This window comes from Azoarcus sp. CIB, assembly GCF_001190925.1.
Taxonomy (GTDB): domain Bacteria; phylum Pseudomonadota; class Gammaproteobacteria; order Burkholderiales; family Rhodocyclaceae; genus Aromatoleum.
Genome location: NZ_CP011072.1, coordinates 680,030 through 905,448 on the forward strand (window position 1 = coordinate 680,030; position 225,419 = coordinate 905,448).

Here is a 225,419-nt window from a genome sequence, read left to right on the forward strand (position 1 = left end):
CCTGCGCCTGAGGCCGTCGCGGCACGCGATCGAGCGTCCAGTTTGCGCTGGCCCAGTCCCACAGCCCGGACAGCGGCCCGCGCGCGAGTTCGGCAGGCGGCGTGTGGCCGAGGAACTCCAGTCCGGTCGCCAGCGCAGCGGCCGGCGGCAGGGCGTCGATCGGTGCGGCGAGCGTCTGCTTGGAGAGCTTCTCGCCCGCCGCGTTGACGACCACCGGCAGGTGCGCATAGCCGGGTGTCGGTACGCCCAGCAGGTGCTGCAGGTGGATCTGGCGGCCGGTGGAGCCGAGGAGGTCGGCGCCGCGCACGACGTCGGTGACGCCCGCGGCCGCGTCGTCGACGACGACCGCGAGTTGGTAGGCGAACTGCCCGTCGCCGCGCAGCACGACGAAGTCGCCGACCTCGCGCGCGAGATCCTCTTCCTGCCGGCCCTGGATGCGGTCGTCGAACGCCACCGTCCCGTGCGCGCGCACGCGCCACGCATGGGCGCTGCGGCCGGGCGGCAGGCCGTTGCGGCAGGTGCCGGGGTAGATGCGCGAGCCGTCGCGCGCGAGCGCGGAGTCGGCCATCTCGCGGCGCGTGCAGGCGCAGGGGAAGACGTGGCCTGCGGTCCTGAGTTGTTCAAAGGCGGCGCGGTAGGCGTCCAGTCGCCGGCTCTGCCAGACGATGTCGCCATCCCACTCGAAGCCGAAGCGCGCCAGCGTCGCGATGATGGCGTCGGCGGCGCCGGGGATCGTGCGCGGGGCGTCGACGTCCTCGATGCGCAGCAGCCAGCGGCCCCCGCGGCTGCGCGCCTCCAGATAGCTGCCGATCGCGGCGACAAGCGAGCCGAAATGCAGCGGCCCGGTCGGGGAGGGCGCGAAGCGGCCGATGTACGGTGAGGGTGCTGGGGGCATGGGGCGGGGGGCGTCGCGGGCGCGGAACAGCGTGCTCGCAGGGGCGCAAGCCGCGCATGATAACATTGCGCGCCGCGGCAACCTGCCGCCGCCGCGGGACTCCGGCTGCGCCCGAACCGCCTGCGGTATCCGACCACGCTCCCTGCCAAGGCCGTTTGCCCGCCCCATCGTGACGCCCGATTCCCGAAACCTGTACGGCTTCTATCTGCTGCTGGGCGTGGTGTATCTGGGCGGTCTCTGCGTGCCGCTGATGAACAACGATTCGGCGCACCACGCGACGATCGCGCTGCACATGCATCTCACCGGCGACTATGCGTCGCTCGTGACCCAGGGCGAACCCTATCTGGACAAGCCGCACCTGCTGTTCTGGCTCGCAGCCGGTGCGTACAAGCTGCTGGGCGTCACGACGTTCGCGTTCAAGCTGCCGTCGCTGCTGTTCAGCGTGCTGGGCGTCTACGCGACCTACGGGCTCGGGCGGGTGCTGTATTCGCGCGAGGTCGGGCGGGTCGCGGCGCTGGTCCTCGCGAGTTCGCTCGCCTTCATCCTCGCGAACAACGATGTGCGCATGGACGCGGTGCTCACCGCGGCGATCGCGTTGTCGATCTGGCAGCTCGCGGAGTTCGCCACCTACCGCCGCTGGCGCAATCTCGTGCTCGCCGCGCTCGGGCTCGCGCTGGGCTTCGCGACCAAGGGGATGATCGGCGTAGCGATGCCGGCGATCGCGATCTTCGTGCATCTGCTGTATCGCCGCGACTGGCGCGGGCTCTTCGATCCGCGCTGGCTGGTGCTCGCGCTGCTGACGTTGGCGCTCGCGACTCCGGTACTGTGGGCCTACCACCGCCAGTTCGGCATCGGCGGCGTGAAGTTCATCCTGTGGTCGCAGAACTTCGAGCGCCTGTCGGGCGGTCGCTTCGGCACGGCGGGAGGGAGCGATCCGCTGTTCTTCTTCCACACCTTCGTGTGGGCCTTCCCTGCCGTGGTGCCTGCTCGGCGCCGCGGCGGTGTGGGCGCGCGGGCGCGAACTGGTCGCGGCGCGCTTGCGGCCGGTGCCCCGGGCAGGAGCTGCTGACGCTGGGTACGATCGCAGTGATGTTCGGGATCATCTCGACCTCCGGGTTCAAGCTGCCGCACTATCTGAACATCCTGCTGCCGCTCTTCTCGGTGCTGCTCGCGTCCTGGCTCGTGCCGCGCATGCGGGCGCCGGCGCCGCGCGGCGCGAAAGTGGCGCAGTGGCTGGTGTGGGCCCTGATGGGCGTTCTGGCGCTCGCGTTCAACGCCTGGGCCTTCCCGCTCGACGGTGTCGCCGTTGCGGCCGGCGTCGTGGCGCTGGCGCTTGCGGGCATCATGCTGGCGCGACCGGCGCACGGCATGGCGCGGCTGGTGTTCGCCTCGGTGGTGGTCGCCGCGGTGTTCAATTTCCTGCAGAACTTCAATTTCTATCCGCAGCTGTTGCGCTACCAGGCGGGCAACAATCTCGCCCTTGCCTTGCAAGCCCGTGGCATTGACGTCGGCGGGGTGCGGCATTTCGGCGCGCGCGCGAACAGCTTCGATTTCTACACCGGACAACTCACGCCGCCGGTGACGCTCAACGAGCTGAAGGCGGCGCAGGGCCCGGTGCTGGTGTACGCGGCCGATGCGGGGCGCAAGACGATCGAGGGCGCGGGGCTGAGGGTCGAGGAGCTCGCGGCGAGTCCGGAGTTCCGCGTTACGCGGCTCAACATCCGCTTCCTCGATCCGCATCGGCGCGAGGAAACCTTGTCGCGCCACTACGTGCTGCGTGTTTCGGGGGAAGATCGGCAATGAATCGGAACGTATCGGGCGGGCTGCGCGTGTTCGCGCTCGCGGCGATCGCCGGCGTAAGCGTGTGGGCCGCCTGGCCGGGTTTCCATGCGGCACCGGCGGCGGGATTCGTCGCACCGGCTTCAGCAGAGTCGGTCGGCAAGGGAGGCGAGCCGACGCTGGCCAGCTTCGTCGTCAATGCGGCCGAACCTGCGCGCGTGCATGCCGCGTCGATCGCCGCGCTGCCCGACGGGCGCCTGTTCTCGACCTGGTTCGGCGGCTCGCGCGAGGGCGCGACCGACGTGAAGGTCTATGGCGCCTTCTTCGATCCCGCTGCCGGACGCTGGGGCGAGCAGCTCACGATTGCGACGCCCGCGCAGACCTCGCGCGACCTCGGCCGCCTCGTGCGCAAGATGGGCAATCCGGTCGCCTTCATGGTGCCGTCGGGCGAGCTGTGGGTGGTGTATGTGAGCGTGACCCTGGGCGGCTGGGCGACCAGCCATCTCAACCTGATCCGCTCGGCCGACATGGGGCGCAGCTGGACGTCCGCCACGCGCTTCGTCGCCTCGCCCTTCTTCAACCTGAGCACCCTCGCGAAGGGGGCCCCGGTGTTCTTCGACAACGGCGACATCGGCCTGCCCGTGTATCACGAGCTGGCCGGCAAGTTCGGCGAGCTGCTCGTGCTCACGCCCGAGGGCAGCGTGCGCCGCAAGCAGCGCCTGGACCACGGCGATCGCTCGCTGCAGCCGGTGATCCTGGTCAAGGATGCGCAGCATGCGGTGGTGATGCAGCGCTTCGCGGGCGAGACTAAACCGCCGCGTGCGTGGCGCAGCGAGACGCGCGACGGCGGGCGCACGTGGTCAGCCGTCGAAGCGAGTGATCTCGCGAACCCCAATTCGGCGCTGGCCGCGTTCGCGCTGGAAGACGGCCGCCTGATCGCGGTCGCCAACGACACCGAGGACGAGCGCCTGCGCCTGTCGCTGCTCGTGAGCGAGGACGACGGCCGGCACTGGCGCGCGATCCACCGGTTCGAGGACCGCGAGGACTTCCTCGGCCGCAGCTTCGGCCCGGACGTGCTGCGCCCCCTGCTCGCAAAGGACATCGAATCGCTGGGGCCCGGACCGGCTGTGGCGTCCGTCATGCGCAACGCGGAGGCCAATCTGTGCCGCGGCGAGACCTGCGCGTGGCAGTACGACTATCCCCATCTGGTGCGCGGTACCGACGGCGATTTCCACCTCGTGTATACGTGGAACCGTTCGTTCATCCGCCACCTGCGCTTCAATCGCGCGTGGCTGGAGGCAAGGCTGTGATCCCTGCGCTCTTCGATTCCCTCGCCTGGGCCTGCGCGTTCGCGCTGTGCGTGCCGGGACTGCGCCGGCGACCCGCGTACGCTGCGGCGGCGGTGCTCGCGATCGCCGCCCTGCTGTGGCTGCCCGTCGGCGGCACCAGCCTGCTGGCCGTGCTGCGTGGCGCGGTCGGGGCCGCCTCGGTGACGACCGCGGCGACGCTCGCGGCCCTGCTGTGCGCACGTTGTGCGTGCGAATGCGTCGTCCCCCGCGGCGAGCGTGTGCTCGTCGCGACGCTGGCCGTCGTCGCCGGGCTGCTGTTCTATCCGCCCGCGCTGGGGTTGGGCGCCATCGACCCCTATGCGTGGGGTTACGGCGGCGTGGTGATGCCGCTGGCGGTCGGCGCGGTCGCGCTGGCCGCTGCTACGACCGGGCGCTGGATGATCGCCGGGGCGCTCACGGCCGCGCTCGCGATGTGGCGGTTGCGGCTGCTCGAATCGACCAACCTGTGGGATTACCTGATCGACCCGCTGCTCGTGTCGGGCGGACTGATCTGGCTGGTCGCCTGCGCCTGGCGCCGGAAATCGGCGAAGCGCGCGGGGTGAAGCCCCGCCGCGGCCAGGTCTTCGGCGAATGCGGGTGATGTGAGGTAGGCGAGTTCCGTCTCGCGCGGCGTCGTAAGCACGTCGCAGGCGCGCAGCTCGTCATCGACGCGGCCCGGGTGCACATGCACGAGCGGCCGCGGACCGCTGCCGGCAAGGAAGGACTGCATCAGCGTGCGGAACGGAACTCGCCCGGAAAAGTCGTGCAGGCCGGCGAAGCCGTCGTTGGCGGGCAGGCCGTGGCGGCGCAGCAGCCGGTGCAGGCCGAGGCCGAGCGAGGAGATCAGCAGCGCCTTCGGCAGCGCCGTGCGACGGCGTACGCAGCGGGCGAGGGACTCCCGGCAGTCGCGCACCCACACGGACCCGGACGGGTAGCGCAGCAGCAGTTCCTCGATCAACACGTCGCGGATGCCCGGCAGGACGTGCGCGTGCTGGTGGCCATCGACGTAATCCGGCGCGGCGTTCCAGGCGTTCTCGAAGGCGTCGAGCTGGGCGCGCAGCTCGTCGCGGATCGCCTGCCGCGGCGGCGCCCGTGCGAGCGCGCGCGGCAGCAGCCGGCCCATCGACGGCAGTCGTCCTGCCTGTGCAAGTCCGGCCGCAGCGGTGAGCGGCACGTGATCCGTCAGCGTGAGGTGCAGGCCGACATCGGCCGGATGTGCCGCGACGGTTTCGCGCAGCAGGCCCGCGTGCCGTCTCCAGTCCGGCAGCGGGGTCATGCAGCTCGTCGCGGACAGGCGCCCGGCCGCGATCAGCCCGGCGATCGCCTCGCTGACGCCCGGCGCGATGCCGTAGTCGTCGGCGCAGATGATGATCGGGCGGGTCGGTCGGCGGTCGGCGGAGGGCTGTTCGTTCATGGCCCTCCTTATAGCGGCTCCCGCGTCAACGCGCCAGAGCCCGTTTGCGTTTATCCTGCGAGGTTTGGCGCCTCGCCCATTCATCACCCGCCGGAATAACGTGTCAGCTCCCACCCCCCGCGCCACTGTGCGCGTCGCCCCATTCCCCGTCTCCGCGCCGCTACTGTCGGTCGTGATCCCGCTGTACAACGAAAGCGGTTCGCTCGGAGCTCTGCATGAGCGCCTGAAGGCGGCGATCGCGGATCTGCCGCTGGCCGGCCACGAGTTCGTCTTCGTCGACGACGGCAGTCGCGACACGACCTTCGCCGAGGTCGCAGTGCTGGCGGCCATCGACCCGGCGATCCGGGCGATCCGCTTCGCGCGCAACTTCGGCAAGGAGGCCGCGATGGCGGCCGGCCTGCGCGCGGCGCGCGGCGACATCGTCGTGCTGATGGACGGCGACCTGCAGCATCCGCCCGAACTCATTCCCGAGATGCTTGCGCGCTGGCACGACGGCGCGAAGATGGTCACCGCCGTGCGCCGCTCGCGCGACACCGACCCGTGGCTGCGGCGCCAGCTCTCGCGCGGTTTCTACCGACTCTTCAAGCGCGTGTCGGAAGTCGCGCTGGAGGAAGGGGGCGGCGACTTCCGCCTCTTCGACCGTGCGGTCGTCGATGCGATCAACAGCCTGCCCGAGCGCACCCGTTTCATGAAGGGCATCACGAGCTGGGTGGGCTTCCGTCAGGAGACGATCGACTTCGAGCCTGCCGAGCGCGCCGCCGGGGCTTCCGCCTGGTCCCTGCTGCGCCTGCTGCGCTACGCGATCGACGGCCTGTCCGCCTTCAGCACGCTGCCACTGCGCGTGTGGTCGACGATCGGTGTCTGCATCTCCGGCCTGTCCGTGCTGTACGGCGGCTGGCTGGTCGTGCGCACGGCGATCTTCGGCATCGACCTTCCCGGCTACGCGTCGATCATCGTCTCGGTGCTGTTCCTGTCCGGTATCCAGCTGATCAGCCTGGGCGTGCTGGGCGAATACGTCGGACGCATCTTCACCGAGGTCAAGCAGCGGCCGCTGTACCTGGTCTCCGAGCGTATCGGCTTCGACGAGGCGGCGAAGTGAGCGCTCCAGCCGTCTTTCCGGGCGCGCCGACCGCGCCCGCAGGCCTGCTGTCGCCGCAACTCGCCTTCCGCCTCGCGCTGCTCGTCTTCGCCGTCCTCGGCGCCTATGTGCTGTTCTCGTTCGACCAGCACGGCATCAGCAACGACGAGGAGGTGCAGCACGTCTACGGGCGCCTGCTGCTCGACTTCTATGCTTCGGGTTTTGCCGACCGCAGCGCCTTCGCGTACAAGAACCTCTATCTCTACGGCGGCCTCTTCGACCTGATCGCCGCGGCGCTCGAACGTGTCGTGCCGATGAACGTGTGGGATCTGCGCCACCTGCTGTCGGCCGGCTTCGGCGTGCTCGGCCTGGCCGGAACATGGCTGCTCGCGCGCCTGCTGATGGGCGAGGCCGCGGGGTTGGTCGCGCTGGTGCTGCTCGCTCTCACCGGGGCGTGGTCCGGCGCGATGTTCACGCACACCAAGGACGTGCCCTTCGCGACGACGATGGTGTGGTCGCTGTATTTCACGACGCGCTTCGCGACCCGCCTGCCGGCGGTGAAGGCGGGCGATCTCGTCGGTCTCGGCATCGCGATCGGCTGCGCCTTCGGCCTGCGCGTCGGTGCCGTGTTCGCGGTGTTCTACCTCGGCGTCGCCGTGCTCGCCGCGGCTTGGCTGAACGGCGAGGATCTGCGCGGACGCCTTGGCGTGCTGCGCCGTGCGGTCCTTGCCCTGTTGCCCGCGGCGGCCCTCGCGTTCGCGCTGCTGGGGCTCTTCTGGCCGTGGGCGGTCCAGTCGGGCGGCAACCTCGTGAAGGCGATGACGACGTTCTCGCGCTTCTCGTTCGAGCTGTACACGATCCTCGACGGGGTCGTGATGAAGAACGGCGACGTGCCCGGCCGTTACCTCGCGAGCTACCTGCTCGTGCGCCTGCCGGAACTGTTCCTGCTCGGCATCGCGCTCGCCGCGCTGAGCGCCTTGCGCGTGCTGCCCGGCCTGTTCGCGTCGCCGCCCGGACGTGCGCAGGCCCTGCGCTGGCTCCCCGTGACGCTCGCGGCCGGCTTCCCGCTCGCCTACACGCTGCTCGCTGCGCCGCCGCTCTACAACGGTATCCGGCACTTCACCTTCCTGCTGCCGCCGCTGGCCGTGCTCGCCGCCGCCGGCCTCGTCGCGACCGCCGCCCGCGCCTCGCGCTGGCCCAAGGCGCGGCTCGCCGCGATCGCGGGCTGTGGCCTGCTGGCTGCGACTCACCTCGTCACCCTGGTGCGCCTGCATCCGTACGAGTACGTCGCTTACAACGGTTTCACCAGCGGCCTGCGCGGGACCGAAGGGCGCTGGGAGCAGGACTACTGGGGCGACGCGCTGCGCGAGGCCGCCAACCACCTCAACGCCTACGTCGCGGCCGAGGGCGTCGCGCCCCGTACCTGGACCGTCGCCGTGTGTGCCGAGTCGCTGCAGGGCACGGCCTGGCTCGCGCCGGGGCTGGAGGTCACGCGCGACTGGCGCGTGGCCGACTTCTTCCTGTCGCCGACGCACATGGACTGCGACACGGCGGTGAAGGGCAAGATCATCGGCGAGATAGCGCGTGAAGGCGTCGTCCTTGCCGTCGTGCGCGACCGCCGCATGCTAGCCGGCGCTGATCGCGAGCCGCGCCTGCCGCAATGAGCGACCCTGATCGTTTGCGCGGCCACGTTGGCCGCTTCCTGCGCTTTGCGCTCGTCGGCGCGGTCGGCACCGCGGCCCACTACGCGCTGCTGCTCGCGCTGGTGGAGGGCGCCGGCGTCGATCCGATCGCCGGTTCGGTCGCGGGCTTCCTGCTCGGCGCGCTCGTGAACTACACGATGAATCGCACCCTGGTGTTCCGCTCCGACCGCGCGCATGCCGAGGCACTGCCGCGCTTCCTCGCGATCGCCGGCATGGGGCTGTGCTGGAACGCCCTGCTGATGTATCTCTTCGTCGATCTCGTCGGCGTGCACTACCTGATCGCGCAGATCGTCACCACCGCCATCCTGCTCGGCTGGCACTACGTCGGCAATGCACTGTGGACCTTCCGCAAGCGTCCGGCCGGCGACCGCGGCGGGCGGTAGAATAGGCGCTCCATCGCACACCGTGTCGCGCGCGCCGCGCGTATCCGCCGTTTCCCAAGACTCGATTACCGTGCCGCATCTCGAACCCCGGATCGTCCATGTCGACGACTACATCATCGTCGCCGAAAAGCCCGCCGGCCTGCTGTCCGTGCCCGGGCGCGGCGAACACAAGCAGGATTGCCTCGTCGCCCGCATCCAGGCGACCTACCCCGACGCACGCATCGTCCACCGCCTCGACTTCGACACCTCGGGCCTGATCGTCCTCGCGCGCGGCGCCGAGATGCACCGCCGACTCAGCATGGCGTTCGAGAAGCGCGAGGTGGACAAGCGCTACCTCGCGCTTGTGCACGGCCACGTGCTGTCGCAGGACGGCGAGGTCGACCTGTCGCTGATCGTCGACTGGCCGAACCGACCGCGCCAGATGGTGGATCCGGTGAATGGCCGGCGCGCGCTCACCAACTACCGCGTCGTCGAGCGCAGCGGCACGGGAGCGGGCGCCGTTTCGCGCATCGAGCTCGAGCCGGTCACCGGGCGCTCGCACCAGCTGCGAGTGCATATGATGACGATCGGTCACGCGATCCTCGGCGACACCCTCTACGCCCCGCCCGAAAGTGCCGAGCGCCACCCGCGGCTGCACCTCCACGCGGCGATGCTTGCCTTCGACCATCCGCAGACCAAGCAGCGGATGAAGTTCGTCAGCCCGGTGCCGTTCTGAGCTCGCCCTATATGAAAAAGCCCGGAGGACCGGGCTTTTTTGGGTGATGCGTCGAGGTGGCTCAGACGTTGAACAGGAAGTTCAGCACGTCGCCGTCCTTGACGACGTATTCCTTGCCTTCGGCGCGCATCTTGCCCGCTTCCTTCGCGCCCGCTTCGCCCTTGTAGGCGATGAAGTCGTCGTAGGCGATCGTCTGCGCGCGGATGAAGCCGCGCTCGAAGTCGGTGTGGATCACGCCGGCGGCCTGCGGGGCCGTGTCGCCGACGTGGATCGTCCAGGCGCGCACTTCCTTGACGCCCGCGGTGAAGTAGGTCTGCAGGCCTAGCAGCGTGTAGCCGGCGCGGATCAGGCGGTCGAGACCCGGTTCCTCGAGGCCCATCGACGCGAGGAAGTCCTTCTTGTCGGCGTCGTCGAGGTCGGCGATCTCGGCCTCGATCGCGGCGCACAGCGCGACGACCTCGGCACCTTCCGTCTTCGCGTGGGCGCGCACGGCGTCCAGATGCGGGTTGTTCTCGAAGCCGTCCTCGGCGACGTTGGCGGCGTACAGCACGGGCTTGGCGGTGATCAGGCAGAAGGGCTTGATGCTCGCCCATTCTTCCTTGCTGAAGTCGAGCGCGCGCACGGGCTTCGCCTCGTTGAGCTGGGCGAGGCACTTCTCGAGCACCGCGACGAGGACCTTGGCGTCCTTGTCGCCGGCGGCGGCGGGACGCTTGTAGCGATTCACGGCCTTTTCGACGGTGGCCATGTCGGCGAGTGCGAGTTCGGTGTCGATGATCTCGATGTCGCGGATCGGATCGACGCTGCCGGAGACATGCACGACGTTATCGTCGGCAAAGCAGCGTACGACATGCACGATCGCGTCGGTTTCGCGGATGTTCGCGAGGAACTGGTTGCCCAGGCCTTCGCCCTTCGACGCTCCGGCAACGAGGCCGGCGATATCGACGAACTCGACGATCGCGGGTTGGATTTTCTGCGGCTTGACGATCTCGGACAGTGCGGCGAGACGCTGATCGGGCACCTCGACGATGCCGACGTTCGGCTCGATCGTGCAGAAGGGGTAGTTGGCCGCTTCGATGCCGGCTTTCGTGAGGGCGTTGAACAGGGTCGACTTGCCGACGTTGGGCAGGCCGACGATTCCGCATTTGAGGCTCATGGGCGCGATTCGTCCTTGGGTTTGGCCGGCTTGGGCGCGGCCGGGCGGGCATTCAGTCGTGTGGTGGCGGCGTTCCAGTCGCCTCGGGCGATCATCGGCCAGGTCGCGAGGGCGCGCTCCATGGCTTCGTCGATCAGGGCCTGTTCCTCGCGGCGCGCGGGTTTCAGCACGAAGTTTACGACCTCGTTGCGGTCGCCCGGATGGCCGATGCCGATGCGCAGGCGCCAGTAGTCGTTCGTGCCGAGGTGCGCCGAGGTGTCCTTGAGGCCGTTGTGTCCGCCGAGGCCGCCGCCGAACTTGAGACGCAGCTGGCCGGGCGGGACGTCGAGCTCGTCATGCACGACGAGGATCTCGGCCGGGGCGATGCGGTAGAAACGCGCGAGTGCGCCGATGGCCTGTCCGGAACGGTTCATGAAGGTCTGCGGCATCAGCAGCCAGATGCCGGCGTCGCGCGCATTCGCGACCAGACTGTGGAACCGGGATTCGTGGTTGAAGCGCGCGCCGAGCGTGTCGGCGAGCCGCTCACAAAACCAAAACCCGGCGTTGTGCCGGGTTTCAGTGTATTCGGCGCCGGGATTGCCGAGCCCGACAACGAGACGCGGTGCAGCAGCGGTCATCGTGTCGGTGTCTCCGTCATCCCGGTTTGCCGAGGCGGGAGCCTCAGGCAGCGGCGCCTTCGGCAGCCTCGTCAGTGGCGGCGCCCTTGACCGTCAGGGCGGTGGCCACGACCGGGTCGCCTTCGCCGTGTGCAACGAGTTCGACGCCTTCCGGCAGCTTGAGCTGCGAAACGTGGATCGACTGGCCAGCCTCGAGATCCTTCAGGTCGACTTCGATGAACTCCGGCAGGTTGCCCGGCAGGCACCCGACGTCGAGTTCGTTGATGGTGTGCGAGATCATGCAGCCGCCAAGCTTGACCGCCGGGTTGGTGTCGGCGTTGACGAAGTGCAGCGGCACCTTCAGGTGAATCTTCTGGTTCGCGTCGATGCGCTGGAAGTCCAGGTGCAGGACTTGCTGGCGGAACGGATGCCATTGGGTGTCACGCAGCAGGACCGGCTGCTTGGTGCCGTCGATGTTCACCGACAGGATCGAAGCGTGGAAGGCTTCCTTGCGCAGCAGGTGGTACAGCTCGTTGTGATCCAGAGCGATGTTCTGGGCTTCGCCCGAACCGTAGATGATGCCCGGGATCTGGCCGGCGCGACGCAGGCGGCGGCTCGCACCCGTGCCCTGTTCCACGCGCTTGGTGGCCTTGAATTCGATTTGCATGGTGATACTCCTGGTTGAAACGATCCGTCCGCGACCAGACGGATGGGTTGAGTCCCCGGCCGTGCCGGGGACGAAATTCATTCCATGAACAGCGAGCTGACCGACTCTTCGTTGCTGATGCGCAGCATCGTGTCGGCGAGCAGCGAGGCGACCGAGATCTGGCGGATGCGCGGGCAGGCCTTGGCGTCGTCGCGCAGCGGGATGGTGTCGGTGACCACCAGTTCGTCGAGGTCCGACTCGGAGATGCGCGACACCGCGGCGCCCGACAGCACTGCGTGGGTGCAGTAGGACAGGACGCGGCGGGCACCATGTTCCTTCAGCGCGGTGGCGGCCTTGCACAGCGTGCCGGCGGTGTCGACGATGTCGTCCATGATCACGCAGGTGCGGTCCTTGACCTCGCCGATGATGTTCATCACCTCGGAGACATTGGCCTTCGGACGGCGCTTGTCGATGATCGCCAGATCGCATTCCATGCGCTTCGCGAAGGCGCGGGCGCGCACGACGCCGCCGACGTCGGGCGAAACGACCAGCAGGTCGTCGTAGTTCTGCTTGTCCAGGTCGGCGAGCAGCACCGGTGCCGCATAGACGTTGTCGACCGGGATGTCGAAGAAGCCCTGGATCTGGTCGGCGTGCAGGTCCATCGTCAGCAGTCGCTGGACACCGACGGCCTGCAGCATGTTGGCGACGACCTTCGCAGTGATCGGCACGCGCGCCGAACGCGGACGGCGGTCCTGGCGGGCATAGCCGAAGTAGGGGATGGCGGCGGTGATGCGGCCGGCCGATGCGCGCTTGAGGGCGTCGACGAGGACCATCATTTCCATCAGGTTCTCGTTCGTCGGTGTGCAGGTCGGCTGGAGGATGAAGACATCCTTGCCGCGCACGTTCTCGAGCAGCTCGACGTTGACCTCGCCGTCGGAGAAGCGGCCCACCGTGGCCGAGCCGATGGAAATGCCCAATCTGCGCACGACATCCGCCGCGAGTTTGGGGTTGGCGTTGCCGGTGAAGACCATCAGGCTGCCGTAGGCCATGTCCGAATCTCCGATGCCGCTAGAATGGCGAGGGTAAAAACGACTCGGGCAGGCGCGAGGCCTGCCCGGATATGTTGGCTGGGGAAGAAGGATTCGAACCTTCGAATGCCGGAATCAAAATCCGGTGCCTTGACCAACTTGGCGACTCCCCAATAAACCTTTTTCGCCCGCTCAATCGAGCCAGTCGTTCAGCGGATGTCTCGCCAGACTTTTTGCCTTCCATGCCCGCATCGGCGCTGGGCACTTCTCGACAATGTCGTTCGCTTCCATCTCGCTGCCAACCTCGGCAAACACGCAGGCGCCCGATCCGGTCATCCGCGCGGGCGCAAACTGCGCCAGCCACTCGATTGCCGCACCGACCTCGGGATATCGATTGCATGCGACTGCTTGCAAATCGTTACGGGTGGTGCTTGCTGCGAAGTCCGTTATTCTGATGGGTCCCGTATCGCGCGTCAACTCCTCCGCGCGGAAAATTTCAGCGGTGGGCACCACGACCGGGGGCGCGACGACCACGTACCACGCGGGCGGCAGGGGCAGCGGCTGCAGTTCGTCGCCCACGCCCTCGGCGAAGGCGTCGCGCCCGAAGATGAAGAAGGGGACGTCGGCGCCGAGCTGCAGGCCGAGCTTCGCCAGTGCGGCCCGGCTCAGGCCGGTTCCCCACAGGCGGTTCAGGGCGATCAGGGCCGTGGCGGCGTCCGAGCTGCCGCCGCCCAGGCCGCCGCCCATCGGCAGGCGCTTGTCGATCGAGATGTCGGCGCCGAGGCGGCAGTCGCTCGCCTGTTGCAGGAGCCGGCCTGCACGTACGACCAGATCCTGCTCCTCGGACACTCCTGCGACTTCCGTGGTGCGGCGCACGGCGCCGTCCGCGCGCAGGGCGAAGCTGAGGCTGTCGCCCCAGTCGAGCATGCGGAAGGCGGTCTGCAGCAGATGGTAACCGTCGGCGCGGCGGCCGACGACGTGCAGGAAGAGGTTCAGCTTGGCCGGTGCGGGGCAGTGTTCGAGGCGGGTCAACGGAGGGGTGTCCATTGGTCGATGACGAGCCGGATGCGTGCTTCGCCCCAGGCAGCGTCGATGCGGCGCGGCGCGGCGTCGGTCGCGGGGCCGGCGTATTCGGTGTAGTCGATGATCCAGCCGGCGTCGGCGATGCGCGTCGGGCGGCCGGCCTCGTCCAGGCTCAGCACGCGCGCGCCGGGGCGCGCCGAGGCTTGCACCCAGTGCTGCAGGCCGTCGATCGGTGCGGGTACGCCCAGCAGGCGCGGCAGGATGGCGTCGACGTCTTCGGCCTGTTCGGCGCGGCCGTCGGCAGTGAGCAGCATGGCGCCGCGCGGGGTGCGCACGAGCTGGCCGACGATCTGGCCGAGGGGGCTGTAAACGGTCCATTCGTCGGCCGCCGGCGTGTGCGACCAGGTCAGGGTGCCGTTGGCGGCGCGTTCGCCGTCGCTGGCGGCGAGGCGTCCTTCGAGTTCGAAGGCTGCGGCCACGGGGCGCGGCGCGGCGGTGAGGCCGCGTGTGGCTTGGCTCGCGCAGCCGGCCAGGAGCATCACGGCAAACGCCGCGGCGACAGCCTGCCCGGCTGTCCCGAATGCGGCGCGCTTCATTGGCCGCGAAGGCGCTTGACGACGGACTTCAGCGCCCCGTTGTCGGGGTTGCTCTTCAGCGCCTCGTCCCACACGCGCGACGCGTCGGACTGGCGCTTGAGGGTCCACAGCACTTCACCGAGGTGGGCGGCGATCTCGGGGTCCTGGCGCATGCCGTAGGCCTTTTCGAGATGAGCGAGGGCGCCGCTGGCGTCGTTGCGGCGGAAGCGCACCCAGCCCATGCTGTCGAGGATGAAGGGGTCGTCGGGGGTGAGTTCGAGCGCGCGCACGATCAGCGCTTCGGCCTCGTCGAGGCGTACGCCGCGATCGGCGAGGGAATAGCCCAGCGCGTTGTAGGCGTGCGAGAAGTCCGGGCGCAGCGCGATCAGCTTGCGCAGCCGCCCTTCCATGATGTCGAGTTTGCCGAGGCTTTCGGCGAGCATTGACGATTCATAGAGCAGGTCGGTGTCGTCCGCGTTGTCGCGCAGGGCGCCGTCGATGAGCTCGAAGGCTTCGGCTTCCTTGCCGGCGCCGCGCAGGAGCTGCGCTTCGGCGAGCAGCAGGCGCTTGCGCTCGGACTCTTCGACCTTGACGCTGCGCAGGTGCTCGCGCGCTTCCTTGAGTTTGCCGTCGCGTGCGAGCACCGAGGCGATGCGCAGCTGGGCGTCGAAGTGCTGCGGTCCCGGTTCGACGGCGCGATACCAGCGCAGGGCGGTTTCGCTGTCCTTGCGCCTTTCCGCGACCTGGCCGAGGTTGAGGCGGATGCTGTCGTCGTCGGGGTGGCCGGCGCTCAGCGCGCGTTCGAGCTGGGTGGCTGCGGCGTCGTAGTCTTCCAGCTGGGCCGACAGCAGGCCCACGGCGTACATCAGCTCGCGGTCGTCGGGCGCGCCGTCGAGGAGTTGGCGGAATTCCTTGCGCGCGGCCTCGAATTGCCGTGTCGACACCAGCGCGCGGGCATGCGCGAGGCGGGCGTTGCGGCTGTCGGGGTGGCGCTGCAGATATTCTCCGACGAGCTTCGTGGCCTCCTGCATCGCGCCGGATTGCGACAGGAGCTGCGCCTTGAACAGCACTCCGGGCTCCCAGTCGGGGCGCAGGCGCAGGGCGGTCTCGATCGAGGCGACGGATTCCATCATGTCGCCGGCGCCGACGGCGGCCTGGGCGCGCGCGAAATGGGCTTCCGGGTGGCTCGTGTAGGGCTCCGTCAGGCGCATCACGATGCCCTTCACGGCTTCCTTGTCCTGCACGCGCGAGAAGGCGCGGTTGAGGCCCATCAGGTGGTTGTCGACGTTTTCGGGTGACTGCGCGAGCAGGCGGGCGAGCTGGGCCTGTACCTGTTCGAGCTGGCCGTCGCCGCCGGCGAGCAGGCCCGCGAGGATGCGCCGGGCTTCCTCGGAGCTCGGGTCGGATTCGGACCAGATGCGGGCGGCGTCGATCGCCGCAGGCATGTTGCGCGCGAACAGCGCGATTTCCATCGCCCGGCGCGCGATGCGCGGGTCGCGGGTGCGCTGTGCGAGGTCGGCATAGGCCTGCACGGCGATGCCGACCTCGCCGCGTGCACCGGCGATTTCGGCCAGCAGGAAGGTGTATAGGGTGCGCGCGCTGAGTTCCTGATCCGGCAGCGGGGCTGCGGCCGCCGTCTCGTCGGGGGCGGGCGCAGCCTGCGTGGAGGCCGGGAAGGCTAGCGCGATGGCCAGTCCCAGACCGGAAGCGAACAAGGAGATGAGGCGATTCATGTACTTGGCCCAGAGGGGATTGCACGAACTTCAAACCGGCCCTGCGGTCGTGTCTGACGTATGCTGTTGCCGCGGTGCGTCGGCAGTCGTCCGTTAGAAGGCCCGAATGCGGATGCGTTCGCCCGATGTTATGCAGTTTCTTCGTTTGCGGGCAAGCGCGGCGGCTGTCGGGGTCGGTTTTCGGGGCGTGTCCCCAATGCTTTCGAGTGTCGTGAATGCCTGAATTGCCTGAAGTCGAAACGACCTGCCGCGGCATACGCCCGGCGATCGACGGTCGGACCATGACCGGCGTGAGCGTGCGCAACGGGCGCCTGCGCGTGCCGGTGCCGCCGGACCTGGGCGAGTGCGTGGCCGGCGCGCCGCTGCAGGGGGTGAGGCGGCGGGCGAAGTACTTGCTGCTCGATTTCCCCGCCGGCAGCGTGATCGTGCATCTGGGCATGTCGGGCAGCCTGCGGGTGGTCGATGCGGATCAGCCGCCGGGCGTGCACGATCATGTGGATCTGGTATTCGGCGACCGGGCGCTGCGTTTGCGCGATCCGCGACGCTTCGGGCTGGTCGTGTGGCAGCCGGGCGATGCGCTCGCGCATCCGCTGCTCGCGCGCCTCGGCATCGAGCCGCTCGGGGAGGAGTTCTCCGGCCCCTGGCTGCGCCGCGCGTTCGAGGGGGTGCGCGCGCCGATCAAGCAGGCGCTGATGGACGGGCACCGTCTCGTCGGGGTCGGCAACATCTATGCGTCCGAGAGCCTGTTCCGGGCGCGCATCCATCCGCTGGCGCCGGCCGGCAGCGTCGGGCCTCGGCGCATCGGGCGGCTCGTGGTCGCGGTGCGCGAGACGCTGCTGGCGGCGATCGCCGCGGGCGGCAGTACGCTGCGGGACTTCGTCGGTGGCGACGGAAAGAAGGGCTACTTCCAGCAGGAATATTTCGTCTACGGCCGCGACGGGCAGCCGTGCCGCGTGTGCGGTACGAGCGTGCAGCGGGTGGTGTGCGGGCAGCGCTCGACCTTCTTCTGCCCGCGCTGCCAGCGCATGTGAATGGAATGGCGGTGGCGCCGCTTGCGGACGTCGTTCGTCGGCGTCGGCGTGCCGCCGGTCGAGCCCGCGGTTCCACGCATTGGACGGCGCCCGATTCGGCGCTATGCTCCCACGATCTGAAACCTGTGCGCGCCCGGCTTGCGGGACCGCGCGAGCGAGACCTTCATGACCCTCGTGGATCAATTTTCCGCTTACAGCCAGTGGCGTGCCGATGCGGCGGGGGCGGTCGCACGCCTGCGGCAGTGGCTGTCGCGCAACGAACTCGGCGACGTGCAGGGCGACCTGCGGCTGCAGTATGTGCTCGATCGCCTGCGCGACGACAAGCTCACCGTCGCCTTCGTGGCCGAGTTCTCGCGCGGGAAGTCCGAGCTCATCAATGCGATCTTCTTCTCCGGGCATGGCGATCGCGTGCTGCCATCGAGCGCCGGACGCACGACGATGTGCCCGACCGAGCTGCAATGGACGCCCGGCGCGCGGGCCGAGATCCGCATGCTGCCGATCCGGTCGCGCGCGACGCATGCGAGCGTGAGCGAGCTCAAGCAGTTTCCGGAGGAGTGGATGGTGCTGCGGCTCGACGCCGGGTCTCTCGCGGATCTGCAGCAGGCCTTTGCGCGCGTCGGCGAGACCGAGCGGGTGTCGACCGAGCTGGCTTCGCGCCTGGGTTTCGACATCGACGAGAAGGGCGAAACCGGTCTCAAGCCGGGTGCCGACGGCATGGTCGAGATTCCGAGCTGGCGCCATGCGGTGATCCAGTTCCCGCATCCGCTGCTCGAGCAGGGGTTGGTGGTGCTGGACACGCCGGGCCTCAACGCGATTGGCGCGGAACCGGAGCTGACCCTGTCGCTGCTGCCCAACGCCCATGCGGTGCTCTTCGTGCTGGCGGCCGATACCGGCGTCACGCAGAGCGACATGGCCGTGTGGCGGGAATACGTGCAGGGTGGGCAGAGCCGGCGCAAGGGCCGGCTCGTCGTGCTGAACAAGATCGACGGGCTGTGGGACGGCTTGCGCGATGAGGCGCAGATCGACGCGGAGATCGCGCGCCAGGTGAATTCGGTCGCGGAAACGCTGGACGTTCCGGCGACGACGGTGTTCCCGGTGTCGGCGCAGAAGGGGCTGGTGGGGCGCATTTCCGGCGACGCCGGGCTCGTCGAGCGCAGCCGTCTGGGCGAGCTGGAGCGGGCGCTGGCCGAGGACCTGCTGCCGACCAAGCAGGAGATCGTGCGCGAAAGCACGCTCACGGAGGTCGACGACCTGGTGAAGCAGACCGATACGCTGCTCGGGGCGCGGCTTTCCGGCCTGCTCGAGCAGCTGCAGGAGCTGACCGACCTGCGCGGCAAGAACCAGAGCGTCATCGAGTACATGATGCGCAAGATCCGCAGCGAGAAAACCGAATTCGAGCAGGGTCTGCAGAAGTATTACGCGGTGCGCAGCGTGTTCTCGACGCTGACGAACAACCTGCTCGGCCATATGGGCATGGACGCACTGCGCGACGAGACGCGGCGCACGCGCGAGGCGATGCTGGAATCGACCTTCACGAAGGGCTTGAGCGTCGCGATGGAGCGCTTCTTCCTGTCGCTGCGCGGCAACCTTGCGCGCTCTTCCGACGAGATCGCCGAGATCACGCGCATGCTCGACAGCATGTACAAGCGCTTCAGCGTCGAGCACGGGCTCAAGCTCGCCGCGCCGGAGGCTTTTTCGACGCTGCGCTACGAGCGTGAACTCGACCGGCTGGAGTCGGCGTTCAACCGCCAGATCAATTCCGCGCTGGCGCTCGTGACGACCGAGAAGCACACGCTGACGCAGAAGTTCTTCGAGACCGTCGCGGTCGAGGCGCGGCGGACCTTCGAGGTCGCGAATCGCGACGTCGAACAGTGGCTGCGTGCAGTGATGTCGCCGCTGGAGACGCAAGTGCGCGAGTACCAGCTGCAGTTGAAGCGCCGCCTCGAAAGCGTCAAGCGCATCCATCAGGCGACCGACACGCTGGAGGAGCGCGTCGCGGAGCTGGAGCAGGCCGAAGCGGCGATGGTCGCGCAGCTTGCCGAGCTGAAAGAGATCGCCGGCGGCATCCGCGCGGCGCTGGGGGCTCCGGCACAGGCCGGGGCAAAGGCCGGCATCGCGCAGGGGCGCGCGGCCTGAGCTTTCCGGGGCGCCCGGCGCCAGTGCCGCCGGGTGTCATTGCCGCTTGAACGGTCACGTAAACGAAAAAGCGGACCGTTGCGGTCCGCCCTTGCGTGAATCCTCCGGCGCCGGCCGGGGGTGTTCAGGCCTTCTTGGTCAGTTGAATGAATTTCTCCATCAGCTGATCCTTGGTCTCGACTACATCCGGGTTCAGCGGGATACAGTCGACCGGGCAGACCTGCTGGCACTGCGGTTCGTCGAAATGGCCGACGCACTCGGTGCACTTGTTCGGGTCGATCTCGTAGATCTCGTCACCCTGCGAGATCGCGCCATTGGGACATTCCGGCTCGCACACATCGCAGTTGATGCATTCGTCCGTAATCATCAGAGCCATCTTTCAATTCCTCGTATTCACTTCACTGAAACTTTCTGCAGCAGCCGCTGGTAGACGGCAGGCTGCACGAACTTGCTGACATCGCCACCCAGGCGGGCGATTTCGCGCACCATGGTGGCCGAGATGAACATGTATTCCTCTGCCGGCGTCAAGAATACCGTTTCGACGTCGGGAAAGAGCTTCCGGTTCATTCCGGCCATCTGGAATTCGTACTCGAAGTCCGACACGGCCCGCAGGCCGCGCAGGATCAGGCGCGCGTTCTGAGCGCGCAGGAAATCCATGAGCAGGCCGTCGAAGCCGACGACGTCCACGTTGCCGAACGGGGCCACGACGTCGCGGGCGATCTGCACGCGCTCGTCGAGCGTGAAGATCGGCCCCTTGCCGCGGCTTTCGGCAACAGCGACGACGACCTTGTTGAACAGCAGCGACGCGCGCCGCACGAGATCCTCGTGCCCGCGCGTGAAGGGGTCGAAGGTCCCCGGATAGATCGCCACCCCTTCCCTCATTACTGCCTCCCATGCAGAAGATGAAAATGCACCTGGCCGGCACGGCCTGCCTTGACCGTGCTCAATCCAGCCAGTTCAGTCACTGCTGCTTCAGATTCGGCGTAAATCCAGCCGTCCGGCTTCAGCACCCGGCCGAGCCAGGGCTCCAGCCGCTCGAGCCAGCCCTTGTTGTAGGGCGGATCGAGGAACACCACGTCGAACCTGTCAGAGGTGGTTTGCGCGAATTTTAGCGCATCGCCGCGAATGAGCTCCACCTGCGATGCTTGCAGGGTCGTTGCGGTCTGGCGCAGGGTGGTGAACGCGCGTGCGTCCGACTCGACGATCACGACGCGCTCTGCGCCGCGCGAGGCCGCCTCGAAGCCGAGGATGCCCGAGCCGCCGAAGAGGTCGAGGCAGCTCATGCCGTCGAGCTCCTGCCCCAGCCAGTTGAACAGCGTCTCGCGCACGCGGTCGGGCGTCGGCCGCAGGCCGGGGACGTTGGCGACTTCGAGCAGGCGCGAACGCCATTCGCCGCCGACGATACGAACCCGGCTCACTTGCCGTGGCCTGCCTTCTTCGCCGCCGGAGTGGCGCTGCCCGTGCCGTTGTCGCCGTCGCCGCCGGCGACCACCGTGACGAGGTTCTCCGCTTTCACCCGCCGGGCGAATGCGTCGCGCACCGATTCGACCGTGACGGCCGCGACCTTCTTCGGATAGGTCTCGAGCCAGTCGAGCGGCAGCTGGTAGAACGCGATCATGCCGACGTAGTCGAGGATCTTGCGGTTGGAGTCGAGGCGCAGGCCGAAGCCATTCACCATGTTGTCACGGGCGGCCTTGAGCTCGGCTGCCGTCGGCCCCCTGGCGACGAAGTCGCTAAGGACCCCATTGGTGACCTTAAGGGCTTCTTCCGCCTGGCTGCCGCGGGTCTGCAGGCCGATCTCGAACGGGCCGGCGACGCGCAGCGGCATGAAGTAGCTCGACACGCTGTAGGCGAAGCCGCGCTTCTCGCGTACTTCCTTGGTCAGGCGCGACACGAAGCCGCCGCCGCCGAGCACGTAGTTGCCGACCAGCAGCGGGAAGTAGTCGGGGTCGTCGCGGCTCATGCCGGGCATGCCCATCAGGATGTGGGACTGCGCCGACGGGTGGGCGATGTGCTCGGTGCCGCGTGCCGGCAGTTGCGGTGCGGCGATCGGCGCGGGGGTGGCGCCGGCGGGCAGGCCTTCGGTGAGCTGGCGCGCGATCGCGTCGGCGTCGTCCCGACTGACGTCGCCGACGATGGTCACCGCGGCGCTGCCCGCGGTGTAGTGCGTGCGGTGGAAGGCTTGCAGCTGCTCGCGCGTGATGCCCTGCAGCGACTCGACGGTGATCGAGCGCCCGTAGGGGTGGTTGCCGTAGATCATCGCCATGAAGCGGCGCGACGCGAGGGTGTCGGGCTGGGTGAGCGATTCCTTCAGGCCGGCGATCGTGCGGGCGCGCTCGCGTTCGAGGATCTCGGCGGGGAAGGTCGGCTTCGCGAGCAGGCGGGCGGCGAGCGCGATCGCGGCGTCGCGCTCGGCGGCGCTCGACAGCGTGCGCACCGACAGCGTCGCCATGTCGGTATCGGCGCCGCCGCCGATGCGCGCGCCGGTGTCTGCGGTGCGCTCGGCGATCTCCTGCTCGTTCAGGCCTTCGGTGCCGGCGTCGAGCAGGCTGCGCGTGAGGCTGGCGATGCCCGTGCCGCTTTCGGGTTCGTAGGCGCTGCCGGCGGGGAAGGAGATCTGGATGTCGATGAGCGGCAGGGCGTGGCTTTCGACGAAATACACGCGTGCGCCTGTCGAGGCGTTCCAGTGCTTGATGTCCGGGCCGGCAGCGGCGTTCGGGCTCGCCAGCGGGCCGAGCAGGGCGGCGAGGCTGGTGAAGGCGAGCAGGGTGAGGAAGGGACGAGAATTCGGGCGGAGAATGCGCAACGCGGTCATGGGCTTCGTCTGCATGTCAGTGTCTCGCTCCCGGGACGGCTGCGCGCGGCTTCGCGTCGGCGGGCAGAGGCAGCGGGTCGAGACGGGCGCGGGTGAGGGTGTTGTCGGTGAAGTACTTGCGGGCGACGGCCTGGACGTCGTCGGAGGTGACCTTGCGGATGCCTTCGAGGAGTTTGTCGTCGTCGCGCCAGGACAGGCCGGTGGCTTCGAGGAAGCCGATCTCCATCGCCTGTCCCATCAGCGAGTCGCGCTTGTACACCTGGCCGGCGACGGTTTGCGTCTTGACCCGGCGCAGTTCGTCCTCGGCGACGCCTTCCTTCTGGATGCGTTCGATCTCGGCGCGCAGCGCGGCCTCGACCTCCGCGACCGACTTGCCGGCGGCGGGCGAGCCGTCGACGACGAAGAGTTGCGGGCCGCGGCCGGTGCCGTCGTAGCCGGCGCCGGCGGATACGGCGACCTGGTTTTCGCGCACGAGGCGGCGCGGCAGGCGGGCGCCGTCGTAGCCGTCGAGGATCGCGGCAAGCACCTTCAGCGCGTGCACGTCGCGGTCGTTCTCGGGGTCGCGCAGGGTCGGCGCGCGCCATGCAAGGGCGATGTAGGGCAGTTCGGCCGGCGCCTTCACGACGGTCTCGCGCGGTCCGAGCTGTTCGGGTTCGGTCGTGATGCGCCGCGGCGGCAGTGCGCGCGCCTTGATCGGGCCGTAGTGCTTGCGCGCCATGTCGAACACGGTCTTGTGATCGACGTCGCCGACGACGACCAGGCGCGCGTTGCCGGGCGTGTACCAGGTCTTGTGCCACTTGCGCGCGTCTTCCGCGGTCATCGTGTCGAGGTCCGTCATCCAGCCGATGATCGGTCGGCCGTAGGGATTGGCCTGGAAGGCGGTTGCCATCAGCTGCTCGCTGACGAGCGAACGGGGCTGGTCGTCGGTGCGCAGGCGGCGCTCTTCCTTGACGACTTCGAGTTCAGGCTTGAAGTTGGCGTCGGTGATCCTGAGGTTGCTCATGCGGTCGGCTTCGAGCTGCATCACGTCGGCGAGGCGCGAGGACGGGATCTGCTGGAAGTAGGCCGTGTAGTCGTGCGACGTGAAGGCGTTGTCGCGACCGCCGACCGCGGCGACACGCTTGTTGAATTCTCCCGGGCCGACCTTGTCGGTGCCCTTGAACATCATGTGTTCGAGCAGGTGGGCGATGCCGGAGACGCCGGCGGGTTCGTCCATCGCGCCGACGCCGTACCACACCATGTGGACGACGGACGGGGCGCGGCGGTCTTCCTTGACGATGATCTTCATGCCGTTCGCAAGCGTGGTCTCGTACGGATTGGCTTGCAGCGGGCCGGCCGCCACGGTGAGCGCGGCGGCCACGAATGCGGCGCGTGGAAAGGTCTGGCGAAACATGGACATGTCCTGCATCTGGTAGAATTTGCGGTTCACGTGGCCCGCGATCCGGGCATCCGATTCGGCGCGAAGCCGCATCTTAGCGTTATTGGCGGCCTGGCGTCCGCCGTCGTTAAAACCTCACAAGAGACCCGAGTGAGCATGTTTGGTTTCCTGAAGAAGTCCCCGAAGCCCGAACCGGCGGCGCAGCCGCAGGCGGAGCCCGCGCCCCCGGCCGCAGTCGAGGCGCCCCCGTCAGCGTCCATTCCGGCGCCCGCGGCCGAGCCGGAGGTCAAGCGCTCCTGGGCGGACCGCCTGAAGGCGGGCCTGTCGCGCACACGGCAGCAGATCGGCGGCGGGCTCGCGAGCCTGTTCGGCCGGCGCAAGATCGACGAGGATCTGCTCGAAGAACTCGAAACGACGCTGCTGATGGCCGACTGCGGCGTGGATGCGACGCAGCACCTGCTGGACGAGCTGCGCAAGCGCTGGAAGCGTGACAAGCTCGAGACCGCGGACCAGCTGCAGGGGGCGCTTGCCGAGGAGCTCCTCGCGATCCTGGCCCCGCTCGAGCAGCCGCTGGACGTTTCGGGGCATTCGCCCTACATCATCATGATCGCGGGTGTGAACGGCTCCGGGAAGACGACCTCGATCGGCAAGCTGGCGAAATACTTCCAGTTGCAGGGCAAGAGCGTGCTGCTCGCAGCCGGCGATACCTTCCGCGCGGCGGCGCGCGAGCAGCTCCAGACCTGGGGCGAGCGCAACAACGTGACGGTGATCGCACAGGAAGGCGGCGACGCCGCGGCGGTGATCTTCGACGCGATCAACGCGGCCAAGGCGCGCGGCATCGACGTCGTGCTGGCGGACACCGCGGGCCGGCTGCCGACGCAGCTCCACCTGATGGAGGAGATCGCGAAGGTGCGCCGCGTGATCGCGAAGGCCGAGCCGTCGGGGCCGCACGAGGTGCTGCTGGTGCTCGACGCCAACATCGGCCAGAACGCGCTGGCGCAGGTGAAGGCCTTCGATGCGTCGATCGGTGTCACGGGCCTCGTCGTCACGAAGCTCGATGGCACCGCGAAGGGCGGCGTCGTCGCGGCGATCGCGCGCCAGTATCCGCGTCCGCTGCGCTTCATCGGCGTCGGCGAGGGCATCGACGACCTGCAGCCGTTCAATGCGCGCGAATTCGTCGATGCGCTGTTCGAGCCCATCGCAGGAGCCGGCGGCGCGGCATGATCGTCTTCAACGAAGTCGTGAAGCAGTACCCCGGCGGCTATACGGCGCTCGCCGGGGTCAGTTTCGAGATCCGCCACGGCGAGCTGGCGGTGCTGTCGGGCCATTCGGGGGCGGGCAAGAGCACGCTGCTGAAGCTGATTGCAGCGATCGAGCGGCCGACTTCGGGCAGCGTGAGCATCAACGGGCAGGATGTCTCGGCGCTGCGCCCGCGTGCGATTCCCTACCTGCGCCGCAACCTGGGCCTCGTGCTGCAGGAGCACCGCCTGCTGTACGACCGCAGCGTGTACGACAACGTGATGCTGCCGCTGGTGATCACGGGGCATCCGCCGCGCGATGCGGCCAAGCGCGTGGCGGCGGCGCTCGAGCGCGTAGGGCTGTCCGGGCGCGGGCGCGAGATGCCGGCGGGGCTGTCGGGCGGCGAGCAGCAGCGCGTCGCGATCGCGCGTGCGATCGTGAATCGCCCGTCCATCCTGATCGCCGACGAGCCGACCGCGCACCTCGACACTGCCTACGCGGACGAGATCGCGAACCTGTTCAAGTCCTTCAACGCCGCGGGGGTCACCGTGCTGGTGTCGACGCACGACGAGCGCCTGTTCGCGCAGCACAGCCCGCGCCGGCTGGTGCTGCACAAGGGGCTGCTGCAGGGGGGCGTCCAGTGAGCAACTGGTTCTACTTGCACGGCCGCGCCTTCATGCAGGCGCTGCAGCGTCTCGGCTCGCAGCCGCTGGGCACGCTACTGTCGGCGCTGGTCGTGGGTATCGCGCTGTCGCTGCCGGCCGCGGGCTATCTGCTGATCGACAACGTCGCATCGCTCGCGCGCGGGGTGTCCGGTACGCCCGAGATCAGCGTGTTCATGACGCAGGATGCGTCGGGCGAGGACATCGCCGCGGCAGAAAAGCGGTTGCGGGGCGATGCGCAGCTCGCGGGCTACCGCCACGTGACGAAGGACGAGGCCTTGCGCCAGCTCGAGAAAAGCGGGTTGGGCGACGTGCTCGGCGGCCTCACCGCCAATCCGCTGCCGGACGCGTTCATCGTGACGCCGCGCGGCGAGGATCCCGCACTTTACGACAGCCTGCACGCGCGCTTCGCGGCCTGGCCGGGTGTCGCCCACGTGCAACTCGACTCCGCGTGGGTGAAGCGCCTGCACGCGCTGCTGGGGCTGGGCCGTTCGGCGGTGTTGCTGCTCGCGGGTCTGCTGGGCTTCGCGCTGGTGATCGTGACCTTCAACACGATCCGGCTGCAGATCCTTACGCAACGGCACGAGATCGACGTGAGCCGACTGCTGGGCGCGACCGACCCCTTCATCCGCCGCCCGTTCTACTGGTTCGGCAGCCTGCAGGGCCTGCTCGGCGGTTGCGTGGCGCTCGCGACCGTGTGGGCGACCGTGCATGCGCTCGGCGGGCCGGTGGCGAGCCTCGCGGAGACCTACGGCGCAGTGTTCGCGCTGACCGGGCCGGGGCCGCACGAGAGCGCGGCGATCCTCGGTTTTGCGACCTTGCTCGGTTGGCTCGGTAGCGCGATCTCGGTAAGGCGGCATCTGGCCGAGCGGCTGCGCTGAGAGGGCGTGAAGCCGCTCCCACAGAGAATGGTTTCGGTCCTGCGCATGCAATGACCCGCCCTGCATTGCGCGGTCCTCGCTATAATCTCCGCCCCCAATGTTGGGGGTAAATCTTTTCTCGGGATCGGATACGCACATGAATGCGCCGGAACTGCGTTCGCCCATTGTCGGCAACCGCGTCGAACTGAACATCTTCACGACGCTGACGTGCAACCTCAAGTGCTCGTACTGCTCGATCGCGGTTGGCGACGTCGTCGGCTCGCAGGGCAAGGCCGAGTATTCGCTCGACACGCTGGATGCCTTCGTCGCGACGCATCTCGCGGACAAGGAGATTTACGTCACCTTCTATGGTGGCGAGCCGACCCTCAACATCCCCTTCATCGTCGGGCTGATGGAACGCCACCCGACCTGGCGCTACCAGTTGCAGACCAACGGTACGCTGCTGCACCGCCTGCCCGACGCGGTGCTGGCGAAGCTGTCGAACGTGCTGGTGTCGGTGGATGGCGCGGAGCACACGACCGACCATTACCGCGGGCGCGGCGTGTATCGCAAGGTGACCTCGAACATCGAGAAGGTCCGCCCGAAGCTGGGCGGCAAGCTCACCGCGCGCGTGACCTGGGGGCACGAGGACATCAGCTTCGAGGAGCTCGACAGCCTGCTGCCGACCTTCGACTATGTGTACTGGCAGTTCGCGCAGGCCGAGGGTTTCTACGATGCCGAGAACATGCGGCGCAAGAAAGTCGCGCTGACGCAGCTGGTCGACAAGTTCTTCACGACTGATGGGCTGTATCCCTTCATCCCGCTGATGGGCACGGTGCGCAACAAGGTGCTGCCGTCGCGCGCGCGCGAGGCCTGTAGCGGGCAGACGCAGTGCCGCTCGTCGACGCACATCCTCAACATCCTGCCCGACGGGCGCATCTTCCCGTGCCCGGATCTCACGCACCTGCCCGAGCTGCAGAGCGGCGACCTGAACGCCAACTGGCTGAAGCCGAGCCCGCTGCAGCCCGCGTCGGAGATGCCGTGCGAAGGCTGCGAGGCGCTGTCCTTCTGTCGCCGCAACTGCATGAAGAACCTGTACGTCGGTTATGTGCTCGACGATGCGCCGTATCGCGAGCAGGTCGTCGAGCCGATCTGCGAGCTGGTGAAGTTCATGGGGGCGGAGATCGATCGGCGCGATCCGCACGCGTGGTACGCGCAGGCGTCGCTGCCGGTGCGGCGCGAGATCTCGGACTGCGAGATCTACGAGTATGTCGAAGTGATGCCCTGAGGCCTACGCGGGCCCGGTATCGAGGACTTCGCGCACGATCTGTGCGAGATCCTCGATGCGGTAGGGCTTGCTGATCATCCGGAATTCGCCGGGAATGGCTTCCAGCTCCAGCAGCGCGTTGCCGGTGTAGCCCGAGGTGTAGAGCAGCTTCAGGTCCGGGCGCTGCTGGCGTGCGCGGCGCGCGATCTCCGGTCCGTTCATGCCGCCGGGCAGGACGACGTCGGTGAACAGCAGGTCGATGCCGGGTTCCTGCGCGAGGAGCGCGAGCGCCGTCCTGCCTTCGGGCGCCTGCAGGATGCGGTAGCCGAGTCCCCCCAGCACGCGACAGACGAGTTCGCGGACCTTGTCCTCGTCCTCGACGACGAGGATCGTCTCGCTGCCCGAGGCGTCGGGACGGGGCGCGGGCGCGTCGGCGGACAGTGCGCCCGCCGGGCGGGCGACGATCGGGAGGAAGAGCTTTACCGTGGTGCCGGTGTCGGGCTCGCTGTAGATCTTCACGTGGCCGCCCGACTGCTTCACGAAGCCATACACCATCGCGAGGCCGAGGCCGCTGCCCTTGCCGGTTTCCTTGGTCGTGAAGAAGGGGTCGAAGGCGCGCTGGACCACCTCCGGCGGCATGCCGCAACCGGTGTCCGATACGGCCAGCATCACGTAGGCGCCGGGCTTTACGTCGCCCTCAAGGGCCGCGTAGTGCTCGTCGAGGCTCATGGCGCCCGTTTCGATGGTCAGGGTGCCGCCTTCGGGCATTGCGTCGCGCGAATTCACCGCGAGGTTCAGCAGCGCCGATTCGAGCTGGGTGATGTCGGCGAGCGCGGGAGGCAGGTCGGTGGCGGCATGGAACTTGATGTTGATGTGCTCGCCGAGGCTGCGCCGCAGCAGGCTGGTCATGCCGGCGATGAGGTCGTTGAGATCCAGCGGCACGGGGGCCAGGCGCTGCTTGCGCGAGAACGCGAGCAGGCGCCGGTTGAGCTCGGCGCCGCGCCACGCCGCCTCCAGCGCGCCGGTGATGAGCTCGGCGGCCGCGGGGTCGTTCTGCACGCGGCGCGCGAGGAGTTGCAGGTTGCCCATCACGACCGTCAGCAGGTTGTTGAAGTCGTGCGCGATGCCGCCGGTGAGCTGCCCGACGGCCTCCATCTTCTGCGCCTGATGCAGAGCGCGCTCGGCGGCGGCGCGGTCTTCCATCTCCGACTGCAGCGCGCGATTGGCCTGTTCGAGTTCGGCGGTGCGCTCGCGCACGCGCTGCTCGAGCTCGTCGCGCGCCTGGCGCAGCGCCGCCTGTGCCGCGTGGCGCTCGGTGATGTCGCGGATCGCCGCGGAGATGAGCACGGTTTCGCCGTTGCCGAGAGGGCTGAGGCTGATTTCGATCGGAACCTGCGAGCCGTCCTTGCGCTGGCCGGCGAGGTCCAGCCCGGTTCCCATGGGACGCACGGAGGGTTTCCCGATGTAGGCATTGCGCTTGCCGACGTGGTCACCGCGCAATTGCTGCGGGACCAGCATCTCGATCGACTGGCCGATTAATTCCGCGCGCGCATAGCCGAAGAGCCGCTCGGTCTGCGCATTGACGAGGATGATGCGGCCGCTGTTGTCCACAACGACGATTGCGTCAGGGGCAGTTTCGATGAGCTGGCGGGCGCGCTCCGCCTTCGCCCGGCTGCGGGCGAGCTCGTCCTCGAGGCGGGCGATTTCCGCCGCGTGTGACGTGCCGAATTCTTCCATCGGGTCCCCTCCGTGGCAGTAGCGGGACCAGCGGGCGTTCCGCACGCGTGCCTGCTCCGCCGTCCTCTTCTTGTGGTTTGTCTGCTGTTGATCGGGAGCGGCGGCTATCGGTTCCCGGAGTAAATGCCCTAGTCTGGCCCGCCGGTCTGTCCTATTAATGAATCGGGGTCTGCCAGAATAGGGAAGGGCCCTGCGGCAAGGGAAGGAACGGATTCACGGGCTGTGGCGGTCGGTGCTCAAACCGGCCGCCGGTCGCCGCGGGAACGCGGATCGGGGTTGGAGCATCGATCATGTTCGACAAGGAGCGATTCATTCACGACTGCACGCAGGCCGTGGCCGAAGGGCCGGCAGCCGTGCGCGAACGGGTGGCTGAGGCGGTCTCGGACGGCGCGGCGATCGTCGCGCAGCTCGGTGAGCCGAAGCATGCGGGCATCAACGCGCTGTACCGTTCGCCGGAACTCACGATCATCAACTTCGTATGGGCGCCGTGCATGAGCCTGATGCCGCACAACCACCAGATGTTCTCGGTGGTCGGGATCTATGCCGGGCGCGAGGACAACGTGTTCTGGCGCCGAACCGCCGGCAGCATCGAGGCGATCGGCGCAACTTCGCTGGGCGTGGGGGACGTCACCGCGCTCGAACGCGATGCGATCCATTCGGTGCTCAACCCGATCGGCAAGATGAGCTGCGCAATCCACGTGTATGGCGGGGACTTCTTCGCTCCGCCGCAACCGCGCAGCCTGTGGGACCACGAGACGCTGGCCGAGCAGGCGTGGGAAGTGGAGAAGGTGAAAGTGCTGTTCGAGCAGGCGGAAGCGCGCTTCAACGCGTGGCATCAGTGACGCGAAGGCGGTCGCGGGCGGGCCGGGGCGTGCGAGAATCGCGCCCCCGTCTGCACGAGATGTCGCCATGAGCCAGGTCCAGCACACCATCACCCACCTCGTCGTCCACAAGCTCCACCGCGCCGGCGAGAGCCCCGCGAGCGCCGAGCTGCGCGACAGCGCCTGCCGCGTCGACGATGCCGCAGTGCGCCTGGTCGAGCGCCTGTGCGGCCACTACGCGGACCGCAGCAGCAGGGGCTATGGGCGTTTCGCGGAGGAGGAGGGCGAGGCGGGCTCGCCGCTGCCGCGTCTCGTGCACGAACACGTCGTCGACAAGCGCCTCGACTTCGCCGCACTGTCGCTGCGCATGATGGACGCGCTGCGCCTGTGTGCGGACGAGGAAGGCGCGGAAGTCTCCGGCTACGTCGTGATCGCGCGCATCCTCGAAGGCGCGAGTGACTGCCTGTGGATTGCCGTGGTCGGCGAAGCGGTCGGCAGCGCCGTCACCGGCGCGCTCGACATCGTCGACTGCCTGCATCTCGACTTCTCGGCGCTGCCCGCGGCCGGGCGCATCGACCTCACCGGCTGGCAGCGCGGTGACGAGCGCTACGTCAGCTTCCTCAAGGGGCGCAGTGACGTCGCGCCGTGGTTCAAGCGCTTCCTCGGCTGCGGCGACGTCGTGATCGCGCTGAAGGAGACGAAGAAGCTCGTGCAGCGCCTGTCGGACTTCGCCGAGACGCAGCGCCTGGAGGCGCCCGCGCGCGACGCGATGCTGGAGCGCGCGCACGGCTACCTCGACGAACTCGGCGAGGCCGGCTCGCCGCTCGCGCTCGACGAGATCGCGCGCAAGGTGTGGCCCGAGCAGCCGGAACGCCTCGACGCGGCCCTTTCATCCGGTGAGGCGCCGCTCGCCAGCGGCTTCGTCCCCGATCGCCGCGCGATCCGCCCGCTGGTGCGCTTCCGCGCCGCCGGCGAGCAGTGGAAGCTGGAATTCGACCGCGCGAGCCTGCATTCGGGCGCCGTGCATTACGACCGCGGGAGCGACACGCTGGTGCTGTCGGGGCTGCCCGAATACCTCAAGAAGCTGCTGCAGGACGAGTGAGGCGCCGGCGCGCGCCGCTGCTCAGCGCGCAGCGAGGCGCCATAGCGAGGTGACCTCGGCAGCGCGCGCCGCATGCAGGGGATCGTCGGCGTCCTGCGCCTTGGGGTGCTTGGGGCGGGCGCCGAGACGGTCCAGCACCTGCAGGCCGGCGGCTTCGATCGCGGCGACGAGTTCGTCGCGCGAGCGCAGGCCGAGATGTTCGGCGAGGTCCGACAGGATCAGCCAGCCTTCGCCGCCAGGCAGCAGATGCGCGGCAAGACCGTCGAGGAAGGCTCGTAGCATGCGGCTGTCGGGGTCGTAGACCGCGTACTCGACCGGCGAACTCGGGCGCGCAGGCACCCACGGCGGGTTGCAGACGACTAGCGCCGCGCGGCCTTCCGGGAACATGTCGGTCTGCACGACTTCCACTCGTTTCGCGCAGCCGAGCCGGGCAAGGTTCTCGCGCGCGCAGGCAAGCGCCCGCGGATCCTGGTCGGTCGCGACGATGCGCGCGACACCACGCCGTGCGAGCAGAGCCGCGAGGACGCCGGTGCCCGTGCCGATGTCGAAGGCCGCTCCCTTCGCGAGGGCCGCGGGCAACGGCGCCTTCGCGACGAGATCGATGTATTCGCCGCGCACCGGCGAGAACACGCCGTAATGCGGATGGATCGACGCGCCGAGGGCCGGGATCTGCACGCCTTTCTTGCGCCATTCGTGGGCGCCGATCAGGCCTAGCAGCTCGCGCAGCGACGCGACGTAGGCTTCTTCGGCGGGGCCGTAGGCTTCGAGGCAGGCCGCCTGTACGTCAGGCGCGCGGCGCAGCGGCAGCGCGTGGCCGGCATCGAAGGGCAGGAGCAGCATGCCGAGCACGCGGGCGCGCTGGGCCTGCGCCTGGCGGTGCAGGTGGAAGCTCTCCGCCGCACTCTTCGCCGCGGCCGGCTTGCCGGGGCGGCGCGGCTTGCGCTCGATGCGCCGCGCCATCGCCTGCAGCAGCTGTTTCGCGTTGTGGAAGTCGCCGTGGTACAGCAGGGCCGTGCCCTCGCACGCGAGCCGGTAGGCCTGGTCGGCGGGCGTCTGGTCGTCGGCGAGCACGACCCGTCGGGGCGGCGGGCTGCCGCTTTCCGAGCGCCAGCGGGCCGAATGTGTCGCGCCGGTCTCGTCCTGCCAGACGATTTGCGGGTGATCTTGCATGAGGTTTCCTTTGAATGACTGCGCCACCCGCGGGGCGCAGGGGCCGGATCAGGCCTTGTCGGCCGACCCGTGGGTCTCGGCGAAGCGCCGTTCGAGTTCCAGTCGCAGCGCCTTGCGCGCCTCGGCCGCCTCGAAGCGCTGCTTCTCCTTCGGGCTGAAGGGGCGCAGCGCCGGAACCGGCACCGGTTTGCCGTCGTCATCGACGGCGACCATCGTGAAGAAGCAGCTGTTGGCGTGGCGCACTTCCTGGGTGCGGATGTTCTCCGCAACGACCTTGATGCCCACTTCCATCGACGACTTGCCGGTGTAGTTCACGCTCGCAAGGAAGGTGACGAGTTCGCCCACCATGATCGGCTGGCGGAACATCACCTGATCCACCGACAGGGTGACGACGTAACGCGCGGCGTAGCGGCTCGCGCAAGCGTAGGCGACCTGGTCGAGCAGCTTGAGCACGGCGCCGCCGTGCACCTTGCCGGAGAAGTTCGCCATGTCCGGTGTCATCAGCACCGTCATGGTGAGCTGGTGTGCGGGAAGATCCATCTGTGTTCTCGTCGGGGGGAGATTCGGGAGACTCGGGGGCGCGCCCTGTGTGCAGGGTCTGTCGGCGCGTTGCCGCTACCCGAGATTCTGAGCGCTCGCGCCGGGCGACGCAAACCCGCGCGTTTCCCCGGCGCCCCGCGACGTCGCGCTCACCAGAACTTCCACCACCACTTCTTCTTCTTCATCGTCGTCTTCACCTCTTCGGACCATTCCGAATAGCCCTTCAGGTCGGTGTTGCGGACGAAGTGATTGCCGAAGCGCTTGTCGCTTTCGTTGATGTGTTTCGTGAGCCACACCTGCAGGAAGTGCAGCAGTTCGAAACTGATCGATGCCTGGCCGCTGTCGAGCTTGTCCTGCAGCGACTTGACCTGGGCGATGAGGTCTTCGTGCTGTTGCTTGTGCAGATCGAGGCCGGAGTAGTGCGATACGCGCATCAGGCTCTCTTCCAGAAGGAAGTGGGTGCGCGTGTATTCGGCCAGCTGGTCGAGGATCGCGCGACACGCCTGGCTACCTTTGTGGTCGCGGATCGCGGCGTGCAGCTGGTTGAGCAGGTCGACCAGGATGCGATGCTGTTCGTCGATTTCCTGGATGCCGACGTTGAAGCTGTCGGACCATTCGAACAGGACTTGGCTCATCGGTGTTCTCCGTGCGACTTTGGAACTGTTATGCGGTACCGGCGGCCGTGGGGGAGCGCTGCCGGTACCGGATTGGCATCGTCGAATTATGCGCTGCGGAAAGGTGCCTGTCATGCCTCGGGCGGCGGCAGGGCAGCGACACCGATGCTGGCGCGGTGCGGGGAAGTCCGCGACAATCGCCGGGCCGCGGGGCGCTCGTCCCTGTACCCGCTCTCAGCTCATTCCGCCGTCCCGCGAGGAAGCCGCCCATGCCCAAGTTTGCCGCCAACCTGACGATGATGTTCAACGAGCACCCGTTTCCGCTGCGTTTCGCCGCGGCGGCGCGTGCCGGGTTCAGGGCCGTCGAATTCCTGTTCCCGTACGAGCACGCGCCGGCCGAGGTCGCCGCGTGGCTGAAGGCGCACGGGCTCATCAACGTCCTCTTCAACATGCCGCCGGGCGACTGGGCCGCGGGCGAGCGCGGCCTTGCAGCGCTGCCGGGCCGCGAGGCGGAATTCCGCGCGGGCGTGGTTCGTGCCCTGGACTACGCACAGGCGCTGGGAACCCCGCGCCTGCACGTGATGGCCGGTCTCGTCGTGCCCGGAGTGGCCCCCGGCGTGCAGCGCGCCCTGTACGTCGACAACCTGCGCCACGCGGCACGCGCCGCTGCGCAGCATGGCGTCACGGTGTTGATCGAGCCGATCAACACGCGCGACATGCCCGGATACTTCCTGAGCACGCAGGCCGAGGCGCACGCGATCCGTGAGGCAGTCGGCGAGCCCAACCTGCTGGTGCAGATGGATCTCTACCACGCGCAGATCATGGAAGGCGACATCGCCACGAAGCTGCGTCGCTACCTCCCTCACGTCGGCCACATACAGATCGCGGGCGTGCCGGCGCGCAACGAACCGGACGACGGCGAGCTCGACTACCGCTACCTGTTCCGCCTGCTCGACGAGCTCGGTTACGCCGGCTGGGTCGGCTGCGAATACCGGCCCAGCGGCAGGACCGAGGACGGGCTGGGATGGATGGGGGAGTTCAGGGCCTGACAGGCTGGGGGGTAGGCTGAAATCCCGCATGGGAATCGGGCGAACGCGACGCCACCCTCATTCTCCGGCTATGCTTAGGCCTGAGCATCCATCCGCATGGCCCTTCCATCCCGCTTCCCTGAATGAGCTTCCGCATCGTAATCAACGGCTACGGCCGCATCGGCCGCTGCTTTCTGCGCGCCCTCCACGAATCGCCGCTGCGCAAGTCGCTGTCTGTCGTCGCCATCAACGAGCCGGCGGACATCGAGAGCATGGCCTATCTCACGCGCTTCGATTCGACCCACGGCTGCTTCCCTGGCACCGTCGGCATTCGTGACGGCCGCCTGCACATCGACGACCAGGACATTACGGTCACCCACGCGACGACGCCCGACGGCGTCGACTGGCGGGCCTTCGATGCCGATCTCCTCGTCGAGGCGTCGGGGCGCTACCGCTACCGGCACGAACTCGAAGCTTTCCTCGGCGCCGGCTGCCCGCGTCTGCTGCTCTCGCACCCCGGTCACAGCGCCGCCGACGTCGATCGCACCGTCGTGTTCGGGATGAACCACGAGGCGCTCGACGGCAGCGAACGCATCGTCTCGGCCGCCTCCTGCACCACCAACGCCGTCGTGCCCATCCTCGCGATCCTCGAGCAGACGTTCGGCATCGAGCACGCGCTGACGACGACGCTGCACTCGGTGATGAACGACCAGCCCGTGATCGACGGCTACCACGCCACCGACCTGCGCATGACGCGCTCGGCGATGCAGTCGATGATTCCCGTCCAGACCGGCCTGGCGAAAGGCATCACCCGCCTGCTGCCGGCGCTCGAAGGGCGCATCGCGGCGAAGGCGATCCGCGTTCCGGTGCCGAACGTCTCGGCCATCGACCTGACGGTGACGCTCCGGCGCAACGCCACGGTCGAGACCATCAACCGCCTGATGCGCCGCGTCGCCGAGGAGGACCGCCACGGCGTGCTCGCATACTCGGACGGTCCGCACGCGTCGGTGGACTTCAACCACAACGGCTTCTCCGCCATCGTCGACGGCAGCCAGACCCGCGCCAGCGGCGAGCGCCTGATCAACCTGATGCTGTGGTTCGACAACGAATGGGCCTTCTCGCGGCGCATGCTGGACGTCGCGGCGTTCTGGGCCGGACGCCTCCGGCGTCGGCCTTACGACTGAGGTTGAAGCGCTTCGACGAAGGATTTCGCCCCGGCGTAATAACTTTCGCGCAACGGAGCCGGCGACCGGTGGAGCGGATGGGGGCGGCCGGCAACAGCGGGAGTATGCTGGAGCGCAATGTCACTGCGGAGGTGCGCATGAGCAAGCGGATCGTCCTCATCAAGGACGCGCCCATTCCCGTCGGCCCGTATTCGCAGGGTGTCCAGATGGATGGGTGGGTGTGGACGTCCGGGCAGCTGGGGCTGGATCCCGCGACCGGTTCGCTAATCGGTCCGGATGCAGTCACGCAGGCCAACCAAGCGCTGCACAACATTGAGGTGATTCTGCGATCGGCGGGATCCGCTCTGAATCAGGTCGTTCGTGTGACCGTGTTCCTGACTGACATGGACGACCTGTCGGCCGTGGATGCGGTGTATGCCAACTACTTCCCGAAGGATTTTCCGGCGCGCTCATGCGTGGAGGTATCCCGGCTGCCGCTCGGTGCGCGGATCGAGATCGACGCCGTGGCGAGGGTGAATCGCCTCGCGTCTCGTTAGGGGTAACGCAAACGCTTTCGCCGAATTCGGTACGTGTTGGCGGGCGATCTCGGGGGCGTCGTTTAAACGGGGAACGCGTTCGTCTTCTATCCGGTTGCGGACCTCAACGAACGTCGTCAGTTGCTGCGCAAGGCAAACGGCCTGATCCTCAGGACGCTCTGTTTGCGCCGCGGGAACAGGTTGAGGCTAGCTCCGACTGCGCATTTGCCTTCCACCCCGACATCTACCCTGCGAAGTGGTACTGCCGCGGCGGTTATCGGTTCTCCAAGCACTACTACCCGGTGGCCGGCGAGCTTAAGAGTGATGGCGACGAATTCCTTTGCGCACGGGCCCTCGACTGGCTGCCGGCGTGAAGTATTGGGTTCGCAACATCGAGACCCGCCCTGTTACTTCTTTCTGGCTTCCAACCGCCACGGACCGGTTTTAGCCGGACTTCGTGATGCTACTCGAAGACGGCCGGCTGTTCGTCGTCGCGTACAAGGGCGAACTCACGGCGCAGACCGACGACACCCGCGAGAAGCACACGATTGGTGAGCTGTGGGTGGCGTGTAGCTGCGGGAAGGGGTTGGCTCACGTGTGCGTGGTGGCTATGAGCGGGACGTGTGTCTACTAGCGCTTACTAATCTTGTTGGTTTTTAGTAAACCGGTCTGGAATATTCTCGTTGCCGTGTACTAAACTCTGCCAATTCTTAAGTAAATTAGTAGACATGAAGCTCCCCATGTACCCTCCGGGCCCCGAGAAGCTGATCAGCCAAGTCGGGTCGGAACGCCTGTCTCACGTCCTTGGCCACACGTCTCCCTTGCCTGACGGGAAGTACCTGCACTGGGACGAGTTGCGCCACAGGGCTCCGCCCAGCGGACTGACGCCCGAGGAGTGGTGGCTGTCAGTCTGGTTGGCGCGTAGCTCCATGCTGCAGAAGCTGCCGCTTATCGACAAGGCCGGTGTTCCCTTCACACTGGCAACCCCCGAGCCGGTATTGATCCATCTCCATCACATCGATCGGGATGCCGCGGGGCAGATACGCACGCCGGAGGCTGCGCCGATCCATGAGAATCGGGAGCGCTACCTCCTGCACTCGTTGATCGAGGAGTCCATCACCTCGAGCCAGCTTGAGGGGGCCTCCACAACGCGCCGTGTTGCCGAGGCCATGCTGCGTGAGGGGCGTCAGCCGCGCGATCGAAGCGAGGCGATGATCTTCAACAACTACCAGGCCATGGAGCACATCCGAAGCCTGCGATCGGAGCCGATTACGCCTGACCGTGTCCTGGAACTGCACCGCATGCTCACCCAAGACACCCTCGACGACCCGGCTGATGCGGGGCGGCTGCGTGTGGCCGATGACGTAAATGTCGTCGATAACCGTGACGGGACCCTGCTGCACGAACCGCCGAGCTACAAGGAACTCCCGGAACGCCTTGAACGGCTATGCGCCTTCGCGAATGCGGCTGAAGACTCTTCGCCCTTCGTCCACCCCGTCGTCCGTGCGATTCTCCTGCACTTCATGATCGGCTACGACCATCCCTTCGCCGACGGAAACGGCCGAACGGCGCGAGCGCTTTTCTACTGGGCGATGGCACGCAGCGGCTACTGGCTGATGGAGTTCCTGTCGATCTCCCAGTTCCTGCGGCGTGCGCCGCGGCAGTACGTGCAGGCCTACCTGCACACCGAAACCGACCGTAACGACACGACCTACTTCGTCCTGCATCAACTCGACATCATCCGGCGTTCGACAGGCGCCCTGCACGAGTACCTGGCCCGCAAGACCCAGGAACAGAAGGACGCCGAACGCATGCTGGCAAGTGCCGGCATGCTTCGCGGCGCATTGAACCACCGACAGGTTGCCCTGCTAACTCACGCGCTCCGGCACCCGGGCGAGGCGTACCGAGTCTCGAAGCACCAGAGCGTGCACAACGTGGTCTATCAGACCGCCCGCGCCGATCTCCTCGAACTCGAAACGCTCGACTTGCTGGAGAAGGTGAAACAGGGCAACGCGTTCGTCTTCTATCCGGTCGCGGATCTGAACGAACGCATCGAATCGCTGAACAAAGCCAAGCGCTGACCGTCGGGTCGGAAAGGGTCTTTTCTCGGCGGGCCATGCAATCCGCCGATTTTCGTATCATTGCGAGTACTCACGCCTCTCTGCCGTTGTCATGACCAAGCTCTCCGAATGCGACATCTGCACCAAGTACATCACCCCGGCGATCACTGCGGCGGGATGGGACGTGCAAACGCAGGTTCGCGAGGAGGTCACCTTCACCGCCGGACGCATCATCGTGCGCGGCAAGCTCCACAGCCGCGGCAAGACCAAGCGCGCCGACTACCTGCTGTACTACAAGCCGAACCTGCCGATCGCCGTCATTGAGGCGAAGGACAACACGCACGGCCTCGGCGACGGCATGCAACAGGCGCTCAACTACGCCGAAACGCTCGATCTGCCCTTCGTCTTCGCGAGCAACGGCGACGGCTTCCTCTTCCACGACCGCACCGGTCTGGCCGAGCAAGTCGAAACCGAGCTCACCCTGGACGGCTTTCCCGCCCCGGAGGCGCTCTGGCAGCGCTACTGCGAATGGAAGGGGCTCACCACCCCCGAAAGCCGTGACACGGTAGCAACCCCCTACTACGACGACGGCAGCGGCAAGGTCCCGCGCTACTACCAGGTCAACGCCATCAACCGGGCAGTGGAGGCCATTGCGCGTGGGCAGGATCGCATCCTGCTCGTCATGGCCACGGGCACGGGCAAAACCTACACCGCCTTCCAGATCATCTGGCGGCTGTGGAAATCGAAGACCAAGCGCCGCATCCTCTTCCTCGCCGACCGCAACATCCTCGTCGACCAGACGCGCACGAACGACTTCAAACCGTTCGGTCCGGCGATGACCAAGATCGAAAAGCGACAGGCCAACAAGGCCTACGAGATCTACCTGTCGCTGTACCAGGCGGTCACCGGCAACGAAGAAGAGAAGAACATCTACAAGCAGTTCTCGCCCGACTTCTTCGACCTGATCGTGATCGACGAATGCCACCGCGGCAGCGCCGCCGAGGATTCCGCCTGGCGCGAGATCCTTGACTACTTCTCCGGTGCCACCCACATCGGCCTCACCGCCACGCCGAAGGAAACCAGGGACGTTTCCAACATCCACTACTTCGGCGAGCCGGTCTATACCTACTCCCTCAAGCAAGGCATCGACGACGGCTTCCTCGCGCCCTACAAGGTCATCCGCATCGACATTGACAAGGACCTGCAAGGCTGGCGTCCGTCGAAGGGGCAGGTCGACAAGAAGGGCCAGCTGATCGAAGACCGCATCTACAACCAGAAGGACTTCGACCGCACGCTCGTGCTCGAAAAACGCACCGAGCTCGTCGCGCAGAAGATCACCGACTTCCTCTCCGCCACCGACCCCTTCGCCAAGACCATCGTCTTCTGCGAGGACATCGACCACGCCGAGCGCATGCGCCAGGCGCTCGTGAATCTCAACCCCGAGCGCGTGCAGGAGAACCGCAAGTACGTCATGCGCATCACCGGCGACGAAGCCGAAGGCAAGGCCGAGCTCGACAACTTCATCGACCCCGAGAGCCGCTACCCGGTCATCGCCACCACCAGCAAGCTCATGACCACCGGTGTCGACGCGCAGACCTGCAAGCTGGTCGTGCTCGACCAGCGCATCCAGTCGATGACCGAGTTCAAGCAGATCATCGGCCGCGGCACGCGCATCAACGAGGACTACGGCAAGTTCTGGTTCACGATCATGGACTTCAAGAAGGCCTCGGAGCTCTTCGCCGATCCGGCCTTCGACGGCGACCCGGTGCAGGTCTACGAACCCGACGAAGGCGATCCGCCCGTACCGCCCGATGAGCCGGACATGCCCGAAGTGCCGGGTGAGGATGGGCCGCAGCAGCCCGAACCCCCATTCCCTCCGGGCGAAGAGGAAGAAGGCGGCGGCCGAACCAAATACGTCATCGGCGGAGAAGTCACCGTCCATGTCGTGGCCGAGCGCGTCCAGTACTACGGCCCGGACGGCAAGCTCATCACCGAATCCCTGAAGGACTACACCCGCAGCGCGGTGCGCAAGGAATACGCGTCGCTCGACGACTTCCTGCGCCGCTGGTCGGCTGCCGAAAAGAAACAGGCGCTCATCGAAGAACTCGAAGCCCACGGCGTCCTGTTCGAAGCGCTCGCCGAGGAGGTCGGCAAAAAGACCGGCAAAATCCTCGACCCCTTCGACCTCATCTGCCACGTCGCTTATGATCGCCCCCCGCTCACGCGCCGCGAGCGCGCCGAGCTGGTCAGGAAGCGCGACGTCTTCGCCAAATACGGCGACCAGGCCAGGGCGGTGCTGGAAGCTCTGGTCGAGAAGTACGCCGACGCCGGGATCGAAAGCATCGAAGACATCAAGATCCTGACGCTCGACCCCTTCAGCCGCCTCGGTACCGCGCCGGAACTCATCGGCGCCTTCGCCGGCAAGCCCGGCTACCTCAAGGCCGTGCAGGAACTTGAACAGCAACTCTACGCATAGCCACGGTATTCATGTCTATCAGCACCACCATCAAATCCATCCAGGACATCATGCGCAAGGACGTCGGCGTCGACGGCGACGCGCAGCGCATCGGTCAGCTGGTCTGGATGTTCTTCCTCAAGATCTACGACGACAAGGAAACCGAGTACGAGCTGCTCGACGACAACTACCGCTCCCCCATCCCCGAACCGCTGCGCTGGCGCAACTGGGCGGCCAACGCCGAGGGGATGACCGGTGACGATCTGCTCGAATTCGTCAACAACGAGCTCTTCCCGAAGCTCAAGAACCTCGAACCCAAGGGCAGCGACAAGCGCGGCTACGTGATCCGCGGCGTCTTCGAGGACGCCTACAACTACATGAAGTCCGGCCACCTGATGCGGCAGGTGATCAACAAGATCCAGGGCGGCATCGACTTCAACAAGGCGCAGGACCGCCACCTCTTCGGCGACCTCTACGAACAGATCCTGCGCGACCTGCAGAACGCCGGCAACGCGGGCGAGTACTACACCCCGCGCCCGGTCACCCAGTTCATGGTCGACATGGTCGCCCCGCAGCTCGGCGAAAAGATCATGGACCCCGCCTGCGGCACCGGCGGCTTCCTCACTTGCGCCATCGAAACCGTGCGCAAGCAGCACGTGAAGACCGTCGAGCAGGAACAACTGCTCCAGCAAAGCATCTCCGGCGTCGAGAAGAAGCCGCTGCCGCACCTGCTGTGCACCACCAACATGATCCTGCACGGCATCGACGTGCCGACCAACGTGCGCCACGACAACACCCTGTCGCGCCCGCTGCGCGACTACGGCCCGCGCGATCGCGTCGATGTCATCGTCACCAACCCGCCCTTCGGCGGCATGGAAGAGGACGGCATCGAGAACAACTTTCCGGCCAACTTCCGTACCCGTGAAACCGCCGACCTCTTCCTCGTGCTGATCATGCATCTCCTCAAGGACGGCGGCCGCGCCGCCGTGGTGCTGCCCGACGGCACGCTGTTCGGCGAAGGCATCAAGACGCGCATCAAGGAACAGCTGCTCGCCACCTGCAACCTGCACACCGTCGTGCGCCTGCCCAACGGTGTCTTCAACCCCTACACCGGCATCAAGACCAACCTGCTTTTCTTCACCAAGGGCACGCCGACGAAGGAGGTCTGGTTCTACGAGCATCCCTACCCGGCGGGCTACAAGAGCTACTCCAAGACCAAGCCGATGCGCATCGAGGAGTTCGCGGCGGAAAAGGCGTGGTGGGGCAATCGCGTCGAAAACGAATTCGCGTGGAAGGTCTCGGCCGACGACATCAAGGCGCGCAACTACAACCTCGACATCAAGAACCCGCACAGCCCGGATCAAGTCAGCCACGATCCGGACGAGTTGTTGGCGAACTATGCGCAACTGCAAGCGCGGATCTCGCAGACGCGGGACCAGCTGAAGGCCGTCCTCGCCGCAGCACTGGAGGGCACCGTGGTCGGCACGCTCACCCAAAGCACTGCAGCAGCCGAACTCGCCGCCAACTGGCAGCGCCTCGCCGAACACTTCGACAGCCTCTTCACCACCGAATCCAGCCTCGACGCCCTCAAGCAAGCCATCCTGCAACTGGCCGTCATGGGCAGGCTGGTGCCGCAAGACCCGAACGACGAACCGGCGAGCGGACTGCTCAATCGGATTGCGAAGGAACGGGCGCGGTTGGAGGCGGAGGGCATTTGCAAGAAGTCGAAGGCAATGCCCCTTGTGGATGAGGACGAGCAGCCGTTTGAATTGCCAACAAGTTGGGAGTGGGTTGCGTTCTCCGAAACGTGGGAAAGCTCATTCTATGGACCACGGTTCGGGACGGACGAATATGTTCCGGCAGGTGGCGTGCCAACAATTAGAACGACGGACATGCAGGATGGAATCGTGGTGATGAAACATCCTCCGTGCGTTAGCGTCTCCGCGGATAAGCTTTTGATGTACAAACTGAAGCATGGCGATCTTCTCGTAACTCGGTCGGGGAGCATTGGAACGTTGGCGCTCTATGAGTCATTCGAACCTGCAATTCCAAGCGCCTATCTGATTCGCCTTAGATTTTTGTCCGGGCTGTTACCGAGATACGCAAAACTGTTTCTTTTAGCGCCGCTAGGCCAAGGCTTACTTGGTCTCAACACCACATCGGTAGGCGTACCAAACGTCAGTGCTTCAAAGATGGCTGAGTTTCCATTTCCGCTGCCACCCCTCTCCGAACAACACCGCATCGTCGCCAAAGTCGATGAACTGACGGCGCTCTGCGGCCGCCTCAAGGCCGAGCTCGCCGAGTCCCGTACCCGGCAGGCCCGCCTGTCCGCCACCCTGATCGAATCCGCCCTGCAAGCCGCCTGAATATGTCCGAGCCGAGCGTCGTCATCGAAGAGGTCATGCGACGCTCCCGTCAGGGCGTGACCGAACCCTTCATCTGTCGCGGTGATGACGGTTACATTTACTACGTGAAAGGCTTCGGCGCCGGGCGCCGCAGTCTGGTGTGCGAATGGGTCGCCGCGCAGCTGGCAACGCGTTTCGACCTCCCGATTGCAGACTACGCGCTCGCCGAAGTGCCGGCAGAGCTGATCGTTCCCGGTCAGACGCCCAACCTGCGCGATCTGGGCTGCGGCATCGTGTTCGCCTCTCGGGAGCTGCCACACGTCCAGGAGCTGAGCGTGACCACGCGCGCGCGGGTCGATGTCGGGCAGGCGTCCGATGTGCTCGTGTTCGACTGGTGGCTGAAGAACGAAGATCGCCACCTGACCGAGTTGGGTGGCAACCCGAACTTGCTGTGGGACGTTCAGGCCGGGCATCTGGCGGTGATCGATCACAACCAGGCCTTCGATCCGGATTTCGACGCGGCGCGTTTCCTCGATTCCCACGTCTTTGCGGACTGCTGGAACAGGGTTGCGACCGACTTGGTCGAACAAGCGAAGTACCGCGAAAGGATGGAAAATGCCCTCGCGGATCTGGAAAGCATCCGTGATAGCATCCCCGATTCTTGGTGGTTCGTGGATGACGGCGTGCCGGCCAACGTAAGCTGGGACGAAATCGCCCGCTGCCTGGCCCGCTGCCACCGAGAAGACTTTTGGATCGCGCCATGAAGAAGTTCGCCTGCCATTACGCTTTGCTTCGTTTTCGTCCCTTTGTCGAGACGGGCGAATTCGCGAACGTCGGTGTCGTGTTGATGGCGCCTGCGACACGCTTCTTCGGCTATCGACTGCTCACCCGTTACGGCCGCATCACGCAGTTCTTCCATCAGCTCGACCGTAAGGTCTACCTGCAGGGAAGGGCGCTATTCAAGCAGGAGATCGACCGCTTCGCAGGCGATCTCCGTCGCCTGGCCCTGGGTGATGGCCATACGACGCCCGACCTCGCTTTGGCCGATCATCTCTTTGCCGAGTTTGTCCGCCCGCGCGAGGCGATGCTCCAGTTCGACGACCAGCGCATCGTTTTGGCCGATGACCCTCAGGTCAAGCTCGATGCGCTCTTCGATCATTACATCGAGCGTAATTTCGTGACCAAGGAGTATCAGGAGCGCCTCCTTGAGAGCATGGTCAGGAGGCTCTTGGTCGGGCAACGTCTCGGAGCGGCATATCGGGCCGAGAAGATCGGTAACGCGGATTTCACCGTGAACTTCCCGTTCGTGCGCCTGCAGGCAGGGCGCCCGGAGCGCGTCATCAAACCGTTGTATCTCGCTCAGGATGACACCACCAAGCTCCTGACGCATGGCGGTCAGTGGGTGGACAAGGTGCGGCGGCTCGCGAAGCGAAATGCCCTGCCGGGAGCGGTCATGTTCCCCGTGAAGGCCCCGCCGCGCGACACGAAGCAGTACCAGGCCTACGACGAAATCCGCGAAGACCTCCAGGATGCGGGCGTCACCGTGGTCGCTGCGAACGACGAGAACTCGATCCTGCGCTTCGCGGCGGACTGATCTCCGCCTTCGCTCCAGTTGGACGCAGCCGGATCTTCCTCGATCTCGCTGCGACCAGATATCGACCAGAAAGCAAAAAGGCCAACCCGGGTGGGTTGGCCTAAGTGCTTGAAGCTGTTGGTGGTGATGGGCGGAATCGAACCGCCGACCTATGGGTTATGAATCCATCGCTCTAACCGTCTGAGCTACATCACCGCGCGAGCCTGCTAATATAGCGGTTTGGGAAACCGCGCGTCAACACCGAGTAACGATGAAGAAGCTTTACATTCGCACCTTCGGGTGCCAGATGAACGAGTACGACTCCGACAAGATGGCGGACGTGCTCGGCGCGACCGAGGAACTGGTCAAGACCGACAACCCGGAAGAGGCTGACGTGATCCTCTTCAACACCTGTTCGGTGCGCGAGAAGGCGCAGGAGCGGGTGTTCCACGACCTCGGGCGGGTGAAGCACCTGAAGCAGGCGAATCCGAACCTCATCATCGGTGTCGGTGGCTGCGTTGCGAGCCAGGAGGGCGAGGCGATCGTCGCGCGCGCGCCCTACGTCGACATCGTGTTCGGCCCGCAGACCCTGCACCGCCTGCCGCAGCTCATCGCCGAGCGGCGCTACAGCGGCAAGTCGCAGGTCGATATCTCCTTCCCGGAGATCGAAAAGTTCGACAATTTGCCGCCCGCGCGCGTCGAGGGGGCGAGCGCCTTCGTCTCGATCATGGAAGGCTGTTCGAAGTACTGCACGTACTGCGTCGTGCCCTATACCCGTGGCGAAGAGGTGTCGCGGCCGCTCGAAGACATCCTGACGGAAGTCGCAGGTCTTGCCGGTCAGGGCGTGAAGGAAGTGACGCTGCTGGGCCAGAACGTCAATGCGTGGCGCGGGCCGATCACGAGGAAGGGCGGTGAGATGGGCGACTTCGCCTTCCTGCTCGAATGCGTCGCCGAGATCCCCGGCATCGAGCGCATGCGCTACACGACTTCGCACCCGCGCGAGATGACGCAGCGCGTGTTCGATGCCTACGCCAACATCCCGAAACTCGTGAGCCATCTGCACCTACCCGTGCAGTCGGGCTCGGACCGCATCCTCGCGGCGATGAAGCGTGGTTACTCGGTGCTGGAGTTCAAGTCGGTGGTGCGCAAGCTGCGCGCCGCCCGCCCTGATCTCTCGCTGTCGTCGGACTTCATCGTCGGCTTCCCCGGCGAGACCGAGGAGGACTTCGAGAAGACGATGAAGCTGATCGAGGAGATCGGTTTCGACGCCTCGTTCAGTTTTGTTTTCAGCCCGCGCCCCGGCACGCCGGCGGCGGAGCTGGAAGACCCGGTGCCGCAGGAGACCAAGCTGCGCTGGCTCGCGCGTCTGCAGAAGCGCATCGACGAACAGGCGCAGGCGATCAGCCAGGCAATGGTCGGCCGCGTCGAGCGCGTGCTCGTCGAAGGGCGTTCGCGCAAGGACGAGAGCGAGCTCGCCGGGCGCACCGACAACAACCGTGTCGTGAACTTCGCCGGCAATCCGCGCCTGATCGGGCAGTTCGTCGACCTGACGATCACCGCCGCCCTGCCGCACAGCCTGCGCGGCGAAATCGTGACGAGAGAGATCTGAATGGGCCGACCTACCGAAGTGGTGCTGGAGCCGCTGGACAACCAGCGGCTCGCCAACCTGTGCGGCGTGCTCGACGAGAACCTGCGCCAGATCGAGACCGCCTACGACGTGACGATCGCCCGTCGCGGCGAGCGCTTCACGCTGCAGGGCGGGGCCGCGCAGGCGGCGCTCGCGGCCAAGGCGCTGCGCGAATTCTACGAGCAGGCGAACGAGCACTTGAGCGTCGATGACGTCCAGTTGGGGCTGATCGAGATCGCCAACCGTCGCCGTTCCGACCAGGCAGCCCCCGCGCTGATGACGCGCAAGACCGAGCTGCACGGCCGCACGCCGCGCCAGGTCGAGTACCTGCGCCATATCCAGGCGCACGACATCACCTTCGGCATCGGCCCGGCAGGTACCGGCAAGACCTATCTCGCGGTCGCCAGCGCGGTCGATGCCTTCGAACGCCAGCTGGTCGAGCGCATCATCCTGACGCGTCCAGCGGTGGAGGCCGGCGAACGCCTCGGTTTCCTGCCGGGCGATCTTGCGCAGAAGGTCGACCCGTACCTGCGCCCGCTCTACGACGCCCTCTACGACCTGATGGGCTTCGATCGCGTCGCCAAACTCTTCGAGCGCGGCAGCATCGAGATCGCGCCGCTCGCCTTCATGCGCGGGCGCACGCTCAACCACGCCTTCATCATCCTCGACGAGGCGCAGAACACGACGCCCGAGCAGATGAAGATGTTCCTCACCCGCATCGGCATCGGCGCGAAGGCCGTCGTCACCGGCGACCTCACTCAGGTCGACCTGCCGCGCGGCCATCGCAGCGGCCTGCTGGAGGCGCGCGAGGTGCTCGCCGCCGTGCGCGGCATCGCCTTCACCGAGTTCCAGAAGGAAGACGTCGTGCGTCACCCCCTGGTCGCGCGCATCGTCGAGGCCTACGACAACCAGGCGACGCGCGCGGCGATGCAGGCCGCGCTCGCCAAGAAGGATCAGGCCTGATGATCGACTCCCCCCCGCAGCTTGCGCTGACCATCCAGAAGGCTATCGGCAAGGCCAACCGCGACAACGCGCCGTCCTCCGGCGACGTGCGCCGCTGGGCACAAGCCGCACTGCAGGGCGGCGATGCCGAAGTCACGGTGCGCCTCGTCGGCGCGACCGAGGGGCGCGAGCTCAACCGCGACTTCCGTGGCAAGGACTACGCGACCAACGTCCTGACCTTCGTCTATGGTGAAGGCGAGGGCATGTCCGGCGACGCGCCGCTCGTGGGCGATCTCGTGCTGTGCGTGCCGGTCGTCGTGCGCGAGGCCGTCGAGCAGAGCAAGCCGCTGGCCGCGCATTTCGCGCACCTCATCGTGCATGGCATGCTGCACCTGCAGGGCTACGACCATGAGGACAGCGACGAAGCCGAGGAAATGGAGGCACTGGAAACACGGATTCTCGCCGAACTGGGCTATCCTGACCCCTACGCCGAACGATCCGCCTGACCCGCCCGACATATGGACCCCGCATCACCCCGACCTAGTCTGCTCGAACGCCTCTCCGCGCTGCTGTCGCGCGAACCCGAGGACCGCGAGGAGCTGCTGGCCCTGCTGCATGCGGCCTTCGAACGCAACCTGCTCGATGCCGATGCGCTGGCGATCATCGAAGGCGCGCTGCAGATGTCCGAACTGCAGGTTGGTGACGTCATGATCCCGCGCGCGCAGATGGACATCATCCGTCTCGACGACCCGCTCGACAGCATCGCCGCGCACGTCGTCGACACCGGCCACTCGCGCTTTCCGGTCGGTGACAACAAGGACGATATCGTCGGCATCTTCCTCGCCAAGGACCTGCTGCGCTACTACGCGGGCCGCGACTTCGACATGCCCTCGCTGCTGCGTCCGGCCGTGTTCGTGCCTGAATCGAAGCGCCTGAACGTGCTGTTGCGCGAGTTTCGCGTCAGCCGCAACCATATGGCCATCGTTGTCGACGAGTACGGCAGCGTCGCCGGCCTCGTCACGATCGAGGACGTGCTCGAGCAGATCGTCGGCGACATCGAGGACGAGTTCGACCGGCTCGAGCCCAGCGACAACATCCAGCTCGACGCGGACGGCCGCTACCGCGTCCGCGCCACGACCGAAATCGGCGAGTTCAACGCCGCCTTCGGCTGCGACTTCAGCGACGCCGAGGTCGACACCGTGGGCGGCTTGCTCATCTGCCAGCTCGGCCGCCTGCCGCGGCGCGGCGAAGTGGTGATGCTCGGCAAGCTGCGCGTCACCGCGCTGCGCGTCGACGGCCGGCGCGTGCATACCCTGCTGGTGCAGCCCGTCGCCGGAAACGGCCGAAGCGTGACCGGTCGCGTGCGGGACTCGGGCGCCGCTCCGGCGCGCGGGCGGTTGGGCGGCCTGCTGGCGGCGCTGCTCGCCGGTGGCGCATCGGTCTTCGCCTTTGAACCCTTCGGAATCTTTCCGCTGGCGGTCCTGAGCCTCGCCGTTCTGGCGGGCCTCGCCGCCCGCGAATCCCGCACCCGCGGCGGATTCGCACTCGGTTTCGCGTGGGGCCTGGGCGCTTTCCTTGCCGGCGTGTCGTGGCTTTACGTTGCCCTGAACCGCTACGGTGGCATGCCGATGCCGCTCGCCGCGTTCGCGATCCTGCTCTTCAGCGCCTATCTCGCGCTCTTCCCGGCCGCGGTCGGGGCGCTGTTCGTGCGCTTCGGCCGTGGTGCCGCATGGCGCCGCGCGCTCCTCTTCGCCGGGCTGTGGATCGGCGCCGAGGCGCTGCGCGGCTGGCTGTTCACCGGTTTCCCGTGGCTCGCGCTCGGCTACTCGCAGACCCCGCCCAGCCCGCTCGCCGGGTACTTGTCCGTGCTGGGCGTGTATGGCGTCGGCGGTTTCGTCGCCTTTGTTGCGGCGCTGGTCGCCCTCACGCCGTGGCGCAGTGCGCGCCCGGCCGCGGTGACGCTCGGCGCGATCCTCGTCCTGTGCGGGCTCGGTTACGGCCTCGGTCGCGTCGCCTGGACCGCACCCACCGGCAAGCCGCTCGAAGTCGCGCTGATCCAGACCAACATCGAGCAGGGGCTGAAGTGGCGGCCCGAACTGCTGTCGGACTGGCTGGACGGCAACGCGCGCCTCGTGCGCGAGCATCCCGCGGATCTCGTCGTGCTGCCCGAGACGACGCTGCCGCTGCTTGCCGACCGGCTGCCGGACGGTTACCTCGAAGATCTCGCCGCGCCGGTTGCGGCGCGCGGTGGCGACCTGGTGTTCGGCGTGTTCCTGCGCGACGCCCGCGGCGCGATCTATAACGCCGCGCTGAGCCTCGGTGCGTCGCCCTCGCAGACCTACGCAAAGCAGCACCTCGTACCCTTCGGCGAATACTCGCCGCCGTTCTTCGGCTGGTTCTACGAGCTGGTCGATATCCCGATGTCGGATCAGACGCGCGGCGCACCCGACCAGCCGCCGCTGCGTCTTGGCGACCAGCGCGTCGCGATCAACATCTGCTACGAGGACCTCTTCGGCCGCGAGTTGATCCGCAGCCTGCCCGAGGCGACGCTGATGCTGAACCTGTCGAACCTCGCGTGGTACGGCGACTCCTTCGCCCAGCCCCAGCACCTGCAGATCGCCCGCGTGCGCGCGATGGAAACCGGGCGCCCGATGCTGCGCTCCACCAACACCGGCATGACGGCGCTGGTGCAGCCCGACGGCCGCGTCGCCGACGTGCTGCCCCCCTTCACGCGGGGTGCGCTGAGCCTGTCGGTACAGGGCTACGAAGGGCTCACCCCTTATGTGCGCTGGGGCGACTCCGCCGCGCTGCTGCTCGCCGCGCTGGCGCTCCTTGTCGCTGGGCGCAAGCGCCGGAAGACGGGCGCCGGAAGCGGGATCTGACCCCGGCGTGCGCGGCGTTTCGCCCGCGAGACGAGCTATTTCCGGCGGGGAACTTCGCCCTGTCGCCGGAATGCCATTAAAATCCACTCTTTGCGTCCGCTGCGCGGCGCCCTTGTCGTCGCCTACTGCTGTCGAGAGACCATGTCCCTGCACAAACCCACCTTCCAGCAAGTCATCCTGACGCTCCAGCAATTCTGGGGCGATCGCGGCTGCGTGCTGCTGCAGCCCTACGACCTCGAAGTCGGTGCCGGCACCTCGCACACCGCGACCTTCCTGCGCGCGATCGGCCCCGAGCCGTGGAACGCCGCCTACGTGCAGCCCTCGCGCCGCCCCAAGGACGGCCGCTACGGCGAGAACCCCAACCGCCTGCAGCACTACTACCAGTTCCAGGTCGTGCTCAAGCCCTCGCCGCTGAACATCCAGGAGCTCTACCTCGACTCGCTGCGCGCGCTCGGCATCGACACCAACGCGCACGACATCCGTTTCGTCGAGGACGACTGGGAAAACCCCACGCTCGGCGCCTGGGGACTCGGCTGGGAAGTGTGGCTCGACGGCATGGAAGTCACGCAGTTCACCTACTTCCAGCAGGTCGGCGGCCTCGACTGCAAGCCCGTGCTGGGCGAGATCACCTACGGCCTCGAGCGTCTCGCGATGTACCTGCAAGGGGTCGAGAACGTCTATGACCTCGTCTGGGCGGTCTATCCGGACGGCTCAAAGGTCACCTACGGCGACGTCTTCCACCAGAACGAAGTCGAACAGTCGACCTACAACTTCGAGCACGCCAACGTCGAGTTCTTCTTCTCGCTGTTCGGCAACTGCGAATCCGAAGCCAAGCGCCTGATCGAAATCGGCCTCGCGCTGCCCGCCTACGAGATGGTGCTGAAGGCCGCGCACAGCTTCAACATGCTCGACGCCCGCGGTGCCATCTCGGTCACCGAGCGCGCCGCCTACATCGGCCGCATCCGCAACCTGTCGCGCGCAGTCGCGCAGGCCTACTACGACTCCCGCGAGAGCCTGGGCTTCCCGATGCTCAACAACGCTGCAAACAAGACGGAGGCTGCATGATGAACGCCTCCCTGCTCGTCGAACTGCTCACCGAAGAACTCCCGCCCAAGGCCCTGCCGCGCCTGGGCGAAACCTTTGCCGCGAAGATCTTCGACGGCCTCAAGGCGCGCGACCTCGTCGCCGAGGACCGCGGCTTCCGCTGGTTCGCCGCCCCGCGCCGCCTCGCGATTACCGTGCCGCAGGTGCGCTCCGCCGCCCCGGCCCGTGAAGTCACCGAAAAGATCATGCCGGTGCAGGTCGCGCTCGACGCCGAAGGCCGCCCGACCCCCGCGCTGCTGAAGAAGCTCGAAGCCAAGGGCATCGCACCGGAGGCCGTCGCGAGCTTCGAGCGCCGCATGGACGGCAAGGCCGAAGCGCTGTTCTACACCCGTAACGAAGACGGCGCCGCGCTCGACGCCGTGCTCGCCGGGATCGTCCAGGACGCCGTCAAGGCGTTGCCGATCCCCAAGCTGATGCGCTGGGGCGCGGGCGATGCGCAGTTCGTGCGTCCCGTGCACAAGCTCTCGATGCTGCACGGCGAGCGTGTCGTGCCGGGCCGCGTCCTCGACCTCGACTCCGACCGCGTCACGCGCGGCCACCGTTTCATGAGCCGCGGTGACATCGCGCTCGCGACCGCCGACGCCTACGAGCCGACGCTGCTCGCCGAAGGCAAGGTGATGCCCGACTTCGCGGAGCGCCGCGCCGAGATCGAGCGCCAGCTTCTCGCTTCTGCCGCCCGTGAGGGCGCCAGCCTGGGCGAGTACGCCGACCTCCTCGATGAAGTCACCGCGCTGGTCGAGCATCCGACCGTCTACGTCGGCGAATTCGAAGCTGAATTCCTCGCCGTGCCGCAGGAATGCCTGATCCTGACGATGCGCGCGAACCAGAAGTACTTCCCGCTCTTCGATGCGGCCGGCAAGCTGCGCAACCGCTTCCTGATCGTGTCGAACATGCGCCTCGAGGACGCCTCCAACATCATCAAGGGCAACCAGCGCGTCGTGCGCCCGCGCCTGTCGGACGCGCGCTTCTTCTTCGAGCAGGACCGCAAGCACACCCTCGACAGCCGCCTGCCGCGTCTCGGTCCGGTCGTCTATCACAACAAGCTCGGCAGCCAGCTCGAGCGCGTCGAGCGCCTCGAACGTCTCGCGAGTGCCATCGCCGGCAAGCTGCACGGCGACGCCAAGGCGGCCGCACGTGCGGCCCGCCTCGCCAAGGCCGACCTCGTCACCGACATGGTCGGCGAGTTCCCCGAACTGCAGGGCATCATGGGGCGCTACTACGCGCTCAACGACGGCGAAGGCGAAGTCGTCGCCGACGCGATCCAGTCGCACTACCAGCCGCGTTTCGCCGGCGATGCGCTGCCCGAGGGCAACGTCGCTTGCGCGGTTGCGCTCGCCGACAAGCTCGACGCGCTGGTCGGCTTCTTCGGTATCGGCCAGGTGCCGACTGGCGACAAGGATCCCTTCGGCCTGCGCCGCGCCGCGCTGGGCGTGCTGCGCATCCTGATCGAAGCGCCGCTGCCGCTCGATCTGGCCGAACTGGTCTCCGAAGCGGCCGCCGGCTTCAAGCCGGGCCTGCTGACCGCGGCCGGCTTCGAGGTGCAGCTCCTCGACTTCATGTTCGAGCGACTGAAGAACCTGCTGCGCGACGCCGGCCACGCGGTCGACGTCGTCGACGCCGTGCTCGCGCTGCGCCCGACGCGCATGGACCTCGTTCCCGCCAAGCTCGACGCCGTGCGCACCTTCCGCGCCCTGCCCGAAGCCGAGGCGCTCGCTGCCGCGAACAAGCGCATCGTCAACATCCTCAAGAAGGTCGAAGGCGAACTGCCCGAGCCTGAGGTTGCGCTGCTGCAGGAAGAGGCCGAAAAGGCGCTGTTCCACCGCGTCGTCGAGGTCGCGCCGCTGGTGCGTTCGCACATGGGCAATGAGGACTACACCGACGCACTGTGCGTGCTCGCGGGCCTGCGCGCGGCGGTCGACACCTTCTTCGACGAGGTCATGGTGATGGCCGAGGAACCGATGACGCGACAGAACCGCCTCGCGCTGCTGCGTCAGCTCGCGGGCCTGATGAATCAGGTCGCCGACCTGTCGCGCCTGTCCGCCTGACGGGGACTGTTCATGCCGCAGAAACTGATCATCCTGGACCGCGACGGCGTCATCAACTACGACTCCGATCAGTTCATCAAGTCGCCCGAGGAATGGAAGCCGATCCCGGGCTCGCTCGAAGCAATTGCACGCCTCAACCAGTGGGGCTGGCGGGTCGTCGTCGCGTCCAACCAGTCGGGCGTCGGGCGCGGGCTCTTCGGCATGGACACCCTCAACGCGATCAACGAGAAGATGGTGAAGAGCCTCGCCCAGGCCGGCGGCCGGCTCGACGCGATCTTCTTCTGCCCGCATCCGGCCGACTCCACCTGCGACTGCCGCAAGCCCAAGCCCGGTCTGTTCCTGCAGATCGCCGAGCGCTTCAACGTGAATCTCGACCGCGTGCCCGTGGTCGGCGACAGCCTGCGCGACCTGCAGGCCGGCGTCGCGGTCGGCTGCAAGCCCTATCTGGTCCTCACCGGCAAGGGCATGAAGACCCGCGACGATCCCGCGCTGCCTGAAGGCACGCTCATCTACTCCGATCTCGCGGCCGTGGTCGCCGATCTCACCGCCTGAAGGATACCGTGGTCGTCCTGCGCTCCCTGCTGTTCGCCATCGTCCTGGCGATCTTCACGCCGCCGTTCGCGTTGTTCGGCATCCTCGCCTATCCCCTGTCGCCGCGCACGCGCCACCGCATCGTCACGGCCTGGGCGCCGCTGATGATGTGGTTCATTCCGCGCATCCTGGGCATCCGCTACAAGGTCATCGGGCGCGAGAACATCCCCACCGTGCCGTCCGTGATCCTCTCCAAGCACCAGTCGGCGTGGGAGACGATGGCCCTGCAGGTGATCTTCCCGCCGCTGTGCTTTGTGCTGAAACGCGAACTCCTCAAGGTGCCGTTCTTCGGCTGGGGTCTTGCGGCTATTCCCGGCATTGCGATCGACCGCGCCGCTGGCAAGGACGCGCTCGCCCAGGTCGTCGAGCAGGGTCGGGCCCGCCTGTCGGAAGGCTACTGGGTCGCGGTGTTCCCGGAGGGCACCCGTACAGCACCCGGCGTCAAGCGTCGCTACAAGGCAGGCGGGGCCGCGCTCGCGCAGCAGGCGGGTGTCCCCGTCGTGCCCGTGGCGCATAATGCCGGGGAGTTCTGGGGCCGCGACGCCTTCCTCAAGTATCCGGGCGAGATCACCGTCAGCATCGGCCCCGTGATCGATCCGACGGGCCTGGATGCCGCCGAGGTCAATCGGCGCTCTGCGGCATGGATCGAAGGCGAGATGCGCCGCCTGTTCCCGCACCACTACCGCAGCGGGCGCGATGCGGCCGGTGCCGTTCCGGGCGAAGTCGAAGAGGTGGAGTGAACCGGGCGGCTTCGGTCGTCCCGCAAGCCGCCCCTGGGGCGCGGAGCGTGGAATGGAAGGGGCGGAAGGAATGCAGATGATGGATCGTCGTGGCAGGCTTACGCCGCAGGCGGCGGAGCCGCAGGCGCGCGAATCCGTCGGACATTTCCGCCTGATGCGCTATTTCACGCTCGCGAGCCTCGTCGCGTTCGTGATCGTCGCTGTCGTGCTGTATTTCCTGCAACGCGGCGAGATCACGTTTTTCGCCCAGGTCCAGCGCGCGCAGGGCGACTTCTTCGCTCGTGCGCAGACTGATCTGGCCGCGAAGCAGGACCAGGCCGCGCGCGCGAGCCTGCTCTCCCTGCACGAGGCCAGCCACGTCACGCTCACGCGGGTGGCCGGCAACGTGCTGTGGGACTCCTACATCGCGCCCTTCGCCGCGCGTGCGCAGGCCATTTCCGCTGCCCCCTGCCGCAGCCTGCCCCCGCCCGCGGCGGGCGGGCCCGATCCGCGGCGCGCATGCTTTGCGGAGCTGGGCCGCACGATCATGGCGCTGCCGGGCTTCGCCGAGCTCGACGCCAAGGCCTACGAGACGATGCAGGCGAGCAGCGTGTTCAAGATCAAGGTCTTCGACCTGCGCGGCATTACGGTCTACTCGTCGGAGCATGCGCAAATCGGCGAGGACAAGGCGGACAACCAGGGCTGGAAGAATGCGGCGGCCGGCGTGCCGGCCAGCGAGATGACCCATCGCGAACGTTTCAGCGCCTTCGAGGGCGTGGTCGAGAACCGCGACCTGATTTCGAGCTACATTCCCGTGCGCGAGCGCGGCAGCGAGCGTGTCGTGGGCGTGTTCGAGATCTATTCCGACGTCACGTCCTTCCTCGAGCACATCCAGTCGGTTTCGGCCGAACTGGGCGGACTGGCGCACGCGAACCAGGAGGTGCTGGAGCGGACTCTGGCCGAAAACGAGGCCAAGGTGGGCGCGAGCTCGGAAGTCTTCCTGCTGATCGTGGGAGGTACCTTGGTCGTGCTCTATGGCGCCCTGTGGGCAATCGTGCGTATCGGCCAGCGCATCATCGACGCGCAGGCGGCGGCGCAGGAGCGCGCGGCGGAACGCGAAGAGCGCTGGCATCACGAGAAGATGGCCGCCCTCGCGACGATGGCCGCGAACGTCTCCCACGAGGTCGGCAATCCGCTGGCGACGATCTCGATGCTCGCGCAGGAGATCCAGCTGAACAAGCAGCGCAACGGGTGCGACACCTGCCAGCCGGCGCTGATTCTCGAGCAGACCCGCCGCATCGCCGGGATGACGCGCCAGATCTCGGAATTCGCCGCGGCGCGGCGCGAATCGCGCGAACTCGTCGATATCAACATGATGGTCAAGTCGATCCTCGATTTCCTCGGCTTCGACCGGCGTTTCCGGTCGATCCGTCTCGAATTCAGGGCCGGCGCCGATCTGCCCGCGGTCTCGGTGATTCCCGACTACCTCAACGAAGTGCTGATGAACCTGCTGCAGGCGTGTACGGAATGTCCCGCCGGTCCGGGCGGAAAGGGCGGCTCCATCGTCGTCGAGACCTTGGCCAGCGGGGCGGAGTTGCTGATCCGCATCACCAGCGAGTGCAAGGCCTATCCCGGTGTCTGCAGGGAGCATGCCCGTTTCGAGGACAGCCGCTTCGATGTCGTGCGACGGCGTATCAGCAGCTTGGGCGGTCGTCTCACGCGCGAGCGCTCGTACTACGAGATCGCCCTGCCGGCCGACGTGCCGGTCGTGCCGGCTTCCTGAGCCGCGGCCCGATCGGCTCGCGGCGCTGCATCCGGTTTCGCCGGGGATGTCCTAAAATTCCGTTTTCCGTGGTTGAATCCGGCAGTCCGGCGCGTTCGCGCCGGGCCGCTCCCTGAAGGATCCCTTATGTCGTCCGCCCTGGGCATAGAAGAAGCCCGCAGCTACATGCACAGGCTGCTCAACGCGATGCACCAGATGGACGGGTCCGACCTGTTCATCTCGGTGGATTTCCCGCCGACCGTAAAGGCGCATGGCACGATGAAGGCGCTCAGTCAGCAGCGGCTGACGCCCGACATCACGCGCTCGCTGGCGCTGAGCCTGATGAATGATCGCCAACGCGCCGAGTTCGAGGCCGAGATGGAGTGCAATTTCGCGATCTCCATCCCCGGCGTGTGCCGCTTCCGCGTGAACGTCTTCGTCCAGCAGCAGCACGCCGGCATGGTCATCCGCACCATCGCGTCCGAGATCCCGTCGCTCGCCAAGCTCGGCCTGCCGGAAGTGCTCAAGGAAATCATCCTGACCAAGCGCGGCCTCGTGCTGGTCGTGGGTGGCACCGGCTCAGGCAAGTCGACGACGCTCGCGGCGATGATCGATCACCGCAACAGCACCGGGCCGGGGCACATCATCACCGTCGAGGATCCGGTCGAATACGTCCATCGCAACAAGCAGTGTCTCGTCACGCACCGCGAGGTCGGCGTCGACACGCACTCGTGGGAACATGCGCTGAAAAACACGTTGCGCCAGGCACCCGACGTGATCCTGATCGGCGAGATCCGCGACCGCGAGACGATGGAGCACGCGATCGCCTTCGCCGAGACCGGCCACCTGTGTCTCGGCACGCTGCACGCGAACAACGCGAACCAGACGATCGACCGGATCGTGAATTTCTTCCCCGAGGAACGGCGCAACCAGCTGCTCATGGATCTGTCGTCGAACCTGCGCGCGATCGTGTCGCAGCGCCTGATCCGCACCGAAGACGGAAAGGGACGCAAGGCGGCGATCGAGATCCTGCTCAACACGCCGACGATCGCTGAGATGATCTTCAAGGGTCAGTTCCAGTCCATCAAGGAGATCATGGCCAAGTCGCGCGAACTGGGCATGTGTACCTTCGATCAGGCATTGTTCGACCTGTACGACGCCGGCTTCGTCAGCTATGAGGAGGCCATCCGCAACGCAGACTCGACCAACGAGCTGCGCCTGCAGATCAAGCTGAAGGCCGAGCGCGGCCAGCCCAAGACCTCTGCCGCCACGGAGCTGAGCCTGTCGATCGAAGAACAGAAAGAAGAGGAAGAAGTGGTCGAGGGCGCCGCAGGTCCGGGTGCCAAGGTCGCCGGCTAGGCGGCGAATTCGCGCCCGCAGCATACCCTTCCGCCTCGGCGAATCCGGCCCTGAAAGCAAGAAGCCCCGCAGATCGCTCTGCGGGGCTTCTTGTTGCCGCGCCGCCCCGGACGGGGCTGGCGCGTCGATTTGCTCAGACGGCGATCAGGCAGCCTTCTTCGACGCGGTCTTGGCGGTGGCGCTCACGGCCTTGACGGTGGCGTTGGTCGCGGCAGCGACGTTCGCTTCGGCGATCTCGGCGACCTGCTTGGCAGCCTTGCTGACGCTGTCGTAGGCGCTGTTGGCGGCGGCGATGGCCGACTTGACGGCGGCAACGGCGACGTCCGAACCGGCCGGAGCCGACTTGGCAGCCTTGTCGAGGGCGGCGGCCACGCTCTTGTTCAGCTCGGCGACCTGGGCTTCGACCAGCTTCGAGACTTCTTCCTGACCCTGCGAAGCGATTTCATAGACGCTGCGGTTGTAGGCAACGGCCTTCTCGACCAGCGGCTGAACCAGCGCGGCTTGCAGACCCAGGAATTCCTGGGCGTCCTTTGCGCCGAGCAGGGCCTTGGAGTTGGCCAGGCCGTCTTCGAGGATCGAACGGGCGGTGTTCAGGTTCAGGGCGGCGAAACGCTCGGCGCTGGCGAAGGCGTTGTTGGCCAGGGTCAGCAGGGTTTCGACGTTGGCTTTGTTGGTGGCGGCGAACTGCTCGGGAGTTGCAAACATTTTCATCTCCTGATGAAGGTTACGTTTGGATTTGGTTTGCTTCGCAACGACCGGAGTGCGTGGTGCGTCGCAACATGGATTCGATTATAGGTCCGCGCAACTGCGTGTCAAGCTATTTTGTGCGGCGCACAATAAAATTTATGGAAATCGTGCCCGCGCATTGGGCTGTTCTATGTAACTGTTTTTACTTTGTTTCATTATGAAACAAATGCCGGGCGGCAGACAGCGACTCCGTGCCATTGGCATCAATGCCGCTACGCAGCATGCGCCGCGAAGATTACATGAAAATTACGGAGGGAGCGCGCCGCCGCAGGATTGCGGCGGCGCAAAAAGCATCAGCGATGCTTGAAGACGGGCTTGCGCTTCTCGACGAAGGCGGTCATGCCTTCCTTCTGGTCTTCCAGGCCGAAGGCCGAATGGAAGGTGCGGCGTTCGAACAGCAGGCCTTCGGTGAGGCTGCTTTCGAATGCGCGGTTGACCGATTCCTTGATCATCATGATGACCGGCAGCGAGAAGCCGGCGATGATCGTGGCGGCCTCGATCGCTTCGTCGACGAGGCGGTCGGCGGGAACGATGCGGGCGACGAGGCCGGCACGTTCGGCCTCGGCGGCGTCCATCATGCGGGAGGTGAGGCACATGTCCATCGCCTTCGCCTTGCCGATCGCGCGCGGCAGGCGCTGCGTGCCGCCGGCTCCGGGCAGGACGCCCAGCTTGATCTCGGGCTGGCCGAACTTCGCGGTGTCGGCGGCGAAGATCATGTCGCACATCATCGCCAGTTCGCATCCGCCGCCCAGCGCAAAGCCTCCGACCGCGGCGATGATCGGCTTGCGGCAGCTCTTCAAGCGCTCCCAGTTGCGCGTGATGTAGTCGCCCTTGTAGGCGTCCATGTGCGAGTAGTTCGCCATCGCGCCGATGTCGGCGCCTGCGGCGAAGGCCTTTTCCGAGCCGGTGATGACGATCGCGCCGATGTCCTCGTTCTTTTCGAAGCCGTCGAGCGCGTGGCCGACCTCGTCGATCAGCTGGTCGTTGAGGGCGTTCATGGCCTTCGGACGATTGAGCGTGATCAGGCCGACCCGTCCGCGCGTTTCGACGATGATGTTGCTGTACTCCATGCAGTCTCCTCCGTAGCAGGGTGAAGCGGTCAGTTGGTCTTCTCGGTGCCGGAATTCTTGGGCTGGATCACCGCGCGCACGCGCCCGTCGCCGGTGGCGCGCGTTTCGGTCTTGCCGGGCTGGTTGGTGACCAGATAGTTTTCGCTCAGCGAGTCGTACTCGATGTAGTGGCCGCGCACTTCGTCGGCGCCGGACTTCACGTGGGCCTGGTTGAACAGGCGGGCCCGTTCGGCGCGGCTGTCGTACTCGATGCGCTCGGCCTCGCCCTCGACGTACTCGTTGCTGCCTTCGCGTTTCTGGCGGAAGGTCGCGAGCCGTTTCTCGCTGCCGGTCGCGACGCCGGACTGGAAGCCGTCCGGACCCTGAGTCACGACCAGCTTTGCGCCCTTGATCACCAGGGTACCCTGGGTCAGGACTACATCGCCTTCGAAGACGTGGACCTTGTTGCGGTCGTCGACGGTGACACGGTTGGCCTCGATGTTGACGGGCTGCTCACGGTCGGCGCGTTCGGCGAGCGCGGGCTGCGACAGCAGGCCGAGCGAGAGCACGAGAGCGGCGGGAAGGGAAGTGCGCATCATGGTGAGTTCCGGTTGGTGCGCGGGATTTGCACGCGCGCGTTGCCGATGAGTTCCAGTGTGCCGAAGATGTTGTCGGACTTCATGCCGTTCGCGTGGGCCGTGCTCGCGCCCTGGGTGATCGCGACCGGGTCGGACGTCGCGGCACGTTCCTCGTCGGGCCAGATCGTGAGCGAGGCGGACGCGAGGGTCATTTCGGGGCTGTCCTGCGCCGCCTCGCGCCGCGCGCGCACGTCGCCGGCCAGGCGCACCTCTTCGCCCTCGCGCAGCACTTCGCCCTGTTGCGAGCTGAGGTGCAGTTCGCGCCCGTCGACCTCGTAGCGCAGGCGGGGGCGCTCGAGCGTCGTGGCATCCGTCTGCGGGTGGTGCGTGATCTTGTCCGCGAGCAGTTCGTAGTGCTGCCGACCGGTGCGGTCGAAGGCGATGAGGCGCGTCTGTTCGGCGACGAAGTCCGGTTCCTGGCGCGTCCGCGACGACGGGCGGGCCTCGTCGTCAGTGGTGACCCGCTCCAGCCACAGCGACGCACCGGCCACGATGATCAGGCCGGCGAGGGGGTAGAGTTGCTGGATGGACGGTTTCACGGCTGGGGCGTCAGGCGGTACAGGTCGTGCGCGGACAGGGTGGCGCGCATCAGATCACCTTCGCCAGCATGAGGTCGTGGGTCGTCAACGCCCCGGCGAGGGCGCCGTGATGATCCACGACGAGCAGTTGGTTGATGCGCTGCCGTTCCATTACCTCCGCAGCCGCCGCGGCGAGCGCGTCCGGGCCGATGCTGCGCGGGTTGCGCGTCATCACCTCGGCAATCGTCGCGCTGCGCGCGTCGCAGCCGCGTTCCAGCGCCCGGCGCAGGTCGCCGTCGGTGAAGATGCCGATCGGACGGCCGTCGGCGGCGACCACGGCGGTCATGCCCATGCCGCCGCGCGACATCTCGATCAGCGCGGCCATCATCGAGGCGTCTTCGGACACCTGCGGCACGCCCTCGCTCGGGCGCATCACGTCGCTTACGTGGGTCAGCAGGCGGCGGCCCAGGCTACCGCCCGGATGCGAGCGCGCGAAATCGTCCGCGCCGAAGCCGCGCGCGTCGAGCAGCGCCACCGCAAGGGCGTCGCCGAGCGCGAGCGCCGCGGTCGTGCTCGCCGTCGGCGCGAGATTCAGCGGACAGGCTTCCTCAGCCACCGCGGCATCCAGATGAACGTCGGCCTCGCGCGCGAGCGGCGATTCCGGCCGGCCGGTGATCGAGATGAGCTTCGCGCCCTGGCGCTTGACCAGCGGCACGATGGTGAGCACTTCCTCGCTCGCGCCCGAGTTCGACAGCGCGATCACGATGTCTTCGGGCGTGATCATCCCGAGGTCGCCGTGGGCGGCTTCCGCCGCGTGTACGAAATAGGCCGGCGTGCCGGTGCTGGCGAGGGTGGCCGCGAGCTTGCGTCCGATGTGGCCCGACTTGCCGATGCCGGTGACGATGACGCGCCCACGGCGCTGCAGGATCAGGTCCACCGCCTGCTCGAATTCGGCACCGAGACGGTCCGCGAGGGCGATGACGGCATCGGCCTCGATGCGCAGCACGCGCCGCGCGAGGGAGACTGCGCCGGCTTCCCGCGCGGATTTGGGCAGGGGTGGGTTCATGGCGTTCGGAGCGGTTACACTTTTCTTTTATAGATGGCGCTGCGCGGCATGAGTCGTCGATAATCGGGCGACGCTGCAGCGCACCAAGGCGGACGAGTATACCTGAACCGGGGTCCGCCGAACCCGATGCACAACGCGGAGCCCCATGCCGAATACCCTGGAGTTGGTTCTCCTCCTGCTGGCCGCGGCGGTCGTCACGGTGGCGATCTTCCGCAGCCTGAATCTGCCGCCCGTGCTTGGTTACCTGCTGGTTGGCGCGGCGGTGGGGCCGCACGCGCTGAAGCTGGTGCCGGCCTCCGAAGGTGCGAGCCATCTCGCCGAGTTCGGCGTCGTGTTCCTGATGTTCTCGATCGGCCTCGAATTCTCGCTGCCGCGCCTGCTGGCGATGAAACGGACGGTGTTCGGGCTCGGCTCCGCCCAGGTGCTCGGATGCATCGCGCTGGTGATGTCGGTGGGGCACCTCTTCGGTCTCGGCTGGGGGGTAGGCCTCGCGCTGGGCAGCACGCTGGCGATGTCGTCGACCGCGATCCTGTCCAAACTCCTTTCCGACCGCATGGAGCTCGACAGCAAGCACGGGCGCGAGACCATGGGTGTGCTGCTGTTCCAGGACATCGCTGTCGTGCCCCTGCTGATCCTGATCCCGGCGCTCTCGCAGCCAGCCGAGGCGCTGGCGGAAACACTTGGAATCGCGGCCCTGAAGGCTGTCGTTCTGCTGGTCCTGGTGCTCGGCTTCGGCCAGCGGCTGATGCGCGCATGGTTCACCATCGTCGCGCGCCGCCGCTCGGGCGAACTCTTCATGCTCAATGTGCTGCTGATCACGCTGGGGTTGGCGTGGCTCTCGCAGTTGGTCGGTCTGTCGCTCGCCCTTGGTGCCTTTCTCGCCGGCATGCTGATTTCCGAGACCGAGTTTCGCTACCAGGTCGAGGAGGACATCAAGCCTTTCCGGGACGTGCTGCTGGGGCTGTTCTTTGTCACGGTCGGCATGTTCCTCGACGTCCATGTGATCGCGAGCCACCTGTTCGCGGTGCTGGGCATGGTCGCGGCGCTCTTGGTCGTGAAGTGCGCGATCGTGTTCGCCGCCTCGCGTGCGTTCGGCTCCTCCGCCGGGACGGCGCTGCGTACCGGCTTGTGGCTGTGCGCGGGCGGCGAATTCGGCTTCGTGCTGGTGTCGCAGATCGACGGTCTCGGTCTGATGCCGCCCGCGCTGCTGCAGACCACGGTCGCCGCGCTGGTCGTGTCGATGCTGCTCGCGCCGCTGGTCGTGCAGGCGAGCGACCGGCTCGTGCTGCGTTTCGTCGCGTCCGAATGGTTGTTGCGCTCGATGGAGCTAACCCGCGTCGCGGCGCAGTCGATGAACACCAGCAAGCACATCATCATCTGCGGCTACGGGCGCAGCGGGCAGTACATGGCGCGCTTCCTCGAGCAGGAGGATGTCAGCTACGTCGCGCTGGATCTCGATCCCGAGCGTGTGCGCGAGGCGGCGGCGGCCGGCGACACGGTGGTCTACGGCGACGCCTCGCGCCATGAGACGCTGATGGCGGCCGGCATCATGCGCGCGAGTGCGCTGGTGATAGCCTTTGGCGAGGTCGAGGCGGCGCTGCGCGTGCTGCATCGTGCGCTCGCACTGCGGCCGGATCTGCCGGTCGTCACGCGCGCCGCCGACGAGAAGGACATGGACCGCCTGTCGCAGGGCGGCGCCGCCGAAGTCGTGCCCGAGGCTTTCGAGGGCAGCATCATGCTTGCGTCTCACGCCCTTGCGCTCATTGGCGTGCCGCTCAATCGCGTCGTGCGGCGCATCCGTGACGTGCGCAACCAGCGCTACGCGCTCATGCGTGGCTTCTTCCATGGCACTTCCGACGCGGCCGATGGCCCGGAGTCGCGCCAGGTGCGGCTGCACCCGGTGACTTTGCCGGCCGGCGCGCACGCGGTCGGCCGCACCCTGGGGGCGATGGCGCTCGACGAGTTCGGCGTGACCGTGTCGGCCGTGCGTCGGCGCAACATCCGCGGCCTCGCGCCGAGTGCCGAGACCCTGATGCAGGCGGGCGACGTGGTCGTGCTGATGGGTGTGCCGGCCGACCTCGATCAGGCGGAGGGGCGGCTGCTGCGGGGGAAGTGAGCCGCAGGGACTTTGTCGCCGGTGCGCGCCCCTTCGATGCCCTCCGCAGCGCAACAGTGTGTTCGTGCATTCGGTCCGCATCCGGTTGGCGGCGATGGCTGCTGCTTCCGCCCTGTCTGCTAAACTAACGGGCTTTGAAGATCCCTGAAGGGGCGTCGACTTGGTTTCCGAAACCGACAATCTGCTGGTGAGCCTGAAGGATGTCCGCTTCGCCTATGGCGAGCGCGAGATCCTGCGCGGCGTCGACCTGAAGGTGCCGCGGGGCAAGGTCGTCGCGATCATGGGCGGCAGCGGTTGCGGCAAGACCACGCTGTTGCGCCTGATAGGCGGGCAGCTGCGTGCGACCGCCGGTACCGTCGAAGTCGCCGGCCGCAATGTCGCGTCCCTGAATACTGCCGAGCTCTACGAGATGCGCCGGCGCATGGGCATGCTGTTCCAGTTCGGGGCGCTCTTCACCGACATGTCGGTGCTCGACAACGTCGCCTTCCCGCTGCGCGAACACACCGATCTGCCGTTCAGCCTGATCCGCGACATGGTGCTGATGAAGCTCAATGCGGTCGGGCTGCGCGGCGCGGCGGACCTCATGCCGGCGGAACTGTCGGGTGGCATGGCGCGCCGCGTCGCGCTGGCGCGGGCGATCGCGCTCGATCCGATGCTGATCATGTACGACGAGCCCTTCGCCGGCCTCGACCCGATCTCGCTCGGCGTCATCGGCCAGCTGATCCGCAAGCTCAACGACGCGCTCGGTGCGACGACGATCATGGTGACGCACGACATCATGGAGTCGCTGCAGATCGTCGATTACATCTATTTCGTTTCCGAAGGCCGCATCGTCGCGGAAGGTACGCCCGACGAGCTGCGCGCCTCGAAGGATCCCTGGGTGTACCAGTTCATCCACGCCGAGCCCGACGGCCCCGTGCCCTTCCACTATCCGGCCGAAGCGCTGGACGAAAGCCTCATCGGCGGGAGGGCCGCGTGAACGGCCTGCTGAACTTCATCCGTCGCCTCGGCGCGACGGCGGTCGAAGGCGTGTGGCGCATCGGTTTCGCCGCGCGCTTCTTCATGCTGTTGCTGCGCCATTCGGGGCAATCGCTGACGCGCATCCACCTGACGGTGCGCGAGATCTACTTCAGCGGGGTGCTCTCGCTGCTGATCATCATCGTTTCAGGTCTCTTCGTCGGCATGGTGCTGGGCCTGCAGGGCTATGAGACGCTGCAGCGCTACGGTTCGGGCGATGCGCTCGGCGTGCTCGTGTCGCTGTCGCTGACGCGCGAGCTCGGTCCGGTCGTTGCCGGACTCCTCTTCGCCAGCCGCGCCGGCCTTGCCGTGACCGCGGAGATCGGCCTGATGAAGACCACCGAGCAGCTCGACGCGATGGACATGATGGCGGTCAATCCCATCGCCCGCGTCGTCGCGCCGCGCTTCTGGGGCGGCGTGATCTCGATGCCGCTGCTGGCCGCGCTGTTCTCCGCGATGGGCGTGCTCGGCGGCTGGCTGATCGGTGTCGTGTTCATTGGCGTCGATAACGGCGCGTTCTGGTCGCAGATGCAGGCGGCCGTGGACTTTCGCTTCGATATCATGAACGGCGTGATCAAGAGCTTCGTGTTCGGCGCCACGGTCGCGCTGATCGCCGTGTTCGAGGGCTATGACTGCACGCCGACCGCCGAGGGGCTGTCGCGTGCGATCACCCGCACCGTCGTGACCTCCGCGCTGGCGATCCTGGCGCTCGATTTCGTGCTTACATCTCTTATGTTCCGAGGGCAGTCATGAGGCGTACAACGCTCGACCTGTGGGTCGGTTTCTTCGTCATCATCGGCATGGCCGCGCTGATATTCCTCGCGTTCAAGGTCGGCAACCTGGGCGCGGCGAACGGCGGGGAATCCTATGTCGTGAGCGGGCAGTTCGACAACATCGGCGGCCTGAAGGCGAGGGCTCCGGTCAAGAGCGCAGGGGTGGTCGTGGGGCGGGTCAAGGAAATCCGCTTCGATCCCAAGACCTATCGCGCCGTCGTCGCCCTGTCGCTCGACGCGAGTTACCAGTTCCCGCGCGACACGATCGCGACCATCCTGACCTCCGGCCTGCTCGGCGAGCAGTACGTCGGGCTCGAGCCGGGCGGTGACGAGGCGATGCTGCAGACCGGCGACGTGTTGCAGATCACCCAGTCCGCGGTCGTGCTGGAGAAGCTCATCGGCCAGTTCATGTTCGACAAGGCTGCCGAAGGGTCGGCGCCCGCGAACTGAACCGGTTGCGCGCGATCTGAATCCCATAATGAAAAAAACGACCTCCCCCAAGCTCGTCAGGGCATTCGCCGTCGCGGCCGCCTGCTTAGCGCTGGCCGGTTGCACGACGCGTGTCGCCAATCCGGACGATCCGCTCGAAAGCTACAATCGCACGATGTTCACCTTCAACGAGAAGGTGGACGAGGCCGCGATCCAGCCCGTTGCCAAGGCCTACGACAAGGTCACACCGCTGCCCGTGCGTACCGGCGTCGGCAATTTCTTCGGCAACGTCGGCGACGTGTGGATTGGCGGCAACAACCTGTTGCAGGGCAAATTCGCGGATGGCCTGAGCGACCTGCTACGCTTCGCGATCAACTCGACGGTCGGCATCCTCGGCTTCTTCGACGTCGCCAGCGAGCTCGAACTGCCCAAGCACGACGAGGATTTCGGCCAGACCCTGGGCTGGTGGGGCGTGGGCGAAGGGGCGTATTTCGTCGTGCCGTTCTTCGGTCCGCGCACCGTCCGCGACGCGGCGGTCCTGCCGATCGACCTGTACGGCGATGACGTGTGGGGCATCAGGGACGTCCCGACGCGCAACAGCCTCACGGCGCTGCGCCTCGTGCATGCGCGCGCCAACCTGCTCGGCATCGACAAGACGCTCGACGAAGGCACGCTGGACAAGTATGCCTACGCGCGCGATTTCTACCTGCAGCAGCGCCGCTACCGCGTGTTCGACGGCAATCCGCCGCTCGAAGAGATCGATTTCAACGGCGCCCGGCGGCAACAGGATGACGCCGAACTGGTCGCGGAAACCGGTGCGCAATAACTTTCTGACGGACAACAGGGGCACCCGCATGGTCGCCGGTGTCCCCGAGGAGTGATGATGAATAAGTTCCTGCTTTCCCTGTGCCTGATGTTCTCGGTGCTGCCGGCGCTGGCCGCCGACGCGCCCAAGGGGCCCGATGCGCTCGTGCGCGAAGTCAGCGACGACGTCCTGACCATCGTGCGCAAGGACAAGGCGATCCAGTCGGGTGACACGCGCCGCGTGATCGACCTGGTCGAGGAAAAGGTCCTGCCGCACTTCAACTTCCGCCGCATGACCATGCTGGCGGTCGGCAAGGACTGGCGCCAGGCCAACCCGGAACAGCAGGGCAAGCTCGTCGAAGCCTTCCGCGTCCTGCTCGTGCGCACCTACTCCAACGCGCTGACGCAGTACCGCGACCAGACCATCGGCTACAAGCCCGCCAAGTTCGGCGAGGCCGATACTTCGGTGCGCGTGCAGACCGAAGTCCGTCAGGCCGGAGCACAGCCGATCAATATCGACTACACGCTGGAAAAGACGCCCGAGGGCTGGAAGGTGTTCGACGTGGTCGTCGCCGGCGTCAGCCTCGTGACCAATTATCGCGGCACCTTCGCGCAGGAAATTCGCGCCGGCGGCGTGGATGGATTGATCCGCTCGCTCGAGCAGAAGAACCGAGACCTCACGGCACCGGCACATTCATGAACGCTGACGCGGACAAAGTCCTCGCCATAGAAGGCGAGCTGACGATGGCGACGGCCGCGCAATGGATCGAGCGTGGCCGCGCGCTGGCGCGCGCCGAGGATCTCGTCGTCGACCTGTCCGGCGTGAGCGCGGCGGATTCGTCGGCCCTTGCGCTGCTGTTCGACTGGATGCGCGTTGCCCGCGCGAGCGGACACAAGGTTCGCCAGACCGGCATGCCGGCGGGGATGCTCAGCCTTGCGACGCTCTATGGCGTCGACGAGCTGCTGCCCGCGGAAGCCTGACCTCCTGCCGTCGATGAATCCTCCCGCAATACGGATCGTTTCGGCGACCAAGCGTTACGGTTCCCTGCTGGCGCTCGCCGGTGTCGACCTCGAAGTTGCGCAGGGCGAATTCTTCGGCCTGCTCGGACCGAACGGCGCGGGCAAGACGACGCTCATCTCGGCGCTCTCGGGCCTCGCGCGCCCGGACGGCGGCGTCTTCGAGATCATGGGCTACAACGTCGTCTCGGACTACCGCAGCGCCCGGCGCAACCTCGGTGTCGTGCCGCAGGAGCTGGTGTTCGACCCCTTCTTTTCGGTGCGCGAGCTGTTGCGCATCCAGTCCGGCTACTTCGGCATCCGCAACAACGACGACTGGATCGACGAGATCCTCGAGAGCCTGGATCTGACCGCCAAGGCCGGCGCCAACATGCGCATGCTCTCGGGGGGCATGAAGCGGCGCGTGCTTGTCGCGCAGGCGCTCGTGCATCGTCCCCCGGTGATCGTGCTCGACGAGCCGACCGCCGGTGTCGACGTCGAGCTGCGCCAGGGCTTGTGGCAGTTCATCCGCAAACTCAATCGCGACGGCCACACCATCGTGCTGACGACGCACTACCTCGAAGAGGCCGAGGCGCTGTGCGGGCGCATCGCGATGCTCAAATCCGGCAAGGTCGTCGCGCTGGATACCACCGAGAACCTGTTGCGTCGCTTCGCCAGCCATTCGCTCGCGGTGCGCCTCGAACGCCCCGAACTGGCGGCTGCCTCGGGTGGCGTGCTCGCGGCCAACGGCTGGGCGGAGTTTCCCCTCGATCGCTACGAAGATCTGGAGCCCCTGCTGGCGCGCTTGCGCGAGGCGGGAGCGAAGATCCTCGACCTGCGTCTGGGCGAGGCCGATCTCGAGCGCGTGTTCGTGGAGGTGATGAACCGTGCATGAGCGCCTGATCGGTTTCCGCACCCTGCTGCAGAAGGAGGTGCTGCGTTTCTGGAAGGTGAGCTTCCAGACCGTTGGCGCCCCGGTTCTCAATGCGTTGCTGTACCTGCTGATCTTCTCGCACGTCCTCGACCGGCACGTCACGGTGTATGGCGACGTCGCCTACACGGCCTTCCTCGTGCCGGGTCTCGTGATGATGTCGCTGCTGCAGAACTCGTTCGCGAACAGCTCCTCGTCGCTGATCCAGAGCAAGATCACCGGCAACATCATCTTCGTGCTGCTGCCGCCGCTGTCCTACCGCGAGTTCTATGCCGCCTACGTGATCGCGTCGGTGCTGCGCGGGCTGTTCGTCGGCTTCGGCGTGTTGCTCGTGTCCTTCCCCTTCGTCGAGCTGCCAATGGCGGCCCCGGGCTGGATCTTCGCGTTCGGCCTCATGGGGGGCGCGATCCTCGGCTCGCTGGGCGTCATCGCGGGGATCTGGGCCGACAAGTTCGACCAGCTCGCGGGCTTCCAGAATTTCCTGATCATGCCGCTGACGATGCTGTCCGGCGTGTTCTACTCGATCCACTCGCTGCCCGAGTTCTGGCAGAAGGTCTCGCACATCAATCCGTTTTTCTTCATGATCGATGGCTTCCGTTACGGCTTCTTCGGTCAGTCCGACGTCTCGCCGTGGCTGAGCCTTGCGGTCGTGAGTCTTTGTTTCGTGTTCCTCGCAGTGCTGACCCTGGCGATGCTCGCCCGGGGCTACAAGCTGCGGGCTTGAGGGTAGTCACTATGTTCGAAGCAGCAGAAATCAAGCGTCTCATCGAGCAGGGCATGGCCTGCGAATTCGTCGAGATCCAGGGTGACGACGGGGTCCATTTCACCGGCATCGTCGTCAGCGCCGAATTCGAAGGCAAGCCCAAGGTGCGCCAGCACCAGGCCGTGTATGCGACGCTCGGCAAGCTCATGGGCAACGAGATCCACGCGCTGCAGCTGCAGACCTACTCCCCTGCGAAGTGGGCCGAAGTCCGCACCGACCTGGGCTTCTGAGCGGGACACGATGGATAAGCTTCTGATCGAAGGCGGCGCCCGCCTCACGGGCGAGACCGCCATTTCCGGCGCGAAGAACGCGGCGCTGCCCATCCTGTGTGCGGCGCTGCTGACGCGCGAGCCGGTCACGTTTACGAACGTGCCGCAGCTCAACGACATCGGCACGCTGCTGAAGCTCCTCGCGCAGATGGGCGTGAAGGTCAGCCGCGGCAGCGGCGACGACGCTGATACCGTGACGCTCGACGCGTCGGCACTCGACAACCCGGTTGCGACCTACGAGATGGTCAAGACCATGCGCGCGTCGATTCTCGTGCTCGGCCCGCTGGTCGCGCGTTGCGGCGAGGCGAAGGTGAGCCTGCCCGGCGGCTGCGCGATCGGCGCGCGGCCCGTGGATCAGCACATCAAGGGCCTGCAGGCGATGGGCGCGCAGGTCGCGGTCGAGCACGGCTACGTGCACGCGAAGGTGCCGCGCCTCAAGGGCGCGCGCCTGTTCACTGACATGGTTACCGTCACCGGCACCGAAAACCTGATGATGGCGGCCTGTCTCGCCGACGGAGAGACCGTCATCGAGAACGCCGCACGCGAGCCCGAGGTCGTCGATCTGGCGAACTGCCTGGTCGCGATGGGCGCGCGCATCTCCGGCGCCGGCACCGACGTGATCCGCATCCGTGGCGTGGAGTGCCTGTCGGGCACGACCCACCGCATCATGCCGGACCGCATCGAGACCGGCACCTACCTGTGCGCCGCGGCCGCGACGGGCGGCGAAATCCGCCTCACGCGCACGTCGTCGGCCTATCTCGATGCCGTCATCGACAAGCTGATGGATGCCGGCTGCGACATCGTCTCCGAGCGCGACGCGATCCGCCTGAAGGCGCCGCAGCGCCTCACCGCGGTGAGCATTCGCACCTCGCCGTACCCGGCCTTCCCGACTGACATGCAGGCGCAGTTCATGGCGATCAACGCGGTCGCGAATGGTGCCGCGGTGATCCGCGAGACGATCTTCGAGAACCGCTTCATGCACGCGGTCGAGCTCCAGCGCCTCGGTGCGGACATCCGCATCGACGGTAATACCGCGGTGGTGCAGGGCGTCGAGCGCCTGCAGGGCGCGACCGTGATGGCCACCGACCTGCGCGCGTCGGCGAGCCTCGTGATCGCCGGACTGGTCGCCGAGGGCGAGACCGTGATCGAGCGCATCTACCATCTCGACCGCGGCTATGAGCGTCTCGGGCAAAAGCTCGCCGACCTCGGCGCGCGGGTGCGCCGGCTGGCGTAAGGTGCGTGGTAGCCCCCCGGCGCGGATGCCGCGCCGGGTTACAATGTTTTTTTGATATTTCCCGAGGCACCCTTCGTGTCCAGCATTACCCTCGCCCTGTCCAAGGGCCGCATCTTCGAGGAAACGCTGCCGCTGCTCGCGGCCGCCGGCATCACGCCGACCGACAATCCCGAGACCTCGCGCAAGCTCATTATCGGCACGAACCGTCCCGACGTGCGCCTCGTGATCGTGCGCGCGACCGATACGCCGACCTACGTCCAGTACGGGGCGGCCGATCTCGGCATCGCGGGCAAGGACGTGCTCCTCGAGCATGGCGGGGCCGGGCTGTATCAGCCGCTGGACCTCAATATCGCGAAGTGCCGCCTGTGCGTCGCGACGCAGAAGGGTTTCGATTACGCCGCTGCGACCCGCCCCGGCGGGCGCATCCGCGTCGCGACCAAGTACATCAACAGCGCGAAGGCGCACTTCGCCGCGAAAGGCGTGCATGTCGACCTGATCAAGCTGTACGGCTCGATGGAGCTCGCGCCGCTGGTCGGCCTCGCGGATGCGATCGTGGACCTGGTCTCGAGCGGCAACACGCTGCGCGCGAACAACCTCGAGGAAGTCGAGGAGATCATGTCGATCAGCTCGCGCCTGGTCGTGAACCAGGCCTCGCTAAAGATGAAGCGCGAGCTCATCCAGCCCGTGCTGGAGGCCTTTGCCGGAGCCGTGAGATGAGTGATTCGGAGCGCAGCATCCGCCGCCTCGACGCGCGCGATCCCGAGTTCCTGTCCACGCTGGACGCACTTCTCGCCTTCGAAGGCAGCGCCGACGCGCGCATCGACGCGGCCGTCACCGAGATCCTGAGTGCCGTGCGCACCACCGGTGACGCCGCGGTCATCGAATACACGCGCCGCTTCGACCGCCTCGACGTGAAGTCGATGGCCGCGTTGGAGTTGCCGAAGTCCGAACTGAAGGCCGCGCTCGACAGCCTCACCGTCGAGCAGCGCGAAGCCCTGCGCATCGCCGCCGACCGCGTGCGCATCTACCACGAACGCCAGCGTGCCGAGTCGTGGGACTACGTCGAGGCCGACGGCACGCGCCTGGGCCAGAAGGTCACGCCGCTCGACCGCGTCGGCCTGTACGTGCCGGGTGGGCGCGCGTCCTACCCGAGTTCGGTGCTGATGAACGCCATTCCGGCCAAGGTCGCCGGTGTCGGCGAGCTGATCATGGTCGTGCCGACGCCGAACGGCGAGAAGAACCCGCTCGTCCTCGCCGCCGCCGCCATCACCGGCGTCGATCGCGTATTCACGATCGGCGGCGCGCAGGCCGTCGCCGCGCTCGCCTACGGCACACAGACCCTGCCGCAGGTAGACAAGATCGTCGGCCCCGGCAATGCCTATGTTGCCGAGGCCAAGCGCCGCGTGTTCGGCACGGTCGGCATCGACATGGTCGCCGGGCCGTCCGAGGTGCTGATCATCTCCGACGGCAGCGGCCACTCCGACTGGGTCGCGATGGACCTGTTCGCGCAGGCCGAGCACGACGAGCTGGCGCAGTCCATCCTGTTATGCACCGACGCCGCGTTCATCGATGCGGTGGAGGCCTCGATCGAGCGCCTGCTGCCGACGATGCCGCGGCGCGAGACCATCGCCGCCTCGCTCGCCAATCGCGGCGCGCTGATCCACGTCGATAGTCTGGAGCAGGCCTGCACGATCGCGAACCGCATCGCGCCGGAACACCTCGAGCTGTCGCTCGACGAGCCCGAGCCTTGGATAGCCCGCATCCGTCACGCCGGCGCGATCTTCGTCGGGCACTGGTCGGTGGAGGCCCTGGGCGACTATTGCGCCGGTCCCAACCACGTGCTGCCGACGATGCGCAGCGCGCGCTTCTCGTCGCCGCTGGGCGTGTACGACTTCCAGAAGCGCACCAGCATCATCCAGATTTCGGAAGCGGGGGCGCAGACGCTGGGGCGCGTCGCCTCGACGCTCGCCCACGGTGAAGGCCTGCAGGCGCACGCGCGCTCGGCGGAGATGCGCCTGCACAAGTGAGCCACGCCACGCCGCACCGCTCGTGCGCGAAGCGAATCACGGAAGGGCGTCCCGGCGGGACGCCCTTCCTGCGTTTACGCGAGGATTTCGCGCAGCGCCCCGACCAGGGCACCGCATTGCTCGTCGGTCCCGACGGTGATGCGCAGGAACTGATCGATGCGCGGCTGGCGGAAGTGGCGCACGATGATCGCGCGCTTGCGCAGCTCGGCGGCGAGTTCCCCGGCGTCGCGCGTCGGGTGCGTCGCGAACACGAAGTTCGCCGCCGACGGCAGCACTTCGAAGCCCAGCGCGGACAGGTCGGAAACGAGCTGGCCGCGCGTGCGGATCACCGCTTGGCGCGTGTGTTCGAAATATTCCTCGTCCTCGATCGCCGCGACCGCGCCCACGATCGCCAGCCGATCCAGCGGGTAGGAATTGAAGCTGTCCTTCACGCGCACGAGCGCCTCGATCAGGTCCGGGTGGCCGATCGCGAAGCCCACGCGCAGGCCCGCAAGCGAGCGCGACTTGGACAAGGTCTGCACGACCAGCAGGTTCGGGTAGCGGGCCGTGAGCGCAATGGCCGACTCGCCGCCGAAGTCCACATAGGCCTCGTCGATGACGACCACGCACTGCGGATTGCCGGCGACGATGCGCTCGATCTCGGTGAGCGGCAGCAGGCGCCCCGTCGGCGCGTTCGGGTTCGGGAAGATGATGCCGCCCGCGGCCAAGTCGCCGGCAGGCAGGTAATCTTCGGGGCGGATCGCGAGGTTCGCATCGAGCGGCACCGTCTCGAAGTCGATCCCGTACAGCCCGCAATACACGGGATAGAAGCTGTACGAGATGTCTGGGAAGCGCAGCGGCCGATCGTGCTTCAGCAGCGCCAGGAAGGCGTGCGCGAGGACCTCGTCGGATCCGTTGCCGACGAACACTTCCTGCGTCGTGATGCCGTGGCGCGCGGCGATCGCGGCGCGCAGCCGTTCCGAGGTCGGGTCGGGATACAGGCGCAGCGCGTCGGACGCCTCGGCGCGGATCGCCTCGATCGCCTTCGGCGAGGGGCCGTACGGCTGCTCGTTGGTGTTGAGCTTGACCAGGTTGGCGATCTTGGGCTGTTCGCCCGGGACATAGGGGGTCAGGCCGTTGACGACGGCGCTCCAGTATTGGCTCATCGGCGGATCGGATGCAGGGTTGTCGGAGGGGCCCGCGCAGGCCAGGCGGCCGCTGCGGCCAGCATTGCGGCGGTACAGTCAGGCGATGGTATCATGCCGAAGAGTGACGTCCGTGCGCGTCCGAACCCTACATTTCGAAGCAGATCCTCATGCGGCAAGCCGAAGTAACTCGCGACACCCTGGAAACCCGGATCACGGTCCGCATCGACCTGGACGGCAGCGGCAAGGCCAGTCTCGCCACGGGCGTGCCCTTTTTCGATCACATGCTCGACCAGATCGCCCGTCATGGCGCGATCGATCTCGATATCAGGGCCGACGGCGACACCCACATCGACGACCACCATACCGTCGAGGACGTCGGCATCACCCTTGGACAGGCCTTCGCGAAGGCGCTCGGCGACAAGAAAGGGATCTTCCGCTACGGCCACGCCTACGTGCCGCTCGACGAGGCGCTGTCGCGCGTGGTCGTGGATTTCTCCGGCCGACCGGGGCTGCACTACTTCGTGAATTACACGCGTGCGCGCATCGGCAATTTCGATGTGGATCTCGCACGAGAATTCTTCCAGGGCTTCGTCAATCATGCCGGGGTGACCGTGCATATCGACAACCTGCGCGGCGACAATGCCCATCACCAGTGCGAGACCATTTTCAAGGCCTTCGGTCGCGCGTTGCGCATGGCAGCCCAGCGCGACGAGCGCGCCGCCGGCGTGATCCCCTCGACCAAGGGTGCCCTTTGAGTTTCCGCAAAACTCCCCGCCCAACCTTCTGATTTTCTGCGAGCGATTCCGCGATGAGCGACGTAGCCATCATCGACTACGGCATGGGCAACCTGCGTTCGGTTGCCAAGGCGGTCGAACACGTAGCCCCCGGCAAGACCGTGGTCGTGACCTCCGATCCCGCGGTGGTCGCGGCGGCCGGCCGGGTGGTGTTTCCGGGTCAGGGCGCGATGCCCGACTGCATGCGCGAACTGGATCTGCGCGGACTGCGCGCATCGGTGCTCGAGGCCGCCGCGTCCAAGCCCTTTCTCGGCATCTGCATCGGCGAACAGATGCTTTTCGGCCATAGCGAGGAGGGCGACGTGCCCGGTCTCGGCATCCTCCCCGGCAATGTCGTGCGCTTTCCCGATGCGAAGATGGTCGCGGCCGACGGCGCCCGCCTGAAGGTGCCGCACATGGGCTGGAACCGCGTGCAGCAGCGCATCGCACACCCGTTGTGGGAAGGCATTCCCGACGGCGAGCGCTTCTATTTCGTGCACAGCTATTTCGTCCGCCCCGACGAGCCTTCGCTGGTTGCGGCCGAAACCGACTACGGTTTGATGTTTACCAGTGCAGTCGCGCGGGATAACATCTTCGCGGTTCAGTTCCATCCCGAAAAGAGTGCGCAGGCAGGCCTGCGGATGCTTGCGAATTTCATTTCCTGGGCTCCCTGACGAACGCCGTCCGGACCCCGTCTGTAGCTCCCCTTCCACTCCTCTGATGCAACTCATCCCCGTATGCTGCTGATTCCCGCTATCGATCTGAAGGACGGCCATTGCGTCCGCCTCAAGCAGGGCGAAATGGACGACGCCACGGTGTTTTCCGAGGACCCGGCCGCGATGGCGCGGCACTGGATCAACCTCGGCGCACGCCGTCTGCACCTAGTCGACCTTAACGGCGCCTTCGCCGGCAAGCCGAAGAACGGGGCCGCGATCCGCGCGATCGCCGATGAAGTCGGCGACGACATCCCGGTCCAGCTCGGCGGCGGCATCCGCGATCTCGACACCATCGAGCACTACCTCGACAACGGCATCTCCTACGTCATCATCGGGACTGCCGCGGTGAAGAATCCGGGCTTCCTGCATGACGCGTGCGGCGCCTTCCCGGGTCACATCATTGTCGGCCTCGACGCCAAGGACGGCAAGGTCGCTGTCGACGGCTGGTCGAAGATGACGGGGCACGACGTCGTGGATCTCGCGAAGAAGTACGAGGACTATGGCGTGGAAGCCGTGATCTACACCGACATCGGTCGCGACGGCATGCTCTCGGGCGTGAACATCGAAGCGACCGTGCGCCTTGCGCAGGCGCTGCGCATTCCGGTCATCGCCAGCGGCGGCATCGCCACGCTGGCGGACATCGACGCGCTGTGCGCGGTCGAATCCGAAGGCATCGCCGGCGCGATCACCGGACGCGCGATCTACGAAGGCACGCTGGATTTCGCCGCCGCGCAGGCGCGCGCGGACGAACTCAGCGGCGAAACGGCCTGATGCTCGCCAAGCGCATCATCCCCTGCCTGGACGTGAATGCCGGGCGTGTGGTCAAGGGCGTCAATTTTCTCGAATTGCGCGACGCCGGTGATCCGGTCGAGATCGCGCGCCGCTACGACGAGCAGGGCGCCGACGAGATCACCTTCCTCGACATCACCGCGAGCTCCGACGCGCGTAACACGATCATCCACGTCGTCGAGCAGGTCGCCGAGCAGGTCTTCATCCCGCTGACGGTGGGCGGGGGCGTGCGCACGGTCGAGGATGTGCGGCGTCTGCTCAACGCCGGCGCCGACAAGGTCAGCATCAACACCGCCGCGGTGAATAACCCGCAGGTCGTCGCCGACGCTGCGGGCAAGGTCGGCAGCCAGTGCATCGTCGTCGCAATCGACGCCAAGCAGACGGCTCCCGGCAAGTGGGAAGTGTTCACGCACGGCGGGCGCAACAACACCGGACTCGACGCGATCGAGTGGGCGAAGAAGGTCGCCGCGCTTGGCGCCGGCGAAATCCTGCTCACCAGCATGGATCGCGACGGCACGAAGATCGGCTTCGATCTCGCGCTGACGCGCGCGGTCTCCGATGCCGTTCCGATCCCCGTGATCGCCAGCGGCGGCGTCGGCACCCTGGAACATCTGGCCGAAGGTGTGTCGGAAGGCCGCGCCGACGCCGTGCTCGCCGCGAGCATCTTCCATTTCGGCCAGCATACGGTGCGTGAGGCGAAGGAGCTGATGCGCAGCCGCGGCATCGAGGTACGACTGTGACCAACGCCAATTCAGCCCGCTGGCTCAACGAGATCCGCTGGGACGACCAGGGTCTCGTACCGGTGATCGCGCAGGAGGCTTCGACCGGCGACGTGCTGATGTTCGCCTGGATGAACCGCGACGCCCTGCAGCGCACCGCCGACACGGGCGAGGCGATTTACTGGTCGCGTTCGCGCCGCAAGCTCTGGCACAAGGGCGAGGAGTCCGGTCACGTGCAGAAGGTGCATGAGATCCGCATCGACTGCGACAACGACGTGGTGTTGCTGAAGGTTGAGCAGGTGGGCGGCATCGCCTGCCACACCGGCCGCCACAGCTGCTTTTTCCAGCGCTATCTGAGCGCGGGTTCGTGGGAGGCCGCGGACCCCGTGCTGAAGGATCCCAAGGATATCTACAAATGATCGACATCGAAGTGCTGCATCGCGTCGCCGCGACCCTCGCGGAGCGCAAGAAGGCCGACCCCGATTCCTCCTACGTGTCCAGCCTGTACGCCAAGGGCACCGATGCGATCTGCAAGAAGGTCGCCGAGGAGGCCGCCGAGACCATCATGGCGGCCAAGGACAAGGACATGCTGCACATCGTCTGGGAGGTCACCGACCTGTGGTTCCATTCGATGGTGCTGCTGTCGCATTTCGGCCTGTCGGTCGACGACGTGCTGGCTGAATTCCGGCGCCGCGAGGGTGTCTCAGGAATTGACGAGAAGAAGGCCCGCACAACGGCCTGAGGTGATGATGAGCGACTGCATCTTCTGCCGGATCGCGGCCGGCGAGATCCCCGCGAAGAAACTGTACGAGGACGAGCACGTGCTCGCGTTCCACGACATCAACCCGGTCGCGCCGGTGCATTTTCTCGTGATCCCGAAGCTGCATGTCGCGTCGATGGCGGAGCTCGGGCCCGAGCACGTCGAGGTGATGGGGCGGGTGATGACCACGGCGGCGCGGCTCGCGCGCGAAAACGGTTGCGGCGAAGGCTTCCGCACCATTATCAATACCGGAAGGGTGGGGCGGCAGGAAGTGTATCATCTGCACGTTCACGTCCTGGGTGGCCCGGATGTGCTTCCGGCCATGTTGAAGCGTTAAGGAGAGCAGTATGGGTTCATTCAGCATTTGGCATTGGCTGATCGTCCTGGTGATCGTGGTTTTGGTGTTCGGTACCAAGAAGCTGCGCAACATGGGCCAGGATCTCGGCGGCGCGGTGAAGGGTTTCAAGGACGGCATGAAGGAGTCGGAGAAGTCCGACGACGTGCAGCAGAAGATCGGCGGTGAAACCATCGACGCCCAGGCGCGGGAAAAGTCCGACAAGCTGCACTCCTGAGCCTGTCCGGGCGATGTCGGCGGCAAGGGGCGCGGCGTCAGTGCGCCCCTTCGTTTTGATGCCGTCACCGTACGCCCGGCCCGGCCGGCAAAGGCTTCTAATCCATGTTCGATCTAGGTTTTTCTGAACTCATCGTCATCGCGGTGGTGACGCTCATCGTCGTCGGGCCGGAGCGCCTGCCGAAGGTTGCGCGGACCGCGGGCCATCTCCTGGGGCGACTGCAGCGCTACGTCAGTGACGTCAAGTCGGACATCCAGCGCGAGATGCAACTCGAGGAGCTCAAGAAGTTGCAGCAGCAGGTCGAGCAGCAGGCGCGCGATCTCGAAACGTCGATGCGCGGGCAGGTCCAGAGCGTGGAGGCGGATCTTGCGCAGACCGCTGCCGAAGCGAAGAGCGGGCTCGACGGCCAGTCTGCACCGGAGGCTGCGGTGAGCGCAGTTCCCGTGGCGGAGGCCATGCCGGTCATCCCCGCCGCAATCCCGGCGGAGGTCGCGAACCTTCCGGACGCGCAGCCCGCCGAGCCGGTCGTCGATAACCGCCAGCTCGAACTTGGACTCGCTCCGGCTGCCGCGCCGCTCGCGAACACGACCACGGACAAAGCATGAGCGCTGTGCAGGAAACCTTCATTTCGCATCTCGTCGAGCTGCGTGACCGCTTGTTGCGCGCGATGCTGGCCGTGCTCGTCGTGTTCCTGTGCCTGATGCCCTGGGCGGGCGACGTCTACGATCTGCTGGCATTGCCGATGATGAAGACCCTCCCCGAGGGGACGCACATGATCGCAACCGGTGTGATCACGCCCTTCTTCGTGCCGGTCAAGGTGACGATGATGGCGGCCTTCGTGATCGCGCTTCCGGTCGTCCTCTATCAGGTCTGGGCCTTCGTCGCGCCCGGCCTGTACGCGCACGAAAGGCGGCTGGGCCTGCCGCTCGTGCTCGGCAGCACGATCCTGTTCGTGCTCGGGATGGCGTTCTGCTACTTCTTCGTGTTCGGCACCGTCTTCACGTTCATCGCCGAGTTTGCGCCGAAGAGCATCACGCCGGCGCCGGATATCGAGCAGTACCTGTCCTTCGTGATGACCATGTTCATCGCCTTCGGCCTGACCTTCGAGGTGCCGGTGGCGGTGATCCTGCTCGCCAAGACGGGCGTGGTCAGCGTGGCGAAACTGGCCGCGGCACGCCCCTATGTGATCGTCGGCGCCTTCGTCGTCGCCGCGGTCATTACGCCGCCGGACGTGGTGTCGCAATTGCTATTGGCGATCCCGATGTGCCTGCTCTACGAGGTGGGCGTGATCATTGCGCGCATTCTCGTCAAGGATCGGCCCGACGGCGGGGACGAGGCGCTCGAGCGCATCGAGAGCAACTAAGCCCTCGGCGGGCGGTGTTCAGCGCTGCACGGAGGGGGCCGGACGGCGCCCGATTTCCACCTTCAGATCGACTTCGCTGTCGGCCCGGCGCACGCGGAAATTCGCGCTGTGGCCCGGCATCAGGCCGGCGACCAGTTCCAGCATGCCTTTCGGGTCGTGGACCGGCTTGCCGTCGACGCCGATCAGGATGTCTCCCGGGCGGATGCCGGCGTGCTCGGCCGGGCTGTCGCGCAACACTCCGGCGATGAGGGCGCCTTCGGTGCCCCGAATGCCGAACGATTCGGCGAGTTCGGGCGTGATCTCCTGGATTTCGACGCCGATCCAGCCGCGCGTGACCTGGCCGGTCGCGATGATCTGCTCGAGCACGTCGCGCGCGGTCGACGCGGGGATCGCGAAGCCGATGCCGAGCGAACCGCCCGAGCGCGAATAGATCGCCGTGTTGATGCCGACGAGGTTGCCCTGGCTGTCGACCAGTGCGCCGCCCGAATTGCCCGGATTGATCGCCGCGTCGGTCTGGATGTAGTTCTCGAAGGTGTTGATGCCGAGCTGGCTGCGCTCGAGGGCCGAGACGATGCCCATCGTGACGGTCTGGCCGACGCCGAACGGGTTGCCGATGGCGAGGACGACGTCGCCGACCTGCAGCGCATCCTGTTTCGCGAAGGCGATCGCCGGCAGCTTGCCGTTGCCCTGCAGGCGGAGCACTGCGAGATCGGTCTCCGGGTCGCGGCCGACGAGGCGCGCGGGGAACTTGCGGCCGTCATTGAGTGCGATCTCGATCTCGTCGGCGCCCTCGATGACGTGATTGTTGGTCAGGACCAGTCCGTCCGGGCTCGCGATGACGCCCGAGCCCAGCCCCGATGCGCGCTGCGACGGCGCGTTGCCCTGCCGGTCACCGAAGAAATGGCGGAAGATTGGGTCGTCGAGCAGGGGGTGGCTCGGGCGCGCGATGTCCTTGGCCGTGTAGATATGGACGACGGCCGGCATCGAGCGTCGGGCTGCATCGGCATAGGAGTTCGGCGCCGGGACGGGCGCCGCGGAGCCGGCTTCGGGGGCCTCGAGGATGGAGACGACCGCGGCGGGGGCTGCGTTCTTGAACCATTCGGGCTTCAGGGTGTTCAGTACAAACAGGACCGCGACGCTCACCGTCACGGCCTGCGCGAAGATCAGCCACAGGCGGCGCATAATGTTGCTCGAATTGGGCAAGCGCTCGGTGTCGCGCTCGCCATGAGGCCCGGAAAACAGGAGTGGAGACCGCATGCAACTCGCCGAACTGCAAGCCCATCTGGATGAACTGCTGGAAGTCCCGCGGTTCCGGGATTATTCCCCAAACGGCCTGCAAGTGGAAGGACGCGCCGAGGTGCATCGCGTGCTGTGCGGCGTCACCGCGAGCCAGGCGCTGCTCGACCGTGCCGTGGAGGAGGGGGTCGATGCCGTCATCGTGCACCACGGCTGGTTCTGGCGCGGCGAGGACGGGCGCATCACGGGTATCCGCAAGCGCCGCATCGCGAGCCTGCTGCGTCATGACATCAGCCTGCTCGCATACCATCTGCCGCTCGACGCCCACCCGCAGTTGGGCAACAACGCGCAGCTTGCAGCGCTCGCGGGCTGGGTCGGCGAAGGGCGTTTCGGCGACCAGGATATCGCGTGGATCGGCCGGCCCGAACAGCGGGGGAGCGCCGCGCAGCTTGCGCGCTCCCTGGCTGCGCGGCTCGGGCGCGAGCCGTTGCTGGTCGGCGACGGCAGTCGGGAGGTGCGCCGCGTCGCGTGGTGTACGGGCGGCGCGCAGGGCTATTTCGAACAAGCGATCGCGGCGGGCGCAGATCTCTACGTGTCGGGGGAGATTTCCGAGCAGACGGTGCATCTCGCGCGCGAATCGGGCGTGCCCTACCTGGCCGCGGGGCACCATGCGACCGAGCGCTACGGCATCCACGCGCTGGCGCAATATCTGGAACAGACCTTCGGCATCGAGGCGCGCTTCGTCGATCTCGACAATCCGGTGTAGCGCGGGCTCGGGTCGGATCCGTGTCCGTTTCGGCTTATACGAGCTGGGGCGGCGTCGCGCGGGACGTGTCGCCGTCCGGGGGGGGCGGGGTGGTCTCGGGGCGATAGGGGCCGAGCTGGTCCTCGAGGAGCTGCTCGAGCAGCAGGATCTCGTCGATCACGCTGAGCGGGAAGCCTTCGCGCGTTCCGTCGCGATTGTCGCGCAGCAGATGTTCGAGGTAGGTCTGGCATTCGCGCGTGCCCCACATCTGCTGGACGTTTTTCGTCACGTGCCCCATCTGCTCCATCGAGTTCGTCGCCAGGCGCGCTTCGTCGAAACTCTCCCAGGTGACGGCCTTGACGTTGAAGGTCTTGTTGAGCTGTTTTGCGAGTGCGTCGAATTCCTCGCGCAGGTCGGCGGCGCGGTACACCTCCATGAGCTTGAGCCAGGGCGTGATCGCCTTCTTCGGATTCGAGGCGATGAACTCGGCGAGCGTGTCGGCTGCGCCGCGGATGCGGCCGAACCCCATCATGATTTCGGCGAGCTCGATGGCCGATTCGTGCTCTTCTGCGGATTCCTCGACCGCGACGGGAGAGATCGGGGCAATGGGGTCGATCGGCGCGAGCGATATCGGGTGCGCGAAAATGTCTTCCTCGGTCTCCCATCCGAGCGGTGAATGCTCGGGGGGGGGGCCGGATGCGGGCGTATCCGCGACTTCGGGCGGCAGCTCGGGGGCGGCTGGGGTGGCGCTCGTCACTCGGCTGGCGGTGACGACCGGACTGGCGGTGGCGGCCGAACTGGCGGCGGGGCGCCCCACCGGTTCGGTTCGCGGGGTCGACGGGCGGACGGCCGGCTTCTTCCTGTCCGGCGTGGGTCTGGGCGTCGGTTCCGCTTCGTCCGCGACGGGCGCGTTTTCGCGCCGCTTGCGGAGCCACGCGAGGGCGGCGGCGAGCGCGAGGGAGACGAATCCGACCGTCAGCGTGCCCTGTTTCCAGGCCTCGGCGACGCTGTGGTCGGGCTCCAGCGGTTGCGCCGTCGCCGGTGCCGGCGGTTCCGCCTCGGTCGGCTCCGCGACGGGGGTGACGCCGGATGCCGGCGCGGGCGTGCGGACATGCTCGGCCATCATGCGCGACTGCACGGCTTCGAGCTGCCGGATGCGTTCGTTCAGTTCGAGCTGGGCAACGATGGTCCGGTCGATCGCCATGATCACGGACTGCTCGCGGCGTAGCTGCTCGCGCTGGGCCTCGGTTGTTGCTTCGATGCGTGCGAGGCTGCCGAGCTGCGTGCTCAGACGCAGGCCGGCGCCGGAAATTTCCGATTCGCCGCCGCCGACTTGCAGTCGGTCGCGCCCGCTGGCTGACGGAGCTGTGGCACGGCCTGGCGCGGCGGTGGAGGTCGCTGTCGGCGTATCGGCGGCGGGGGTGGCGCGGCGGTAGTAACGGGGGCGGCGCGGCGCTTCCTGCGGAGGGGCGTCGGCAACCGTGCTGCCGGATTGTTGCGGGGGCTGCGTGCCCGCGGATTCGTCGGCGACGGCGGCGGTGTCGGGGAAGGCCAGCAGTACCGTGTACTCGCGGCGCAGGCGGCTGTCGCAGAGGTCCTCGATGGCGAAGCGCAGCGCGGGATCGAAACTCGGCAGGCGGTGCGAGAGCACGAGCCGCGCCTTCGGTCCTCGCCCCGCGATGTCGAGGCGTGCATTGCGCACCCGCGGCAGGCCGTCGGATGCTGCCGGCAGCGCCGCAAGGCGAAGGCACTCGCCGAATTGCGCCGGGTCGCCCTGGAGGATGGGGATCTCGATCTTGAGGGGTTCGCCGATCTTCGACAGGGGTACGGGTTCGCCGAGAACGAAGGCGCCGGACGGCGTCGGCGCGAACGCCAGCAGCGCCGCCAGAAGCAGGGGCGCGTAATCCCTCGGGTGCAGGCACTGCTGTTTTGTCATCGTCCGTTCTTATGCTGGCGAGAGCCCGGGCGTAAAGTCATATCTTGTATCAAATCTTTGCGGAGCATTGTAACGAATTTGCATTCTCGCTGCCCGCCGAAAGCCGGAGATTTTACCCCGAGCGTATGACATCCGGTAATTTAGGTGCGCTGGCGGGTGGAAGACGTCGCCGTGTGGCCGGAATGGGCGCGTCGCCGCGCGGCCATCGTCCCGATTCGCGGTAACATGCGGTTTTCCATACGTTGCCGTACGTCCGATGCCGCTCTCTCCTCCCAAGTGCGCACGCAGTCCGGCGCATCTGCGCCAGATCACGGTCGAGGGTTTTCGCCGCGACGATGGCCTGCTGGAGCTCGAGGCCTGCCTGCGCGACACGAAGGCCGTCGATTATCCGCTCGCGTCCGGGGTGCGACGCGCCGGCGATCCCGTGCACGAGATGCGCGTGCGCATCACGATCGACGAGGCGTTCAACATCGTCGATGCCGAGGCATGTTCCGATCGTGTCCCCTATGTGGGCGAATGCGACACGATCGGGCCCGCCTACGGGCGGCTGGTCGGGCTCAACCTGATCCGTGGCTTTCGACGCAACGTCGGAGAGATGTTCGCCGACGTGCGCGGATGCTCGCACGTGACCGAGCTGCTGATGAGTCTGCCGACAGCGGCGGTGCAGACTTTCGCGACTTACCGGCGCGACAACGAGGACACCGTCGAGAAGCCCTTCCAGCTCGACCGGTGCCACGCATTGGAGAGTTCGCGCGAGACGGTGCGCCGCTATTACCCGAAGTGGTACCGCAAGCCCGCAGCCGACGAGTAGCGGCGGCCCGCCGCGCGGTCGGACGGTTCGCGCGGGTGTTGCGATTCTGCACTGCGCAATTGCGGGTATAATCCTGCGATCTTGCGACCTTCAGGCCCGTTTCGGGTCCGGGTCAATAGGTCGGGCCGGGCGGCATACGACCGGTCGGGAGCGGTATGCGTCGGTCGAGGGAGACGGCGTATGTCGCGGAGCGATGCTCCGAAGCGTCCCATCAACCTGTTCGCGGCGTCCAGGGCGTCGCGGCTTCGATCGAAGGGCAATCATGAAGATTCATGAGTATCAGGCAAAAGAACTACTAAGAAAGTATGGCGTCGTGACGCCGCGCGGTTTTCATACCGTGTCGGTGGATGGCGCGGTGAAGGCAGCCGAAGAGCTGGGCGGCAAGGTTTGGGTCGTGAAGGCACAGATCCACGCCGGTGGCCGCGGCAAGGGCGGCGGCGTGAAGCTGGCCCGCTCGCTGGACGAAGTGCGCCAGTACGCGAACGACATCCTCGGCATGCAGCTGATCACGCACCAGACCGGGCCCGAAGGCCAGAAGGTGCGCAACCTGCTGATCGAGGAAGGCGCCGACATCAAGAAAGAATACTACGTTGCTGCGCTGACCGACCGCGCCACGCAGAAGGTCGCGATCATGGCCTCCTCCGAAGGCGGCATGGACATCGAAGAAGTCGCGCACAGCACGCCTGAGAAGATCCTCAAGGAATTCGTGGATCCGCTGGTCGGCCTGACCGACGCGCAAGCCGAGAACCTGGCGCGCGGTATCGGCGTGCCGGAAGCTTCGGTCGCGAAGGCGGTGGATGCGCTGAAGCGCCTGTACACCTGCTACATGGAAACCGATGCCTCGCTGGCGGAAATCAACCCGCTGATCCTCGAAGGCAACGGAAACATCAAGGCGCTCGACGCCAAGTTCAACTTCGATTCGAACGCGCTGTACCGTCACCCGGAAATCGTCGATTTCCGTGACTTCGACGAGGAAGATGCGGACGAGATCGAAGCCTCGAAGTTCGACCTCGCCTACATCTCGCTTGACGGCAACATCGGCTGCCTGGTGAACGGCGCCGGTCTGGCGATGGCCACGATGGACACGATCAAGCTGTTCGGCGCCGAGCCGGCCAACTTCCTCGACGTCGGCGGCGGTGCGACGACCGAGAAGGTCACCGAAGCGTTCAAGATCATGCTCAAGAACCCCAAGGTCAAGGGCATCCTGGTCAACATCTTCGGCGGCATCATGAAGTGCGACACCATCGCTACCGGCGTGGTTGCCGCAGCCAAGGAAGTTCATCTCTCCGTCCCGCTCGTGGTGCGCATGAAAGGCACCAACGAGGACCTCGGCAAGAAGATCCTTGCCGAATCGGGCCTGCCGATCATTACCGCCGACACGATGGCGGAAGCTGCGACCAAGATCGTCGCGGCGGTCAAGTAAGGAGAGTGTGAATGTCCATCCTGATCAACAAAGACACCAAGGTCATTACCCAGGGCATCACGGGCAAGACCGGTCAGTTCCACACCGAGAAGTGCCAGGAATACGCCAACGGCAAGAACTGCTTCGTTGCCGGCGTGAATCCGAAGAAGGCGGGCGAGAAGATCTTCGACATCCCCATCTACGCCTCGGTGAAGGAAGCGGCTGCTGAAACCGGCGCGACCGTGTCGGTGATCTACGTGCCGCCGGCAGGTGCCGCCGACGCGATCTGGGAAGCCTGCGAGGCCAACCTGGATCTGGCGATCTGCATCACCGAAGGGATCCCGGTCCGCGACATGCTGGTCGTGCGCAACAAGATGAAAGAGAAGGTTGCCAAGGGCGGCAAGGAAACCCTGCTGCTGGGACCGAACTGCCCGGGTCTGATCACGCCGGACGAGATCAAGATCGGCATCATGCCGGGTCACATCCACCGCAAGGGCCGCATCGGCGTCGTGTCGCGTTCGGGCACGCTGACCTATGAAGCCGTGGCGCAGCTGACCGAAATCGGTCTGGGCCAGTCGTCGGCGGTCGGTATCGGCGGCGACCCGATCAACGGTCTGAAGCACATCGACGTGATGCGTATGTTCAACGACGATCCGGACACCGATGCGGTGATCATGATCGGCGAGATCGGCGGTCCGGACGAAGCCGAAGCGGCAATGTGGTGCAAGGCCAACATGAAGAAGCCGATCGTCGGCTTCATCGCCGGCGTGACCGCGCCGGCCGGCAAGCGCATGGGCCACGCCGGTGCGCTGATCTCCGGCGGCGCCGACACGGCCGATGCCAAGCTCGCCATCATGGAAGAGTGCGGCTTCACCGTGACGCGCAACCCGTCCGAGATGGCCAAGCTGCTGAAGGCGATGCTGTAAGCATTGCGTCTTCCGCAACACGAAAAAGCGCCGGCTGGTCCGGCGCTTTTTTTTCGCCGCGATGTTCGTGACGCGACGTTTGTTTGTGTCGGTTTCCTGCCATTGTCGTGCCGGCGTGGTGCCGCCTGGCGCGCGGCGGTGGGCGAATTCCCTGAACTGGCGCCGCCTGCGGGGCGACATGCTGGCGGATGTCGGGGTGGCATCGTCCTTGCGGTAGCAAGGCAATGCCATTCACGGGACGCAGCACATCATGGTGACGATCAACGATACGACCCTGCGCGACGGGGAACAGACGGCCGGGGTCGCCTTCACGGCGGACGAGAAGCTGGCGATTGCGCGGGCGCTGGCGGCTGCCGGCGTGCGCGAGATGGAGATCGGCGTGCCGGCGATGGGCGAGGCGGAGCGCGAGGTGATCCGCGCGATCGTCGCGCTGAAATTGCCGGTGCGGCTGATGGTGTGGTGCCGCATGTGCGTGGCCGATCTCGACGCGGCGGCCGAATGCGGGGCCGACGTCATCCATCTCGCGCTGCCGGTGTCGGACCAGCAGATCGAGCGCAAGCTGGGGCGGGATCGCGATTGGGCTCTGGCACAGTTGCGCGATACCTTGCGCGCGGCCCGCGAGCGCGGGCTGGTGGTGTCGGTCGGGGGCGAGGATGCGTCGCGCGCCGATCCGGACTTCCTGTGTCGCGTTCTGGACACGGCGCAGGCGGGGGGGGCGGTGCGCTTCCGCTATGCGGACACGCTCGGGGTGCTCGATCCGTTTTCGGCCCATGCGGCGATTGCACGCCTGCGGGCGGCTAGCGACCTGGACATCGAGATGCACGCGCACGACGACCTCGGGTTGGCCACCGCGAACACGCTGGCGGCCGTGAAGGCCGGTGCGACGCACATCAGCACGACGGTGAACGGTCTGGGCGAGCGTGCGGGCAATGCGCCGCTGGAAGAGGCGGTGATGGCGCTGCGCCACCTGCACGGCATCGAGTCGGGCGTCGACTCGCGCCAGTTGTTGGTGATCTCTGAGCTGGTAGCGGAGGCGTCGGGACGGCCGGTGGCGGCGAACAAGCCGATCGTCGGCGGCTGGGTGTTCACGCACGAGGCGGGCATCCACGTCGATGGGCTGGTGAAGGATGCGGGCAATTACCAGAGCTTCGATCCGGCCGAGGTGGGGCGCAGCCATCGCCTGGTGCTGGGCAAGCATTCGGGCGCGGCGTCGATCGTGAATGCGTGCCGCGAGCTGGGGCTGGAGGTCGATGCGGTGACCGCACGCCTCGTGCTCGAGCGCGTGCGCGAGCATGCGATGCGGACCAAGCGCAGTCCGGATTTGCGCGATCTGATGCGCTTCCACCGTGAATGTCGTGCGCTGCTGACCGAAGGAGTGATGCCGTGAATACCCTTGTCGAAGATCTGAAGCACCTCGAGAGCGCGGAGGATTTCCTCAATTACTTCGCGATCCCCTATGACCTCGCGGTCGTGCAGGTGAGCCGCCTGCACATCCTGAAGCGCTTCCAGCAGTATCTCGCGCGTGAGGGCGGGGTCGAGAGCTTGCCCGCTGCGTCGGCGTTCGCGACCTGTCGTGCGCTGCTTGCGCGGGCGCACAACGATTTCGTCGCGTCGAACGGCATCGAGCAGAAGGTGTTTAAGGTGTTCCAGACCGCGCAAGGCGAGCACCGCGTTGCGATCGAGGGGCTGCGGCGCAAGGCCGGGTTCTGAAGGCGGGAGTGGCCTCGGCCGCTCCCCTTCACGTGTTCGATGCGGACGTAGGGCGGGAGCAGCGCAGCGCATCCCGCCTCCTGCCGTGAAAAATATTATTTTGCATAATTCGCGAATGCGCGAACAACACCGTTGGTCGACCAAATGAATCTCGCCGCGGGGCAGCGGCGAGATTGAGGGGTGGATTGGCGGGGTGCGCTGCGCTCCTCCCGCCCTACGCCAGATTGCTCGGCATTTGACCCGGATAGCAGTATCTACGGGCAAGCCGCTGGGCCGATAGCCCCCCGACGCAGCCTCAGTCCTCGTCGCCTTCGGCGAGGTCGCGGCGTGGGACGGTTTGCGGGTCGCAGGTGATCGGGCGGTAGATTTCGATGCGGTCGCCGACGCGCAAGGGGGCGTCGAGCTTTACGAGCCGGCTGAACACGCCGATCTTCTGCGTGGCGAGGTCGATATGCGGAAACTGCCGCAGGATGCCGGAGCGTTCGATGGCGTCGCGGACGGTAGCTTCGTCCGGGACGTCGATCGTGACCCAGGCCTGCCGGCCCGGCTCGGAGTAGGCAACGCCGATTTGCATGGTGGTCTCTCCTTCGCAGTGCGTTCCGCTCACGCCGACGCCGGGCCGGGCACGGAGCAGTGGGATTCGGTGGCATGCGCGGTCTGCCGGCGCTTCAGCTCCCACGCGCGTTTGCCTGCGAGGAGGAAGCCGAGCACGGCGAAGCCGCCGGGCGGCAGGATCATCAGCAGGGCGCCGTTCCACGCGCCGATCTTCATCTCGAGGAAGGCGAAGTGGCTGCCGAGGAGCGCGCTGGCCTGCGCGAACACGGTGGCGCTGCCGAGGATCTCGCGGATCAGGCCGATCACGGTGAGCGCGAAGGTGAAGCCGAGGCCCATCGCGAGTCCGTCGATGGCGGAGGCGGCGACGGTGTTGCGCACCGCGAAGGCTTCCGCGCGGCCGAGGATCGCGCAGTTCACGACGATCAGCGCGATGAAGAGGCCGAGCACCTTGTAGAGCTCGTGCAGCCAGGCGTTGAGGACGAGGTCGATGAGCGTGACGAGGGTCGCGATGAGGACGACGAACACGGGGATGCGCACCTGTGCGCTGACGGCGTGGCGGATCGAGGCGACGAGGATGTTGGAGACGATCAGCACCGCGGTAGTCGCGAGGCCCATGCCGAGGCCGTTGGTGCCCGAGGTCGTGACGGCCATCGCCGGGCACATCGCGAGGAGTTGGGCGAAGACGACATTGTTGTCCCACAGGCCGTCGCGCATCAGTTTTGCGGCATTCATGGTTGCGCTCCGAGGATTTCGTTGCGATGGGCGGCGAAGTAGTCGAGGCCACCCTTGACGGCCTTGACCACCGCGCGCGGGGTGATGGTGGCGCCGGCGAAGCTGTCGTAGACGCCGCCGTCCTTCTTCACTGCCCACTTTTCGGGGGCGGGGTCGTCTAGCGATTTGTCGTTGAAGCTCGTGATCCACGGGTTGCGGGCGATCTCGATCTTGTCGCCGAGGCCGGGCGTTTCGGTGTGCTTGAGAACGCGCACGCCCAGCACCCTGCCGGCCGGATCGACCGCCATCAGCAGGCGGATCTCGCCCGAGTAGCCGCGTTCGGCGACGTTGAAGACGGCGCCGGTGACGGCGCCGGCCTTCCGCGCGACGTGGATTTTGCGGGTGCTGCCGGTGATGGGGCCGGGGAGCTCGAGGACGTCCTTGAGCAGGTCGTTGTCGGCGCTGCCGGGCGGCAGAACCTGTGCGAGCGTCATCTGTGTGTCGTGCGCTTCGGCGGCGGCGATCGGCGCGCGCGTCGCATTGCTGGCGAGGGTGAGCGCGGTGCCGGCGACGAGGGCGATGCCGCCGAGCAGCAGCGGCTGGTAGGCGAGCCGGTCGCGCAGCGTGTCGAGCGAGAAGCCGGCGGATTGATCGGTGCCCATCATGCGTCTCCGGTGTTGTCGAGCGGGGTGGGTTCGAGCGCGCGCCCGTCGCGCCGGCGGCCGAGGATGCGCGGACGGCAGTAGCGGTCGATCACCGGGGTCAGCGCGTTCATCAGCAGCACCGCGAAGGCCATGCCTTCCGGGTAGCCGCCCCAGCTGCGGATGATCCAGGTGAGGAATCCGATGCCGAAGCCGAAGACCAGTTGGCCCGCCGGGGTGTTGGGCGAGGTGACGTAGTCGGTGGCGATGAAGAAGGCGCCGAGGAGTGCCGCGCCGGAGAGGAGGTGCTGGGTGGCGGAAAGGTAGCGTGCCGGATCGGCGGCGTGGCCGATGAGGGCGGGCAGGGCGATGCCGGCGAGCACGGCGGCCGGGATGTGCCAGCGGATGATGCCGCTGGCGAGGAGGTAGAGCCCGCCCGCGATCATCAGCAGGGCGCCGGTTTCGCCGAGGCTGCCGGTGCGCATGCCGGCCCAGTCGAAGAGCGCCTGCGGGCCGCTGGCGATCGCTTGCGGGAGTTCGACGCCGCGCGAGAGCTCGGTCTTGCTGTGGCCGAGCAGCGACGCGGAGGTGACGGCGTCGGGGTGGGCGGGCGCTTCGGCGGTGATGCGCAGGCTGTCGATGAAGCCGGGGGCTGCTGCCGAGAACAGCGGCTGCGGCACGACCCACTGCGTCATCGCGACGGGGAAGGACACGAGCAGAGCGACGCGCGCGACCATCGCCGGATTGAAGAGGTTTTGCCCGAGGCCGCCGAAGACCTGCTTGCCGACGACGATGGCGATGAAGCCGCCGAGGAGGCCGATCCACGCGGGTGCCCAGGGCGGCAGCGACAGCGCGAGGAGCCAGCCGGTGAGCAGCGCCGAGCCGTCGCCGAGGCTGCTCCGGCGGCCCATCAGGCGTTCGCAGAAGCGCTCGGCGAGCAGGCAGGCGCCGACGGTGACGGCGAAGAGGTTGATCGCCGGCCAGCCGAACAGCCAGAAGCCGAACAGGGTCGCGGGGGTGAGCGCGAGCATCACGCGCTGCATGACCTGCGCCACTGAGACGCCGCCGTGGGCGTGGGGCGAGGCGGCGAGGGGGGGCAGGGCGCCGTCGTCGGCGGAGATCGAGCCAGAGATGCGGGTGGGGCTCATGCCGGGGCTCCTTCGGAGTTGGATGCGGTGCTCGCGGCGGCCTCGCGGGCCTTCTGCGCCTTGCGCTCGGCGGCGCGGCGGGCGGCGGCTTCGGCCTTTTCGCGCGCTTCGCGGTCGAAGGCGCTCGGCGCGCGCGTCGGCCATCCGGCGCGTCGCATCCGTGCGCTTCCGGTCGCGCTCGCGCGTGGCGAGTTCGCCCTTCGCATGGTTGAAGGCCTGCACGAGCGGGATGCGGGCGGGGCACACGTACGCGCAGCAGCCGCAGCCGATGCAGTCGTGCAGACCGAGGGCGACGGCGGCATCGAGCGCGCCGTTGGCGATGCGGGCGTTCATCTCCAGCGGCAGCAGGCCGACCGGGCAGGCCCGGGTGCAGCTGCCGCAGCGGATGCAGGGACCGGGTTCGTCGCGTGCGACTTCGGCGGCGGACAGCGCGAGGATGCCGCTGCAGCCCTTGACCACGGGCACCTTGGCCGAGGGCAGGACGAGGCCCATCATCGGGCCGCCCATGACGAGGCGCGCGGGTTCGCAGCGCGCCCCGCCGGCGAAGGCGAGGAGGTCGTCGACGAGGGTGCCGATGGGGACCTCGTAGTTGCCGGGCTGGGCGAGGGCTTCGCCGTTGAGCGTCATGACGCGGCTGACCAGCGGGCGGCCGAGGTCGATCGCCTGATGGATCGCGAAGGCGGTGCCGACGTTGTGCACGAGCACCCCGACGTCGGCGGCGCGCGACTCGGCGGGCACCTCGATGCCGGTGAGCTCGATGATGAGCTGGCGGTCCGATCCCATTGGGTAGCGCGCGGGGACGACGCAGACTTGCACGTCGGCGTGGCCGTCGGCGGCGGCGCGCATCGCGGCGATCGCCTCGGGTTTGTTGTCCTCGATGCCGATGCGCACCTCGCGCGCGCCGGTGGCGTGGCGCATCAGCACGGCGCCGCGCACGATGCCCGCCGCGCGTTCGCGCATCAGGCGGTCGTCGCACGACAGGTAGGGTTCGCATTCGCTGCCGTTGAGGATCAGCGTGCGGATGCGCGAGCGGTGGCCCAAGCCGAGCTTCACCGAGGCGGGAAAGGTCGCACCGCCCAGGCCGACGATGCCGGCTTCGGCGACCCGGCGCGCGAGTTCCTCGGGTGAGCGGGCGAGCGGGTCGGCGAGGCCTTCGAGCGGCGCCCAGCGGTCTTCCATGTCGCTGCGCAGCGTGATCGCCGTCATCTCGAGACCCGAGGGGTGCGGCGCGGTGATCGGCCCGATCGCGACGATCTCGCCGGAGGTCGGCGCATGCACCGGGGCGGAGATGTTGCCCGTGGCGGTCGCGAGGCACTCGCCCTTGAGGACCTTCTGGCCGATGCGCACGACCGGCTCCGCGGCGGCGCCGACGTGCTGCGACAGCGGCAGGTAGAGGAGCGGCGGCACCGGCAGGCGCCGGATCGGCGCTTCCGAGGCCGGGCGCTTACGCTCGTCCGGATGCACGCCCCACGGTTCGCTGCGGGCGAGGTGGCGGAAGATCTTGTCGAAGAATCCCATGATGTGCGTTCCGGGTTCAGGCGCGGGCCGGGTTCGGCCACACCCAGTGCTGCAGCGTGATCGGGACCGGTTTCAGGCCGATGGCTTCGGTCGGGCAGCGGTCGACGCAGTTGCCGCAGCCGGTGCAGGCCTCGCGCAGCACTGCGTGGATCTGTTTGGCGCCGCCGAGGATGGCGTCGGTCGGGCAGGCCTTGATGCAGCGGCAGCAGCCGATGCAGATGTCTTCGGTGACGACGGCGAGCTGCGGTCCGGCGTTGGCGACCGCCGAGAGGTCGATCTCGAGTCCCAGCCTGGCGGCGAGGCTCTGAGCGAGCGCCTTGCCGCCCGGCGGGCAGCAGGTGGCCGGCGCCTCGCCGCCGACGATCGCCGCCGCCGCACCGGTGCAGCCGGGGAAGCCGCACTGACCGCAGTTGGAGCCGGGCATCAGCGCCTCGACTTCGGCGACGATGGGGTTGCCTTCGACGTGGAAGCGGCGACTCGCGAAACCGAGCAGCACGCCCAGGACGGCGCCGAGGACGGTGAGGCTGGAGACGGCAACGAGCATGGCGACGCTCCTCAGGAGATCAGGCCGGAAAAGCCCATGAAGGCGAGGCTCAGCAGGCTGATGGTGATGAATGCGGACGGCGCGCCGTTGAACGCGGCGGGCACGCGGGCGAGCGCGAGGCGTTCGCGCAGGCCGGCGAAGACCAGCAGGACCAGCGTGAAGCCGAGCGCCGAGCCGAAGCCGTACAGCACGCTCTTCATGAAGCCGAAGCTCTGCTGCACGTTGAGCAGCGCGAGACCGAGCACGGCGCAGTTGGTCGTGATCAGCGGAAGGTAGATGCCGAGGCTCTGGTACAGCGCCGGACTGGTCTTCTTGATGACCATCTCGACGAACTGCACCGCTGCGGCGATCACGAGGATGAAGCACAGGATGCGCAGGAAGCCGAGCTCGAAGGGCGCGAGCAGCCAGTGGTCGAGCATCCAGCACAGCGCCGACGCGAGCGTGATGACGAAGGTGGTCGCGAGCCCCATGCCGAGGGCGGCGTCCATGCTCTTGGAGACGCCCATCACGGGGCACAGGCCGAGGAACTTGACCAGCACCACGTTGTTCACGAGGGCGGTCGAGAGCAGCAGCAACAGGATTTCGGTCGTGGCGGTCATGGCTGGCGCGTCGTGTCGGTTGCGGCGGGGGTCGTTACGACGGCGCTAGTGCATGGAGCGTGCCACGGGCTCCGCTGTGGGCGGAAAGTGTCGCGGATTCAGCGGTTTGCGATGCGGCGCGGACTGCCCGGCGAGCGGGTAGGGCGCCGGGGCAATCCCGACAAAGTCGACGCCGCTGTCGTCTTTGCGACAGCCCGCGCGGATTGCCCCGGGGGCGTGCTCAGCGGGATGCGAGGACGATGTCGAAGGTGGCCGCGGCGGGGGTGCCGGCCTTCGCCGCGGCGACGTCGACGCTCAGCGCCTCGCGCTCGGGCGGGGCATAGCCGTTGCCCTCGCGGTTGTTGCCGCGGAAGTACATCTGCGTGACGAATTCGGCGCGCCCGGGCTGGGCGACGCGGAAGTGGATGTGCGGCGGCCGCGAGCCGTAGTTGCCCGGCAGGACCGTGAGGAAGCTGTAGCGGCCCTGGGCGTCCGTCATCGTGCGGCCGAAGCCCTGGAAGGCGGAGTCGCGCGTGCGCGGATCGACGCCGGGGTGGCGGTAGCGGCCGCGCGCGTCGGCCTGCCAGATCTCGACGGCGGCGTCTGCGACCGGTTTTCCCGCGGTGTCGCGCACCGCGCCGCTGACGCGCAGCAGCGCGCCTTCGACGGCAGGTCCCCGTTGCGCCCGCGAGCTTCGTCAGGTCGGCGTCGATGTCGCCGTTCCAGTCGAGCGGGTAGAAGGGGCCGATGTCGTCCTCGGGCGTGGGGCGCAGGGTGGCGGCGCCGGCCGGGAGGGCGGTGGCGGTCAGCCCGAGCGGCAGGAAGGGGAGGCCGCCCAGCCAGCGCAGGAGGTGGCGGCGCAGCGTGCCGCGGGTCGTGGCGGGGCCGTGGGGGCGGGAAGGGGCGTGCATCGTGTCGTCCTGTTGAAGGCGGGCAAATGTTCGATGGCTTTCATGTCCGCGGGTTCCGTACTACGTGGCGCGTCGCATGTCACAAACCCGACATTCGCGACGCGGCATGTCAAGGCTGCGATTGGCCGTGTTGTTATTTGTTTTCAGTGGCTTGGGTCGGTAGGCCGGTCTTGGCACCGTCCTTGCGATAAGTCCCGTGAGCCTCCCGCGCCGTCGTTGTCGCGACGGCGCGGGGAATCGGATCCCATCCACCCGTCCTGAAGGAGCCCACCATGGCCATGAAGATCATCGCCGATGAATGCACCGCCTGCGGCGACTGCAAGCCCGCCTGTCCGACCAAGTCGATCACCGAGAAGGGCGGCGTCTTCCGCATCACCGTCGACACCTGTACGGAATGCGACGGCGACGCGGATTCGCCGCAATGCCTGGCGGTGTGTCCGGCCGGCGAGAATTGCATCGTCTATCTGTGATGCGCGTGCAAACCGCTGCCGGGCGCGCGTCGTCCGGCCATCCGGGAACGAGGCCCGCATGAATGCGCCCACTGCCTGGGGCGAGCGCTGCCGCCAGCTTGCCGAGCCCGTCGTCGAAGCCTGCTCCGTGACCCCCGCGGCCGCAGGGCCGGCGGCGCTCGCCCACGAGATCCGCAAGCACCTGCCCGACTGGCCGTTCCGCGAGGTGCTGTGCCGCGGCGGCTGGTACCGGCTGGGGGGCGTGATCGACGCGGATGGCGTGCGCGTTTCCGACAATCTCGAGCAATGGGCCGTCGCGGAACTGGAGGCACGCGACGGCGAGCTCGGCGCGATGCTGGAGGACTATGCGGGCTCGACGCTACGCGCGACCCACCTGCGTGGTCGCACGCACTACTTCGCCGCCGCGACGCCGGGGCGCGCGAGCACGGACTTCGTCCAGCTGGAGGTCGAGGAGTTGCAGGAAACCTGGGCGTCGCCGCTGTTCCGCGACGACGCTGCGCCCGGGACGCTGGACGAGCTGATCGATGCGCCCTGCGGCGGCGAGGCGTGCTCGGGTGAGCATGGGCCGCGCTGCGGCACGCCGGTCGAGGCCGCGCATTACCGCTTCCGCCGCCTCACGCACGTCGGCGACCTGCTCGCGCGCATGCGCACGCAGGCGCTCGAGCCGCAGCCCATCCACCGCTTCGTCGCGGACTGGGACGCCTCCAGCGCAGGGCCGGCGACCGCCTTCTGCAACCACTGGGCGATCGCGCTGCGCGAGCATCTGGACCGCTTCCGGCAGACCATCGTGCGTGCGACGCCGATCTCGGCGCTGACCGGCGAGGCGCCGCGCTTCGGTGCGCGCGAGGGCGCGAGCGGGCTGTCGCTGCATGCGGCGCTGCTCGCGTTCGATCGCGCCGTCGGTTATCCGATGGCGTGGTATTTCGCCATGCTCGCCGGCAAGGCGGTGGGGCACTGGGTACCGGCCGCGGTCGCGTCCGACGCGGCGGCGGGTTTTTCCTATCTTCCCGAACGCGATCTCGCGGTGCTGCGGCAGTGGCTGCACCGGCCCTACGCGTTCTGATCGGGGGGCGACGATGTCCGATGCGGTGATGCACGACGGCGTGGTCCGGTCGGTCGAGGGGGGCAAGGCCCTCGTCGCGGTGCCGGTGCAGGGCTGTTCGAGCTGCGGCGAACGCAGCCGCTGCGGGGTCGGCAAGCTCGCGGGCGGCGGCAAGCTGTCGCTCGTGACGGTGCCCGTCGGCGAGAGCGACGGCCTCGCGCCGGGCGATGCGGTGACGCTCGCGGCCGACCCGGACGCGATCAACCGTGCGGCACTCCTCGGCTACCTGTTGCCGGCGCTGCTGATCGTCGTCGGTGCGATCGGCGGGGACCGGCTCGCGCACACCGACGTCGCCGCGGTGCTCGGCGCGTTCGGCGGTCTCGTGCTGGGCGTGCTGGTCACGCGGATGTTCCGCGCCGCGTCGGTGCAGCTTGAGGTGCTGCGGCGCGGCTGAGCGGGAGAACGACGGTCAGGCGAAAGCGAGCAGCGGCAACTCCTCGCTGCCGAAGCATTCGCCGTGGTGCGCACACACGCCGCAGGACGGCGCGCGGCAGGCGCTGATGCCGACCTCTTCGCACAGCTGCTTGTAAAAGAACTTCTTCCAGCGCATGCCGTTCACGTTGCGCCCGGCGAGGCGCGGGAAATGCTCGTGCAGCAGCGCCGACAGCTCGGCGCGCGCGGGCAGGCCGAGGTCGTGCCACAGGTGGTCCTCGCCCATGCAGGCGCGCGCGACGCATTCGGCCAGCGCGACCACGTCGGCGCTGCGCCCCGCGGCGCCCTGCAGCAGCAGGCGGCGCACGTCCTCGTATTCGTCGTGGCGCGCGCCGCTGGCGAACATGCTGCCGCCGGGCTTCCAGCGCGCGTCCGTCATCGCGAGCCAAGCGGCAGCGGGGCGCATGTCACATCGCCTTCGGCGCATACGAGATGCAGCGGCGCGCACAGTTGTTGTTGCAGGACTCGCAGCCGACGCAGTTCTCCGGGTGTGCGATGTGCATCACCTTCTTCTCGCACTCCTCGTCCTCGTCCTCGATCGCGAACATCTCGCCCTCGTCGTCGACGGCCATCAGCTGCAGCACCTCGCGCGCACAGGTCTTGAAGCAACGGCCGCAGCCGATGCAGCGCTCCTGATTGATCGCGGCGATGAAGTTGGGCGTCCAGGCGACGCCCGAGGGCAGGGTGACGGTGAAGTGGGACATGGCTGCTCCGTAAAAAGGTTCGGTCGGGATCCGGCGTTCAGCCCGCTGCGGCCAGCCGGGCGCGCGCTTCGGTGAGCTTCGCGTAGGCCTCGAAGGTCTTCTGCGCCTGCTCGGGGATGCGCTCCCAGCCGATCGGCAACTCTTCGGACAGGTCGTGCAGATCCATCTTCGCCTGCGTGGCCTGCGCGTTGAGCTTCTTCACCAGTGCCTTCAATTCGTCGCTCGTCATCGCCATCCTCCTCGAAATGCCTCAGAAATTCGCCACTTCGGGGAAGCGGCCGATGAGGCCGGCCGCCTCGTCGACGATGCGGTCGCCGGCTTCGGCGAGCGCCTGCAGCGTGTCGAAGCCGAAGCGGTGGATGTCGCGGTGGTATTTCGAGAACACGATCAGGCGTCCCGTCGTCAGCATCGCGCGGCCGAAACCTTCGTGGTTGAGCTTGATCGTCGGGGATGCGATCAGCCCCGTGCGGCGCTCGATCGCGAGGCCGGCGGCGTTGTAGAACAGATCCACCCGCGCCATCACCTCCGGGCCCGGGTCGTCGATGATCGAGATCTGCTTGCGCGCGGCCTTGTCGACGACGAAGGGCTTGAGGATCTCGGCATCGCTCTTGTGCTCGCGCCGTCCGAAGGTGTCCTGGGCGCGGATCAGCTTGACCAGCTCCGCGAGGAAGGGCGATGCGGCGATGACGATGGCCGCCTCATCCGGTGCGAGGGTGTCAGACATGTTCGGCCTCGCTCGCGGCGTCTTGCTCCGCATCGAAATCGAAGCTGCGCTCGCGGCCCTTCAGCAGCACCTTGCGCAGCCACGGCGGCGGTGTGCCCTTGAGCACCTCCTGCAGGCGCTCGATGATGTTCGCGATCGGCTGCGCGGACGCCACCTTCACCGGATGCACGCGCAGGTTCACGACCTTGGCCGCGGCCGAGCCGCCGATCGCCGCGACATACAGCATCGCGCAGTCGCGCACCGCGTCGAGCTTGGGCACGAGCTTGTCCTCGGTGCCGTCCTCGGCGAGATCGCCGGCGAACTCGACGACTTCGACCAGCCGGCTCGCGTCCGGCTGCACTTCGTAGATCGCGATCTTCTTCGCCCAGCCGAAGTGGGCGTCGACGTCGATCAGGTTTTCCGTTGCAAAGGCGACTTTCATGCCGAGTTCTCCCAGGGACGAGTCAGTGACCAGCGTGAGCCGGCGCATCCACGGCCGGCGCGGGGCCGGTTCGGTGGAGGTCGGGCCGGATGCTGGCGGGGGTGACGTGCTGTTCATGCGCGTGCAGTTGCTCCATGAAGACATTGCCCACCTCGAAGATCAGATCGCGCGTGCCGCGATAGCCGACAGTGACCTTGTGTGCGACGCCGAGCCGGTCGAAGGTCGGCAGGCCGGCGCGCCAGAAGGGGATGCCCAGCCGCGCCGCAGCCTGGCGGCCGTGCGAATGCGTGACCAGCAGGTCGCAGCCGGCGGCGTGCTCCTCGAAGTCGCCCAGGTCGCCGATGCGCACCGTCTCCGCAGCGACGCGCGCGAGCACCGGGGCGTCCTGCGGCGCGATCGCGCAGGTCACCTGTGCGCCCATGTCGGCGAAGAAGTGCGACAGCGCGAACAGCAGGTCCGGCTCCGCGGCGATCGCGACCTTCTGCTCGCCGAAGTAGAAATGCCCGTCGAGCATCGCGTCCTGCAGTTGGCTGCGCCGGCGGCGGTATTTCATCGGCACGTCCTGTTCGGACAGATCCGACAGCAGCGCGATGAAGGCGTCGCAGGCGGCGAGCCCGGACAGGCGCTCGAACACGCGGAAGGGCACGCCGGCCTTCTTCTCCAGCAGCGCTGCGGCCGGGCGCATCTGCTCTCCGATCGCGATCGTGATCGCCGAGGCGCCCATGCGCTTCACGTCCTCCAGGCGCGTGCCGCCCAGCGTGTGCGGCAGGAAGGTCTCCGGGATGTGGCCGTCGAGCGAGCCCGAGAGGTCCGGCAGCACGATGGGCGTGAGGCCGAAGGCTTCGACCGTCTCGCGGATCTCCTCGATGTCGCCCGGCGTGAGATGGCAGCCCGCGAGGATGTTCACCTGCCACGGCGTGCGCACCTTCGTCGGCGGCACCAGTGCGTCGACCATGGCAGTGACGGCCTTCGCCCAGCCGTCGGAAAAGCCGCCGACGAAATCCGGCGTCGTCGCGAACACCACCTCCGTGTCGGCGAGTTCCGGATGCTTCTCGCGGATCAGCTTCAGGAAGCCCGCGACGTCGTCGCCCTTGGCCTCCGTGATGCCGGTCGAGCACAGCCCGATCAACGCCGGGTTCGCGCGCTTCTTGATGTTGAGCAGCGCCTGCTCGATGTTCTCCAGGCCGCCGAGGATGGTCGTGACCTCGTTCATCGCGGTCGTCTGCAGCGGGATGGTCTCGCGGAAGTGGCGCACGAACAGCACCAGCCCGAAGGCCGTGCAGCCCTGCGAGCCGTGCAGCAGCGGCAGCGCGCGGTCCATGCCGAGGAAGGCGAGCGCGGCGCCGATCGGGGCGCTCATCTTCAGCGGGTTCGTCGTGCAGGCTTTCCTGCCGGGAATGATCGTGGCCATGATGCGTGCTCGAAAGGGTACGAGCACTGCACAGCAGGAACGGTGCCAGCGGTGCATTCTCAGTAAAAACAGGCACATGGCCGCGGCGCACCGGCGTGCGAACGGCGCTTTGGCTGATGTCCGACACGAACGTGTCGCAAGCGCCACAAATCCCGCGTAGCGCGAGTGCAGATCGATCCCGGCGGCAATCCCGCACGGCAATAGAGGCCGCGCGCGGTATGATGACGCCCGGCTGGAGTCGTGCGTCGACGCCTCGTCCGCAGGCAGTCGCACACGAGTTCGGGCGCGCCCGGCAGGTATGTCCGGGAACCCGACATTCAGGACACGAGGAGCGCAGGATGCCCGTTTTCCAGGAGCCGCTTACGCGATTTGCCTCTTGCGGCGCATTTTCTCCCGACCTCAGCGGGACCGCCGCGCGATGGTCTCTCGACCGTGGAGCGCACACGAGATGAAGTACCGTCGGGTCGCAGCCCGCACGGCCGAACTGGCCGCGGTCAGCGCCTCGCTGCGCGAAGCCAATGCCGAGCAGCAGGCGATCTTCGACACCGCGACCTCGGGCATCGCGCTCATCAAGGACCGCGTGCTCGTCCGCGGCAACCGGCGCCTGCACGAGATGTTCGGCTGGCCGCCGGGCGAACTCGTCGGCCAGCGCACGGCGGTCTGGTATCCCGACGAGGCCGCGCACGCGGCGGGCGGCGAACCGGTGTATGCCGCGATCTGGCGCGGCGAGTCGCACCGGCGCGAGCAGCAGCTCATGCGCCGCGACGGCTCGCTGTTCTGGGCGCGCCTGACCGGCACCGCGGTGGAACCGTCGGACCGCAGCAAGGGCTCCGTGTGGGTCATCGACGACATCTCCGCCGAGTTCGAAGCCATCGAGCGGATGGAGAAGGCCCGCGCGCTCGCCGAGGATGCCGCACGCATCAAGTCGGATTTCCTCGCCAACATGAGCCACGAGATCCGCACGCCGATGAACGCCATCATCGGCATGACCTACCTCGCGCTGCGCACGCAGCTCGACGCTCGTCAGCGCGACTACCTCGAGAAGATCCAGGCGTCCAGCCAGCACCTGCTCGGCATCATCAACGACGTGCTCGACTTCTCCAAGATCGAGGCCGGCAAGCTCATCATCGAGCGCATCGACTTCGACCTCGAGAAGACCGTTGCAGACGTCGGCGCCCAGATCGTCGAGAAGACCAACGCGAAGGCGCTCGAACTGGTCATCGACGTCGCGGCGGACGTGCCGGCCAGCCTCGTCGGCGACCCCCTGCGCATCAGCCAGATCCTGCTCAACTACGCCAACAACGCGGTCAAGTTCACCGACCGTGGCGAGATCGTCCTGCGCATCCGGCGCGAGCAGTTCGTGGACGGCGACGTCGTGCTGCGCTTCGAAGTGCGCGACACCGGCATCGGCATCGATGACGAACTGCGCGACCGCCTGTTCCGCAGCTTCGAACAGGCGGACACCTCGACCACGCGCAAGTACGGCGGCACCGGGCTGGGGCTCGCGATCAGCAAGCGGCTCGCCGGCATGATGGGCGGCAGCGTCGGCGTCGACAGCCAGCCCGGCGCCGGTTCGACCTTCTGGTTCACCTGCCGCCTCGGCATCGGCCGCTCCGAGGGACACCTGCTGATGCCCGCCCCGGACCTGCGCGGCCTGCGCGCCCTGGTCGCCGACGACAACCTCAGTTCGCGCGAGGTGCTCGCCGAGATGATGCGCTGCATGACCTTCCATGTGCACACCGTGGACTGCGGTCGCGCAGCGGTCGCCGAAGTCGAGCGCGCGGCGCACGCCGGCGAACCCTACGACATCGTCCTGATCGACTGGCAGATGCCCGAGCTCGACGGCGTGGCCGCCGCGCGCGCGATCGGCCAGCTCGGCCTGCCGCGGCTGCCCGTGCGCATCGTCGTCACCGCCTACGGGCGCGAGGATGTCGCGCGCGCGGCCGTGGGTGCCGGCGTCGACGACATCCTGCTCAAGCCGGTCACCGCCTCCGCGCTGTTCGACACCGCGATCCGGCTGCTCGACGGCGCCCTGCGTCCGGCCAGGCCGCACGCCGCCGCTGGCGAAGCGCCGGCCGACCTCGCCGCGATCCGCGGTGCCCGGCTGCTGCTCGTCGAAGACAACGAACTCAACCAGGAGGTCGCGAGCGAGCTGCTCGGCGCCGCCGGCCTCCGCGTCGATATCGCCTGCAACGGTGCAGAAGCCGTCCAGCGCGTGCAGCAGGCCGCCTACGACCTCGTGCTCATGGACATGCAAATGCCGGTGATGGACGGCGTGACCGCGACGCGCGCGATCCGCCGCCTGCCTGCCTGCGCCGACCTGCCCATCGTCGCGATGACCGCCAACGCGATGGCGGGCGACCGCGAACAGTGCATCGAGGCGGGCATGAACGACCACATCGCCAAACCGATCCACCCCGATCGCCTGTGGGCCGCGCTACTGCGCTGGATCGCGCCGCGCGGCGACGCAACCGCCGCCGCCACGTCGGGCGCAGCAGGGGCGCTGTCCGCCGCTCCGTGCGCCGTCCTCGCACGGCTCAGGCGGATTTCCGGCCTCGATCCCGATCTGGGCGTGCGCCGCCTGATGGGGAAGGAAGACTTCTACCTCTCCCTGTTACGCAAGTTCGTCACCGGCTACGGGGATTTCACCGCGCGCCTGGATGCCGCCCTCGCGGCAGGTGACCTCGCCGCCGCCGAGCGCCTCGCCCACTCGCTGAAAGGCCTGGCGGGGCAGATCGGCGCGGCGCTGCTGCAGGAAGTTGCGGCCGAACTCGAGCGGCGTATCCACGAGGGTGCCCCCGCCGCGGACATCGACGAGGCGCGCGACCGCGCCGCGCGCACGCTCGCCGACCTGATCGGAGCACTGTCGCAGGCGCTGCCGGCGCCCGAAACGCCCGCGTCGGCCGTGTAGCGTCGCGGCCCTCCGAGCCTCCCGCGGCCGCTCACTCCGCGGCCACGCGCTCGCCCCAGCCTTCGGCCAGCTCCCACGGCGCCGGCTGCCGCACCTGCGACCAGATCGGGTTGTAGAGCGCCTTGTCGATCTCGGCGACGAGATTCACCACCCCGTCGTAACCCGCGTAGGCGTGATGGCGCTCCTGGTTGATCTCGACCCACGGCGTCTTCGCCTTCAGCGCGACGAACTGCGAGCGCCCGCCCGAGAGCATCACGTCGGCCTGCGACTCCTTCAGCATCCGGTACATCTCGCGCGGCGGCAGCTCGTCGAACATGTGCGCGTCGGTGCCCATGATCTCGACCACCTTCGCGCGGTCGCTCTGCGTCGATTTGCGCATCGAGGTGCCCACGATCTCCATGCCCACCTCCTGCAGCGCCGCCACCACGCTCCACGACTTCACGCCGCCCGTAGAAAAGCAGCACCCGCTTGCCCGCCAGCCGCGCGCGGTACTTCTCCAGCCGCGCCCACGCGCGCGCCTCCTCGCGTGCGATCAGCGCCTCGGCGCGCGCCGGCAGGTCGGCCGGCGCGCCGCGTTCGACCAGCAGGCGCGAGATCCGGCGCAGGCAGTCCGACATGTCCGCGATGCCGTAGAAGCTGCCCTCGAAGAAGGGGATGTCGTAGCGCTCGTCCATCTTGCGCGCGATGTTGATCAGCGCCTGCGAGCACAGCATGATCGCCGCCTTGGCGCGGTGCGAGCCCGCGATGTCGCGGTAGCGCGCGTCGCCGCAGAAGGTCGCCAGCACGCGGATGCCCAGCTCGTCGAAGAGCGGCTTCACCTGCCAGAACTCGCCGACCACGTTGTACTCGCCGATCAGGTTGATGTCGCAATCCGTCGTATATTCCGGCTCCTGCGTGCCGACGACATAGTCGAGCAGCGCCTCGCCGCCCAGCTTGTTGCCGAGGTTCTTGCTGCCCGCGAAGCCGGGCGCGTTCACCGGGATCACTGGCGTGCCGAACTTCGCGCTCGCCGCCTTGCACACCCCCTCGACGTCGTCGCCGATCATTGCCGGCAGGCAGGTCTGGTACACGAAGATCGCCGGCGGATTCACCTTGTCCACGATCTCCTTGATCGCGCGGTACAGGCGCTTCTCGCCGCCGTAGATCACGTCGAACTCCGCCATGTCGGTCGTGAAGCCCGTACGGTAGGTCTGCGGACCGGACGAATACACGTGGCGCGAATCCCACGAATTGCCCTCGCACGCAATCGGCCCATGCACCAGATGGGCGACGTCCACCACCGGCTGCAGCGCGATCTTCGCACCGTCGAAGGCACAGCCGCCGGCCGCGGCGCCGGGCGTCAGCGGCTTCTTGCAGCCCTCCTTGCGCGCCTTGTCGCTCTTCGCCTGGTTCGTCGCGCAGCCGGGTTCGACCAGCAGGCTGTCGATTCTCTGTTTGAGTGCGCTCATGTCGGTTTCCTGTGTGCGCCCGTGGCGCGGATGTCGCGGGGGCAGGGGAACCGATGCACGATCGATGCCAGACCGCACAGTGCGTTAAATCAATGGCTTGCGAAACGCGCACGCATTCATCTCCGCCGCTGTCGAACTCGCGACAACGCTTTTGTCGAACTCGTGACACGCCCCCGACGCCCCTGCGCCGCAGGACACCTCCTGCTATGCTCACGCTTTTCCGGCGTACCGCGCCGCGCTCCCGACCCGCCGCCAAGATGAAGAAAGCCCTCGTTTCCCTCGCCCTGTGCCTCGCCGCAATGCCCGGCCCCGCCTTCGCCACGCCCGGAGAAGTGCCCGAAGGCGGCACCCTGCGCCAGATACCGATGCAGGGCCTCACCGCCGGCTCCAAGCTGCTCGGCGACTATCGCGGCAAGCCGCTGATCATCAACGTCTGGGCGAGCTACTGCCCGCCCTGTCTCGCCGAGATGGGGTCGCTGGAGCGCCTGTCGAAGCGCTACGGCAAGCAGTTCAACGTCATCGGCATCTCGATCGACGACTACCCCGAGCGCGCCACGGCCTTCCTCACCCAGGCGAAGACCAGCTTCCCGCACTTCATCGACCACAAGCTCGCGCTCGAGAACATGCTCGGCGCCAACCGCATCCCGCTCACGGTGCTGGTCGACGCCGACGGCAAGGTCGTGCACAAGGTGTTCGGCGCCAAGGAGTGGGACAGCCCCGAAACCGTCGAGGCGATCGGCAAGGCCTTCGGCCTGCGCATGTAGGCCGTCCAGGCCGTCCGCGGTGGGCATATAGCCCCGGAATACGGGGTTTCAGGCTGAATTTGCGCGCGGAACATTACAGGATTGTTTCAGCTGGTAAAATCGCGCCCTGATTCCACTCCCCGGCAGGCAAAAACAATCATGTTCTCCCGCTTCATGCCCCGTGAGGGACAGTTCTTCACCCTGTTCAACGCCCATGCAGACGAGATCGTGGCCGGCGCCAAAGCCCTGGTCGCGCTGATGCAGGCCGTCGGAAAGGACGCATCGACAGCGGCGAAGACCACCGCCGACATCGACGAGATCGAGACCCGCGCGGACAAGCTGAACCACGACGTGATGGCGCTGATGCACTCCACGTTCATCACGCCGCTCGACCGCGACGAGATCCATCAGCTCATCTCGCACATGGACGACGTGCTCGACACCATCCAGGACGTCGCCGAAACCGTCTCGCTGTACGACATCGTCGAAGTGACCGAGGACGCCCTGCGCATCGCCGAGCTGTCCCTGTCCTGCGCCGAGAGCGTGCGCGCGGCGGTCGTGCTGCTGTCCAACATGGACAACGGCCGCGAGATCCTGCGCATCTGCCACGAGATCGACGGCTTCGAATCCGACGCCGACCGCGTCCTGCGCAAGGCGCTGTCGGGCCTCTTCCGCGAAGAGCCCGACGTCCGTGTGGTCCTGAAGATGAAAGGCGTGTACGAACTGCTCGAATCGGTCACCGATCGCTGCAAGGACGTCGCCAAGATCCTCGAGGCCATCGTGCTCGAAAACTCCTGACCCGCGATCTCCAGGAAAACGACATGGCAACTTTGGAGATCGGGCTCGCCACGGTGATGTTTCTCGTGGTGCTGGCCCTGCTGTTCGACTTCATGAACGGCTTCCACGATGCGGCGAACTCGATCGCGACGGTCGTCTCGACCGGCGTGCTCAAGCCGCAGCATGCGGTCGCGTTTGCGGCCTTCTTCAACGTCGTCGCCATCTTCATCTTCCAGTTGAAGGTCGCGAGCACGATCGGCAAGGGCACCATCGACCCCGCGGTCGTCGACCACATCGTCGTGTTCGGCGCACTGGTCGGGGCGATCGCGTGGAACGTCATCACCTGGTACTACGGCATCCCGTCCAGCTCCTCGCACGCGCTGATCGGCGGCCTCGTCGGTGCCGCGGTCGCCAAGGGCGGTTTCGGCTCGTTGCTCGCCTCCGGCCTCATCAAGACCGTCGCCTTCATCCTCGTGTCGCCGCTGCTGGGCTTCCTGCTCGGTTCGCTGCTGATGGTGGGCGTCTCATGGTTATTTTTCCGAACGCCCCAGCGCAAGGTCGACAAGTGGTTCCGCCGCCTGCAGCTCGTCTCGGCCTCGCTCTACAGCCTCGGCCACGGCGGCAATGACGCGCAGAAGACCATCGGCATCATCTGGATGCTCCTGATCGCCGCCGGCATCAGCCAGAGCACGGACCCCGTGCCGACCTGGGTCATCGTCACCTGCTACCTCGCCATCGGCCTCGGCACCATGTTCGGCGGCTGGCGCATCGTCAAGACCATGGGCCAGCGCATCACCAAGCTGAAACCGGTCGGCGGCTTCTGCGCCGAAACCGGCGGCGCGATCACGCTGTTCCTCGCCACCGCGATGGGCATCCCGGTGTCGACCACCCACACCATCACCGGCGCCATCGTCGGCGTCGGCTCCGCGCGCAAGGTCTCGGCCGTGCGCTGGGGCGTGGCGGGCAGCATTGTCTGGGCGTGGGTTCTCACGATCCCGTGCAGCGCCCTCATCGCCGGCGCCGCATGGTACGTCGGCCGCATGATCCTCTGAGCGGCCAGCCGTAACACAACGGCCCGCCCTGTGCGGCGGGCCGAACCGGCCGCGTTCAGAAGCGCGAGCCCGGCTGCTTCAGAAATTCGACCTCGTCCGGGGTCGACTCCCTTCCCAGAATGGCATTGCGATGCGGATAGCGCCCAAAGCGCTCGATGATCGTCTTGTGCTTCAGCTCGTAGTCCAGGTTGCCCGGGATGCCGTTGCGCTCGAAGAGCTGCACCGCGATCTTGTGGATCGCCAGCGACTCGCTGTGCATGAAGGGCATGTACAGGAAGCTGCGCTCGTTGGGCCGCAGCGCCTGCTCCGCCCCCGTCGCGATCGCCTCCTGCGCCAGCACCAGCGCCATCCCGTCGCACGCGAACGCCGCCGCCAAGTCGCGGAACATGTTGCGCGAGAACTGATCCAGCACGATTACCTCCGCCAGCCGTCCGGCCGGCGTGCTCCGCCACTCGAACAACTCGCCGCGCGCGGCCTGGGCGTGCACGTCGCCGAAGCGTTCGGCGATCATGCGGTCGAAGGCGGCGTCCTTCTTCCACCATTGGGCGGGTGAGAGCTCGTCGAACCAGAATTCCAGAATTTCTCGGTGCATGGCGTTCATCTCCGGGTTCGGCAAAATTGACGTTCCAGTCTGGTCGGCCCATGCTATGAGAATAGGTAAAACTTAAAGGCGACCCCCATGCAGGCCGAACGACGTCGCGTACGTGTTTTCAGGGGCAGGAATCAAGCCATCAGGGTTCCTCACGAATTCGAACTCGATGCCGACGAAGCGATTATCCATCGCGAAGGTGGCAGGCTGATCATAGAGCCGGTGCGCAGAAACCGCCTGCTTGCCGTGCTTTCCGGGTTGGAGGCTCTCCCACGGGAATTCCCCGATGTCGATTCCGGCTTGCCGCCGCTCGACGACGTTTCGTTTTGAGGAAGGCTGCGCAACCTGGCGTGCCGCGTTACCTGCTCGATACCAATGTCGTCTCCGACCTTGTGCGCAATCGCCAGGGAGAGTTTGCGGCCCGGCATGCCCGTCGGCCCGAATGATCTGCAGATCGCGGCGCATGCACGTGCGCTGGGCCTTACAGTCGTCGCCGCCAATCTGAAGTAGTTCCGCCGGGTGCCGGGACGGGCCGTGGAAAATTGGCTGGATCGCAGCGAGTAGGGCGGTTGTATGGTTACGTGGGCAAGAAACGAGATCTGACCCCAGAGACAGAGAGCTGCGTCAATATCAAAGCCCGGATAGTTTGCGATGAAAGACCTTCTTAATCTCATGTTCCTCGTGTGGCTTGCACTCATCATGGGCGGGTGCGGAGGATCCGCAACGCTTCCAAATCCAGTGAAAAGCAAGGATGGGCTGGCATATATCCCCATCGACGAAACGGCATTTCTCATCCCCGAAAAGACCTGGCTTAAGAGCTACGCTAGAAATTTGACAGATGGGTCTGTGGACAGCGTGACCTTACATGCGACGGTGCCTGATGTGCAGCCGTGGAGCCCGGAGCGCCATGACGAGATGTACTGGCCGGCGGGGCCGGGTAGTAAGCTATTGATTTATCTGTGGGGCGATCGCCGCTATCAGATCAGTCATTTTTCGAACGCTCCAAAGAGTATGGCGCCTCAATTTGATGTCATTGAGGAAGACTCAGATCAAAAGCGTCAGGGGCTTCGGCGGTTTAGGCAAATATCCAAATTTAATCCCACGCCAGACGAGCTTGAACGGCTAACGCGAAGTCTGGGCAATGAAGCTATCGAAAAGCTGCGCGCTAAGAATGGGACGCCGATGACCGATGCGGTGTATTACGAACTCATTGTCGACGAAAAAGTTAAGTACTACATCAGCTGTACTGACAGAAAGGAAGCGCCATTTCCAGGCTGTAAATTGTGGTTTTCCTGGGGGGCGACAATCTTGGTCGAGGTTCAATTCTCGCGTACCGACCTAATTAATGCGGTCCGTATGGCTGAGCTTCTGGCAAAGCAGCTGCATTCCTTTGAAGCAGCAGGCCTTGAGCGCGGGGCAATTGGTCGATAAAGGTGTTTTTTTGCCAAGGACGTACGTATAGCAAGGCCGTTTATTTCAAAAGCGAATCTGCGGTTTTGAATGACGATTCCCCTAAATAGTGGGCGTCATATGGTTGAAGGCTTGAGTGGCTGTATCGGGTTGATGGCCGCGGTTCCTTGTTTCCGCGATACCCCACCGCCCAGCGTCGACAAAGAAGATAACGGCCCGCCTTGCGGGCGGGCCGAGCAACATCCGGCGCGGAGAGAAATCGCCGGATGCCGTGAGCAAAATCCATCCGCTCAGAACTTCACAACAATATCCTCATCAAGCAGCAGGTACTGGCACGCGAGCCGGTAACGCGGCGCCAGATCCAGCAGTTCCAACTCCTCGAACTCCTGCCGCGCGAGCTTGCCGGACGTTAGCAGCGTGAGCTTTTCCTTCTCGGTGAGGTGCACCGCCATCGGCGGTTTGTTGCCGATGTGGATCACCTCGACCGTGCAGGAACCGCATTCGCCTTTCTGACACTCGCAGTCGATCGCGACGCCGTGCTCCCGGGCGACGCCGAGGATGCTCTTGCGGTCGCCCGCAGGGGCATAGACGGTGAGGTCGCGGCGCATCTTCGGCGAACTGAAGGTAACGGTGGGCATGCCGGATCTCCTCAGCGGACCAGGTCGAAGCTGGCCGAGTCGGAGGTCTTCGCGTCCAGCGTGTCGAAGATCTTGTCGAGGATCTTCACGAGAACGTTCAGGCCGCCCTGGTAGCCCCAGATCGGGAAGCGGTGGTGGTGGTGGCGGTCGAAGATCGGGAAGCCGATGCGGATCAGCGGCGTGCCGATGTCGCGCTCGAGGTACTTGCCGTGCGAGCTGCCGATCAGGAAATCGACCGGCTCGGTGGCGAGCAGCGAGCGCAGGTGCCACAGGTCCTTGCCCGGCCAGGCCTTGGCGTCCTTGCCGAAGGGGCTGGCGGCGAGCAGCGCGTTGATCTTCGCCGTCCATTCCTTCGTCGCGTTGCTGCAAAGGATGTGCACCGGCTCGGCGCCGAGTTCCAGCAGGAAGGCGGTCAGGCCCAGCAGCATGTCGGGGTCGCCGAACAGCGCGAAGCGCTTGCCGTGCAGGTGGGCCTGCGAGTCGGCGATCGCATCGACGAGGCGGCCGCGTTCGAGCTCCAGCGAGGCCGGGATCGGCTGGCCGGTGAGCTCGGACACCGCCATCAGGAAGGCGTCGGTGCCGGTGACGCCGACCGGGCAGTTGAGCGACACCGTCTTCTGGCCCGCTTTCGCGACGTAGTCGGCCGATTTCGCCGCCGAGATGCCCTGCATGAAGACCGTGCCCTTGGCGTGCAGCGCGGCTTCCATCTGGTCGGCGGTGGTGCCGCCCGCGTACATGCGGAATTCGCCGTCGGCCGGGGTATCGAAGACCTCGGACGGGTCGGAGATGATGGTCGCCTCGACGCCCATCTCCTTCATCATCCGCTTCAGCTCGCGGTTGTTGGCGACACAGTAGCCGTCGAAGCCGCCGTTGAGGTTGATCGCGGGCGCCGCGGTTTCGCTGCGCGTCTTGCCGTCCCAGAAGCTCGTGAGAAAGCCCTTGAGCATGTTGTCGTAGCCGGTGACGTGGCTGCCGACGAAGGACGGCGTGTGCGCGAACGGTACGCGGAAGTCCTCGGGGACCGAACCCTTCTGTTTCGCCGTCTTGATGAAGGCGTCGAGGTCGTCGCCGATGACTTCGGCCATGCAGGTGGTCGACACCGCGATCATCTTCGGCTTGTACAGCGCATGCGCGTTCGCCAGCCCGTCGACCATGTTGTTGAGGCCGCCGAACACCGCCGCGTCCTCGGTCATCGAGTCGGACACGGCCGAACACGGTTCCTTGAAGTGGCGGTTGAAGTGCGAGCGGAAGTAGGCCACGCAGCCCTGCGAGCCATGCACGTAGGGCAGGGTGCCTTCGAAGCCGGACGCGCACAGCACCGCGCCGAGCGGCTGGCACGCCTTCGCGGGGTTGATGACGAGGGCTTCGCGCTTGAAGTTGATCTCGCGGTATTCCATCGTCTTGGTCCAGTCGGCGATCTCCTGGACCTTGGCCGCGCCGCAGCCGCCTTCGAAGCCCTTCTTGCGCTCGAAGATCTCCTGGTATTCCGGTTCCTTGAACAGCTCGGCGTGGTCGAGGACCTTTTCAGCTGATTGAGGCATGGTCGTGCTCCTTATTTCTTCCAGGGGGCCTTGGTCATGCCCCATACCGGCGAGTTGATCGCCATGTCCATGTCACGGGCGAAGATCGCGAAGCCGTCGAAGCCGTGATACGGGCCGGAGTAGTCCCAGCTGTGCATCTGGCGGAAGGGGATGCCCATCTTCTGGAAGATGTACTTTTCCTTGACGCCCGAGGCCATCAGGTCGGGGCGGATCTTCTCGGCGAACTTCTCCAGTTCGAAGCTGGAGACGTCGTCGTAGATCAGCGTGCCGTCCTTAACATAGTGGGTGGTGCGCTGGTAGTCGTCGCCGTGGCCGAACTCGTAGCCGGTGCCGACCACTTCCATGCCGAGGTCCTCGTACGCGCCGACAACGTGGCGCGGGCGCAGGCCGCCGACGTAGAGCATGACCTTCTTGCCCGCGAGGCGCGGCTTGTACTTGTCGATGACCGCCTGCGACAGTGCCGTGTACTTGGCGATGACCTGCTCGGCCTTTTCCTTGATCGTGTCGTCGAAGAAGGCGGCAATGCCGCGCAGCGATTCGGCGATCTTGGTCGGGCCGAAGAGGTTGTACTCGAACCAGGGCACGCCGTATTTCTCTTCGACGTGGCGGGCGATGTAGTTCATCGAGCGGTAGCAGTGCAGCAGCAGCAGCTTCGCGCGCGGCATCATCTCGATTTCCTTGAGCGTCGCGTCGCCGGTGCCCTGGCCGATCACGCGCAGGCCCATCTCCTCGAGCAGGATGCGCGAACTCCACGCGTCGCCGCCGATGTTGTAGTCGGCCATCAGCACGACGTCGTAGGGCGTCGATTCGAAGGGCTTCTCGTAGTCCGCCTTGTCGAACACCCAGTCGCGGATCGCGTCGTTGGCGATGTGGTGGCCGAGCGACTGCGACACGCCGCGGAAGCCTTCGCAGCGCACCGGCACCATCGGCAGGTTCACTTCCTTGGACTTCTTCTTCGACACCGCCTCGATGTCATCGCCGATCAGGCCGATCGGGCACTCGGACTGCACCGAGATGCCCTTCGCCAGCGGGAAGACCTGCGTGATCTCGTCGACCAGCTTGTCGAGCTTCTTGTCGCCGCCGAAGACGATGTCCTTCTCCTGGAAGTCGGACGTGATCTGCATCGCACCGAAGGCGTCGACCCCGGTCGTGCCGTTGTAGTAGTTGCGCCGGGTGGCCCACGAGTACTGGCCGCAGCCGACCGGACCGTGGCTCACATGCACCATGTCCTTGATCGGGCCCCACACCACGCCCTTCGAGCCGGCGTAGGCACAGCCGCGGATCGTCATCACGCCCGGCAGGGACTTGATGTTGGACTTCACGCCGCAGTCGGGCTTGCCTTCCTCATACACGTTGAGGTGCTTGGCGCGCTTCTTCGCGGCCTTCTCGGGGTAGACCTCGAGCACCTCGTTGATCAACGCCTTGTTGCGCGTCTTGTCGTCCAGAACTGCACTCATGATCATGCCTCCTGATGGGCCGTCCCGAAGGAGGCATCGCCCCCGCGGGGGGCAGCGAACGCAGTGAGCGTGGGGGTCATTTCAACTCTCCTGTGTGCGTGGAAGTCAGGCGGCCTTGGCCTTGCCGACGATCGACTCGTCTTCCTTCTGCATGATGCCGAACTCGAGCAGCAGGTCTTCCAGCTCGTCCATGGTGATCGGCGTCGGGATCGTGCCGTTGCCCTTGTTGGCGTGGATCTTCTGCGCCAGGGTGCGGTACTCGGCGGCCTGCTTGGAGCCGGGGTCGTACTCGAGCACGGTCATGCGGCGCAGTTCGGCGTGCTGCACGACGTTGTCACGCGGCACGAAGTGGATCAGCGAGGTGCCGAGCTTCTTCGCCAGCGCGTCCGCCAGTTCGTATTCCTTGTCGGTCTGGCGTTCGTTGCAGATCAGGCCGCCCAGGCGCACGCCGCCGGCGTTGGCGTACTTCAGGATGCCCTTCGAGATGTTGTTGGCGGCGTACATCGCCATCATTTCGCCGGACATCACGATGTAGATTTCCTGCGCCTTGTTCTCGCGGATCGGCATCGCGAAGCCGCCGCACACGACGTCGCCGAGCACGTCGTAGGAGACGTAATCCACGCCGTCATAGGCGCCGTTCTCTTCGAGGAAGTTGATCGCGGTGATCACTCCACGACCGGCGCAGCCGACGCCGGGCTCCGGGCCACCCGACTCCACGCAGCGGATGTCGCGGTAACCGACCCGCAGCACGTCCTCGAGCTCGAGGTCCTCCACCGAGCCGGCATCGGCGGCGAGGGACAGCACCGTGTCCTGCGCCTTGGCGTGCAGGATCAGGCGGGTCGAGTCGGCTTTCGGGTCGCAGCCGACGATCAGGATCTTCTGGCCCATCTCGGCCAGCGCGGCGAGGGTGTTCTGCGACGTGGTCGATTTGCCGATGCCACCCTTTCCGTAGAACGCGATTTGACGAAGGGACATTTCATTTCTCCTCAAGAAAAGTGAGTCCTGCTTTCACACCCGGCGAACCGGCACAGTTCCCCTATGGCAAGGGCTGTGCCAATCGCGCCAAAAAGTCACGAAAGCCAGTCGCAGCAAGGGATTTTGGCGGGGAGGGGAGGGCCGCAGGAGCGGCGCCGGACCTGTCGGCAACGCGACAAGGGCGCGGCGAGTGTCGGACATCGGCATGTCGCGAGAGGAGGCGAATGTCGCGTTTGTGCGTCGGCGCAAGGGGATATGCGCGCCAATTGGCGACCGTTGCAGGCGGCATCCTTCTTGCTGCTCGATGGCCGACCCGACCCAACCATTCCGGAGGCCCAATGCCGATCTTCGACTACCGCTGTCCCGCCTGCGCCAAGACCTTCGAGCTGCTCGTGCGCGCCAGCCAGACGCCACACTGTCCGCACTGTGGCGGCACTGCGCTGGAAAAACAGGTGTCCGCGCCCGCCGCGCCGCCCCAGTCCGGCGAGCTGGTGAAGCAGGCGCGCGCGCAGGCGAGGCGTGAAGGCCATTTCAGCAACTACTGAGGCCCGCGCCGCCGCCGCATACGGCCATTCGACCAATCTCGTCGGCATCCCGACCGGGCTCGTCGCGAGCGTCGCGTTCAACGAGCATCCGCTGCCGCTGCACATCCACGGCGTGCGCGAGACCAACCGCGCGCTGTTCGCGATGCTGGGCGACGCGACGTGCGCCGACGAGGCCGTGCTCGCCTTCCAGATCTACATGCACACCGTGTTCGAACTGAACCTGCCGGGCGAGCGCGATGCGGCCGGGCGCAAGCGCTACCGCGCGAGCTACCTGCGCCTGTTGCGCGGCTGGGGCTTCGACGCCAACGGCAGTGAAGGCGCGGTGCTCAAGGGGTGGGCCGAGTCGCGCTTCGGCCTGCATCCGACTTTCCACAAGCGGCCGCTCGGGCGCTACCCGTCCGAGGCGTGGATGCAGTACGTCGAGGAGAAGATGAACGCGCGCTTCCACAACAACTGCATCCATGCGCAGCTCGATCTGCTGTACGAGTATGCGCAGCATGTGTTCCGCCGCTGGCTATACCCCGGTCGGCGCCACCTCACGCTGTACCGCGGCGTGAATGACTTCGCCGAGCATCAGGTCGTCGCCTGGCTGCCGCGCGCCGACGGCAGACCCGGGCGCGCACGCGAGGCCATCGCGCGGCAGAACAACCTTGTCTCGTTCACGACACGGCGCGACATTGCCGACCAGTTCGGCGACACCATCCTCGAAGTCGAGGTGCCACTATGCAAGGTCGTGTACTGCAACGAGCTGATGCCGGGACCGCTGCTGCGCGGCGAGGGGGAAATGCTGGTGCTCGGCGGCGACTATCGTGTCAGGATGGCGACCCTATGACGAACGCGACAGAACCGACCCTGCGCGAACGCGCCCTGGGCGCCTACCTGGGCCTTGCCGTCGGCGACGCGCTGGGCGCCACGGTCGAGTTCCTGACGCCCTCGGAGATTCGCCACCAGTACGGCGAGCTGCGCGACATCGTCGGCGGCGGCTGGCTGAGGTTGAAAGCCGGGCAGGTCACGGACGACACGCAGATGTCGCTCGCACTCGGCGCCGCGATCATCGAGTCGGGCGGGTGGGACCTGAAGAACATCGCCGAACACTGGCTCGCGTGGCTGAAATCCAAGCCCATCGACGTCGGCAACACCTGCCGCCGCGGTCTCGTGCGCTTTGGGCGCGACGGCTCGCTCGAATCGCCCTTCTCGGACGGGGACGCCGGCAACGGCGCGCTGATGCGCGTGCTGCCCGCGATCCTGTTCGCCTACCGCGACATGGCGCTCCTCGAACGCTGCGCGCTCGAGCAGGCGCACGTCACGCACAACCACCCGCTGTCCGACGCCGCGACGCTGTGCCTTGCACGCATGCTCGCCGATCTCCTGCATGGCGGCCACTGGCGCGACAATCTCGCCAAGCTGCGCGCGCATGCCAAGGCGCTGGTCGACGCGCACCGCCAGTTCCGCTTCGACCCCTACCCGAAGCGCGCAACCGGCTACGTCGTCGACACCGCACAGACGGTGCTGTACGCGTTCTTTTCTACCGACGACTTCGAGTCCTGCCTGATCCGCACCGTGAACTGCGGCGGCGACGCCGACACTACCGGCGCGATCGCCGGCATGCTGGCGGGGGCGCACTACGGCGTCGACGCCATTCCGGTCCGCTGGCTGAAGCGCCTGGATCGCGACGTGAGTGAGGCGATCGTGCGGCAGGTCGACGGCCTGCTCGCGCTCGGGAGTGCCTGAAGCTCAGCCTTCGCCCAGCCTGCGCGCCTCCACCGTGACCGGCAGGCGCGTGTCCGCCGCCATCGCCGGCATCTCCAGCGTCCAGCCGTTGTCGAGCTCCACCTTGCCGCCCCAGATCGCCGGGTGTTCGGCGCTCACGACGCGCGCCTCGAGATCCTTCTTCGCCACGTAGATCGAATAGTGGCCGGCCGTTTCCTTGCGCACGGTGACTTTCATCGCATCGTTTCCTCTTCTTCGAAATGGTGTGCGTCGTCCTCGTCGCAGACCTCGGGCGAGGGCGCATCCAGCGAGCGCAGTTCGCGCCCCTTCATGCCCACCACGTAGCCCAGGTCGACGAAGTCGATGCCGTAGATGTAGAACTGCTGCAGGAAGGTGCCGATGCTCTTCACGTAGCCGACATCCCCTTTCTTCACCAGCACGTCGCCGATCTCGCGGCCGTGGAAGGTGCCGTCGTTCCTGACGTTCTTCCGCGAGATGACCTTCTCGCCGTAGTCGAAGGCCGGCTGTCCGTCGAGTTCGACGATGTCCGAATCGCGCGCGAACATGATTCCTCCTATCCCTTGGCGCAGCTGCTGCCGGGCTTGAAGAACTTCACCGCGACCGCGGCGCCGGGTGCCTGCGCACCATTCCCCGAGCCGCAGCCGCAGGCCTCCGCCGCGCCTTCCTTGTGGTAGCTCAGTCGGCTGTCGACGCTGTTCTCGGTGAAATCCACCGTGTAGCCGCGCAGCAGCGCGCAACTGTCCCCGGTCAGGAACAAGCGCACGCCGAGCTGCTCGATCACCGCGTCGCCGGCGGCGGGGGCGGGCTCGACCGTGAAGCTCGAATCGAAGCCCGAGCAGCCGCCGGGCTTCACGGACAGCCGGAAGCCACTGTCGGCGCTGCCGCCGCCGAAGCGCACGATGCGCGTCATGAAATCGGCGGCGGCGGGGGTCAGGGTCACGCACATGTTCGTTCCTCCTCAGGCTGCGATGGTGGCCGCGCCCGCGACCGACTTTGCGAACCAGTCGATCAGCGAGGCCTCGATGTATTCGTGCGCGTAGTCCTCGATCGCGGCGATGCCCCCTGCCGCGAGGTCCTTGCGCGGACAGTGGCCGATCTTCGCGACGAACACCGCGCCGCAGCCCGCGAGCGCCTCGACGATCCCCGGCAGCGCCTCGTCATCGTCGTAACCGCCCTGGCAGTACAGCGACACCTTGCGATGGCCGACGAACTTCGCGCCAGCGGCCGACACCTCGTACACCTGGAATTCCTCGGCGTGGCCGAAGTGCTGGTTGATCCGCCCCGAGCCCTTGGTCGCGACCGCCACCAGCCGGGTCTCGGCGGTCGTTCCGAGCCGGGACCGGGCCGCATCCGCCGCCTCGCTCTGATCGGCGCGCTCGCGCTCGACGAAGCTGCGATAGGCCGCGCGCGATTCGGCGACTTCCGCCGCATCGACCCCGGCCGCGATCGCATCGACGTTGTGCGACGTGAACTCGGCGCCGCGATCCTCGCCCAGCATCCCCACCGCGTCGGCGCGGCACTGGCGACAGTGGCGCATCAACTGCATCTCGCCCTCGCACGCATCCTGCAGCGCCTTCAGCTCCGCCGGCGTGGGCCCGCGCTGTCCCGTCAGGCCGAAATGCGTGCCGTGCGCCGGGTCCGAGATCAGCGGCATGATGTTGTGCAGGAAGGCCCCGCGCGACTTCACCGCCTCGTTCACCTCGGCGAGATGGCGGTCGTTGATCCCCGGAATCATCACCGAGTTCACCTTCACCAGCACGTCGGCGGCGACCAGCATCTCCAGCCCCAGCATCTGCCGCTCATGCAGGATGCGCGCCGCCTCCAGCCCGCGCCGGCGCTTGTGGTCGAAGAAAATCCACGGATAGATCTGCGCGCCGATTGCCGGGTCGATCATGTTGATCGTGATCGTCACGTGGTCCACCCCCAGCGCCTTGATGCGCTCGACGTGATCGGGCAGGGCCAGCCCGTTGGTCGACAGGCACAGCCGGATGTCGGGCGCCGCCTCCCTGATCAGCTCGAAGGTGCGGAAGGTCTTCTCGGGGATCGCCAGCGCATCGCCCGGGCCCGCCACCCCCACCACCGACAGCTGCGGAATCTGCGCCGCCACCGCGAGCACCTTCTTCGCCGCCAGTTCTGGCGTCAGCTTCTCCGACACCACGCCCGGCCGGCTCTCGTTCGCACAGTCGTACTTGCGATTGCAGTAGTTGCACTGGATGTTGCAGCCCGGCGCCACCGCCACGTGCATGCGCGCGAAGTGGTGATGCGCCTCCGCGCTGTAACAGGGATGGTCGTGGACGCGGTCGCGCACATGCTGCGGCAGTCCGGCGGAACTGCCCGACCCGCAACCGCCCTTCGTCGCGGTGCCGCAGCCGCCCGCGCGCGGCGCGGCCGTTCCCGCCACGGCGAGCGGAATGATCTTGCGGGCAGGGGCTTCGGGCACAACGAGGCCTTGCGTTGACATGGGGAACTCCCTTCGCAGTGATCCATCAGGCCGCAACGTCGCGAAAGCACGCCGCGCAGCGTCTGCGGGGATAACTGCAATGCCTGTGCCAGTGCCGCGCGATCGGTGCAATGCATTGAAAGAAAAGAACTATCTGCGCGGTGTCGCCCCCGCGCTGCGATGTCGCATGTGCGACAGCAATGTCGCGTCGATGTCCGGAATGTCGTCCCTGCGCCGTCGTTGCCACCGCCCGCGCGCCGCAGTCGCCGGAAGTCGCCTGCGCGCGGAAAGGCCTGCAAATACAATGTGTTGTGCGCTGACCCTGCGTGCGTCCAGTGCCGTGGCGCAGTTCTTGCGGAACGGTGAACGAACCGCCTTACCCACTGTCACTGCACGAGAGATCCCACATGACCACGCCGACCCTGTTCAGCGCCCTCGACGGCAAGCTCCTGTCCCCGACCTTCTCCGGCCCTACCGGCAAGACCGCCCGCTATGGCTTCCGCGGCGAGCTCGGCCTCAAATTCCCGCCCTCGATCGCCGGCGAAAAACGTCCGCCCGAAATCAAGGCCGACCAGGTCATCCTCGCCGTCGAAGGCGAAGCCGTGAGCTTCCTCGCCCTGCACATCGATTCGCTCGCCCACCTCGACGACGTCCGCGCCACCTTCGGCGCCGCGCTCGTCCCGACGGGCAAGTACTTCATCTTCGCGGGCAACGTCGACATCTCGAAGAAATACCTGCTCGACATCGACGGCGTCAGCTACTACGTCCTGCCGCTGGACGAGGCCACCGTCTACAACGAGCTCCTCGAACTCCTGTACCTGGAAAAGGGCGACCTCAAGAAGATGTCCTCCGAGGCCAAGATCGACGCGATCGTTGATGCCGCGGCGAAGCTCGGCGGCGGCTTCCCGCGTGCCGAGTACGCGCAGGCGCTGGCCGAGATGGGGCCGGTGAAGGTCGCCGACAACCGCCCCGTCTAAGCGACCGACGAGCAATCCACCCACGCAGCCCGAGCGCGGGGGGCTTCCCGCCGGGCTGTCGTGAGCGCCGGATCGGGGCGGCTTGCGGGGGATGAAGGCGACGCATGTCTGAGCCGGCGCAGCCGGCGAGTTTGCGTCGCCGCCCCCGCAAGCCGCCTCGATCCGGGAAGCCGAAGGCCGCGAGCGCCTGCCCGAAGGGGAGTCCCCCGCGCTCGGGCGGGTCGAAGCCACCTCTGCCTCGGAGCCAGTCCCCCGGCCGTCACAACTGCTTCACCTCCACGTTGTACTTGCGTAGCGCATAACCGATCTGCCGCGGCGTGAGCCCCAGCAGGCGCGCCGCTTTGGCCTGCACCCAGCCGCAGCGTTCCATCGCATCGACCAGACGCTCGCGCTCGCTGGTCGGCGCCCTGGCGGCCGCGACCTCGTCGCCCGGATCCGCAGCCGGTGCCGCGGGTGCCGTCCGCGCGGGCGGCGCGCTGCGTACCGGCACCCCGATCACGGGGAAACACGCCCGCGATTGTGCGCTCTCCAGCAGCACCGCCGAGAAGCACTGCCCCTTCTGACAGCGCATATCCACCTCGCGGATCGTGTTCGCGCGCGTCATCGTCGCCGCGCGCTGGATGCAGTTCTCCAGTTCGCGCACATTGCCCGGCCAGTTGCACTGCATCAGGATCTCCAACGCCCCCTGCGTCATCGTCAGCTGGCGGCGGTTCTCGCGGTTGAAGCGGTCAAGGAAGAAATCCACCAGTAGCGGGATGTCGTCCTTCCGCTCGCGCAACGACGGCATGAAGATCGTCACCACATTGAGGCGGAAATACAGGTCGGCGCGGAACTCGTTCCGCTGCACCATCTCCTCCAGGTTGCGGTTCGTCGCCGCCACCAGCCGCACATCGGCGCGCAGCGTCTTGTTGCCGCCGACGCGCTCGAACTCCTGCTCCTGCAGCACGCGCAGCAGCTTCGCCTGGAAGGCCGGCGAAATATCGCCGATCTCGTCGAGGAAGATCGTGCCGCCCTTGGCCAACTCGAAACGCCCCTTGCGCTCCGAGGTCGCGCCGGTGAACGCGCCCTTCTCGTGGCCGAAGAGCTCCGACTCCAGCAGCGTCTCCGGCAGCGCCGCACAGTTCAGCTTCACGAACGGCCCCTTCGCGCGCGGCGACAGGTAATGGATCGCGTGCGCGATCGCCTCCTTGCCGGTGCCCGACTCGCCGCGCAGCAGCACCGTCGCGCCGGACGGTGCTGCCTGATGCACGTCCGCGAACACCTCCTTCATGCGTTTCGAGCGCCCCACCACGTTCTCGATGTCGTAGCTACCCTGCAGCTGCTTCTGCAGGCGGGCGGACTCCTCGATCAGCACCTGCCGGTCCGCCGCCACCGACTGGTGCAGGCGGTAGGTCTGCGCCAGCAGGTTCGCGACCAGCGACAGGATGCGCACGTCGCGCTCGAAGTTAACCGGCTGCTCGGCGTCGGGATGGCGGTCGGCCGAGAGGATGCCGATCACCTCGCGGTCGAGCTTCAGCGGCACGACGACGTAGGACACCCCCGCAAGCTGCTGAGGGTCGCGCCCGGTGCGGTTCGTGAAGTTCGTGTCCGCGGCGATGTCGGGGATCACGATCGGCGAACCGCTGCGGATCACCTTGGAGATCACCCCCGCGCCGGGGTCGAGAACCGGCGCCTCACTCATCGGCCAGGGCACGCCAGCTGCACCAAGAATGTGCAGCTGCTCGTCCGCCTGCACCAGACCGACCAGTGCGTGGCGCATGTGGAGCTGCGTCAGCAGCAGGCGCAGCACGCTCTGCACGCATTGCCTGAAGTCGAGCGATGAGGTCAAAACCTTGCTGATCTCGTAAATTGTCAGCAGATCGATGTCGGATGTGCGTCGATGATTACCGGAATGCGTCATGGCGGAGCCTGTATTTCCATGTTTGTTTCAGGGTCTTCCGCAAGAAGTGCGCCACGTTTGCTGCAGCGCAAAAACTCCGCGCACCGGCGAGGTGCTGCGGCCTGGGTGCCGTTGTCGTAGCGCTGGGAGACTGTCAAGAAAAACTGCTAGAATCACGAGCTACGCTTTTTGCGCCCAATTTTTCGCAGACCGATTCAATCCGGAGTTTTTTCAAATGGCTATCGAACGCACCCTGTCCATCATCAAGCCCGACGCCGTCGCCAAGAACGTGATCGGCAAGATCTACCAGCGCTTCGAAGATGCAGGTCTCAAGGTCATCGCCTCGAAGATGGTGCACCTGTCCGAGCGCGAGGCCGGCCAGTTCTACGCCGTGCACAAGGAGCGCCCCTTCTTCAAGGATCTGGTGTCCTTCATGATCTCCGGCCCGGTGATGATTCAGGTCCTGGAAGGCGAGAACGCCATCACCAAGAACCGTGACCTGATGGGCGCCACCGACCCGAAGAAGGCCGCTGCCGGCACCATCCGCGCCGACTTCGCCGACTCGATCGACGCCAACGCCGTCCACGGTTCGGATGCGCCCGAAACCGCTGCGGTCGAAGTCGCGTTCTTCTTCCCCGGAATGAACGTTTACGCCCGCTAAGCCTCTCAGGGCTACGCCCGCGGATCGGCCCGCGCACTTCGTGCAACGCGGGCCGATTGCATTTTGAGGGCAGCACAGGAAACACATGGAAACACCGGTCAATCTGCTCGATTTCGACGTCGACGGCCTCGTCGCCTGGTTTGCCGAGCGCGACGAGAAGCCCTTCCGCGCGCGTCAGGTGATGCGCTGGATGCACCGCTTCGGCGAAACCGATTTCGACAGCATGACCGACGTCGCGAAGAGCCTGCGCGCGAAGCTCGCCCAAGAGGCGTGCGTCCGCCCGCCGCAGGCCATCCGTGACAGCGTGTCGGAAGATGGCACGCGCAAGTGGCTGCTGGATGTCGGCAACGCCAACGCGGTCGAGGCCGTGTTCATTCCCGAGACCAACCGCGGCACCCTGTGCATCTCGTCGCAGGCCGGCTGCGCGCTCGACTGCGCCTTCTGCTCGACCGGCAAGCAGGGCTTCAACCGCAACCTGTCGGCAGCCGAGATCATCGGCCAGCTGTGGCTCGCGAACAAACTGCTGGGCGGCACTTCGACGCCGGCCGGGGCCAAGGACGCCGAGGGCGACGCGGATAACGGCCGCGTCATCAGCAACGTCGTCATGATGGGCATGGGCGAGCCGCTCGCCAACTTCGACAACGTCGTCACCGCGCTGCGCCTGATGCTCGACGATCACGCCTATGGCCTGTCGCGCCGCCGCGTCACGGTGTCGACCTCCGGCATCGTGCCGGCGATGGACCGCCTGCGCGACGAATGTCCGGTCGCGCTCGCCGTGTCGCTGCACGCGCCCGACGACGCGCTGCGCGACCGCCTCGTGCCGATCAACCAGAAATACCCGCTGCGCGAGCTGATGGCCGCGTGCCGGCGTTACCTCGAACGCGCCCCGCGCGACTTCGTGACCTTCGAATACGTCATGCTCGACGGCGTGAACGACTCCGACGCGCATGCGCGCGCGCTCGTCGCCCTCGTGCGCGACGTGCCGTGCAAGTTCAACCTGATCCCGTTCAACCCCTTTCCGAACTCGGGTTTCGGCCGTTCCCAGCCCGAACGCATACGCCGCTTTGCAGGTATCCTGATCGACGCGGGCATCGTCACGACGACCCGCAAAACCCGCGGCGACGACGTCAATGCCGCCTGCGGCCAGCTCGCGGGGCAGGTCCAGGACCGCACGCGCCGCACCGTTCGCCTTGTCAAACCGATGGAGGATCGTGCATGACCCGGCTCTTCGTGAAGCTGTCGCTTCCGCTGTTCGCGCTGGCGCTCGCCGGCTGCAACGCCACCATGAACGCCGCCGGCACGCCGCTTGCGGATCGTCCCGTGGCGGACACGCCGGTGTCGGGCAAGGGCGAGGCGACGGCCAAGGTGCACGCCGAGCTGGGCGCGGCCTACCTGCAGCTCGGCAACTATGCCGTGGCGCTCGACGAAGCGCGCGTGGCGCTGCAGAGCCAGTCCAACTACGCGCCGGCCTATCACCTGATGGCGCTGGTGTACATGGCCATCGACGATGCGAATGCGGCGCGCGAGAACTTCCTGCGTGCGCTCGAGATCGCGCCGAACGACCCCGAGTTCAACAACAGTTTCGGCTGGTTCCAGTGCATCAACGGAAATGTACAGGACGGCCTGGCGCGGCTTGCCTCGTCGGCGCGCAACCCGTACTACCGCACGCCCACGCGGCCTTACACGAACGCCGGCCTGTGCCATCTGCGCCAGAACAACGACACGGCAGCAGAGGCGGAATTCCGCCGCGCTTTGCAGGCCGACCCGGCGAACCGCCAGGCGATGTACCAGCTCGCCGGCATCTCCTACCGGCGCGGCGCCTACAACGTCGCGAGCGCCTTGCTGGTCGACCTGCATCAGCAAGGCGAGCCGACGCCGCAATCGGTGTGGCTGGGGCTGCGCACCGCGCGCCGCCTGGGCAACCGTGACTCCGAAGCCAGCTACGCGGCGCAGCTGCGCGGCCGCTTTGCGGACAGTCCCGAATACCGGACGATGATTCAGGGAAATTACGAGTGACAGAAGTGCATCTGGACCAGCAGGGGGCGGAATCGTCCGACCTCGCTGCCGAGATGGGCGCGCAACTTCGGCAGTTGCGCGAAGCCCGTGGCGAAACGACGAGCGACGTCGCGCATTCCCTCAAGCTGACCAGCCGGCAGATCGAGGCGATGGAGGCGGGGCGGCTCGATCTCCTGCCCGGCGCCGCGTTCGCGCGCGGTTTCCTGCGCAACTACGCCCGCTATCTCGGTGTCGATGCGGCGACCGTGCTCGCGGCCTTCGAGGCCGACGTCGCCCCGCGTGTCGTCGAACTCGCGCCGGTGTCGAACGCCGTGGGCGTCATGCCCAGCGGCAGCGGCGGGCGCTCGGTACAGATCCCGGCCGGGCTGATCGCCGGTGCGCTTCTGCTCGTGGTGCTGGTGGGCTGGTACTTCGACTGGTTCCGCATGCCTGCGGAGAATGCCGAAGTCGCGGAAAGCGTCGTCGAGCCGGCGCCGCAGGGGGCTCCCGCCGTGACCAGCGCCGCCGCCGCGCCGCAAGGGCAGGTGTCGGAATCCGCGCTCGCCGCGAGCGGCGTCGTGCCTTCGCTCCCGGTCGCTACTCCGGCAACGCCGGCCGCGCCTGCACCGGAAACCGCTGCGGTGACTGCTCCGGTTCCGGCTGCTCCCCCGTCCGCTGCCCTTCCTCCGGTCTCTGCAGCCGCCACGGCTGTCCCGCCGGCGGCGCCCACCGCGCAGGCAGTGGTGCCGCCTTTTGCGGCCACTCCGGCGGCCGTACCCCCCGCGGAAGGCGTCGAACATATCGTGTTCCGTTTCGAAGGCGAATCCTGGATCGAGGTGCGCGATGCGCGCGGTTCCATCGTCTATTCGGGGGTCAATGGCGCCGGTAGTTCGCGCACCGTGCAGGGCAAGCCGCCCTTTGCGCTGGTCGTCGGCAACGCCAGGCAGGTGTCACTCGACTATCGCGGCAAGTCTTACGACATGAAGCCGCACGTGCGCGTCAGCGTCGCTAGATTCACCCTGGAGTGAGTTGAATTGGCTACAACCCCCACCCCCGACAATCACGCCGGCCCCCTGCCGCGTCACCGCACGCGCCAAGTCCGCGTCGGGCGCGTCCTGATCGGTGCCGACGCCCCCGTCGTCGTGCAGTCGATGACCAATACCGACACCGCGGATGTGCTCGGCACCGCGATGCAGGTTGCCGAACTCGCGCGCGCGGGTTCGGAGCTGGTGCGCATCACCGTCAATAACGAAGCCGCCGCGAAGGCCGTGCCGCATATCCGCGACCGGTTGCTCGCGCTGAACATGGACGTCCCCCTCGTCGGCGACTTCCACTACAACGGCCACAAGCTCCTCACGGACTTCCCCGCGTGCGCCGAAGCGCTCGCGAAGCTGCGCATCAACCCGGGCAACGTCGGCGCGGGCGTCAAGCGCGACCCGCAGTTCGCGGCCATCGTCGAACTCGCCTGCAAGTACGACAAACCCGTGCGCATCGGCGTGAACTGGGGCAGCCTCGACCAGTCCGTGCTCGCGCGCGTCATGGACCACAACGCGAAGCTCGCCGAGCCGCGCGACGCCGGCGCGGTGATGCGCGAAGCGCTCGTCGTCTCCGCACTCGAATCCGCGGCCAAGGCCGAGGAATACGGCCTCGGGGGCGACCGCATCATCCTGTCCGCGAAGGTGTCGAGCGTGCAGGACCTGATCGCCGTGTATCGCGAGATGGCGCGCCGCTGCGACTACCCGCTGCATCTGGGCCTGACCGAGGCCGGCATGGGCTCCAAGGGCATCGTCGCCTCGACGGCCGCGCTCGCGGTGCTGCTGCAGGAAGGCATCGGCGACACCATCCGCATCTCGCTCACGCCCGAGCCCAACGGCAGCCGCACGCGGGAAGTCGTCGTCGCGCAGGAGATCCTGCAGACCATGGGCCTGCGCGCCTTCACGCCGATGGTCACCGCCTGCCCGGGTTGCGGTCGCACGACCAGCACCTTCTTCCAGGAGCTCGCGTCGACCATCCAGAGCTACGTGCGCGAGCAGATGCCCGCCTGGCGCGAGCAGTACGACGGCGTCGAGAACATGACCCTTGCCGTCATGGGCTGCGTCGTCAACGGCCCCGGCGAGAGCAAGCACGCCAACATCGGCATCTCGCTGCCCGGCACCGGCGAAACCCCCGCCGCCCCCGTGTTCGTCGACGGCGAAAAAACGGTTACGCTGCGCGGGGACAACATCGCGGCCGAATTCATTGCGATCATCGACAACTACATCGCGACCAAGTACACAAAAAAGGCGGCCTGAACCGTCCACCTATGACTGAAAAGAAACCTGTAATGCAGACACTGCAGGCCGTGCGCGGGATGAACGACATCCTGCCCGACGACGCCGAGGCCTGGGAACACTTCGAAGACATCGTGCGCGACTGGCTGCGCAGCTACGGCTATCGCCCGATCCGCATGCCCATCGTCGAGCCGACGCCGCTGTTCAAGCGCGCGATCGGCGAAGTCACCGACATCGTCGAGAAGGAGATGTACTCCTTCGAGGACGCCCTCAACGGCGAGCACCTCACGCTGCGCCCCGAAGGCACCGCCTCCTGCGTGCGCGCCGCGATCCAGCACAAGATGCTCGCGACGGGCGCCCAGCGCCTGTACTACCACGGGCCGATGTTCCGCCACGAGCGTCCCCAGAAGGGCCGCTATCGCCAGTTTCACCAGATCGGCGTCGAGGCGCTGGGCTTCGACGGTCCCGACATCGACGCCGAGCACATCCTGATGTGCGCGCGCCTGTGGGACGACCTCGGCCTCGAGGACGTCCGGCTTGAACTCAACTCGCTGGGCTCCAGCGAGGAGCGTGCGCGCCACCGCGCCGAGCTGATCGCCTATCTGTCCGCGCACCAGGACCGCCTCGACGAGGACGGCAAGCGCCGCCTGCACACCAACCCGCTGCGCATCCTCGACACCAAGAACCCCGACCTGCAGGAACTCGTCGAGGCGGCGCCGCGGCTGATCGACTTCCTCGGCGAGGAATCGCTCAGGCACTTCGACGGCGTGCAGGCCCTGCTCAAGGACGCCGGCATCCCGTATCGCATCAACCCGCGCCTCGTGCGCGGCCTCGACTACTACAACCGCACCGTGTTCGAATGGGTCACGACGCGGCTGGGCGCTCAGGGCACGGTGTGCGCGGGCGGCCGCTACGACGGCCTGGTCGAGCAGCTCGGCGGCAAGCCTGCTCCCGCGGCTGGTTTCGCGATGGGTGTCGAGCGCCTGCTGGCGCTGTGGCGCGAGGGAGGCGGCGAGATCGAACGTGCGCTGCCCGACGTGTACGTCGTGCATCTCGGCGAGCAGGCCCAGCGGCTTGCCTTCCGTGCCGCCGAAGCGCTACGCGGCTACGGTTTCGCGGTGCTCACCCACTGCGGCGGCGGTAGCTTCAAGTCGCAGATGAAAAAGGCCGATGCCAGCGGCGCGCAGCTCGCCGTCGTCATCGGCGACGACGAGGCCGCGGCGGGCGAGGTCGGCCTCAAGCCCCTGCGCGGCCCCGGCGGCCAGCAGCGCGTCGCCCTGGAAGTCCTCGGCGATGTCGTCGCCGAATGCCTATTTACTGAAGAAGAAGAGGAAAACGATGGCAGTGTATGACCTCGAAGAGCAGGAACAGATTTCCGAACTGAAGGCCTGGTGGGTCCGGTACGGCAATTTCGTGACTGCGATCGCAGTGGCTGCCGCGCTGGCCTCGGTCGGCTGGCAGGGCTTCCAGTACTACAAAAACCGGCAGGCCGGCGAAGCCGGTGCGCTGTACTTCGCGCTCGAGCAGGCGATGATGAGGGGCGACGCGCAGAAGACGCGTGAAGCGGCCGGTCAGCTCATCGAAAAATTCCCCTCGACGGCCTATGCGGAAATGGCAGCGCTGGCCTCGGCCGGCGTGCAGATCGAGAAGGGCGATGTCAAGAACGCGCGCGCCCAGCTCGAATGGCTGCTCGCCAAGGGCAGCGACCCGGCGCTGAAGGACATCGCCCGTCTGCGCCTCGCGGCCGTGCTGCTCGACGAGGGCGCCTTCGACCAGGCGCTTGCGCAGCTCGCGAATGCGCCGGCCCCGGCCCTGAAGGCGCGTTTCGAAGACCTGCGCGGCGACGTGCTGGCGGCGAGCGGCAAGCCTGCTGAGGCTCGCAGCGCCTACCAGGCCGCGCTCGATGCGCTGGCCGCGGAAGGTGCCGACGGCAGCGAAACCCTGCGCGAAGTCATTCGCGTCAAGCAGCAGGCCCTGGAGGGCTGAGCAATGAAGCGACCGTTCACCGCGCTCGCCTTGGCGGCCTCGCTGGCGCTGCTTGCCGGCTGCTCCTCCCTCAACCCTTTCGCCGAATCGGGACCGAAGCCGGCCAAGCTGCCCGACTTCAAGGCCTCGGCCGAGTTGCGCCCGCTGTGGCAGGCGCGCATCGGCAAATCCGGTTCCTATGTATTCCAGCCCGCGGTCGTCGGCGAGGACGTCTATGCCGCAGCCCATGACGGCGCCGTCGCGCGCTTCAAGGACGGCAAGGCGGTGTGGACGGTCAACGCCGCCAAGCGCCTGTCCGCGGGCGTGGGCAGCAACGGCAAGCTCGCCGTCGTGGCCACCACGGCCGGCGAGGTCGTCGCACTCGACGCGGCGAACGGCGCCGAGCGCTGGCGTGCCGCGATCGGCGCCGAAGTGCTCGCCGCCCCGGCGGTGGGCGACGCGATCGTCGTCGTGCGCGCCTCGGACAGCCGCCTGATCGGACTCGACGCCAATACCGGCGCACGCCGCTGGGTGTTCCAGCGCGCGACGCCGCCGCTGTCGCTGCGCAGCTTCGCCGGCGTCACGCTGGAAGGTGCGGCCGCGGTGGCTGGCTACCCGGGTGGCAAGCTCGTTGCGGTAAGCCTCGCCAACGGTGGTCAACTCTGGGAGCTGACCGTTGCGACCCCCAAGGGCGCGACCGAACTCGAGCGCGTCGCCGACGTCGCCGGCACGCCGGTGATCGGCCGCAAGGAACTGTGCGCCGTCGCCTACCAAGGGCGCGCCGCATGCTTCGACGCCACCAACGGCAACGCGCTGTGGTCGCGAGACTTCTCCAGCAGCGTCGGCATGGATCGCGACAGCCGCTTCGTCGTGATCACCGACGACAACGACGCGGTCCATGCGCTCGACGGCACCAGCGGCGCGAACGTGTGGAAGCAGGAAGCGCTGCCCCGCCGCGCCCTGTCCCGCCCGCTGATCGTCGGCGACTTCGTCGCGGTCGGCGACTTCGAAGGCTATGTCCATCTGCTCAAACGCGACGACGGCACCTTCGCCGCCCGCACGCGCGCCGACAGCAGCTCCGTTACCGCCGACCCACGCCGTTTCGGCCGCGACGGCTTCGTCGTCCAGACGCGCGATGGCGGCATCCATGTGTATGAGGCCCGCTGAGCGGGAATGAACGCTTGAAACCCACCATCGTCCTCGTCGGTCGTCCCAATGTCGGCAAATCGACACTGTTCAACCGGCTCACGCGCACGCGCGACGCCCTCGTCGCCGACCAGCCCGGCCTCACGCGCGACCGCCACTACGGCATCGGTCGCGTCGGCGACCGCGACTATCTGGTCGTCGATACCGCCGGCTTCGACCCGGTCGCCAAGACCGGCATCATGCACGAGATGGCCCGCCAGGCCGAACAGGCGATCGCCGAAGCCGACGTGCTGCTCTTCCTCGTCGACGGCCGCGCCGGCCTGACCCCGCACGACGAGCAGATTGCCACGCGCCTGCGGCGGGCCGGGCGCCCCGTGCATCTGGTCGTGAACAAGGCCGAAGGCATGGAGCGCAGCATCGTCGCTGCCGACTTCCATGCGCTCGGTCTCGGTGCGCCGCTACCCGTGTCGGCCGCCCACGGCGACGGCATCAAGCAAGTCATCGATCTGGTGCTCGCCGACTTCCCGCTCGACGAGGAGCCGGGCGAGGCCGAGGACCACGGGCCGCGCATCGCGATCGTCGGTCGCCCGAACGTCGGCAAGTCCACGCTCGTGAACAGCCTGATCGGCGAGGAGCGCGTCATCGCCTTCGACATGCCGGGCACCACGCGCGACGCCATCGCAATCCCGTTCGAGCGCGACGGCCGCAATTACACGCTGATCGACACCGCCGGCCTGCGCCGCCGCGGCAAGATCTTCGAGGCCATCGAGAAGTTCTCCGTCATCAAGACGCTGCAGGCGATCGAACAATGCAACGTCGTCGTGCTGGTGCTCGACGCGTCGCAGGATATCTCCGACCAGGACGCCCATATCGCCGGCTTCATCCTCGATTCGGGCCGTGCCCTGGTCGTCGCGGTGAACAAGTGGGACAGCATCGACGACTACCGCCGCGAACTGATCAAGCGCGATATCGCACACAAGCTGGGTTTCCTGTCCTTCGCGCGCTTCCACTACATCTCAGCGCTCAAGGGCGCGGGCGTGGCCGCGGTCATGAAGTCGGTCGATTCCGCCTATGCGGCCGCGATGGTGAACCTGTCGACCCCCCGCCTGACCCGGACCCTGCAGGCTGCGCTCACGAAGCAGGCGCCTCCGCGGCACGGCATTTCCCGTCCGAAGATGCGCTACGCGCACCAGGGCGGCAACAACCCGCCGATCGTCGTCATCCATGGCGCCGCGCTCGACCACGTCCCCGTGTCCTACGTGCGCTTTCTGGAACGTACGTTCATGGAGGCGTTCAAATTGCAGGGCACGCCGTTGCGGATACAATTCCGCACCTCGCACAATCCGTATATCGGAAAAGACTAGTTTCCAACTCCACACCGGGATTGATTGTTCGTGCAAATGTGGCAGTGCAACATGAAATCCTTTACATTCACAATAATACGCAGCCTCGAGGTTTGAAAATGAGCAACAAAGGGCAACTTCTACAAGACCCGTTCCTGAACACCCTTCGCAGGGAGCATGTCCCCGTGGCGATCTACCTGGTCAACGGCATCAAGCTGCAGGGCCAGATCGAATCCTTCGACCAGTACGTCGTGCTGCTGAAGAACACCGTCACTCAGATGGTGTACAAGCATGCGATCTCGACCGTCGTGCCCGCGCGTCCGGTCAACATCCAGCAACAGGACGCGGGTGACGGCAATAGCTGATTCCCGCCGGCGCCCCATGGACGCCAAGTTGCTCCATGTTTGAGCGCCCCGACGCCGGTGAGCGCGCGGTACTCGTCCAGCTCGACCTGAACCAGGGCGCGCTGGACGAGCGCCTTTCCGAACTCAAGCTGCTCGCGCTCAGTGCCGGCGCCAGCGTCGAGGCCGTCGTCGGCGGCCGGCGGGCGCGGCCCGATCCCGCGCTCTTCGCCGGGCGCGGCAAGGTCGACGAAATCGCCGAGACGCTGCGCGCCCACGAAGCCGATTTCGTCATCTTCAACCACGCGCTGTCGCCCGCGCAGCAGCGCAACCTCGAACGCACGCTGCAGTGTCGCGTCGTCGACCGCACGGCCCTGATCCTCGATATCTTCGCGCAGCGCGCGAGAAGCCACGAGGGCAAGCTGCAGGTCGAACTCGCGCAGCTCGACCATCTCTCGACGCGCCTCGTGCGCGGCTGGACCCACCTGGAGCGCCAAAAGGGCGGTATCGGCCTGCGCGGACCGGGCGAGACCCAGCTCGAGACCGACCGCCGCCTGCTCGGCAAGCGCGTCAAGGTGCTCAAGGAGCGCCTCGCCCAGATCGAGAAGCAGCGCCGTGTGCGTCGGCGCGGGCGCGAAGGGCGCAACGTGCTGTCGGTGTCGCTTGTCGGGTACACCAACGCAGGCAAGTCGACGCTGTTCAACGCGCTGACGAAGGCCGGCGCGTATGCTGCCGACCAGCTCTTCGCGACGCTGGACACGACCTCTCGTCGGCTCTACGTGGGCGAGGGTGGCAACGTCGTGCTATCCGACACCGTGGGCTTCATCCGCGACCTGCCGCACGCACTCGTCGCGGCTTTTCACGCGACGCTCGAGGAAACCGCGAACGCGGACCTGCTGCTGCACGTCGTAGACTCGGCGAGCGAGGACCGCGAGGCACAGATCGAGGCCGTGAACGGGGTTCTCGCCGAGATCGGTGCGGGCGCCGTGCCGCAGTTCATGGTCATGAACAAGGTCGACCTGACCCGCGCCGAGCCCGGGGTTCAGCGGGACGAGTATGGTAAGATCGTGCGCGTTTTTCTGAGTGCCAGGACTGGCGAAGGGCTTGGGCTGCTGCGCGAAGCCCTTGCCGAGGCAGCGCGTAGCGCAGTCACGGACGCGCCGGGCGATCCCGACGGGATTGCGCCGGATTTCACCGATAAAGACCCAATTCAAACGTGATTACAGGCGTTCTAATGTCTCTCAACGATCCACGCTGGGGTAACAACCAGGGGAATGGCGACGACAAGCGCGGCGACGACAGGAAGGGGGGCAATCAGGGGCCGCCCGACCTCGAGGACCTGTGGCGTGATTTCAACCAGCGGCTGTCGGGCATGCTCGGCGGCAAGCGCGGGCCGCGTGGCGGCGGTGGTGGCGATGGCGGCGGGCCGCAGTTCCCGCAGCTCTCGTTCAAACAGTTCGGCGGCGGCATCGGCGCGCTGCTGGGCCTCGTCGCTGTGATCTGGCTCGCCAGCGGTTTCTACATCGTCGATGCGAACCAGCGCGGGGTCGTCCTGCGCTTCGGAAGCTATGTCGAGACGACCGAGCCGGGCCTGCGCTGGCGCCTGCCGTATCCGATCGAGAGCAGCGACGTCGTCGACCTGACCGGCGTGCGCACCGTCGAGGTCGGCTATCGCGGCTCCGAGCGCAACAAGGTGCTGCGCGAAGCCCTGATGCTCACCGACGACGAGAACATCATCAACATCCAGTTCGCGGTGCAGTACGTGCTGACCAGCCCGGAGAAGTACCTGTTCAACAACCGCTATGCGGACGAGTCGGTGATGCATGCGGCCGAATCCGCGATGCGCGAGATCGTCGGCATGAGCAAGATGGACTTCGTGCTCTACGAAGGGCGCGAGCAGATGGCGTCGAGCGCGCACGAAGCGATCCAGAAGATCCTCGACCGCTACGACACGGGTATCCAGATCAGCCGCGTGACGATGCAGAACGCCCAGCCGCCCGAGCAGGTGCAGGCCGCGTTCGACGATGCGGTGAAGGCGGGCCAGGACCGGGAACGCCTGCGCAACGAGGGTGAGGGCTACGCCAACGACGTCATTCCGCGTGCGCGCGGCACGGCCTCGCGACTCATCGAGGAGGCCAATGCCTACCAGTCCCGCGTGATCGCGAACGCCGAAGGCGACGCGAGCCGTTTCACCCAGGTCCTGACGGAGTACCGTCGTGCTCCCGAAGTGACGCGCGAGCGCCTGTATATCGACACGATGCAGCAAGTCATGTCGAAAACCAGCAAGGTCATGGTCGATGCCAAGGGCAATGGCAACCTCCTGTTCATGCCGCTCGACAAGTTGATGCAGGCCGCGGGCACCCAGGGCTCGCACGACGCGAGTCCCGCGCCGGCGCCTGGCGCCGCCACTCCCGCACCCGCGCCGCGGGCCGATAGTTCGATGGAATCACGCAGCCGCGACCTGATGGCCCGCGACCGTGAACGGGGAGAGCGCTGATGCGTGACAAGTTGCCGATTTTCGCCGGCGCGCTGCTGCTGCTTGCGGCAATCGCGTCGATGACGCTGTTTACCGTGGACCAACGGCAGTTCGCCGTCGTGTTCCAGCTCGGTGAGGTCAAGGAAGTCATCGACAAGCCGGGGCTGAACTTCAAGTGGCCCATGATCCAGAACGTGCGCTACTTCGACCGCCGTATCCTGACGATGGATACGCCGGAGCCCGAGCGCTTCATCACCGCAGAGAAGAAGAACGTGCTGGTCGACCACTTCGTGAAGTGGCGTATCGTCGATCCGCAGCTCTACTACGTCTCGGTCGCGGGCGACGAGGCGCGCGCGCGCACCCGTCTGCTGCAGACCGTCAATGCCGGCCTGCGCGAGGAGTTCGGTCGCCGCACCGTCCATGACGTGGTGTCCGGCGCGCGCGACAAGATCATGGAAGACATGCGCACCCGTGCCGACCTCGACGCGCGCAAGATCGGTGTGCAGATCCTCGACGTCCGCCTGAAGCGTGTCGACCTGCCGCTCGAAGTGTCCGAGTCCGTGTATCGCCGCATGGAGGCGGAGCGCAAGCGCGTCGCCAACGAGCTGCGTTCCGAGGGTGGCGCGATCGCCGAGAAAATCCGCGCCGACGCCGATCGCCAGCGCGAGGTCATCGTCGCCGAAGCCTACCGCGAGGCACAGCAGATCAAGGGTGTCGGTGACGCCAAGGCCACCGCGACCTACGCCCAGGCCTACGGCCAGAGCCCCGAGTTCTATTCCTTCTACCGCAGCCTGGAGGCGTACCGCGAAAGCTTCGCGAACAAGAGCGACGTGATGGTCGTCGATCCGAGCTCCGAGTTCTTCAGGTACATGAAGGATTCCAACGGGGGCAAGAAGAACTGAGCTCATGAGCAACAAGCTGCTGATGGCCTTCGCACTGATGCTGGTGATCGAAGGCCTCCTGCCCTTTATCGCGCCAGCCGCCTGGCGCGAAACTTTTTTACGGCTCGCACACATGGCCGACGGTCAGATCCGTTTCATCGGGCTGACCTCGATGCTGATCGGCGTGGTGTTGCTGGCCGTGTTTTCCTGACTGAATATCATGCGCTGGGTACTTCCCGATCACATCCAGGACGCGCTGCCGTCCGAGGCCGAAAAGCTCGAGCGCCTGCGCCGGCGCCTGCTCGACGCCTTCCGCAGCCATGGCTATCAGCTGGTCGTGCCGCCGCTGCTCGAATATCTCGAGTCGCTGACGACCGGCGCCGGCCAGGATCTCCGGTTGCGCACCTTCAAGCTGGTCGATCAGCTGTCGGGCAAGACGATGGGCGTGCGTGCCGACATGACGCCGCAGGTCGCCCGCATCGACGCCCACCTGCTGAACCGCAAGGGGGTTTCGCGGCTGTGCTACTGCGGTAGCGTGCTGCACGCACTGCCGTCGACGCTCACCGCCACGCGCGAGCCCCTGCAACTGGGCGCCGAGCTATACGGCCATGCCGGCATCGATGCTGACATCGAGATCGTGCGCCTGCTCTCCGAGGTGATGCGCCTTGGCGAAGTGCCGGCCAGCCGCATCGACCTGGGCCATGTCGGACTGTTCCGCGTGCTCGCGGCTCGGGCCGGGATGTTGCCGGAGCGTGAGGAAGAGCTCTTCGATCTGCTGCAGGCGAAGGACGTGCCGGGCCTGCGCGAGCTGCTCGCCGACGTTGCCGAGCCGGCGCGTACGGCATTGCTCGCCCTGCCGACCTTGTATGGCGGCGCCGAAGTGCTGGACGAGGCGCGCCGCTGCCTGCCCGACGAACCCGAGATTCGCGCCGCGCTCGACGATCTGAGCACGCTCGCAGCCGCGCTCGCCGACCTGCCGATCAGTTTCGATCTTGCCGATCTGCGCGGCTACCACTACCACAACGGAGTGGTGTTCGCGGCCTACGGCAGCGGCTCGCCCGCTGCGCTCGCGCTCGGCGGGCGCTACGACCGCATCGGTCAGGCATTCGGCCGTGCAAGGCCGGCGACGGGATTCAGCCTCGATCTGCGCGAACTGGCCCTGCATCTGCCCGACGCGGCGGAGCCGGGCGCCATCCTCGCGCCGGCCGTCGCCGACGGGGCGTTGCAGGCAACGATCGCGCAGCTGCGCGCGCAGGGCGAGGTCGTGATGACGGCCCTGCCGGGACATGATGGAAGCTGGAAGGAGGCCGGTTGCGACCGGCAACTGATCGAGCGCGACGGCCGCTGGACGGTCGAGGCGCTTCAGGGAGAATGAAGTAAATGTCAAAGAACGTAGTGGTTGTCGGCACCCAGTGGGGCGACGAGGGCAAGGGCAAGATCGTTGACTGGCTCACCGATCATGCCAAGGGCGTGGTGCGCTTCCAGGGTGGCCACAATGCCGGCCATACGCTGGTGATCGGCGCCAACGAATACAAGCTGAACCTCGTGCCTTCGGGCATCGTGCGCGAAGGCGTGGCCTGCTACATCGGCAATGGCGTGGTGCTCGACGCGCATCACCTGCTGTCCGAGATCCGTGTGCTCGAAGCTGGCGGCATCAAGGTGCGCGAGCGCCTGCGCATTAGCCCGGGCTGCCCGCTGATCCTCGGCTATCACGCCGCGCTCGATCGTGCGCGCGAGGCCGCGAAGAGCGCCTCCGACAAGATTGGCACGACCGGCAAGGGCATCGGCCCGACCTACGAGGACAAGGTCGCGCGGCGCGCGCTGCGCGTGTATGACCTGTTCGACCGCGAGCGCTTCGCCGATAAGCTGCGTGCGAACCTGGAGTACCACAACTTCGTGCTGACGCAGCACTTCGGTGCCGATGCGGTCGACTTCCATACCGTGTTCGACCAGGCGATGGCCGACGCCGAGGAAATCCGTCCGATGGTCGCCGACGTGTCGGCCGAGCTGTACGCGGTGAACAAGGCCGGCGGCAACCTGCTGTTCGAAGGTGCGCAGGGCACGCTGCTCGACATCGACCACGGTACCTACCCGTTCGTGACCTCCAGCAACTGCGTCGCGGGCCAGGCTGCAGCCGGATCGGGTGTTGGTCCGGGGCGTCTGCATTACGTGTTGGGGATTACCAAGGCCTATTGCACCCGCGTCGGCGGCGGTCCTTTCCCGACCGAGCTCGACATCGAGACGGCCGGTCTGCCGGGCTACCAGATGTCGACCAAGGGGCGCGAGTTCGGTACCGTGACGGGGCGCAAGCGCCGCTGCGGCTGGCTCGACCTCGCCGCGCTCAAGCGCTCGATCATCATCAACGGCGTCACGGGCCTGTGCATCACCAAGCTCGATGTGCTCGATGGGCTGCCCGAGCTGAAGCTGTGCACGGGCTACATGCTCGACGGCCAGCGTATCGACCTGCTGCCCATGGGCTCCGAGGAAGTGACGCGCTGCGAGCCGATCTTCGAGACGATGTCGGGCTGGAGCGGCACGACCTTCGGTGCGCAGAGCTGGGATGCGCTGCCGCAGGAGGCGCGCGCCTATCTGCACCGCATCGAGGAGATCATCGAGATCCCGATCGACGTGATCTCGACCGGTCCGGAGCGCGACGAGACCATCCTGCGCCGCCATCCGTTCGGAGCCTGAGCGGGCTTGACCGGTACGGAAACGCTGAACGACCTGGGGCCGGCTCCGACCGGCCCGGCGCACCGGCCGATTCCGGCTGGTGCGCCGTCGGGCAGCATCGCCGCTCGCGGGGCGGGATGCACGGTTTGCGGTTGCGACCGTTTCGCGCGGGAAGCACAAAAAGCAAAAGCCGGTCTTTCGACCGGCTTTTGCTTGGATCTGGTGCCCAGAAGAGGACTCGAACCTCCACGCCTCGCAGCGCTAGTACCTGAAACTAGTGCGTCTACCAATTCCGCCATCTGGGCAAGAGGGTGCATTATAGCGACAACTTTGCGAGAGGCCAAGCGCAATAGCGGCGCCGCGCAGCCTTTCGATCAAGCCCGCAGCGCGGACAAAATGTCCGGGAAGCGGGCAACAAAAAAGCCGACACTAGGTCGGCTTTCATGTAGAACTGGTGCCCAGAAGAGGACTCGAACCTCCACGCCTCGCAGCGCTAGTACCTGAAACTAGTGCGTCTACCAATTCCGCCATCTGGGCAAGAGCCGCGCATTATAAGCGCCAAATTTTGAATGTCAACGAGTAAAGCAATGAAAAAAGAAAAAGGGAAAACGACCACGGCGGCAACTTCCGCCAGCCCCCGCGAACCCAGCCCCATCCGCCGCGCCGATCCGTTCTACGAGCGCGAGTCGGCCAGCTACGAGCATCCTCTGCCGAGTCGCGAGTATGTCGAACAGACGCTCGCCGAGCAGGGCGTGCCGATGACTTTCCAGGAACTGTGTGCCGCACTCGACGTGAGTGGCGAGGAAACGGGACTGTTCGAGCGGCGCCTGCGGGCGATGCAGCGCGACGGCGAACTGTTGCGCAACCGCCGCGACGCCTATCTGCTCCCGAACAAGGCGGACCTGATCCGCGGACGCGTGTCGGGGCATGCCGACGGATTCGGCTTCCTGATCCGCGACGACGGTCAGCCCGACGTGTTCCTCGGGCCGAAGGAGATGCGCGAGGTGCTGCACGGCGATCGCGTGATCATCCGCGTCACGGGCACGGACCGGCGCGGACGTCCCGAAGGCAAGGTCGTGGAAGTTCTGGAGCGCGCGAATACGCGCATCGTCGGCCGCGTGCTCAACGAGCATGGGGTGCAGGTGGTGGTGCCGGAAAACCGGCGTATCGCGCAGGACATCCTGGTTGCGCCGGGGGGCAAGAAGGCCCAGCCGGGCCAGGTGGTCACGGTCGAACTGATCGCACAGCCGACCAAGGTCGCGCAACCGATCGGACGCGTGATCGAGGTGCTCGGCAACTATGCGGATCCGGGCATGGAAATCGAGATCGCGCTGCGCAAGCACGAGTTGCCCTTCGAGTTCTCGTCCGAGGCGAAGGCCGAGACGCGCAAATTGCCGGCTACCGTGCGCAAGAAGGATTGGGCGGGGCGCGAGGACATCACGAAGCTGCCGCTGGTGACGATAGACGGCGAAACGGCGAAGGACTTCGACGACGCGGTGTACTGCGAGCGCCAGGGGCGCGGTTACCGTCTGATCGTCGCGATCGCGGACGTCTCGCATTACGTGCAGCCCGGCAGCGCGCTCGATGACGAGGCGCAGGAACGCGGCAACTCGGTGTATTTCCCGCGCCGCGTGATCCCGATGCTGCCCGAGAAGCTCAGTAATGGTCTGTGCTCGCTCAATCCGCAGGTCGAGCGCCTGTGCATGGTGTGCGACATGAGCGTCGGGCCGACGGGGGACATCAAAGCGTATCGCTTCTACCCGGCGGTGATGTTCTCGCACGCGCGTCTGACTTACACGCAGGTGGCTGCGGCGCTATACGACAAGGATGCGGCGGCGCGCGACGCGGTGGGCGAATTGCTGCCGCATCTCGAGAACCTCGACAAGCTCTTCCGCGTGCTGCTGAAGGCGCGCGCGAAGCGCGGCGCGATCGACTTCGAGACGACCGAGACGCGCATGATCTTCGACGCCGAGGGCAAGATCGAGCGCATCGTCGCGGAGGTGCGCAACGATGCGCATCGCCTGATTGAGGAATGCATGCTCGCAGCCAACGTGTGTGCGTCGGAGTTCCTGCAGGAACGCGAGCATCCCGCGCTGTACCGCGTTCATGAAGGTCCGACGCCGGGCAAGCTCGAGAAGCTGCGCGGCTTCCTGGCCGAGTTTGGCCTCGGCGTGAGCGGCGGGGACGAGCCCAAGGCGGGCGACTACGCGAAGTTGCTGGAGACGGTGAAGGACCGCCCGGACGCGCAGCTGCTGCAGACGGTGATGCTGCGTTCGCTGCGTCAGGCCGTGTATAGCCCGGACAATGTGGGCCACTTCGGCCTCGCGTACGAGGCGTATACCCACTTCACGTCGCCGATCCGGCGTTACCCAGACCTGTTGGTGCATCGCTCGATCAAGGCCGCGCTCGAGAGCCGTACCTACGAGGCCGGCGACTGGGACGAGATCGGCCTGCACTGCTCGGCGACCGAGCGGCGCGCGGACGAGGCGACGCGCGATGTGGTTGCGTGGCTGAAGTGTTACTACATGCAGGACAAGGTCGGCGCCGAATTCACCGGCAGCGTGTCGGCGGTGGTACCCTTCGGCCTCTTCGTCGCCCTCGACGACATTTTCATCGAGGGGCTGGTCCATATTTCGGAGCTCGGCAGCGACTACTTCCACTTCGACGAGACGCGCCATGAGCTCGCCGGTGAGCGCACGGGTGCGCGTTTCCGCTTGTCGGACCGCGTGCGGGTGCAGGTCGTGCGGGTCGATCTGGAAACGACCAAGATCGACTTCCGCCTGATCGAAGGCGCGCCGCGCGCGACCGAACGGGCCGGGAAAACGGCGAAGGACAAGGCCACTGCAGCGAAGGCTGTACCGAAGGCAGCGGTCGCGACCGCGGCTCCGGTCGCGGCAGCGCCGAAGGCCAAAGGCGGCCGGAAGACGACGGCCGCGCCCGCTGTGGCGCCCGAAGTGTCCGTCGTGCCGGTGAAGAAGTCACGGACGACGCGCAAGACCGCCGTCGTAGCGGCCCCCGAAGTAGCGCCCGCAGCGCCGGGCAAGGGCGCCGGGAGGGCCAGGGCGAAGTCTGAGGTAGCCGAGACGAAGCCGACGAAGGTCGCCGGTGCGACGAAGAAGGTCGCCCAGGTCGCCGAGCCGGCGGCACCGGTCAAGGTCACCGGCGCGAAAAAGGCAACCGGGGAAACGACGGCCCGCAAACTTGCCAAGACCGCCAAGGTGACGAAGACGAGCACGGCTCCGAAGGCGGACAAGGCTCCAAATGCGGAGAAGGCTCCGAAGGCGGAGAAGGCTCCGAAGGCGGAGAAGGCTCCGAAGGCGGAGAAGGCAGCCGAGCCGAAAACTGAAACTGCAGCATCTACGAGGAAGGTGAAACGCCGTGGCTAACAAACCCACAAACCGTTCCCGCCCGCAGCAGGCGGAGCATGCCGAGGCGCCCGCAGCAGGGCGCGCGGAGTCGCGCCTGATCTATGGCTTCCATTCCGTGTTGGGCAAGCTGCGCCGCGACCCGGAGGCGGTGTTCGAGCTGTATCTGTCGTCCGCCCGCACCGACGCGCGCTCGAAGGACGTGCAGCGGCTGGCCGAGGCGCAGAAGGTGCGCATCATCCAGGCCGAGGCGGACCGGCTCGACGGCATGGTCGGCACGCGCCGGCATCAGGGCGTGATCGCGCGCGTCGATGCGCGCAGCCGCGACATCAAGCTCGCCGACGTGCTCGACGTGCTGGAAGAGAATGCACTGATCCTGGTGCTCGACGGCGTGCAGGATCCGCACAACCTCGGCGCCTGCCTGCGTGTGGCGGATGCGGCCGGGGCGCACGCGGTGGTGGCGCCGAAGGATCGTGCCGTGGGGCTCAACGCGACCGCGGTGAAGGTCGCGAGCGGCGCGGCCGATTCGGTGCCCTACATTACGGTGACCAACCTCGCGCGCGCGCTGCGCGAGATGCAGGAGGCCGGCGTGTGGGTCGTCGGCGCGACGGGCGAGGCGGAGAAGTCGCTGTACGAGATCGACCAGAAGGGGCCGGTCGCGTGGGTGATGGGCGCCGAAGGCGAGGGGCTGCGCCGACTGACGCGCGAGACCTGCGACGAACTGGCGAAGATCCCGATGCTCGGTACCGTCGAGAGCATCAACGTGTCGGTCGCGAGCGGAATCTGCCTGTTCGAGGCGCGGCGCCAGCGCGGCGGCTGAACGCGGCCTTTCGGGGACGCGCCGCAGGGCGTTCCCCACGGACCGTTTCGTGCCGTCCGCTAATCTAGACCATTCTTGTTCCGGTTCGCGGCGGCGCGAATCTTGCATAGATTTCACCATGCTGCGCGTACTCGTCATCGATGAATCCCGTGCCCGGGCGGCCGAAATCTGTGCCGGGCTGGCGCTCGCCGGTCACCAGGTGGCCGCCGTGCTGGCTTCATCTTCGGATTTGAGCGCGCAGATCGAGTCGATCCGGCCGGACGTGATCCTGATCGAGACCGATTCGCCGTCGCGCGATACGCTGGAGAACCTCGCGGTGATGAACGCGGCAATGCCGCGCCCGGTGATCATCTTCGCGCAGGAAGGCGACGAGGAGACGATTCGCGCCGCGGTGAAGGCGGGCGTGTCGACCTACGTGGTCGACGGGCTGGATCCCGGGCGCCTGAAGCCCGTGATCGACGTCGCCGTGGCCAGTTTCGCGGAGCATCAGGCCTTGCGCAGCGAGCTTGCCGCGGCGACGAAGAAGCTTTCCGAGCGCAAGCTGATCGACCGTGCCAAGGGCCTGCTGATGAAATCGCGCGGGATGGACGAGGCCGAGGCCTACGCCGCCCTGCGCAAGCTCGCGATGGAACGCGCGAAACCGATGGCGGCCGTCGCGCAGGATCTCATCGACATGGCGAAGTACCTGCTGTAGCAGGGCTTGTGCACAGTCCCGGCGGCCTGTCCGTCGCCCCTCGCCCGAACGGGCGAAATTCCCCGAATCAAGCCGAAGTCCGCTCGCGATTGGTGCAATAGCCCTTGGTTGTGCACTGCAATAGTGCGGCCGCCATGCGTTCCCGCCGCATGTTCCATCATGCCTCGTTGCTACCGAAACCCTTGCCGATAAGGGTGTCTGGCGTCGTTTGCGGTGCCTGGCATGGCATCTGCTAAACGAGTCCTGAGTCGAATCAACGGCGGTTCGACAGCGGATTGACCGGTTCCAAAGCAGGGACTGGTGCAAGCTACGGACAACGGCGTCCATCCCCGCGGTACTTGTTGCGCGGGCGGTGAGCGCCGTTTTTGTTTTTCTGGCCTGCAGGGAGATGAAGATGAGTGCATTCGACGACAATGGCATCACGCGGCGCGACTTCATGCGGCGGACGATGGCGCTTTCGGGAGCGGCGATGATGGGTTCTGCAGGGCTGGGGGCGAGCAGCAGCGTGTGGGCGGCCGGGTCGGATGCGCCGGAGAAGAAAGAGATCCGCGTCGGCTTCATTCCGCTGACCGACTGCTCGTCGGTGGTGATGGCCGCGGTGCAGAAGTTCGACGAGAAGTACGGCATCAAGATCATCCCAACCAAGGAAGCGAGCTGGGCGTCGGTGCGCGACAAGCTCGTATCCGGCGAGCTCGACGCTGCGCACGTGCTGTACGGCCTCGTGTATGGCGTGCATCTGGGCATCGGCGGGCCGAAGAAGGACATGGCGGTGCTGATGAACCTGAACCACAACGGCCAGGCGATCACGCTCGCGAACAAGCTGAAGGAGCAGGGCGTCACGGACGGCGCGGGGCTGAAGAAGCTGATCACCGCGAAGCCGGGCGAGTACACCTTCGCGCAGACCTTCCCGACCGGCACGCACGCGATGTGGCTGTACTACTGGCTGGCCGCGCATGACATCAATCCGCTGAAGGACGTGAAGGTCATCACCGTGCCGCCGCCGCAGATGGTCGCGAACATGCGCGTGGGCAACATGGACGGTTTCTGCGTCGGCGAGCCGTGGAACAACCGCGCGATCATGGACAAGATCGGCTTCACCGCGGTGACGACGCAGGACATCTGGACCGATCATCCGGAGAAGGTGCTCGGCACGACAGCCGACTGGGTCGCCAAGCATCCGAACGCGGCGCGCGCGCTGACGGCGGCGATCCTCGAGGCCGGGCGCTGGATCGACGCCTCGCTGCCGAACCGCCGTACGACCGCCGAGACGGTGGCGCAGAAGTCCTATATCAACACGGACATGGACGTGATCCTCGAGCGCATGCTCGGCCGCTATTCCAACGGCCTTGGAAAGAGCTGGGACGACCCGAACTACATGAAGTTCTACAACGACGGCGCGGTGAACTTCCCCTACCTCACCGACGGCATGTGGTTCCTGACGCAGCATCGGCGCTGGGGACTGCTCGATCGCGACGTCGATTACCTCGCCGTGGCGAAGCAGATCAACCGCATCGATATCTACAAGCAGGCGGCGACGGCGGCGAACGTGCCGCTGCCCAAGAGCGACATGCGCAGCCACAAGCTGATCGACGGCGTGGTGTGGGATGGCAAGGATCCGAAGAAGTACGCGGGTTCGTTCAAGGTCAGGGCCTGAGCGGGAGGAGGCGGCGATGACGCTGGCAGTGGTGGCGGACCGGAACGACGCCGGGACCGCGGAAGTCAGGGGGTTGCGCGCGGTGCTCGCGGCGCGCGGCAAGGACGGGACGGTGAAGGTGGTGGCGGCCGAGGCGCCCGCGGCAGTGCCGGGAGGGGGCGCAGGTGCGCGCCTGGGCGGCTGGCTGCGCGCGCTGGCGGCGGCAGTGCTGCCGCCACTGGCCGGGCTCGCGTTGCTGATCGGCTTGTGGCATCTGGCGACGATGAACGGCGGCGGCATCCCGACGCCGGGCAAGACCTGGGACGCCGCGGTGGTGATCTTTGCCGATCCGTTCTACCGCGTCGGGCCCAACGACCAGGGCATCGGCTGGAACGTGCTGGCCTCGCTGCAGCGCGTGGCAATCGGCTTCGGCATCGCGGCGCTGGTGGGCATCCCGGCGGGCTTCCTGTTGGGGCGCTTCGCGGTGCTGTCGCAGATGATGAACCCGATCATCAGCCTGCTGCGGCCGGTGAGCCCGCTCGCGTGGCTGCCGATCGGCCTGCTGGTGTTCCAGCGCGCCGACCCGGCGGCGACCTGGACGATCTTCATCTGCTCGATCTGGCCGATGATCCTCAACACCGCACAGGGCGTGACGCGCGTGCCGCAGGACTACCTCAACGTCGCGCGGGTGCTGAATCTCTCCGAATGGAAGGTGTTCACGAAGATCCTGTTCCCGGCGGTGCTGCCCTACATGCTGACGGGCATCCGCCTGTCGATCGGCACGGCGTGGCTGGTGATCGTCGCGGCCGAGATGCTGACGGGCGGCGTGGGCATCGGCTTCTGGGTGTGGGATGAGTGGAACAACCTCAAGGTCGAGCACATCATCATCGCGATCTTCGTGATCGGCATCGTCGGCCTGATCCTCGAGCAGGCGCTGATGCTGGTGGCGCGACGCTTCAACTACGAAAACCGCTGAGCGGCGGAGGAGACATCATGAAGAAGATCGTACAGATCGAGAACGTCGGCCAGGTCTTCAACACGAAGAGCGGCCCCTTCACGGCGTTGCGCGACATCACGCTGGACATTCACGAGGGCGAGAGCGTCGCGCTGATCGGGCACTCGGGCTGCGGCAAGTCGACGCTGCTGAACCTGATCGCGGGGCTGACGCGGCCGACCTCGGGCGTGATGCTGTGCGACGGGCGCGAGATCGCGGGCCCCGGCCCCGAGCGCGCGGTGGTGTTCCAGAACCATTCGCTGCTGCCGTGGCTCACGTGCTACGACAACGTGTATCTCGCGGTCGATCGCGTGTTCGGCGCGAAGGAGGGCAAGGCGAAGTTGAAGCAGCGCACGCAGGAGGCGCTGGCGCTGGTCGGGCTGTCGCACGCCGAGACGAAGTTCCCGCACGAGATCTCGGGTGGCATGAAGCAGCGCGTCGGCATCGCCCGCGCGCTGTCGATGGAGCCGCGCATCCTGCTGATGGACGAGCCTTTCGGCGCACTCGATGCGCTCACGCGCGCGATGCTGCAGGATGAGCTGGTGAAGATCCTCGCGGCGACACGGGCGACGATGGTGATGGTGACCCACGATGTCGACGAGGCAGTGCTGTTATCCGACCGCGTGGTGATGCTGACCAACGGGCCTGCAGCGACGATCGGCGAGATCCTCGACGTGAAGCTCGAGCGTCCGCGCGATCGCCTGGCGCTCGCGGAGTTGCCGGAGTTCGCGCACTGCCGTGCGGCGGTGCTGGATTTCCTCTACAAGAAGCAGCTGAAGCGCGCGGCATGAGCGGAGCGGCGGCGGGAGGGGCTGTGCGACCTCCCCCCGTCGCGCGCGTTCGTCGAAGCGATTGTGCGGCCCGTGTCACGACGTACGGGTGACGCGGCAATGATGCGCGGTTATCATCTCCCAAGCCCGGAACCGGAGAAAAACTGCGATGGCAATGCACTTCTACTACAACGGACATACCTACGAGATCGAGACGGCCCCGCTGAGCTGGGACGATGCCTCGGCGAACGCCCTGGGGCTCGCATGGAGTGACGAAGGCCGGTTGGAGGGGGCCGGTCTCGGCGGCCCGTTGATCGTTCCGTCCTATCTTTCGCTGATCGGTTCCGCTGCCGAAAACGCCGCGATCCTCAAGAACCTGAAGCCGTCGGTTCCCAAGGGGGCGACGGTGGCCACGGACGGTGGAAACGCGAGCTATCTCTGGCTCGGCGCGTCGGACGTGCAAAGCGAAGGCAACTGGCAGTGGCTGGACGGCACGCTGCTTGGGTCGGGTTACCAGAACTGGGGTTCCGGTAGCCTCGGCGGCGAGCCGGACAACTTTGGCGGGGTGCAGAACTTCCTCGCCATCGCTACCGGCAAGTGGCCCGCGCCGGCGGGCGGCCTCGGCGCGCCGGGGCAGTGGAATGACCTGGATGGCGCGAACCTGCTGTGGTCGGTCGTCGAGTGGGATGGTCTGATCGGCACGGTTGGCAACGACAAGCTGACCGGCACCGCAGGCGACGACGTCATCGACGGCAATGCCGGCAACGACACGGTCAAGGCGGGCGACGGCGATGACATCATCTACATGGGTACGGGTAATGACAACGTCCAGACAGGCAATGGCACCAATGCGGTGTTCGCCGAAATCGGCCTGGTGGATGATAACGACGGCAACGATCGCGTTACCGGCGGCAGCGGCGACGACTTCATCGCGCCGGGTACGGGCAACGACAACGTGCGCGCCGGCGACGGCAACAATGTCGTGATCGGAGGCGAAGGCGACGACATCATCACCACCGGGGCCGGGAACGACACGATCGATCCGGATGGTTACTACGCCGAGGACGGTGATGGTGCTGCGGGCAACGACACGATCAAGACCGGCGCCGGCGATGACCTCATCTTCCTCGGTGAGGGCGCGGACAAGGTGTGGGGTGGTGCGGGCAGCGACACCTTCGTGTTCGACACGCTGTTCACCGCGCCCAGCACCACGGTGTTCAAGCAGGACGGCACGCAGGTCACCAAGGCGACGGTGCATCGCATCAACGATTTCGACGCGACCGTGGACAAGCTGGGCTTCGATGCCAACGAGTTCCAGTCCCTTGCGGGATTTACCGCGACGAACTTCGTCAAGGGCAGCGGGCTGACCGCCGCGAGCTCGAACGAGACGGGTGTGGACGATTTCCTGATCTACGACACCGCCTCGGGCAAGCTCTATTACGACGAAGACGGCAATCACGCGGGATCTGCGCCGGTCCTGCTCGGGATCGTGACCGGCCACATGGCCGATCTGGATGCCTCCGATATCGAAATTTTCCTGTAAGTCCTGGTGACGGCGCCCCCGCACGGGGGCGCCGTGTGTCAACCGCTCGCGCGCCGCGAGGGGCTGCGGCGCCCTGCCGCCGGCCGGGTCAATCCGGATCCTTCTTTCTCCATTCTTGCTGCCGAGTGAGCGCGGGGCTCCTGCTCAGGGCCGCGCCACCCGCTTCATCGCGGCAACTGCGGGCCGACCTGGCCCGGTCTCCGATGATTTCGGCCCCGCGCACGCCCCTCCGGTGTCGCTATGTTGTGGTGCAACATCCCGCGAGATGCACCGGAATGGTGCCTGGGTCTTCATGCTTGATGCTCGGTCGGAGATTGTCGGTGTGTGTGTTATTGATTTAAAAATAATGACTTACGAAAATGCGTGGGGACTGGCACCCATTTTGCGTTAGGTGAACCGCAAGCCGGGGCAACGAGGCTCCGGCGAAGTGCTTGGTGCAGAGCATGCGGACAACGGCGTCCGTCGTTTCTTCGGAATTTCGATCCCGGGGGCGACGCGATGCCGTTTTTTTTCGCCTTACGGAGTGGAGATCGATCATGGCCAAGGTGTTACTCGTTGGTGCCGGCCCCGGCGCGGCAGACCTGCTGACGCTGCGTGCCGCGCGCGCCATCGCTGAGGCCGATGTGCTGCTGGCCGATGCACTGGTGACGGACGAAGTGCTCGCGCTGGCGAAGCCGACGGCGCGCGTGCTGCGGGTCGGCAAGCGCGCCGGGATGAAGTCGGCCGCGCAGGAGTTCATTCACCGTGCGATGGCGCGCTATGCGCGGCGTGGCCTGACCGTGGCGCGGGTGAAGGGCGGCGACCCCTTCGTGTTCGGGCGCGGCGGCGAGGAAATGGATTACCTGCGTGCGCTCGGCATCGAGGTCGAGGTGATCCACGGCCTGACGGCGGGCGTCGCGGTGACCGGTGCCGCCGGCATCCCGGTGACGCATCGCGCGCACTGCTTCGGCGTGACGATGGTGACCGGCCACACCGAGGACGGCACGGAGCCGGACTGGTCCGCACTGGCGAAAAGCGGCACGACGCTGGTGATCTACATGGGCCTCGGCGCCTTGCCGCGCATCGCCGAAAGCCTCGCTGCGGGCGGCCTGTCGCGCGCGACGCCAGCCGCGGTGATCGCCCACGGCACGCTGCCGACGCAGCAGCAGGTGGTCGGCACGCTCGCCGACATCGCCGAGCGCGCCCGTGCCGCGGCACTGCCGGCGCCGGCGCTGATCGTGATCGGCGACCTTGCGGCCTATGCCGAGAATCGCTTCGCCCGGTCCTCTTCCGAATCCTCCCCCGAATTCATCTTCCGCGCTGCCTGAAGGAGCCCGCCATGAAAAAACAGAAACTCGTGATGATCGGTAACGGCATGGCCGGCTGTCGCACGCTCGAAGAGCTGCTGAAGCTCGCCCCGGACCTGTACGAGATCACCGTGTTCGGCGCCGAGCCGCACGGCAACTACAACCGTATCCTGCTGTCGCCGGTGCTCGCCGGCGAGATGACGCTGCCGGAGATCATGCTCAACGATCTCGACTGGTATCGCGACAACGACATCACGTTGCATGCCGGCAAGATGGTGACGAAGATCGACCGCATCAAGCGCAAGATCATCGCGTCCGACGGCACCGAGGCCGACTACGACCGCCTGCTGATCGCGACCGGCTCGACGCCCTTCATCCCGCCGATTCCCGGGGCGGACCTGTCGGGCGTGCTGGCCTACCGCGACATCGGCGACACCGAGGCGATGATAGCGGCCTCGACGCAGTACAAGCACGCGGTGGTGATCGGCGCCGGCCTGCTGGGCCTGGAGGCGGCGAACGGCCTGATGCTGCGCGGCATGAGCGTGACGGTGGTGCATCTGGCCGACTGGATCATGGAGCGCCAGCTCGACAAGCCGGCCGCCGACATGCTGCAGGCTTCGCTCGAGGCCAAGGGCATGAACTTCCTGCTGTCGAAGCAGACCGAGGCGCTGATCCGCGGTGAGGGTGGGCGTGTATCCGCGGTGCGCTTCAAGGACGGCATGGAGATCCCGGCGGACCTCGTGGTCGTCGCGGCCGGCATCCGCCCGAACTTCGCGCTGGCCGAGTCGGCCGGCATCTACTGCGGCACCGGCCGTGCGCGCGGCATCGCGGTGTCCGACACGCTGCAGACCGTCACCGACCCGCGCGTGTATGCGGTCGGCGAGTGCGTCGCGCACCGCGGCATCGCCTACGGCCTGGTCGCGCCGCTGTTCGAACAGGGCAAGGTGTGCGCGAACCACCTCGCGAACTTCGGCATCGGCCGCTACGAAGGCTCGGTGACCTCGACCAAGCTGAAGGTGACCGGCATCGACGTGTTCTCGGCGGGCGACTTCAGCGGCGGCGCGGACACCGAGGAGATCGTCCTGCACGACAAGCAGGGCGGCGTTTACAAGCGCATCGTGATCAAGAACAACCGCATCGTCGGTTCGGTGCTGTACGGCGACACCGCCGACGGCACCTGGTACTTCCAGCTGATGAAGGATCAGCAGGACATCCACGGGATCCGTGACCACCTGATGTTCGGCCAGAACCACCTGGGCGATGCGGGCCACAAGGGCGAGAACAAGGCCGCCTCGATGGCCGACACCGCCGAGGTGTGCGGCTGCAACGGCGTGTGCAAGGGCACCATCGTCAAGGCCATCAAGGAGAAGGGGCTCTTCACCGTCGATGAGGTGAAGAAGCACACCAAGGCGGCGTCCTCCTGCGGTTCCTGCACGGGCCTCGTGGAGCAGATCCTCGCCTCGACGGTCGGCGGTGCCTACCAGGCGGTGAGTGCCCACGACAAGGCGGTGTGCGGCTGCACCGAGCTGTCGCACGGTGACGTGCGCCGCGCAATCCGCGAGCACAAGCTGCTGAACATCCCCGACACGATGGAAACCTTGTCGTGGAAGACGCCCAACGGTTGCTCGACCTGCCGCCCGGCGCTGAACTACTACCTGATCTCGACCTGGCCGCACGAGGCGAAGGACGATCCGCAGAGCCGCTTCATCAACGAGCGCGCGCACGCCAACATCCAGAAGGACGGCACCTATTCGGTGGTGCCGCAGATGCTGGGCGGGGTGACCACTCCGGCGGAGTTGAAGCGCATCGCCGAGGTCGCCGAGAAGTACAACGTGCCGACGGTGAAGGTGACCGGCGGCCAGCGCATCGACCTCCTGGGCATCAAGAAGGAAGACCTGCCCAGCGTATGGAAGGACCTCGGCATGCCTTCGGGCCACGCCTACGGCAAGAGCATCCGCACGGTGAAGACCTGCGTCGGCGCCGAGCACTGCCGCTTCGGCACGCAGCGTTCGATGTCGATGGGCATCGACCTGGAACGGATGCTGTTCGGCATGTGGAGCCCGCACAAGGTGAAGCTCGCGGTGTCCGGCTGCCCGCGCAACTGCGCCGAGGCCGGCATCAAGGACGTCGGTGTGATCGGGGTCGATTCGGGCTGGGAGCTGTATGTCGCAGGCAACGGCGGCATCAAGACCGAGGTCGCGCAGTTCCTGTGCAAGGTCCAGACGCGCGAGGAGGTGATGGAGTACTCCGGCGCCTTCCTGCAGCTCTACCGCGAGGAAGGCTACTACCTCGAGCGCACCGTGCATTACGTCGAGCGCGTCGGTCTGGAGTACGTGAAGAAGCACGTGCTCGACGACGCCGACAAGCGCAAGGCGCTGTTCGAGCGGCTGCTCTTCGCCTTGCAGGACGCGAAGGATCCGTGGGCCGAGCGCTACGCCGCCGACGCTGTGCCTGCCGTGCGCCGCGAATTCGAGATGCTGGAGATCTGAACGTGGAGATTGAATTCATGAGCACCATCGAGTCGAGCCTGGAAGCGGGCTGGAAACTGATCTGCGCGGTCGAGGACATCCCGGTCCTGGGTTCGCGCGTCGTGAAGTCGGCGAGCGGCGACATCGCGATCTTCCGCAACGCCGAAGACGAGGTCTTCGCGGTGCACGACAAGTGCCCGCATAAGCAGGGACCGCTGTCGCAGGGCATCGTGCATGGGCGCCAGGTGACCTGCCCGCTGCACGGCTGGAAGATCCAGCTCGAGTCCGGCGAGGCGGTCGCCCCGGACGTCGGCTGCACCAAGTCCTTCGCAGTGAAAGTCGAGGGCGGCCGAGTGCTGCTGAAGGTTTGATGAAACGTAGGGCGGATGAGCCGAAGGCGTTATCCGCCGCATGGAGGAGCCTGAAGCTGCCATTCGGCGGAAGGCGCTTCGCTTTTCCGCCCTACGGTCGCCGCATTCGCATTCTGGAGTTGTAAATGGACAAGCAATCCTTCCTCAAGGCCGGACACCCCCCGACGCTGCTGGCCTCCTTCCTGTACTTCGACCTCGCCTTCATGGTGTGGGTCATCCTCGGGCCGCTGGGCGTGCAGATCGCCACGGACCTGGGGCTCGACCACGCGCAGAAGGGCCTGATGGTGGCGGTGCCGGTGCTCGCCGGCGCGATCCTGCGCATCTTCATGGGCGTGCTGGTCGACCACCTGAAGCCCAAGATGGCTGGTGCCATCGGCCAGGTCATCGTGATCTGCGCGCTCTTCGTTGCGTGGCAGTTCGGCATCCACAGCTACGAGCAGACGCTGCTCCTGGGCGTGTTCCTCGGCTTCGCCGGGGCCGCCTTCGCGGTCGCTCTGCCGCTGGCGTCGCGCTGGTATCCGCCGGAGCACCAAGGCACCGCGCTGGGCATCGCCGGCGCCGGCAACTCGGGCACCGCGCTTGCCGCGCTGTTCGCACCGGGGCTGGCGGCGGCCTTCGGCTGGACCAACGTGTTCGGCCTCGCACTGATCCCGCTCGCGCTGGTGTTCGTGTTCTACCTGGTCGTCGCCAAGGATGCGCCCGAGTGCCCGCCGGCCAAGCCGCTCGCCGAGTACTTCAAGGTGCTGAAGGACAAGGACGCGTGGTGGTTCATGTTCTTCTACTCGGTGACCTTCGGCGGCTTCGTCGGGCTGGCGTCCTCGCTGACGATCTACTTCAATACCCAGTATGGGCTCGACGCGAAGATGGCCGGTTACTTCACCGCGGCCTGCGTGTTCGCCGGCTCGCTGGTACGCCCGATCGGCGGTCGCGTCGCCGACCGCGTCGGCGGCATCAAGAGCCTGTCGGTGATGTATGTGTTCGCGGCAATCTTCCTCGCGATCGTCGGTATCGGACTGCCGGAGGCGTGGATGGCGCTGGCCGTGTTCGTGCTGGCGATGCTCGCGCTGGGCATGGGCAACGGCGCGGTGTTCCAGCTCGTGCCGCAGCGCTTCCGCAAGGAGATCGGCGTGATGACGGGCCTCGTGGGCATGGCGGGTGGCGTCGGCGGCTTCTACCTCGCGTCCTCGCTCGGCTACGCGAAGCAGGTCACCGGCAGCTATCAGCTGGGCTTCATGATCTTTGCCGGGTTGGCACTCGCTGCGCTGGTCGGGCTCACGTCGGTGAAGACCCGCTGGCGCACGACCTGGGGCGCGGCGCACCTGACTTCGGCGCGCATCTGAGGCGCGCATCTGAGGCGTAAATTCGAGGCCCGAACGGAGAGCCCCAGCATGAACAAGGCCACTACCCTGGATGTTCCGTCCGCGACGCCGCTGCCGGCGCCCGCGGGCGCGCGCCGGCCGGGCAAGGCCGTGCCGCTCTCCGTCCGCCTCGGTCACGCCACCCAACAAGGCCTGCGTCCGCGCAACGAGGACTTCGTCGGCGCAGCGACGCCCGAGGGCGCGGAACTCGAAGCCAAGGGCCTGATGCTCGCCGTCGCCGACGGGGTCGGCGGCCACGCCAACGGGCGCGAGGCGGCCGAATACACCGTGCGCGGGCTGCTCGCGGACTACTACGCGACGCCCGACACCTGGAGCGTCGAGAAATCGATCGATACCGTGGTCGGCGCGATCAACCGCTGGCTGCTCGCGCAGTCGGCCAAGTCGCGCGATTACGCGGGCATGGCGACGACGCTCACCGCGGTGGTGCTGCGCGGGCGGCGCTACTACGTCGCGCATGTCGGCGACTCACGCGCCTACCTGTGGCACGACGGCGTGTTGCGCCGCCTGACCGAAGACCACACCTGGGAACACCCCGAACTCGACAACGTGCTGCGTCGCGCCGTGGGGCTCGATGCGCAGCTGCTGGTGGATTTCGACGACGGCGAGCTGGCGGTCGGCGACCGCTTCCTGCTCGTGAGCGACGGCGTGTGGAACACGCTGGGCGACGATGGCATGGGCGAGCTGCTGGCGCGCGGGGACGACCCGCAGGGGGCCGCCGACGCGCTCGTGCTGGAAGCGCTGCGTCGTGGCGCGACCGACAACTGCACGGCGCTGGTGGCCCACGTCGACGCGGTGCCCGCCGACAACCTGCGCGACCGCCTCGCGAGCGGGCGCCGCCTGCCGCTGCCGCCGCGGCTGAAGGTCGGCGAGACGCTCGACGGCCTGCGTGTCGAGGAGCTGTTGCACGAGTCGCGTGTGACCTTGCTGTACCGCGTCACGCGCGTGGCGGACGGTGCCGCGCTGGTGCTCAAGACGCTGCGCCTGGAGGAGGGCGACGAGGAGGCGATGGCGGCGCTGGTGCGCGAGGAGTGGCTCGCGCGCCGGGTGCCGGGCCACGGTTTTCCGCGCGTGTGCGAGCATCCGCAGCGCGATCATCTGTATTACCTGATGAGCTGGCACGAGGGCGAGACGCTGAAGGCGAGCCTCGCGCGCGGCCACCGCTACGCGGCGCACGAACTGGTCGCGATCGGCAGCGCGTTGCTGCGTGCGGTCGCGGCGCTGCACCGGCTGGGCATCGTGCATCGCGACATCAAGCCCGACAACGTGCACGTCGATCGCAAGGGCGAGCTGCGCCTGCTCGACCTCGGTGTCGCCGCCTCTGACGGCGAGGATCTGCGCGAGATCAACAACCCCGGCACGCCGTCCTACATGGCGCCGGAACTCTTCGCCGGACAGCAGGCGAACGAATCCTCGGATCTCTACGCCTGCGGCGTCACGCTGTACGAGTTGCTGACGCACAAATACCCCTATGGCGAGGTCGAACCCTTCCAGCGGCCGCGTTTCGGCGAGACCGTACATCCGACGCGCTACCGGCCCGATACGCCGGAATGGCTCGAAACCGTCTTGCTGAAGGCGTGTGCGCGTGAGCCGAAGGAGCGGTTCGAGACCGCCGAGGAATTCCTGCTGGCGTTGGAGCGCGGTGCGCATCGCCCGCTCGCGACCCATCGGCGCGCGCCGCTGGCCGAACGCAACCCGGCCTTCGCGCTGAAGCTGCTCGCGGGTGCGTCGTTGCTGCTGAACCTGATCCTGCTATTCCTGCTGAGCCGGCACTGAGAACGAAACCATGACGACCCCGGAGATCAAGATGGAAACGAAGGCCACCTGTCCGTATTGTGGCGTCGGCTGCGGCGTCCTCATCGAACACGACGGCGCGCGCATCACCGGCGTGCGTGGCGACCCCGAGCATCCGGCGAACTTCGGCCGCCTGTGCACGAAGGGCGCGACGCTGCATTTCACCGCGCGGCACGAAACCCGTCTGCTTTATCCCGAACTGCGCGGCACTAAGGGCGAGGCGCGTCGCCGCGTAGGCTGGGACGAGGCGCTCGGCACCGCGGCGCAGCGCTTCGCCGACGTGATCAAGGAGCACGGCCCGGATGCGGTCGCGTTCTATATCTCCGGCCAGCTGCTGACCGAGGACTACTACGTCTTCAACAAGCTGATGAAGGGCCTGATCGGCTCGAATAACGTCGATACGAACTCGCGCCTGTGCATGTCGAGCGCGGTCGCGGCCTACAAACAGACGCTCGGTGCCGACGCGCCGCCCTGTTCCTACGAGGATTTCGCGGAAACGGACTGTCTGCTGATCGCCGGCGGCAACCCGTCCTACGCACACCCGATCGCGTTTCGCCGCATCGAGGACGCGAAGGCCGCGCGCCCCGAGATGAAGATCATCGTCGTCGATCCGCGCCGCACCGACACTGCGGCGACCGCCGACCTGCACCTGCCTATCCTGCCGGGCACCGACATCTGGCTGTTCAACGCGATGCTCAACGTGCTGCTGTGGGAAGGGCTCATCGACAACGCCTTCGTGCGCGAGCATACCGAAGGCTTCGACGCGCTGCGCGAGCATGTGCGCGAGATCACGCCGGCGGTCGCGGCGGAGGTATGTGGTGTGAAGGCGGACGACATCCGCACCGCCGCCCGCTGGTGGGGCGAGTCGCCGCGCGCGATGTCGCTGTGGTGCCAGGGCCTCAACCAGTCCACGCACGGCACGCACAACGGCGCGGCGCTGATTGCGCTCTCGCTCGCCACCGGCAAGATCGGCAAACCCGGTTGCGGGCCGTTCTCGATGACCGGCCAACCCAACGCGATGGGTGGGCGCGAGGTCGGCGGGCTCGCGAACCTGCTGTCGGCGCACCGCGACCTCGCGAACCCCGCACACCGCGCCGAAGTCGCGCGCCTGTGGGGCGTCGAGAGTGTGCCGGAGAAGCCCGGCCTCACCGCGGTCGAATTGTTCGACGCGATGCACGAGGGGCGCATCAAGGCGGTGTGGGTTGCGTGTACCAACCCGGCACAGTCACTGCCCGAGCTCGAACGTGTGCGCGAGGCGCTGGCGCGCTGCGAGTTCGTCGTGCTGCAGGAAGCCTACGGCAACACCGAGACCGCCCCCTTCGCCGACCTGCTGCTGCCGGCCGCGACCTGGGGTGAGAAGGAAGGCACGGTGACCAACTCCGAGCGCCGCATTACCCACGTGAATCGCGCGATTTCTGCGCCGGGCGAGACGCGCGCCGACTGGGCGATCGTGTGTGACTTCGCGCGCAAGCTGGGCCCGCTGATTGGCAAGCCCGAGGCCGAGCGCCTGTTCGGCTATGCCGGGCCGGAGGCGATCTTCGTCGAACACGCCGAAAGCACGCGTGGCCGCGACCTGGACATCACCGGCCTGTCGTATGCGTTGCTCGACACCCAAGGCCCGCAGCAGTGGCCCTTCCCCGCAGGCGCGACGGAAGGCCGCGCGCGGCTCTATGCCGATGGCCGCTTCCCGACCGCCGACGGCCGTGCGCGCTTCGTCGTGCCGACGGCGAAGCTCACCGCCGAACGTGCCGACGCGCGCTATCCGCTGCGCCTCACCACGGGGCGGCTGCGCGACCAGTGGCACGGCATGAGCCGCACCGGCAAGGTCGCGCGCCTGTACAACCACGTCGACGAGGCGCGCATCGAGCTCAACGCCGACGACATGCACCTGCGCGGCATTCAGGACGGCGAGCTGGTGCGCGTGAGGAGCCGCCGCGGCGAGATCGTGCTGCGCGCCGCCGCGTCCGGCGAGATCCGCTCCGGTCAGGCCTTCATCGCGATGCACTGGGGCGCCAACGCGCTGAATTCGGCAGGCGTCAACGTGCTGACGCTGCGCGAGTTCGACCCGTACTCGAAGCAACCGGAACTCAAGCACGCCACCGTGCAGATCGAGAAGGCCGATCTGCCCTACCAAGCGCTGATCATGCGTGGCGAGGGTGACACAAAGCGGGGCGAGCCCACCGAGGGCCAGGGTGACAGTGGCGATCCCGCGGGCATCACGCTCGAACGTGCCGCGCTGCTCGCGCCCTGGCTCGAACGCTTCGCCTACGCGTCGCTCGCGCTCGCCGGTCGCGACCATCCGGCGGTGGTGCTGCGCATCGCCCACGACCAGCCGATCCCCTCGGCGTGGCTAGCCGAGCTGGATGCGCTGCTGGGCCTCGACGACGACCACTGCCTGACGTACAGCGACGCGCGCCGCGGCATCACCAAGCGCGCGCGCATCGAGGACGGCCTGCTGGTCGGCCTGCGGCTGACCGGAGAGACCGCCGCCGCCGGCTGGCTGCGCGACGTGCTGGTCGAGCGCCAGCCGACCGCGGAGCTGCGGCGCTGGATCCTCGCGCCGCTCGCGAGCCCGCCGGCCGCCGCGAAGAGCCGCGGACGCATCGTGTGCAACTGTCTCAACGTGTCGGAGAGCGACATCGCCGCGGCGATCGGTGGAGGCGCGGGCTTCGACGGCCTGCAGGCGAAGCTCAAGTGCGGCACCAGCTGCGGCTCCTGCGTCCCGGAGATCAAGCGCATGGTCGCCGCCGGGCGCAGCGCCGCCTGAGCGGGGCGCCTTGTTCCCGGTCCGACGATGCGAGGTGTCCCGCTTCGTCGGACCGGCGCTATAAAGGGCGCAGCCCCGGCCCCTGCATCCTGCCCCCCCGCGGCGCGGATGCCCGCATGACGCGGATTTCACGATTTCTTGATATCCCGCTCGCTAGAGTCACGCTTTGCCTGTGGTCGGACCGGTGCCGTCCCGAGGCGACCCCGATGTTCATGGTCGATCGACACGCAGGGTCCGCAGGTCTGCTCCTGCATGACCCCATGCACATCGACGACCGCGACCGAGTTCGAGTGAGGCATGCGCGACGACACCAGTGTTTCGGTCCTACGGCCGCCCTTTATCCGGTTGCGCCGGGACTTCGCCTTCGATCATCCGCGCTTCGAGTTCATCGCGCTCATGCTGCTGGCGCTGCTGCTCATTGGCGCCGGCATCGGCCTGCGCGAACCGTCCAACGTCGATGAGGAGCGCTTCCTCGGCGTCGCACTGGAGATGCTGCAGAACGGCTCGTGGATCATTCCGCACCGGGCCGGGCAGATCTACCCGGACAAGCCGCCGCTCTTCATGTGGGTCGTCGCGTTCCTCGTCCGCGTCACCGGCTCGCCGCGAGTCGCCCTGTTCCTGCCGGCCCTGATCGCCGGTGCGGTGGCCACCGGCTGCCTGTACGACCTCGGACGGCGCCTGTGGAACCGTCGCACCGGCGTCATCGCCGCGCTGCTCTTCCTCGCCTGCTTCCAGACCTACAACGTGCTGCGCGCGGGCCAGCTCGACGGGCTGCTGTGCCTGTGGATCGCGCTCGGCATGTACGGCCTCGTGCGCCACCTGATGGCCGGGCCGGCCTGGGGCTGGTTCTACGTCGCCTGCGCCGCGATGGGCTTCGGCGTCATCACCAAGGTCATCGGCTTCCTGCCGCTGTTCATGCTGCTGCCCTATGCGTGGGCCGTGCGCAAGGACTGGCACGGCGTGAGTCCCGTGCCGCGCGAACCGTGGCGCTGGGCGCTGGGCCTGGCCGCGATGCTCGCGGCGGTCGCCGTGTGGGCGGTGCCGCTCGCGGCCACGGTGCTGCTGCAGGGCGATGCGGAAAGCCTCGCCTACGTGCGCGACGTGACGCTGCGGCAGACCGCGGAGCGCTACACGAATGCGTGGATGCATCGCGAGCCGGCGTGGTATTTCGTCGCGAACGTGATCCCGGAAGTCTGGCTGCCGCTCGTCCTCGCGCTGCCGTGGCTGGTGCCGGCGTGGCGGCGGCAGCTCGCCCGGCGCGACGGCCGCGTGCTCGTGCTGCTCGGCTGGGCGCTGCTGATCGTGTTGTTCTTCTCCCTGAGCACCGGCAAGCGCAAGCTGTACATCTTCCCCGCCCTGTTCGGCATGGTGCTGACGGTCGCGCCGCTCGTGCCGTGGCTGCTGCGACGCTGGTTCGGTGGCCGTCCGCGCGCGCTGCGCATTTTCCGCTGGATCGCCGCGAGCTGGTTCGTCGCGTGGTTCGTCGCCGGCTTCGTCGAGCCGCTCAAGGAAGGTCCGAACCCGCACCAGGAGGTGATGCGGACGGCGGCGGAGCTGACCGGCGGCGGGGACCTCCTCCTCATCGAGTGGCGCGAGGGACACTGGCTCTTCGCGCGCCAGCCCATCGTGCATTTCGGCTTCCAGTCGGGGGCTGGCATCGACGAGGCCGCCCGCTGGCTGAGTACCCACCCGGACGCCCATGCGCTGGTGCCGGCGCGCGAACTCGCACGCTGCTTCGCTCCGGACAAGGCACGCAGGGTCGGCGGCACCTCGCGCGCGGAGTGGTACGTCGTCGGTGCCGACGCAGACAACGGTCAGTGCCGCAGCGACGTCGACCTGCGCGAATTCCGCTTCGAATGGCAGTCGCCGCTCTGAATCAGAACAACAAGGACCAGGAGACCAGGATGCCCGGAACCGCCCGTGCTGCACGTTACACCCGCAGGCGCCTGTATGGCCTCGCGCTGATCACGGCGCTTGCGGTCGTAGGCGTTGCGAACCACAAGCTGCACTGGGGACAGAAGATCAGCTCGCATGCCGCGGTCGGGCAGCACGCGGCCACTCCGGCGATCTCGCTGCAGGACTACGAAGTCGTCATCGACGCGAAACCGATCCCCGGTGCGAAAGAGCTGTCCGGTATCACCTACGACTTCGATCGCGACCGCCTGCTCGCGATCGGCAACGACGGACCGGCCGAGGTCGTCGCGCTGAGCCGCAATGGCGAAGTGCTCGACCGCTACCGCCTGGAAGGCTTCGACGATCCCGAAGGCATCGCCTACATGGGCAACGGGCGCGTCGCGATCACCAACGAAACCCTGCAGCGCCTCGACTTCGTCGACATCCCGGCACAATCGGGGGCGATAGCCGCGAAAGGATCGCCCTTCCTCACCCTCGGCCTGAACATGCATCGTGGCAACAAGGGCTTCGAGGGGCTCGCCTACGACGCGGCCGGCGACCGCGTCTTCATTACCAAGGAGCGCGACCCCCGCCAGCTCTTCGAGGTGGACGGCGTCGCCGCCTCGCTCGGAGGCCCGCTGCAACTGGCCCTGCAAGATCACACCGACTGGATCGACCGGGACGTGTCGACAGGTGACCTCGCCGACGTCTGCTTCGACCCGAAGACGGGGCACCTCGTGCTGCTGAGCGAGGAGTCGAAGGAGCTCGTCGAGCTCGACGCCGACGGCCGCTTCGTCAGCTCGCGGCCGCTTGCGGGCAGGCGCTCGGGTCTCGCGCACGACGCGCCCTCGCCCGAAGGCGTCGCGATGGACACGGCCGGCAACATCTACATCGTCAGCGAGCCCAACCTGTTCTACATGTTGCGGAAGAAGTCCCGGGGCGCGTAGGCCCCGGGCACCCCTCAGGCGCCCTTCAGCGCATAGATCCCGGCCGCGTTGCGCCAGTAGCCCTTGTAGTCCATGCCGCAGCCGAAGAGGAAGCGGTCGGCGATGTCCAGGCCGTAAAAATCCGGCTTCATCCCCGGCCTTGCCTTGCGCTCGTGCTGCTTGTCGACGAGCACTGCGGTGAGCACCTCGGCCGCGCCCTCCTCGCAGCAGTGCGCGACGATCGCATCCAGCGTGTGGCCCTCGTCGAGGATGTCGTCGATGACCAGCACCGTGCGGCCCTTCAGGTCCTGCGTCGGGCGCACGCGCCAGTCGAGCATCGTCCGCCCGTTCAGCGCGTGGCCGTAGCGCGTCGCATGCAGATAGGCGACCTCCAGCGGGAAGTTGAGCCGCGACAGCAGGCGCCCGGCGATCACCAGTCCGCCGTTCATCACGCAGTAGCACACCGGGTTGCTGTCGGTGAGCCGTGCGGTGATCGCGGCGGCCATGCGATCGAGCGCGGCGCTAACTTCGGCGGGCGAAGCCAGGCAATCCGCCTCGGCCATCGCCTGTTTGATTTCGTTGAGATCGACGCTCATGAGTTTCAGTGTCCGGAAAAATCGCAAACGGTAAAGATTTCGAGCCCGGCCTCGCGCAGCAGCTTCGAGCCACCGAGTTCGGGCAGATCGACGATCGCCGCGGCCTCGACGACCTCGGCTCCGAGGCGCGCGAGCAGGCGCGAGGCCGCCATCATCGTGCCGCCGGTCGCGATCAGGTCGTCGATCAGCAGCACGCGGTCGCCCTTGCGCGCGGCGTCCGTGTGCATCTCGACGGTGGCGTTGCCGTATTCGAGCTCGTAGTCCTCGGCGATCGTCGTGAAGGGCAGCTTCCCTTTCTTGCGCACGGGCACGAAGCCCACGTTGAGCTGGTGCGCGACCACGCTGCCGAGGATGAAGCCGCGCGCATCGATCCCCGCAACGACATCGATCGCGCGGTCCATATAGCGCAGCACGAACACATCGACCAGCAATCGGAAGGCCTTCGGGTCCTGCAGCAAGGGCGTGATGTCGCGGAACATCACCCCCGGCTGCGGCCAGTCCGGCACGGTGCGGATCGCGTTCTTCAGGAAGGTGGTGTCGAGCTGTAGGGTCATCACAGGAAGGCGAACTTGAGGACGAACACGATGGCGATGCCGACCACCATCGGCGAAAGATCCCGGCTGCGGCCCGCGAGGACCTTGAGTGCAGCATAGGACACGAAACCGAAGGCGATGCCGTGCGCGATCGAGAACGTGAAGGGCATCGTGATCGCGGTGACCACGGCGGGCGTCGCCTCGGTGAGGTCGTCCCAGTCGATCTCGGCCAGACCGCGGATCATCAGCACCGCGACGTAGCACAGCGCCGGCGCGGTCGCGAAGGCCGGCACGGTGCCGGCGAGCGGCGCGAGCACCAGCGCGGCAAGGAACAGCACCGCGACGGTGACGGCCGTGAGCCCCGTGCGTCCGCCGACCGAAGTGCCCGCCGCCGACTCGATGTAGGCCGTCGTCGACGAGGTGCCCAGCGCAGCGCCGGCCACGATCGCCGTCGAGTCCGCGAGCAGCGCGTTCCTCAGGCGCGGCAGCTTGCCGTCGGCGTCGAGCAGCCCCGCGCGGTGGGCGACGCCGATCAGCGTGCCCGAGGCGTCGAACAACTCAACGAGGAAGAAGGTCAGGATCACCGTCAGCAGACCCGCGTTGAGCGCCCCGGCGATGTCCATCTGCAGGAAGGTCGGCGCGATCGACGGCGGCGCCGCGACGATGCCGTTGAACGGCGTGAGGCCCAGCGCGATCGCGATCACCGTGATCGCGAGGATGCCGATGATGATGCCGCCGTGGATGCGCCGCTGCTCCAGCGCGACGATCAGGACGAAGCCCAGCACCGCCAGCAGCGGCCCCGGCTGATGCAGGTCGCCCAGCGTCAGCAGCGTGGCCGGATGGCCGGCGATGATGCCCGCGTTCTTGAGGCCGATGATCGCGAGGAACAGTCCGACGCCCGCCGAGATCGCGAACTTCATCGAGCGCGGAATCGAATTCACGATCGCCTCGCGCAGCCGGAACAGGCTCACGATGACGAACAGACACCCGGAGATGAACACTGCGCCGAGCGCCGCCTGCCACGTGAAGCCCATGCCCTTGACGACCGCGAACGCGAAGTAGGCGTTGAGCCCCATGCCCGGCGCCAGCGCGATCGGATAGTTCGCATACAGGCCCATGATCGCCGAGCCCAGCGCGGCGGCGATGCAGGTCGCGACGAAGACCGATTCCCTGGGCATTCCCGCCGCGGCCAGGATCTCCGGATTCACGAAGATGATGTAGGCCATCGTGAGGAAGGTCGTCAGGCCGGCCAGCAACTCCGTCCTGACGTCGGTGCCATGCGCGGAGAGCTGGAAGAAGCGTTCCAACATCTTGTTCCCCAAGCGAAAAAGCGGCGCAGTCTACCCTTCGCCTCCACCCCGGACAATTGTTGTTACACACAATGCCGGGACGCGATCAGCCCTTGTCGGCGCCCGCTCGTACGGGCCGTCGGGCAGCGGTGCTGCAGGCAGGCTGTTCGGCCGGTTCGAGGAGTGATGGCCAATTTGGGCAGTGCCGCAGTGCAGCATGGTTGCGTGACGTTGACGTCAACGTCAAAATACCGCCCGGCGTCCGACAGGGCGTCGAAACTCAATCAAAGTCGCCTGCGGCACAATACCCCGGCTGCACCGTCGGGGCCTGCTGCAAGCGGGCGTACATCGGGCGTGGCGGAGGTACATCCACCGCGCCGCTTCTGGGAAAGGAGAGGAAATGACTGCAGTTGCCGAGTTTCTGAAAGCACGCGACTTCCTGCTGGCCAACCGCACCGACTACGCCACCGCGTACGCCGGCTTCCAGTGGCCGCAGCTCACCGAATTCAACTGGGCGCTCGACTACTTCGACACGATGGCCAAGGGCAACGAGAAGCCCGCGCTGTGGATCGTCGAGGAAGACGGCCGCGAAGCGAAGCTCTCCTTCGCCGAGATGTCGGCGCGCTCGAACCGCGTCGCCAACTGGCTGCGCGAGCAGGGCGTCGCCCGCGGCGACCGCATCCTGATCATGCTCGGCAACGAAGTGCCGCTGTGGGAAACCATGCTTGCCGCGATCAAGCTCGGCGCCGTCGTCATCCCCGCGACCACGCTGCTGACCCCGGACGACCTGCTCGATCGCCTCGAGCGCGGCCAGGTCAAGCACGTCGTCATCGGCAAGGCCCACACCGACAAGTTCGTCGACCTCGCCGGCGCCTACACGCGCGTCAGCGTCGGCGGCGCGACCGCCGGCTGGCTGTCCTTCGAGGACGCCTACGCCGCATCGCCCGAGTTCACCCCGTCGGGCGTCACCCTGGTCACCGACCCGCTGCTGCTGTACTTCACCTCCGGCACCACCTCCAAGCCCAAGCTCGTCCAGCACAGCCACCAGTCCTACCCGGTCGGCCACCTGTCGACGATGTACTGGATCGGCCTGCAGCCCAACGACCGCCACATGAACATCAGCTCGCCGGGCTGGGCCAAGCACGCCTGGAGCTGTTTCTTCGCGCCGTGGAACGCCGGTGCCTGCGTGTTCCTGTACAACTACAACCGCTTCAACGCCAAGGCGCTGCTCGATGTGCTGGTGAAGTTCGAGATCACCACGATGTGCGCGCCCCCGACCGTGTGGCGCATGCTGATCCAGCAGGATCTCGCCTCGGTGAAGACCCAGCTGCGCGAACTCATCGGCGCCGGCGAGCCGCTCAACCCCGAAGTCATCGACCAGGTGAAGAAGGCCTGGGGCATCACGATCCGCGACGGTTTCGGCCAGACCGAAACCACCGCGCAGATCGGCAACACGCCCGGCCAGAAGCTCAAGCCTGGCTCGATGGGGCGCCCGCTGCCCGGCTACACCATCGCGCTGCTCGACGCCGACAGCAAGCCCACCGATGAAGGCGAGATCAGCCTGGTGCTCGCCAAACGCCCGATGGGCCTGATGCTCGGCTACGCCGGCGACGAAGCCAAGACCGCCGAAGCCATGCGTGACGGCCACTACCGCACCGGCGACGTCGCGAACATCGACGAGGAAGGCTACATCACCTACGTCGGCCGCGCCGACGACGTGTTCAAGGCGTCCGACTACCGCATCAGCCCGTTCGAGCTCGAATCGGTGCTGATCGAGCATCCCGCGGTCGCCGAAGCCGCCGTCGTCCCGAGTCCCGATCCGGTGCGTCTGGCCGTGCCCAAGGCCTATGTGATCCTCGCCGCCGGCTTCGAGCCGTCGAAGGAACTCGCGAAGGACATCTTCGCCTTCACGCGCGACAAGCTCGCCCCGTACAAGCGCATCCGCCGCCTCGAATTCTCGGACCTGCCGAAGACCATCTCCGGCAAGATCCGCCGCGTCGAGCTGCGCAAGAGCGAGGAGGGCAAGGACGGCTCCGTGCGCGGCGCGCTGGAGTTCTTCGAGGAAGACTTCCCCGAGCTCAAGGGCTGATCTAACGCGCATTGCACCGTGGGGAAGGTGCAGTAGCAGCAATAGCTGCTACAATGCGCCCCGTGGCGGGTCTCCCCGCATTGCAGCGCGGTGAACCTGGTCAGGGCCGGAAGGCAGCAGCCACAGCCGTCCCCTGCAAGTGCCGGGGGTCGGGCTCGCCACCCTGATTCGCGAACGGGCGCTCCGGAAACGGGGCGCCCGTTTCATTTTGTGCCTCCTTGCGCGACTTCCGTTACGCACGTCCCGCGCTCTTGCGCTATCTTCGGTTCGTCCCCTCACTGAGCACTTACCGAGCACGCGCTTGAACCTGCGTCCCTTCGTCCTTTCCCTGCTGTGCCTGGCCGGCCTCGCCGCCGTGCCCGTGGGCGCCGAAACATCCGGGCCGCCGCCACAGGGCGTCGCCCTCGTGCTGTCGGGCGGCGGCGCGCGCGGCATCGCCCACGTCGGCGTGCTGAAGGTGCTCGAGGACATGCGCATCCCCGTCGACTGCATCGTCGGCACCTCGATGGGCGCAATCGTCGGCGGCGCCTACGCGGCGGGGATGGAGCTGGGCGACATGGTGCGCGAGATCCACGCCGTCGACTGGGTGAACATGTTCTCCAGCAGCGTGCCGCGCGAGGACCAGCCCTTCCGCGACAAGCAGGACGCCGCGCGCAACCGTTCCGCGATCACGCTGGGCTACGGTGACGGCGCGCTGCTGCTGCCGCAGAGTGCGATCTCGGGCCAGGCGATGGACCGCTTCCTCACGCGGCTCGCCGGCGACGCCGAAGTGCTCGACACCTTCGACAGCCTCGCGCTGCCGTACCGCGCCGTCGCCACCGACCTCGAGACCGGCGAACTCGTGCTGCTCGACAAGGGCCCGCTGTGGCGCGCGATGCGCGCGAGCATGGCCGTGCCCGGCGTGTTCCTGCCGATCGAGAATGACCAGCGCCTGCTCGTCGACGGCGGCCTCGTCATGAACCTCCCGGTCGACATCGGCCGCGAGCTGTGCGGCGGGCGCGTCATCGCGGTGAACCTCGGCACGCCGCCGCATGCGCGCGAGCGCCTGCGTTCCGCGACCGACATCGCGCTGCAGGCGATCAACCTCGCCCTCGAACAGAACGTGCGCCAGCAGCTCGCGCGCCTGGGCCCGGACGACGCCCTGATCCAGGTCGAGTTGCCCGGCATCACCTCGCGCGACTTCGAACGCGTGCTCGAGACCATTCCCTACGGCACCGAGGCCGCGCTGCGCCAGTCCGCCTCGCTCGCGCGCTTCAGCGTCGACGAGGACAGCTACGCGAAGTGGCAGACGCTGCGCCAGTTCCGCTGGCACAAGCGCGCCCCCGTCGTCGCCGACATCAAGGTCGAAGGCCTCAAGTTCGTGCCCGAACGCCTCTTCGGCGCCACGCTCACGCAGAAGACCGGCGAAGCGCTCGACCCCCAGAAGCTCGAGCGGGACATCGCCCGCATCTACGAGCGCGGCGACTTCGACCGCCTGCGCTACAGCGTATTGCACGACGGGCCGCGCGCCACGGTGCAGCTCGATGCCGACGAAAAGGCGTCGGGGCCCAACCTGCTGCGCTTCGGCGGTGGCCTCGCGGCCGACTTCGAAGGCGGCTCCCAGGTCGGCCTCTACGCCGGCTTCTCGCGCCGCTGGCTCAACACCCGCGGCGGGCGCTGGGACACCGACCTGCAGCTCGGCACGACGAACCGCATCCGCAGCGAGCTGTTCCAGCCGCTCGACCTCGACAGCGGCTGGTTCGTCGCGCCGTCCGTCGAGCTCTTCAACCGCGTGCTGCCGGTCTTCGTCGATGGGCGCAAGCTGTCAGAGAACAAGGAGAAGGGCGGTCTGATCGGCCTCGATGCCGGCTACGAAGTCGGCATGTGGGGCGAACTGCGTGCCGGCTGGCGGCGCGGGCGACGTAGTTCGGAAGTCACCGCCGGTCCGGAGCTCTACCCCGAACGCCTCATCGAGGACGGCTGGGTGCATGGCACCGCCACCATCGACCGCCTCGACAGTCCCTTCTTCCCGCGCCGCGGCTACGCCGCCCGGCTGCGCGCGGAGCTGCACTCGCCGACCTTCGGCGCCGACCAGCGCTACTTCTTCACCGAGCTCGACGGCGACGCCGCGACCTCCTTCGGCCCCAACGTGTGGCGCATGCGCGCGCTGCTCGCCGGTAGCCCCGACCGCGACCTGCCCGAAGTCGGCCGCACCCTGCTGGGCGGCCCCTTCCGCCTGTCCGGCTACCGCTACGGCGAACTCGCCGCCGACCAGGTGGCGCTCGTGAGCGCCGCCTACTACCGCCAGATCACGCGCCTGCCCGACACGCTCGGCCGCGGCGTGTACGCCGGCGCGACCGCCGAATGGGCCGAACTGCGCAACTACGGCACCTCGCTCACGCCCGATCCCGGCCGGCATCGCGCCTACTCGCTCTTCCTCGGCGCCGATACCGCCATCGGTCCGATCTACGTCGGCGCGAGCTACTCGCCCGAAGTCGGCGACGTGCGCTACTACCTGCAGCTCGGGCAGCCCTGACGTCGAAGCACGTTCAGCGAATCGCTCCGGGTTCGTCGCCGGCGCTCTGCTAGAATCCGGCGCCATGAGCTATCAAGTTCTCGCACGCAAGTGGCGGCCCAAATCCTTTGCGACGCTGGTCGGCCAGGAACATGTCGTCCGCGCGCTCAGCCATGCGCTCGCGACCGGCCGGCTGCATCACGCCTGGCTGTTCACCGGCACGCGCGGCGTCGGCAAGACGACGATCTCGCGCATCCTCGCCAAGGCGCTGAACTGCGAGACCGGCGTCACGGCCGAGCCCTGCAACCAGTGCGCCGCCTGCCAGGCGATCGACGCCGACCGCTTCCCCGACTACGTCGAGATGGACGCGGCGTCGAACCGCGGCGTCGAGGACATGGCCGCGCTGCTCGACCAGGCCGTATACGCGCCGGTGCAGGGCCGCTACAAGGTCTACATGATCGACGAAGTGCACATGCTCACCGGGCATGCGTTCAACGCGATGCTGAAGACCCTCGAAGAGCCGCCCGAGCATGTGAAATTCATCCTCGCGACCACCGACCCGCAGAAGATCCCGGTCACCGTGCTGTCGCGTTGCCTGCAGTTCAATCTCAAGCAGATGCCGCAGGGCCACATCATCGAGCATCTGTCGCGCATCCTCGAGGCCGAGGTCATCCCCTTCGAGGTGCCGGCGCTGCGCCACCTCGCCAAGGCCGCCAACGGCTCGATGCGCGACGCCCTGTCGCTGCTCGACCAGGCGATCGCGCACGGCTCGGGCAAGGTCGAGGAAGAACAGGTCACCCACATGCTCGGCACGGTCGGCGACGACCACCTGTACGCCGTGCTCGACGCGCTCGCCGCTGGCGACGTCACGGCGCTGCTCGGCGTCGCCGACCGCATGGAGGCACGCAGCCTGTCGTTCGACGCCGCGCTGCAGGCTCTCGCATCCCTGCTGCATCGGGTCGCCCTTGCGCAGTTCGCGCCCGCCGCGATCGCCGACGAGGCCGAGCGCCAGCGCGTGCTGCCCCATACCGAGGCCTTCGACGCCGAATTCCTGCAGCTCGCGTACCAGATCGCGATCCACGGCCGCGACGAGCTGCCGCTCGCGCCCGACGACTACGCCGGCTTCACGATGACGCTGCTGCGTCTGCACGCGTTCCGCCCCGACCAGCCGCCAGCCCTCGGCAGCCCAGCGGCCGAAGGCGGAGGAGGGGGCGTCGCCCGCAGCCTGCCGCCAGCGGCCCCGCGGCCCGCAGCAATGCCGCGCCCCGCCCCTGCGAACGCTGGCGCGCCGCCCGTCCAGGCGGCTGCCGCGGCCCCGGCCGCGCCCCTCACCCCCGCACCGTCGGCAGTGTCTACGCCCACGCCGCCGGCCCCGGTTCCGGCTGCCGAGCGCGTACAACGCACCGCGCCGGCCCCGGCAAGCGCCCCGGCCGAAACCCGTCCGGAGCCTGCCAACTCGGTGCCGCCGTGGGAGGATCTCCCGCCGGAAGCCTTCGTCGGACAGAGCTCAGAACCGGCCACCGTCCGGTCCGAATCGCCGCGCGAGGATGCGCAGCCCCCAGCCGCCGTGCGCCCTGCGCCGGTGGTGCTGCCCGAGCAGGCAGCGCCGGCTGCTCCCGCCCCCGAGGCGCCTCTTGCGTCGCCGGCTCCTCCGATTGCGGCGGTTGCGCCTGCGCCCGGCGGCGATGACGACGCAGCGGCGGACTTCGCCGCGGGCAACTGGCACGGCCTCATCCGCCGCCTCGGTCTCGGCGGCCTCGTGCGCGAGTTCGCCCAGCACTGCGAGTGGCTCGGCTTCGCCGACGGCGTGATCGAGCTGCGGCTGTCGAACGCCCACCGCCATCTCCTCGACATGAACCCGGGAGTGGTCGAGCGCATCCAGGATCAGCTCGCATCCCTTTACGGGGCGCCGCTCAAGCTGCGTGCCGCCGTCGGCGCGATCGAGGGCGAGACACCCGCGCAGCGCGACGAGGCCGATCGCCGCGTGCGCCATGCCGAGGCGGTCGCGGCCCTGGAAAGCGATCCTTTCGTGCGCGAACTGATCGAACGATTCGACGCAACCCTCGTGGAAGCGTCGGTGAAACCTCTTTGAATCCCCAATTGCGGAGAATCGCACCATGATGAAAGGCGGAATCGCCGGCCTGATGAAACAGGCCCAGCAGATGCAGGAAAACATGAAGAAGATGCAGGACCAGCTCGCCCTCGTCGAAGTCGAGGGTCAGGCCGGGGCCGGCATGGTGAAGATCCTCATGACCTGCAAGCATGACGTTCGTCGCGTCACGATCGACCCCTCGGTCATGGACGACAAGGAAATGCTGGAGGATCTCGTCGCCGCCGCGATGAACGACGCGGTGCGCCGCGCCGAGGCGACCACGCAGGAGAAGATGGCGGGCTTCACGTCCGGCCTCAATCTGCCGCCCGGGATGAAGCTCCCGTTCTGATGAGCTCACCCTCGAGTCTCGACGAACTGATCGAAGCCCTGCGCGCGCTGCCCAGCGTCGGCCCGAAGTCGGCGCAGCGCATGGCCTACCACCTGCTGCAGCGCGACCAGCGCGGCGCCGGCCGGCTCGCGCGGGCGCTCGCGCACGCGCTCGAAGTGCTGCGTCATTGCGAGCGCTGCAACACGTTCTGCGAGACCGACGTCTGCCAGCGCTGCGCGAATCCGCAGCGCGACCACTCGCTGCTGTGCGTCGTCGAGATGCCGGCAGACCTCGCGATGATGGAGCAGACCCAGCTCTACAACGGCCTTTACTACGTCCTCATGGGGCGCCTGTCGCCGCTCGACGGCATCGGCCCGCGCGAACTGCGGCTCGACAAGCTCCTCGCACGCGCCTCGGACGGTGCAGTGAAGGAAGTCATCCTCGCAACCAATTTCACCAACGAAGGCGAAGCCACCGCCCACGTCATCGCCGAACTGCTTGCCGCCCGCGGCGTCAGGGTCAGCCGCTTGTCGCGCGGCGTGCCTGTCGGCGGCGAGCTCGAGCACACCGATACGGGCACGATCGCGCAGGCCCTGGTCGAGCGGCGCGCGCTGTAGTCAGGGGCACTGTTGCACTGCGGAAGCTGCGTTGCAGCATCCGCCTTTCGCCCATTCCGCCCGGCCGAGCAGGCGTGTGCTCGAGGCTGATGCCATTGGCATGGCTTCGGCATGCCCTCTTTTTATGTATCAGGCTTTTTGCTAAAATTCCGCAGTTTTTTTGTATCCGGAAACGGGTTTCTTTTCAGGGATGAGGTCATGAGCGTGGATCAGAAGATGGACAGTGGCCGCCGGCAACTGCTTGTCGCGACGTCGGCCGCCGGTGGCGTGGCTGCGGTTGCGACGGCTGTGCCGTTCGTTGCCAGCCTGACGCCGTCCGAGCGTGCCAAGGCTGCAGGTGCGCCGGTCGAGGCGGACATCGGCAAGCTGGCACCGGGCGAGATGATGACGGTGGAGTGGCGTGGCAAGCCCGTGTGGATCCTGCGCCGGACCCCGGAAATGCTGTCGTCGCTCGAAAAGACCGATGCCGCGGTCAGCGACCCGGAATCCGGCAAGGAGATGCAGCCCGAGTACGCCAAGAACAAGCATCGTTCGATCAAGCCCGAGTACCTCATCGCCGTCGGCATCTGCACCCACCTCGGTTGCTCGCCGAGCGACAAGTTCAAGGTCGGTGCCGAAAGCGGCGTGGGCGACGACTGGCATGGCGGCTTCCTGTGCCCCTGTCACGGTTCGAAGTTCGACCTGTCCGGCCGCGTGTACAAGAGCATGCCGGCGCCTGACAACCTCGAGGTGCCGCCGCACAAGTACCTTTCCGATACCACGATCCTCATCGGTGACGACTCAAAGGCCTAAGCGATGACTACGAAATCCCAACAACTGCTCAACTGGGTCGACGAGCGGTTTCCGCTGACATCGACCTGGAAGGAGCACCTGTCCGAGTACTACGCGCCGAAGAACTTCAACTTCTGGTACTTCTTCGGCTCGCTGGCGCTGCTCGTGCTGGTGATCCAGATCCTGACCGGCATCTTCCTGGTCATGCACTACAAGCCCGACGCCTCGCTCAACACCTCCGGCATCCCGGTTGCGTTCGCCAGCGTCGAGTACATCATGCGCGAAGTCCCGGGCGGCTGGCTGATCCGCTACCTGCACTCGACCGGCGCCTCGGCCTTCTTCGTCGTCGTGTACCTGCACATGTTCCGCGGGCTGCTCTACGGTTCCTACCGCAAACCGCGCGAGCTGATCTGGATCTTCGGTACCCTGATCTTCCTCGCGCTGATGGCCGAGGCCTTCATGGGCTACCTGCTGCCGTGGGGGCAGATGTCCTTCTGGGGCGCGCAGGTCATCGTCAACCTGTTCTCCGCGATCCCGGTGATCGGCCCCGACCTGTCGCTGGTGATTCGCGGCGACTTCGTCGTGTCTGACGCCACGCTGAACCGCTTCTTCTCCTTCCACGTCATCGCCGTGCCGCTGGTGCTGATCGGCCTGGTGCTCGCGCACATCGTCGCGCTGCACGAAGTCGGCTCGAACAACCCCGACGGCGTCGAGATCAAGAAGAAGAAGGACGCGAACGGCATTCCGCTCGACGGTATTCCCTTCCACCCGTACTACACGGTGAAGGACATCGTCGGCGTGGTCGGCTTCCTGATCTTCTTCACGGCGATCGTGTTCTTCGCGCCCGAAGGCGGCGGCTACTTCCTCGAGTACAACAACTTCATCCCGGCCGATCCGCTGAAGACCCCGCCGCACATTGCTCCGGTGTGGTACTTCACGCCCTTCTACTCGGTCCTGCGTGCGGTGACCTATCCGCTGTTCGGCATCGACGCGAAGTTCTGGGGCGTGGTCGCGATGGGCGCAGCCGTGGTCATCATCGCCTTCCTGCCGTGGCTGGACCGCAGCCCGGTGAAGTCGATCCGCTACAAGGGTGGCCTGTTCAAGGGCGTGCTCGCGGTCTTCGTCGTCTCCTTCTTCATCCTCGGCTACCTCGGCGTTCTGCCGCCGACCCCGGGTCGTACCTTGGTGGCGCAGATCTGCTCGGTGATCTATTTCGCCTTCTTCCTGGCGATGCCGTGGTACAGCAAACTCGACAAGTGCAAACCCGAACCGGATAGGGTGACTTTCAAATGACTATTAGCGTAATCAAGACCCTGAAGCGCCTGGCCGCTGCTGCGCTGTTTGCGCCGACGCTGGCGCTGGCCGCCGGTGCCGCGCTGCATCTGGACAAGGCCCCGGTGAGCACGGACCAAGCCTCGTTGCAGGCCGGCGCCAAGACCTTCGTCAACTACTGCATGAACTGCCACAGCGCGAGCTTCGTCCGCTACAACACGCTGACGCAGATCGGCCTGACCGAGCAGGAGATTCGCGACAACCTGATGTTCACGGGCGAGCGTATCGGCGATCTGATGAAGATCTCGGCCAGCACGAAGGAGCAGAAGGCCTGGTTCGGCGCGACCCCGCCCGACCTGACCCTGATCGCGCGCCAGCGCGCGTCGGAGTTCGGCAGCGGTGCCGACTGGCTGTACACCTACCTGCGCCAGTTCTATCGCGACCCGAACCGCCCGACGGGCTGGAACAACAAGGTCTTCGAAAACGTCGGCATGCCGCACGTGCTGTGGGAACTGCAGGGCGAGCAGATCGCGAAGGTCAGCGAGCACGACGGCGTCAAGTCGATCGAGCTGGAACTCGCGAAGCCTGGCAAGCTGTCGACGCAGGAGTACGACAAGACCGTCGCCGACCTGGTCTCCTTCCTCGTGTGGATGGGCGAGCCGGTTGCCGAGAAGCGCAAGTCGGTCGGCGTCGTCGTCCTCATCTTCCTGGCGGGCCTGTTCGCACTGACTTTCGCGCTGAAGAAGAATTACTGGAAGGACGTTCATTGAACGTCGGCGCGAACTGATTCGTCGCCTTGAAGTCTGACGCACCACGCGGCACACGCGTGGTGCGCTTTGTTTTTGTATCGGGAGCTGCAACACCATGATGAACCTGTATTCCGGCACCACCGACCCGTTCAGCCATCGCTGCCGGATCGTGCTGTTCGAGAAGGGGATGGACTTCGAGGTCATCGACGTCGATCTCTACAACAAACCGGAAGATATCGCCGTCATCAATCCGTACAACCGGGTGCCGGTGCTGGTGGATCGCGACCTCGTCCTGTACGAGTCCAATATCATCAACGAATACATCGACGAGCGCTTCCCGCATCCGCAGCTGATGCCGCCCGACCCGATCATGCGCGCGCGCGCACGACAGCTGCTGCACACTTTCGAGCACGAGCTGTTTTCGCACATCGAGGCGCTCGAGAAAAACCAGAAGGGCACGGTCGACAAGAGCCGCGCGCACGTTCGCGATCAGCTCGTCCAGCTCGCGCCGATCTTCGTCAAGCAGAAGTTCATGCTCGGCGACGAGTTCTCGATGCTCGATGTCGCGATCGCGCCGCTGCTGTGGCGCCTCGAGCACTACGGCATCGAACTGCCGAAGGCTGCCGCGAACCTCATGAAGTACGCCGAGCGCATCTTCAGTCGCCAGGGCTTCATCGACGCCCTGACGCCGTCCGAAAAGGTAATGCGTCGTTGACGCGCAGGCGGCCCCGCGCGTCGGGGCCGCACGGATCCAATCCATGAGCAAGGTATCGACCAAACCCTACCTGGTGCGCGCCATCTACGACTGGTGCCTCGACCAGGGCTTCACGCCCTACATCGCGGTTGCCGTCGACGAGCGCACGGTCGTCCCGCCCGGCTATGCGCGCGACGGACAGATCGTGCTTAACCTGGCGCTGGATGCGACCAACCATCTGGTGATGGGCAACGACCTGATCACCTTCCAGGCCCGCTTCGGCGGCGTCGCGCATGCGTTGTCCCTGCCGGTGTCCAACGTGCTCGCGATCTATGCGCGCGAGAACGGGCACGGCATGGCGTTCGAGCCGGAGCTGGCGGGCAGTGAGCCGCAGCCCGAGGAAGACGTGTCGGTAGACGCCGGTCCCGGTTCCGGTGCGGGCGATGGCGACGGGCCGGACACGCCGTCCGCAGCGGGTCGGAGCGCCGCCCGGAATCACCTGAAGGTCATCAAGTAAGCAGCGTCAGGACGGCAGGGCAGCCGGCGATCCGCCGGTCTGCGCTGCCGTTTCCGCATACCGTCGGTACAGGCGCGCGAGCCGCGCCGTCGTCTCGTCGGCGCTCCAGCGCCGCGCGTAATCGCGCGCGTCGTTTCCCATATGTTCCAGACGGGTCCGGTCGTTGAGTAGTTCGGCGACCAGGGCTGCGAAGCCCTGCGCGTCGTCCGGTGCGATGCGGCAGCCGCACTGCGGGCCGAGGATGTCGCGCGTGCCCATCGCCGCGATGGCCACCACCGGCGTACCCAGTGCCATCGCTTCGAGCAGCACCAGCCCCTGTGTCTCCGTGCGCGAAGCGAACACGAACAGGTCCGCGGCGCGATAGCAGTCGTGGAGTTCGGTGCCGCGCTGGAGATAGCCGAGAAAGCACACATGCCATTCGAGGTGTCGCCGCCGCACTTCCGCGCGCAATGCCCCGACCGCCGGGCCTTCCCCGGTGATCAGCAGCAGCGCCGATGGACGGGACCGGCGCAGTTCGTCGAGCATCGCGATCAGCATGCCGATGTTCTTTTCGTGCGCGACCCGCCCGACGTACAGCAGCACGCTACGCTCGGGGGCGATGCCGTGGCGCTGCCGGAAGGCCGCACCGTCGCCGCCGACGAACTGCGTCGCGGGCAGCCCGGTCGGCAGGATCTCGCGCGGCCGTGTGACGCCGTAGGCGTGCAGAACCTCGTCCATCGCGGAGGACGGCACGATCACCGCGTCCAAGTCGTTGCACTGGCTGCGCGTGACGTGGCGGGCGGCTGCCCGCAACAGGCCGCGCGGCAGGAAGCGCACGTAGTGGAAGAGGTATTCCTCGAAGAAGGTGTGACAGGTCGCCATGCAGGGTAGACCGAGTTCGCGTGCCAGCGCACGCCCGGCGTAGTGGGCGACGAAGGGGGTGTGGATGTGCACGAGATCGTAGCTGCGTGAGCGCAGGCGGGGGGCCAGTGCGCGGATCGTATCCGCGCGCATGCAGCGATCCTCGGGGTCGAGCGGCACGTGGCGCGACGGGACGCGCAGGATGTCGAGTCCCGGGTCGTCGGGCGGCGCGCCGGGGTATTCCGGGGCGATCAGGGTGCTGCTCACGCCGTGCACCGCGAGGGCTTGGCGGAAGGTCTGGATCGACGTGCTCACGCCGTTGATGCGCGGGAAATACACGTCCGAAATCATCAGGATGTTCATGGGCCGGGTCCGGTGAGCCAGGCCCCCAATCTAGGCTACCTGCATGACGGCTTCGTTGCGGCCGGATGGCCGCGCCGTGACGGCGGGCGGGCTCAGCGCCGGCCGTCGAGGAAGGGGAAATGCTCGACCGGGGGGCGGCGACCGGAGATGAGGTCGGTGAGTGCGCTCGCCGAACCGCAGGCGAGGGTCCAGCCCAGCGTGCCGTGGCCGGTGTTGTACCAGAGGCGGGAAATGCGGCTGCGCCCGATCAGGGGGATGTTGCCGGGCGTGGCGGGGCGCAGGCCCGTCCAGCGCTCCGCCCGGTCGAGGTCGACGGCGCCGGGAAAGCGCGCCTCGACCCAGTCGAGGATCGCCTGGCAGCGTGCCGCGTTGATGCGGGTGTCGAAGCCGTTGAGCTCCGCCGTGCCGGCCACGCGCAGGCGGTCGCCGAGGCGCGAGCAGACGATGCGGCGCGATTCGTCGGTGAGGCTGACGCTGGGGGCGCGCGCGGGATCGGTAACGGGCGCGGTGATCGAGTAGCCTTTGACCGGGTAGATCGGCAGGTCCTCGTCCAGCGGGGCGACGAGGGCGCGGCCGTAGCTGCCGAGGCAGACCACGTAGGCGTCCGCGGTCAGCGCGCCCGCGCGGCCCTGCGCGTCGCGCACTTCGACCGCGTCGATGCTGCCGCGCGTGCGTGACAGGCGGGTGATCGTGGTGTCGTAGTGGAAACGCACGCCCGCTTCGGCGGCGAGCCGCGCGAGGCCCTGGGTGAAGCGGCAGGCGTCGCCGGATTCGTCTCCGGGGGCGTACAGCCCGCCGGCGAGCTGCCCGCGCACGCCGGCAAGTGCGGGTTCGACGCCGATACACTCGTCTGCCTCGCAGGCGCGCGCGTCGATGCCGTAGGTGGCGAGTTCTGCAACGCGCCCGCGGGCGTGGGTGAATTCCGTCGGGGTGAAGAAAAGGTGCAGGATGCCGCGCTCGAGGTGATCGTAAGCGAGACCGGTTTCCGCGCGAAGCGCCCGCAGCTCCTGGCCGCTATGCACGGCGAGGTTGGCGATGGCCGCCGTGTTGCGCCGCGTGCGCCCGGGCAGGCATTCGCGCAGGAAGGCGAACGCCCAGCGCCACTGGGCGCTGTCGGCATGCGGACGGAACAGCAGCGGAGCGTCCTCGCGGCCGAGCCAGCGCAGTGCCGTCAGCGGCGCGCCGGGATTGGCCCAGGGTTCGGGGTGGCTGATGGAGATCTGGCCGCCGTTGGCGCGGCTGGTTTCGAGTGCCGCTTCGGGCTCGCGATCGACGACGCTGACTTCGAATCCGGCCCTGGCGAGATACCAGGCCGTCGTGACGCCGGTGACGCCGGCGCCGAGAACCAGAACATGCATAGTGAGTGATCGGATCTTGCGGTCGCCGGACCGGCCGTCGCCGCCGCTGCGCGGGAAAACCCGCGGAATGGCGATCATAACCCCTTCGCCGGGCGGCCGGTGCGCGGATCTTGATGCGTTCGGCCGCCGTACGCGGGATAATCCGCTTTTTTCAGCTTGCGCCACTATCTGCATCCGGCCCGGCCGGATCCACAAGGAGTCATTTGATGCGACGCGTCACGCTAACCCAGTTCCTGATCGAGCAGCAGCGCGCGGGCCGGACCACGCCCGAGCTGCGCCTGCTGATCGAGGTCGTCGCCCGCGCCGTGAAGGCGATCAGCGTCAATGTGTCGAAGGGCGCGCTGGCCGGTGTGCTGGGCGAGGCCGGCACCGACAACGTGCAGGGCGAGGCCCAGAAGAAGCTGGACGTGATCGCGAACGAGATCTTGCTGCAGGCGAACGAGTGGGGCGGCCACCTCGCGGCGATGGCGTCGGAGGAGGTGGAGGAGGTGCATCAGATCCCCTTCGATTATCCGAAGGGCGGCTTCCTGCTGTTGTTCGATCCGCTCGACGGTTCGTCGAACATCGACGTGAACATCTCGGTCGGCACGATCTTCTCGGTGCTGCGCAATCCGGAGGGCGACGGCGAGCCGACGGAGCAGAATTTCCTGCAGCCAGGCCGTGATCAGGTCGCCGCCGGGTATGCGCTGTACGGTCCGTCGACGCAGCTGATCCTCACTGTCGGCGATGGCGTGCATGGCTTCACGCTGGACCGCGAAATGGGCAGCTTCATCTACACGCATCCCTTCATGACCGTGCCGAACGAGACGCAGGAGTTCGCGATCAACGCGTCGAACGCGCGCTATTGGGAGCCGCCCGTGCAGCGTTACATCGCCGAGCTGCAGGCGGGCAAGTCCGGCCCGCGCGGCAAGGATTTCAACATGCGCTGGGTCGCCTCGATGGTCGCGGACGTGCATCGCATCCTGACGCGCGGCGGCATCTTCATGTATCCGCTGGACGAGAAGTGCCGTGACAAGGGCGGCAAGCTGCGCCTGATGTACGAAGCCAATCCGATGGCGATGATCATCGAGCAGGCGGGCGGCGCAGCAACGACGGGGCGCGAGCGCATCATGGAAATGCAGCCGACCAAGCTGCACCAGCGCGTGCCGGTGGTGCTGGGCTCGGCGGCGGAAGTCGAGCGCGTGACGAAGTACCACCTCGAGGGCTGAGGAAGGCGCCCCGTTCCGGGGCGCCCCGCCCGCCCCCGGCCCGCGCACGGGCGGAAGTTCGTACCATCCCATCGGCCTCGATATTCGCCCACCCGTTCCGATGCCAGGCGGTCCGGTGCCTTCTGCCCGGCTGAGGGCATCGGGCCGCGGGGTGGTTCACGCAGGCACGGACCGACCCGTCAATCCCGCTCGATCGACTCGAAAATCCTCATGCCGACCGCCGTCCCTCGCCGGTCCGTATCTCTATCGTCTTCTCATCCTTCACGACTTCCATCACCACATAGGTGTGCGTTTGCTTGACGCACGGCAGCTCCGAGATCTTCTCGCCCAGCACGCTGCGATAGGTCTGGATGTCGCGCGTGCGCACCGTCAGCAGGTAGTCGAAGTCGCCGGCGATCATCTGGCAGGTCTGGATCTCGGGGATGCGCTGCACCGCCTCGTTGAAGAGCTTCAGTTCGTGCGCGGTCGTGCCGCTCAGTAGCACCTGCACGATCACGACGTGCGCGCGGTCCATCGCCACCGGGTCGAGATCCGCGTGGTAGCCGCGGATGACGCCGCCTTCCTCCAGCTTGCGCACCCGCTCGGCGCATGGGGTCTTGCTCAGGCCGACCCGGCGTGCGAGCTCGACGAATGACACGCGGGCATCCTTCTGGAGTTCGGCGAGAATCTTGAGATCGATGCGGTCCATTCCGTTTGCCTGCAGGCTATTCGTCTAAAAGAAGAGAAATTCGCAGGAATTATGGCTTATTGGAAGGGAATTTCGGAGCCATAAACTAGGATGTTGGGTGAAGAATCGGGTTTTCGACGGGCGAAGTCGTCCGTCCGGGCCGGCGGGTGGAGACCCCGCCGGGAATCCTTTGCGGAGTTTTCCCCCATGAGCACCCAGAACAATCCTGACCTTCTCGCCGCCATCCCTGCCGACCCGCGTCCGGAACTGCGCCGGCATATTTTCGACGCCTGCCGCAGCCCCGAGCCGCAATGCGTGCCGCCGCTCGTCGAGGCCGCGCGCGTCGACGCGGTCATGCAGCGGCGCATCCATGACCTTGCGCGCCAGTTGGTCGTCGGCCTGCGCTCGAAGCGCGCCCGTTCGAGCGGCGTCGATGCGCTGATGAAGGAATTCTCGCTGTCGAGCCAGGAAGGCGTCGCGCTGATGTGCCTGGCCGAGGCGCTGCTGCGCGTGCCCGACAAGGCGACCGCCGACCGCCTGATCCGCGACAAGCTGTCGCGCGGCGACTGGGGTGCCCACCTCGGCCAGAGCCCGTCGCTTTTCGTGAACGCGGCGACCTGGGGGCTGCTGATCACCGGCCGTCTGGTCGCGACACGCAGCGAGGAGGGGCTCGCCAGCGCGCTCTCCAAGCTGCTGACGCGCGGCGGCGAGCCGCTGATCCGCAAGGGCATGGACCTGGCGATGCGTCTGCTGGGCGAGCAGTTCGTGACCGGACGCACCATCGAGGAAGCGCTGGAGCGCGGCGCCGAGCGCGAGACGCGCGGCTACCGCTACTCGTTCGACATGCTCGGCGAGGCGGCCATGACTGCGGCGGACGCCGAGCGCTACTACAAGGATTACGTGCACGCGATCCACGCGATCGGCAACGGCTCCGCGAAGCGCGGCGTGGTCGACGGCAACGGCATCTCGGTGAAGCTCTCGGCGCTGCATCCGCGCTACAACTGGGCGCAGCGCGAGCGCGTGCTCGGCGAGCTGCTGCCGAAACTGAAGCTGCTGTGCGAACTGGCGCGCGGTTACGACATCGGCCTCAACATCGACGCCGAGGAGGCCGACCGGCTCGACATCTCGCTGGACCTGCTCGAAGCGCTGGTCGAGGACAAGGACCTCGCCGGCTGGGACGGCATCGGCTTCGTCGTGCAGGCCTACCAGAAGCGCGCCCCCTTCGTGATCGACTGGATTGTCGACCTCGCCCGCCGCAACCAGCGCCGCCTGATGGTGCGCCTGGTGAAGGGCGCCTACTGGGACGCCGAGATCAAGCGTGCGCAGATCGACGGGCTGGAGGGCTATCCGGTGTATACGCGCAAGGTATACACGGACGTGTCCTACCTCGCGTGCGCGAAACGGCTGCTGGCCGCGCGCGACGTGATCTATCCGCAGTTCGCGACCCACAACGCGCACTCGATGGCGTCCATCATCCACATGGCCGAGGGCGACTACCGCAACGGCGAGTACGAGTTCCAGTGCCTGCACGGCATGGGCGAGCCGCTGTACGACCAGATCGTCGGCGACCCGGCGCTGCGCCGCATGGTGCGCATCTATGCGCCGGTAGGCAGCCACGAGACGCTGCTCGCCTACCTGGTGCGCCGATTGCTGGAGAACGGCGCCAACACGAGCTTCGTGAACCTGATCGTGGACGAGAACGTGCCGGTCGAGGAACTCGTCCGCGATCCGGTCGCGCTCGCCGAGCCGCTCGCCGGCTCGCCGCATCCGCGCATCCCGCTGCCCAAGGACCTGTACGGACAGGGGCGGCGCAATTCGCAGGGCTTCGACCTGTCGAGCGAGCCGGTGCGTTCCGCGATCGCCGCCGCGCTGGTACAGAGCGGCAGGCAGCGTCATGCGGCCGGGCCGCTGGTGGCCGGTCTCGTGATCGAAGGTTCGCCGCAGCTGGTGCGCAATCCCGCCGACCTGGAGGATGTCGTCGGGGAAGTCATCGAGGCGGACCTGGCGGAAGTCGAGGCGGCGCTGTGCGCGGCCGAGGCGGCCGCGCACGACTGGGCGGCGCGTCTGCCGGTGCAGCGTGCCGAGTGCCTCGAGCGCACCGCGGATCTGCTCGAACGCGACGGGGCGGCGCTGATCGCGTTGGCGGTGCGCGAGGCCGGCAAGTCGTGGTCGAACGCGATCGCCGAACTGCGCGAGGCGGTCGATTTCTGCCGCTATTACGCGCAGCAGGCGCGTGAGCTCGACAACGCACAGCATCTGCCGCTGGGGTCGGTGCTGTGCATCAGCCCGTGGAACTTCCCGCTGGCGATCTTCGCCGGACAGGTCGCCGCGGCGCTCGGCGCCGGCAATCCGGTGCTCGCGAAGCCGGCCGAGCAGACGCCGCTGATCGCGGCCTGGGCGGTGCGCCTGTTCCGCGAGGCGGGGGTGCCGGATGCGGTCGTGCAGCTGTTGCCCGGCCGCGGCGAGCTCGTCGGTGCGGCGCTGGTGCGCGATGCGCGCGTGCGCGGGGTGATGTTCACCGGCTCGACCGAGGTCGCGATGATCATCAATCGCACGCTCGCCGCGCGTGGCGGCGACGTGCCGCTGATCGCCGAGACCGGCGGCCAGAACGCGATGATCGTCGATTCGACGGCGCTGCCCGAACAGGTCGTCGGCGACGTGATCGCGTCGAGCTTCGATTCGGCCGGTCAGCGCTGCTCGGCCCTGCGCGTGCTGTGCCTGCAAGAGGACATCGCGGACCGCGTGATCGAGATGATCGAGGGCGCGGCGCGCGAGCTGACGGTCGGCAACACCGCCGACGTGCGTTCGGACATCGGCCCGGTGATCGACGCCGAGGCGCAGGCCGGGCTGCTCGGCCACATCGAGGCCATGCGCAAGGATGGCGCGAAGGTGTTCCAGCTGCCGCTTCCCGGGGCATGTGCGAAGGGCACATACGTGCCACCGACGATGATCGAGATCCGTTCGCTGTCGCAGTTGAAACGCGAGGTCTTCGGCCCGGTGTTGCACGTGCTGCGCTTCCCGGCGCGCGAGCTGATGCGCGTCGTCGACGAGGTGAACGCCACCGGCTACGGCCTGACGCTGGGCATCCATTCGCGCATCGACGAGACTATCAACGACATCGTCGCGCGCGCCCATGTCGGCAACATCTACGTCAATCGCAACATGATCGGCGCGGTCGTCGGCGTGCAGCCCTTCGGCGGCGAAGGCCGCTCGGGCACGGGTCCGAAGGCGGGCGGGCCGCTGTACCTGCATCGCCTGCTGCGCCGCAGCGCAGGCGCGGAGTTCGCGACGGCAACGGCTGTGCCGGAGCTCTTCGAGCGCTTCGCCGCGTGGGTCGACGAGGCGGGCCGCGCGCTCGTGGAGGGCGACGACACGATGGCGCTGCGCCTGCGCGCCGAGGCCTACCGCAGCCATCACCTCGCCAACCTGCGGCTCGCGCTGCCGGGGCCGACCGGCGAGGACAACAGCCTGAGCTTCAGGCCGCGCGGCACGGTCGCGGCGGTGGCGGGTTCGATGGCCGGTCACTGCCACCAGCTGATGGCGGCCCTCGCGACCGGCAACGGCCTCGTGCTGGGCGAGGATGCGCTCGCGCGCAAGTTCCTCGCGGCCTTGCCGGCGGAGATCGCCGGGTGCGTGCGCATCGACGCGAAATGGTTCGACGGCGAGTTCGGGGCGCTGCTGTTCGAGGGCGAGGAGGGGGCCGCGGACGAGTGGCGCGTGCGCCTCGCGCGCCGCGACGGTCCGATCCTGTCGCTGGTGCGTCCGCAGCCGGAGTACGACCTCGGCCGACTGGTGGCCGAGCGCACGCTGAGCATCAACACCGCGGCGGCGGGCGGCAATGCGAGCCTGATGGCGATGGGCAACTGAGCGTAACGGCGCGCAGCAGCGGTCGTGGCCGGTACAATCCGGCCATGACCGTCCGTCGTGTCCGAGCGTCCGGCGCGCGCGCGTTCGTGGCGCTGTGCCTTGCCCTGCTGCCGCCACTCGCCGCGGCGCAACAGCCCCTGCGCGTGCAGCTCGATGCGCCCGAGAGCGTACGCCTGCTACTCGAACGGCACCTGCGCATCCTCAACCGGTCCGACCAGACGCTGCCCGCCGAGCGTGCCGACCGTATCGCGCTCGCGCGCCGTGCGCGGCGCGAGGCGGCCGAGCTGCTCGCGACCGAGGGCTATTTCTCGCCCGAAGTGCGGCTGGAGCGCGAGGACGAGGACGACTGGAAGCTCACCGTCGTGCCGGGCACGCCGGCGAAGGTCGTCGCCGTCGACGTGCAGTTGGAAGGTGCGCTGGGCGGCGAAGGCGAGGCGCTCGCGGTGCGGCGTGCGCAGCTCCGCAATGCCTGGCCGCTCGCCGCCGGGCAGGTGTTCCGCCAGTCGGCCTGGGACGATGCCAAGCGGCGTCTCCTCGATGATGTCGCATCGCGCGACTACGCCGCGGCGCGGATCGCCGACAGCCGTGCCGAGGTCGATCCCGATGCGGCGACCGTGCGCCTGGCCGTGACGGTCGATTCCGGCCCGCCCTTCTTCCTCGGCCCGATCGAGGTGTCCGGGCTGAAGAATCTCCCGGCCGATCTCGTCGAGCGTTTCAGCAGGCTGCAGCCGGGTCGCCCGTTCAATCAGGACGAGCTGCTGGCGCTGCAAGGCACCCTGCAGAACGTACCGCAGTTCGCCTCGGTCGTTGTCGACATCGAGCGCGACCCCGCGCTCGCCGCGGCGGTGCCGGTGCGCGTGCAGGTTTCCGAGGCGCGCTCGCGCCAGCTCGGCTTCGGTGCCGGTTATTCGAGCAATACCGGCTTCCGCGGCGAGATCAGCTGGCGCGACATGAACCTGTTCGGCCGCGGCTGGGAGCTCGCCAGCGCCCTGCGCGTGGAGCAGCTGCGCCAGTCGCTGTTTGCCGACGTGTTCCTGCCGCCCGCGCCGGAGGGCCATCGCGACAGCGTCGGCGCCGCGGCCGAACACAGCACCGTCGAGGGACTCACGCTGATGACGCAGGCGGTGGGTGTGGCGCGTACGAACACCCGTGCGATCGCCGGTGGCACCACGATCGATACGCGGCTCGCGCTGCGCCTGCAGCAGGAGGAGCGAAAGCTCGACGGCGGCGACACGACCCGGCGCAAGGCATTGACGCTGAACTGGTCATGGACGCGGCGCATGGTCGACGACGCGCTCGATCCCCGTCGCGGCGACGTGCTGCAGGTCGAGATCGGCGGCGGCTCGCGCGCCTTGCTGTCGGACCAGAACTTCGTGCGCCTGTACGGTCGCTACGTGCGCTACCTGCCGGTGGCCGGGCGTGACGTGCTGATCCTGCGTGCGGAGGCCGGTGCGACGCTGGCGAAGAGCCGCGACGGCGTGCCGCAGGATTTCCTCTTCCGCACCGGCGGCACCCAGACCGTGCGCGGCTACGCCTACCAGAGCCTCGGCGTGCAGGAGGCGGATGCGATCGTCGGCGGGCGCTACCTCGCGGTGGCGAGCGCCGAGTACGTGCATTGGTTTCGGCCGCAGTGGGGCGCGGCGGCCTTCATCGACGCGGGCGATGCGGCAGACGACCGCGATATTTTCGAGCTGAAGAAGGGCTACGGCGTCGGCGCGCGCTGGAAGAGCCCGGCCGGCCCGCTCGCCCTCGACCTCGCCTGGGGGCAGGCGGAGCGGCGCCTGCGTCTGCATCTCGGCATCGCGATCGCGTTCTGACGACGGGCGTGGAGCGGGCTCAGTCCGGGTTGCGTGCCCTCACCCAGGGCACGAAATCCGCCGCCGGCATCGCCCGGGCGTACAGGAAACCCTGCGCGAGGTCGCAGCCCATGCGTCGGAGCTCGTCCGCGGTGGATTGGTCCTCGACCCCTTCGGCCACCACGCGCATCCCGAAACCGTGCGCGAGCGCCTGCACCGTGGCGACAATCGCGTGATCGCGGGTCGAGCGCAGCATGTCGCGCACGAAGAGCTGGTCGATCTTGAGCTCGCTGACGGGAAGGTCGCGCATGTAGGCGAACGACGAAAACCCCGTGCCGAAGTCGTCCAGCGACACGCCGCAGCCGAGCGCGCGCAGGGCCTGGATCACGCGGCCGGCGCGATCGCGATCCGAGATGAGGGCGCCTTCGGTGACTTCCAGCACCAGGCTGGGCGCGGGAACGCGCCAGGTCGCAAGGGTCTGGGCGACAAGGTGGGGCAGGTCCTCGTCGTGCAGGTCTTCGGCGACGAGGTTGAGCGACACGGGTATCTCGATGCCCTGCGCATCGAGTTCGGACAGCGTGCGCACCGTCTGGCCGAGGATCCAGCGCGTCAGATCGGGCATCAGGCCCAGACGGCCGGCGATATCGATGATCTTCGGCGGGGAAACCCATTCGCCGTCCTCGCGTTGCCAGCGCAACAGCGCCTCGGCGCCCGCGCAGCGACCGGTGCCGAGATGGATCTGCGGCTGCAGCCAGATCTGGAACGGAGGATGGGCGATCGTGCGCGCGATGTCGCGCTCGAGGTCGAGTTCGTGCTCCATGCGCGCGATCATGTCGGCGTGGAAGCACACCACCGGCATGTCGGCGCGGATCGCGCGAAGCAGTGCGGCGCGGGCTGCGTGCTCGAGATCGTAGGCGGTGTCGCCGTCGTCGGGCGCGCAAGCCGTGCCCGCATGGATCGCGCCGCGCAGTTGCGGGATGCCGTGCTCGGGCGAGCGTTCGCAGATTTCGATCAGCCGGCGCGCGGCCAATTGCACCTGGCCGGTGCTGCGCAGTTCGGGCATGATCAGCGCCCATTCCTGGTCTGCGATCGAGCACAGCATGTCGCCGGGGCGCAGCGCGCTGCTCATCGCGTCGCCGAGCTGCCTGCGCAGCCGGTCGCGCTGCGCGCTGAGCTGCTGCGGGCTTCCCGTCCCCCAAGTGACGTGCAGGAGCAGCAATCCGACGGGCTTTCGCTCCGGCTGGTTCATCCAGCGCTCGAGCGTGTGCACGAACTGCGTGCGCGTGGGCAGGCCGGTCAGCGGGTCGACGCCTTCGCCGGCAGCAAGGCGCCGGTCGAGCCGCGCGAGCGAGGCGGTCGTCAGCGTTGCCTGCACCGCCTGCGCAAGCTTCGCCGCCGCGACGACGATGTCGCAGTCGGCGCTTCCCGGCGGGTGGCCGTCGGCATGCAGCGAGGCGCGCACCGCTTCGACGAGGCAGGCGCAGGCGGCGGCCGGCAGGGTCGGCTGGCTCCCGTGCTGCTGACAGTCCAGCCACGTTCCGACGAGCGCTTCGAGCCATTCGTTCGTGCCCCATAGCGGCCGGTCGAGCAGTCGCGCATACAGCACGGTATCGGCGGGCACGGGCGGACGGGCGTTATTGCGCTCGAGGCATGCGGCAAACGCGGCGTCGAGCGCACCGGCGGGGACGGTCAGCGCGAACGCCCGCAAGGCCGCTGCATCGGCTGCGGAATAGCCGACCACGGCGAGCATTTCGGCCGCGCGGCTGGGGAGGGCGGGCGAGGGCGCGGTCAGGATAGGTAGAACTCCGACGGGTCGATGCCATAGGCGCCGGTGGGCAGTGCGCGCAGGATCCGGTACGGTTCGCCGGCCGGTGTCAGCGGCGAGTAGAGCAGATCCAGTGTCGGCGGATGATTGTTCGGCGTCTTGTCGGAGCACAGCAGCACCAGCACCCGCGGCTGCAAGCGCCGCACGCGGTTCTGTGCGATGACGACGGCGACTTCGCCGGAATTGAGTTCGACCAGCGTTCCGGCGGGATACAGGCCGATGCACTGGATGAAGCCGTCGACGACGTTGGCCGAGAACTTCACGTCGCGCTGCCGGCCCAGCGCTTCGAGCGCTCGCTGGGTGCTCAGCGGCTCGTCGTAGGCGCGCTTGCTCGTCATCGCGCAGAAGGTGTCGACGAGGCCGGCCATCTCGGCGCGCAGGCCGATGGCCCCGTCGCGCAGTCCGGCGGGGTAGCCCGAGCCGTCGATGCGTTCGTGGTGCCGGCTGACGATCTCGAGCAGGCCCGGAATCGGATTCGCGTCCTGCAGGATGATCTGGGTCGAGAACTCGACGTGCGACTTGGCGATCTCCATTTCGATGCGGCTCAGGCGGCCGGCCTTCTGCAGCACGCGTTCGGGCAGGCGGAGCTTGCCGACGTCCTGCATCATGCCGGCGACGCCCAGCACGGTCGCGCCGTCCTCGGAAAAGCCCATGCTGTGGGCGAACACCATCAGGTGCACGGTGACGTCGAGCGCGTGGTGGTAGCTGTAGCGGTCGTACTTCTTGAGGCGGATCAGCCACAGCAGCGCGTCGGGGTTGCGCTTGACGCTCTGCAGCATGTCGTCGACGCACTCCGTCACCTGGGCGATGTCCGGCTTGCGGTTCTCGCGCACGTCCGCGATGACTTGCTCGAACACCGCTTCGGCCTCCGCCATCACGGGAGACGCGCGGACCAGTTCGCGTTCCACGGAGTGGGTTTCGGGCCGGTCGCCGACCGCATCGCCTGCGAGCCGGCGTGCTGCGGCCGCGTCCAGGCCGCCCTTGCGCACGAGTGCGAGCGCTTCGAGAAAGCTCAGCTGGTTGCCGCTGGCGCCCGGTCCGGCATCCGTTACCGCCTGGCGTGCCGCCGCATGGCCCGCGTGCTGCGCCCCGGCGTCGTCCTGCGGGGGGGCATAGTGCTCCCCGATCGAGCGGCTGCGGTCGATGTAGATGAAGCGGCAGCATTCACCCAGCTGTTCGAGCGTCCTGTCGTCGTCGATCAGGAAGCCCTGCAGCAGGAAGGGGGTGCCGACCCACGGGCGGTCGAGCTCGACGACGAACATGCCCAGACGTGCGCCGGTCGCTGCGATGAGCTCCCTCCGCCCGCCCGACTTGTCGTCAGCGCCCGGTCTGCCCGGTCTCGTTCCGCCGCCCTTGCCCATGTCCTCTCATGATGAGAATGCCCGTCGAGTAGGATTGTGCACCCAATCAGCGACAAAATCTTCAGGCGGAATCGGCGGACCGAAAAGATATCCTTGCAGGACGTCCGATTCCTGGTCGGTGAGGAAGCGCGACTGGACCTCGGTCTCTACCCCCTCGGCGACCACGCGCAGACCCAGCGCGCGGGCCATGCGGATGGCAGCGACGACCAGCGCACAGTCTTCGGCGTCCTCGGAGAGGTCGCGGATGAAGCTGCGGTCGATCTTGATCGTGTGGAAGGGGAAGGCGCGCAGGTAACTCAGCGACGAGTAGCCAGTGCCGAAGTCGTCGAGGGCGACGGTGACGCCGATCGCCTCCAGCGCCAGCATCGCCTCGCGCACTTCGCCCGGGTTGCGGATCAGCAGCCCTTCGGTGACCTCGATCTCGAGCTGGTTGCGCGGAATCGCATGGCGCTCGACGCAGGCCCGGATCGTGTCGACGAGGCCGGGCGTGGCGAACTGGCGCGGCGAGACGTTCACCGCGATCACGAACTCGCCGCCGCAGGCCTCGCGCCAGCGCGCCGCGTGGCCACAGGCCTGATCCAGCACCCAGTTGCCGATGTTCACGATCAGCCCGCTCTGTTCGGCGATGGGGATGAAGCGGTCCGGCGGCACACGCCCGAGCACCGGGTGGGTCCAGCGCAGCAGCGCCTCCGCGCCGACCAGCCGGCAGTCGCGCGCGGCCACCAGCGGCTGGAAATGCACCTGCAGTTCGCCGCGCTCCAGCGCACCGCGCAGCTCGCGCTCCATCTCCATGCGTGCGACCGAGTCGTCGTGGATCTTCTGGTTGAAGAAGCGGAAGGTGTTGCGGCCCGCATCCTTTGCTTCGTACATCGCCAGGTCGGCATTGCGCAGCAGCACCGACGGATCGTTGCCGTCGTCGGGGAAGAGCGATACGCCGATGCTGGGCGAGGCCGCGAACTCGCGCCCCTCGATCTGGAAGGGCGGCGCGAAGGCCTGGATGATCTTGGCGGCGACCGCGTCGGCATCGCTCGCCTGCGCGACGCCGAGAATGATGAGGAATTCGTCTCCGCCCAGGCGCGCGACGGTGTCCTCGGCCCGGATCACCGAGCGCAGGCGCACGGACGCCTGGCACAGCAGCTCGTCGCCAGCGACGTGGCCGAGCGTATCGTTGATCTGCTTGAAGTTGTCCAGATCGATGAACATCACGGCGCACATCGTGCCCTCGCGCGCCGCGCGCCCGGTTGCCTGCTGCAGGCGGTCGAGTGCCAGCGTGCGGTTCGGCAGCGCCGTGAGGCTGTCGTAATAGGCCTGGTAGGCGACCTTCTCCTCCTGGGTGCGCCGTTCGGTGATGTCCTCGCGCATCAGCAGGAGGTGCTCCGCCCGGCCCTGCTCGGTGCGCATCGCGACCAGGCGCAGGTGCTCCCAGTATTCGCTGCCGTCGGGGCGGCGGCTGCGGCGCTCGCCATCCCAGTCTTGGGCGGCCAGCAGGGCGGTGCGGAATTGCGCGTCGACCTCCCGGCTGCGTTCCGGGTCGGCCGCCTCGGGCAGCGAACTCGCCAGCCGCGCGTCGGCGGGACGGCCGGTGACGCGCACATAGGCCGCATTGGCATACTCCACGCTGCGGTCCGCGCTTGCGATCAGCACCCCGATGGGGTTCTGCTCGACAGCCTGCGACAGCATCCACAGCCGCGCATTGGCCGTCGCCAGCGCCTGGGTGCGTTGCGCCACGCGATCCTCGAGATCCTCCTGGGCGGCGCGAAGGCTTCGTTCGCGCGACACGACGATCTCCTGCATGGCGTTGAACGCCTGGCCCAGGTCGCTGATCTCGTCGTTGCCGGAGATGGCGATCGGCTCGCGATGCTCGCCCGCGGCAAGCCGGGTCGCGGCATCGCGCACCGTGCGCAGCCGGCGCGACAGCGAGCGCGCGAAAACCACCAGCCCCGCTGCGAGGAACAGGAAGCCGCCCAGCGACAGCATGAGGAAGAAGCGCTGCTGTCGCTGCTGCTCGTCGCGCGCCTGCCGGTAGGCTTCGGTGGCGGCCTGCTCGGTCGCGCCGACCAGTTCGCGCAGGATCGACGAGATCGCCGCGTGCGCCGTGCGCGTGCGCGTGCTGGTGATCGCCTCCGCGGCGGCAAGATCCATCTTCCCCGCGAGCTGGATGACTTCCTGCAGGTCGCCGCGGTAGCTGGCCCAGTGCCTTTCCAGCCGCCGCGCGTCGTCCGGGCGCGAGGACGCGAGCACGGCGAGGAAGGGCGCCAGTTCCGCGGTCATCGCCTCGATTTCCACCTGCATGCGTTCGGCGTATTGCGGCAGCGCGAACACGTCGCGCACCGTGGGCAGTTCGAGCTCCAGCGTGCGCAGCTCGTTGCTGCGCGTCTGCAGGCGATGCGTTGCGGCGAGCGGCTGCACCTGGCGGATGACGGTATCTTCGAGGCGCTGCTTCGCATCCTCGAGCACGCGGTTGCCGATCAGCAGGATGGCCACCACGAGCAGCCCGCCCAGCGCGAACATCGTAGACAGCCGCACCAGCAGCGACTGGCGGAAGGGGCTCCGCCGGACCGGCACGGCAACCACCGGGGAGGGGGTGTGCATGTGATTCATTGCCGGCTACCGAACTGGCGGCGGAACTCCGCCCACTGCCGGACCTGCTCGGGCCGGCCGAGCTTCTCGGTGATCTGTTCCCACTCGCTGCTCGTGCGGCTCATCGCTTCCTGTGCCCCGATCTCGCCGCGGGCGGCGGCGGTCAGGTTGCGGTCGAGCGCGGCGAGATACTGGGCATCGCCGCGCAGTCCGGTGCCGGCCGGCTGCGTCACGGCCCATTCCCCAGCGAAGGCGTCGACTGCTTCCGGCGTGTAGATCTTGTGGATGCGCGCGTCGCGCAGGTGGTTCCAGCGATACGGGTCGGCAAATCCACCCGCCACGCCGATCGAGCGCGTCGATACGTCGGCGTCGGTCAGCCACATCGCGTACAGGAAGGCGAGGCGCGCATTGCGCGCCGACTGCGGAATCACGAGGTTGTTACCGTAGATCAGCGTGTTCTGACGCACGATGCGGTTATCTACGCGCGTGCCGGGCAGCGGGACCGCTGCGAACTTGCCGCGCACCGCCGAGCCTTCCGAGTTGAACATGCGCGCACCGGCGATGGTGTTCATCGTCGCGAAGGCCTTGCCCTGGGCAAACTGCGGCAGCGTGAAGTTGTAGTTCCGGCCCGGATCGGTGATGCCTGGCGGCGAGTATTTCACCAGCGCGACGTAGTTTTCCGTTGCGGCGATGGCGCCCGGGGTGTTGAGACGCGGCCGCATCTGCTCGTCGAACAGCTCCGCGTGCGGTGCGACGGACGACAGGAAGCGCGGCATCCAGAACATCCAGGCGCCTTCCTCGTCGCGCTCCTCGGCCGCTCCGTAAAGGCCCTGCGTCGGACGGTGGAAGAAGCGCACCAGATCCTCGTACTCCGTCCAGGTCTTCGGCGGCGCGAGCGGGCGCCCGTGGAGCTTGCGGAAGGCTGCCCGTTCCTGCGCGTCTTCCATCAGGTCGCGCCGCAGGTACAGCAGCACCACATCGCCGTCGGCCGGAATGGCGACGGTGCGCTCGCCGGCCTTCGACTGCAGTTCCGGGCGGATGTACCCGTCGCTGACGTTGTCGTCGAAGCGGTAGCCGTATTCGGCCATGAGCGGCCCGATGTCGGTGATCAACCCGTCCGCCAGCAGGTCGGGATACTCGTGGTTGCGCGCCACGAAGATGTCGATGTCGGGGGTGCTGCGCAGCGTCTCGCGGATCGGCTGCTGCGGCACGATGTGCACGTCGAGCACGATGCCGGTCAGGCTCTCCCACTCCTTCTGCAGCGCCAGGTCGGTGCCGAGGAATGCATTGACGTTGCCCTGCTTGAACCCCAGGGTGAGCCGGGAGCCCGCAGGGATCTGGCCCGAGGCGACCAGCTTGCGCACGGCGGCCACCGCCTTGTAGGCCTGCTCGCCGGCCGATGCAGCGGGGGCGACGAGTGCACCGGCTGCGCACAGGGCAGCCGCGAGCAGCGGGACAAGGAATGTTCTTGAAGGCATGGCGGGTTGCATCCGTCCGTATGGCTATAACCTAAGGCGTATTCGCAATATTGTCACACAAAGTTACTAATTCCATGTCGCAGGGATGGTTACCACACGCTCGGCGGCACTCCGTGGCGCGGGCGATCATCACTGCCCATATTATCCCGCATGCCCCCCCCGAGCGATGCCTGGCCGGTCCGATGGGCGACGCGCGGACCCGATCAGATACACTCCCGTACTTGCACGCCTGCGCGCGCCGTGTCGCTTCGGCGCCGCCGCGAGCGACCGTTCAACCCGACCGATTACCGCGGAGCCGCTTGCCCATGTTCGAACACGTCGACGCCTATCCCGGCGACCCCATCCTCACCCTCGTCGAAACCTTCATGCACGACCCGCGTGCGCAGAAGGTCAATCTCGGCATCGGCCTGTACTACGACGAAGAAGGCCGCATTCCGCTGCTCGGCTCCGTGCGCAAGGCCGAGGTCGCACTTGCCGCGACCCCGCTGCCGCGCTCCTACCTGCCGATGGAAGGCGCGGCCGACTACCGCGCCGCCGTGCAGCGCCTGCTGTTCGGCCCGGAACATGCCGCGCTCAAGGCCGGGCGCATCGCCACGATCCAGACCATCGGCGGCTCGGGCGCGCTCAAGGTCGGTGCCGACCTCCTCAAGCGCTACTTCCCCGCCAGCGAGGTGTGGGTCAGCGACCCGACCTGGGATAACCACCGCTCGATCTTCGAGGGCGCCGGCATCGCGGTGCATGACTACCCCTACTACGACGCGGCCACCGGCGGTGTGCGCTTCGCCGACATGCTCGCGACGCTGAAGACCCTGCCGGCGCGCGCCATCGTGCTGCTGCATCCGTGCTGCCACAACCCGACCGGTGTCGATCTGTCGCAGGAGCAGTGGCGCGAAGTCATCGCCGTCGCGAAGGAACGCAATCTCATCCCCTTCCTCGATATCGCCTACCAGGGCTTCGGCGACAGCCTCGACGACGACGCCTTCGCCATCCGCGCGCTTGCCGATGCCGGCGTGAGCTTCCTCGTCAGCAACTCCTTCTCGAAGAACCTCTCGTTCTACGGCGAACGCTGCGGCGGCCTCTCCATCGTGTGCAAGGACGCCGAGGAGGCCTCGCGCGTGCTCGGGCAGATGAAATTCACCGTGCGCCGCAACTACTCCAGCCCCCCCTTCCACGGCGGGCGCGTCACCGCGATGGTGATGGACGACCCCGCGCTGTACGGCGAATGGACCGGCGAGGTCGACGCGATGCGCGACCGCATCCGTGCGATGCGGCGGGAGCTCCACGAAGTGATCACTGCGCGCGTGCCCGGGCGCGACTTCAGCTACTTCATCAAGCAGCGCGGCATGTTCAGCTATACGGGCCTGAGCCCCGAGCAGGTCGACCGCCTGCGCGAGGAGTTCGCCGTGTACCTCGTGCGCTCCGGCCGCATGTGCGTCGCCGGCCTCAACACCCGAAACGTCGCGTACGTCGCTGAAGCGATGGCTGCGGTCCTCAAGGACTGAGGCCGCGCCGCCTCCCCCGATCCGCCGGGGGAGGGCGCCGGGCAGTTGCGGCCGGCCTGGCTGGCCGTTCCGCATTGGTCGCAAAACGTGGGTTGCCGGCCAGCGCAGCGAGGATCGCGTTCGCGGCGTACAGCCCGGTGAGTCAGCGCCGTGCTCGTCCTTCAGCCACGGCGGCCCCTAAGTGCGGGTGTCGTATCCCGAGCCGGGGTGTTCGACTTTGATCACGTCGGCACCCAGATCGGCGAGCATCTGGCTGCACGAGGGGCCTGCCAGGATGTGCCAAAGAGCGTTTGCCATGCCCGGCCTCGACATGCGGGACACCCCCGGTCCACGCCGTGGCCGGAATGTGTCGTGTGAAAAATTGTGAGCTGCAGGCGCTAAGGCGAAGCAGCGGCCCGGTCACGTGCCGGGGCGCGGGAGTTCACGACGATTCCGCCGTCGGCGCTTCACGTCCGGGATCTGCCCAGGGTTCATGCTATGAAACACGGCGAAGCGGAGCAAACGACATCTTCGAAGGGATTCGTGCGCCTTTGGCACTTCGAGATTTATCGTCGGGCCGCACTTGAAATACCAAAAGTGCGTCCCTATTATTAGCACTCGTTGGCAATGAGTGCTAACGGTCCCGGGGAACCCCCGCGGCCACAGCGAATTTTCCAGACGGGCCATGCCCGTGCTCGATGTGATAACAAGGAGTGACTCAATGAAAATCCGTCCCTTGCATGATCGCGTGATCGTCAAGCGCCTCGAAGCCGAACGCAAAACCGCCAGCGGCATCGTGATCCCCGACTCGGCCGGCGAGAAGCCCGATCAGGGCGAAGTGCTGGCCGTCGGCAACGGCAAGATCCTCGACGACGGCAAGGTTCGTCCGATGGCCGTCAAGGTTGGCGACAAGGTCCTGTTCGGCAAGTACGCCGGCCAGACCGTCAAGGTCGAAGGCGACGAGCTGCTCGTCATGCGCGAAGAAGACATCATGGGTGTCGTCGAGGCCTGAGTGCCCCGGTCGGACCGATCCAAAGAATTCAAGGAGCAATGAAGAATGGCTGCAAAAGAAGTCAAGTTTGGTGATTCCGCCCGCGACCGCATGGTTGCCGGTGTCAACGTCCTGGCCAACGCCGTCAAGGTGACCCTCGGCCCGAAGGGCCGCAACGTCGTGCTCGAGCGCTCGTTCGGCGCCCCGACGGTGACCAAGGACGGCGTGTCCGTCGCCAAGGAAATCGAACTGAAGGACAAGTTCGAGAACATGGGCGCGCAGATGGTCAAGGAAGTCGCTTCCAAGACCTCCGACATCGCCGGTGACGGTACCACCACCGCGACCGTGCTGGCCCAGTCGATCGTCCGCGAAGGCATGAAGTACGTCGCCGCCGGCATGAACCCGATGGACCTGAAGCGCGGCATCGACAAGGCTGTCATCGCCACCATCGAAGAGCTCAAGAAGCTGTCGAAGCCCTGCTCGACGAACAAGGAAATCGCCCAGGTCGGTTCGATCTCCGCGAACTCGGACTCGGATATCGGCGAGATCATCGCCCGCGCGATGGACAAGGTTGGCAAGGAAGGCGTCATCACCGTCGAAGACGGCAAGAGCCTGAACAACGAGCTGGACGTCGTCGAAGGCATGCAGTTCGACCGCGGCTACCTGTCGCCCTACTTCATCAACAACCCGGACAAGCAGGTTGCCATCCTCGACAACCCCTTCGTCCTGCTGTTCGACAAGAAGATCTCGAACATCCGTGACCTGCTGCCGGTGCTGGAACAGGTTGCCAAGGCCGGCCGTCCGCTGCTGATCGTTGCCGAAGACGTCGATGGCGAAGCGCTGGCCACCCTGGTCGTGAACAACATCCGTGGCATCCTGAAGACCTGCGCCGTCAAGGCTCCGGGCTTCGGCGACCGCCGCAAGGCCATGCTGGAAGACATCGCCGTGCTGACCGGCGGCCAGGTCATCGCCGAAGAAGTCGGCCTGACCCTCGAGAAGGCTGCCCTGACCGACCTCGGTCAGGCCAAGCGCATCGAAATCGGCAAGGAAAACACCATCCTCATCGACGGCGCCGGCCAGACCGACCGCATCGAAGCGCGCGTCAAGCAGATCCGCGTGCAGATCGAGGAGGCCACCTCCGACTACGACCGTGAAAAGCTGCAGGAACGCGTGGCCAAGCTGGCCGGCGGTGTGGCAGTCATCAAGGTCGGTGCTGCGACCGAAGTCGAAATGAAGGAAAAGAAGGCCCGCGTCGAAGACGCGCTGCACGCGACCCGCGCTGCGGTCGAAGAAGGCATCGTCCCCGGCGGCGGTGTTGCGCTGCTGCGTGCCCGTGTCAGCCTGGCCAGCCTGAAGGGTGACAACCACGACCAGGACGCCGGCATCAAGATCGTGCTGCGCGCGATGGAGCAGCCGCTGCGCGAGATCGTCGCCAACGCCGGTGACGAACCCTCCGTGGTGGTGAACAAGGTTGTCGAAGGTTCGGGCAACTTCGGCTACAACGCTGCTACCGGCGAGTACGGCGACATGGTCGAGATGGGCGTGCTGGATCCGACCAAGGTCACCCGCACCGCGCTGCAGAATGCCGCCTCCGTGGCCAGCCTGATGCTCACCACCGACTGCATGGTTGGCGAGGCGGCTGAAGACAAGCCGTCGATGGGCGCCGGCATGGGTGGTATGGGCGGCATGGGTGGTATGGGCGGCATGGACATGGGCATGTAATGTCCCTGAGGTCCGACTGAGGCCCGCCTCAGTCAGGCCTCATGTACCCAGGCATTCGTGCCCGGCACAACGGCCCCGCTTCGGCGGGGCCGTTGTGCTTTCTGGCGGACGCCATGCGCGCAAGAACGGGCCTCGATGCGCGGTGGCGCTCGAAGCATGTGATAATCGGGGGGACGGACAAAAAAGGCGGTCGGGAGTTTCCGGAGAATTCTGTCGGAAGCTCCCGGGAGTGGGCGCGCTGGCGGCGCGGCCATTCCTCTGACCGGGTAAAGGAGAACAGCGGGTGTAAATCTAGGCGCGCCCGCTTACATGTAACTTACATCCTGATTCCATGCGGATTCTGCTTGCGGAAGATGATTCCGTCATTGCCGACGGCTTGTGCCGTGCCCTCAGGCGTGGCGGTTTTGCGGTCGATCACGTGGCTTCCGGCGCCGAGGCCGATACTGCGCTGGCATCGCAGCCCTACGATCTGGTGATCCTCGACCTGGGCCTGCCGCGCCTGCCCGGTATCGAGGTCCTGAAGCGCCTGCGTGCGCGCAAGTCGACCATTCCGGTCCTGATTCTCACCGCCCAGGACGGCGTCGAGGATCGCGTGCGCGGCCTCGATGCCGGCGCGGACGACTACCTCACGAAGCCCTTCGCGTTGCCGGAACTGGAGGCGCGCGTACGCGCGCTTACCCGTCGCGGCACCGGCCAGGCGCGCTGCATCGAGGTCGGCAGTCTCTCCTACGATCAGGCTGACCACGTCGTGAAGATCAACGGCCAGGTGGTCGAATTCTCCGCGCGCGAGATCGGCCTGCTGGAAGTATTCGTCCTGCGGGTGGGGCGCCTCGTCAGCAAGGACCAGCTCGTCGATCACCTGTGCGGCTGGGGCGAGGAAGTCTCCAGCAACGCGATCGAGGTGTACGTTCACCGCCTGCGCAAGAAGCTCGAAGACAGTGGCGTGCGCATCGTGACGGTACGCGGGCTGGGGTACTGCCTGGAAACGGTGGATGCTGGCCAGGCGGCGAAAGCCTGACAAGACGGCGGCGGGCGCACGCTCGCCGGCGCAGCCGAACTCGCTGTTCGGCGAGATCCTCGACTGGATGCTCGCGCCGCTGCTGTTCCTGTGGCCGATCTCCATCATCGTCACGCACAACGTCGCCGACAACATCGCCAACCAGCCGTATGACCGCGCGCTCGCCGACAGTGTGCGCGCCTTGGCGCGCCTGGTCTCGGTGGAGGAGGGGGGCAAGGTCGCGGTGCATTTCCCCGCGCCGCCGCGGGCGCTGTTCCGAGCCGACCAGGATGACGTCGTCTACTATCAGGTCGCGCACGAGGGGGGCGACCTCATCACCGGGGATCGCGAAATCGGCGGGGCGTCGGCGCCCCCGATCCTGATTCCCGAGGACGTGCTGTACCGTGATGACGTCATTCATGGCGAGGAAGTGCGTATCGCGTACCAGTTCCTGCGTCCCTGGCCCGAACCCGTCAGTCCCCTTGTGCTCGTTCAGGTCGCCGAAACCCGCAACAAGCGCAGCGACCTCGCCTCGCGCGTCGTCACGGGCGTGCTGCTGCCGCAGTTTGCCATCATCCCGCTCGCGGTCGTGCTGGTGTGGGTGGGGCTCACGCGCGGCATCGCGCCGCTCAACCGCCTGCAGAGCCTGATCCGCCGCCGTCGTCCCACGGATCTCTCGCCGATCGCGGCAGCGAGCGTACCCGAGGAAGTCCGCCCGCTGATCGTCGCCTTCAACGACATGATGGCCCGCCTCGAGCAAAACCTTCAGGCCCAGCAGCGCTTCATCGCCGACGCCGCGCACCAGATGCGCACGCCGCTTACCGGGCTGCGCATGCAGACCGAACTCGCGCTGCAGGAATCCGATCCTGTCATGCTGCGCGAGTCGCTGTCGCGCATCGCCCAGAGCACGGAGCGCGCGAGCCACCTGATCAACCAGCTGCTGTCGCTCGCACGCGCCGAGGCGAGCTTCGAGAAGCTTTATGCGGTGGAAACTATTGATCTGCGTGCGCTGGTGCGGGACGTCGCGCTGGATCTGTTTCCCCGCGCCCAGGCAAAGAACATCGACCTCGGCGTGGAGGGGGGCTCGGACCCCCTGACGGTCGAGGGCAACCCGGTGCTGCTGCGCGAGATGATCAAGAATCTCGTCGACAACGCGATCAAGTACACGCCCGCGGGCGGCAGCGTCACAGCGAACACGCGTTACGCCGGCGCGCCGATTCTGGAGGTCGAGGATACCGGCGTCGGTATACCCGAAGCCGACCGCGAGCGCGTGTTCGAGCGCTTCTACCGGGTGCTCGGAAGCGGCGAGGACGGTTCCGGCCTGGGGCTGCCGATCGTGCGCGAGATTGCCGAGCTGCATCGTGCGACCGTCACCCTCAATCCCAATTCAGGTGGGCGGGGTACGTTGGTGCAGGTCGTCTTCCCGCGCGGTCATGTCCCGCCGCCGATCCAGGTGTACGGTGATTTCCCGCTCGGTTAGGCGGGACGGCCGGCCTTGCGGTCGGATGCTCTCCTGTAAGCGCGCGTAAGGGCGTCGTAAGTCTCCCGCTTTAAGGTTGCGGCAACCGGAGAAAATTCCCGGCTGACCACCGCTTTAAGGAGGGAGACATGCAAAACGATATGGTGACAAGAATCGTCGCCAACCCGAAGTACCAGAAGCTCGTGAGCGCCCGCTCGTCGTTCGGCTGGATTCTGACGGCGATCATGATGGTCGTGTATTACGGCTATATCGCAGTCATCGCGTTCAACAAGGACCTGTTCGCACAGCGCCTCGGCGACGGCGTCATGACCGTGGGTATTCCCGTCGGTCTCGGCGTGATCGTGTTTACGGTCATCATCACCGGCCTCTATGTCCGTCGCGCGAACTCCGAGTTCGACGCGCTGACCCGGGACATCGTCAAGGAGAGCAGCAAATGAGCGGCCGCTTCATGAAATACGGCGGCGGGCTCGCGCTCGCCCTGGTAGCGGGCGCCGCACTGGCGGCGGGCGCTGACCTCGGTCAGGCCGAGAAGCAGGCGACCAACTGGACCGCGATCCTCATGTTCGCGGCGTTCGTGGCCGGCACGCTGTGGATCACCAAGTGGGCTGCAGCCAAGACCAAGTCGGCGGCCGACTTCTACACCGCCGGCGGCGGCATCACCGGCTTCCAGAACGGTCTGGCGATCGCCGGCGACTACATGTCGGCCGCGTCCTTCCTCGGTATTTCCGCCGCGGTCATGGCCAACGGCTACGACGGCCTGATCTACTCGATCGGCTTCCTCGTCGGCTGGCCCGTGATCACCTTCCTGATGGCTGAACGCCTGCGCAACCTCGGCAAGTTCACCTTCGCCGACGTCGCGGCGTACCGCTTCAAGCAGACCCCGATCCGCGCCTTTGCGGCCTCGGGTACGCTGGTCGTCGTGGCCTTCTACCTGATCGCGCAGATGGTCGGCGCCGGCCAGCTGATCAAGTTGCTGTTCGGCCTCGAGTACTGGATGGCGGTCGTCATCGTCGGTGCGCTGATGATGGTGTACGTGCTGTTCGGCGGCATGACCGCAACCACCTGGGTGCAGATCATCAAGGCCTGCCTGCTGCTCGCCGGCGCGTCCTTCATGGCCTTCATGGTGCTGCTGTCCTACGGCTTCTCGCCGGAAGCGCTGTTCGCCGACGCGGTGCGCGTCAAGGCCGGCGTGGCAGCCGCTGCAGGCAAGACTCCCGAAGAGGCCGGCATTCTCGGTCAGGCGATCATGGGACCGGGCTCCTTCATCAAGGATCCGATCTCCGCGATTTCCTTCGGCATGGCGCTGATGTTCGGTACGGCTGGCCTGCCGCACATCCTGATGCGCTTCTTCACCGTGCCGGATGCCAAGGAAGCACGCAAGTCGGTGTTCTGGGCGACCACCTGGATCGGCTACTTCTACATCCTCACCTTCATCATCGGCTTCGGCGCGATCGTGCTGGTCTCGACCAACCCGCAGTTCCTCGATGCGAAGGGCCTGATCGGCGGCAGCAACATGGCCGCTATCCACCTCGCCAACGCGGTCGGCGGCAACGTGTTCCTCGGCTTCATCTCCGCGGTTGCGTTTGCAACGATCCTGGCGGTGGTTGCCGGTCTCACGCTATCGGGCGCTTCGGCGGTGTCGCATGACCTCTACGCCACGGTGTTCAAGCACGGCAATGCCGACTCCGCGTCCGAACTGCGCGTCTCGCGCATGACGACGGTGGCGCTGGGCATCATCGCGGTCGTCCTCGGCATCGCGTTCGAGAAGCAGAACATCGCCTTCATGGTGTCGTTGGCCTTCGCGATTGCGGCTTCGGCCAACTTCCCGGTGCTGTTCATGTCGGTGTTGTGGAAGGACTGCACGACCCGCGGCGCGTGCTGGGGCGGTTTCCTCGGCCTGACTACCGCGGTGGTGCTGACGGTCGTGTCGCCGTCGGTGTGGGAAGCCACGCTCGGCAACCCGAAGGGGTCGGCGCTGTTCCCCTACACCTCGCCGGCGCTCTTCTCGATGGCCGCGGGCTTCATCGGCATCTGGCTGTTCTCGATCCTCGACAACAGCGCGCGTGCCAAGGAAGACCGTGCGGGCTACCTGGCGCAGAAGGTGCGTTCGGAAACCGGCATCGGGGCGGAAGGCGCCTCGGGCCACTAAGATCCGCGACGCCGCCGGCCTTCGGGCCGGTGGCCGGGCGAATGATTCGGGGCGGCCACGGCTGCCCCATGTTTTTTGCGTATTCGCGATATTTCAGCGTCGTGAAGAAAATATGTTTGACTCTGCGCTGAGAGTCGCTATAATGCGCGCTTCACCGGCCAGGTAGCTCAGTTGGTAGAGCAGCGGATTGAAAATCCGCGTGTCGGCGGTTCGATTCCGTCCCTGGCCACCAGTATCAGAAAACGGGCCGGTTCCATCCGGCCCGTTTTCGTTTACGTTGCAATATCTGCAACAGAAACGTCTGATTCCGCGCAATATTGCAGCGATTTTCGCGGTGCTATAATCCGCCGGATTAAGCTCACCATTTGCGACCGCGCATGCAACTTTATGCTCTTGGCTTGAACCATCACACCGCCCCGCTCAGTATCCGGGAGCGGGTGGCGTTCCAGCCCGAGCGGCTGGACGATGCCCTGCACGACCTGACGCATGCGCGCACGGTGCGTGAGGCCGCGATCCTGTCGACCTGCAATCGCACCGAACTGTACTTCGCCACCGAGCAGCCGCAGCACGCCGCCGACTGGCTGGCGCGCTTCCATCAGATGTCCCTGAAGGAAGTGTCGCCCTACCTGTACACCTATCCGCAGCGCGACGCGATCCGCCACGTGTTCCGCGTCGCCAGCGGCCTCGACTCGATGGTGCTGGGCGAGCCGCAGATCCTCGGTCAGGTCAAGGACGCCGCGCGGCGGGCCGAAGAGGCGGGGACGATGGGTACCCTGCTGCACAAGCTGTTCCAGAACACCTTCGCGGTGGCCAAGGAAGTGCGCTCGACGACGGCGATCGGCGCCAACATCGTGTCGATGGCCGCGGCGGCGGTGCATCTGTCCGAGCGCATTTTCGAGCGCATCGGCGACCAGCGTGTGCTGTTCATCGGTGCGGGCGAGATGATCGAGCTGTGCGCCGCGCATTTCGCCGGGGCGAGCCCCAAGGAGATGGTCGTCGCCAACCGTACCGAGGCGCGCGCCCAGGTCGTCGCGAGCCGCTTCGGTGCCCAGGTGATGCGGCTGGACGCGATCGGCGACGTGCTGGCTCAGTTCGACGTCGTGGTGTCCTGTACGGCGAGTCCGCTGCCCATCGTCGGTCTGGGTATGGTCGAGAGGGCGATCAAGGCGCGCCGGCACAAGCCGATGGTCATGGTCGACCTCGCGGTGCCGCGCGACATCGAAGCCGAGGTCGGGGCGCTGGACGACGTCTTCCTGTACACGGTCGACGATCTTGCCCAAGTCGTCGACGCCGGTCTCGAGTCGCGCCAGCAGGCGGTGATCGAGGCCGAGGAAATCATCAATACGCGCGTGGATGGCTTCCTGCACTGGATGCAGGCGCGCGATGCGGTGCCCACGATCAAGGCGCTGCGCCAGCACGCCGAGATGCTGCGCGCCGTCGAGCTCGAACGTGCAAGCAAGTTGCTCGCGAAGGGCGAGGACCCGCACAAGGTGCTCGATGCCCTGAGCCACGGCCTTATCAACAAGCTGATGCACGGCCCGACCCGCTTCCTCAACCAGTCCGAGGGTGAGCAGCAGGCAGACGCCGCGCGGGTGGTGCAGCAGCTCTTCAACCTCAATTCGCACGACTAGCCGAGCGCGCGCCCGCTGCGGGCGTGCCACCGGCCGTCGTGCTCCCCTCCCGGTTCCCGATGAAGCAGAGCATCCGCGAAAAGCTCGATTTCCTGAGCAGTCGACTGGCCGAAGTGGATCGCGAACTCGCCTCCGAGGATGCCGCGCACGACATGGACGCCTTCCGCGCGCTCGGGCGCGAGCGCGCGGAGATCGAGCCTGTCGTGGCGCTTTACGAGGCCTGGCGCAAGACCGCGAGCGATGCGGCGAGCGCCCGCGACATGCTTGCCGATGTAGAAATGCGCGAACTGGCCGAGATGGAGTTGGCGACCTGCGCGGAACGGATCGCGGCGCTGGAGGACGAACTGCAGCGCGCGCTGTTGCCGCGCGACCCCGACGACGAGCGCAACCTGTTCCTCGAGATCCGCGCCGGGACCGGCGGCGACGAGGCGGCGCTGTTCGCCGGCGACCTGCTGCGCATGTATACGCGCTACGCCGAACGGCAGCGCTGGAAGGTCGAGGTCGTGTCGGCGAGCGAATCGGATCTCGGCGGCTACAAGGAGGTCATCGTGCGCGTGGTCGGCGGCGGCGCGTATTCGAGACTGAAGTTCGAATCCGGCGGACACCGGGTGCAGCGGGTGCCGGCGACGGAGACGCAAGGGCGCATCCACACCTCCGCCTGCACGGTTGCGGTGATGCCCGAGGCCGACGAGCTCGAGGCCGTCAATATCAACCCGGCGGATCTGCGCATCGACACCTTCCGTGCAAGCGGCGCGGGCGGGCAGCATATCAACAAGACCGATTCGGCGGTGCGCATCACCCACCTGCCCACGGGCATCGTCGTCGAATGCCAGGACGACCGTTCGCAGCACCGCAACAAGGCGCAGGCGATGTCGGTGCTGGCCGCGCGCATCCACGACATGCAGTTGCGCGAGCAGCAGGCCCGCGAGGCCGCGACGCGCAAGAGCCTCGTCGGCAGCGGCGACCGTTCCGAGCGCATCCGCACCTACAACTTTCCGCAGGGCCGCGTCACCGATCACCGCATCAATCTCACGCTGTACAAGCTGGACGCGGTCATGGAGGGCGAGATCGACGAGCTGGTCGGCGCGCTCACGGCAGAACATCAGGCCGAGCTGCTGGCGGCGCTCGCCGGTGAGTGAGATGGCCGTGCTGCCGCGTTCGATGATGTCGCCCCGGTGGAGGCGTTGATGGATGCTCCCGACGCGGCACCGGACATCGCCGGCGTACTCAACTGGGCGCGTGCCCGCATCGCCGTCGTCGATGCGCGGGTTCTGCTGCGCCATGTGCTGCAATGTTCGTCGGCGCGCCTCGCGGCCTACCCGGAGGCGCGGCTCGACGAGCGCGAATGGACGGAGTTCCGCAGCCTGGTCGAGCGCCGCGAGGCCGGCGAGCCGGTGGCCTACCTGATCGGCGAGCGCGAGTTCTATGGGCACCCCTTCATGGTTGGCCCGGCGGTGCTGATCCCGCGACCGGACACCGAGCTGCTGATCGAGCTGGCGCTGGCGCATTTCGGCGACAAGCCGCGCACGCGGGTGCTCGATCTCGGCACGGGCAGCGGCGCGCTGGCCGTGACGCTGGCGCTCGAGTTGCCCGACGCGGACGTGACGGCGGTGGATCGCTCGCGCGAGGCCTTGCTGGTCGCGATGGCCAATGCCGCGCGCCTCAAGGCGAGCGTGTCCTTCGTGCTCGGCGACTGGTTTTCGCAACTGGGGGGTGACCGCTACCAGCTGATCGTGGCCAACCCTCCGTATGTTGCGGCGGGCGACCCGCACTTGAGCGAGGGCGACGTGCGCTTCGAACCGGGGACCGCGCTGGCCGCGGGGCCGCAGGGGCTGGACGACCTCGCGGCCATCGCCGCGCAGGCGCCGCGCCACCTTGAGCCCGGCGGCTGGCTCTTCATGGAGCATGGTTACGATCAGGCGGCGGCCGTGCGCGGCCTGCTTACCGACGCGGGATTCTCGTCGATCTCGTCATGGAAGGATCTCGGCGGCATCGAACGCGTGTCGGGCGGCCAGTGGCTGGGACGTGGCGAGCCGCGCTGAATGGGTGCCGCGGTTTGGCCGCAGTTTTGCTATTGACGGCCGGAGCAGCAATCCCTAGAATTTCCCGAGTTAATTACTCAACTTTTGGAACGGCACCATGGACATCCAGAACGTCATTCGCGAGCAGGTCACCAACAACCCGGTCGTGCTCTACATGAAGGGTACGCCCCAGTTTCCGATGTGCGGCTTTTCCGCGACGGCGGTGCAGATCCTCAAGAACCTGGGCGTGAGCGATCTGTTCTCGGTGAACGTGCTCGAGAACGAAGACATCCGCAACGGCATCAAGGAATACGCCAACTGGCCGACGATTCCGCAGCTCTACATCAAGGGCGAGTTTGTCGGTGGCTGCGACATCATGCGCGAGATGTACGAGAACGGCGAACTGAAGACGATGCTCGGCGAAGCCGGCGTCAAGTAATCAGTTTCCCCCGGTGCGGCGTCCGGCCGCGCGGGGATCGCGCAGGTATCGATATCAGGCCCGCCCTTCGACGGCGGGCTCGTCTTTTCTGAGCCGCGCGATCGACTTGTGCGCGAGGTGGCGCAGCAGGAGATGCGGCGGCATCCGCAGCCAATGGGCGCGGACGTAGATCGCGAAGCGGGCGAGCGTCGCTGCGGGGCTCTCGCCCGCCTCGTTCTCGGGGCGGATCGCGGTCGTGTACAGCATCGTCAGCAGGCGCGAGGCCGGTCCGCCCGCGGCATTTCGCATGTCCGCAAGCACATGCGGCGGAATCGGGCTGTCGAGCAGATGCCTGGCAAGGTGCAGGCCGAATGCGACCGGCGCGACGACGTCGAGCGTGCGTGAGGCGTCGACGACGCGCGTCCAGAAATCGGCTTCGTTGGCGCCCATGCGCAGGAGCCCGTCGATATCAAAAAGATCGCGCAGGCCGTTGTGGAGTTCGCCTTCGTGCAGCAGGTGCACGATGCTGTGGATCAGCAGGTGCTCGGGGCGCGGGATGCGGACTGCGGGCAGATCGGGCAGCGCGGAGGCCGCCCGGATGATCGTTTCGGCGTCGGGGCTGTGCCGTGACGTAAGCGGCAGGATCGTGTGATGGACGTCGAGCACAGTGCCGCGCCGCACGTTCACCATCGGCGGCAACTCGTGCATCCACGTGCGGTAGTAGCGCTGGTCGTAGGGCGAGTTCTTGCCCGACGCCCAGCCGGCGACCATCAGGCGCAGCTCGACGTCGCCGAGGGCGTGGTGCGGCACGAGGATGTCGATGTCGCCGAACAGGCGCCCGCGCCCGACCGGATGGTCGGATACCGCATAGGCGGCCCCTTTCAGCAGCACCACCGGAATGCCGAGCTGGCAAAGCGCGCGCTGCAATCCATGTACTTCCCAGCGCACCGACTGCGTCTGGCGACGGCTAAGCTGTCGGAGGGCCTCCAGATGCCGTGTCGCCTCGGCAGGAACGGGGATGTCTGCAGCAGCGATGCGTTCGGCAAGCAGGCCGGCGAGGTTTGCCGAGCGTGCGCTCGCGACCAGTTGCGACCATTCGGAAAGGTCCAGTTTCGTCGCCTGCGTGGGCGTCTTGAGGATGGAAACGAGGCGCTTGCAGGCCGTCGATTTCATCGCGTCACTGCCCGGTGACGTCGCGCACCAGCGCCAGCGCCGTTTCGGTCGAGTCGAAAACGATGTCGAAGCAGCGCGCCGTGTCGAGCATGTCGCACAGCGCGCGAAAACCGGTTTCACCCATACGGTCGCGGTTGAACGACTGTTCCGCAATGCGCGCGAAGGCCTCGGCGCGGCCGATCTCCTCGCAGGAGGGGGCCGACTCGGCGGCGAAGCGGGGAAACACCACCCAGCGACAACGTGCCTGGTGCTCGGCCGCGGCGCGCGAGGCGGGGGGCGGCGCGGCATGGCTGATCGTACCCTTGCGCGTGTCCGTATAGCGCGGGCCGAGCGTCGCGCCGGGAAAGCGTGAAACGATTTCTATCGATTCGTTTTTCAGGCTGATCGGTCGCGGGTTGGGTTGCAGCGTGCCGCAGGCTGGAGCGAGGATTGCGAGTTCGTCGGACAGCAGTCGCCATCCATCGATGAAGGTCAGCGCCGCGCACAGCGTGCTCTTCCCCGCCCCCGGCGAACCGGGCATGACGAGCGCATCGCCATCCCGTGCGACGACCGCGGCATGCATGACGAGATAGCCGAGCGGGCGCGAGGCGATGCCCCAGTTGAGTCCCCATTCGAACAACGGCGCGGCTTGATCGGCCGGTAGCGGCAGGAAGGGCTCGACGTGGTCCAGCAGGAAACGCGCTTGCGGGCGCAGCCAGCGCCGCCATCCGGCTCCACGCTCGATGCGAATGTCGAAATCGATGAACCGCTTCGTCCTTCCGGGCGCTTGCATCGCCTCGGGGTAGAACGTCTCGAGATGCTGGCGCACCGCGCCGAAAGGCGCACGCACGCGCACCGTGACCGGGGCGAGATGTAGGGTGGTGTCGATCAATCCTTTAGCCAGCTCGCAATGCGGAACGCGTTGCGATCAAGTGTGCGCGAGAATTGACAGCTGCACCAGTTCATTGATCACACGTCGGATCGTCGTTGCGCTGCCGTCGAAATCTCCGATTTCGTCCCCGTGTGCGACGATGTGAGCGACAAGCGCCTCGACGCTCTGCAGATCTGCATTGGTCGACAGCCTCACGATTTCCCGTGCGAGCGGCGAGACGATCCAGTAATCGCCGGAGTTGCCGTCGAACAGCACCGTCGCATGGTCTTCACGCCAGTCCGGCGAGCAGAGGATCGTGCGGCCGGGAAATCCCTGCAGCATGGCGTCGTCGCGGATCTGCAATTTCATGCCCGGCACGGCTTACTTCTTCTTGCCGGTGCCGATGTTGCCGTCGCTTGAGAGGCTGCTTCCATTGGTTGTGCACACCGCGACCAGGCCGGATGTCAGATCATAGGTGGTCGTGAGGTAGGCGATGACGTCCGACGTGGTCAATCCCATATCGGTATTGCAGGCCAAGTTCGACGGGCAATACGTTCCGCCGCCTTTCAGGGCCTCCCACATTTCCGAAATGTGCCAAGTCTTCACCGGATAGCCCGGGAAAGCGAGGGCATTGAACCACGCGGCCAGCAGATGGCTCATCAATTCCCCGGACGGGGACGTGAAGAAGTCAGGGAAGGCCAATACCTCCCAGATGCCGGTATTGCCCGGTGCGCCCGGCAACACCTGATCCACCGGGGTCCCGATCATGGGGTTGCCAGACAGATCAACGGCAATCACGTCTTTCGGGTTGGCGATATCGTGCCCCCCGTTGCAACCGGTTGAATCTGTCAGCGTCGTGTTGAAAGTGGGTGCGGTGAATCCGGCCGGCCAGGGATTGGCCATCTGACCTTGAGTGCCCTGCAGTTTCCAGACGGTTGGTGACAGGCCGCCAGTGCAGTTCAGGCCGTCTGCCGGGTGACTCAGGTTGCCGCTCACCAGCGCAGACGGACTCAGACAGGTGCCGCCGAGCGCAGATCTCGCCTGCACGGCCAGTAGCACGCCGACTCCGCCTGCAGTCGCCCCGATGAAGCGACGACGAGAACCCGTGGATGGGGACGCCGCCGTTCTTTCGGGAAGCTCGCTACGGCTGGTATCGCACGGTTTCGGGGGCGTCCCCATTTTTTTGGTCCCTGATGGCAATTTTCGTTGCTCGTGCCTGGTCGCATGTATTCGAGCACGATTCATGCCGAATTGGTGTGTGCTCCAGGGGGCTGATATTTAACAACTTATTGTTATCGAGGTGTGCTGGTTCCGGGGGAGTGTAAATAAATCCGACGTTTGCTCGCCTAACCCCATGCGACGGTATCCGTCGTCCCTAACCTAGCCGACCGGCCCGGCCGCTTCAAGCGGAAGGGCAATGGCGCCGTGACCTTCGTCATGCCGGTGCTATACATTGGCGATGCGCGAATTGGCGAGCGACAGGCGTGTTGCCAGCACCTCCAGAAATCCCTTGTAGAAGTGCATGCGCGTCGTATCGGATGCCCGGTTGAGGGCTTGCGCGTCGATGCGGAGGATTTCGAGCGTGGTGACCGCCTCGACGGAAGCCGAACGCACTGAGCCGCCGGCCGCGAACAGGGACATCTCGCCGAAGCACTCGCCCTCGCTGAGGAGGTTGAGCAGGCGTCCGCGCTTCCTGACGCGCGCCTCGCCGGCGGCGATGAAACAGAAGTGGTCACCCGGTTCGCCTTCGCGGAGTACGACCGTGCCGGGCTGCACCCGGGTCCAGCGCGACAGGCCAATCACTTCCCATAGTTCCACGTCGCTGAAGTTGCGGAAGAAGGTGAGGCGGCGCAGGGTCTGGAATTTTTCCGCGTCTGGAATGGGGGCGTGGATGGACGTCGCGGCGCGATTGCGAAACGCGCAGGCAAGATCGTGCGCGAACTCCGGCCAGTCGCGGTAGCGGCGCGCGAGATCCTTCTCGATCGCGCGCCGCACGATGGCCGCCAGCGCATCGGGAATGTCGGGTCTGATCGAGGTGGCCGGGGGGGCCTCGTCGTGCGCGATGCTGTACAGCAGGCTGAACTGGTTGTCCGCTTCGAACGGCAGGTGGCCGGTGAGCAACTGGTACATGACGACGCCGAGCGAATAGATGTCCGTCTGCTGGTCCAGCGGCATTTCGCGCACCTGTTGCGGCGACATGTAGGCGGGCGAGCCGACCGAGGCAAGCTGCGTGCGGTCGCTCGCGATGTCGAAGGCGGCGCCGAAGTCGGAAATCTTGATGTCCTGACCGTCGCGGGCGGTCAACAGGATGTTTGCCGGCTTGATGTCGCGGTGGGTGATCCCGCGGCGGAACGCGTAGTCGAGCGCGCGGGTGCACTTGAAGATGATCTCGATCAGGCGATCGAATGGCAGCAGCGCATCGGGCGTGCAGAAGTCCGCGAGCGTGCCGCCGCCGACGAACTCCATGACGATCCAGCCATCCTCGTCGTCGATGTGCGCATCGAAGGTGCGTACGATGTGGGGGTGGATCAGCTTCCCGGCGAGCGCAACCTCGTTCATCAGGAGGTGGCGATAGATGCGTCCGCGTTGCGGATCGCGCAGGATCTCGGGATGGATGCGCTTGATCGCGACCTCGCGTCCGGCGAAGGGGTCCCACGCCAGATGAACGGAACTGGTGGCGCCCGCACCGAGCGGGCGCCTTACTTCGTATCTGCCGATCCGTTCCATCGGCAGCCGGGCGTCAAGCCAGGGTGCTGCGCGCCCGCGCGATCGCGGCGCGGACCTGCTCGGGGGCCGTGCCGCCGATGTGCTTGCGCGAGGCGAGCGAGCCTTCGACGGTGAGCACCGCGAAGACGTCGTCCTTCACGCGCTCGGCTGCGCCCGGCACATGCGCCATCGCCGCGCGCAGCTCGTCGAGCGTGAATTGCGGCAGGTCGCAACCCTTCACGTCGGCCGCGCGCACCGCGAGCGCGACCGCTTCGTGCGCGTCGCGGAAGGGCAGGCCGTTCTTGACCAGGTAGTCGGCGAGGTCCGTCGCGGTCGCGTAGCCCTGCTTCAGCGCATCTCGCATCGCATCGGCCTTCACGCGGATGCCGGTGATCATGTCGGCGTAGATGCGCAGCGTGTCGATCACCGTGTCGGCGGTGTCGAACAGCGGTTCCTTGTCTTCCTGGTTGTCCTTGTTGTACGCGAGCGGCTGGCCCTTCATCAGCGTCAGCAGCGCGATCAGGCTGCCGTTGACGCGCCCGGTCTTGCCGCGCACGAGCTCGGGGACGTCCGGGTTCTTCTTCTGCGGCATGATCGAGCTGCCGGTGCAGAAGCGGTCGGCGAGGTCGATGAAGCCCACGCGCGGGCTCATCCACAGGATCAGTTCCTCGGAGAAGCGCGACAGGTGGGTCATCAGCAGCGCCGAGGCGGCGCAGAATTCGATCGCAAAGTCGCGGTCGCTGACGGCGTCGAGCGAGTTGTAGCAGACCTCGTCGAAGCCCAGTTCCTGCGCGACGAACTCGCGGTCGATCGGGTAGCTGGTGCCGGCCAGCGCGGCGCTGCCGAGCGGCAGGCGATTGACGCGCTTGCGGCAGTCGGCGAAGCGCTCGGCGTCACGGCGGCTCATCTCGTAGTAGGCCATCAGGTGATGGCCAAAAGTGACCGGCTGGGCGACCTGCAGGTGCGTGAAACCGGGCATCGCCGTCGCGGCGTTGGCCTCGGCGACGTCGAGCAGGTTCTTCTGGAAGTCGCCGATCAGCACGAGGATCTGGTCGATCGCGTCGCGCAGCCACAGGCGGATGTCGGTCGCGACCTGGTCGTTGCGGCTGCGCCCGGTGTGCAGGCGCTTGCCGGCGTCGCCGACCAGCGCGGTGAGGCGCTTCTCGATGTTGAGGTGCACATCCTCGTCGTCGAGGTTCCAGCCGAATTCGCCGCGCTCGATCTCGCCGAGGATCTGCGTCATGCCGCGCTCGATGTCGGCGAGGTCCTGCGCGCCGATGATGCCCTGGCGCGCGAGCATCTTCGCGTGCGCGAGCGAGCCGCGGATGTCCTGGCGCGCCATGCGCTGGTCGAAGAACACCGAGGCGGTGTAGCGTTTGACGAGATCCGAGACCGGCTCGGTGAAGCGGCCCGACCAGGCCTTGGCCGGCTGCGAGGAAGTGGTGTCTGTCATAATGTCCGTCAGTGGTGTGGCGCGGCCGGATGCGGCCGTCGCGGAGCGGGGCGCCGGTTGTCGCTGGCGCCGCGCAAACAGGCCAAAATTATAAAGCAAAAGCCCCGCATGCCCTGGGCGCCGGTTCGCCGGCGGGGCGCGAATCGTGGGGGCGGGGAGGTTCTTCGATGGAGTCGGTCCAGGCGTTGCGCGTGGTTATCGTCGACGACGAGGCGCCGGCACGCGCGCGCCTGCGCGACCTGCTTGGTGACATCGCGCAGGAGCAGCCGACCGCCGTCGTCGGTGTCGCGGCCAATGGCGTCGAGGCGCTGCGTCTGCTCGAGTGCGAGCCGGCCGACGTCGTGCTGGCCGACATCCGCATGCCGGTGATGGACGGCGTCGAGCTCGCCCGCCATCTCGGCCGCCTGGATAAGCCCCCGGCTGTGATCTTCACGACGGCTTACGATGAGTACGCGGTGCAGGCCTTCGAACTGTCTGCGATCGATTACCTGCTGAAGCCGGTGCGGGCGCAGCGCCTCGCCGAGGCGCTGGCGAAGGTGCGCCGGCGCCAGCCGCTGGCGGATGCGGCACTCGCCGCGCTGGCGCCCGGTGCGCGGCAGCATTTCGGCGTCAACGAGCGCGGCCGCATCCTGCTGGTGCCAGTTGCGGACGTGCTGTTCCTGCGTGCGGAGCTGAAATACGTGACGGCGCGGACGGCCGAGCGCGAGTACCTGCTCGACGAGTCGCTGGTGCAGCTGGAGCAGGAGTTCGCCGGCCGCTTCCTGCGCATCCATCGCAATTGCCTCGTCGCGCGCGCGGCCGTGGTCGGCGTGGAGCGAGCGGGCGAGCACGACGGCGAGCCGCACTGGGACATCCTGCTGACCGGCTTGCCCGAAGGCCTGCCGGTCAGCCGCCGGCAGTGGCCGGCGGTGAGGCAGGTGCTGGGGATCTGAAGACCGTTCCCCCCGTCAGCCGCTGTTGCGCAGGCCCGCCGCGACCCCGTTGATCGAGATGTGGATGCCCAGCCGCACGCGCGCGTCGTCGTGGCCGTCGCGGTGGCGGCGCAGCAGTTCGACCTGCACGTGGTTGAGCGGATCGAGATAGGGGAAGCGGTTGCGGATCGAGCGCTTGAGCAGCGGGTTGTCGTCGAGGAGTTCCTTCTGGCCGGTGATGGCGAGCAGCGCGTCGACGGTGTCCTGCCATTCGGTGCGGATGCGGCCGAAGATCGCGTCGCGCAGCGCCGGGTCCTTGACCAGGCCGGCGTAGCGCGAGGCGATCGCGAGGTCGGACTTTGCCAGCACCATGTCCATGTTCGACAGCAGCGTCGCGAAGAACGACCACTCCTTGTACATCGCCTGCAGCCGTGCGAGGCCGTCGTCGGGATGGGCCGCGCGCCACGCCTTCACCGCCGCGCCGAAGCCGAACCAGCCGGGCAGCATCAGGCGGCACTGCGCCCAGCTGAACACCCACGGGATCGCGCGCAGGTCCTCGATGCGCGTGCCCTTCTTGCGCGAGGCGGGGCGCGAGCCGATGTTGAGCTCGGCGATCTCGGAGATCACCGTCGACTCCCAGAAGTAGCGCTCGAAGCCCTCGGTTTCGTACACCAGGCCGCGATAGGCGGCGAAGGCCGCGTCCGACAGCGCCTGCATGGTGTCGAGGAATTCGGCGCGCGGCGCGGGGGCGTTGTCGGACAGCAGGCTCGCTTCCAGCGTCGCGGCGACCAGCACCTCGAGGTTGCGGCGGCCGACCTCCGGGTTGTTGTACTTCGCCGCGATGACCTCGCCCTGCTCGGTGAGGCGGATGCGGCCCTGCACGGCGCCGCCGGGCTGCGCGAGGATGGCCTGGTAGCTCGGGCCGCCGCCGCGGCCGACGGAGCCGCCGCGGCCGTGGAAGAGGCGCAGGTGCACGCCGTGCTTGGCAAACACCTCGACGAGTCCGATCTCGGCCTTGTACAGCGACCAGCCGGAGGTGAGGAAGCCGCCGTCCTTGTTGCTGTCGGAGTAGCCCAGCATGATCTCCTGCATCCGCTCGCGCGATTCCAGCAGGCTCATGTAGGCCGGCAACGCGAACAGGCGGTCCATGACCGTCGGCGCGTTCGCGAGGTCCTCGATGGTCTCGAACAGCGGGATGATGTTCACGTCGAGCGCCTGCTCGTGCGGGCGCAGCAGGCCCGCTTCCTTCAACAGCAGCGCGAGCTCGAGGAGGTCCGAGACGTCGTCGGTCTTGGAGATGATGCAGTTCGTGATCGCCTCCTTGCCGAAGCGCAGGTGCGCGCGGCGGGCGGCGCGGAAGATCGCCAGTTCGCCCTCGGTCTCGTCAGAGTAGCGCACGTGCGGCGAGGCGAGCAGCCGCGGCGTGGACAGTTCGGCGATGAGGGCCGCGCAGCGGCCCGACTCGTCCAGCGCACGGTAATCGGTGCCCGGCTGGGCGGTCGCCAGCAACTCGGCGACGACCCGCTCGTGCACGTCCGAATTCTGGCGCAGGTCGATCGGCGCGAGGTGGAAGCCGAACACGCGCACGGCGCGGCGCAGCAGGCGCAGGCGGCCGCGCGCGAGGGCGGCCGAGCCGTTGGCGACGAGCGAGCGGTGGAGGATGTCGAGATCCTCGGACAGTTCGTACGCGGTCAGGTAGGGCTCGGCGTCCGCGACCGCGTGACGGGGCGGTTCGCTGCCGAGCAGCAGGCGGTGGGTCGCCGCGAGGCGCGCGTAGATGCCGGAGATCGCGCGCCGGTAGGGCTCGTCCTTGCGGTGCGGAGATAGGTCGGGCGAGCGCTCCGCGAGCCCGAGAAGTCCGTCCGAGGCGCTCACGAGGCCAGTTGCGAGTGACAGGCGCGCGCCCAGCGTGTGCAACTCGTCGAGGTAGAAACCGAGTACGGCGGCGGACTGCATCGCGAGCGCGCGTTCGAGCACCTCGGCCGTGACGAAGGGATTGCCGTCGCGGTCGCCGCCGATCCAGCTGCCCACGCGCAGGAAGGCGGGCAGTTCGAGCGCGCCCAGCGCCGGGTCGCGCTTCGCGAGCTGGTCTTCGAGGTCGGCGTAGAGGCGCGGGACCTCGCGCAGGAAGGTCGCATCGAAGTACGACAGGCCGTTGGCGACCTCGTCGACCACCGACAGCTTGGCCGGGCGCAGCATGCGCGTCTGCCACAGGATCAGCACGGCGCGGCGCATGGCTTCCTCGCTGTGCTCGCGCTCCTCGGGCGTGAGCACCATGCGGTCGCGCCGGTCGAGCAGGCGGGCGATGTCGGTCTCGCAGTTGAGGATGCTCTTCCTCTGGACTTCGGTCGGGTGGGCCGTGAGCACCGGCGAGATCGAAGCGGTGTCGAAGAACGCCGCCAGCGCCGATGCCTCGTGGCCCCCGGCGAAGGCGCGCGCGAGCGCATGCGCGAGGCTGCCTTCGCGCGGCGCAGAGCCGGCGATGAGGTGGGCGCGGCTGCGGCGGATGTGATGCTGGTCCTCGGCGATGTTGGCGAGGTGCGAGAAATAGCTGAACGCCCGCGCGACCTGGATCGTCTGTTCGCGCGACAGCGCATCGAGGATGCCTTCGAGTTCCTGGCGCGCGGCGCGGTCGTCGTCGCGGCGGAAGCGCACCGAGGTCTGGCGGATGCGTTCGATGAGGCCGAACACGGCTTCGCCCTGCTGGTCGCGCACGGTGTCCCCGAGCATGCGGCCGAGCAGTCGGATGTCTTCGCGCAGTGGTGCGTCCTTGTCCTGGGTCATGATGTTTCCGTTGCGGTGTTGGGGTTCGGGGGCGAGAGGTGTGCTCGGACGTCCATGCTAGAATGCTGTTTTGCTGCGGCGCCATTGGCGCGAACCCTGATGTTGCAACGCGGTATGTGCCGCGCCTGTCAGGATCCTAAATCATCTGTCGACGAGTCCGTTTACCGTGAGCGCAACTTCCGCCGAATTCAACCCGCCCGAACGCATCGTAATCGCCACCCGCGAAAGCCGGCTCGCGCTGTGGCAGGCCGAGCACGTCAAGGCCCGCCTCGAGGCGCTGTACCCCGGTTGCCGCGTCGAGCTGCTGGGCATGACGACCCGCGGCGACCAGATCCTCGATCGGCCGCTGGCCAAGGTCGGGGGCAAGGGCCTGTTCGTGAAGGAGCTCGAGGCAGCACTGCTCGAAGGGCGCGCCGACATCGCCGTGCATTCGATGAAGGACGTGCCGATGCAGCTCGCGGAGCCGTTCGCGCTGCCGTGCATCTCGGAGCGCGAAGTGCCGCTCGACGCCTTCGTGTCGCCGCGCTACGCGAGCCTCGACGAACTGCCGCCGGGTGCCGTGGTCGGAACGTCCTCGCTGCGGCGCGAATCGCAGCTGCACGCGATGTATCCGATGCTCGCCGTGACCAGCCTGCGCGGCAACCTCGACACCCGCCTGCGCAAGCTCGACGAGGGGCAGTACGACGCGATCATCCTCGCCGCGGCCGGCCTGAAGCGCCTCGGCCTGGCCGATCGCATCCGCTGCGAACTGCCGTCCACGGTGTCGCTGCCGGCCGCCGGCCAGGGCGCGCTGGGCATCGAATGCCTGGCGAGCCGCAAGGACGTCGCTGCCTGGCTGGCGCCCCTGAACGACGCCGACACCTCGGCATGCGTGCGCGCCGAGCGTGCCGTGTCGCGCGCGCTCGCCGGCAGCTGCGAGGTGCCGCTGGGTGCCTACGCGGAGATCCGCGCGGGCAAGCTGTGGCTGCGCGGTTTCGTCGCGCTGCCCGACGGTAGCCGCATCGTGCGCGCCGAGCTCGAAGGTAATCCCGCGGACTGCGAGGCGCTGGGTCTGGCGCTGGCGGCCGACCTGCGCGAGCAGGGGGCCGAGGGCATCCTCGCCCAGATCGGCTGAGGCCGGCCGCGACGGTGGCGATCATGACCGCGGCAACGCTGTCCGGGCGCCACATCGTGGTGACCCGGCCGACCGGGCAGGCCGACAGCCTGTGTGCGGCGATCGAGGCGCGCGGCGGGATTGCGCTGCGCTTTCCGGTGCTCGCGATCGGCGAACCCGAGGACGGCCGCGCCCTCGATGACGTCATTGCCCGGCTGGACGGGTTCGATCTCGCGTTCTTCGTCAGCCCGAATGCCGTGAGCCATGCCGTCGGCCCCATCCTCGCGCGTCGCGCGTGGCCCGCCGGGCTGCGCGTCGCCACCGTCGGCAAGGGCAGCGAGCGGGCGCTGGCGGGCTACGGCTTCAAGGATGTCATCGCCCCGCAGAGCGGCTTCGACAGCGAGTCCGTGCTGGCCCTGCCGGAGTTTGGGGCGGACGCGGTCGCCGGCAGGCGCGTCGTGGTCTTCCGTGGCGACGGCGGGCGCGACCTCCTCGGCGAGACGCTGCGCGAACGGAGCGCGACGGTCGAGTACGTCACGTGCTACCGCCGCTACTGCCCCGCGATCGATCCTGCACCCTTGCTGCGCCTAGCTGCCGACGGACGCCTCGACGCGATCACGCTGACGAGCAGCGAAGGTGTCGGCAACCTGCGCACCATCGTCGGTGACGACGGCTGGCCGGTGCTGCGCACGGTCGCCATCTTCGCTCCTCATCCGCGCATCGTTGCGCACGCACGCGCGGCCGGTTTCGAGCTCGTCCTCGAGACGCCGGCGGGCGATGACGGGCTCCTCGGCGCCCTCGAGTCTCATTTTCGGCACGCCTCGGTTACACTCAGGCCATGAACCAAGAACAATCCGCGCTCACCCAAAACAGTCCGTCCGAAACCTCCCCGGCTTCGAATCGTGAAGCGGCCGCGCGGCCGTCCGCCGCCGGTCGAAGTTCCGGTGGCGGCCTCGCCGCCGGGATCGCAGTGCTTGCACTCGTCGCGACCGGTGTGCTCGGCTGGTACGTCTACGACATGCGTGGCGGCGTTGCTGCCGTGCGCGAGGAAGTCGCCCTGCGCCTCACCGCGGGCGAATCGGCCGTGACCGAATATCGCGCACTCGGTCGCCAGCAGCAGGAGGCGATCGCCGCGCTGCAGGGCAAGCTCGGTGCGCTGGAGGCCCAGGTGGCGGCCACCGAGGGCCAGGCGGCGGCGCTCGAGACCCTGTACCAGCAGTTCTCGCGCACGCGCGAGGATCGTGTCATCGCCGAGGCCGAATACGCCGTGGCGATGGCGGCGCAGCAGCTGCAGCTCGCCGGCAATGCCGAGGCCGCGCTGATCGCCCTGCAAGGGGCCGAGGCACGCGTCGCCGCGCAGGATGCCGGCCAGCTGCTGCCGTTGCGGCGCGCGCTGGCGCGCGATATCGAAATGCTGAAAGCCGCGCCGCAGGTGGACGTGCCGGGCATCGCGCTGCGCCTCGAAGGTCTGCTGGAACGTGCCGATGCCTTGCCCTTGGCGTTTGCCGGCGAACTCGCTGCGCAGCCGTCCGCCGATGCCGGCACTGCCGCTGCACCGGCCGCTGCCGCGCCGTCGCCGATGGATTTCATCCAGGGCGTGGCGCACGAGGTGTGGCACGAGATCCTCGCGCTGGTGCGCATCGAGCGTCTCGACCAGCCCGAGCCGGTTCTGCTCGCGCCGGCGCAGAGCACCTACCTGCGCGAGAACCTCAAGATCCGGCTGCTGACCGCCCGCCTGGCACTACTGGCGCGCGACGGGCGCACCTTCTCGGCGGATCTCGCTCAGGCACAGAACTGGGTCGGACGCTACTTCGACAAGCGCGACGCCAAGGTGCAGGAGACCCTGTCCGAACTGGCAGTCCTCGCGGCAATGCCGGTCAAGGTGGAGCAGCCGGCGCCGGTCGAGAGCATCGCCGCGCTGCGCCTGCTACAGGCGCGTGCGGGCGAGGCAAACCGGAACGCGCCGGCTCTCGCCATCCCGCCGGCCGCGCCGCCCGCCGCCGAGCCGGCGAAGGGGAGTGCCGCGCACCAGCCTGCCGGCGCCACGCGCTGAGGAGCCGTTCATGCGTGCATTGATCTGGCTCATCGGAATCTTCGCGCTTGCGGCCGGCGTTGCGATGCTCGCGAGCGTCAATGAGGGCTATGTGCTGGTCGTCGTACCGCCGTGGCGTGCCCAGCTTTCGCTCAACCTGCTGATCGTCGGGCTGATCGTCGCGTTCCTCAGCGCCTACGCGGTGTTGCGGGTCATTCGCCGGACGATGGCGCTACCCGGGCGGGTTGTCCAGTACCGCGAGCGGCGCCGCAAGGAAAAGGCCGGCCGCGCGTTGCGCGACGCGCTGCGGGCGCTGTTCGAGGGGCGTTTCGCGCAGTCGGTGAAGTTTGCCGGCGCGGCGTTTTCGGATGGCGACAACCGCTCGATGGCCGCGCTCGTCGCAGCCCGGGCCGCACACGCAATGCGCGACGACACGCGTTATCGCATCTGGCTGGGCAAATCGGCCGAACAGGAAGAGGATTCGCGCGTTGCACGCCTGATGACCGAGGCGGAGCTGGCGGTGGAGGGACGTCGTTTCGAGGAGGCTGCCGAGCACCTGGAAAACCTGCGTCTTGCCGGGCATCGCCACATCGCTGCGCTGCGCCTGTCGTTGCGGGTCGCGTCGGCGCTCGCGCGCTGGGACGAGGTGCTGCGCACCGCGCGCCAGTTGCACAAGCACAAGGCCATGTCCGAGGAGCAGGTGCGTTCCGTGCTGCGGCGCGCGCATCTCGAGCGCATGCGTGAACTGGCCGGCGACGCCGAGGGTCTGACCGCGTACTGGCGGGAGATCCCCGCGGACGAGTTGAACGACCGGCGCCTGGTCGAACGTGCCGTGCCTTACCTCGCCGAGACGGGACAGGGGGCGCTCGCGCGTCGGACGCTCGAGCGCCTGCTCGATGCGGAATGGGACAGCGGCCTCGCCCGCCTGTACGGTTATAGCTGCGAAGGCGACGCCGTCGATTGCCTCGCCCGCGGCGAGAAATGGCTGCGCATGTATCCCAAGGATGCCGGCCTGCTGTTCGCGCTCGGGCGCCTGTGCCTGAACGCGCAGCTGTGGGGCAAGGCGCAGAGCTACCTCGAGGCTTCGCTCAATCTTGCACCGTCGGTCGAGACGCATCTCGCGCTCGCTGGCCTGCTCGAGCGTCTGGAGCGTGGTGACGAGGCGCAGGCGCACTACCGCGCCGCGGCTCAGCGTTCCGCCGCCTGAAAACGAAACGGCCGCCCCATGCGGAGCGGCCGTCGTTCATCCCTGCCCGCGGTCGCCGGTAATCAGCACCAGTCGCGCGGCTTGAGGAATTCCTCGTAGAGCTTCGCTTCCGGGCTCCCGGCTTCGGGATGCCAGTCGTAGCGCCACTTCACGATCGGCGGTAGCGACATCAGGATGGATTCGGTGCGTCCGCCCGACTGCAGGCCGAACAGCGTGCCGCGGTCGAACACCAGGTTGAATTCGACGTAGCGGCCGCGGCGGTAGGCCTGGAAGTCGCGCTCACGCTCGCCATAGGCGATGTCCTTCCTGCGCTCGAGGAGCGGCAGGTAGGCCGGCACGAAAGCGTCGCCGACGCTCTTCACTAGCCCGAAGCCGTCATCGAACGCGATCTTGCCGTCGGCGCCGAGGTCGTCGAAGAACAGGCCGCCGACGCCGCGCGGCTCGTTGCGGTGCTTGAGGAAGAAGTAGCTGTCGCACCATTCCTTCAGGCGACGGTATTCGGCCTCGCCGCCGAAGGGCAGCACCGCGGCCTTGCAGGTGCGGTGGAAGTGGCGGACGTCCTCTTCGAATGGATAGTAGGGCGTGAGGTCCATGCCGCCGCCGAACCACCAGATCGGTTCCGCATCCGGTTCGTTCGCCGGCGGGAGCGCGATGAAGAAACGCACGTTCATGTGTGCGGTGGGGCAGTACGGGTTGCGAGGGTGCAGGACCAGCGACACGCCCATCGCCTCGAAGGAGCGTCCGGCGAGTTCGGGGCGGTGCGCCGTCGCGGACGCCGGCATGCCGGCGCCCATCACGTGCGAGAAGTTCACGCCGCCGCGCTCGAAGAAACGGCCTTCCTCGATGACGCGGGTGATGCCCCCGCCGCCGCCCGGACGGTCCCAGGCGTCGGTGCGGAAGGCCTCGCCGTCGAACGCTTCGAGCGCCGCGACGATGCGTTGCTGTAGGCCGAGGAGGTAGTCCTTGACGAGGGAACGGTCGGGCGCGCTCATCGTGATGGTGACCTCAGCTCTTGCGCGCGACGGCGCGATGACCGATGTCGCGGCGGAACTGGCGGCCTTCGAAGACGATTGCGTCGGCAAGCTCGTACGCGCGTTTCTGTGCGCTGCGCACGTTGTCGCCGAGCGCGGTGACGCACAGCACGCGCCCGCCGGCGGTGACGACCTGGCCGTCCTGCTCGGCGGTGCCGGCGTGGAAGACGTGCACGTCCTCGACTTCGGTCGTCGGCAGACCGGTGATCGCGTCGCCCTTGCGCGGCGATTCGGGATAGTCCGCGGCCGCGAGCACGACGCCTAGCGCAACGCGGCGGTCCCATTCGGCTTCGGCCTGGTCGAGGCGGCCGCCGATGGCGGCATCGATCAGGTCGGAAAGATCGGTCTTCAGCCGCATCATGATCGGCTGGGTTTCCGGATCGCCCATGCGGCAGTTGAATTCGACCACGCGCGGCTGGCCGGCGTCGTCGATCATCAGGCCGGCGTAGAGGAAACCGGTGTAGGGCAGGCCGTCGGCCGCCATGCCGGCGAGCGTGGGCATGATGATTTCGCGCATCACGCGGGCATGCACTTCGGGCGTGACGACCGGGGCAGGCGAGTAGGCGCCCATGCCCCCGGTGTTGGGGCCTTCGTCGTTGTCTTTGAGACGCTTGTGGTCCTGGCTGGTGGCGAGCGCGAGGGCGTGCTTGCCGTCGGCGAGCACGATGAAACTCGCTTCCTCTCCGGACATGAACTCTTCGATCACGACGCGCGCGCCGGCCTCGCCGTAGTTCACGCCCATGCGGTTGTCGGTGAGCATCATGTCGATCGCGGCGTGCGCCTCGTCCGGCGTCATCGCGACGACGACGCCCTTGCCGGCCGCGAGCCCGTCGGCCTTGATGACGATCGGGGCACCCTCGGCGTTAACGTAGGCGTGCGCCGCCGCAGCGTCGGAGAAGGTCTGGTACTTCGCGGTCGGGATGTTGTGGCGGACCAGGAAACGCTTGGCGAAGTCCTTGGAGCTTTCGAGCTGCGCAGCGGCTTTTGTGGGCCCGAAAATCGGCAGGCCGGCGGCGCGGAAGGCGTCGACGACACCGGCTGCGAGCGGCGCCTCCGGGCCGACGACGGTGAACTGCACCTGCTCGCGGCGGGCCAGTTCGACGAGTTCCGGGATCGCCGTCACGGCGACGTTCTCGAGCAACGGCTCGCGCGCCGTGCCCGGGTTGCCCGGCGCGACCAGGACGCGCGTGACCTTGGGCGACTGTGCGAGTTTCCAGGCCAGTGCGTGTTCGCGGCCGCCGGAGCCGATGACGAGAACTTTCATGCTGTTTCCTGCGCTGCGTATCAGTGGCGGAAGTGGCGGAAGCCGGTGAAGACCATCGCGACGCCCTGCTCGTCGGCCGCGGCGATCACTTCGGCGTCGCGCATCGAGCCGCCCGGCTGAATGACGGCGGTCGCACCGGCCTGGGCGAGGACGTCGAGGCCGTCGCGGAACGGGAAGAAGGCGTCGGACGCGACGACCGTGCCCTTGACCGTGAGCCCGGCGTTCTCGGCCTTGATCGCGGCGATGCGGGCGGAGTCGACGCGGCTCATCTGGCCGGCGCCGACGCCCACGGTCATGCCGTCACGGCAGTAGACGATGGCGTTCGACTTGACGTACTTGGCGACGCGCCACGCGAAGAGGAGGTCGCCCAGTTCCTTCTCGGTCGGGGCGCGCTGGGTGACGACCTTGAGGTCGGCGACCTGGATGCGGGCTTCGTCGGCACTCTGCACCAGCAGGCCGCCGCCGACGCGCTTGTAGTCCAGTGCACCGGCGGGTTTGCCGAGCGGGCAAGTGAGTACGCGAACGTTTTGCTTGGCGGTCAGCAGCGCCAGCGCATCGGCCGTGTAGGACGGCGCGATCAGCACTTCGAGGAACTGTGCGGCCACGGCTTCGGCCGCAGCGCGGTCGACTTCGCAGTTGAAGGCGATGATGCCGCCGAAGGCCGACGTCGGATCGGTCGAAAAGGCCTTGCGGTAGGCGGCGGACGGCGACTCGGCGATGGCGACGCCGCAGGGGTTGGCGTGCTTGACGATGACGCAGGCTGGCGTCGCGGTGTCGAAGGCCTTGACGCATTCCCACGCGGCGTCGGCGTCGGCGATGTTGTTGTACGACAGTTCCTTGCCCTGCAACTGCTGGTACGCGGCGATCGAGCCTTCGGGGGCGTTCGGCTCGCGGTAGAAGGCGGCGGACTGGTGCGGGTTCTCGCCGTAGCGCAGGTCCTGCACCTTGTCGAAGGCGACCTGGTAGCGCTCGGGGTAGGCCTGCTTGGCCACTTCGCCGCTGTCGCCGAAGGTCAGCGCGGTGAGGTGGTTGGAGATCGCGCTGTCGTAGCGCGCGGTGTGGGTGAAGGCCTTGACCGCGAGGGCGAAACGGGTCTTGTAGCTCAGTTCGCCGCCATTCGCCTTCAGTTCGTCGACGATCGCAGCGTAGTCTTCGGGGTTGGTGACGATGCCGACGCCGCCCTTCGCGTCGCCGTGGTTCTTCGCCGCGGCGCGTACCATGGTCGGGCCGCCGATGTCGATGTTCTCGATGGCGTCCTCGAGCGTGCAGTCGGGCTTGGCGACGGTTTGCGCGAAGGGGTAGAGGTTCACGACGACGAGGTCGATGCGCGAGATGCCGTGCGCGGCGATGGTCTCCATGTGCTCGGGCAGGTCGCGGCGCGCGAGGATGCCGCCGTGCACCGTCGGGTGCAGCGTCTTGACGCGGCCATCGAGCATCTCCGGGAAGCCGGTGTGCTCGGACACGTCGGTGACCGGCAGGCCGGCGTCGCGCAGCATCGAGGCGGTGCCGCCGGTCGACAGGATCTTCACGCCGAGGCCGTGCAGGGCCTGGGCGAATTCGAGGACGCCGCGCTTGTCGGAGACGCTGATCAGGGCTTGGGAGACTTTCATCGTTCGGATCGCAGGAAGGAGTCGGAAGGCGGGAAGCCGTGCGCAAGCTATGCCGCGCGGCGGAATTCGGGCTTACAGCAGTTCGTATTCGGTGAGCTTGCGTCGCAGCGTGTTGCGGTTGATGCCGAGCATCTCCGCGGCCACGGTCTGGTTGCCGTTGGCCTGGCGGAGGACGAATTCGAGCATCGGGCGTTCGACGTTGCGAATGACCATTTCGTAGATTGCGGCGGGCTTTTCGCCGTCGAGGTCACGGAAATACTGGTCGAGGGTGCGCTGCACCGAATCGGCAATCTCGTTGGGGCGGCTCATGCGGCAAGTTCCTGCGGGAGGTCTTCTTCGTAACGCAGGCGGGCGTCCTGCTGGGCCAGCTGGCCGAAAAAGTCCTCGACGGCCGTCATTTGCGAGCGGACGTCGGGGAGCTGGTTCATCGCGCGACGGAAGGCGGCCGAACCGACCAGGCCCTTCGTGTACCAAGAGATGTGTTTGCGGGCGACCTTGACGCCGGTATCTTCGCCGTAGAAGGCGTACAGGTCGGCCAGGTGTTCGCGGCACACCTGGAGGATCTCGCTGACCAGCGGCGCAGCCATCAGCTCGCCGGTCGCGAGGTAGTGTTCGGTCTCGCGGAAGATCCACGGCCGGCCCTGGGCGGCGCGGCCGATCATGACGCCGTCGGCGCCGGTGTAGTCGAGCACGTATTTCGCCTTTTCGGGCGAGGTGATGTCGCCGTTGGCGATGACCGGGATCTTCACCAGGGTCTTCACGTGGGCGATGGTGTCGTACTCGGCCTCGCCCGTGTACTGGTCGGCACGCGTGCGGCCGTGGATCGCGATGGCGCGGATGCCGGATTCCTCGGCGATGCGAGCGATCATCGGGGCGTTGCGGTGCTGGCGGTTCCAGCCGGTGCGGAACTTGAGCGTGACCGGGGTGCCAGGCACTGCAGCGACGACGGCTTCGAGGATGCGTGCGACGAGGGGCTCGTCCTGCATCAGCGCGGAGCCGGCCATCACGTTGCACACCTTCTTGGCCGGGCAGCCCATGTTGATGTCGATGATCTGTGCGCCGTTGTCCGCGTTGTAGCGGGCAGCCTCGGCCATCATGGCGGGGTCGGCGCCGGCGATCTGCACCGAGATCGGATCGACCTCGCCCTCGTGGTTGGCGCGCCGGCGCGTCTTCGCGCTGCCGTAGAGCAGCGAGTTGGAGGTGACCATTTCGCTCACGGCGACGCCCGCGCCGAGCTTCTTGCACAGCTGGCGGAAGGGGCGGTCTGTGACGCCGGCCATCGGGGCGACGAACAGGTTGTTGCGCAGGGTGAAACCGGCGTACTGCATGGGCGGGGCGTGGTGCGGGGGAAAGCTCGGGATTTTACCCCATGCCGCGCCGGGCGAGCAGCGTAATGCTCGCCCCAGGCAGCGACCGCGTCACACCGGTGTGGTATCGGCGCCCGTCGCCGCTGGCGTGCTCGCTTCGGGAGGAAGCGCGCGCGTGCTGCGATTGCGCCCGCCTTCCTTCGAACGATAGAGCGCCGCATCGGCGGCCTCGACCAGGCCCTCCGGGCCGGAGACGGGAATCTCGGGGAAGGCGGCGACGCCGATGCTGATGGTGACCCTGAGGCCGTCGACTTCCGCCGCTTCGATTTCCACCCGCAGCCGCTCCGCGACGCAGAATGCGCCCTCGAGCGTGGTATTGGGCAGGATGCCGACGAACTCCTCGCCGCCGTAGCGGCACGCGAGGTCGTACTTGCGCAGCGCGTCGTGGAAGTTCTTCGCGACCGACTGCAACACCCGGTCGCCCTGGTCGTGGCCGTGCGTGTCATTGAATTTCTTGAAATGGTCGATATCGAACATCAGCACCGCGAGCGGGGTGCCGGTGCGTTGTGCGCGGTTGTATTCGGTGTCCAGCGTGGCGTCGAGGTGGCGGCGGTTGAACAGACCGGTGAGTCCGTCGGTGGTCGACAGCCGGCGCAATTCTTCCTCGAGGCGCTTTTCCTCGGTGATGTCGCGCAGCAGCGCCGCGGATCCGACCACGTTGTGGTCGCTGCCGAAGATCGTCGAGGCGAAGATCTGCAGGACCCGCCCCTTGTAGCCTGTGGTGATCGCTCCGGCCTGTTCGGGATCGGACAGCCACAGGCGCATCTGCTCCTCGTCGTCGAGGAGTGCGTAGAAGCCTTCCCTGACGAGCTGGCTCGCCGGCTTTTCGAGCAGGCGTTCGGCCGCGGGGTTGACCAGCACGATATCGCCTGTGCTGTCGGTGACGACAATGCCTTCGCCGGCGCCGTGGATGATGGTCGTGAGCTTGTCCTGTTCGCGCCGCAGGCCGTCGTACGTCGTTCTCAGCTCCGAGGTCATGCGGTTGAAGCTGTTGGCCATCGTGCCGATTTCGTCGCGGCTGTGGATCGGCACCTGGTGATCGAGGTCGCCGTCCGAGACGCGCGTCATCGCGTGTGTGACCTTCTCCAGCGGCTCGACGACGGTGCGCCCGAGCATGTAGCCGGTGAGCAACATGGTCGCCATCAGCGCCAGGGCGAGGCCGCCGATCGCGTACTGCCGCACTTCGTAGATGTCGCGTTCGACGGCGGCGAGCGAGGTCGTCAGCTTGATCACGCCGCGCACCTTGTTCGCGGTGCCGTGGCATTTGCTGCACGCGTCGATGTACTTGATCGGGGCGAGGAAGGTCAGGTTGCGGTGGCCGTCCAGGCCGGGTTCGTAGATGGCAAGCGTGCGGCCTTCGCTGACCGTTGCGAGCAGGTTTGCGTCGTCGGCCGACAGGACGGGGATCTGCTGTTCGTGATCGCGCGGCGTGAAGGTTTCCTCGCCGCGGCGGCGGTTCACGTCGTGGATGGTCTTGTTGTCGCGGAAGGCTTCGTCGCCGTTGGTGCGCAGGATGCGGAAGTCGATGATGTCGGTGACCTTCTTCAGGCGGTCCGCATAGGATTCGGCGATGTCCGCGGAACCCGCCAGCATCACCGCCTGCAGGCCCTGGGCCACGCTTTCGGTGAGCTTCTCCATCGTGCGCTCGTTCTGGCTCAG

Annotated in this window: 210 protein-coding genes, 5 tRNA genes, 1 other RNA gene and 3 pseudogenes (2 of these 219 running past the window's edge); 139 read left to right on the forward strand and 80 right to left on the reverse strand. The window is 67.1% G+C overall.

The genetic code is table 11. From position 1 onward, the window contains the following. Positions 1–895 carry the 5' portion of a tRNA glutamyl-Q(34) synthetase GluQRS gene (gene gluQRS / locus AzCIB_RS02900; protein WP_083447125.1) on the reverse strand. It extends 32 nt beyond the left edge of the window, so 895 of the gene's 927 nt are visible here — the first part of the coding sequence; it begins with the start codon at positions 893–895; its stop codon lies beyond the left edge, outside the window. Positions 896–1,064: 169 nt separating this feature from the next. Between gluQRS and AzCIB_RS02905 the strand changes: the two genes are divergently transcribed. From AzCIB_RS02905 to AzCIB_RS02920, 4 genes are read left to right on the forward strand one after another with little or no spacing between them, the layout of a single operon-like run. Further along, positions 1,065–1,964: an ArnT family glycosyltransferase gene (locus tag AzCIB_RS02905; protein ID WP_050414514.1), complete on the forward strand. Its 900-nt coding sequence runs from the start codon at positions 1,065–1,067 to the stop codon at positions 1,962–1,964. A 20-nt stretch (positions 1,965–1,984) separates the two neighbouring features. Further along, positions 1,985–2,698, forward strand: a complete 714-nt coding sequence (locus AzCIB_RS02910) for a hypothetical protein (protein ID WP_050414515.1) — start codon at positions 1,985–1,987, stop codon at positions 2,696–2,698. Further along, entirely contained in the window at positions 2,695–3,984 is a 1,290-nt protein-coding gene (locus AzCIB_RS02915) for a sialidase family protein (protein WP_050414516.1), read from the forward strand. Before AzCIB_RS02910 ends, AzCIB_RS02915 begins: the two co-directional genes overlap by 4 nt. Further along, entirely contained in the window at positions 3,981–4,565 is a 585-nt protein-coding gene (locus AzCIB_RS02920) for a hypothetical protein (RefSeq protein WP_050414517.1), read from the forward strand. Before AzCIB_RS02915 ends, AzCIB_RS02920 begins: the two co-directional genes overlap by 4 nt. On the opposite strand, the gene AzCIB_RS02925 is transcribed toward AzCIB_RS02920, so the two are convergent. After that, positions 4,475–5,416 (reverse strand): ChbG/HpnK family deacetylase, encoded by a 942-nt coding sequence (locus tag AzCIB_RS02925; RefSeq protein WP_050414518.1) that lies wholly within the window; start codon positions 5,414–5,416, stop codon positions 4,475–4,477. The two genes, AzCIB_RS02920 and AzCIB_RS02925, sit on opposite strands and share 91 nt — an antisense overlap. Positions 5,417–5,588: 172 nt before the next feature. Here AzCIB_RS02925 and AzCIB_RS02930 point away from each other — a divergent pair, with 172 nt between their 5' ends. The 4 genes from AzCIB_RS02930 to AzCIB_RS02945 all read left to right on the forward strand — a co-directional run bounded on the left by AzCIB_RS02930 (position 5,589) and on the right by AzCIB_RS02945 (position 9,295). Then, positions 5,589–6,515: a glycosyltransferase family 2 protein gene (locus tag AzCIB_RS02930; protein WP_050418179.1), complete on the forward strand. Its 927-nt coding sequence runs from the start codon at positions 5,589–5,591 to the stop codon at positions 6,513–6,515. After that, the gene (locus AzCIB_RS02935; RefSeq protein ID WP_083446857.1) at positions 6,512–8,158 is read left to right on the forward strand and encodes a glycosyltransferase family 39 protein; all 1,647 of its coding nucleotides are present in this window, start codon (positions 6,512–6,514) and stop codon (positions 8,156–8,158) included. The genes AzCIB_RS02930 and AzCIB_RS02935 overlap by 4 nt, the downstream gene beginning before the upstream one ends. After that, complete coding sequence (locus tag AzCIB_RS02940) at positions 8,155–8,580, forward strand: GtrA family protein (protein WP_050414519.1); 426 nt, start codon at positions 8,155–8,157, stop codon at positions 8,578–8,580. The genes AzCIB_RS02935 and AzCIB_RS02940 overlap by 4 nt, the downstream gene beginning before the upstream one ends. Before the next feature lie 70 nt (positions 8,581–8,650). Next, a complete protein-coding gene (locus AzCIB_RS02945; RefSeq protein ID WP_050418181.1) occupies positions 8,651–9,295 on the forward strand; it encodes an RluA family pseudouridine synthase in 645 nt (214 codons plus the stop codon). A 61-nt stretch (positions 9,296–9,356) separates the two neighbouring features. Here AzCIB_RS02945 and ychF read toward each other — a convergent pair whose 3' ends face one another. From ychF to AzCIB_RS02985, 8 genes are all read right to left on the reverse strand, one after another. Further along, positions 9,357–10,448, reverse strand: coding sequence for a redox-regulated ATPase YchF (gene ychF, locus AzCIB_RS02950; protein WP_050414520.1), 1,092 nt, complete (start codon positions 10,446–10,448; stop codon positions 9,357–9,359). After that, entirely contained in the window at positions 10,445–11,065 is a 621-nt protein-coding gene (pth, locus tag AzCIB_RS02955) for an aminoacyl-tRNA hydrolase (RefSeq protein WP_050414521.1), read from the reverse strand. Before pth ends, ychF begins: the two co-directional genes overlap by 4 nt. A gap of 43 nt (positions 11,066–11,108) precedes the next feature. Then, positions 11,109–11,711, reverse strand: coding sequence for a 50S ribosomal protein L25/general stress protein Ctc (locus AzCIB_RS02960; protein WP_050414522.1), 603 nt, complete (start codon positions 11,709–11,711; stop codon positions 11,109–11,111). A 77-nt stretch (positions 11,712–11,788) separates the two neighbouring features. Continuing rightward, entirely contained in the window at positions 11,789–12,739 is a 951-nt protein-coding gene (locus AzCIB_RS02965; RefSeq protein ID WP_050414523.1) for a ribose-phosphate pyrophosphokinase, read from the reverse strand. 75 nt (positions 12,740–12,814) lie between these two features. Next, a tRNA-Gln gene (locus AzCIB_RS02970) sits at positions 12,815–12,891 on the reverse strand. 19 nt (positions 12,892–12,910) lie between these two features. Beyond that, complete coding sequence (ispE, locus tag AzCIB_RS02975; protein ID WP_050414524.1) at positions 12,911–13,765, reverse strand: 4-(cytidine 5'-diphospho)-2-C-methyl-D-erythritol kinase; 855 nt, start codon at positions 13,763–13,765, stop codon at positions 12,911–12,913. Further along, positions 13,747–14,280 (reverse strand): outer membrane lipoprotein LolB, encoded by a 534-nt coding sequence (locus AzCIB_RS02980; RefSeq protein WP_232299424.1) that lies wholly within the window; start codon positions 14,278–14,280, stop codon positions 13,747–13,749. The genes ispE and AzCIB_RS02980 overlap by 19 nt, the downstream gene beginning before the upstream one ends. Before the next feature lie 53 nt (positions 14,281–14,333). Next, entirely contained in the window at positions 14,334–16,049 is a 1,716-nt protein-coding gene (locus AzCIB_RS02985; protein WP_050414526.1) for a tetratricopeptide repeat protein, read from the reverse strand. A 215-nt stretch (positions 16,050–16,264) separates the two neighbouring features. On the opposite strand from AzCIB_RS02985, the gene mutM reads away from it, so the two are divergent. Both mutM and AzCIB_RS02995 read left to right on the forward strand, forming a co-directional pair. Continuing rightward, positions 16,265–17,080 carry a bifunctional DNA-formamidopyrimidine glycosylase/DNA-(apurinic or apyrimidinic site) lyase gene (mutM, locus tag AzCIB_RS02990; RefSeq protein WP_050414527.1) on the forward strand — a complete coding sequence of 272 codons (816 nt, stop codon included), beginning with the start codon at positions 16,265–16,267 and terminating at the stop codon, positions 17,078–17,080. Between the two features lie 165 nt (positions 17,081–17,245). Then, a complete protein-coding gene (locus tag AzCIB_RS02995) occupies positions 17,246–19,216 on the forward strand; it encodes a dynamin family protein (RefSeq protein WP_050418182.1) in 1,971 nt (656 codons plus the stop codon). Between the two features lie 124 nt (positions 19,217–19,340). On the opposite strand, the gene AzCIB_RS03000 is transcribed toward AzCIB_RS02995, so the two are convergent. The 5 genes from AzCIB_RS03000 to AzCIB_RS03020 are packed head-to-tail and all read right to left on the reverse strand — an operon-like array spanning position 19,341 to position 23,424. Then, positions 19,341–19,592 carry a YfhL family 4Fe-4S dicluster ferredoxin gene (locus tag AzCIB_RS03000; protein WP_050414528.1) on the reverse strand — a complete coding sequence of 84 codons (252 nt, stop codon included), beginning with the start codon at positions 19,590–19,592 and terminating at the stop codon, positions 19,341–19,343. Between the two features lie 17 nt (positions 19,593–19,609). Then, entirely contained in the window at positions 19,610–20,098 is a 489-nt protein-coding gene (gene coaD, locus AzCIB_RS03005; protein WP_050414529.1) for a pantetheine-phosphate adenylyltransferase, read from the reverse strand. Then, positions 20,098–20,634 carry a 16S rRNA (guanine(966)-N(2))-methyltransferase RsmD gene (rsmD, locus tag AzCIB_RS03010; protein WP_050414530.1) on the reverse strand — a complete coding sequence of 179 codons (537 nt, stop codon included), beginning with the start codon at positions 20,632–20,634 and terminating at the stop codon, positions 20,098–20,100. Before rsmD ends, coaD begins: the two co-directional genes overlap by 1 nt. Further along, positions 20,631–22,046 (reverse strand): M16 family metallopeptidase, encoded by a 1,416-nt coding sequence (locus AzCIB_RS03015; RefSeq protein WP_157058411.1) that lies wholly within the window; start codon positions 22,044–22,046, stop codon positions 20,631–20,633. Before AzCIB_RS03015 ends, rsmD begins: the two co-directional genes overlap by 4 nt. Position 22,047: 1 nt before the next feature. Continuing rightward, on the reverse strand, positions 22,048–23,424 hold the full coding sequence (locus AzCIB_RS03020; RefSeq protein ID WP_083447126.1) for a M16 family metallopeptidase: 1,377 nt from the start codon (positions 23,422–23,424) through the stop codon (positions 22,048–22,050). A 141-nt stretch (positions 23,425–23,565) separates the two neighbouring features. On the opposite strand from AzCIB_RS03020, the gene ftsY reads away from it, so the two are divergent. The 4 genes from ftsY to AzCIB_RS03040 all read left to right on the forward strand — a co-directional run bounded on the left by ftsY (position 23,566) and on the right by AzCIB_RS03040 (position 27,458). After that, entirely contained in the window at positions 23,566–24,633 is a 1,068-nt protein-coding gene (ftsY, locus tag AzCIB_RS03025) for a signal recognition particle-docking protein FtsY (protein ID WP_050414531.1), read from the forward strand. Continuing rightward, positions 24,630–25,292: a cell division ATP-binding protein FtsE gene (locus AzCIB_RS03030; RefSeq protein ID WP_050414532.1), complete on the forward strand. Its 663-nt coding sequence runs from the start codon at positions 24,630–24,632 to the stop codon at positions 25,290–25,292. The genes ftsY and AzCIB_RS03030 overlap by 4 nt, the downstream gene beginning before the upstream one ends. Further along, positions 25,289–26,191 carry a permease-like cell division protein FtsX gene (ftsX, locus tag AzCIB_RS03035; protein WP_050414533.1) on the forward strand — a complete coding sequence of 301 codons (903 nt, stop codon included), beginning with the start codon at positions 25,289–25,291 and terminating at the stop codon, positions 26,189–26,191. Before AzCIB_RS03030 ends, ftsX begins: the two co-directional genes overlap by 4 nt. A gap of 136 nt (positions 26,192–26,327) precedes the next feature. Next, a complete protein-coding gene (locus AzCIB_RS03040; RefSeq protein ID WP_050414534.1) occupies positions 26,328–27,458 on the forward strand; it encodes a radical SAM/SPASM domain-containing protein in 1,131 nt (376 codons plus the stop codon). A gap of 3 nt (positions 27,459–27,461) precedes the next feature. Here AzCIB_RS03040 and AzCIB_RS03045 read toward each other — a convergent pair whose 3' ends face one another. Then, the gene (locus AzCIB_RS03045) at positions 27,462–29,174 is read right to left on the reverse strand and encodes a PAS domain-containing hybrid sensor histidine kinase/response regulator (protein WP_050414535.1); all 1,713 of its coding nucleotides are present in this window, start codon (positions 29,172–29,174) and stop codon (positions 27,462–27,464) included. A 290-nt stretch (positions 29,175–29,464) separates the two neighbouring features. Between AzCIB_RS03045 and AzCIB_RS03050 the strand changes: the two genes are divergently transcribed. Together AzCIB_RS03050 and AzCIB_RS03055 are read left to right on the forward strand one after the other, a co-directional pair. After that, positions 29,465–30,016, forward strand: coding sequence for a hypothetical protein (locus tag AzCIB_RS03050; protein ID WP_050414536.1), 552 nt, complete (start codon positions 29,465–29,467; stop codon positions 30,014–30,016). A 67-nt stretch (positions 30,017–30,083) separates the two neighbouring features. Next, on the forward strand, positions 30,084–31,097 hold the full coding sequence (locus AzCIB_RS03055) for a nucleoid-associated protein (RefSeq protein WP_050414537.1): 1,014 nt from the start codon (positions 30,084–30,086) through the stop codon (positions 31,095–31,097). A gap of 21 nt (positions 31,098–31,118) precedes the next feature. Here AzCIB_RS03055 and AzCIB_RS03060 read toward each other — a convergent pair whose 3' ends face one another. The 3 genes from AzCIB_RS03060 to AzCIB_RS03070 form a co-directional block, all read right to left on the reverse strand. After that, positions 31,119–32,267, reverse strand: coding sequence for a methyltransferase (locus AzCIB_RS03060; protein WP_050414538.1), 1,149 nt, complete (start codon positions 32,265–32,267; stop codon positions 31,119–31,121). Positions 32,268–32,315: 48 nt separating this feature from the next. Beyond that, entirely contained in the window at positions 32,316–32,807 is a 492-nt protein-coding gene (locus AzCIB_RS03065; protein ID WP_050414539.1) for an acyl-CoA thioesterase, read from the reverse strand. A 149-nt stretch (positions 32,808–32,956) separates the two neighbouring features. Then, entirely contained in the window at positions 32,957–33,442 is a 486-nt protein-coding gene (locus tag AzCIB_RS03070) for a bacteriohemerythrin (RefSeq protein ID WP_050414540.1), read from the reverse strand. Between the two features lie 248 nt (positions 33,443–33,690). Here AzCIB_RS03070 and otnI point away from each other — a divergent pair, with 248 nt between their 5' ends. From otnI to AzCIB_RS03110, 9 genes are all read left to right on the forward strand, one after another. After that, positions 33,691–34,470 carry a 2-oxo-tetronate isomerase gene (gene otnI / locus AzCIB_RS03075; RefSeq protein ID WP_050414541.1) on the forward strand — a complete coding sequence of 260 codons (780 nt, stop codon included), beginning with the start codon at positions 33,691–33,693 and terminating at the stop codon, positions 34,468–34,470. Positions 34,471–34,592: 122 nt separating this feature from the next. Further along, positions 34,593–35,633, forward strand: a complete 1,041-nt coding sequence (locus AzCIB_RS03080) for a type I glyceraldehyde-3-phosphate dehydrogenase (protein ID WP_050414542.1) — start codon at positions 34,593–34,595, stop codon at positions 35,631–35,633. A 137-nt stretch (positions 35,634–35,770) separates the two neighbouring features. Then, on the forward strand, positions 35,771–36,169 hold the full coding sequence (locus AzCIB_RS03085) for a Rid family detoxifying hydrolase (RefSeq protein ID WP_050418185.1): 399 nt from the start codon (positions 35,771–35,773) through the stop codon (positions 36,167–36,169). 436 nt (positions 36,170–36,605) lie between these two features. Further along, entirely contained in the window at positions 36,606–36,782 is a 177-nt protein-coding gene (locus AzCIB_RS24040) for a hypothetical protein (RefSeq protein ID WP_157058412.1), read from the forward strand. 295 nt (positions 36,783–37,077) lie between these two features. Continuing rightward, complete coding sequence (locus AzCIB_RS03090; RefSeq protein ID WP_232299343.1) at positions 37,078–38,229, forward strand: Fic family protein; 1,152 nt, start codon at positions 37,078–37,080, stop codon at positions 38,227–38,229. 91 nt (positions 38,230–38,320) lie between these two features. Next, positions 38,321–40,684 (forward strand): EcoAI/FtnUII family type I restriction enzme subunit R, encoded by a 2,364-nt coding sequence (gene hsdR / locus AzCIB_RS03095; protein ID WP_050414544.1) that lies wholly within the window; start codon positions 38,321–38,323, stop codon positions 40,682–40,684. Positions 40,685–40,695: 11 nt separating this feature from the next. Then, positions 40,696–43,029 (forward strand): N-6 DNA methylase, encoded by a 2,334-nt coding sequence (locus AzCIB_RS23615; protein ID WP_083446858.1) that lies wholly within the window; start codon positions 40,696–40,698, stop codon positions 43,027–43,029. A gap of 35 nt (positions 43,030–43,064) precedes the next feature. After that, positions 43,065–43,772 carry a HipA family kinase gene (locus AzCIB_RS03105; RefSeq protein ID WP_353611548.1) on the forward strand — a complete coding sequence of 236 codons (708 nt, stop codon included), beginning with the start codon at positions 43,065–43,067 and terminating at the stop codon, positions 43,770–43,772. Next, on the forward strand, positions 43,769–44,602 hold the full coding sequence (locus AzCIB_RS03110; RefSeq protein ID WP_050414546.1) for a DUF3037 domain-containing protein: 834 nt from the start codon (positions 43,769–43,771) through the stop codon (positions 44,600–44,602). The genes AzCIB_RS03105 and AzCIB_RS03110 overlap by 4 nt, the downstream gene beginning before the upstream one ends. 118 nt (positions 44,603–44,720) lie before the next feature. Here AzCIB_RS03110 and AzCIB_RS03115 read toward each other — a convergent pair. Further along, positions 44,721–44,797, reverse strand: a tRNA-Met gene (locus AzCIB_RS03115). 55 nt (positions 44,798–44,852) lie between these two features. Between AzCIB_RS03115 and miaB the strand changes: the two genes are divergently transcribed. The 11 genes and pseudogenes from miaB (at position 44,853) to AzCIB_RS03170 (ending at position 57,612) form a co-directional block, all read left to right on the forward strand. After that, the gene (gene miaB / locus AzCIB_RS03120) at positions 44,853–46,190 is read left to right on the forward strand and encodes a tRNA (N6-isopentenyl adenosine(37)-C2)-methylthiotransferase MiaB (protein ID WP_050414547.1); all 1,338 of its coding nucleotides are present in this window, start codon (positions 44,853–44,855) and stop codon (positions 46,188–46,190) included. Next, entirely contained in the window at positions 46,191–47,171 is a 981-nt protein-coding gene (locus tag AzCIB_RS03125) for a PhoH family protein (protein ID WP_050414548.1), read from the forward strand. Continuing rightward, positions 47,171–47,656 carry an rRNA maturation RNase YbeY gene (gene ybeY / locus AzCIB_RS03130; RefSeq protein ID WP_050414549.1) on the forward strand — a complete coding sequence of 162 codons (486 nt, stop codon included), beginning with the start codon at positions 47,171–47,173 and terminating at the stop codon, positions 47,654–47,656. The genes AzCIB_RS03125 and ybeY overlap by 1 nt, the downstream gene beginning before the upstream one ends. 12 nt (positions 47,657–47,668) lie before the next feature. Beyond that, a pseudogene (locus AzCIB_RS03135) lies at positions 47,669–48,475 on the forward strand (CorC family transporter); the annotation flags it as partial. Between the two features lie 24 nt (positions 48,476–48,499). Then, complete coding sequence (gene lnt / locus AzCIB_RS03140) at positions 48,500–50,032, forward strand: apolipoprotein N-acyltransferase (protein WP_198149679.1); 1,533 nt, start codon at positions 48,500–48,502, stop codon at positions 50,030–50,032. A 141-nt stretch (positions 50,033–50,173) separates the two neighbouring features. Further along, the gene (gene glyQ, locus AzCIB_RS03145) at positions 50,174–51,097 is read left to right on the forward strand and encodes a glycine--tRNA ligase subunit alpha (protein ID WP_050414550.1); all 924 of its coding nucleotides are present in this window, start codon (positions 50,174–50,176) and stop codon (positions 51,095–51,097) included. Continuing rightward, positions 51,094–53,181, forward strand: a complete 2,088-nt coding sequence (gene glyS, locus AzCIB_RS03150; RefSeq protein ID WP_050414551.1) for a glycine--tRNA ligase subunit beta — start codon at positions 51,094–51,096, stop codon at positions 53,179–53,181. The genes glyQ and glyS overlap by 4 nt, the downstream gene beginning before the upstream one ends. Positions 53,182–53,193: 12 nt before the next feature. After that, positions 53,194–53,733 carry a D-glycero-beta-D-manno-heptose 1,7-bisphosphate 7-phosphatase gene (gene gmhB / locus AzCIB_RS03155; protein ID WP_050414552.1) on the forward strand — a complete coding sequence of 180 codons (540 nt, stop codon included), beginning with the start codon at positions 53,194–53,196 and terminating at the stop codon, positions 53,731–53,733. Positions 53,734–53,741: 8 nt separating this feature from the next. Further along, on the forward strand, positions 53,742–54,512 hold the full coding sequence (locus AzCIB_RS03160; protein WP_050414553.1) for a lysophospholipid acyltransferase family protein: 771 nt from the start codon (positions 53,742–53,744) through the stop codon (positions 54,510–54,512). 76 nt (positions 54,513–54,588) lie between these two features. Further along, complete coding sequence (locus AzCIB_RS03165) at positions 54,589–56,274, forward strand: sensor histidine kinase (protein WP_232299344.1); 1,686 nt, start codon at positions 54,589–54,591, stop codon at positions 56,272–56,274. Positions 56,275–56,400: 126 nt separating this feature from the next. Then, complete coding sequence (locus AzCIB_RS03170) at positions 56,401–57,612, forward strand: PilT/PilU family type 4a pilus ATPase (protein ID WP_050414555.1); 1,212 nt, start codon at positions 56,401–56,403, stop codon at positions 57,610–57,612. Positions 57,613–57,756: 144 nt separating this feature from the next. On the opposite strand, the gene AzCIB_RS03175 is transcribed toward AzCIB_RS03170, so the two are convergent. The 5 genes from AzCIB_RS03175 to AzCIB_RS03195 form a co-directional block, all read right to left on the reverse strand. Beyond that, positions 57,757–58,323: a phasin family protein gene (locus AzCIB_RS03175; RefSeq protein ID WP_050414556.1), complete on the reverse strand. Its 567-nt coding sequence runs from the start codon at positions 58,321–58,323 to the stop codon at positions 57,757–57,759. 329 nt (positions 58,324–58,652) lie between these two features. Continuing rightward, positions 58,653–59,429 (reverse strand): enoyl-CoA hydratase, encoded by a 777-nt coding sequence (locus AzCIB_RS03180; RefSeq protein ID WP_050414557.1) that lies wholly within the window; start codon positions 59,427–59,429, stop codon positions 58,653–58,655. A gap of 29 nt (positions 59,430–59,458) precedes the next feature. Next, positions 59,459–60,004: a lipopolysaccharide transport periplasmic protein LptA gene (gene lptA / locus AzCIB_RS03185; RefSeq protein ID WP_050418187.1), complete on the reverse strand. Its 546-nt coding sequence runs from the start codon at positions 60,002–60,004 to the stop codon at positions 59,459–59,461. After that, on the reverse strand, positions 60,004–60,585 hold the full coding sequence (gene lptC / locus AzCIB_RS03190) for an LPS export ABC transporter periplasmic protein LptC (protein ID WP_050414558.1): 582 nt from the start codon (positions 60,583–60,585) through the stop codon (positions 60,004–60,006). The genes lptA and lptC overlap by 1 nt, the downstream gene beginning before the upstream one ends. 49 nt (positions 60,586–60,634) lie before the next feature. Then, entirely contained in the window at positions 60,635–61,630 is a 996-nt protein-coding gene (locus tag AzCIB_RS03195; RefSeq protein WP_050414559.1) for a KpsF/GutQ family sugar-phosphate isomerase, read from the reverse strand. A gap of 145 nt (positions 61,631–61,775) precedes the next feature. Here AzCIB_RS03195 and AzCIB_RS03200 point away from each other — a divergent pair, with 145 nt between their 5' ends. From AzCIB_RS03200 to hisD, 13 genes are all read left to right on the forward strand, one after another. Then, positions 61,776–63,746, forward strand: a complete 1,971-nt coding sequence (locus AzCIB_RS03200) for a monovalent cation:proton antiporter family protein (protein ID WP_050414560.1) — start codon at positions 61,776–61,778, stop codon at positions 63,744–63,746. A gap of 160 nt (positions 63,747–63,906) precedes the next feature. Then, positions 63,907–64,725: an ABC transporter ATP-binding protein gene (locus AzCIB_RS03205; RefSeq protein WP_050414561.1), complete on the forward strand. Its 819-nt coding sequence runs from the start codon at positions 63,907–63,909 to the stop codon at positions 64,723–64,725. Continuing rightward, complete coding sequence (mlaE, locus tag AzCIB_RS03210) at positions 64,722–65,516, forward strand: lipid asymmetry maintenance ABC transporter permease subunit MlaE (RefSeq protein WP_050414562.1); 795 nt, start codon at positions 64,722–64,724, stop codon at positions 65,514–65,516. The genes AzCIB_RS03205 and mlaE overlap by 4 nt, the downstream gene beginning before the upstream one ends. Then, on the forward strand, positions 65,513–65,986 hold the full coding sequence (gene mlaD, locus AzCIB_RS03215; protein ID WP_050414563.1) for an outer membrane lipid asymmetry maintenance protein MlaD: 474 nt from the start codon (positions 65,513–65,515) through the stop codon (positions 65,984–65,986). The genes mlaE and mlaD overlap by 4 nt, the downstream gene beginning before the upstream one ends. Before the next feature lie 28 nt (positions 65,987–66,014). After that, positions 66,015–66,791: an MlaA family lipoprotein gene (locus AzCIB_RS03220; protein ID WP_050414564.1), complete on the forward strand. Its 777-nt coding sequence runs from the start codon at positions 66,015–66,017 to the stop codon at positions 66,789–66,791. A gap of 57 nt (positions 66,792–66,848) precedes the next feature. Beyond that, the gene (locus tag AzCIB_RS03225; protein WP_050418188.1) at positions 66,849–67,469 is read left to right on the forward strand and encodes an MlaC/ttg2D family ABC transporter substrate-binding protein; all 621 of its coding nucleotides are present in this window, start codon (positions 66,849–66,851) and stop codon (positions 67,467–67,469) included. Next, positions 67,466–67,750 (forward strand): STAS domain-containing protein, encoded by a 285-nt coding sequence (locus tag AzCIB_RS03230; RefSeq protein ID WP_050414565.1) that lies wholly within the window; start codon positions 67,466–67,468, stop codon positions 67,748–67,750. The genes AzCIB_RS03225 and AzCIB_RS03230 overlap by 4 nt, the downstream gene beginning before the upstream one ends. Before the next feature lie 13 nt (positions 67,751–67,763). After that, positions 67,764–68,660 (forward strand): ABC transporter ATP-binding protein, encoded by an 897-nt coding sequence (locus AzCIB_RS03235; RefSeq protein WP_050414566.1) that lies wholly within the window; start codon positions 67,764–67,766, stop codon positions 68,658–68,660. Then, complete coding sequence (locus AzCIB_RS03240; RefSeq protein WP_050414567.1) at positions 68,653–69,420, forward strand: ABC transporter permease; 768 nt, start codon at positions 68,653–68,655, stop codon at positions 69,418–69,420. Before AzCIB_RS03235 ends, AzCIB_RS03240 begins: the two co-directional genes overlap by 8 nt. Positions 69,421–69,431: 11 nt before the next feature. Continuing rightward, positions 69,432–69,689: a BolA family protein gene (locus tag AzCIB_RS03245; RefSeq protein WP_050414568.1), complete on the forward strand. Its 258-nt coding sequence runs from the start codon at positions 69,432–69,434 to the stop codon at positions 69,687–69,689. Between the two features lie 10 nt (positions 69,690–69,699). Then, positions 69,700–70,962: a UDP-N-acetylglucosamine 1-carboxyvinyltransferase gene (murA, locus tag AzCIB_RS03250; RefSeq protein ID WP_050414569.1), complete on the forward strand. Its 1,263-nt coding sequence runs from the start codon at positions 69,700–69,702 to the stop codon at positions 70,960–70,962. A gap of 75 nt (positions 70,963–71,037) precedes the next feature. Then, positions 71,038–71,679: an ATP phosphoribosyltransferase gene (gene hisG, locus AzCIB_RS03255; RefSeq protein WP_050418189.1), complete on the forward strand. Its 642-nt coding sequence runs from the start codon at positions 71,038–71,040 to the stop codon at positions 71,677–71,679. Further along, positions 71,676–72,989, forward strand: a complete 1,314-nt coding sequence (gene hisD, locus AzCIB_RS03260) for a histidinol dehydrogenase (protein ID WP_050414570.1) — start codon at positions 71,676–71,678, stop codon at positions 72,987–72,989. Before hisG ends, hisD begins: the two co-directional genes overlap by 4 nt. Before the next feature lie 74 nt (positions 72,990–73,063). Here hisD and hisC read toward each other — a convergent pair whose 3' ends face one another. Then, positions 73,064–74,134: a histidinol-phosphate transaminase gene (gene hisC, locus AzCIB_RS03265; protein WP_050414571.1), complete on the reverse strand. Its 1,071-nt coding sequence runs from the start codon at positions 74,132–74,134 to the stop codon at positions 73,064–73,066. A 149-nt stretch (positions 74,135–74,283) separates the two neighbouring features. On the opposite strand from hisC, the gene hisB reads away from it, so the two are divergent. From hisB to tatC, 10 genes are all read left to right on the forward strand, one after another. Beyond that, positions 74,284–74,871: an imidazoleglycerol-phosphate dehydratase HisB gene (hisB, locus tag AzCIB_RS03270; RefSeq protein ID WP_050414572.1), complete on the forward strand. Its 588-nt coding sequence runs from the start codon at positions 74,284–74,286 to the stop codon at positions 74,869–74,871. Between the two features lie 53 nt (positions 74,872–74,924). Continuing rightward, the gene (hisH, locus tag AzCIB_RS03275; protein ID WP_050414573.1) at positions 74,925–75,563 is read left to right on the forward strand and encodes an imidazole glycerol phosphate synthase subunit HisH; all 639 of its coding nucleotides are present in this window, start codon (positions 74,925–74,927) and stop codon (positions 75,561–75,563) included. Between the two features lie 63 nt (positions 75,564–75,626). Then, positions 75,627–76,376, forward strand: a complete 750-nt coding sequence (gene hisA, locus AzCIB_RS03280) for a 1-(5-phosphoribosyl)-5-[(5-phosphoribosylamino)methylideneamino]imidazole-4-carboxamide isomerase (RefSeq protein WP_050414574.1) — start codon at positions 75,627–75,629, stop codon at positions 76,374–76,376. Beyond that, the gene (hisF, locus tag AzCIB_RS03285; RefSeq protein ID WP_050414575.1) at positions 76,376–77,134 is read left to right on the forward strand and encodes an imidazole glycerol phosphate synthase subunit HisF; all 759 of its coding nucleotides are present in this window, start codon (positions 76,376–76,378) and stop codon (positions 77,132–77,134) included. Before hisA ends, hisF begins: the two co-directional genes overlap by 1 nt. After that, positions 77,131–77,532, forward strand: a complete 402-nt coding sequence (hisI, locus tag AzCIB_RS03290; RefSeq protein WP_050414576.1) for a phosphoribosyl-AMP cyclohydrolase — start codon at positions 77,131–77,133, stop codon at positions 77,530–77,532. Before hisF ends, hisI begins: the two co-directional genes overlap by 4 nt. Continuing rightward, positions 77,529–77,855: a phosphoribosyl-ATP diphosphatase gene (locus tag AzCIB_RS03295; RefSeq protein WP_050414577.1), complete on the forward strand. Its 327-nt coding sequence runs from the start codon at positions 77,529–77,531 to the stop codon at positions 77,853–77,855. Before hisI ends, AzCIB_RS03295 begins: the two co-directional genes overlap by 4 nt. 7 nt (positions 77,856–77,862) lie before the next feature. After that, on the forward strand, positions 77,863–78,210 hold the full coding sequence (locus AzCIB_RS03300; protein ID WP_050418190.1) for a histidine triad nucleotide-binding protein: 348 nt from the start codon (positions 77,863–77,865) through the stop codon (positions 78,208–78,210). A gap of 10 nt (positions 78,211–78,220) precedes the next feature. Next, positions 78,221–78,445 (forward strand): Sec-independent protein translocase subunit TatA, encoded by a 225-nt coding sequence (tatA, locus tag AzCIB_RS03305; RefSeq protein WP_050414578.1) that lies wholly within the window; start codon positions 78,221–78,223, stop codon positions 78,443–78,445. 104 nt (positions 78,446–78,549) lie between these two features. Further along, positions 78,550–79,050, forward strand: coding sequence for a Sec-independent protein translocase protein TatB (gene tatB / locus AzCIB_RS03310; RefSeq protein WP_050414579.1), 501 nt, complete (start codon positions 78,550–78,552; stop codon positions 79,048–79,050). Then, entirely contained in the window at positions 79,047–79,808 is a 762-nt protein-coding gene (gene tatC, locus AzCIB_RS03315; protein WP_050414580.1) for a twin-arginine translocase subunit TatC, read from the forward strand. Before tatB ends, tatC begins: the two co-directional genes overlap by 4 nt. Positions 79,809–79,826: 18 nt before the next feature. On the opposite strand, the gene AzCIB_RS03320 is transcribed toward tatC, so the two are convergent. Then, positions 79,827–80,990, reverse strand: a complete 1,164-nt coding sequence (locus AzCIB_RS03320; protein WP_050414581.1) for a Do family serine endopeptidase — start codon at positions 80,988–80,990, stop codon at positions 79,827–79,829. A 73-nt stretch (positions 80,991–81,063) separates the two neighbouring features. Between AzCIB_RS03320 and AzCIB_RS03325 the strand changes: the two genes are divergently transcribed. Then, entirely contained in the window at positions 81,064–81,810 is a 747-nt protein-coding gene (locus tag AzCIB_RS03325) for a Nif3-like dinuclear metal center hexameric protein (RefSeq protein WP_050414582.1), read from the forward strand. A 34-nt stretch (positions 81,811–81,844) separates the two neighbouring features. Here the strand turns inward: AzCIB_RS03325 and AzCIB_RS03330 are convergent, their stop codons facing one another. Then, positions 81,845–83,725, reverse strand: coding sequence for a type IV pilus assembly protein FimV (locus AzCIB_RS03330; RefSeq protein WP_050414583.1), 1,881 nt, complete (start codon positions 83,723–83,725; stop codon positions 81,845–81,847). A gap of 256 nt (positions 83,726–83,981) precedes the next feature. Here AzCIB_RS03330 and AzCIB_RS03335 point away from each other — a divergent pair, with 256 nt between their 5' ends. The 5 genes from AzCIB_RS03335 to nifW all read left to right on the forward strand — a co-directional run bounded on the left by AzCIB_RS03335 (position 83,982) and on the right by nifW (position 88,574). Beyond that, positions 83,982–84,536, forward strand: coding sequence for a DUF2889 domain-containing protein (locus tag AzCIB_RS03335; RefSeq protein WP_050414584.1), 555 nt, complete (start codon positions 83,982–83,984; stop codon positions 84,534–84,536). A 262-nt stretch (positions 84,537–84,798) separates the two neighbouring features. Then, positions 84,799–85,959 (forward strand): ADP-forming succinate--CoA ligase subunit beta, encoded by a 1,161-nt coding sequence (sucC, locus tag AzCIB_RS03340; RefSeq protein WP_050414585.1) that lies wholly within the window; start codon positions 84,799–84,801, stop codon positions 85,957–85,959. 11 nt (positions 85,960–85,970) lie between these two features. After that, positions 85,971–86,864: a succinate--CoA ligase subunit alpha gene (sucD, locus tag AzCIB_RS03345; protein ID WP_050414586.1), complete on the forward strand. Its 894-nt coding sequence runs from the start codon at positions 85,971–85,973 to the stop codon at positions 86,862–86,864. Positions 86,865–87,114: 250 nt separating this feature from the next. Continuing rightward, a complete protein-coding gene (nifV, locus tag AzCIB_RS03350) occupies positions 87,115–88,251 on the forward strand; it encodes a homocitrate synthase (RefSeq protein ID WP_050414587.1) in 1,137 nt (378 codons plus the stop codon). Further along, entirely contained in the window at positions 88,248–88,574 is a 327-nt protein-coding gene (gene nifW, locus AzCIB_RS03355) for a nitrogenase-stabilizing/protective protein NifW (RefSeq protein ID WP_050414588.1), read from the forward strand. The genes nifV and nifW overlap by 4 nt, the downstream gene beginning before the upstream one ends. Before the next feature lie 295 nt (positions 88,575–88,869). Here nifW and AzCIB_RS03360 read toward each other — a convergent pair whose 3' ends face one another. The 7 genes from AzCIB_RS03360 to AzCIB_RS24590 all read right to left on the reverse strand — a co-directional run bounded on the left by AzCIB_RS03360 (position 88,870) and on the right by AzCIB_RS24590 (position 94,903). Then, positions 88,870–89,148, reverse strand: coding sequence for an RnfH family protein (locus AzCIB_RS03360; protein ID WP_050414589.1), 279 nt, complete (start codon positions 89,146–89,148; stop codon positions 88,870–88,872). A 29-nt stretch (positions 89,149–89,177) separates the two neighbouring features. Continuing rightward, positions 89,178–89,861: an electron transport complex subunit E gene (locus tag AzCIB_RS03365; RefSeq protein ID WP_050414591.1), complete on the reverse strand. Its 684-nt coding sequence runs from the start codon at positions 89,859–89,861 to the stop codon at positions 89,178–89,180. Next, on the reverse strand, positions 89,858–90,502 hold the full coding sequence (gene rsxG / locus AzCIB_RS03370; RefSeq protein WP_083446859.1) for an electron transport complex subunit RsxG: 645 nt from the start codon (positions 90,500–90,502) through the stop codon (positions 89,858–89,860). Before rsxG ends, AzCIB_RS03365 begins: the two co-directional genes overlap by 4 nt. Beyond that, positions 90,502–93,147 (reverse strand): electron transport complex subunit RsxC, encoded by a 2,646-nt coding sequence (gene rsxC, locus AzCIB_RS24955; protein WP_353611531.1) that lies wholly within the window; start codon positions 93,145–93,147, stop codon positions 90,502–90,504. Before rsxC ends, rsxG begins: the two co-directional genes overlap by 1 nt. Before the next feature lie 16 nt (positions 93,148–93,163). Further along, complete coding sequence (locus tag AzCIB_RS03385) at positions 93,164–93,691, reverse strand: RnfABCDGE type electron transport complex subunit B (RefSeq protein ID WP_050414595.1); 528 nt, start codon at positions 93,689–93,691, stop codon at positions 93,164–93,166. 11 nt (positions 93,692–93,702) lie between these two features. Beyond that, positions 93,703–94,290, reverse strand: coding sequence for an electron transport complex subunit RsxA (rsxA, locus tag AzCIB_RS03390; RefSeq protein ID WP_050414596.1), 588 nt, complete (start codon positions 94,288–94,290; stop codon positions 93,703–93,705). A gap of 220 nt (positions 94,291–94,510) precedes the next feature. Beyond that, complete coding sequence (locus AzCIB_RS24590; RefSeq protein ID WP_050414597.1) at positions 94,511–94,903, reverse strand: dioxygenase family protein; 393 nt, start codon at positions 94,901–94,903, stop codon at positions 94,511–94,513. Between the two features lie 549 nt (positions 94,904–95,452). On the opposite strand from AzCIB_RS24590, the gene AzCIB_RS03400 reads away from it, so the two are divergent. Genes AzCIB_RS03400 through AzCIB_RS03410 form a run of 3 tightly spaced genes read left to right on the forward strand, consistent with a single transcriptional unit; the run spans position 95,453 to position 97,146 of the window. Next, complete coding sequence (locus tag AzCIB_RS03400; RefSeq protein WP_018989074.1) at positions 95,453–95,650, forward strand: 4Fe-4S dicluster domain-containing protein; 198 nt, start codon at positions 95,453–95,455, stop codon at positions 95,648–95,650. Between the two features lie 58 nt (positions 95,651–95,708). Next, on the forward strand, positions 95,709–96,713 hold the full coding sequence (locus AzCIB_RS24390; protein WP_050414598.1) for a hypothetical protein: 1,005 nt from the start codon (positions 95,709–95,711) through the stop codon (positions 96,711–96,713). Between the two features lie 13 nt (positions 96,714–96,726). Further along, positions 96,727–97,146 carry a SoxR reducing system RseC family protein gene (locus AzCIB_RS03410; protein ID WP_050414599.1) on the forward strand — a complete coding sequence of 140 codons (420 nt, stop codon included), beginning with the start codon at positions 96,727–96,729 and terminating at the stop codon, positions 97,144–97,146. Positions 97,147–97,161: 15 nt separating this feature from the next. Here AzCIB_RS03410 and AzCIB_RS03415 read toward each other — a convergent pair whose 3' ends face one another. The 6 genes from AzCIB_RS03415 to nifN are packed head-to-tail and all read right to left on the reverse strand — an operon-like array spanning position 97,162 to position 100,444. Beyond that, on the reverse strand, positions 97,162–97,590 hold the full coding sequence (locus tag AzCIB_RS03415; protein ID WP_050414600.1) for a nitrogen fixation protein NifQ: 429 nt from the start codon (positions 97,588–97,590) through the stop codon (positions 97,162–97,164). A gap of 1 nt (position 97,591) precedes the next feature. Then, positions 97,592–97,888, reverse strand: coding sequence for a ferredoxin III, nif-specific (gene fdxB / locus AzCIB_RS03420; RefSeq protein WP_050414601.1), 297 nt, complete (start codon positions 97,886–97,888; stop codon positions 97,592–97,594). Between the two features lie 37 nt (positions 97,889–97,925). Beyond that, entirely contained in the window at positions 97,926–98,117 is a 192-nt protein-coding gene (locus AzCIB_RS03425; RefSeq protein WP_050414603.1) for a CCE_0567 family metalloprotein, read from the reverse strand. A gap of 21 nt (positions 98,118–98,138) precedes the next feature. Next, positions 98,139–98,612, reverse strand: a complete 474-nt coding sequence (locus AzCIB_RS03430; protein WP_050414604.1) for a NifX-associated nitrogen fixation protein — start codon at positions 98,610–98,612, stop codon at positions 98,139–98,141. Then, positions 98,605–99,033 (reverse strand): nitrogen fixation protein NifX, encoded by a 429-nt coding sequence (gene nifX / locus AzCIB_RS03435; RefSeq protein ID WP_050414605.1) that lies wholly within the window; start codon positions 99,031–99,033, stop codon positions 98,605–98,607. Before nifX ends, AzCIB_RS03430 begins: the two co-directional genes overlap by 8 nt. Before the next feature lie 22 nt (positions 99,034–99,055). Further along, positions 99,056–100,444: a nitrogenase iron-molybdenum cofactor biosynthesis protein NifN gene (nifN, locus tag AzCIB_RS03440; RefSeq protein ID WP_050414606.1), complete on the reverse strand. Its 1,389-nt coding sequence runs from the start codon at positions 100,442–100,444 to the stop codon at positions 99,056–99,058. Between the two features lie 448 nt (positions 100,445–100,892). On the opposite strand from nifN, the gene AzCIB_RS03445 reads away from it, so the two are divergent. Then, complete coding sequence (locus AzCIB_RS03445) at positions 100,893–103,355, forward strand: response regulator (RefSeq protein WP_050414607.1); 2,463 nt, start codon at positions 100,893–100,895, stop codon at positions 103,353–103,355. A gap of 31 nt (positions 103,356–103,386) precedes the next feature. On the opposite strand, the gene AzCIB_RS24595 is transcribed toward AzCIB_RS03445, so the two are convergent. After that, entirely contained in the window at positions 103,387–103,755 is a 369-nt protein-coding gene (locus AzCIB_RS24595; protein ID WP_232299425.1) for a nitrogenase component 1, read from the reverse strand. 103 nt (positions 103,756–103,858) lie between these two features. Continuing rightward, a pseudogene (locus AzCIB_RS03450) lies at positions 103,859–104,803 on the reverse strand (nitrogenase component 1); the annotation flags it as partial. A 206-nt stretch (positions 104,804–105,009) separates the two neighbouring features. Here AzCIB_RS03450 and AzCIB_RS03455 point away from each other — a divergent pair. The 3 genes from AzCIB_RS03455 to AzCIB_RS03465 all read left to right on the forward strand — a co-directional run bounded on the left by AzCIB_RS03455 (position 105,010) and on the right by AzCIB_RS03465 (position 107,375). After that, entirely contained in the window at positions 105,010–105,567 is a 558-nt protein-coding gene (locus tag AzCIB_RS03455) for a TlpA family protein disulfide reductase (protein ID WP_083446862.1), read from the forward strand. A gap of 138 nt (positions 105,568–105,705) precedes the next feature. After that, positions 105,706–106,344, forward strand: coding sequence for a DUF47 domain-containing protein (locus tag AzCIB_RS03460; protein WP_050414608.1), 639 nt, complete (start codon positions 105,706–105,708; stop codon positions 106,342–106,344). A 23-nt stretch (positions 106,345–106,367) separates the two neighbouring features. Continuing rightward, positions 106,368–107,375, forward strand: coding sequence for an inorganic phosphate transporter (locus AzCIB_RS03465; protein ID WP_050414609.1), 1,008 nt, complete (start codon positions 106,368–106,370; stop codon positions 107,373–107,375). A 55-nt stretch (positions 107,376–107,430) separates the two neighbouring features. Here AzCIB_RS03465 and AzCIB_RS03470 read toward each other — a convergent pair whose 3' ends face one another. Both AzCIB_RS03470 and AzCIB_RS24395 read right to left on the reverse strand, forming a co-directional pair. Further along, positions 107,431–107,967, reverse strand: a complete 537-nt coding sequence (locus AzCIB_RS03470; RefSeq protein ID WP_050414610.1) for a DUF924 family protein — start codon at positions 107,965–107,967, stop codon at positions 107,431–107,433. 72 nt (positions 107,968–108,039) lie between these two features. Continuing rightward, the gene (locus AzCIB_RS24395; RefSeq protein WP_198149609.1) at positions 108,040–108,429 is read right to left on the reverse strand and encodes a hypothetical protein; all 390 of its coding nucleotides are present in this window, start codon (positions 108,427–108,429) and stop codon (positions 108,040–108,042) included. A 186-nt stretch (positions 108,430–108,615) separates the two neighbouring features. Here AzCIB_RS24395 and AzCIB_RS03480 point away from each other — a divergent pair, with 186 nt between their 5' ends. Next, complete coding sequence (locus AzCIB_RS03480) at positions 108,616–109,395, forward strand: hypothetical protein (RefSeq protein ID WP_050414612.1); 780 nt, start codon at positions 108,616–108,618, stop codon at positions 109,393–109,395. Between the two features lie 269 nt (positions 109,396–109,664). Here AzCIB_RS03480 and AzCIB_RS03485 read toward each other — a convergent pair whose 3' ends face one another. The 4 genes from AzCIB_RS03485 to nifH form a co-directional block, all read right to left on the reverse strand. Next, positions 109,665–110,012, reverse strand: a complete 348-nt coding sequence (locus AzCIB_RS03485) for a 2Fe-2S iron-sulfur cluster-binding protein (RefSeq protein WP_050414613.1) — start codon at positions 110,010–110,012, stop codon at positions 109,665–109,667. An 11-nt stretch (positions 110,013–110,023) separates the two neighbouring features. Further along, positions 110,024–111,553 (reverse strand): nitrogenase molybdenum-iron protein subunit beta, encoded by a 1,530-nt coding sequence (nifK, locus tag AzCIB_RS03490; RefSeq protein WP_050414614.1) that lies wholly within the window; start codon positions 111,551–111,553, stop codon positions 110,024–110,026. A gap of 11 nt (positions 111,554–111,564) precedes the next feature. Then, on the reverse strand, positions 111,565–113,010 hold the full coding sequence (gene nifD, locus AzCIB_RS03495; protein WP_050418192.1) for a nitrogenase molybdenum-iron protein alpha chain: 1,446 nt from the start codon (positions 113,008–113,010) through the stop codon (positions 111,565–111,567). Between the two features lie 105 nt (positions 113,011–113,115). Further along, a complete protein-coding gene (nifH, locus tag AzCIB_RS03500) occupies positions 113,116–113,985 on the reverse strand; it encodes a nitrogenase iron protein (RefSeq protein WP_050414615.1) in 870 nt (289 codons plus the stop codon). Positions 113,986–114,323: 338 nt separating this feature from the next. Between nifH and AzCIB_RS03505 the strand changes: the two genes are divergently transcribed. From AzCIB_RS03505 to draG, 3 genes are read left to right on the forward strand one after another with little or no spacing between them, the layout of a single operon-like run. Continuing rightward, positions 114,324–114,530 (forward strand): FmdB family zinc ribbon protein, encoded by a 207-nt coding sequence (locus AzCIB_RS03505; RefSeq protein ID WP_050414616.1) that lies wholly within the window; start codon positions 114,324–114,326, stop codon positions 114,528–114,530. Further along, positions 114,505–115,362, forward strand: a complete 858-nt coding sequence (locus AzCIB_RS03510; protein ID WP_232299345.1) for an NAD(+)--dinitrogen-reductase ADP-D-ribosyltransferase — start codon at positions 114,505–114,507, stop codon at positions 115,360–115,362. The genes AzCIB_RS03505 and AzCIB_RS03510 overlap by 26 nt, the downstream gene beginning before the upstream one ends. Continuing rightward, positions 115,359–116,261: an ADP-ribosyl-[dinitrogen reductase] hydrolase gene (gene draG, locus AzCIB_RS03515; protein ID WP_050414617.1), complete on the forward strand. Its 903-nt coding sequence runs from the start codon at positions 115,359–115,361 to the stop codon at positions 116,259–116,261. The genes AzCIB_RS03510 and draG overlap by 4 nt, the downstream gene beginning before the upstream one ends. A gap of 3 nt (positions 116,262–116,264) precedes the next feature. On the opposite strand, the gene nifT is transcribed toward draG, so the two are convergent. From nifT to nifB, 4 genes are read right to left on the reverse strand one after another with little or no spacing between them, the layout of a single operon-like run. Then, the gene (nifT, locus tag AzCIB_RS03520) at positions 116,265–116,477 is read right to left on the reverse strand and encodes a putative nitrogen fixation protein NifT (protein WP_050414618.1); all 213 of its coding nucleotides are present in this window, start codon (positions 116,475–116,477) and stop codon (positions 116,265–116,267) included. Then, positions 116,474–116,806, reverse strand: a complete 333-nt coding sequence (locus AzCIB_RS03525) for a nitrogen fixation protein NifZ (RefSeq protein WP_050414619.1) — start codon at positions 116,804–116,806, stop codon at positions 116,474–116,476. Before AzCIB_RS03525 ends, nifT begins: the two co-directional genes overlap by 4 nt. 8 nt (positions 116,807–116,814) lie before the next feature. Continuing rightward, positions 116,815–117,207 carry a HesB/IscA family protein gene (locus tag AzCIB_RS03530; protein ID WP_050414620.1) on the reverse strand — a complete coding sequence of 131 codons (393 nt, stop codon included), beginning with the start codon at positions 117,205–117,207 and terminating at the stop codon, positions 116,815–116,817. Between the two features lie 12 nt (positions 117,208–117,219). Further along, positions 117,220–118,722 carry a nitrogenase cofactor biosynthesis protein NifB gene (gene nifB / locus AzCIB_RS03535; RefSeq protein WP_050414621.1) on the reverse strand — a complete coding sequence of 501 codons (1,503 nt, stop codon included), beginning with the start codon at positions 118,720–118,722 and terminating at the stop codon, positions 117,220–117,222. A gap of 386 nt (positions 118,723–119,108) precedes the next feature. Here nifB and AzCIB_RS03540 point away from each other — a divergent pair, with 386 nt between their 5' ends. Next, the gene (locus AzCIB_RS03540) at positions 119,109–119,678 is read left to right on the forward strand and encodes a hypothetical protein (RefSeq protein WP_050414622.1); all 570 of its coding nucleotides are present in this window, start codon (positions 119,109–119,111) and stop codon (positions 119,676–119,678) included. Positions 119,679–119,937: 259 nt separating this feature from the next. Here AzCIB_RS03540 and nifA read toward each other — a convergent pair whose 3' ends face one another. Further along, positions 119,938–121,578: a nif-specific transcriptional activator NifA gene (nifA, locus tag AzCIB_RS03545; protein ID WP_050414623.1), complete on the reverse strand. Its 1,641-nt coding sequence runs from the start codon at positions 121,576–121,578 to the stop codon at positions 119,938–119,940. A 214-nt stretch (positions 121,579–121,792) separates the two neighbouring features. Between nifA and ndk the strand changes: the two genes are divergently transcribed. The 16 genes from ndk (at position 121,793) to AzCIB_RS03625 (ending at position 137,326) form a co-directional block, all read left to right on the forward strand. Continuing rightward, a complete protein-coding gene (ndk, locus tag AzCIB_RS03550) occupies positions 121,793–122,218 on the forward strand; it encodes a nucleoside-diphosphate kinase (RefSeq protein WP_050414624.1) in 426 nt (141 codons plus the stop codon). 85 nt (positions 122,219–122,303) lie between these two features. Beyond that, positions 122,304–123,437, forward strand: coding sequence for a dual-specificity RNA methyltransferase RlmN (gene rlmN / locus AzCIB_RS03555; protein ID WP_050414625.1), 1,134 nt, complete (start codon positions 122,304–122,306; stop codon positions 123,435–123,437). Next, positions 123,434–124,234, forward strand: coding sequence for a type IV pilus biogenesis/stability protein PilW (pilW, locus tag AzCIB_RS03560; RefSeq protein ID WP_050414626.1), 801 nt, complete (start codon positions 123,434–123,436; stop codon positions 124,232–124,234). The genes rlmN and pilW overlap by 4 nt, the downstream gene beginning before the upstream one ends. Continuing rightward, positions 124,231–125,241, forward strand: coding sequence for a helix-turn-helix domain-containing protein (locus tag AzCIB_RS03565; RefSeq protein WP_050414627.1), 1,011 nt, complete (start codon positions 124,231–124,233; stop codon positions 125,239–125,241). Before pilW ends, AzCIB_RS03565 begins: the two co-directional genes overlap by 4 nt. 6 nt (positions 125,242–125,247) lie before the next feature. Next, on the forward strand, positions 125,248–126,504 hold the full coding sequence (gene ispG / locus AzCIB_RS03570; protein ID WP_050414628.1) for a flavodoxin-dependent (E)-4-hydroxy-3-methylbut-2-enyl-diphosphate synthase: 1,257 nt from the start codon (positions 125,248–125,250) through the stop codon (positions 126,502–126,504). Positions 126,505–126,536: 32 nt separating this feature from the next. Continuing rightward, a complete protein-coding gene (gene hisS, locus AzCIB_RS03575) occupies positions 126,537–127,835 on the forward strand; it encodes a histidine--tRNA ligase (protein ID WP_232299346.1) in 1,299 nt (432 codons plus the stop codon). Next, positions 127,822–128,469, forward strand: coding sequence for a tetratricopeptide repeat protein (locus tag AzCIB_RS03580; RefSeq protein ID WP_050414630.1), 648 nt, complete (start codon positions 127,822–127,824; stop codon positions 128,467–128,469). Before hisS ends, AzCIB_RS03580 begins: the two co-directional genes overlap by 14 nt. A 3-nt stretch (positions 128,470–128,472) precedes the next feature. Continuing rightward, positions 128,473–129,615, forward strand: coding sequence for an outer membrane protein assembly factor BamB (gene bamB, locus AzCIB_RS03585; protein ID WP_050414631.1), 1,143 nt, complete (start codon positions 128,473–128,475; stop codon positions 129,613–129,615). A 14-nt stretch (positions 129,616–129,629) separates the two neighbouring features. Further along, positions 129,630–130,958, forward strand: a complete 1,329-nt coding sequence (der, locus tag AzCIB_RS03590; protein WP_050414632.1) for a ribosome biogenesis GTPase Der — start codon at positions 129,630–129,632, stop codon at positions 130,956–130,958. A gap of 98 nt (positions 130,959–131,056) precedes the next feature. Next, entirely contained in the window at positions 131,057–131,302 is a 246-nt protein-coding gene (hfq, locus tag AzCIB_RS03595) for an RNA chaperone Hfq (protein ID WP_050414633.1), read from the forward strand. Positions 131,303–131,337: 35 nt separating this feature from the next. Further along, on the forward strand, positions 131,338–132,498 hold the full coding sequence (hflX, locus tag AzCIB_RS03600; RefSeq protein WP_050414634.1) for a ribosome rescue GTPase HflX: 1,161 nt from the start codon (positions 131,338–131,340) through the stop codon (positions 132,496–132,498). A gap of 14 nt (positions 132,499–132,512) precedes the next feature. Continuing rightward, positions 132,513–133,775, forward strand: a complete 1,263-nt coding sequence (gene hflK / locus AzCIB_RS03605) for an FtsH protease activity modulator HflK (protein WP_050414635.1) — start codon at positions 132,513–132,515, stop codon at positions 133,773–133,775. Next, complete coding sequence (gene hflC / locus AzCIB_RS03610; RefSeq protein ID WP_050414636.1) at positions 133,775–134,656, forward strand: protease modulator HflC; 882 nt, start codon at positions 133,775–133,777, stop codon at positions 134,654–134,656. The genes hflK and hflC overlap by 1 nt, the downstream gene beginning before the upstream one ends. A gap of 4 nt (positions 134,657–134,660) precedes the next feature. Continuing rightward, positions 134,661–134,846 carry a DUF2065 domain-containing protein gene (locus AzCIB_RS03615; RefSeq protein ID WP_050414637.1) on the forward strand — a complete coding sequence of 62 codons (186 nt, stop codon included), beginning with the start codon at positions 134,661–134,663 and terminating at the stop codon, positions 134,844–134,846. A gap of 9 nt (positions 134,847–134,855) precedes the next feature. Continuing rightward, a complete protein-coding gene (locus AzCIB_RS03620) occupies positions 134,856–136,010 on the forward strand; it encodes an ATP phosphoribosyltransferase regulatory subunit (RefSeq protein ID WP_050414638.1) in 1,155 nt (384 codons plus the stop codon). Between the two features lie 5 nt (positions 136,011–136,015). Beyond that, positions 136,016–137,326 (forward strand): adenylosuccinate synthase, encoded by a 1,311-nt coding sequence (locus tag AzCIB_RS03625; RefSeq protein WP_050414639.1) that lies wholly within the window; start codon positions 136,016–136,018, stop codon positions 137,324–137,326. A gap of 199 nt (positions 137,327–137,525) precedes the next feature. Here AzCIB_RS03625 and AzCIB_RS03630 read toward each other — a convergent pair. Next, positions 137,526–137,610: transfer RNA gene (locus AzCIB_RS03630), tRNA-Leu, on the reverse strand. Positions 137,611–137,757: 147 nt separating this feature from the next. Continuing rightward, positions 137,758–137,842 (reverse strand) — tRNA-Leu (locus AzCIB_RS03635). Between the two features lie 50 nt (positions 137,843–137,892). Here AzCIB_RS03635 and rnr point away from each other — a divergent pair. The 15 genes from rnr (at position 137,893) to AzCIB_RS03710 (ending at position 160,026) form a co-directional block, all read left to right on the forward strand. Beyond that, positions 137,893–140,691: a ribonuclease R gene (gene rnr / locus AzCIB_RS03640; RefSeq protein ID WP_083446863.1), complete on the forward strand. Its 2,799-nt coding sequence runs from the start codon at positions 137,893–137,895 to the stop codon at positions 140,689–140,691. A gap of 76 nt (positions 140,692–140,767) precedes the next feature. Further along, positions 140,768–141,490 (forward strand): 23S rRNA (guanosine(2251)-2'-O)-methyltransferase RlmB, encoded by a 723-nt coding sequence (gene rlmB, locus AzCIB_RS03645; RefSeq protein WP_050418195.1) that lies wholly within the window; start codon positions 140,768–140,770, stop codon positions 141,488–141,490. Positions 141,491–141,608: 118 nt separating this feature from the next. Next, positions 141,609–142,184 (forward strand): ANTAR domain-containing response regulator, encoded by a 576-nt coding sequence (locus AzCIB_RS03650; protein ID WP_050414640.1) that lies wholly within the window; start codon positions 141,609–141,611, stop codon positions 142,182–142,184. A gap of 469 nt (positions 142,185–142,653) precedes the next feature. After that, positions 142,654–143,838 carry a CmpA/NrtA family ABC transporter substrate-binding protein gene (locus AzCIB_RS03655; protein WP_232299426.1) on the forward strand — a complete coding sequence of 395 codons (1,185 nt, stop codon included), beginning with the start codon at positions 142,654–142,656 and terminating at the stop codon, positions 143,836–143,838. Between the two features lie 16 nt (positions 143,839–143,854). Further along, positions 143,855–144,793, forward strand: coding sequence for a nitrate ABC transporter permease (gene ntrB / locus AzCIB_RS03660; protein ID WP_083446865.1), 939 nt, complete (start codon positions 143,855–143,857; stop codon positions 144,791–144,793). Positions 144,794–144,810: 17 nt separating this feature from the next. Next, entirely contained in the window at positions 144,811–145,602 is a 792-nt protein-coding gene (locus AzCIB_RS03665) for an ABC transporter ATP-binding protein (protein ID WP_050414642.1), read from the forward strand. A 148-nt stretch (positions 145,603–145,750) separates the two neighbouring features. After that, on the forward strand, positions 145,751–147,124 hold the full coding sequence (locus tag AzCIB_RS03670; protein ID WP_050414643.1) for a hypothetical protein: 1,374 nt from the start codon (positions 145,751–145,753) through the stop codon (positions 147,122–147,124). 536 nt (positions 147,125–147,660) lie between these two features. Further along, positions 147,661–148,431, forward strand: coding sequence for a uroporphyrinogen-III C-methyltransferase (cobA, locus tag AzCIB_RS03675; protein ID WP_050414644.1), 771 nt, complete (start codon positions 147,661–147,663; stop codon positions 148,429–148,431). A gap of 11 nt (positions 148,432–148,442) precedes the next feature. Beyond that, positions 148,443–150,899: a nitrite reductase large subunit NirB gene (gene nirB, locus AzCIB_RS03680; protein ID WP_050414645.1), complete on the forward strand. Its 2,457-nt coding sequence runs from the start codon at positions 148,443–148,445 to the stop codon at positions 150,897–150,899. A 17-nt stretch (positions 150,900–150,916) separates the two neighbouring features. Beyond that, positions 150,917–151,249, forward strand: a complete 333-nt coding sequence (nirD, locus tag AzCIB_RS03685) for a nitrite reductase small subunit NirD (protein ID WP_050418197.1) — start codon at positions 150,917–150,919, stop codon at positions 151,247–151,249. A gap of 125 nt (positions 151,250–151,374) precedes the next feature. Next, positions 151,375–152,589, forward strand: coding sequence for a nitrate/nitrite transporter (locus AzCIB_RS03690; RefSeq protein WP_050414646.1), 1,215 nt, complete (start codon positions 151,375–151,377; stop codon positions 152,587–152,589). A gap of 48 nt (positions 152,590–152,637) precedes the next feature. Then, positions 152,638–154,401: a bifunctional protein-serine/threonine kinase/phosphatase gene (locus AzCIB_RS03695; protein ID WP_232299347.1), complete on the forward strand. Its 1,764-nt coding sequence runs from the start codon at positions 152,638–152,640 to the stop codon at positions 154,399–154,401. Positions 154,402–154,432: 31 nt separating this feature from the next. Further along, positions 154,433–157,186 (forward strand): nitrate reductase, encoded by a 2,754-nt coding sequence (locus tag AzCIB_RS03700; RefSeq protein ID WP_050418199.1) that lies wholly within the window; start codon positions 154,433–154,435, stop codon positions 157,184–157,186. Positions 157,187–157,483: 297 nt separating this feature from the next. After that, positions 157,484–159,061 (forward strand): ArnT family glycosyltransferase, encoded by a 1,578-nt coding sequence (locus AzCIB_RS03705; RefSeq protein WP_232299348.1) that lies wholly within the window; start codon positions 157,484–157,486, stop codon positions 159,059–159,061. 29 nt (positions 159,062–159,090) lie between these two features. Further along, on the forward strand, positions 159,091–160,026 hold the full coding sequence (locus AzCIB_RS03710) for an SdiA-regulated domain-containing protein (RefSeq protein WP_050418201.1): 936 nt from the start codon (positions 159,091–159,093) through the stop codon (positions 160,024–160,026). A 14-nt stretch (positions 160,027–160,040) separates the two neighbouring features. On the opposite strand, the gene AzCIB_RS03715 is transcribed toward AzCIB_RS03710, so the two are convergent. Genes AzCIB_RS03715 through AzCIB_RS03725 form a run of 3 tightly spaced genes read right to left on the reverse strand, consistent with a single transcriptional unit; the run spans position 160,041 to position 162,444 of the window. Further along, on the reverse strand, positions 160,041–160,601 hold the full coding sequence (locus AzCIB_RS03715; protein ID WP_050414647.1) for a hypoxanthine-guanine phosphoribosyltransferase: 561 nt from the start codon (positions 160,599–160,601) through the stop codon (positions 160,041–160,043). A gap of 5 nt (positions 160,602–160,606) precedes the next feature. Continuing rightward, a complete protein-coding gene (locus AzCIB_RS03720; protein WP_050418202.1) occupies positions 160,607–161,155 on the reverse strand; it encodes an adenine phosphoribosyltransferase in 549 nt (182 codons plus the stop codon). Beyond that, on the reverse strand, positions 161,155–162,444 hold the full coding sequence (locus AzCIB_RS03725; protein WP_050418203.1) for an NCS2 family permease: 1,290 nt from the start codon (positions 162,442–162,444) through the stop codon (positions 161,155–161,157). Before AzCIB_RS03725 ends, AzCIB_RS03720 begins: the two co-directional genes overlap by 1 nt. 379 nt (positions 162,445–162,823) lie before the next feature. Between AzCIB_RS03725 and AzCIB_RS03730 the strand changes: the two genes are divergently transcribed. From AzCIB_RS03730 to AzCIB_RS03775, 11 genes are all read left to right on the forward strand, one after another. Next, positions 162,824–164,512 carry an AMP-binding protein gene (locus AzCIB_RS03730; RefSeq protein WP_050414648.1) on the forward strand — a complete coding sequence of 563 codons (1,689 nt, stop codon included), beginning with the start codon at positions 162,824–162,826 and terminating at the stop codon, positions 164,510–164,512. A 64-nt stretch (positions 164,513–164,576) separates the two neighbouring features. After that, an RNA gene (gene ffs, locus AzCIB_RS23625) (signal recognition particle sRNA small type) lies at positions 164,577–164,675 on the forward strand. Between the two features lie 138 nt (positions 164,676–164,813). Continuing rightward, entirely contained in the window at positions 164,814–167,027 is a 2,214-nt protein-coding gene (locus tag AzCIB_RS03735) for a patatin-like phospholipase family protein (RefSeq protein ID WP_050414649.1), read from the forward strand. A 64-nt stretch (positions 167,028–167,091) separates the two neighbouring features. After that, positions 167,092–169,098, forward strand: a complete 2,007-nt coding sequence (dnaX, locus tag AzCIB_RS03740) for a DNA polymerase III subunit gamma/tau (protein ID WP_050414650.1) — start codon at positions 167,092–167,094, stop codon at positions 169,096–169,098. Positions 169,099–169,123: 25 nt separating this feature from the next. Next, positions 169,124–169,447 carry a YbaB/EbfC family nucleoid-associated protein gene (locus tag AzCIB_RS03745; protein WP_050414651.1) on the forward strand — a complete coding sequence of 108 codons (324 nt, stop codon included), beginning with the start codon at positions 169,124–169,126 and terminating at the stop codon, positions 169,445–169,447. Beyond that, entirely contained in the window at positions 169,447–170,043 is a 597-nt protein-coding gene (gene recR / locus AzCIB_RS03750) for a recombination mediator RecR (RefSeq protein WP_050414652.1), read from the forward strand. The genes AzCIB_RS03745 and recR overlap by 1 nt, the downstream gene beginning before the upstream one ends. A 198-nt stretch (positions 170,044–170,241) precedes the next feature. Next, a complete protein-coding gene (gene petA, locus AzCIB_RS03755) occupies positions 170,242–170,835 on the forward strand; it encodes a ubiquinol-cytochrome c reductase iron-sulfur subunit (RefSeq protein ID WP_050414653.1) in 594 nt (197 codons plus the stop codon). 3 nt (positions 170,836–170,838) lie between these two features. After that, complete coding sequence (locus tag AzCIB_RS03760) at positions 170,839–172,107, forward strand: cytochrome b (RefSeq protein WP_050414654.1); 1,269 nt, start codon at positions 170,839–170,841, stop codon at positions 172,105–172,107. Next, positions 172,104–172,856, forward strand: a complete 753-nt coding sequence (locus AzCIB_RS03765; protein ID WP_050414655.1) for a cytochrome c1 — start codon at positions 172,104–172,106, stop codon at positions 172,854–172,856. The genes AzCIB_RS03760 and AzCIB_RS03765 overlap by 4 nt, the downstream gene beginning before the upstream one ends. Before the next feature lie 94 nt (positions 172,857–172,950). Next, entirely contained in the window at positions 172,951–173,550 is a 600-nt protein-coding gene (locus AzCIB_RS03770; protein WP_050414656.1) for a glutathione S-transferase N-terminal domain-containing protein, read from the forward strand. Positions 173,551–173,593: 43 nt separating this feature from the next. Continuing rightward, a complete protein-coding gene (locus AzCIB_RS03775; protein WP_050414657.1) occupies positions 173,594–174,046 on the forward strand; it encodes a ClpXP protease specificity-enhancing factor in 453 nt (150 codons plus the stop codon). Positions 174,047–174,052: 6 nt separating this feature from the next. On the opposite strand, the gene AzCIB_RS03780 is transcribed toward AzCIB_RS03775, so the two are convergent. Both AzCIB_RS03780 and AzCIB_RS03785 read right to left on the reverse strand, forming a co-directional pair. Beyond that, positions 174,053–175,249 (reverse strand): glycosyltransferase, encoded by a 1,197-nt coding sequence (locus AzCIB_RS03780; protein ID WP_050414658.1) that lies wholly within the window; start codon positions 175,247–175,249, stop codon positions 174,053–174,055. Positions 175,250–175,341: 92 nt separating this feature from the next. Further along, positions 175,342–176,607: a D-amino acid dehydrogenase gene (locus AzCIB_RS03785; protein WP_050418204.1), complete on the reverse strand. Its 1,266-nt coding sequence runs from the start codon at positions 176,605–176,607 to the stop codon at positions 175,342–175,344. Positions 176,608–176,813: 206 nt separating this feature from the next. Between AzCIB_RS03785 and AzCIB_RS03790 the strand changes: the two genes are divergently transcribed. Then, complete coding sequence (locus AzCIB_RS03790) at positions 176,814–177,815, forward strand: class 1 fructose-bisphosphatase (protein WP_050414659.1); 1,002 nt, start codon at positions 176,814–176,816, stop codon at positions 177,813–177,815. Between the two features lie 208 nt (positions 177,816–178,023). Here AzCIB_RS03790 and AzCIB_RS03795 read toward each other — a convergent pair whose 3' ends face one another. Then, entirely contained in the window at positions 178,024–178,503 is a 480-nt protein-coding gene (locus tag AzCIB_RS03795) for an Lrp/AsnC ligand binding domain-containing protein (RefSeq protein ID WP_050414660.1), read from the reverse strand. A 186-nt stretch (positions 178,504–178,689) separates the two neighbouring features. Here AzCIB_RS03795 and putA point away from each other — a divergent pair, with 186 nt between their 5' ends. Both putA and AzCIB_RS03805 read left to right on the forward strand, forming a co-directional pair. Beyond that, positions 178,690–182,349 (forward strand): trifunctional transcriptional regulator/proline dehydrogenase/L-glutamate gamma-semialdehyde dehydrogenase, encoded by a 3,660-nt coding sequence (putA, locus tag AzCIB_RS03800; protein ID WP_050414661.1) that lies wholly within the window; start codon positions 178,690–178,692, stop codon positions 182,347–182,349. 44 nt (positions 182,350–182,393) lie between these two features. After that, entirely contained in the window at positions 182,394–184,166 is a 1,773-nt protein-coding gene (locus AzCIB_RS03805) for an autotransporter assembly complex protein TamA (RefSeq protein ID WP_050414662.1), read from the forward strand. A 19-nt stretch (positions 184,167–184,185) separates the two neighbouring features. Here the strand turns inward: AzCIB_RS03805 and AzCIB_RS03810 are convergent, their stop codons facing one another. Genes AzCIB_RS03810 through AzCIB_RS03825 form a run of 4 tightly spaced genes read right to left on the reverse strand, consistent with a single transcriptional unit; the run spans position 184,186 to position 191,389 of the window. After that, positions 184,186–185,895, reverse strand: coding sequence for a putative bifunctional diguanylate cyclase/phosphodiesterase (locus tag AzCIB_RS03810; protein ID WP_232299349.1), 1,710 nt, complete (start codon positions 185,893–185,895; stop codon positions 184,186–184,188). 38 nt (positions 185,896–185,933) lie between these two features. Then, positions 185,934–187,331, reverse strand: a complete 1,398-nt coding sequence (locus AzCIB_RS03815) for a cyclic di-GMP phosphodiesterase (RefSeq protein WP_232299350.1) — start codon at positions 187,329–187,331, stop codon at positions 185,934–185,936. A 6-nt stretch (positions 187,332–187,337) separates the two neighbouring features. After that, positions 187,338–189,923 (reverse strand): EAL domain-containing protein, encoded by a 2,586-nt coding sequence (locus AzCIB_RS03820; protein WP_198149610.1) that lies wholly within the window; start codon positions 189,921–189,923, stop codon positions 187,338–187,340. 5 nt (positions 189,924–189,928) lie between these two features. Continuing rightward, positions 189,929–191,389 (reverse strand): ABC transporter substrate-binding protein, encoded by a 1,461-nt coding sequence (locus AzCIB_RS03825; RefSeq protein WP_050414664.1) that lies wholly within the window; start codon positions 191,387–191,389, stop codon positions 189,929–189,931. Positions 191,390–191,694: 305 nt separating this feature from the next. Between AzCIB_RS03825 and AzCIB_RS03830 the strand changes: the two genes are divergently transcribed. Beyond that, positions 191,695–192,891, forward strand: a complete 1,197-nt coding sequence (locus AzCIB_RS03830; RefSeq protein ID WP_050414665.1) for an amino acid aminotransferase — start codon at positions 191,695–191,697, stop codon at positions 192,889–192,891. 180 nt (positions 192,892–193,071) lie between these two features. Here AzCIB_RS03830 and AzCIB_RS23630 read toward each other — a convergent pair. Beyond that, a pseudogene (locus AzCIB_RS23630) lies at positions 193,072–193,188 on the reverse strand (CoA transferase); the annotation flags it as partial. Positions 193,189–193,591: 403 nt separating this feature from the next. On the opposite strand from AzCIB_RS23630, the gene groES reads away from it, so the two are divergent. From groES to grxD, 11 genes are all read left to right on the forward strand, one after another. Further along, complete coding sequence (gene groES, locus AzCIB_RS03835; protein WP_004311482.1) at positions 193,592–193,882, forward strand: co-chaperone GroES; 291 nt, start codon at positions 193,592–193,594, stop codon at positions 193,880–193,882. A gap of 45 nt (positions 193,883–193,927) precedes the next feature. Then, on the forward strand, positions 193,928–195,583 hold the full coding sequence (gene groL, locus AzCIB_RS03840) for a chaperonin GroEL (RefSeq protein ID WP_050414667.1): 1,656 nt from the start codon (positions 193,928–193,930) through the stop codon (positions 195,581–195,583). A gap of 331 nt (positions 195,584–195,914) precedes the next feature. Next, the gene (locus AzCIB_RS03845) at positions 195,915–196,601 is read left to right on the forward strand and encodes a response regulator transcription factor (RefSeq protein ID WP_050414668.1); all 687 of its coding nucleotides are present in this window, start codon (positions 195,915–195,917) and stop codon (positions 196,599–196,601) included. Further along, positions 196,576–198,060, forward strand: a complete 1,485-nt coding sequence (locus tag AzCIB_RS03850; protein WP_050414669.1) for a sensor histidine kinase — start codon at positions 196,576–196,578, stop codon at positions 198,058–198,060. Before AzCIB_RS03845 ends, AzCIB_RS03850 begins: the two co-directional genes overlap by 26 nt. A 128-nt stretch (positions 198,061–198,188) precedes the next feature. Then, positions 198,189–198,497: a DUF485 domain-containing protein gene (locus tag AzCIB_RS03855; protein WP_050414670.1), complete on the forward strand. Its 309-nt coding sequence runs from the start codon at positions 198,189–198,191 to the stop codon at positions 198,495–198,497. After that, entirely contained in the window at positions 198,494–200,209 is a 1,716-nt protein-coding gene (locus tag AzCIB_RS03860; RefSeq protein WP_050414671.1) for a cation acetate symporter, read from the forward strand. Before AzCIB_RS03855 ends, AzCIB_RS03860 begins: the two co-directional genes overlap by 4 nt. Positions 200,210–200,365: 156 nt before the next feature. Beyond that, a tRNA-Phe gene (locus AzCIB_RS03865) sits at positions 200,366–200,441 on the forward strand. A gap of 145 nt (positions 200,442–200,586) precedes the next feature. Beyond that, positions 200,587–201,840 (forward strand): glutamyl-tRNA reductase, encoded by a 1,254-nt coding sequence (gene hemA / locus AzCIB_RS03870; RefSeq protein ID WP_050414672.1) that lies wholly within the window; start codon positions 200,587–200,589, stop codon positions 201,838–201,840. Between the two features lie 59 nt (positions 201,841–201,899). Beyond that, a complete protein-coding gene (gene prfA / locus AzCIB_RS03875) occupies positions 201,900–202,979 on the forward strand; it encodes a peptide chain release factor 1 (RefSeq protein ID WP_050414673.1) in 1,080 nt (359 codons plus the stop codon). A 48-nt stretch (positions 202,980–203,027) separates the two neighbouring features. Further along, positions 203,028–203,882: a peptide chain release factor N(5)-glutamine methyltransferase gene (prmC, locus tag AzCIB_RS03880; RefSeq protein WP_050414674.1), complete on the forward strand. Its 855-nt coding sequence runs from the start codon at positions 203,028–203,030 to the stop codon at positions 203,880–203,882. Between the two features lie 97 nt (positions 203,883–203,979). Continuing rightward, a complete protein-coding gene (gene grxD, locus AzCIB_RS03885; protein ID WP_050414675.1) occupies positions 203,980–204,300 on the forward strand; it encodes a Grx4 family monothiol glutaredoxin in 321 nt (106 codons plus the stop codon). A 54-nt stretch (positions 204,301–204,354) separates the two neighbouring features. On the opposite strand, the gene AzCIB_RS03890 is transcribed toward grxD, so the two are convergent. The 6 genes from AzCIB_RS03890 to argH form a co-directional block, all read right to left on the reverse strand. Next, entirely contained in the window at positions 204,355–205,452 is a 1,098-nt protein-coding gene (locus tag AzCIB_RS03890) for a nucleotidyltransferase domain-containing protein (protein ID WP_050414676.1), read from the reverse strand. Between the two features lie 4 nt (positions 205,453–205,456). Beyond that, positions 205,457–206,323, reverse strand: a complete 867-nt coding sequence (locus AzCIB_RS03895; protein WP_050414677.1) for an HprK-related kinase A — start codon at positions 206,321–206,323, stop codon at positions 205,457–205,459. A gap of 36 nt (positions 206,324–206,359) precedes the next feature. Continuing rightward, positions 206,360–206,665 (reverse strand): hypothetical protein, encoded by a 306-nt coding sequence (locus AzCIB_RS03900; protein WP_157058414.1) that lies wholly within the window; start codon positions 206,663–206,665, stop codon positions 206,360–206,362. An 18-nt stretch (positions 206,666–206,683) separates the two neighbouring features. Next, on the reverse strand, positions 206,684–207,361 hold the full coding sequence (locus AzCIB_RS03905; RefSeq protein WP_157058415.1) for a hypothetical protein: 678 nt from the start codon (positions 207,359–207,361) through the stop codon (positions 206,684–206,686). Positions 207,362–207,748: 387 nt separating this feature from the next. Beyond that, complete coding sequence (locus AzCIB_RS03910) at positions 207,749–209,029, reverse strand: serine/threonine protein kinase (RefSeq protein ID WP_050414681.1); 1,281 nt, start codon at positions 209,027–209,029, stop codon at positions 207,749–207,751. Between the two features lie 13 nt (positions 209,030–209,042). Then, entirely contained in the window at positions 209,043–210,461 is a 1,419-nt protein-coding gene (gene argH, locus AzCIB_RS03915; protein WP_050414682.1) for an argininosuccinate lyase, read from the reverse strand. Positions 210,462–210,628: 167 nt separating this feature from the next. Here argH and AzCIB_RS03920 point away from each other — a divergent pair, with 167 nt between their 5' ends. Further along, positions 210,629–211,393: a LytR/AlgR family response regulator transcription factor gene (locus tag AzCIB_RS03920; RefSeq protein ID WP_050414683.1), complete on the forward strand. Its 765-nt coding sequence runs from the start codon at positions 210,629–210,631 to the stop codon at positions 211,391–211,393. Between the two features lie 15 nt (positions 211,394–211,408). Here AzCIB_RS03920 and ppc read toward each other — a convergent pair whose 3' ends face one another. Next, positions 211,409–214,156, reverse strand: a complete 2,748-nt coding sequence (gene ppc / locus AzCIB_RS03925; protein ID WP_050414684.1) for a phosphoenolpyruvate carboxylase — start codon at positions 214,154–214,156, stop codon at positions 211,409–211,411. Between the two features lie 166 nt (positions 214,157–214,322). Between ppc and hemC the strand changes: the two genes are divergently transcribed. The 4 genes from hemC to AzCIB_RS03945 all read left to right on the forward strand — a co-directional run bounded on the left by hemC (position 214,323) and on the right by AzCIB_RS03945 (position 218,488). Next, complete coding sequence (gene hemC / locus AzCIB_RS03930; RefSeq protein ID WP_050414685.1) at positions 214,323–215,270, forward strand: hydroxymethylbilane synthase; 948 nt, start codon at positions 214,323–214,325, stop codon at positions 215,268–215,270. Between the two features lie 23 nt (positions 215,271–215,293). Beyond that, the gene (locus tag AzCIB_RS03935; RefSeq protein WP_050418207.1) at positions 215,294–216,091 is read left to right on the forward strand and encodes a uroporphyrinogen-III synthase; all 798 of its coding nucleotides are present in this window, start codon (positions 215,294–215,296) and stop codon (positions 216,089–216,091) included. 128 nt (positions 216,092–216,219) lie between these two features. Then, positions 216,220–217,302, forward strand: coding sequence for a uroporphyrinogen-III C-methyltransferase (locus AzCIB_RS03940; RefSeq protein WP_353611532.1), 1,083 nt, complete (start codon positions 216,220–216,222; stop codon positions 217,300–217,302). Between the two features lie 10 nt (positions 217,303–217,312). Then, positions 217,313–218,488: a heme biosynthesis HemY N-terminal domain-containing protein gene (locus tag AzCIB_RS03945; RefSeq protein ID WP_050418208.1), complete on the forward strand. Its 1,176-nt coding sequence runs from the start codon at positions 217,313–217,315 to the stop codon at positions 218,486–218,488. A gap of 62 nt (positions 218,489–218,550) precedes the next feature. Here the strand turns inward: AzCIB_RS03945 and hemF are convergent, their stop codons facing one another. The 6 genes from hemF to AzCIB_RS03975 all read right to left on the reverse strand — a co-directional run. Then, complete coding sequence (gene hemF / locus AzCIB_RS03950; RefSeq protein ID WP_050414688.1) at positions 218,551–219,480, reverse strand: oxygen-dependent coproporphyrinogen oxidase; 930 nt, start codon at positions 219,478–219,480, stop codon at positions 218,551–218,553. A gap of 13 nt (positions 219,481–219,493) precedes the next feature. Then, positions 219,494–220,783, reverse strand: coding sequence for a phosphoribosylamine--glycine ligase (purD, locus tag AzCIB_RS03955; RefSeq protein WP_050414689.1), 1,290 nt, complete (start codon positions 220,781–220,783; stop codon positions 219,494–219,496). Between the two features lie 20 nt (positions 220,784–220,803). After that, positions 220,804–222,393: a bifunctional phosphoribosylaminoimidazolecarboxamide formyltransferase/IMP cyclohydrolase gene (gene purH / locus AzCIB_RS03960; RefSeq protein ID WP_050414690.1), complete on the reverse strand. Its 1,590-nt coding sequence runs from the start codon at positions 222,391–222,393 to the stop codon at positions 220,804–220,806. 72 nt (positions 222,394–222,465) lie between these two features. Next, the gene (locus AzCIB_RS03965) at positions 222,466–222,702 is read right to left on the reverse strand and encodes a helix-turn-helix domain-containing protein (RefSeq protein WP_050414691.1); all 237 of its coding nucleotides are present in this window, start codon (positions 222,700–222,702) and stop codon (positions 222,466–222,468) included. Continuing rightward, complete coding sequence (dusB, locus tag AzCIB_RS03970) at positions 222,699–223,721, reverse strand: tRNA dihydrouridine synthase DusB (protein ID WP_050414692.1); 1,023 nt, start codon at positions 223,719–223,721, stop codon at positions 222,699–222,701. The genes AzCIB_RS03965 and dusB overlap by 4 nt, the downstream gene beginning before the upstream one ends. Positions 223,722–223,811: 90 nt before the next feature. Then, positions 223,812–225,419 carry the 3' portion of a sensor domain-containing diguanylate cyclase gene (locus AzCIB_RS03975; protein WP_050414693.1) on the reverse strand. Its footprint extends 114 nt past the window's final position, so 1,608 of the gene's 1,722 nt are visible here — the last part of the coding sequence; its start codon lies off the right edge, out of view; its stop codon occupies positions 223,812–223,814.

Excerpts from the sequence above, each read along its gene's own strand:
- AzCIB_RS02910 (WP_050414515.1), top strand. The coding sequence starts at position 1,985 with ATGTTCGGGATCATCTCGACCTCCGGGTTCAAGCTGCCGCACTATCTG.
- AzCIB_RS02915 (WP_050414516.1), top strand. The coding sequence starts at position 2,695 with ATGAATCGGAACGTATCGGGCGGGCTGCGCGTGTTCGCGCTCGCGGCG.
- AzCIB_RS02925 (WP_050414518.1), bottom strand. The coding sequence starts at position 5,416 with ATGAACGAACAGCCCTCCGCCGACCGCCGACCGACCCGCCCGATCATC.
- AzCIB_RS02940 (WP_050414519.1), top strand. The coding sequence starts at position 8,155 with ATGAGCGACCCTGATCGTTTGCGCGGCCACGTTGGCCGCTTCCTGCGC.
- ychF (WP_050414520.1), bottom strand. The coding sequence starts at position 10,448 with ATGAGCCTCAAATGCGGAATCGTCGGCCTGCCCAACGTCGGCAAGTCG.
- pth (WP_050414521.1), bottom strand. The coding sequence starts at position 11,065 with ATGACCGCTGCTGCACCGCGTCTCGTTGTCGGGCTCGGCAATCCCGGC.
- AzCIB_RS02960 (WP_050414522.1), bottom strand. The coding sequence starts at position 11,711 with ATGCAAATCGAATTCAAGGCCACCAAGCGCGTGGAACAGGGCACGGGT.
- AzCIB_RS02965 (WP_050414523.1), bottom strand. The coding sequence starts at position 12,739 with ATGGCCTACGGCAGCCTGATGGTCTTCACCGGCAACGCCAACCCCAAA.
- ispE (WP_050414524.1), bottom strand. The coding sequence starts at position 13,765 with ATGGACACCCCTCCGTTGACCCGCCTCGAACACTGCCCCGCACCGGCC.
- AzCIB_RS02980 (WP_232299424.1), bottom strand. The coding sequence starts at position 14,280 with ATGCTCCTGGCCGGCTGCGCGAGCCAAGCCACACGCGGCCTCACCGCC.
- AzCIB_RS02985 (WP_050414526.1), bottom strand. The coding sequence starts at position 16,049 with ATGAATCGCCTCATCTCCTTGTTCGCTTCCGGTCTGGGACTGGCCATC.
- mutM (WP_050414527.1), top strand. The coding sequence starts at position 16,265 with ATGCCTGAATTGCCTGAAGTCGAAACGACCTGCCGCGGCATACGCCCG.
- AzCIB_RS02995 (WP_050418182.1), top strand. The coding sequence starts at position 17,246 with ATGACCCTCGTGGATCAATTTTCCGCTTACAGCCAGTGGCGTGCCGAT.
- AzCIB_RS03000 (WP_050414528.1), bottom strand. The coding sequence starts at position 19,592 with ATGGCTCTGATGATTACGGACGAATGCATCAACTGCGATGTGTGCGAG.
- coaD (WP_050414529.1), bottom strand. The coding sequence starts at position 20,098 with ATGAGGGAAGGGGTGGCGATCTATCCGGGGACCTTCGACCCCTTCACG.
- AzCIB_RS03015 (WP_157058411.1), bottom strand. The coding sequence starts at position 22,046 with ATGCAGACGAAGCCCATGACCGCGTTGCGCATTCTCCGCCCGAATTCT.
- AzCIB_RS03020 (WP_083447126.1), bottom strand. The coding sequence starts at position 23,424 with ATGTTTCGCCAGACCTTTCCACGCGCCGCATTCGTGGCCGCCGCGCTC.
- ftsY (WP_050414531.1), top strand. The coding sequence starts at position 23,566 with ATGTTTGGTTTCCTGAAGAAGTCCCCGAAGCCCGAACCGGCGGCGCAG.
- AzCIB_RS03030 (WP_050414532.1), top strand. The coding sequence starts at position 24,630 with ATGATCGTCTTCAACGAAGTCGTGAAGCAGTACCCCGGCGGCTATACG.
- AzCIB_RS03040 (WP_050414534.1), top strand. The coding sequence starts at position 26,328 with ATGAATGCGCCGGAACTGCGTTCGCCCATTGTCGGCAACCGCGTCGAA.
- AzCIB_RS03045 (WP_050414535.1), bottom strand. The coding sequence starts at position 29,174 with ATGGAAGAATTCGGCACGTCACACGCGGCGGAAATCGCCCGCCTCGAG.
- AzCIB_RS03050 (WP_050414536.1), top strand. The coding sequence starts at position 29,465 with ATGTTCGACAAGGAGCGATTCATTCACGACTGCACGCAGGCCGTGGCC.
- AzCIB_RS03055 (WP_050414537.1), top strand. The coding sequence starts at position 30,084 with ATGAGCCAGGTCCAGCACACCATCACCCACCTCGTCGTCCACAAGCTC.
- AzCIB_RS03060 (WP_050414538.1), bottom strand. The coding sequence starts at position 32,267 with ATGCAAGATCACCCGCAAATCGTCTGGCAGGACGAGACCGGCGCGACA.
- AzCIB_RS03065 (WP_050414539.1), bottom strand. The coding sequence starts at position 32,807 with ATGGATCTTCCCGCACACCAGCTCACCATGACGGTGCTGATGACACCG.
- AzCIB_RS03070 (WP_050414540.1), bottom strand. The coding sequence starts at position 33,442 with ATGAGCCAAGTCCTGTTCGAATGGTCCGACAGCTTCAACGTCGGCATC.
- otnI (WP_050414541.1), top strand. The coding sequence starts at position 33,691 with ATGCCCAAGTTTGCCGCCAACCTGACGATGATGTTCAACGAGCACCCG.
- AzCIB_RS03080 (WP_050414542.1), top strand. The coding sequence starts at position 34,593 with ATGAGCTTCCGCATCGTAATCAACGGCTACGGCCGCATCGGCCGCTGC.
- AzCIB_RS03085 (WP_050418185.1), top strand. The coding sequence starts at position 35,771 with ATGAGCAAGCGGATCGTCCTCATCAAGGACGCGCCCATTCCCGTCGGC.
- AzCIB_RS03090 (WP_232299343.1), top strand. The coding sequence starts at position 37,078 with ATGCTGCAGAAGCTGCCGCTTATCGACAAGGCCGGTGTTCCCTTCACA.
- hsdR (WP_050414544.1), top strand. The coding sequence starts at position 38,321 with ATGACCAAGCTCTCCGAATGCGACATCTGCACCAAGTACATCACCCCG.
- AzCIB_RS23615 (WP_083446858.1), top strand. The coding sequence starts at position 40,696 with ATGTCTATCAGCACCACCATCAAATCCATCCAGGACATCATGCGCAAG.
- AzCIB_RS03105 (WP_353611548.1), top strand. The coding sequence starts at position 43,065 with ATGCGACGCTCCCGTCAGGGCGTGACCGAACCCTTCATCTGTCGCGGT.
- AzCIB_RS03110 (WP_050414546.1), top strand. The coding sequence starts at position 43,769 with ATGAAGAAGTTCGCCTGCCATTACGCTTTGCTTCGTTTTCGTCCCTTT.
- miaB (WP_050414547.1), top strand. The coding sequence starts at position 44,853 with ATGAAGAAGCTTTACATTCGCACCTTCGGGTGCCAGATGAACGAGTAC.
- AzCIB_RS03125 (WP_050414548.1), top strand. The coding sequence starts at position 46,191 with ATGGGCCGACCTACCGAAGTGGTGCTGGAGCCGCTGGACAACCAGCGG.
- ybeY (WP_050414549.1), top strand. The coding sequence starts at position 47,171 with ATGATCGACTCCCCCCCGCAGCTTGCGCTGACCATCCAGAAGGCTATC.
- glyQ (WP_050414550.1), top strand. The coding sequence starts at position 50,174 with ATGTCCCTGCACAAACCCACCTTCCAGCAAGTCATCCTGACGCTCCAG.
- glyS (WP_050414551.1), top strand. The coding sequence starts at position 51,094 with ATGATGAACGCCTCCCTGCTCGTCGAACTGCTCACCGAAGAACTCCCG.
- gmhB (WP_050414552.1), top strand. The coding sequence starts at position 53,194 with ATGCCGCAGAAACTGATCATCCTGGACCGCGACGGCGTCATCAACTAC.
- AzCIB_RS03165 (WP_232299344.1), top strand. The coding sequence starts at position 54,589 with ATGATGGATCGTCGTGGCAGGCTTACGCCGCAGGCGGCGGAGCCGCAG.
- AzCIB_RS03170 (WP_050414555.1), top strand. The coding sequence starts at position 56,401 with ATGTCGTCCGCCCTGGGCATAGAAGAAGCCCGCAGCTACATGCACAGG.
- AzCIB_RS03175 (WP_050414556.1), bottom strand. The coding sequence starts at position 58,323 with ATGAAAATGTTTGCAACTCCCGAGCAGTTCGCCGCCACCAACAAAGCC.
- AzCIB_RS03180 (WP_050414557.1), bottom strand. The coding sequence starts at position 59,429 with ATGGAGTACAGCAACATCATCGTCGAAACGCGCGGACGGGTCGGCCTG.
- lptA (WP_050418187.1), bottom strand. The coding sequence starts at position 60,004 with ATGCGCACTTCCCTTCCCGCCGCTCTCGTGCTCTCGCTCGGCCTGCTG.
- AzCIB_RS03195 (WP_050414559.1), bottom strand. The coding sequence starts at position 61,630 with ATGAACCCACCCCTGCCCAAATCCGCGCGGGAAGCCGGCGCAGTCTCC.
- AzCIB_RS03200 (WP_050414560.1), top strand. The coding sequence starts at position 61,776 with ATGCCGAATACCCTGGAGTTGGTTCTCCTCCTGCTGGCCGCGGCGGTC.
- mlaD (WP_050414563.1), top strand. The coding sequence starts at position 65,513 with ATGAGGCGTACAACGCTCGACCTGTGGGTCGGTTTCTTCGTCATCATC.
- AzCIB_RS03220 (WP_050414564.1), top strand. The coding sequence starts at position 66,015 with ATGAAAAAAACGACCTCCCCCAAGCTCGTCAGGGCATTCGCCGTCGCG.
- AzCIB_RS03225 (WP_050418188.1), top strand. The coding sequence starts at position 66,849 with ATGAATAAGTTCCTGCTTTCCCTGTGCCTGATGTTCTCGGTGCTGCCG.
- AzCIB_RS03230 (WP_050414565.1), top strand. The coding sequence starts at position 67,466 with ATGAACGCTGACGCGGACAAAGTCCTCGCCATAGAAGGCGAGCTGACG.
- AzCIB_RS03235 (WP_050414566.1), top strand. The coding sequence starts at position 67,764 with ATGAATCCTCCCGCAATACGGATCGTTTCGGCGACCAAGCGTTACGGT.
- AzCIB_RS03245 (WP_050414568.1), top strand. The coding sequence starts at position 69,432 with ATGTTCGAAGCAGCAGAAATCAAGCGTCTCATCGAGCAGGGCATGGCC.
- murA (WP_050414569.1), top strand. The coding sequence starts at position 69,700 with ATGGATAAGCTTCTGATCGAAGGCGGCGCCCGCCTCACGGGCGAGACC.
- hisD (WP_050414570.1), top strand. The coding sequence starts at position 71,676 with ATGAGTGATTCGGAGCGCAGCATCCGCCGCCTCGACGCGCGCGATCCC.
- hisC (WP_050414571.1), bottom strand. The coding sequence starts at position 74,134 with ATGAGCCAATACTGGAGCGCCGTCGTCAACGGCCTGACCCCCTATGTC.
- hisB (WP_050414572.1), top strand. The coding sequence starts at position 74,284 with ATGCGGCAAGCCGAAGTAACTCGCGACACCCTGGAAACCCGGATCACG.
- hisH (WP_050414573.1), top strand. The coding sequence starts at position 74,925 with ATGAGCGACGTAGCCATCATCGACTACGGCATGGGCAACCTGCGTTCG.
- hisA (WP_050414574.1), top strand. The coding sequence starts at position 75,627 with ATGCTGCTGATTCCCGCTATCGATCTGAAGGACGGCCATTGCGTCCGC.
- hisF (WP_050414575.1), top strand. The coding sequence starts at position 76,376 with ATGCTCGCCAAGCGCATCATCCCCTGCCTGGACGTGAATGCCGGGCGT.
- AzCIB_RS03295 (WP_050414577.1), top strand. The coding sequence starts at position 77,529 with ATGATCGACATCGAAGTGCTGCATCGCGTCGCCGCGACCCTCGCGGAG.
- AzCIB_RS03300 (WP_050418190.1), top strand. The coding sequence starts at position 77,863 with ATGAGCGACTGCATCTTCTGCCGGATCGCGGCCGGCGAGATCCCCGCG.
- tatA (WP_050414578.1), top strand. The coding sequence starts at position 78,221 with ATGGGTTCATTCAGCATTTGGCATTGGCTGATCGTCCTGGTGATCGTG.
- tatB (WP_050414579.1), top strand. The coding sequence starts at position 78,550 with ATGTTCGATCTAGGTTTTTCTGAACTCATCGTCATCGCGGTGGTGACG.
- tatC (WP_050414580.1), top strand. The coding sequence starts at position 79,047 with ATGAGCGCTGTGCAGGAAACCTTCATTTCGCATCTCGTCGAGCTGCGT.
- AzCIB_RS03320 (WP_050414581.1), bottom strand. The coding sequence starts at position 80,990 with ATGCGCCGCCTGTGGCTGATCTTCGCGCAGGCCGTGACGGTGAGCGTC.
- AzCIB_RS03325 (WP_050414582.1), top strand. The coding sequence starts at position 81,064 with ATGCAACTCGCCGAACTGCAAGCCCATCTGGATGAACTGCTGGAAGTC.
- AzCIB_RS03330 (WP_050414583.1), bottom strand. The coding sequence starts at position 83,725 with ATGACAAAACAGCAGTGCCTGCACCCGAGGGATTACGCGCCCCTGCTT.
- AzCIB_RS03335 (WP_050414584.1), top strand. The coding sequence starts at position 83,982 with ATGCCGCTCTCTCCTCCCAAGTGCGCACGCAGTCCGGCGCATCTGCGC.
- sucC (WP_050414585.1), top strand. The coding sequence starts at position 84,799 with ATGAAGATTCATGAGTATCAGGCAAAAGAACTACTAAGAAAGTATGGC.
- sucD (WP_050414586.1), top strand. The coding sequence starts at position 85,971 with ATGTCCATCCTGATCAACAAAGACACCAAGGTCATTACCCAGGGCATC.
- nifV (WP_050414587.1), top strand. The coding sequence starts at position 87,115 with ATGGTGACGATCAACGATACGACCCTGCGCGACGGGGAACAGACGGCC.
- AzCIB_RS03360 (WP_050414589.1), bottom strand. The coding sequence starts at position 89,148 with ATGCAAATCGGCGTTGCCTACTCCGAGCCGGGCCGGCAGGCCTGGGTC.
- AzCIB_RS03365 (WP_050414591.1), bottom strand. The coding sequence starts at position 89,861 with ATGAATGCCGCAAAACTGATGCGCGACGGCCTGTGGGACAACAATGTC.
- rsxG (WP_083446859.1), bottom strand. The coding sequence starts at position 90,502 with ATGGGCACCGATCAATCCGCCGGCTTCTCGCTCGACACGCTGCGCGAC.
- rsxC (WP_353611531.1), bottom strand. The coding sequence starts at position 93,147 with ATGGGATTCTTCGACAAGATCTTCCGCCACCTCGCCCGCAGCGAACCG.
- AzCIB_RS03385 (WP_050414595.1), bottom strand. The coding sequence starts at position 93,691 with ATGCTCGTTGCCGTCTCCAGCCTCACCGTCCTCGGCGCCGTCCTGGGC.
- rsxA (WP_050414596.1), bottom strand. The coding sequence starts at position 94,290 with ATGACCGCCACGACCGAAATCCTGTTGCTGCTGCTCTCGACCGCCCTC.
- AzCIB_RS03400 (WP_018989074.1), top strand. The coding sequence starts at position 95,453 with ATGGCCATGAAGATCATCGCCGATGAATGCACCGCCTGCGGCGACTGC.
- AzCIB_RS24390 (WP_050414598.1), top strand. The coding sequence starts at position 95,709 with ATGAATGCGCCCACTGCCTGGGGCGAGCGCTGCCGCCAGCTTGCCGAG.
- AzCIB_RS03410 (WP_050414599.1), top strand. The coding sequence starts at position 96,727 with ATGTCCGATGCGGTGATGCACGACGGCGTGGTCCGGTCGGTCGAGGGG.
- AzCIB_RS03415 (WP_050414600.1), bottom strand. The coding sequence starts at position 97,590 with ATGCGCCCCGCTGCCGCTTGGCTCGCGATGACGGACGCGCGCTGGAAG.
- fdxB (WP_050414601.1), bottom strand. The coding sequence starts at position 97,888 with ATGTCCCACTTCACCGTCACCCTGCCCTCGGGCGTCGCCTGGACGCCC.
- AzCIB_RS03425 (WP_050414603.1), bottom strand. The coding sequence starts at position 98,117 with ATGACGAGCGACGAATTGAAGGCACTGGTGAAGAAGCTCAACGCGCAG.
- AzCIB_RS03430 (WP_050414604.1), bottom strand. The coding sequence starts at position 98,612 with ATGTCTGACACCCTCGCACCGGATGAGGCGGCCATCGTCATCGCCGCA.
- nifX (WP_050414605.1), bottom strand. The coding sequence starts at position 99,033 with ATGAAAGTCGCCTTTGCAACGGAAAACCTGATCGACGTCGACGCCCAC.
- nifN (WP_050414606.1), bottom strand. The coding sequence starts at position 100,444 with ATGGCCACGATCATTCCCGGCAGGAAAGCCTGCACGACGAACCCGCTG.
- AzCIB_RS03445 (WP_050414607.1), top strand. The coding sequence starts at position 100,893 with ATGAAGTACCGTCGGGTCGCAGCCCGCACGGCCGAACTGGCCGCGGTC.
- AzCIB_RS24595 (WP_232299425.1), bottom strand. The coding sequence starts at position 103,755 with ATGGAGATCGTGGGCACCTCGATGCGCAAATCGACGCAGAGCGACCGC.
- AzCIB_RS03455 (WP_083446862.1), top strand. The coding sequence starts at position 105,010 with ATGCTCACGCTTTTCCGGCGTACCGCGCCGCGCTCCCGACCCGCCGCC.
- AzCIB_RS03460 (WP_050414608.1), top strand. The coding sequence starts at position 105,706 with ATGTTCTCCCGCTTCATGCCCCGTGAGGGACAGTTCTTCACCCTGTTC.
- AzCIB_RS03465 (WP_050414609.1), top strand. The coding sequence starts at position 106,368 with ATGGCAACTTTGGAGATCGGGCTCGCCACGGTGATGTTTCTCGTGGTG.
- AzCIB_RS03470 (WP_050414610.1), bottom strand. The coding sequence starts at position 107,967 with ATGCACCGAGAAATTCTGGAATTCTGGTTCGACGAGCTCTCACCCGCC.
- AzCIB_RS24395 (WP_198149609.1), bottom strand. The coding sequence starts at position 108,429 with ATGCGCCGCGATCTGCAGATCATTCGGGCCGACGGGCATGCCGGGCCG.
- AzCIB_RS03480 (WP_050414612.1), top strand. The coding sequence starts at position 108,616 with ATGAAAGACCTTCTTAATCTCATGTTCCTCGTGTGGCTTGCACTCATC.
- AzCIB_RS03485 (WP_050414613.1), bottom strand. The coding sequence starts at position 110,012 with ATGCCCACCGTTACCTTCAGTTCGCCGAAGATGCGCCGCGACCTCACC.
- nifK (WP_050414614.1), bottom strand. The coding sequence starts at position 111,553 with ATGCCTCAATCAGCTGAAAAGGTCCTCGACCACGCCGAGCTGTTCAAG.
- nifD (WP_050418192.1), bottom strand. The coding sequence starts at position 113,010 with ATGAGTGCAGTTCTGGACGACAAGACGCGCAACAAGGCGTTGATCAAC.
- nifH (WP_050414615.1), bottom strand. The coding sequence starts at position 113,985 with ATGTCCCTTCGTCAAATCGCGTTCTACGGAAAGGGTGGCATCGGCAAA.
- AzCIB_RS03505 (WP_050414616.1), top strand. The coding sequence starts at position 114,324 with ATGCCGATCTTCGACTACCGCTGTCCCGCCTGCGCCAAGACCTTCGAG.
- draG (WP_050414617.1), top strand. The coding sequence starts at position 115,359 with ATGACGAACGCGACAGAACCGACCCTGCGCGAACGCGCCCTGGGCGCC.
- nifT (WP_050414618.1), bottom strand. The coding sequence starts at position 116,477 with ATGAAAGTCACCGTGCGCAAGGAAACGGCCGGCCACTATTCGATCTAC.
- AzCIB_RS03525 (WP_050414619.1), bottom strand. The coding sequence starts at position 116,806 with ATGTTCGCGCGCGATTCGGACATCGTCGAACTCGACGGACAGCCGGCC.
- AzCIB_RS03530 (WP_050414620.1), bottom strand. The coding sequence starts at position 117,207 with ATGTGCGTGACCCTGACCCCCGCCGCCGCCGATTTCATGACGCGCATC.
- nifB (WP_050414621.1), bottom strand. The coding sequence starts at position 118,722 with ATGTCAACGCAAGGCCTCGTTGTGCCCGAAGCCCCTGCCCGCAAGATC.
- AzCIB_RS03540 (WP_050414622.1), top strand. The coding sequence starts at position 119,109 with ATGACCACGCCGACCCTGTTCAGCGCCCTCGACGGCAAGCTCCTGTCC.
- nifA (WP_050414623.1), bottom strand. The coding sequence starts at position 121,578 with ATGACGCATTCCGGTAATCATCGACGCACATCCGACATCGATCTGCTG.
- ndk (WP_050414624.1), top strand. The coding sequence starts at position 121,793 with ATGGCTATCGAACGCACCCTGTCCATCATCAAGCCCGACGCCGTCGCC.
- rlmN (WP_050414625.1), top strand. The coding sequence starts at position 122,304 with ATGGAAACACCGGTCAATCTGCTCGATTTCGACGTCGACGGCCTCGTC.
- pilW (WP_050414626.1), top strand. The coding sequence starts at position 123,434 with ATGACCCGGCTCTTCGTGAAGCTGTCGCTTCCGCTGTTCGCGCTGGCG.
- hisS (WP_232299346.1), top strand. The coding sequence starts at position 126,537 with ATGCAGACACTGCAGGCCGTGCGCGGGATGAACGACATCCTGCCCGAC.
- AzCIB_RS03580 (WP_050414630.1), top strand. The coding sequence starts at position 127,822 with ATGGCAGTGTATGACCTCGAAGAGCAGGAACAGATTTCCGAACTGAAG.
- bamB (WP_050414631.1), top strand. The coding sequence starts at position 128,473 with ATGAAGCGACCGTTCACCGCGCTCGCCTTGGCGGCCTCGCTGGCGCTG.
- hfq (WP_050414633.1), top strand. The coding sequence starts at position 131,057 with ATGAGCAACAAAGGGCAACTTCTACAAGACCCGTTCCTGAACACCCTT.
- hflX (WP_050414634.1), top strand. The coding sequence starts at position 131,338 with ATGTTTGAGCGCCCCGACGCCGGTGAGCGCGCGGTACTCGTCCAGCTC.
- hflK (WP_050414635.1), top strand. The coding sequence starts at position 132,513 with ATGTCTCTCAACGATCCACGCTGGGGTAACAACCAGGGGAATGGCGAC.
- hflC (WP_050414636.1), top strand. The coding sequence starts at position 133,775 with ATGCGTGACAAGTTGCCGATTTTCGCCGGCGCGCTGCTGCTGCTTGCG.
- AzCIB_RS03615 (WP_050414637.1), top strand. The coding sequence starts at position 134,661 with ATGAGCAACAAGCTGCTGATGGCCTTCGCACTGATGCTGGTGATCGAA.
- AzCIB_RS03620 (WP_050414638.1), top strand. The coding sequence starts at position 134,856 with ATGCGCTGGGTACTTCCCGATCACATCCAGGACGCGCTGCCGTCCGAG.
- AzCIB_RS03625 (WP_050414639.1), top strand. The coding sequence starts at position 136,016 with ATGTCAAAGAACGTAGTGGTTGTCGGCACCCAGTGGGGCGACGAGGGC.
- rnr (WP_083446863.1), top strand. The coding sequence starts at position 137,893 with ATGAAAAAAGAAAAAGGGAAAACGACCACGGCGGCAACTTCCGCCAGC.
- AzCIB_RS03650 (WP_050414640.1), top strand. The coding sequence starts at position 141,609 with ATGCTGCGCGTACTCGTCATCGATGAATCCCGTGCCCGGGCGGCCGAA.
- AzCIB_RS03655 (WP_232299426.1), top strand. The coding sequence starts at position 142,654 with ATGATGGGTTCTGCAGGGCTGGGGGCGAGCAGCAGCGTGTGGGCGGCC.
- ntrB (WP_083446865.1), top strand. The coding sequence starts at position 143,855 with ATGACGCTGGCAGTGGTGGCGGACCGGAACGACGCCGGGACCGCGGAA.
- AzCIB_RS03665 (WP_050414642.1), top strand. The coding sequence starts at position 144,811 with ATGAAGAAGATCGTACAGATCGAGAACGTCGGCCAGGTCTTCAACACG.
- AzCIB_RS03670 (WP_050414643.1), top strand. The coding sequence starts at position 145,751 with ATGGCAATGCACTTCTACTACAACGGACATACCTACGAGATCGAGACG.
- cobA (WP_050414644.1), top strand. The coding sequence starts at position 147,661 with ATGGCCAAGGTGTTACTCGTTGGTGCCGGCCCCGGCGCGGCAGACCTG.
- nirB (WP_050414645.1), top strand. The coding sequence starts at position 148,443 with ATGAAAAAACAGAAACTCGTGATGATCGGTAACGGCATGGCCGGCTGT.
- nirD (WP_050418197.1), top strand. The coding sequence starts at position 150,917 with ATGAGCACCATCGAGTCGAGCCTGGAAGCGGGCTGGAAACTGATCTGC.
- AzCIB_RS03690 (WP_050414646.1), top strand. The coding sequence starts at position 151,375 with ATGGACAAGCAATCCTTCCTCAAGGCCGGACACCCCCCGACGCTGCTG.
- AzCIB_RS03695 (WP_232299347.1), top strand. The coding sequence starts at position 152,638 with ATGAACAAGGCCACTACCCTGGATGTTCCGTCCGCGACGCCGCTGCCG.
- AzCIB_RS03700 (WP_050418199.1), top strand. The coding sequence starts at position 154,433 with ATGGAAACGAAGGCCACCTGTCCGTATTGTGGCGTCGGCTGCGGCGTC.
- AzCIB_RS03705 (WP_232299348.1), top strand. The coding sequence starts at position 157,484 with ATGCGCGACGACACCAGTGTTTCGGTCCTACGGCCGCCCTTTATCCGG.
- AzCIB_RS03710 (WP_050418201.1), top strand. The coding sequence starts at position 159,091 with ATGCCCGGAACCGCCCGTGCTGCACGTTACACCCGCAGGCGCCTGTAT.
- AzCIB_RS03715 (WP_050414647.1), bottom strand. The coding sequence starts at position 160,601 with ATGAGCGTCGATCTCAACGAAATCAAACAGGCGATGGCCGAGGCGGAT.
- AzCIB_RS03720 (WP_050418202.1), bottom strand. The coding sequence starts at position 161,155 with ATGACCCTACAGCTCGACACCACCTTCCTGAAGAACGCGATCCGCACC.
- AzCIB_RS03725 (WP_050418203.1), bottom strand. The coding sequence starts at position 162,444 with ATGTTGGAACGCTTCTTCCAGCTCTCCGCGCATGGCACCGACGTCAGG.
- AzCIB_RS03730 (WP_050414648.1), top strand. The coding sequence starts at position 162,824 with ATGACTGCAGTTGCCGAGTTTCTGAAAGCACGCGACTTCCTGCTGGCC.
- dnaX (WP_050414650.1), top strand. The coding sequence starts at position 167,092 with ATGAGCTATCAAGTTCTCGCACGCAAGTGGCGGCCCAAATCCTTTGCG.
- AzCIB_RS03745 (WP_050414651.1), top strand. The coding sequence starts at position 169,124 with ATGATGAAAGGCGGAATCGCCGGCCTGATGAAACAGGCCCAGCAGATG.
- recR (WP_050414652.1), top strand. The coding sequence starts at position 169,447 with ATGAGCTCACCCTCGAGTCTCGACGAACTGATCGAAGCCCTGCGCGCG.
- petA (WP_050414653.1), top strand. The coding sequence starts at position 170,242 with ATGAGCGTGGATCAGAAGATGGACAGTGGCCGCCGGCAACTGCTTGTC.
- AzCIB_RS03760 (WP_050414654.1), top strand. The coding sequence starts at position 170,839 with ATGACTACGAAATCCCAACAACTGCTCAACTGGGTCGACGAGCGGTTT.
- AzCIB_RS03765 (WP_050414655.1), top strand. The coding sequence starts at position 172,104 with ATGACTATTAGCGTAATCAAGACCCTGAAGCGCCTGGCCGCTGCTGCG.
- AzCIB_RS03770 (WP_050414656.1), top strand. The coding sequence starts at position 172,951 with ATGATGAACCTGTATTCCGGCACCACCGACCCGTTCAGCCATCGCTGC.
- AzCIB_RS03775 (WP_050414657.1), top strand. The coding sequence starts at position 173,594 with ATGAGCAAGGTATCGACCAAACCCTACCTGGTGCGCGCCATCTACGAC.
- AzCIB_RS03780 (WP_050414658.1), bottom strand. The coding sequence starts at position 175,249 with ATGAACATCCTGATGATTTCGGACGTGTATTTCCCGCGCATCAACGGC.
- AzCIB_RS03785 (WP_050418204.1), bottom strand. The coding sequence starts at position 176,607 with ATGCATGTTCTGGTTCTCGGCGCCGGCGTCACCGGCGTCACGACGGCC.
- AzCIB_RS03790 (WP_050414659.1), top strand. The coding sequence starts at position 176,814 with ATGCGACGCGTCACGCTAACCCAGTTCCTGATCGAGCAGCAGCGCGCG.
- AzCIB_RS03795 (WP_050414660.1), bottom strand. The coding sequence starts at position 178,503 with ATGGACCGCATCGATCTCAAGATTCTCGCCGAACTCCAGAAGGATGCC.
- putA (WP_050414661.1), top strand. The coding sequence starts at position 178,690 with ATGAGCACCCAGAACAATCCTGACCTTCTCGCCGCCATCCCTGCCGAC.
- AzCIB_RS03805 (WP_050414662.1), top strand. The coding sequence starts at position 182,394 with ATGACCGTCCGTCGTGTCCGAGCGTCCGGCGCGCGCGCGTTCGTGGCG.
- AzCIB_RS03810 (WP_232299349.1), bottom strand. The coding sequence starts at position 185,895 with ATGCTCGCCGTGGTCGGCTATTCCGCAGCCGATGCAGCGGCCTTGCGG.
- AzCIB_RS03815 (WP_232299350.1), bottom strand. The coding sequence starts at position 187,331 with ATGGGCAAGGGCGGCGGAACGAGACCGGGCAGACCGGGCGCTGACGAC.
- AzCIB_RS03820 (WP_198149610.1), bottom strand. The coding sequence starts at position 189,923 with ATGCACACCCCCTCCCCGGTGGTTGCCGTGCCGGTCCGGCGGAGCCCC.
- AzCIB_RS03825 (WP_050414664.1), bottom strand. The coding sequence starts at position 191,389 with ATGCCTTCAAGAACATTCCTTGTCCCGCTGCTCGCGGCTGCCCTGTGC.
- AzCIB_RS03830 (WP_050414665.1), top strand. The coding sequence starts at position 191,695 with ATGTTCGAACACGTCGACGCCTATCCCGGCGACCCCATCCTCACCCTC.
- groES (WP_004311482.1), top strand. The coding sequence starts at position 193,592 with ATGAAAATCCGTCCCTTGCATGATCGCGTGATCGTCAAGCGCCTCGAA.
- groL (WP_050414667.1), top strand. The coding sequence starts at position 193,928 with ATGGCTGCAAAAGAAGTCAAGTTTGGTGATTCCGCCCGCGACCGCATG.
- AzCIB_RS03845 (WP_050414668.1), top strand. The coding sequence starts at position 195,915 with ATGCGGATTCTGCTTGCGGAAGATGATTCCGTCATTGCCGACGGCTTG.
- AzCIB_RS03850 (WP_050414669.1), top strand. The coding sequence starts at position 196,576 with ATGCTGGCCAGGCGGCGAAAGCCTGACAAGACGGCGGCGGGCGCACGC.
- AzCIB_RS03855 (WP_050414670.1), top strand. The coding sequence starts at position 198,189 with ATGCAAAACGATATGGTGACAAGAATCGTCGCCAACCCGAAGTACCAG.
- AzCIB_RS03860 (WP_050414671.1), top strand. The coding sequence starts at position 198,494 with ATGAGCGGCCGCTTCATGAAATACGGCGGCGGGCTCGCGCTCGCCCTG.
- hemA (WP_050414672.1), top strand. The coding sequence starts at position 200,587 with ATGCAACTTTATGCTCTTGGCTTGAACCATCACACCGCCCCGCTCAGT.
- prfA (WP_050414673.1), top strand. The coding sequence starts at position 201,900 with ATGAAGCAGAGCATCCGCGAAAAGCTCGATTTCCTGAGCAGTCGACTG.
- prmC (WP_050414674.1), top strand. The coding sequence starts at position 203,028 with ATGGATGCTCCCGACGCGGCACCGGACATCGCCGGCGTACTCAACTGG.
- grxD (WP_050414675.1), top strand. The coding sequence starts at position 203,980 with ATGGACATCCAGAACGTCATTCGCGAGCAGGTCACCAACAACCCGGTC.
- AzCIB_RS03890 (WP_050414676.1), bottom strand. The coding sequence starts at position 205,452 with ATGAAATCGACGGCCTGCAAGCGCCTCGTTTCCATCCTCAAGACGCCC.
- AzCIB_RS03910 (WP_050414681.1), bottom strand. The coding sequence starts at position 209,029 with ATGGAACGGATCGGCAGATACGAAGTAAGGCGCCCGCTCGGTGCGGGC.
- argH (WP_050414682.1), bottom strand. The coding sequence starts at position 210,461 with ATGACAGACACCACTTCCTCGCAGCCGGCCAAGGCCTGGTCGGGCCGC.
- AzCIB_RS03920 (WP_050414683.1), top strand. The coding sequence starts at position 210,629 with ATGGAGTCGGTCCAGGCGTTGCGCGTGGTTATCGTCGACGACGAGGCG.
- ppc (WP_050414684.1), bottom strand. The coding sequence starts at position 214,156 with ATGACCCAGGACAAGGACGCACCACTGCGCGAAGACATCCGACTGCTC.
- AzCIB_RS03935 (WP_050418207.1), top strand. The coding sequence starts at position 215,294 with ATGACCGCGGCAACGCTGTCCGGGCGCCACATCGTGGTGACCCGGCCG.
- AzCIB_RS03945 (WP_050418208.1), top strand. The coding sequence starts at position 217,313 with ATGCGTGCATTGATCTGGCTCATCGGAATCTTCGCGCTTGCGGCCGGC.
- hemF (WP_050414688.1), bottom strand. The coding sequence starts at position 219,480 with ATGAGCGCGCCCGACCGTTCCCTCGTCAAGGACTACCTCCTCGGCCTA.
- purD (WP_050414689.1), bottom strand. The coding sequence starts at position 220,783 with ATGAAAGTTCTCGTCATCGGCTCCGGCGGCCGCGAACACGCACTGGCC.
- purH (WP_050414690.1), bottom strand. The coding sequence starts at position 222,393 with ATGAAAGTCTCCCAAGCCCTGATCAGCGTCTCCGACAAGCGCGGCGTC.
- AzCIB_RS03965 (WP_050414691.1), bottom strand. The coding sequence starts at position 222,702 with ATGAGCCGCCCCAACGAGATTGCCGATTCGGTGCAGCGCACCCTCGAC.
- dusB (WP_050414692.1), bottom strand. The coding sequence starts at position 223,721 with ATGCAGTACGCCGGTTTCACCCTGCGCAACAACCTGTTCGTCGCCCCG.